A 190,095-nucleotide genomic window follows, 5' to 3' on the forward strand; every position below is an offset into this window, starting at 1 on the left:
CATGCCAGGCATGGAGCTTCGCGCCAAGTACACGCTGTTCTGCGAGGGGGCCCGTGGCCATATCGGCAAGCAGTTGATCGAGCGCTTCGGTCTCGATGCCGATCGCGACCCCCAGCACTATGCCATCGGCTTCAAGGAGCTGTGGGACGTGCCCGCCGAGCAGCACGAGCCGGGCCTGGTGCTGCACGGATCCGGCTGGCCTCTGGATGACAAGGACCACGGCGGCGACAGCCACGGCGGCTGGTTCCTCTACCACGGCGACGACCAGCAGGTGATGGTGGGACTGATCGTCGACCTGGCCTACCGCAACCCGTATCTCTCGCCCTTCGACGAATTCCAGCGCATGAAGCATCATCCCCTGCTGGCGCGTCATCTGACCGGCGGGAAGCGCGTGGCCTACGGCGCCCGCGCCATCACCAAGGGCGGCGCCAACTGTCTGCCCAGGATGACCATGCCCGGCGCCCTGCTACTGGGCTGCAATGCCGGCACGCTCAACTTCGCCAAGATCAAGGGTATCCATACCGCGATGAAGTCGGGGCTGGTCGCGGCGGAAACCGTGTTTGCCGCCCTCGCCGCCGGCGACGAGGGCGGCAAGGAGCTCACCGATTTCACCTCGGCCTGGGAGTCGAGCTGGGCGTGGCGGGAGCTCGAAGCCAGCCGCAGCTTCGGCCCGGCCATTCACAAGTTCGGCACCGTTGGCGGCGGCGCTTTCAATTTCGTCGATCAGCTGCTGGGCGGCAAACTGCCCACGCAGCACGACACCACCCCGGACCACCGCCTGCAGACCGCGGCGGAGTCGTCGCCGATCGACTACCCCAAACCGGACGGCAAGCTGTCGTTCGACAAGCCCTCGTCGGTGTTCCTGTCGAACACCAACCACGACGAGAATCAGCCCTGCCACCTCAGGCTGAGCGACCCCGATATCCCGATCGAGAAAAACCTGCCGGAATACGCCGAACCCGCTCAGCGCTACTGCCCGGTGGGCGTCTACGAGGTGGTCGAGGAGNNGGCGCTGGGCGAAGCCGGGCCTAGTCGCCGGTCGCGACCGGCCTGGCAGGGTCGCGAATCCACTCGCTCCAGGAACCCACGTAGAGCCGCGGCAGCGGCAATCCGGCAACGGCGTAGGCCAGGATGTTGTGGCAGGCGGTCACGCCGGAGCCGCAGTAGGCCGTCACCGCTTCGGCCCGGGGCAGCTCCTCCGCCAGCCGCTGTGGCGATTTGAAGTGACCGTTCCCATCGAGGTTGTCGCTGCAGGGCCGACATGTCGCCCCCGGAATATGGCCCGCGACGGGATCGAGCGGTTCTTCGACCCCACGAAAGCGGGACAAGGCTCTGGCATCCACCAGTTGTCCGCCTCGTTCCAAAAGCGCGCCCACCGGGATCAGCGCCTGGTCATCGAACGCTGGGCACCACTGGCTCCGCCCGCCCGGTTCGGCGGCGGTCTCCACGAGTTCGCCCGCTGCCAGCGTCCATGCGGTCATGCCGCCGTCAAGGACACGAACGGCGGGATGGCCCGCCCAGCGAGCGATCATCCACCATGCCCGTGCTGCCGCCAGTTGCCCCCCGTTGTCGTCGTAAACCACGATGGATCGTTCGGGAGTGACGCCCATGGCTTGAAGGGTGGCGGTGAACGCGTCGTGTGAGGGCAGCGGGTGGCGGCCACCCTCGCCCGGCGGTGCCGAAAGATCTCGTTCGAGATCCAGAATGAGACTACCGGGAAGATAGCGACGGGCAGGCAGCGATTCGTCGCCCCGGGACGCGCGACAATCGAATATCAGCGGCGGTTGATCGCCGCCAAGAGTGCGCTGCAACTCTTCCACCGTCACCAGCACGGATGCGTTCATCACTTCCTCCCCAAGCGTCGTCGATCGAAAGACAGTCTGGCCCATCACGAGCGTTTCGTCAGCGGCGCGCGTGCGGCGATCAGGCGGCGGCGACCGGCCGAGGCGAAGCGCACGTCGATCACCGGGTTGGCGGCATTGCCCTCGACCACCAGCACCTCGCCATCACCGAAGCTGGCATGTCGCACCCGATCTCCGACCTGCCACGGCGCCACGCTGACCTCGGCAGCCGGCGCTGATGGCACCGGCTGACTGGCGTGCAGCGTGAGCGACCGTCCCAGGTGTTCCAGATCCGCGCTCGCCTGGCCGATGCGCGCCAGATAGGTACCGATCATTTCCGGCTCGCGAACCGTGACGCCGGTCTCGCTGCCGCTGCGGATCGCCCGGTCGATTCGACCGCAGTCCTCCACCGCGGTCTCGTCGAGGAACCGGCTCGGTCGGTGATCACCGCCATCCTGAACCAGCAGCAGACGCTCCCTGGCTCGGGTGATGGCCACGTAGTAGAGCCGTCGCTCCTCCTCCAGCCGCTCCGGCGAGAGTGGGTTGTCGCGGCTGAAATGGGGGAAATCCTCCTCGTTGAGCCCCCACACCGCAACCAGCGGCCACTCCAGCCCCTTGGCGCCGTGCACCGTGCTGATCAACACGCCGTCCGGGCGATTCTCGACCGGATTGCGCAGCAGTTCGATGAACGCCTCGGGATCGCTGGCCAGCTCCCCCGCCTGCTCGATCAGCACGTCGAGCAGACGCACGTCGTCATCGCCCTTCTCGCGACGCGCCGCCGAACGACGCAGAATTTTTTCGGCATCGATGGCGTCGACCACGTGTTCGAGCAGCTTGGCCGGCGGCCACGATGCCAGCTTGGGAAGCTCGCACAGCAGCTGCCACCGCCTCTTGAGGTGCCGGCGCTGACCGGGTTTGAGGCCCGCCAGAACCGAAGATTCGCGAGCCGGCCACTGCTGGGTGCGGACCAGTTCGTCGACCAGCCGGCGTACGCGCTCCTGGGCCACGAAGGTCGTCGGCTGCGAGAACAGCAGCGCCAGATGGGCGGGATCCTGCAGCCGCTGCGGCTGGCGGGCCAGCTGAAGATAGCCCGCCAAGGCCTGAACCAGTGGCAACCGGAACACGAAGCGCTCTTCCTGCGCCAGCCGAAACGGCACGCCGGCTCGCAGCAGTTGCAATTGTACCGAGACCGACAACGACCAGCTGCGCACCAGCACGCAGGCTTCGTCGCTGTGTCGACCCGCCGCGTGCCAGCGCTGCAGTGTCTCCAGCAGCGCGCTGGCACCGACGCCGGTCTGGACCTCGGTCAGGGGGTTGCCGGGGGCCGCCAGACAGAGCTGGTCCCAGCGCTGACGGTTGTGACGGATCGCGTGATTGGCGGCCAGGGCCAGAGCATGGCCGTGTCGGAAAGTGTAGGAGAGCGGGTACTCGCTGGCATGGCCGAACAACCCGTCGAAGCGTGACAGCATCGCGTCGGGCCGCGCACCGCGCCACTCGTAGATGCACTGATTGGCATCGCCCACCGCCATGACCTGGGCCTGTTGGCCGGCGAGGATCTTGAGCAGCCGTAGCTGGGCCTCATTGATGTCCTGATACTCGTCGACGATCACATGCCCCAGAAAACCTTCGACCCGTCGGCGCGCGTCCGTGTGCTCTTCGAGACACCGCAACGGACGATGGAGGAGGTCCGCGTAGGTCATCTGCCCGGCGGCTTCGAGCAGCGACTCCACCACCTCGAAGGCATCGATGAAGTGCCGCTCGCCGGCGGCATAGTCGAGCTTCTCGAACAGTTCGGCCGGCGTGACGACCTCCGCCTTGACCAGATCGCAGAACTGGCCGAACGCCTCCAGCCGATCCGCGTCCAGGGCCGCCTCGCGAGTCTCGCCATCGGCCGATGCCAGGCTCTGCATCACCGCCTGCCGCAGCAGCCGTTCCCGCTGCCAGTCGGCCTGCAGCAACTGGCGCGGCGGCAGGTATCCCCAGCGCGTCAGGCTCTGGGTCAGGCGATGACCGATCGAGTGGAAGGTTCGTACCTCCGGCAGCGCCACGTTCGGCGGCGCCTCCCGGGTCAGCTTGGCGCGGAAGTCGTCCCTCGCCGCGCGATTGAACATCAGCACCAGAATGCGCCGCGGATTCTCGCCGTTGGCGAGCAGGTGCAGTACCCGCTTCACCAGGGTGGTGGTCTTGCCGGCGCCGGCTACCGCCGCAACTCGCGCGTGGCCGTGACGATGGCCGACCACGGCGCGCTGTTCGGCGGTCAACCCATCGGCGGGCGCCTGATCCGACAGCATCGAGGGATCCCGATCGTTCATGGCGCCCCGTCGTCGAACCGGCCCAGCACATGCCATACGCCGCCACTCCACAACCCCATCTCGTCGTCACGCCGCTCGGCCAGTTCGACCCAGCGGTAGAACAGGTTGCGGTGCAGCCGCGCCCGCAGACCGTGGCGAACGGGCAGTGCCGGCAGGAGATCGCCCCCCGGGCCGCTGAGCAGCGTCAGACGATGGGTCGCATCCAGCGGCACCCGGTCGCCACCGGCGGTGACCGCGACCCAATCGGCATCGACCCGATCGGCGTCGGTGATCAGCAGCGGCAGATCCTCGACGACGATACGGAGTTTCTCCGCGGGGGTGACCAGATAGTAGTCGCCATCGGCTTCCCGACGGAGCACCCGGCTCAACAGTTCGACCAGCGCGGGCCGCCGTATCGGCGAACCCTCGTGGATCCAATCGCCATTGGCCGAGATGGTCAGGTCCATGTCGCCGCAAAAAGGCGGATCCCACTGCGCCAACGGGGGGATCGACTGGGGATCGAACTGCTGGAACAGCGTGTCGAGTTTCATCGTGCCCTCCTCGACGGCGCGCCGGCGCCGTTGCCTGCATTGTCGCCGGTGAACGCGCTCACACGAACGGGTTGTCGGCCTTCCCCTCGGGGGCGCAGCCGGGGAACAGCCGATAGAAGTTGGCTCGGGTCTGCATCGCTACCTCGTCGACGGTGATACCTCGTTCGTGGGCAATGCACTCGGCAACCTCGACCACCCACCGTGGCTCGTTGGGGTGGCCGCGATGGGGGACCGGCGCGAGGAACGGACTATCCGTCTCGATCAGCAGACGATCCAGCGGCACCTGTCGAGCCACGCCGCGCAACGCCTCGGCGCTGGCGAACGTGACGATACCCGACAGTGAAATATAGAAACCCAGCCTCAAGGCCTCCCGGGCCATCTCCAGGTCCTCGGTAAAGCAGTGAAGTACCCCGCCCACCTTCGGATCGACATGCTCGCGGATCAGGGCCAGCGTCTCGTCACGCGCCTCACGGGTATGGATCACCACCGGCAGCTCGAGCTCCCGGGCCGCGCGGAGATGGGCGACGAAGCGCTGGCGCTGGGTCTCTCGCGGTACGCTGTCGTAGTGAAAATCGAGGCCCGTTTCGCCGATGGCCACCGCCCCGTAGCGGTCGGCACAGGTCTGGATCGCCTCGCTGTCGGGCTCCTGGGCCACCTCGTGGAGCGGATGCAGGCCGACGCTGATGTCGACATCGTCATGGCGCCGCGCAATCCCGGCCAGGTTGGGCGCCCCTTCCAGCGACGTCGAGATCGCCAGGAACCGCCGGACACCCCGGTCCCTGGCGGCTTCCAGGGCCGCGTCGAGATCGCCGCCGTAGGGCGTCAGATCGAGGCGATCGAGATGACAGTGAGAGTCGACGAACATGAAGATTTCCAGGGTAGAGAATAGATAGACACGAACGCTCCGCGTCGAGGCCACCATCGGCAACGTCGACGCGCTCAGGATCGCAGCAGCGCCGACCAGCGAACCAGCCAGGCCTCGAGCACCAGCTGCGGATTCGGGTTGCCACCCGCCGCCAGCAGTCGACGCTGCTCGCGGGCATAATCCAGCAGCCGGAACCAGTCGCGCACACGGGCGTTCTTGACCGCCTGGCGATACAGCGGCAGCAGATCGCCGTTGCGCACCCTGCTGGGGTCCCCCGACAGGCCGAGCCGGATCAGATCCTCCAGCCAGGCGATGCCATACCATAGTATGCGGTCGAGCGACTGCGCATCGAGCCTGGCCGCTTCCCCCACCGGCTCGCCGCCGCGCACCAGCGCATCGAACAGTTCGCGTAGATCCTGGCGCAACTGCCGCGCCTCCGCGCCGGCCAGCTCCTCGGCCAGCAGCGGCAGCCCCCCGGCCACGCTCAACCAGAAACGCGCCTCGTCGCCATTGCCCAGGCGTTCGCGCAGCCAGGGTTCGGCCACCTCAAGCGGGGGCACGGCAAGGCTCCAGTGCTGGCAACGGGAGCGAATGGTCGCCAGCAGCCGCGACGGCGTATCGGATACCAGGATGAACAGCGTCCGATCGCCCGGCTCCTCGAGACTCTTCAGCAAGGCGTTCGAGGCAGCGACGTTCATCGCCTCGCCCGGCTCGATGCGGATGACCCGGTAGCCGCCCTGCTGGGCAGTCTGGGCGACGAAACCGTTGACCTGGCGGATCGCGTCCACGCGGATCTGGCGGGATTTCTCGGCTGGCATCACCGTCAGCAGGTCGGGGTGGTAACCGGCCGCCAGCATGCGACAGCTATGGCACTCGCCACAGGCCAGCTCGCCGGGGTCGCGGCACAGCGTCCGCGCGATCAGCGCTTCGGCCAGCGGCTGCTTGCCGATGCCGCTGGGTCCGGAGAGCAGCAAGGCATGAGGCAGACGACCGCCATCCTGCAGTTCGACCAGCTTCCGCCATCGGTCGGTCTGCCACGGCAGCGGGCTCATAACCATGCCGACACCCGCCGGTCGAGGCAGCGTTCGATTTCGCTCTGGACCGCATCCAGCGCGGGACTCGCATCGATGATGGCGAACCGCTCGCTGTCACGAGCCCGTTCGAGATAGGCCGACCTGACCGACTCGAAGAAAGCTTCCCGCTCGCGCTCGAACCGGTCGAGCTGGGCGCCGCGACTGACGACCCGCTGCGCCGCGACGCCGACAGGCATGTCCAGGAGCAGCGTGAGATCGGGCTGCAACCCGTCCTGGACCAGGGTTTCCAGGGTTCGAATGCGCTGGCGATCCAGCCCGCGCCCCCCGCCCTGATAGGCGAAGGTGGCATCGGTGAACCGATCGCAGACGACCCATGCGCCCCGGGCCAACGCAGGCCGGATACGCCGGGCGAGGTGCTGGGCCCTGGCGGCGAAGACCAGCAGCAATTCGGCGTCGTCGCTCCAGGCCTCTTCCCGCGTGGGATCCAGCAGGAGGTCCCGGATCGCCTCGGCGCCCGGGGTGCCGCCAGGCTCACGGGTGCGCACGACTTCGATGCCCTTCGCCGCCAGCCAATCGCAGACGAAGGTGACATTGGTCGTCTTGCCCACTCCTTCGCCACCTTCCAGCGTGATGAATCGGCCGCGCCGCTGTTCGGTATCACCTGCGTTCATGCGGTGTCGTCTCGTCGATAAATGGACCGCGAACTCAATCGCGATTCAGGATGTAGCGGCGGACGGCAGCGTTGTGCTCCTGCAGCGTCCGCGAGAACTGATGCGACCCATCCCCCTTGGCCACGAAATAGAGGGTGTCGCCCGCGGCGGGATGGACGGCGGCCTCGAGCGACCCGAGTCCGGGCATCGCGATCGGCGTCGGCGGCAGCCCTTCGATGACATAGGTATTGTAGGCAGTCTGCCGCTGGAGATCGGCCCGAGTGATGTTGCCGACATAGCTGTCGCCCATGCCGTAGATCACGGTCGGGTCGGTCTGCAGGCGCATGCCTTTCTGCAAGCGCCGGACGAAGACGCCCGCGATCTCGCCACGCTCCGCCGGCACCCCGGTCTCCCGCTCGATCAGCGATGCCAGGATCAACGCCTGATACGGCGTATCGATCGGCAGGTCGTCGTCGCGCTCGTCCCAGACGCTCGCCAGCGTCTGCTGCATCCGGTCGAAGGCGCGGCGCAGGATCTCGAGGTCCGTCACGCCCTTGTGATAGCGGTAGGTATCGGGAAAGAACTGCCCCTCGGGGAAGGTGTCCTCGTGTCCCAGCGCGGCCATGACTTCCTCGTCGCTCATCGCCGCCGTTCGATGGGCGAGCTTGGCGGCCTTGTCCAACTGGGCGCGCATCTGCCGAAATGTCCACCCCTCGGGAATGGTAAGCCGATAGGTGACGACCTGATCGCTGGAAAGGTGCGCGATCAGTTGACGGCCACTCATGCCCGGATCGAGCTCGAACTCCCCCGCACGCAGGCCTTGGGTCGCCTCGGGTGCAACGCGGGCCAGCAGCCGATAGGGCCAGGCCGCGTCGATGACGCCGCGCTTCTCGAGATCGTCGATGACGCGGGTGAACGCGGCCCCCCGCGGCACTTCGTAGATCGTCTGCTCATCGAGCGCTATCGGCCCGTCGAGCTGTTTTTGCCAATAGAGGAATCCGCCGAAGACCACGATCGTGGCAAGCAGCAGTATCCCGATCAGAATTTTGAGGAGACGCATGTCCATCCTTAATCGCCGGAAGCCGAGCATCGGCTCCCGGGCATGATACGGGGGGTCAGTCGCTGCGGCTCAGCGGATACCCCAACTGTTCATGGGCGGCCTGCCGGAAAGCATCGCTCGTCGCGAGCGGCCACTGCCTGAGACAGTTGCCGGCGCTGTCATCCAGCCGCCGTATGGGCCACGCGCCCTGGACGCTATTGATCAGCCAGGCGGCATCCGCGGCCAGCAAGGTGTCGAGCCCGACGCGGACCCGATCGATGTCGACGACGGCCTCCAGCGCGTTCAGCAGCGTCCCGTCGACGCCGCAACGATCGAGCAACGGTGTTTCGAGGCGCCCCTCTCGACGCCAGACCAGATTCATCGCCGTCGCCTCCACCAGACACTCTTCCGAATCGAGCAGCACTCCCTCGGCAATGGCGTCGTCCTGCCACTCCTGCCGGGCAAGGACGTTCTCGAGTCGTGCCAGATGCTTGATCCCGGCCAGGCGGGGTTGCCGACCCAGCCGAAGCTCGCAGCAACGAACGTTCACGCCTTCGAACCAGCGTTCGGCAATGGGCTGGAAGGCGGAGACCGTCCACCGCCACCGCGGCTCGGCCAACGCCGGCGGACGATATCCCCGTCCACCGCTGCCCCGGGTGACGATCAGCTTCAGCACCTTGAGGCCAGGCCCGCACTGCGCAGGCAGGGCCTCGAAAGCTGCGAGGTCCGGCCGGGGAAGCGCCAGCCGCTCGATCCCCGCCTGCAGGCGCGCCATGTGCTGCTTCCACAGCTGCGGGCGACCATCGCGAACCAGGATGGTCTCGAACACGCCGTCACCGTAGGCGAGCCCGCGATCGTCCATCGGAAGCGCTGTATCGCGCATGCGCTAGACCTGGGTGAAGATCAGGGACCCGTTGGTGCCACCGAATCCGAACGAATTCGACAGCGTCGTCCGGATCGGCATTTCCCGAGCGTTGTTGGGTACGTAGTCGAGCGTGCAACCCTCGTCGGGATTGTCGAGGTTGATCGTCGGCGGCGCGACCTGATCGCGAATGGCCAGCACGCAGAAAATCGCCTCGACCGCCCCGGCCGCGCCCAGCAGATGGCCCACCATGGACTTGGTCGAACTGACCGCGACCTGACGCGCGGCGTCGCCCATCACCCGCTCCACCGCTCGACTTTCCGCCACGTCACCGGCCGATGTGGAGGTGCCGTGAGCGTTGATGTAATGGATGTCGGCGGGGTCGATCCCGGCATCCCGGATGGCGTTGGCCATCGAGGCCGCCGCACCGCTGCCATCTTCGGGAGGCGACGTCATGTGGAACGCATCGTCGCTCATCCCGAAACCGGTCAGTTCCGCATAGATGGTGGCCCCCCGGCGCTTGGCGTGTTCGTACTCCTCCAGCACCATGACGCCGGCACCGTCCGAGAGCACGAAGCCATCGCGGTCGCGATCCCAGGGCCGGCTGGCCGCCTGTGGGTCGTCATTGCGGGTGGACAGCGCTCTCGCCGCGGAAAATCCGCCCAGGCCCAGGGGCGTGGTCGCCATCTCGGCGCCGCCGCAAAACATCACGTCAGCATCACCGTACGCGATGGTTCGCGCGCTGTAGCCGATATTGTGCGTACCGGTCGTGCAGGCAGTGGTGATCGCGATGTTGGGGCCCTTGAAGCCGTGCTGGATCGCTAGGCTGCCGGAGATCATGTTGATGATCGACCCCGGAACGAAGAACGGCGATATGCGACGCGGTCCACCCTTGTGAAGCGAGTCGTGGTTGCGCTCGATCATGGGCAGGCCGCCGATGCCCGAACCAATGGCGACACCGATGCGGTGTGCGTTTTCCTCGGTGCATTCGATACCGGAGTTGCGCATCGCCTGTGTCGCCGCCGCAACCCCATACTGGATGAACAGATCCATCTTGCGAGCCTCTTTGGGATTGAGATACTCGCCGATATCGAAGTCCTTTACCGCACCACCGAACCGGGTGTTGAAGCCGGTCGTATCGAAATGCTCGATCGGCGCGATGCCACTCTTCCCTGACAGGAGGCTCTTCCAGCTCTCCTCGACCGTGTTACCGACTGGCGTTACCAGCCCCATCCCGGTCACCACCACTCTTCTGCGCGGCATCGAATCTCCTCCGAACTTCCTGATGGCCCTGAAGGCACGATCCGTGAAGCCATCATCGCCTCACGAGACCGAGGACTTCGCCTGGGCCCGACTGGCGCGAATTATACCTGAACAACCCTGGAGATGGGCGTCGCGAACGGTGACTTTGCCCCACCAGTCGCCTCCATGTCCACGCCACCTCGCTCGCCGTGCCCGGGCGCCGTGGCGCAAGCGCTTGTCCCGCCCTCTCGAGAAAAGGCTTTCAAAACGCAGAAAGCCGCTCTCGTGGAGAGCGGCTTTCTGAACATCGGCACGTCCTGCCCGGTGGCATTCTCCGTATCAACGGAGAATACCGGGCTTACTGATGAGCGACGATGTAGTCGATCGCTTCCTGAACGGTCGTGATCTTTTCAGCTTCTTCGTCGGGAATTTCGGTGTCGAATTCCTCTTCGAGCGCCATCACCAGTTCGACGGTATCCAGCGAATCCGCGCCGAGGTCTTCGGTGAAGGATGAGGTGTTCTGGATATCCTCTTCCTTGACGTTCAGGCGTTCGGCAACAACCTTCTTCACGCGCTCTTCGATGGTGCTCATTATGTCGTTACTCCTAGTGGTACGAATCCGCCAGCTAAAAAGCTGCGGGTAGTTTATAGACCGCCCCCAGACGACGCAACCCGCGTCGCGGGAGGATTACCGCATGTTCATGCCGCCATTAACCTGCAGCGTTTCGCCGGTAATATAACCGGCTGCATCGCTTGCGAGAAACCCGATAGCGGCGGCGATTTCCTCCGGCTGCCCCAGACGGGCCAGCGGAATCTGCCCCAGAAGCGCATCCCGCTGAGCTTCCGGCAAAGACTGGGTCATGTCAGTGTTGATGAAACCCGGCGCCACGGCGTTGACCGTAATCGCACGCGAGGCAACCTCTCTCGCCAATGCCCGGGTAAAGCCTTCCATGCCGGCCTTGGCCGCAGCATAGTTGGCCTGCCCCAGGTTGCCCATCATCGCCACGACGGAACTGACGTTGATGATGCGACCGAAGCGCGCCCGCGTCATCCCCCGGAGACTGGCCTTGGAGACACGATAGACCGACTTGAGATTGGTATCGAGGACCGCATCCCACTCGTCCTCCTTCATTCGCATCAACAGATTGTCACGCGTGATACCGGCGTTGTTGACCAGGATGGTCGGCGCCTCGAAGGTCTCGGTGATGCGCTTGAAAAGCGCATCGACACTGGCCTGGTCGGTGACGTCCAGCGCCAGCCCCAGGCCTTCGATGCCCTGAGCCTTGAGATCGTCGTCGATCCTGGTGGCGCCGGCTTCGCTGGTGGCGGTGGCAATCACGATGCGCCCCTGCCGACCCAGCTCATGCGCGACGGCGCGCCCAATCCCACGACTCGCGCCGGTGACCAGCGCAACTCTACGTTCGGTCATGTCATTCATCCTTAAGGCTCTTGTACGTCCAGCGTTTCACGCGCCAACTCGAGCGCAGCCGTCAGCGTATCGGGATCATTGACCGCCAGCCCCTTGGCCTGTCGCTGGATACGCTTGCTCAAGCCAGTCAAGACCTTGCCCGGGCCACACTCGATGAACACGGCAGCACCATCGTCGAACATGGCGTTCACGCAAGCTGTCCAGCGCACCGGACGATAGAGCTGTTCGACCAGCCGATGGCGAAGCGCCTCCGTCGTCTCGGGCACCCGAGCATCGACGTTCTGATAGACAGCATAACGCGGCAGCTTGAACTCCATCGCCCCCATCGCCTGCTCGACCTTCTCGGCGGCGGGCTGCATCAATGCGCAGTGGGAGGGCACCGACACGGGCAGCGGCAGCGCGCGCTTTGCCCCAGCTTCCTGACACAGCGCGATGGCCCGGTCGACGGCGCCGCGGTGGCCCGCAATGACGACCTGGCCCGGAGAATTGTAGTTGACGGCAGCGACCACCTCCGACTGGGCGGCTTCGCGGCAGGCCGTCTCGACCGCCGCGTCTTCCAGCCCCAGAATCGCAGCCATTGCACCTTCGCCCGCGGGCACCGCCTGCTGCATCGCCTCGCCACGCAGGCGCACCAGCCGGATCCCCTCCGCGAAACCGAGGGCACCGGAACAGACCATGGCACTGTACTCGCCCAGGCTGTGGCCGGCCATCATGCAGGGCCGCGGCCCCTCCAGCTCCTGCCACACACGCCAGATCGCCACGCTCGACGCCAGCAGCGCGGGCTGGGTACAAGCCGTCGCGTTGAGTTTCTCTTCGGGGCCTTCCTGGACGACATGCCAGAGGTCGTAGCCAAGCGCTTCCGATGCCTCGTCGAATGTCGTGCGAACTACGCTGTAACGTTCGGCCAGTTCACGCAGCATGCCGACCTGCTGCGAGCCCTGCCCGGGAAAGACCAAAGCCAGTGATTGCGTCATCGCGCTCACCCTTGAAATGGTGGACCGTCGGATCTCGTCGTGTCGCAAGACCCGCTATCCTCTCGATCGTCGGTGACGATCGACGAGATAACAGGCGTCGCCGAGTCGTGAGACCATGCCGCGCGAAGATGGTCCGGCAATCCGACCTCGACTTCACGTACAGCCCGGTCGATGGCGAAGGCGAAGGCCTGGGCACTGGCATTGCCATGACTCTTCACCACGATACGGTTGAGCCCGAGCAGACTGGCACCGTTGTGCCGCACCGGGTCCAACTGCGCCTTGAACCGCATCAGCGCGGGTCGCGCCAGCAGGGTCACCAAGCGTGTCGACCAGTGGGATTCGAAGGTTTCCTGTAGCCGCTTCAGCAGCATCTGGGCCACGCCCTCGCTCGCCTTGAGCACGGCGTTGCCCACGAAACCATCGCAGATCACGACGTCGACCGAACCGGAAAAGATCGCATCGCCCTCGATATACCCGACGTAGTCGAAGTCGCCGCCGCCGCGGGCTTTCAGAAGCGCGTCGGCCTCGCGCACGCGGGCCACGCCCTTGCTCGCCTCGATACCGACATTCAACAACGCCACCCTGGGTAGCGCCACGCCATCGACGACCCGCGCCATCAAGGCTCCCATTCGGGCGAAGTCAACGAGATGTCGGGCATGGACATCGACGCTGGCCCCCAGATCGAGCAGATAACACCGCCCGCCCTTGCGGGTCGGGACCGCGGTACTGATTGCCGGCCGCGAGATACCGGGAACACTTCCCAGCTCCCGCCGCGCCAACGCCACCAGCGCGCCCGTGTTGCCACAAGTGATGCCGGCATCGGCCTCGCCATCCCGCACCGCCGCCAGCATGCCGAACATGCTGGTCGAAGAGGGATCGTCGAGAGCCTCCATCGGCGGTGTGGACTGAAGCACGACTCGCGGTGCATCCACCCATTCCAGGCGCTCGGCCAGCGGCGCCTCCGTCGCGTCGCCGGTCAGCTCCTCGACCAGCGCACGAAGCTCAACCTTCGGACCGAATACCGTGGGCTCGAGTTCCGGATGGCGTTTCAGCGCCAGCAGCAGGCCACCAATAGTCGCGCGGGGACCGAAGTCCCCGCCCATGGCATCGATGGCGATGCGCACTGCTCTTCTACCAAGCGTCCGACGTCTGTTTAAACGTCGACGACCTTGCGACCACGATAGTAGCCATCGGGGGCCACGTGGTGACGGCGATGCGTGGTACCGGTTTCCTGATCCTGGGACAGGGCCGGGGAGGTCAGCGCATCGTGTGCGCGACGCATGCCGCGCTTGGAACGGGTCTTACGGTTTTGTTGAACGGCCATGATATGACTCCAACGTCAATGTCTTCGGGTTCAGAGTTTTCCCTTCAACGACTTCAGCACGTCGAAGGGGTTGTCAGGGCGGGCGGCCTCTTCTACCGAGGCTTCACCGCTGCTCAATTGCTCACGGGAGACGGCACAATCTGCCTCGTCGTGATAGACCACCTGGGGCAGGCTGAGGATCAGCTCGTCCTCGATCGCCTCCAGCAGGTCCAGCTGTTCATTGTCGACCAGCACCGGTTCGTAGTCGCTGGGCACCGTCGCCGCCAGCGCATCGTCGCTGACGACTGCCAGCTTGAAGTGACTGGCGACCGATACCGCCATGGGCTGCAGGCAACGCCGACACGGAATCATTAGATCCGCTTCCAGGTCCCCATCGATCAGATGGCGACGCTGCGTATCGATATCGAACTGCAGCTTGACGACGGCATCGCCCTGCTGCGGCCCGATCTCGATCTTGAGGCGCGCCAGTTTCTCGAGGTCGACAAGCCCCTCGATCGTTTCTTGGTTAGCCGCTGCCCGATAAGGCTCGACGGTCGGGGGAAGTCGTCTGGTCAACATAGGCGCGACATAATAGGGATTTGCCAAGGCCCTGTCAAAGCAGTCGGAACGCGCTATCCTGTCGCCCGACAAGGCACCCCCCGCAGGGGCCAACCACCCTGCCGCTGCCGCGGTGCCGCCTACCCGATTATCAAGGAGCAGCCCGATGTCTCGCCTGGTACTCGCTTCCAGCTCCCGTTATCGCCGCCAACTGCTGGACCGGCTGGGACTCCCTTACGTCTGGTCCTCGCCCGACATCGATGAAACCCGGCGACCAGGGGAAGACGCCGAGAGCCTGGCCCATCGGCTGGCGCTCTCCAAGGCCCAGGCGGTTTCCGCCGACTACCCCGGCCACCTGATCATCGGCTCCGACCAGTTGGCGCTGTTCGACGGCGACATACTGGGAAAGCCCGGCGACTTCGACACGGCCTGCGCCAATCTCCGCCGCTTCTCGGGGCACAAGGTCAGCTTCATGACCGGCCTTGCCCTGATCGATACCCGCAGCGGGCGCCACCGGGTCGTTCACGACACCTACCACGTCTGGTTTCGGGCCCTGAGCGACGCGGAAATAGAGGACTACGTCTCCCGCGACCAGCCCTACGACAGCTCGGGGAGCTTCCGGATGGAAGGGCTTGGCATCGCGCTATTCGAACGCTTCGAAGGTAACGATCCCAACACCCTGATCGGCCTCCCCCTCATCAGGCTATGCGAACTGCTGCGAGAGGCCGGCGTCAACCCACTCGGCGCCGACCTACAACTCCCTCAGGGTAGCTGATAGCGCACTGGCGACGCCGCACTATCCAGACCCAGCCAGTGGGCCGCCGCGCTGGTGAGCTTGTTGGAGACCAGCGACCAGGGATCGAGGGACGGGGTGTAATCCTTGAGGCTCACCTCCCCCAGGCGCGCCCGCGACAGTTGCTCGAGGTTGGCGAGATCATCGACCAGCCCCAGCGACTTGGCCTGCTCGCCGGTCCAGACCAAGCCGGAAAACAGCTCCGGATCGTCGCTCAGGCGGTCACCACGCCCGGCCTTGACGGCCTCGATGAACTGCCGGTGCGTGGTATCCAGCACTGACTGCCAGAACTCGCGCTGCCCCGGTGATATCTGCGAGAACGGATCCATGAAGGCCTTGTTCTCCCCTGCCGTGAAGACACGACGCTCGACACCGATCTTGTCGATCGCGCGCTCGAGACCGAACCCTGCGCTGATGACGCCGATCGAGCCGACCAGGCTGGCCGGCGAGGCGTAGATACGATCTGCCGCCGAGGCCATGTAGTAGGCGCCGCTGGCACCAATGTCCTCGATGACGGCCAGAATCGGCTTGTCGCCCTGGGCCTGGAGATAGCGAATTTCGTCATAGACGCGCTGCGACTGGACCGGGCTTCCGCCGGGACTGTTGACATGCAGCACCACAGCGTCGGCATTGGGATCCCTCCACGCCCGCTGCAGCCCCTTGATGATGCGCTCGGCGTCGGCCTGGCCATTGGCGTCGATGGGTCCGCTGACCTCGACGACGCCAAGATGCCGGCGACTGGAGGACCCGCCGTCGCCCTGGGCCAGAAACATGGCATAGGCACTCAGACACAGTCCCGCGATCACGATCAGCGCGAACAGCAGCCGGAAGAAGATCTTCCAGCGCCGCGACCGTCGCTGCTCGGCGAGCACGCCGCCGACCCACCGATCCATCATCTGCACTTCAGCCAGCCGCACCGTATCGGCGCTGGCCGGTTCGCCATCGCGAGGCGCGCCCGCCGCCTTGCGCCGCTCGGCCTCCGAGCGGCTCAACTCCGGCCCCTGCGTCCAGTCATCCCGTCGATCGTCGCTCATTCTCGTCTCCTTGCTGAATTCCCGCGCCCAGCGCATCTAAAAGGTCGGCAGACGACGACGTCAGTCCAGCAACCACTCGACGACCGACGGAAAGTCATCGGCGACGAACCTGGGGTCGCTGCGCTGCAGCCGCTGACGCTCGTGCACGCCATAGGTCACCGCGATGCGATCCATGCCGATGGCCCTGGCCATCTCCAGGTCATATTCGGTGTCGCCGATCATGACGGCCTCGGCGATGGGCACATCGCACTCGGCCAGCAGCTCCTCGAGCATCTGGGGGTGCGGTTTCGAACGCGTGAGATCGGCGGTACGACTCGCCGCGAACCAGTCGCCGCAGGCTTCGTGACCGAAGACACGATCCAGCCCGCGACGACTCTTGCCGGTGGCGACCGCCAGCCGACACCGGGCATCGCGGCGCAGGCAGCCGATGCCTTCCACCACACCGGGGAAGAACGGGGTCGGTATCCGATCGGCGACCCGGAACTGATGGCCGTAGGCTTCCCGCAATCGATCCTGATCGAGGGCCGTCACCCCCGGAAAGAGCATGGCGACGGCTTCCGGCAAGCCGAGCCCGATGATATTGCGCACATCGGCATCGCTCGGCACCGGCCACTGCAACTCGCGCGCGGCGGCCTGCATGCAAGCCACGATACGCGCCGCCGAATCCATCAGCGTGCCGTCCCAGTCGAAGATCACCAGCGAGTAGCGGCAACGCCGCGATACACGCTCGCCGGCGAGCGCCTCAACCGCCATGACGGGCACGCTCCAGCACCTTCTCCAGCCCCGGCTCCAGCGGCGCTCTCGCCTGCACCGGCCGCCCGGTCTTGGGATCGGGGAAGGTCAGGGTCAAGGCGTGCAGGAACAGGCGATCCAGGCGCAGGGATCGCGCGAGGCGCGCACCCTCGGCGCTACCGTACTTGTCGTCCCCCAGCAGCGCGTGTCCGGCATGCGCGGCGTGGACGCGGATCTGATGGGTGCGCCCAGTGACCGGTTCCGCCTCGATCAACGTCACCTTCGGGAACGTTTCACGCACCGCGAAGCGGGTCCGCGACACCTTGCCATTGTCGTCCACCCGCACCCGACGCTCGCCGTTGCCGGCGTCGTAACGCTCCAGCCGGGCGCTGACGTAGTCGCGCCGCGCCGGCCAGCGCCCCTGCACCAGCGCCAGGTAACCCTTCTCCATCCGGCGCTCGCGCAGCGCAGTATTGAGCGACAGCAACGATTCCCGATTCTTGGCCAGCAGCAGGCAACCCGAAGTGTCGCGATCGAGACGGTGAACGAGCTCGAGGAAATCCAGGTCCTCGCGCACCTGGCGCAGCGCCTCGATCAAGCCGATCTTGACGCCACTGCCGCCGTGCACGGCCAGCCCCGACGGCTTGTTGATGACCAGCCAGTCCGGGCCTTCGATGACGACGCTACCGGCCAGCAGGTTACGCAGGCCCTCGCTGGCCTCCTTCACCGCACTCTCCGGCGCCAGCCTCAGCGGCGGCACGCGAACCACGTCGCCGGTCTGAACGCGGTAATCCGCCTTGATACGCTTCTTGTTGACACGCACCTCGCCCTTGCGAACGATGCGGTAGATCAACGACTTCGGCGCGCCCTTCAGGCGCGTCCGCAAGAAATTGTCGATCCGCTGTCCCTGCTGGGACTCGCTGACCTCGATAAACTGCACTTCCTGGCCTTCGGCCATGCTCGACTCCCTCGACGGCGCTGCGCGGCGACACCAGCGCGCCGCCGGCCGCCATTCTAACGCACGCAGCCGGTAGCGCGAGCTCAATTGCCGCTACCTCGGCATTACTGTTATATTGCGAACTCACTCGGTGGGTTTATCCCCCATCCAGGCGTCAGCGACTGCATAGGCTGGCCGAAGTGAAAAAATGTCTCGATCCTCCAGAGAGTTAACGAAGCCAACCGCTCACGGCTGCTGGAGTGATCAAAACACGTTTGGAACGCCAGGCCCCGACTCGACCGTGCGACTGACCTCAGCTCGCCATGCTCGCGGGAAATCCACAGGTACCAGTGGAAGGCGTCGCCGAACCGAACAATGCCAAGTGATATAGACGGCAGTCTGCAGGACCGGATGCGTCGACGAAAAACGCACCGTGACATGTCCTGCCACCGTTTCGTACTCAACCCATGTTCGTGTAGCGCCCCTAGCAAGCAGGTAATGAAAGCAAAGATGTAATGGTAATGAGCAAGCACGCCACTGGGCTCGACGAGCGTCGACCCGAATTCGCACCGATGGCCGCATCGCGCCGTTCGACCTGCGTTTTTCGGACATTCCCCTCGAGTTCCTGACGCGGGTCTTCAGCGTATTGCACGCTGAGCTCGTTCTGGCACACCCTCTGCGCCTGCTTGCCCTGCCGGGTCGCTACACCAATGTGCGCGAGCACAGCACGACCGCTTGCGGTTCGTCGTCGCCGATTGCAGCACGCCTTCCACCGGCACGCTCAATTAGCGAGACCGTATGAAAAGAATGCTCATCAATGCGACACAGCCGGAAGAGCTGCGCGTCGCACTCGTGGATGGACAACGCCTTTACGACCTGGACATCGAATCCGGTGCCCGGGAACAGAAGAAAGCCAACATCTACCGGGGCAAGATCACCCGCCTCGAACCCAGCCTCGAAGCGGCCTTCGTCGACTTCGGCGCCGATCGCCACGGCTTTCTGCCGCTCAAGGAAATTTCCCGCGAGTACTTCTCCAAGGACCCCTCGGGCCGACCCAACATCAAGGAAGTGCTGAAAGAGGGTCAGGAAGTCATCGTCCAGGTCGACAAGGAAGAGCGCGGCAACAAGGGCGCGGCACTGACGACCTTCATCAGCCTGGCGGGACGCTTTCTGGTCCTGATGCCCAACAACCCTCGCGCCGGCGGCATCTCGCGGCGGATCGAGGGCGAGGAGCGCAGCCAGCTCAAGGATGCCATGGGTCAATTGACCCTGCCGGACAAGATGGGCGTGATCGTGCGCACGGCGGGTATCGGCCGCTCCCCCGAGGAGCTGCAGTGGGATCTCGACTACCTGGTTCAGGTGTGGGATGCGATCACCACCGAAGCGGTCAAGCGCCCTGCCCCGTTCCTGATCTACCGCGAGTCGAACGTGATCATCCGCGCCATGCGCGACTACCTGCGCCAGGACATCGGCGAGGTGCTGATCGACAGCGCGGACGTGCACGAGGAGGCGCTGAGCTTCATCCGTCAGGTGATGCCGTCCTACCAGCAGAAGATCAAGCTCTACACCGACGACGTGCCGCTGTTCTCGCGCTTCCAGATCGAGTCCCAGATCGAGACCGCCTATCAGCGTGAGGTCAAGCTGCCCTCGGGTGGTTCGGTCGTCATCGACCATACTGAGGCGCTGGTCTCGATCGATATCAACTCGGCACGCGCCACCCGTGGCGCCGATATCGAGGAGACCGCGCTCCAGACCAATCTGGAAGCCTCCGACGAGATCGCCCGCCAGTTGCGGCTTCGCGATATCGGCGGTCTCGTGGTCATCGACTTCATCGACATGTCGCCGGCACGTAACCAGCGCGAGGTCGAGAATCGGATTCGCGACGCCCTCAAGCTCGACCGCGCCCGCGTCCAGATCGGCCGTATCTCGCGCTTCGGACTGATGGAGATGTCGCGCCAGCGGCTTCGCCCTTCGCTGGGCGAGACCAGCGGCGTCGTCTGCCCCCGCTGCGATGGCCAGGGCACCATTCGCGACGTCCGCTCCATGGCACTGTCGATCCTTCGCCTGATCGAAGAAGAGGCGATGAAAGAGCGCAGCGCCCAGATTCGCGCCATTCTGCCGGTGCCGGTGGCGACCTACCTGCTCAACGAGAAGCGTAACGTTCTCTCCGACGTCGAGCGTCGCCAGAGCGTCAAGGTTCTGCTGCTGCCGAATCCGGAGATGGACACGCCCCACTACGACGTCCAGCGCCTGCGTGACGACCATGTCTCCGAAGATGGCGACGAGACCAAGTCCAGCTTCGAGCTCTCCGTCGACAGCGACCTGCTCAAGGAGCCGGAAACGACGCTCTCCAAGCCGATCCAGCGCACCCAGGCCGCCGTGCAGACGGTCCAGCACACGGCCCCGGCTCCGGATTCGCTGCATCAGGAACCCGAGAAGAAGGTCGCCCCCCAACCCGCCGCCGAGAGCACGGCCACGCCAACAGCGACGCCGACTCCGCAGGCCCAGGCGGCCAACGGCGGCCTGATGCAGCTCTTCAGGGGCCTGTTCGGCCGCCGCCGTGCCGACGAGGAAGCAGCGGGCTCCAGCGATGCCTCCGGCCAGCGTGATCAGGGCAGCCAGGGTGGCAACCGCTCGGCGGGCGCTTCCCGCAGCAGCAATGCAGACAACGGCTCGGCCAACTCCCGCCCTTCCCGGCCGACGGGCCAGAAGAGCGACCAGCGCAGCGATCGCGATAACAGCGGAAAGCGCAGCGACAGCGCCTCCCGCAGCAATGACGGCAACGCGCGAGGCGACAACAACGCCCGTGGTGGCGATGGCAATCGCCAGGGCAACAATCGTCGCCGTCGCGGCCAGGATGATCGTCAGGGCGGCAGCGACAGCCGTAATGACAATCGCCAGAGCCAGGGTCGTCAGCCGCGTCAGGACAACCGGCAGGACGGTCGCGGCAAGACGGACAAGATCGGCAACGAGGCCAAGGCCGACACCGCGAAGGCCGATACCACCAGCCCTTCCGGCAACGTCAAAACCCCGCGCACCGACAACCGCGACGCCTCGCCCGCGCCCACCGCTCCCAAGGAGACTGGCGAGAGCAAGCCGAAGCGGACACGCAACAATCCGCGCAACCGCTCGCGCAAGCACGCCCTGAACCCGGCAGCCGCCGAGGAGCAGCAGAAGCTGCAGGCGGCAGCGGCGGCCGATACCGGTGACGACGCCAAGCCAGCCGAGTCGGTCGAGGCCGAATCGCTCCAGGATCAGACGGCCTCTTCCGAGCGCCACGCCCCGGTAGCCGAGGCCAAGAGCGAGGAAAGCGAACGCTCGCGCGCCGAACAGGCCGAACCGACCGCGACTACGAGCGAGCCGAAAGAGCCCCGATCCAGGACCAAGACCGCCGAGGCAGCCGCGTCTGGAAAGGCGGCTAACCCGCGGAAGTCGGAGCGGACCAAGCCGACATCCTCCGAGTCGGTCTCGACGGACAGCGCCCCTGAGACATCCGTCCCGGACGAGGATCAGGTAGTCAAGGCGCAATCCGAGGCAGCGACCGAAGCGGACCAGAAGGCCACGCCGACGGAGACCGTTTCGGAAACCAGCCAGCGGGCGGACGATAACGACGTCGCTGCCGACGCCACGGCCGAGTCTTCCGAGCGGTCTGTCGAAGTGCCGGCGACCCCGGCGTCTGCCGAGGCCAGTACGACCGACACCGCCACACCGTCGGCGACCTCTTCGGCAAGCGATGATGCCGCCAGCCAATCGGCGCCTGGCGAAGAGACGTCACAAGCGGAGCGTGTCGAGACCTCACCGGCTCACGAGGCGATCGCCCAGTCGACGGCATCGACCGAGGAGAGCCCGGCGTCGGCAGCTCCCGCCGGACCGATCGCGGATGAGAAGGCAGATCAGCCTGTCCAGGACGTGACCAAGGCCGACGACGTCGCGCCCGAGGAAAACGCACCGCGTGACACCACACCGGTAGCGCCGGTATCCGAAGCGTCGGCAACGCCCGCCTCAACGGAGGAGGACACCGGGACAGCGGCTCCGACCCAGGATCAGGCGCGTCAAGCCGAGGCCAGTGCAACCCCGGCCAATGAGCGTCCGCTCAAGGCCGCGGAAAGCCAGTCTGGTGACGAGAGCGAACCCCGACGACCACGTCGCCGGCGGGCGCATAACGATCCGCGTGAAAAGCGGCGTCGCGAGACCGGCCAGGGCGACAACTGAGTCGCCCCCAGCCACGAAAAAGCCCAGACAGCGATGTCTGGGCTTTTTTGATGCCCGGGGTCCGCGCCCCGATCCATTCCAATACCCAAGCCGGCCTAGAGTCTGTCCGACAGTCGGCGAGCGAAGGCCAGACCGGAGCGCGGAGCCAAGGCAAAATCGGCCAAGACGGACCGGGCTGGCGCACCGGTTTACGGGGTGGAAATGCGTATCTTGACGGGGCGCCGAGCTCGGGCTGGCGTTCCAGCCGATTTTTAACACCGTACTGTCGAGCGCAAGCAGTTTTCGAGGGAGCCCAGCACTCGGTGGCGCGCCTGCCCGCTCAGAGGGCCGCGGTCTGGATGCCGCGAGGCTCGCGTTCGAGCACCACCCCGAACGCCGCCCGCACGGCGCCGACGATTCTCTCGGAGAACGAGAGCAGCTCTTCCAGCGAGCCTCCACCGAAATGGACCAGCACCAGGGCCTGGCGATCGTGGATGCCGAACGCCCCTTCGCGAAAGCCCCGCAGCCCGCACTGGTCGATCAGCCAGCCGGCAGCCAGCTTGACCCGGCCATCCGGCTGCGGGTAATGCGGCATCGAAGGCGCCGCCGACAGCAACCGATCGGCCAGAGACCGCGAGACCAGTGGATTCTTGAAGAAACTGCCGGCGTTGGGCGTGACGAGCGGGTCGGGCAGTTTCTCCCGACGAATGGCGCAGATCGCCTCGAAGATCGCCTGCGCGCTCGATGGGTCGGCAACGCGATCACCGAGGGCGCCGTACCCCAGCTTGGGCGACGGCCGTGTGGAGAGCGTCAGCCCCAACCGGGTGATCACGACCTGGTTAGCCAGTTCGCGCTTGAACACGCTGTCACGATAGCCCAGCTCACACGCCTCCCGGCGCAATCGGCGACGCTGACCGTCTCTTCGATCGACCAGTTCGACCCAATCGAGCACGTCGCCAATCTCGACACCATAGGCACCAATATTCTGTATCGGTGCCGCGCCGGCCAGTCCCGGTATCAAGGCGAGGTTCTCGATCCCCCACAGTTCGCGCGCCACGCAGCGTTGGACCAGCGCATGCCAATTGACGCCAGCGCCTACCTCGACATGCACGGCGCCGCCTTCACCCGCCATGAACGACACGTCATCGAGTTCCGCGCGCAACGTGAGCCCCCCCACCACCGGCGGCAGCAACACATTGCTCCCTCCACCGAGCACCGTGAGGTCCCAGTCGTGGCGATTGGCCAGTTCCACGCCTCGCACGACGTCGCACTCGCGACGGGCGAGCCAGAAACGCTCGGCCCGGCTCGGTAGCGCCAGGGTGTTGGCGTGACCTAGATCGTGATCGACCTGCAGCTCGGGGATCGAATCCGGCATCAGGCGCCGCCCACGCGCTGGCGAAGCGACGCCGTCAGCCCCTCGACGGCAAGCTCGAGTTGATCCAGCACCCGGAGGAACCCCGCCTCGCCGCCGAAATACGGGTCCGGCACATCCGTGTCCGGCTGGTTGGCGTATTGGAGCAGGCGGGAGACTCGTGCGCGACTACCTTCCGGTCGCCGCGCCAGCACCTGATCGAGATTGTCGGTATCCATCACCAGAATCTCGTCGAACTGCGCGAAGTCCTGCTGCGCCAACTGGCGCCCACGCAAGCCACTCAGGTCGACGCCGCGCTCCGACGCCGCCTGGACGGCGCGAGGATCCGGGGCCTGGCCGACATGCCAGGCCCCGGTGCCGCAGGAGTCGATCTCGACGCTAGCGTCGAGGCCCTCGTCCTGAAGCCGCTTTCTGAGCATGCCCTCCGCCGTCGGCGAGCGACAGATGTTGCCCATGCAGACGAACAGGACTCGCCATACGGGACGCGACTCGCTCATGCCCTCTCCCGCTGAGAAAAATGCTGACGCACCCGCTCCAGGTCCTCCAGAGTGTCGACGCCGCCGGGAAGGGACGAAGAGACCGTCGCCACCTGAATGAGATGACCGTGCTGCAGCGCCCGCAACTGTTCGAGCTGCTCGAGCTGCTCCAACGGTGCCGGCTGCCAGTTGACGTAATCGCCCAGAAATCCGGCACGATAGGCGTAGAGGCCGACGTGACGCAGCCAGGAATCCGTCTCGAGCCGTGTCGGCGGCTGGGTCTTCCAGGCATTGCGATCCCAGGGGATCGGCGCCCTGGAGAAATAGAGCGCCCGCCCGCTCAAGTCGGTCACGACCTTGACCACGTTGGGATTGAACAGCGTATCGACATCGTGAATCGGCTCGGCCAGCGTCGATACCGACGCCCGCGCGTCGGACGCGAGACGCGTCGCGACGAGATCGATCGCCGAGGCCGGCAGCAGCGGCTCATCGCCCTGGACGTTGACCACGATGGTCTCGTCCGGCAACGCCAGCTTGGCGCTGACCTCGGCCAGACGGTCGGTGCCGGAGTGGTGATCGTCTCGCGTCATGACGACCTCGGCACCGAACCCCCGGGCCGCCTGTTCGATACGCGCATCATCGGTGGCAATCACGATCCGCGACGCGCTGCTCTCCCTGGCCCGCAACCAGACGTGCTGGACCATGGGCAGCCCGTCGATCTCCATCAGGGGCTTGCCCGGGAGGCGGCTGGAGCCGAAGCGGGCCGGGATCACGACAACAAAATCGCTCATGACGTCGGGGCCGCCTTGCCGAGCTTTTCCTCGGTCGACATGACACGCGCCTCGCTCTCCAGCATCACCGGGATCCCGTCTCGGACCGGATAGGCCAGCCCGCTGACCGAGCTCTTGAGCTCCTGACGTTCGCGATCGAAGGTCAGCTCGCTATGGCTGACCGGACAGATCAACATCGTCATCAATTCCTTATCCATGATCATTCCTTATCGGAGATTCCGAGTACGTCGGCGTGTTCGCCAAACCAGCGCCGAGACATGTCACCATGATCGCGCCATCGCCGCTGATACGCCAGCGAGGCGCGAATCGAATCTGGGCCTCGCAAGACAACGGCCTGCGCTCGGCAAGACGGCGTTGACAACCGCCTGCCGCGCCGGTCCGATCCGTGCTTCGCCAATGTTCGCCTTAGCGACGCACCCCGGCCGGGCCTTCGCTCACCGACATTGGGTGCAACCCCTGGTCACGCTTCCAACCCTCGACCCGCTCGGCCCACCAGGCGACGAAAGCCGGTTCCGGTCTCGCCTCCACATCCAGCGCCCAGCAGCGGTCATCGACGAAATCCGTGCACTTCACGGCATCCTTGGCCGTCATGATCACCACCGCGGCCTCCCTGGGCAGGTCCGCCGCCGAGAATCGATGATGGTCGCCGAAAGCGTGCTTCTCATGGGCGATCCCCAGGGCTTCCAGCGTGTCGAAAAATCGCTGCGGATGGCCGATACCGGCCAGTGCCGCCACCGATTCGCCCGGACCGAATGGCGGATGCTCGACGGGATGGCGCTCGCCGCTCGCCAGATGTCGCCATGCCACGGGAGAGAGCGTCAGCGAAAAACGGGGCGCTGCGCCCTCTTCATCGTCGGCTAGCGGAACCTCCCCGCCGTTGCCGATCAGCGCATCGACGTCGCGCAAGCGCTCGAGAGGCTCCCGGAGCGGCCCTCGCGGCAGGCAGCGCCGGTTGCCAAGGCCGCGCCGGGCATCCATGACCAACAGTTCAAGCGTGCGCCCCAGGGCGTAATGCTGGAGACCGTCGTCGGCGACCACGATGTCGCACTGGGCATGCTCGATGAGCCAGCGCGCCGCTCGGGGACGATCGGGGTCGACGACCAGCGGGACCCCGGTCTGTCGAGCGAGCATCAGCGGCTCGTCGCCGCTCTGCGCCACCGGCGTCTCTGCGGTCACCGCCAGCGGGTAGCGTTCGGCCTTGCCGCCGTACCCCCTGGAGACGATCCCCGGCCGCCAGCCGTTGTCGCCCAGCCAGCGCACCAGCCAGGCGACCAGCGGCGACTTGCCGGTCCCACCCACCGAGAGATTGCCCACCACGACCACCGGCACCGGCGGCTGCCATACCGTCCGACGCCCCGTCCGATAGGCCTCTCGCCGGCGCGCGACGATGGCGCGATAGAGCCACTCCAGCGGCGCCAGCAGGACGAGCCAGGCCGAACCGCGATACCAGGCGCGCTCGAGCGGGGTCACGCCTCCTCCTGAAACTGGAGCTGATATAGGGAGGCGTAGGCACCGCCCTTCTCCAGCAGTTCGGCGTGAGTCCCGCTCTCGATCAGGCAGCCCTGATCCATGACGGCGATTCGATCGGCGCGCTCGATGGTCGACAGCCGGTGGGCGATGACGAATGTCGTTCGACCCTGGCAGACCACCTCCAGCGCACGCTGGATATAGCGTTCGGACTCGGTATCCAGCGCTGACGTCGCCTCGTCGAGTATCAACACCGGGGCGTCCTTGAAGATGGCCCGGGCGATTGCCAGGCGCTGGCGCTGGCCACCGGAAAGCATGACGCCATTGTCCCCGACCAGGGTGTCGTAGCCTTTCGGCAACTGTTCGATGAACTCGTGGGCGTAGGCCGCCTTGGCCGCCGCCTCGATCTGCTCGCGACCGGCATCGGGCACGCCGTAGGCGATGTTGTCGGCGATCGTGGTGTTGAACAGCGTCACCTGCTGGGAGACCAGGGCGATCTGCTGGCGCAGCGGCGATAGCCGATACTCCTGGATATCGACGTCGTCGATCAGGATGCGACCGTCGGTGGGCCGATAGAATCTCGGCAGCAGCGACATCAGCGTCGACTTGCCGCTCCCGGAGCGTCCGACGATGGCGACCATCTGGCCAGCGGGCACGTCGAGATCGATGCCCTTGAGCACCTCCGGCTGGTCTTCGTCATAGGCGAATCGCACCCCTTCGAAGCGGACGTCGCCCTTCAGTCGCTGCGGCATCCGGCTGCCCTCGTCGTGCTCCGTCGGGCGGCTCAACAGGCCGAACAGCTCCTGGGACGCCGACAGGCCCTTCTGGATGATGCTGTTGACGTCGGTCAGCGAGCGGATCGGCTTGGCCATCAGCGAGGCTGCCGTGATGAAGGCGACGAATTCGCCCGGCGTCATGGCGTTCATCAACTCCGGCGCCATCGCCAGCCACACCAGCCCCGCCAGTGCCAGCGCCACCAGCAGCTGGATGACCGGCGTACTGGTCGCCTTGGTCATCGCCTCCTTGATGCTCTGCTCGCGGTTGTAGTTGCTGGCGGCCTCGAAGCGGCGCTTTTCATACTCCTCCGCGCCGTGGGTGCGCACGACCCGATAACCGGTCAGCGCCTCGGAGGCGACGTGGGTCACGTCCCCCATCGAGTTCTGGATACGCCGGGAGATCTTGCGGAATCGCTTGCTGGTGTAGCGCACCACCAGTCCGATCAACGGCGTCACGCACATGAAGATCAGCGTCAGCATCCAGTTGGTCCAGAACAGATAGCCGATCAGGCCGATCACGAACAGGCCCTCCCGCAGAATGATCGTGATCGCATTGGTGGCAGCGCCCGTCACCTGCTCGACGTGATAGGTGACCCTGGAGATGAGATGGCCACTGGAGTGCATGTCGAAGAAGCGGCCCGGCAGGTGCAGCATGTGGTTGAAGACGTTGCAGCGCAGCCGATGCACCACGTTGCGCGCCACGTTGCTCATGAAGTAGGTGCCGAGAAAGGTTCCGACCCCCCGGGCGGCAAACATGCCGATCACGAATAGCGGCAGGAAGTAGCGAAACGCGGCGTCGGGATGCTGTATCCCGTCGATCAGCCGTTTCATCATTTCCGCCAGAGCCGTGCTCGAGGCGGCGTAGATGGCATAGCCGACCACCGCCAGGGCGAACGAACGCCACTCTACGCGGACGTATTCTAGAAGGCGTCGATAGAGTGCCAAACTGGAAGCTTGCGACACGGTAACTCCGTTCGACTGGAAAAAGGTCTGGCCTGCGGCGCTGCGCGCACCGTTCAGCCAGGACACCGGGGGGGACGAACGTCGACGAAGCCCCGCTCCGCCGTTGTGCGCCCCCGGGCGCCCATCAGGGGCTGGATTCTACCCCAACATCCCCCGCGTCGACAGCCGACCGGCTCGACCATCCCGGGTGGCGTTGGGTGGAGACCTCGAGCTCGGATGGCGTCAACACGATACGTACCGCGCCATCATAAGCCGTGTTCCAGACCCGGCTCCCGGCATCGACGAAGCGTTGCACGACCGCCGGCGCCGGGTGGCCGAACGGATTGCCGCGTCCGCTGCTGAAGATCACCTCGCGCGGGCGCGTCGCCGCTACCAGGGTCGGTGACGAGCTGGTGGCGCTGCCATGATGGCCTGCCACCAGCACATCCAGGCGGCGGCGCCCCAGCGGGCCGCGTTCGAGCGCATCGACGAACTCACGCTCCCGACCCGCCCCGGCGTCGCCGGTGATCAGCACCCGGCGCGTGCCCAGCGTCACCAGCAGGACGCAGGAGCGGTCGTTGGCGTTGGCGGCGATATCGCCAGCCGGCGGCGAGAGAAAACCCCACGAAGCCTCCCCGTCCCGCCAGCCGCCACCAGCCTCGCAGGGACGCGACGGCAACCCCAGTTCGTTGCCGCGAGGCGCCCACCAGCGCTCCACCCGATGCTCCCGGCGCAGCGCGGCGACCCCTCCCGAGTGATCGGTATCGCTGTGGGTGACGACGACATCGTCGAACCGCTGGCCCGGCGGCCACAGCAGGGAGGCCGGCATGAATCCCGAGCCGAAACGGGGGCCGGTATCGATTAGCACGCGCCGCTCCCGCGTCTTCAGCTCGACCAGTTGCCCCTGGCCGACGTCGTAGACGGTGACGACCAGTTGGTTCCGTTCCAGGCCAGGCGCCCGCAGCAGCGCGACGAGTATCAGCAGCGATGGGCAAGCCCACGCCCGCGTCGACCGCTCCACACCGGGCAGCAGCCACAGCAGCCCCCACAGCATCAAGGCCGAGGCGATCGGCCAGCGCCACCAGGGCGCGGGGCTCCACAACGGCCAGCTGTCGGCGGCGCCGGCGAGAACGGCGGCCAGCGCCGTCGCCAGTTGGTCGAAGGGCCACCAGATCCCGCTCGCCACCGCCGGCCAGCCGCTGAAAAGCCAGCCCACGAACCCGAGCGGCACCATCACGCTACCGACCAGCGGCACGGCGAACAGATTGACCAGCGGCGCCACCGGCGACAGGCGCCCGAAGGCGAGGAGCACCGCTGCCGCCATGAACGGCGCCAGCAGCCACTGGCTGCGCAGCAACGCGATTCCCCACCCTCTCCAGCCGGTGGGACGGGGGCGTCCCGACCACGCCACGATCAACACGGCAACGGCCAGAAAAGAGAGCCATAGACCCGGCCGCCAGGGCGCGAGCGGGTCACTGATCACAGTCAGCCCCAGGGCCAGCCACCAGGCTTGCCACCAGCCGGGGGCGTGACGTCCGCTGGCTGCCCAGAGCCCGACCGCGGTCATGATCGCGGCCCGGGTGGCGGGCGGCTCGAAGCCGGCCAGCCCGGCATAGGCGAACGCCGCTACCCCCGCCCCGATCCACGGCCAGACCGTCATCCGCCAGGAGAGTGGCTGAAACCAGCGCGACAGACGCCGGAGAAGCCATAGCACAAGCGTCGCGACAAGGCCGACGTGCAGACCCGAGATCACCATCAGATGGGTCGTGCCCGTGGCGTTGAGCAGCCGCCAATCGTCATCGTCGAGTCGCTCTCCCGCGCCGAGCGTCAATGCCGCCAGCCAGCGCTTGCCTCTGGGTGACAGCGCCATCTCCTCCAGCTGACCGAGCGCCAGCCGACGCAGGGAGAAAGCGGCCCCCGCGAGGCGTCGTGGCGACTCGTCGCGAACGTAACCGAGCGCCTGAATCCCCTCCCGCCAGAGCCAGGCGCCGTAATCGAAGGTATCCGGGTTGGCGAACCCCAGCGGCTCGCGCAGGCGGGTATTGAACGACCAGCGCTCCCCGGGCTGCAGCTCGGGGGCGCCGTACCAGGACAATCTGACCCGCGTGGCCGCGGGACAGGCGTCATCCGGCTCGGTGGGACGACAGCCATCGATATCGAAGAGGAAGCGGGAACGGCGCTGATCGGCGTCCAGGGACAGGATGCGACCGGTCAGCACGAACTCGTGTCCCGCCAAGGACGGAGGCAGCACGCCGTGGCGCTGATGACCGACATCATGGGCACAGACCAGAAACGCCAGCGTCGCCAGGCCCGCCCACAGCGACCGTCTCCAGAGCGCCAGTACCAGGCCGACACCGGCCATGGCCCACGGCAGGCCCCAGAGTGAGGCTTCCGCGCCGCCGATGCGCTGACCGGCGAGCGCGCCGGCGAGCGCGGCCAGCGCCAATGGCATGGCCCAGCCGGCACGACGGCCCCATGCCCAGGCGCGTCTTCTCGCTTCAATGCCCGGCAAGGCCAAGCCTTCTCGATGGAGGAGTTAACATGGCGGGCCCTTGGGGTTGTATGGATAATGGGCCTTCTTCGTCCAGCGAGCGGCCTCATGTCTCGTCGATGGTTACAACGCTACATCCCCAGCCAGGAGAGGCTGCAGCGCACTCGTTCGCTGCGATTCATGCACCACATGCTGGGCGATCCGGCGATGTGGGTACTCTCTCGCCGTAGTGTCGCCAACGCCTGCATGGTCGGCCTGTTCGCGGCGATGCTGCCCATTCCCGGCCAGATGCTGCTGGCGGCATTCGGTGCCTACTGCCTGCGCGCCAACCTGCCGCTTTCCGTCAGTCTGGTCTGGCTGACCAACCCCCTGACCATGCCGGTGGTGTTCTACTTCAACTATCGGGTCGGCGCTTGGGTCATGAACTATCCCGCGCGTCAGGTCCCGGATCACATCACCACCATGTGGATCGCCGAGCAGATGGCTCACATCATCCTGCCGCTGGCGGTCGGCTCGGTCATCGTCGGACTGGTGCTGGCCACCGCCGGCAACGTTCTGGTGCGATTGATCTGGCGGTTCCAGATCTACCGTAGCTGGCGCAAACGTGCCAGACGGCGGCAGCGCCGGCAGCGGCAGTGAGCGGCGCCGAGGCGACGCCATCGATACCGTGCTCGGCGAGTGCGCGGACGCAAAAAAAAAACCGCCCTGGACTATTGATCGTCCAGGGCGGCTTAGGCTTTAGCCGACGATGTCAGACGGCGCTCAATTGGCCTCGGTCCAGGCGCATCGTGCGGTCCTGATGCGCCGCCAGCGACATGTCATGGGTAACCACCACGAACGCACAATCGGTGGTCGCCGCCAGTTCGTCCATCATGGCGAGGATATTGCCCGCCGTATCCTGATCCAGATTGCCGGTGGGCTCGTCCATCAGCACCAGGCTGGGATCGGTGACCAGCGCCCGGGCAATGGCCACGCGCTGGCGTTCACCGCCCGACAGCTCGCCCGGCTTGTGCGCACCTCGCGGCGCCATCCCGACCCGATCCAGCAGCTTCTGCGCCTTGTCGACCGCGACCTTGCGCGTCTGGCCGCGAATGATCAGCGGCAGCGCGACATTTTCCGCCGCGGTGAACTCCGCCAGCAGGTGGTGGAACTGGTAGACGAAGCCGATATAGCGATTGCGGAAACTGCCCAACGCCGCCTCGCCCAGCCCCGCCAACGACTGGCCACCGATGATGACCTCGCCGCCGCTCGGCCGATCCAGGCCGCCAAGGAGATTGAGCAGCGTGGTCTTGCCGGAGCCCGAACTGCCGACGACGGCCACCCGCTCGCCGGCTCGCACCTGAAGGTCCAGGTGGTCCAGAACGGTGATATCCTGCGGCCCCTCGCTGTAGACCCGCGTGAGCTGGCGGCAGTCGAGCATGATGTTGTCTCCGCTGGCGGATGATCGAGAGTCGAGTTCACTCATAGCGCAGCACCTCCGCTGGCTGAATTCGCGCCGCTCGCCAGGCCGGGTAGAGCGTCGACAGGAAGGTCAGGCCGAAGGCGCTGGAGACGATCACGACGAGATCGCTCATTTCGAGCCGCGATGGCAGATAGCTGATGAAATAGACATTGGGATCGAGGAACTGAATACCGGTGGCCGCCTGGAACCAGGCGATGATATCGGACACCGTCAACGCCAGAATGACGCCCGCGATGACGCCGATCACGATACCGATGATCCCGATCGCCAGGCCCTGCACCACAAAGATGCCCATGATCGATTTCGGCTTGGCGCCGATGGTGCGCAGAATCGCGATGTCCGCGTGCTTGTCGGTAACCACCATGACCAGTGTCGAGACGATGTTGAACGCCGCCACCGCGACGATCACCATCAGCAGCAGGCCGATCATGTGCTTTTCCATCTGGATCGCCTGGAACAGGTTGCCGTGGGTATAGGTCCAGTCGAGGCCGCGATAGCCGGCGCCCAGATTCGAGACGATGTCCCGCGTCACCGGACCCGCCTTGAAAAGATCGTCAAGCTCGAGACGCAGCCCATCGACCTTGTCGCCAAGTCGAGCCAGTGTCTGCATGTCCTCGATATTGGCATAGGCCAGATTGGCGTCCAGGTCGGCTCCCACCTTGAAGATGCCGCTGACCGTGAAGCGCTTGAGCCGCGGGAAGACACCACCTGGTGTGATCGACGCCTCGGGCACCAGCAGCGTGACCCGGTCTCCCACGCCGACGCCGAGATTGCGCGCCAACAGCGAGCCGAGCACCACGTGCCAACTGCCGGGCGACAGATCGTCCAGCGAACCGGCCTGCATGTGCTGGCCGATGATCGAGACCTTGCGCTCATATTCCGGCTGTACCCCGGTGACCATCGCCCCCTGGGTGCGACCGCTGGCCGAGAACATGCCCTGCTGCTGCACGTAGGGCGCGGAGGCGATCACATCCTTGTGCTGATCGACCTTCTCGGCCAATGCCTTCCAGTCCTGCATGCCGCCCTGCTGCTCGATGCGGGTATGCGGCACCATGCCCAACACCCGAGTGCGGAGCTCATGATCGAAGCCGTTCATGACCGAGAGCACCAGGATCAGAACCGCGACCCCGAGCGCCAGCCCGAGCATGGAGGTGAGTGAAATGAAGGAGATGAAGTGGTTACGTCGTTTGGCCCGAACATATCTCAGGCCCACCAGAAAGGGTAAGCGGTCAAGCATCAGGTAGGGTTCCTTGTCAGCAGCGGCTCATGTTACGGGTTTTGACGGTTGCGGCAAACGCTCGTCTGCCACGCGATTTGTCGCTTGCCAGCCACATCCCCCACGCTAGACTGTCACTCCGTCGGCGATTGGGCGGCGGATACCGTGGAACGGCGGCGATATTATCGATCGAATGCCCCTCGGCAGGTGTCGGTCGACCTCTTGCAGCGTCACGCTCAGGCTCTACAATGCCGCGTCCTCGACATCGGCTCTGACGCACACTGGCCCTTATGCGCAATGGAGACACCATGACCCTGCGTCTGTTCCCCGAATGGCACCCGCAAGATGCGATCCAACTGACCTGGCCGACGCCGACCAGCGACTGGGCGCCGCTGCTCGAGCACATCGAGGCGACGCTGGAAGCGATGGTGGTCGCGATCACGCGTTACCAGCCGGTGCTGATCGTCGTCCACGACGATCGCCAGCGGGCGCTTCTGGGCGCCCGATTCGCGGCGCTAGGGGTCGATGCCGCCCGTTACCATCTCGCAGTGGCGCCCAGCGACGATACCTGGGCACGAGATCACGGCCCGATCGCCATCGAACGCGACGGCACTCTCGAGCTGCTCGACTACGTCTTCACCGGCTGGGGCGGCAAGTTTGCGGCCGAACGCGACGATGCGCTGACCCGGACACTGGCCGACCAACAGCTGTTCGCGGCCGCCGTGGTATCGCAAGCGCTGATCCTCGAGGGCGGCGCCATCGATACCGATGGCGAAGGCACCCTGCTGACGACTAGCGCCTGCCTGCTCAACCCCAATCGCAATCCGGGCCTGGATCGCGACGCGATCGAAAACCAGCTTGCGGAACAGCTCGGCGTTTCTCGCGTGCTGTGGCTCGAGCACGGCCATCTCGAGGGCGACGATACCGACAGCCATGTCGATACGCTGGCGCGTTTCTGCGATCCCGCGACGATCGCCTACGTACGCTGCGATGACCCCGACGATGTGCACCATGAAGCGCTGATGGCCATGGAAGAGGAACTCAAGGCCCTGCGGCGCGAAGATGGCTCGCCCTATCGTCTGCTGCCGCTGCCGTGGCCCAAGCCATGTTTCGACCCGGAAGACGGGCATCGCCTGCCGGCGACTTATGCCAATTTCCTGATCATCAACGGCGCGGTGCTGGTGCCGACCTACGGTGACGCTGCCGATTACCGCGCGCTCAAGGTGCTCGACGAGGCCTTCCCCGGTCGCGACGTGATACCGATCGACTGCCGTGCCGTCATTCGCCAGCATGGCAGTCTCCACTGTCTAACCATGCAGCTGCCGCGAGGTTCGCTGAACCCCGCACTCTTCCCAGGTTAAGGAGAGACAATGTCCAAGACACTCAAGATCGGTCTGGTGCAGCAGCAGGCCTGGCCGGAAAAACAGCGCAGCCTCGATGCGAGCGAAGCCGGCATCCGCGAACTCGCCGCCCAGGGCGCCGAGCTGATCCTGCTGCAGGAGCTGCACGCGACCCACTACTTCTGCCAGTCCGAGGACACCGCGCTCTTCGATCTCGCCGAGCCGCTGGACGGACCGACCGGGCAGAGATTGGCCGAGCTGGCTAGAGAGCTGGACATCGTCATCGTCGGCTCGATCTTCGAGCGCCGCGCCGCCGGCCTCTATCACAACACGGCGATCGTGCTGGATCGCACCCGAGGCCGCGTCGGACACTACCGCAAGATGCACATTCCCGACGATCCCGGCTTCTACGAGAAATTCTACTTCACCCCGGGCGACGAGGACGCGAGCCAGGGGTTCGAGCCGATCGACACCTCCGTCGGCCGCCTCGGCGTACTGGTTTGCTGGGATCAGTGGTATCCGGAAGCCGCCCGTCTCATGGCCCTGGCGGGCGCCGACCTGCTGCTCTACCCCACGGCGATCGGCTGGACGCCCTCGGACGACGCCGCGGAGAAGCAGCGCCAGAAAGAGGCGTGGACCTTGATCCAGCGCTCTCATGGCGTCGCCAACGGCCTGCCGGTCCTCGTCGCCAACCGCGTCGGCCATGAAGCCGATCTATCGCAGGTTGGCGAAGGCATCGACTTCTGGGGTGGCAGTTTCGTCTGTGGTCCTCAGGGCGAATTGCTGGCCCATGCCGGCGAAGCGAGCGAGAACCTGCTGGTCGATGTCGATCTGTCACGCAGCGAGGACGTTCGCCGGATCTGGCCCTACCTGCGCGACCGCCGCGTCGATGCCTACGCCGACCTGACCCGCCGCTACCGCGACCGCTGACCCGCTCTCGTCGTGTCGCTGCCGCCGGACACGGCGGCAGCGCTGTCGGCCAAGTTCCGGTGTGGGCACCAACCCACCGCTTCCCGCCACTTGCAACAGCAGTTAAGATAACGGTATAAACCGAAAGCCACCTCTCGGGACCCGTCAATGGAACTGCAGTATCGCCTGCTGGCCGAGCTCGAATCCGACTTCGACCACCTGATCGATGCGGTCGAGCACCTGGCAACAGCCTACGCCGACGACCCGACACCCGCCTGGGCACTGGGCGATTCGGCCGTCGACGCCAGCTGGCTCCGCCGCGCCTTGACCGATTTCTGGTATCAGGATGGGCAGGATGGTCGTGAAACGCGCAACTACATCGGTGTGATCGTCGCCGGACCGGCGATCATGGACGCGGTCGAAGCGGTCAACCACGCCAAGGCACGATTTGCCGCGACACTGAAACGCATCCGTCACTCCGCGCCGAGATTGATCCCCGAGATCAAGGCCGTCCTGCCCTTCCGACATCCGGTGCTGCACGACCACCTGCGGGGCCAGGGGCTGGCCCGCCTGCATCTCAAGCAGTGCTGGCGCCAGTTGCCGGTCGCCGACGCGCCGCTCTCGCGCATCAGGCTTGCCTGGTATACCAGCGGCCGCTCGATCAAGCGCCTCAGCGTTGCCGATGCAGAAGCCCGATTGAAGCAGATGGATCTGGCGGCGCAGCACATTCAAATTCAAATGCGCAAGCTCGCCGACATCCCCAGCGACGAACCCCTGGCACAGATCCAGCAGCAGGCGCCGGTGATGCGAGCCAATCTGTTCTTCCGCGAGGCTTTGGAGGATGGGCGCATGCGTCGGGCCATGAACCTGCCGCTGCCGCTGTTCATCCCGGACCCCGCGCTGAAGCTACCGCATCTCAATGATCCGCCGGCACATCCACCGAAGACGCGAACCCGCGCCCGTCGATCCGATCAGCGGCTGGAAGACGATGTGTTTCTGAAGAGCCTGCGGGTCTATCGCTATCGCAACCCGACGCTGCAGATCGCTATCGAACGTCAGCAAACGACAGAGAAGCCATGACTCGACTCGCCTGAGTCAGCCCGGGCGCGCCCGACTGGCCGGGCGCGCTGGCTGGCCGGATTCAGAACAGCCGGTTCAGGCCGTTCTGGGCCGCGATGCGATAGGCCTCGGCCATGGTGGGGTAGTTGAAGGTGGTATTGATGAAATAGCGCAGCGTGTTCGCCTCGCCCTTCTGCTGCATGATCGCCTGGCCGATATGGACGATCTCCGAGGCCTGGTCGCCAAAACAGTGGATCCCCAGAATCTCCAGCGTCTCGCGGTGGAACAGGATCTTGAGCATGCCGGCGGTATCGCCGGTGATCTGCGCGCGGGCGGTATCCTTGAAGAAGGCCTGAGCCACTTCGTAGGGCACCTTGGCTTCGGTCAGTTCCCGCTCGGTCTTGCCCACCGAACTGATCTCGGGAATCGTGTAGATGCCGGTGGGGATATCGTCGACGAAACGAAAATCCTCGCCGAGGAACTCGTCGCTGGCACTGCGGCCCTGGTCGTAGGCCGCACTCGCCAGGCTCGGCCAGCCGATCACGTCCCCCACCGCATAGATGTGCGGGATCGCCGTACGATAGTGGTCGTCCACCTGCAACTGGCCGCGACCGTTGGCTTCCAGCCCGATGTTCTCCAGCCCCAGCTCGTCGGTATTGCCGGTGCGTCCGTTGGCCCACAGGAAGGCATCGGCGCGCAGACGCTTGCCGGACTCCAGATTGACCACCACACCGGCCTCATCCCCTTCGACACTGCGATACTCTTCGTTGTGCCGAATCAGCACGCCGTAGTTACGCAGCTCATAGGAGAGCGCATCGCTGATCTCGTCGTCGAGGAACGACAACAGCCGCTCACGAGTGTCGATCAGGTCGACCTTGACGCCCAGGCCGGAGAAGATGGAGGCGTACTCTGACCCGATCACACCGGCACCGTAGATGATCAGGGTGCGCGGCGTATGCGACAGGCCGAGAATGGTGTCCGAACAGTAGATCCGCGGGTGACGGAAATTGACGTCCGCCGGCCGGTAAGGGCGCGACCCGGTGGCGATCACGAACTGCGGCGCACTGAGCTCTTCCGCGCCTTCGTGATTGTCGCGAACCACGACGGTGTGTTCGTCGCGGAAACGGGCCACGCCGAAGAACAGATCGATACGGTTGCGGGAGTAGAACTTGGTGCGGAGTTCGACCTGCTGATCGATCGTCACCCGGGAGCGTTCCAGAACCTTCGGAAACGAGAACCAGCGGGGCTCGCCAATATCGCGAAACATGCGGTTGGTGTTGAACTGCATGATCTGCTTGACCTGGTGCCGCAGCGCCTTGGAGGGGATGGTCCCCCAGTGCGTGCAGTTGCCACCGACCGAGGACTGCCGCTCGACAATGGCGACACGCTTGCCATGCTTCGCCGCGTTGATTGCCGCGCTCTCTCCCGCGGGCCCCGAGCCGATGACCACGAGGTCGTAATTGTGAACTGCCATGTGCTTCGCCTACTCCTTACCCGATGGCTTCCGATTCGATTGGCTCGTGGCGACGCCGTTGCCCCGCATGTCGCTCAACGCTTGACGGCGTTGTAACCCAGGTCCGCGCCGCGATTCTCGTCGCTGCGCCGACGCGCTCCGGCCAGGTTCTTGCGACTCTCCTCCTCGCAGACCTCATCGTTGCCGCCACAGATTTCGCACCCGTTCTTCAGGCCCAGCGTGTTGAGACCGCCGCAGGAGCCGGCGAGGGGCTTGCGCCCGAGGATGACGCCGATCGCCATGCCACCGACCAGCAGCAGCATGATGGCAAAGGCCAGAATCCAGATCGTCATGACTGATCCTCCTAATCCGAGTCTTTCAGGTAGCGCTGAAACGCGGTCGAGGCCCGAGTTTCAAAGCCATCCGGGGTTTTGACAACGAGATAGACCGCCAGGTTTTCCCGCTCGGCCATGGCATAGCCCGCGTCCGGCCCCATGACCTCCACCGCCGTGGCCAGCGCATCGGCCGTCATGCAGTCGGACGTGATCACCGTCACCGAGACCAGGTGATGCTGTATGGGCCGGCCGGTGCGCGGATCGATGGTGTGCGAGTATCGCTTGCCGTCGCTTTCGAAATAGTTACGGTAGTCGCCCGATGTCGCCACGGCCGAATCGTCCAGCTCTATGATACGCTGCACGCTGCGCTCGTTCGAGATCGGTTTTTCCACCGCGATCCGCCACGGCTCGTCGCCGGGCTTGCTGCCCCGCGTGCGGATCTCGCCACCCACCTCGACCAGGTAGCGCTGCACGCCCAGGGCATCCAGGGCCCGCGCCACGGCGTCAACGCCATACCCCTTGGCAATGCCCGACAGATCGACATAGACCGGCTTGGTCTTGGTCAGGGTATTGCCATCGAGCTTCAGCGCCTGGTAATCGACCTCCTGCAGCGCCTTGGCGATGGCGTCGTCGCCGGGTACGCGATCCGGATGCTTGTCCGGCCCGAATCCCCACAGGTTCACCGCCGCACCGACCGTGACATCGAAGGCACCGTCGGAGATGTCACCGACCCGAATGGCCTCGCGGACCACTTCCGCGGTCTGCGGCGAGAGCTGGAACGGCTCCCCGACCGGCGCCTGATTGAACCTGGAGAGCTCGGAGTCCGGCTTGTAGGTCGACATCAGGTGATCGACCCGATCCAGTGCCGCCTTGACCGAGCGCTCGATGTCGGCGAGCTGGTCGTCGTCGTAGTCGCCGTAGAAGGTGATATGGAACCCGGTACCGAAGATCGGCCCCTCCAGCCGGTAGGACTGAGGGTCACGCTCGCACCCGGCCAGCAGTGCGAATAGCAACAGGGCCAACCCCAGAAGGATCGGCCCTGTCGCTCGGCGCCGTTGCGATCCGATCATCCGCCGAAGTCATCCAGCATAATGTTCTCCGGCTCGACGCCAAGATCGGTCAGCATCTTGATCACCGAGGCATTCATCATCGGCGGCCCGCACATGTAGTACTCGCAATCCTCCGGTGCCGGGTGATCCTTGAGGTAGTTCTCGTAGAGCACGTTGTGAATGAACCCGGTGGGCCCTTCCCAGTTGTCTTCCGGCTGGGGATCGGAGAGCGCCAGGTGCCACTCGAAGTTGTCGAACTCTTCGGCCAGCTGGTCGTACTCTTCGTTGTAGAATGTCTCCCGCCAGGAGCGCGCACCGTACCAGAACGACATCTTGCGCGACGACTTCAGCCGCTTGAGCTGGTCGAAGATATGGCTGCGCATCGGCGCCATGCCCGCGCCGCCGCCGATGAACACCATCTCGGCGTCGGTATCCTTGGCGAAGAATTCGCCGAACGGCCCCATCACGGTTACCTTGTCGCCCGGCTTCATCGCGAAGACGTAGGTCGACATCAGGCCCGGCGGATGGTTCGACTTGGGCGGCGGCGTCGCGATACGGATGTTGAACTTGAGAAGCCCCTTCTCTTCCGGGTAGTTCGCCATCGAGTAGGCGCGGATCACCTCCTCGTCGCTCTTGTGCGAGATGTCGAACAGGCCGAATTTCTCCCAGTCCCCGCGGTACTCCTCCTCGATATCGAAGTCCGAGAACTTGATGTCGTAGGGCGGCGCCACCAGCTGCACGTAGCCGCCGGCCCGGAAGGCGACTTCCTCGCCTTCCGGCAACTTGAGGTTGAGCTCCTTGATGAAGGTCGCGACGTTGGGGTTCTGCGTCACCTCGCATTCCCACTTCTTGACCCCGAACACCTCGTCGGGGACGCGGATCTTCATGTCCTGCTTGACCGGCACCTGGCAGGAGAGGCGCCAGCCCTCCTTCTTCTCGCGCAGCGTGAAGTGAGACTCTTCGGTCGGCAGGATCGAGCCGCCGCCGTCACTCACCTGGCACTTGCACTGGGCGCAGGAGCCGCCGCCGCCACACGCCGAGGAGAGAAAGATACCGTTGGCGGCGAGCGTCTGCAGCAGCTTCCCACCGGCCTGGGTGGTCACGGTGTTGTCAGGGTCGCCATTGATCTCGATCGCCACGTCGCCGCTGCTCACCAACCGGCTGCGCGCCGCCAGAATGATGGCCACCAAACCCAGCACGATCACGGTGAACATGACGACGCCGAGCACGATGATGGATGTATCAACCATGTCGGATTCCTATATTCCTGTTTGCGGCGGCGCCGCTGTCACGACGCCACCCGGTCATGTTGGTGTCAGAGCTGAATGCCGGAGAAGGACATGAAGCCCAGCGACATCAACCCGGCCGTGATGAAGGTGATGCCGAGACCCTGCAGGCTGCCCGGTACATCGCTGTACTTGAGCTTCTCGCGGATACCCGCCAGCGCCATGATGGCCAGGGCCCAGCCAGCGCCGGCGCCAGCGCCGTAGATCACCGACTCGCCAAAGGTATAGTCGCGCTGCACCATGAACAGCGACGCCCCCATGATGGCGCAGTTGACCGTGATCAGCGGCAGGAACACACCCAGGGCGTTGTAGAGTGCCGGCACGAACTTGTCGAGGAACATCTCCAGAATCTGGACGATGGCGGCGATGACGCCGATGTAGCTCAACAGTCCCAGGAAACTGAGGTCGATGTTCTCCGCCCCTTCCAGGCCGGTCCAGCTCAGCGCGCCCGCCTTGAGCAGGTAGTTCAGGATCAGGTTGTTGACCGGCACGGTGATCGTCAGGACCACGATCACGGCGATGCCCAGGCCGATGGCCGAGGAGATCTTCTTGGACACGGCCAGGAAGGTACACATGCCGAGGAAGAAGGCCAGCGCCATGTTCTCGACGAAGACCGCCTTCACGAACAGGCTGAGATAGTGCTCAAACATTGGCGGTCTCCTTGATCTTGGCCTTGCTGTTGGCAACGATGCGATATTCGGTCTTCTCGATCTGCTCCGGGTTGAACCAGCGCAGTACCCAGATCATCAGCCCGATGACGAAGAACGCGGACGGCGGCAGCAGCATCAGGCCGTTCGGGACGTACCAGCCGCCGCTCTGGACGGTCGGCAGGATCGTCAGGCCGAACACGCTGCCGGAGCCCAGCAGTTCACGTACGAAACCGACGATCAGCAGGATCACCGCATATCCCAGGCCGTTGCCGACGCCGTCGAGGAAGCTCATCACCGGCCCGTTCTGCATGGCATAGGCTTCGGCACGCCCCATGACGATGCAGTTGGTGATGATCAGGCCGACGAACACCGACAGCTGCTTGGACATGTCGTAGGCATAGGCGCGCAGCACCTGGTCGACCACGATCACCAGCGACGCGATGATCGTCATCTGCACGATGATGCGGATCGACGATGGGATGTGATTGCGGATCAACGATACGAACATGCTGGAGAAGGCCGTGACGACAATCACCGCCAGACCCATGACCAGCGAGACGCTCATGGAGTTGGTCACCGCCAGCGCCGAACAGATCCCGAGCACCTGCAAGGCAATCGGATTGTTCTTGAACACCGGCGACAGGACGACGTCTTTCACGGAGTCGGTAGCCATCTTCACGCACCTCCTTGGGAATCGTCGTGGAATCGGGCCAGGTACGGGGCATAGCCCTCGTCACTCAGCCAGAACCGCAACATGTTGGTGACGCCCCGACTGGTGAGCGAGGCCCCCGACAGCGCATCGACTTCGTATTCGCCGCTGGCACCGCCTTTCACGAGTTGAATCTGAGGATCCTGGAAATCATCGCCCTCGTAGATCTTCTTGCCGTCCCACTTGGCCTTCCAGCGCGGGTTGTCGACCTCGCCACCGAGGCCCGGCGTCTCCGACTGGTCGTAGTAGGATAGCCCCACGATGGTATTGCCGTCGCCACGCACGGACAAGAAACCTTCCATCAGGCCCCACAGCCCCTGGCCCCGGATCGGCATGACGATCTGCTCCGGATCGTCGGGATCGCCGACCAGATAGACCGTGGAGTAGTTCTCCTGACGCCCGATGCCGGCGATATCGTCCTCACCCGACAGCGTGCGAGAGGTGGCCGGGTCCCTGGCGGCATCGAACTGGTCGTAGCTGTCCGGATCCAGGTCGTCGGAATATTCGCCGGTCTTGAGATCGACCACCCGCGGGGTGATCAGCTCGGCGTACTTCTCCTCGACATCGTCGCCCGGCTTGTAGAGCTGGGTCACCTGGAGGATGTTGCTCTTGCGATCCAGCTCCTGGTTCTGAACCTGCTTCGGCTTGAGAACCACGGCTGCGGAAGAGACGACCACCGAGCAGACGACGCAAAGTGAGAATGCGACGATCAGCGTCTTCTTGATCGAGTTGTTGCTCGCCATCAGACAGCCTCCTTCTCGGTGGGCGTGGGCGCCGGCGCCAGGCTCGCGAGCCGCTTCTGGCGTCGCCGGATGTTAGCCTGCACGAAATAGTGGTCGATGAGGGGCGCGAACAGGTTGGCGAACAGGATCGCCAGCATGATGCCCTCGGGGAATGCCGGGTTGACCACGCGGATCAGCACCGTCATTACCCCGATCAGCGCACCGAAGATCAGCTTGCCGCGATCGGTCATGGAGGCCGACACCGGATCGGTGGCCATGAACACCATGCCGAAGGCGAACCCGCCCAGCACCAGATGCCAGTACCACGGCATCGCGAACATCGGATTGGTGTCGGAGCCGACGAAGTTGAACAGCGTGGAGGTCAGGATCATGCCGAGCATGACACCGGCCATGATGCGCCAGGAGGCGATACGCGTCAGCAGCAGCACCGCCGCACCGATTAGAATCGCCAGGGTCGAGGTCTCTCCCACCGACCCCTGGATGAAGCCGAAGAAGGCATCCCACCAGCTGTACTGCTGATGCAGGCCTTCCATGCCGTTGAGCGACGCATTGGAGAGCGCCGTGGCGCCGGTATAGCCGTCGGCCGGCACCCAGACGCTGTCACCGGAGATCTGGGCCGGATAGGCGAAGTAGAGAAAGGCACGTCCGGTCAGGGCCGGGTTGAGGAAGTTCTTGCCGGTACCGCCGAAGATCTCCTTGCCGATCACCACGCCGAAGGTGATGCCGAGTGCCACCTGCCACAGCGGAATGGTCGCCGGCAGCGTCAGCGCGAACAGCACGGAGGTGACGAAGAAGCCTTCGTTGACCTCGTGGCCACGCTTGACCGCGAACAGCACTTCCCAGAAACCGCCCACCACGAACGTCACCAGGTAGATGGGGAGGAAGTAGGTGGCGCCAAGGACGAAGTTGGCCCAGATACTCGCCGGATCGTGGCTACCCGCCAGCGCCATGGTCAGCGTCTCGCGCCAGCCACCGATCGCACTGAAACCATCGGCAATGGCCAGGTTGGCCTGATAGCCGGCGTTGTACATGCCAAAGAACATGGCCGGGAAAGTACAGGCCCAGACCGTGATCATGATGCGTTTCAGGTCGATCCCGTCGCGCACGTGCGTCATGCTCTTGGTGACGCTGGGCGGCGAGTAGAAAATGGTGTCGACCGCCTCGTAGAGGGCGTAGAACTTCTCGTACTTGCCGCCCTTCTCGAAATGAGGCTCCAGCTTGTCGAGCGTGTTGCGAATCCCCATCGTCAGGCCTCTTTCTCGATCATGGTCAGGTTGTCGCGCAGGATGGGACCATACTCGTACTTGCCGGGGCACACGTAGGTGCAAAGCGAGAGGTCTTCCTCGTCCAGTTCCAGGCAGCCGAGCTGCATCGCCGATTCGATGTCGCCGACGATCAGCGAGCGCAGCAACTGGGTCGGCATGATGTCCAACGGCATCACTTTCTCGTATGCGCCGATCGGCACCATGGCGCGCTCGGAGCCGTTGGTCGAGGTATTGGGCGCGTAGTTGGGCAGTCCCAGGAACTGGGAGACGTAGATCCCCATCACCGAATGGCGATTGCGACCGGGCGACAGCCAACCCATGAAGGCGCGCTTGTTGCCCTCTTCCAGCAGCGAGAACTGACGATGGAAGCGCCCCAGGAACTGGCGGCTCCCCTCGCACTGCGTGCCACCGAAGATCGATCCCGAGATGACCCGCGTCCCCTCCGGCTGCTCGATCTCGCCCTCGAGCAGCTCACTGCTGCTCGCGCCCAGCCGCGTCCGGACCAGGCGGGGGTTCTTGGCCCGCGGGCCGCCGATGGCGACGACGCGGGTCGGGTCGAGATGGCCCTCGACGAACAGCTTGCCGATGGCGATCACGTCCTGGTAGTCGAGATGCCACACCTGGCGCTGCAGTCCCACCGGCGAAAGGTAATGAATATGCGTCCCCACCAGACCGGCGGGATGTAGGCCGTCGAAGCCCTGGGCATCGACGCCGTCGAGGTCATCTCCCGGCAAGGGGCTGTCGCCACGGCGACACACGAACAGCTTTCCGGGGGTCAGATGCCGGATCACCTCCAGCCCCTGACGGAAGGCATCGCTGTCGGCATCGATGATCACCCTGGGATCTGCCGCCAGCGGATGGGTGTCGATGGCCGTCACGAAAATGTCCGCCGGCACCGCATCGAGCGCCGGGACCCGGGAGAACGGCCGCGTGCGCAACGCCGTCCACAGGCCGGACGCGACCAGTTGATCGACCACCTGCTGGCGTGAGAGCGACGCCAACCCGTCCACCCCATACGCCGTGAACGTTTCGCTCTGTTCTTCTTCATCAAGCTTGATGACGACCGACAACAGGCGACGCTTCTCACCCCGATTGATGGCAACCACTTCGCCGGCGCCAGGCGCGGTATAGCGCACCCCCGGCACCTTCTTGTCGGTGAACAACACCTGGCCCCGCTTGACGCGGTCGCCTTCACGGACCTCCATGGTCGGCTTCATGCCGACATAGTCGGACCCGAGCAGCGCGACGTGACGCACGGCGCGCCCCTCGTCGAGACGCTGCTCCGGCGCCCCCGCGACGGGGAGATCCAGGCCTCGTTTGACTTCGATCATAGTCTCGCCCAGTTGTCGAATCTGATATTCGTAAGGAAAGAGCCGACTGACGTCAGGCAGCTTGATTATCCACCGGCAGCGTCGCAGGCGGGAAAGATGACGTCACGGAATTCGATGCTTTGCTTACCAGAAATGAAAGTGGCTTCCGCGGACCGTTGCCTAGGGACCGCACCTAAAAAACGGGCACCAGTATAATGATGCGGGCCTCGGAAGACTACTCGCCGGGGTGCCGACCCGGCCGTCGCACCACGAAAAAGTCCCGGCAGGACCGGGACTTTGGACAGCGAAAGCCAATATCTTAGACCAAAGTCGAATCAACGACTCAGGGCGTGGCAGGCAGGTAACGGTGACAGACGCGCGACATGTACTGAAGAATTCTCACCACCTGACAGCTGTAACCGAATTCATTGTCGTACCAGACGTAGAGCACCGCCTGACGATCGTTGGCGATGGTGGCCTTGGCATCCAGCACGCCGGCGTGACGATTGCCGACGAAGTCCGATGACACCACTTCCGGCGAGTCGACATAATCGATCTGCTTGTGCATCGGCGAGTGCAGCGCCATCTGGCGCAGATACTCGTTGAGCGCCTCGCGGTCGGTCGCCTTGCCGAGGGAGAGGTTCAGGATCGCCATCGAGACATTGGGCGTCGGCACCCGGATCGCGTTGCCGGTCAGCTTGCCCGACAGCGCCGGCAGCGCCTTGGCCACCGCCTTGGCCGCACCGGTTTCCGTCAGCACCATGTTGAGCGGTGCACTACGCCCCCGGCGGTCCCCCTTGTGGTAGTTGTCGATCAGGTTCTGGTCGTTGGTGTAGGAGTGAACGGTCTCGACATGGCCATGGACGATGCCGAACTCGTCGTCGATCGCCTTCAGCACCGGAACGATGGCGTTGGTGGTGCAGGAAGCCGCCGAGACGATGCGATCGTCGTCGCCGATGGTCTGGTGATTGATGCCATGGACGATGTTCTTGAGATCGCCCTTGCCCGGCGCCGTCAGCAGAACCTTGGAGACGCCCCGGGATTCCAGGTGCTGGGCCAGCCCCTCCCGGTCACGCCACTTGCCGGTATTGTCGACCACGATGGCGTTGTCGATGCCGTAGGCGGTGTAGTCGATCTCGGCCGGGGAGTCGGCGTAGATAATACGGATGTAATGGCCGTTGGCGATCAGCGCATGATTGTCGTAGTCGACGTCGATCGACCCGGAGAAGGGGCCGTGCACGGAGTCGCGACGCAACAGGCTGGCCCGTTTCTCGAGATCGTCGCCGCTGCCGCGCACGACGATGGCGCGCAGGCGCAGCAGATTGCCGCCCCCCGCCTTCTCGATCATGATCCGGGCGAGAATGCGCCCGATCCGCCCAAAACCGTAGAGCACCACGTCCTGGGGCTCGCCACCCATGCCACTGCTGTCGTGGCAGCCGACGATATCGGCCAGTTCACGCTTGAGAAACGCCACGACGTCGGTCTCGCCCGCGTTCTTGAACGCCACGCCAAGGCGGCCGATATCGATGTGCGCGGGCCCCAGCTCGAGCTCGGTCATCGCCCGCACCATCGGCAGCGTATCGGCGATCGACAGTTCGGTGCCCTCGACCTTGCGGACGTAGCGGTGGTTCTTGAGAATTCGCGTGACGGAGCGATTGATCAGCGAGCGGCCGAACAGCGACGGAATCACGTTGTACTGGCGATAGAGCTTGCCCAGCAGGGGAATCATCTCCTCGGCGCGAGCTTCGTTGTCCTGCCACTGCTGGAAGACGGTATCGAGCTGATCCTGACTCACAAGCTTGTCTCTCTCTGGTCGAATTGGCGGTCGAACGGGCTCGTCGAGCCGGTCGTTCCATCGGATGGTGGGGGTGTCGCTCGGGCAAGGGTCCAGTCGCGCTGGACGATATCGAGTCGACTCAAAAACCCCATTATTATCTTCACCCTACGAAACGGGCCGCAATCATTGCGTGGTCGCAACTGTTGTAGTTTCACTACAAAGGTCGTAGCCGGCAGCTCCCCCACCAAAGACAAGAAATACGACTCGGCGCCCCCGGCCGCGCCACGGCCTGCTATCATCCCTCAACGCAAATTCGTCGCTCGAAAGGCCCATGTCGCACTTCACACCGCTCGCCCCGCCGCTGCCGACCGGCAAGCGCGAAACCACCTATTGCCAACTGCCCCAGGGAAGCGCGGCCGCGCTGGCCCTGGCGCGGATCGCCGATGATGCACCGCTGCTGGTCGTCACCCCCGACACCGCCAGCGCGCAGCGTCTCGAGAGCGACCTGCGCTTCTATGCCTCGGTCCCGGTCATGCCGTTCCCCGACTGGGAAACGCTGCCCTACGACAGCTTCTCGCCGCACCAGGACATCGTCTCCGCACGACTGCGCACGCTGCGCGAGCTCCAGGAGGGCACGCAAGGGATCGTGCTAGTCTCGGTCAATACCCTGATGCAGCGGCTGCCGCCGCGCGACTACGTGGCAGGCCGCGTGCTGACCCTGGCGACCGGAGAGCGGCTCGACCGGGAAAGCTTCCGCGAGCGCCTCTCCCGGGCCGGCTACCGGGCGGTGGAGACGGTCTACGAGCCCGGCGAATACGCCATGCGCGGCTCGCTGATCGACCTGTTCCCGATGGGCGTCGACGCGCCGCTGCGCATCGATCTGTTCGACGATGAAATCGACACCCTTCGCCGCTTCGATCCCGACACCCAGCGCACTCAGGACAGGATCGAGCGTATCGATCTGCTGCCGGCGCACGAATACTCGCTTTCGCGCTCGGCCATCGCCTGTTTCCGCGAGGGCTTCGAGACGCTGTTCGATGTCGACCCGCGCCAGTGCCCGCTCTACGTCGATGCGATCAAGGGCATTCCCTCGCCGGGACTCGAACAGTACCTGCCACTGTTCTTCGAGGAGACGGCCACCCTCTTCGAGCATCTCGCGGACCAGACCCGGGTCGCGCTGCTGCCCGACGTCTTCGATGCCGCCGAGCACCACTGGCGCTCGATCGAGGGTCGTTTCGACAACCTCGGCGTCGATCCCACCCGCCCGCTGCTGCCGCCGGCAAAAGCCTTCGTGCCCGCCGCCGAAGTGTTCGCGGCGATCAAGCAGCACCCGCGACTGGAGTTCGTGACCGACCCGGAAGCGCCTCATGTCGCCCCCAGCGCGACGCAATCCCCGCCGGCGGTCGCGATCAACGCCCGGGCCCAGCGCCCGCTGGCAACGCTGGAAGCGTTCCTTGACTCGCATCGCGATCTGCGCGTCCTGTTCGTCGCCGAGTCCCGCGGCCGACGCGAGGCGCTGGACGAAGCCCTGGCCCCGTTGCACCGCGACATTCCGCATATCGAGAACTGGCAAGATTTCCTCGATACCGGCCAGCCCCTGGCGATCACCGAAGGCACACTGGGCGAAGGGTTGTGGCTGGGCGATCCCGCCATCGCGATCATCACCGAGACCGAGCTCTACGGTGAAGTCGTGCGTCAGACCCGGCGCCGCGCCAAGGCCACCGACGACAACGAGCTGGCCGTTCGCCACCTCTCCGAATTGCGCCCGGGATCGCCGGTGGTCCATCAGCACCATGGCGTGGGCCGCTACCAGGGGCTGGAGATGCTCACCGCGGGTGGCCAGGCGGCGGAATTCCTGGCCCTGGAGTACGCCGGCGGCGCCAAGCTCTACGTGCCGGTCGACAACCTGCAGTTGATCTCCCGCTACGCCGGCGCCAGCGACGAGCTCGCCCCGCTGCACAAGCTGGGCTCGGACAGCTGGGACAAGGCCAAGCGCAAGGCGGCCGAGAAAGTTCGCGACACCGCCGCCGAGCTGCTCGACATCTACGCCCGACGAGAGGCCAGGGAGGGGTTCGCCAGCGACGCGCCCGGCGACGAGTACCTGCGGTTCGCGGCCAGCTTCCCGTTCGAGGAGACGCCCGACCAGCACGCCGCCATCGAGGCCGTGATCGGGGACATGACCGCCCCGCGCCCGATGGATCGCGTCGTCTGCGGCGACGTCGGCTTCGGCAAGACCGAAGTCGCCATGCGCGCCGCCTTCCTGGCCGTCAATTCGGGTCGCCAGGTGGTGGTGCTGGTACCGACCACCCTGCTCGCCCAGCAGCACTACGACAACTTCCGCGATCGCTTCGCCGACACCGCGGTACAGATCGAGATGCTCTCGCGCTTCACCGGCGGCAAGGGGGAAAGCGATGCCCTGGAGCGCATCGGCGAGGGGCGTGCCGACATCGTCATCGGTACCCACAAGCTGCTCTCCCGGTCGGTCAAGTTCTCCAACCTGGGCCTGATGATCATCGACGAGGAGCACCGTTTCGGGGTCGCGCAGAAGGAGCGCCTCAAGCAGATGCGCGCCGAAGTGGACATCCTCACCCTGACCGCCACGCCCATCCCGCGCACGCTCAACATGGCCATGAACGGGATACGGGACCTGTCGATCATCGCCACGCCACCGGCGCGACGCCTCTCGGTCAAGACCTTCGTGCAGCAGCGCAACGAGCCGGTGGTCAAGGAAGCGATCCTCCGGGAAGTGCTGCGCGGCGGCCAGGTCTACTTCCTCCACAACGAAGTCAAGACGATCGAATCCAGCGCCGAGAAGATCCGTGAACTGGTACCCGAGGCCCGGGTCGGGGTGGCCCACGGTCAACTCCCGGAGCGGGCGCTGGAGCGGGTCATGTCGGACTTCTACCACAAGCGCTTCAACGTGCTGGTCTGCTCGACCATCATCGAGACCGGCATCGACGTGCCCAGCGCCAACACCATCATCATCGAGCGGGCCGACAAGTTCGGGCTGGCCCAGTTGCACCAGTTGCGCGGCCGCGTCGGTCGAAGCCACCATCAGGCCTACGCCTACCTGCTGACGCCGCCGCCAAAGGCGATGACCAAGGACGCGATCAAGCGGCTCGAGGCCATCACCCAGAGCGACGACCTCGGGGCCGGCTTCACTCTCGCCAGTCACGACATGGAGATCCGTGGCGCCGGCGAGCTGCTCGGCGACGAGCAGAGCGGTCAGATGGAAACCGTCGGCTACAGCCTCTACATGCAGATGCTGGACCGCGCGGTCAAGGCCATCCGCGCCGGCAAGACGCCCAACATCGAAGCGCCGCTGGATGACGGCACCGAAATCAGCCTCAACCTGCCGGCACTGATTCCCGAGGACTACCTGCCGGACATTCAGCAGCGCCTGATCATGTACAAGCGGATCAGCAGCGCGCCCGACGAAGCGGCACTCAAGGAACTCCAGGTGGAGATGATCGACCGCTTCGGGCTGCTGCCGGCGCCGCTCAAGACCCTGTTCCGGCAGACCGGGCTGCGTCAGCGGGCGGAGCGGCTCGGGATCGCCAAGCTGGAAGCGGGAGCCGAGCGCGGGCGCGTGATCTTCGGTCCGGACCCGCGGGTCGACCCGATGACGCTGGTCGAGCTGATCCAGCGCCACCCCGCCGAGTACAAGCTCGACGGTGCCGATACCCTGCGCTTCTACGGTGACATGGAGAAGGAGGAGGATCGCTTTCAGCGTATCGGCCAGCTGCTGGAGACGTTCAACCGCAGGGCAAAGGCGGCTTGAATCGGCGGGGGCCGGCGCTCAGACGGACCCGCCGATCGCCGTGCCGACGATGCTCGGGACCATCGGGAACAGCGCGTTGGAGCGGCCGGTCAGGTTATCGTCCGCATGGGTCCTCGTCGGCCGATAGCAATACGCCGCGCAGCCGATCAGCAACGGAAAGCAGACCGCGACGACGACACCGAGAGTCCAGCGCTCCGTCGAATCGAACACGGCCCCGCCCCTTGTCGCTGTGGTCGGTTCAGCCTCGCCGCCCGTCACCGGAAGACGAGGCGGTTCAGCCCGCTTCCGGCCCGCGGGTCAATCGGATTCGGGTGATCTCCGACGGCGCGCCAAACCGCATCGGCGGCCCCCAGTAGCCGGTACCCCGGCTGGTGTAGACCCACATCCGCCCCTGCTTCCCCAGTCCGGCCAGGAACCGGTTGGCCCGGCGCGCCAGCAAGCTCCAGGGCCACATCTGGCCGCCGTGGGTGTGCCCGGAGAGCTGAAGATCGAATCCGACCTCCGCCGCTTCGGGCGCGGAGTTCGGCTGGTGGGCGAGCAGCAGCCTGGTGGCCCCCTCCGGAATCCCGTTCGCGGCGGCCACAGGATCGCTACGATGCGCCGCGACGTAGTAGCCCCCCGTCAGATCGGTGATGCCGGCCACCGCCAGCACGCTGCCGTCATGTTCGAGACATTCGAATTCATTGACCAGCACTCGCAGGCCCAGGCGGCGAAGCGCCGCCACCCACGCTTCGGCTTCACTGTAATATTCGTGATTACCGGTGACGCAGAAGGTGCCGTGCCGGGAGCTCAGATCGGCCAGCGGCGCGACCTCCTCCTCCAGCTCGGCGACACGGCCATCGGTCAGGTCCCCGGTGATCGCGACCATATCCGGCGCCAGGGCGTTGCAGCGCTCGACGATGCGCCGGAGGTGGCCTCGCTTGATCGTCGGGCCGACGTGAAGGTCGCTCAACTGCAGGATGGCGAACCCCTCGAGCGCCGCGGGAAGCCCTGCCACGGCAACGGACACCTCGACCACCCGCGGTACCCGCCGCGCCTGCCAGACGGCGTAAGCCGACAGCAGCAGGGTCGCCGTCAGCACGCCCCAGGCAGTGAGGAAGATCGCGCTGCTCGACGGCACGGCGACGAGCCACCATCCCGCCAGCAGTACGTCGCGGGCCAGCGTGAGCTGGAGCAGGAAGGAGAAGATGCCGGTCATCAAGGCGACAGGCCATGCCAGCCAACGCCCGTTGAGCCAGGTCACCCGGATCACCTGGGGGATCGCCAGCGCGCTGCAGAGCAGGTAGCCGGCCACGATGATGCTGCCCCAGGTGCCCGCCGACAGCCCCGGCAGCAGACGCCAGCCGACGTAACCGTGGAGGATCAGCAGGATCAGTCGCAGACGCAGGAACGATCGATGATGTCGCAAGTGCGGCATTCCTTGCATTGAGTGCGAAAAGGTCCGACGTATCGGAATTCGAAAGGTCGATGGGGTACCGCAGCGGCCATCGAATCAGGGTCGCGAAGCGTCCGGAACGGTGTCTCAAAATAGCGTCGAGCGGCGTTGGCCGCAACGCCGGGCGTTGCGCTATTCTTGACCGCGGCGACGCCCGGTGTCGCCGTTACTTCACCTGCCCGGAGCCGATGTCCGCATGAGCCAAGCCACTGGCCTCTCGCGTCTGCCACTACGCAACGCCGCTTTCATTGCCAGCCTATGCCTGCTGGCCGTTTCCCTGCTCGGCCTCACCTCATCCTCCCACTGGTGGTGGGGCGTTGCGATCTTCGGCGGGCTGTCATGGCTCGGGTTTCACGATACTCGCCAGAAGCGTCGCACCATCAGCCGCAACTATCCGATCCTGGCCCACTGCCGCTATATCCTCGAGTCGATCGGCCCCGAGATCCGCCAGTACTTCATCCAGTCCGATCTCGATGAGCGCCCGTTCTCCCGCGAACAGCGCGCCGTGGTCTATCAGCGGGCCAAGAACGAAAGCGACAAGAAGCCTTTCGGCTCCCTGATCGACATGTATGCGCCAGGACACGAATGGATCAACCACTCGCTTCGGCCGACCCACATCGAGGACAGCGACTTCCGGGTCCAGGTCGGCGGCAGCCTTTGCAGCCGGCCCTATGCCGCCAGTGTGTTCAACGTCTCGGCGATGAGTTTCGGCTCCCTCTCCGGCAATGCCATCGAGGCGCTCAACGCCGGTGCCCGCAAGGGCGGGTTCTATCATGATACCGGCGAGGGCTCCATCTCCCGCTACCATCGGATTCACGGCGGGGATCTGGTCTGGGAGATCGGTTCCGGCTACTTCGGTTGCCGCCACGACGACGGCAGCTTCAACGAAGAGCGGTTCGCCGCCAACGCGCGCGACGAGCAGGTCAAGATGATCGAGATCAAGCTGTCCCAGGGCGCCAAGCCGGGCCACGGCGGCATCCTGCCGGCGGCCAAGGTCACCGCCGAGATCGCCGAGGCTCGCGAGGTGCCCGTCGGCGAGGACGTGGTCTCGCCGGCCGGCCACAGCGCCTTCTCGACGCCGCTGGAGCTGATGGCGTTCATCGCCCGGCTGCGCGAGCTCTCCGGTGGCAAACCGGTCGGTTTCAAGCTCGCCATCGGCCACCCCTGGGAGTGGTTCGCGATGGTCAAGGCGATGCGGGAGACCGGTCAGCGCCCCGACTTCATCGTCGTCGACGGCGGCGAGGGCGGCACCGGTGCCGCGCCGCTGGAGTTCATCAACCGTCTCGGCGTACCGCTGACCGAAGCCCTGATGCTGGTCCACAACAGCCTGGTCGGCGCCGGACTGCGCGAGGAGATAAAGATCGGTGCCGCCGGCAAGATCACCTCGGGATTCGATATTGCCCGGACCCTGGCGCTGGGTGCCGACTGGTGCAACGCGGCGCGCGGCTTCATGTTCTCGCTGGGCTGTATCCAGGCGCTCAACTGCCACTCCGACAAGTGCCCCAGCGGCGTGGCGACCCAGGACCCGAAACGCAGCCGCCACCTGGACGTCGCCGACAAATCCGAGCGGGTCTACAACTTCCACCGCAACACGCTCAAGGGCCTGGCCGAGATGCTGGCCGCGGCCGGGCTGCAGCACCCCGCGGAACTGGGGCCGGAGCACATCATCCGGCGCGTCTCCGCCGACGAGATCCAGTCTTACGACAAGCTGTTCACCTTCCTGAAGCCGGACGAGCTGCTAGACGGTAACAGCCGGCACGTCGTCTTCCAGAACTACTGGGAGGAAGCGCGCTCGGACTCCTTCCTGCCCCCCGCCCAGATCGCCGAGCTGCGGCTGACCAAACTGCGCTGAACCCTCGCATCCGACGGACGGCAGGCTACCGGCCGTCGTCCCGTTCGGCATCGCCTTCAGGCCCTGTCGCTGCCGCCTCCACAGGATCGCCCCCCGCGCTGGGGGCGGCCCAGCGCCGGTCGCCGGTGAACAGCGCCTCGACCAGCACCGGTGTCGATATCCGGCGCACGCAAGTATCGAGCGCCGCCCGCCACCGATCCGCCTCGGCGATCGAGAGTGGGTGCCCTGGTTCGAGCACGACATGCACGGTGACGTACAGCAGCCGGCCCGGCCGGACCATGCGGATGTAGATGGCCTCGGTGGGAAGCGGTGCCAGTGTCGACGTCAGCGCAGCCCGGACAGGTTCCGCGATGGCAGGCTGCGGCGAACGGTTCAGCAGCTCCAGGATCGCACGCCTGGCAACGCGGATGGGAACCCCCAGGCAGAGCAGCACGACGGCGATCACCAGCCACGAGTCGACATAGGGCACGATGGCATACCAGCCGAGGGCCTGGGCCAAGGGAATCAGGCAGAACGCCAGCAGCACAGCAGCCGAGATCAGCGCATTGACCCGCCAGTTTTCGATATCGGCCTCGAGCAAGGGGCTGCTGACATGCCGGCTGATGCGTTTCAGCGCGAATGCCGTCGCCACGCAGGATGCGGTCGCCACGCCCGCGTAGACGATCGAGATGCCGGCCGCGATCGCGTTGCCGCCGGTCAGCAACGCCGTGACGGCATTGAACAGGGCCAGTGCCGAGACGCCCAGCATGAGCAGGCCCTTGCAGGCGTTGACCATCGACTCGAAGTAGCCGTAACCGAACGGATAGGTATCGTCGTCGGGGGAGAGGGCCAGACGCCCTACCCGTAGCGTGAAAAGGCCGACCACGGCGTAGATCGCGTTGAACAGGCCATCGAGCAGAATCGCCTGGGAGCCGGACAGCGCGGAGATGACCAGCGCCATGATCCCGATGAACGCGGCCACGGCCATGGAAAGGCGAAGTGCACCGCTCTCGGTGACTGGCTGGCCTGTCGCCATTGCACCCCCTCCCCCGAAGACGCTCTGGATATCATTGGGTCACCACGCCCCCGGACGACGCAGCGGCCTTCACGATCTGTATAATGCGCCGTCAACGAAACGCCACACTCTCGACTCAGGAGCCGCCAGCTCGATGGCCAACTACGCTTGGGTAATCTCCATGATCGCGATGACCGTCGCGTTCCTCACCTTCTTCCTCTTCAGCGCCACCCGACGCCGCAGCCTGCTGGTGACCGCGCTGGTCTCCGTGGCGACCGCCATCGTCACGGCGCTGATCGCGGGGCTGACTCAGTAGTATCGGGCGGGTCACTCGGCGTAATCGGGCGCCGAACGCGCGAGCCGCCGGCGTACGCTCAACAGATGCAGCCTGGCGCTCTCCGGATCCTCTTCACGCATCTGGGCGGCGGTCCGGGCGGCGATCTCCGGCGGCACCGGCAGCACTTCCCTGCCGGATGCCATCGCCTTGAGCTGCACCTGTGCAGCGCGCTCCAGGAAGTAGAGATCGTCCCAGGCCTCGGCAATCGTCGGCCCGGTCACGATCACGCCGTGATGACGCAGAAAGGCCACATCGGCGTCCCCCATGGCGGCCGCGATCCGATCCCCTTCCGTATCGTCCAGTGCCAGGCCGTTGTAGCACTCGTCGACACAGGTTCGGCCGTAGAACTTCAGTGCGGTCTGCCCCGCCCACAACAGCGGTTCGCCCGCGATCATGGTCAGCGCGGTGGCGTTGGGCATGTGCGTGTGAAAAGCGGCCCGAGCGCCGGGCTTGTGTCGATGCAGCCGGGCGTGGATGTAGAACGCGGTCGCCTCGGGCACGCCATCACCGGCCAGGACCCGGCCGTGGAAGTCGCAGATGAGCAGACTCGAGGCGGTAATCTCCTCGAAAGCCCAGCCATAGGGATTGACCAGAAACAGATCGTCCCGCCCGGGCACCAGCGCCGAGAAGTGATTGCAGATGCCCTCCCCCATTCCCAGCGCCGCCGCCATCCGGAAACAGGCCGCGAGATCTCTCCGCGCTTCCCGAATCGCCTCGCTGTCGAGCGCCTCGGTCACGCCGCCGACCGAAGCGGCAGCCGTTAACTGCTGAGCCATTGCCTGGACTCCTGTGGTGGTTTGCCGGGAAGCGGCAGAAAAATCGAGATCGATCGCGCGAGGATCGAGGAACCCCGGGGAGTGACACTAGTGCACGGTGGCGGGAGCTTCCTCGGCGGCGTCTTCTTCATCGCCTTCCCAGAGATGGGTGCGGGTGATCGCATGGTCGAGCATTTCGCGCGCCACATCGAAGCGGCTGCGGCGCAGCAGTTCGACCGCTTCCTCGGAAAAACGGATCGAGACCAGCGGCTCGCCCGTCGCCTCCGCTGGACGCAGCACCACCTCGCCATCGGCGAGTTCGACGATTTCCAGAATCGCGGTATCGGACACGGCTAACCTCTCTTGTCGTGGCGGTGACGACACAAGTCAAAGATGAGACCAATAAAAAACGACCAGAGCCTGGGCCCCGGTCGTTGATGTCTCGTTCCAGCCTAACATGGCCAACCGGCGCCAGTCACCATTCGCGGCTGCCTTCGCGCAGGTCCGGCAGCAGCGCCTTGAATTCGACCACGCACCAGCGCAGGGCATCCCCCAGCGCGGGTTCGCCGCCACTGGCGATCAAACCGACGCGAGTATCGCGACGGGCTGCGCCGTCGTCGCCGTGGAGCGCCGCCAGCCGTGACAGCAACAGCGACAGCCAGCTCTCGGAGTCGCCGGCCAGCGCCCGCAGACGCTCCAGTTCGGCGACGCTGACCGAGGTCGCCCCCAGCCAGGCGCGCCAGTCATCATGAGCCAGGTCGGTATGTTCGGTGACCTCGCGCAGCAGCGCATTCAGCGCCAGCTCCAGCTGACCCAGCGCGGCCTCCTCCAGCGCCATGCGACGCGCCATCGCCTGTTCGTCGTCGCCCGGCTCGATCGCCAGCAGCAGCTCGGCCTGATAGAGCAGCTGGTTGGTACGGGCCGGCGACGTCATTTGCGCTTGTCCTCCACCTGCCAGCGCCCATCCTCGTAGACCGCTCGCCAGCCGGTTGCCTTGCCGTCCTCGTCGGTCATCACGAACTGGCTCTTGGTCTTGCGCGAGAAGCGGATCTGCGCGGGCCGGCCATCCGGATCCTCGCTCGGGGCCTCGAGCAGGAAGTGATACTTCTCCGGCAGGGCATCGGCATGCGCCTTGAGCTCCTTGACCAGCGGCGGGCGTGTCTCCCGATTCTTGGGAAACTGGCTGGCTGCAAGGAACAGGCCGCTGGCGCCGTCACGCAGCACGTAGTGGTCGTCGACCTTCTGGCAGGCCAGTTCCGGCATCGGGATCGGGTCCATCTTGGGGGGCGCGACCTCGCCGCTTCTCAACAGCTTGCGAGTATTGCCGCAAGCCTCGTTGGTGCAGGCGAAGTATTTGCCGAAACGCCCGCTCTTGAGCTGCATCTCGGAACCGCACTTGTCGCACTCGATCACCGGGCCGTCGTAACCCTTGATCCGGAAGCGACCCTGTTCGATCTCGTAGTAGCCGTCATCGTCGTTGCTGATATAGAGCTTACGCCCCTCGTCGATGAGATAGCTGTCCATCGCCGTGCCGGTGTTCGGATTGCGCCGCTTGGCACGCAGGGCCTCCGTCTCGGCGGCCTCGTCCGCCTCCGCCGGCACCGCCTCCTCTCCCGGGATCAGGTCGATGGTGGTCTTGCAGCGCTCCTTCGGCGGCAGGTTGTAGCCGGAACAACCCAGGAACACGCCGGTCGACGCGATCCGAATCTGCATCGGCCGGCCGCAGGTCGGGCAGGCGATATCGGTCTCGACCGGCTCGTTGGGCCGCATGCCCTCCTCGCCCTCGGCCCGCTCCAGCTTGCGCTTGAAATCGGCATAGAAAGCGTCGAGAAGCCGCTGCCACTGCTCGTGCCCCTCGGCGACCTCGTCGAGACGATCCTCCATCCGCGCCGTGAATCCGTAGTCCAGCAGGTCATTGAACGACTCCACCAGGCGATCGGTCACGATCTCCCCCAGCTTCTCGGCGTAGAAGCGCCGGTTGTCGAGTTTGGCGTAGCCCCTGTCCTGTATGGTCGAGATGATCGCGGCGTAGGTCGAAGGGCGTCCGATCCCGCGCTTCTCGAGCTCCTTGACCAGGCTGGCCTCGGTATAGCGCGCGGGGGGCTTGGTGAAGTGCTGCTGCGGGTCGATCCGGTCGACCGCAAGGCTCGCGCCCTCGCCGATGTCCGGCAACTGGGTCTGCTCGTCCTTCTTGGCGATCGGCTTCATCACCCGGGTATAGCCGTCGAACTTGAGCACGCGGCCACGGGCCTTGAGCTCGAAGCCCGAGGTCTCGATCGTGAGGGTGGTGGCGAGATACTCCGCCGGCACCATCTGACAGGCCACGAACTGGCGCCAGATCAGCTCGTAGAGCCGCTGGGCATCGCGCTCGACGGGCAGGTCGTCGGCCCGCTGGCTGACATTGGAGGGACGAATCGCCTCGTGGGCCTCCTGGGCATTCTGCTTGCTCGAGTAGCGATTCGGCGCATCCGGCAGGTAACGCTCGCCGAACGACGACTGGATGTAGTCGCGCACGCCGGCGACCGCATCCTGGGACAGGTTAGTCGAGTCGGTACGCATGTAGGTGATGTAGCCGCCCTCGTAGAGCCGCTGGGCCAGGGTCATGGTCTTCTTGACCGAGAATCCGAGACGGCCACTCGCGGCCTGCTGCAGCGTCGAGGTGATGAACGGCGCGCTGGGCTTGGAACTGGTCGGCCGCGTTTCCCGACTGGTGACTTCCAGGCTCTCCTGACGCAGCGGGGCGATGCGCTCCAGGGTCTCCTGCTCGGAAGTCGGCCGGAACGCCTCACCGTTCTGACGCACGACCTCGAACCGTACGGGCTCGCCATCGGCGGTCACGGTATCCGCGTGCACGTCCCAGAACTCTTCCGGTACGAACGCCCGGATATCGCGCTCCCGATCGACGATCAGACGCACCGCCACCGACTGCACGCGACCCGCCGACAGCCCTCGAGCGACCTTGCTCCAGAGCAGCGGGGAGATCATGAAGCCGACCACGCGATCCAGAAAGCGCCGGCTCTGCTGGGCCTCGACCCGAGCGATATTGAGGGTGCCGGGCTGCTTGAAGGCCTCCTGGATGGCGTTCTTGGTGATCTCGTTGAAGACCACCCGCTTGTAGCGGGAGTCGTCGCCACCAATGGTCTCCTTCAGGTGCCAGGCGATCGCTTCCCCTTCGCGGTCCAGATCGGTCGCGAGATAGATGGTGTCGCTCTTGTCGGCGAGCTTCTTGAGCTCATCGACCACCTTTTCCTTGCCCGGCAGGATCTCGTAGTTGGCCCGCCAGCCATGTTCGGGATCGATACCCATACGGCGGATCAACTGGTCCCACTGCTTCTGCTTCTTGTAGCTCGCCTTCTCGTCCGGCGACATCTTGCGCGTGATCGCCGCCTGCTTGGCGCGCTCCTTCGGATCGCTGGCCTGCTTGGAGGAACCACTGGTCGGCAGATCACGAATATGCCCGACACTGGATTTCACCACGAAATCGTTGCCGAGATACTTGTTGATGGTCTTGGCCTTGGCCGGTGACTCGACGATAACCAGTGACTTGCCCATAGCGCTCCTGCTTCTTTATATATCGTGCGGCGATTTGATATCGTGCGGCGACCGATGACGTGCTCGACGGCCGCCTGGCTACCAGGGCCGGCCGGAAAATCCGCCTACCCTACCCTAGCCTTTCTCGAGGCGCCAGCCGTAGCTCGACTTTGGGCAGCAACGCCAGCACCATGTCAATGGCCTCTCATCATGGGGCTGACGGGATGAATTCCAAGCGGCGGATGAGGATTGTCCATGCGTTCTCCAGACCTCTCTCTGCTCTCCTGCCCTCTTCGGCACGGCAGACTCGGGCAGAGGTCGTCATCACCCTGTCGCACGGCCGTGATGCGATGCCAGCGGCTGTCGCCGGAACCCGCGCCCTCTCGCGATGGCACGACGTTCGTCGATGGTGTGGCCCTGTCGACGATGGACCTGTCTATGATGAAATAGCGCATCGATGGGTTCCGGACAGGATGGCCCGCTTGTTGTAAAATAACCACATGACATCGCCGCGTTTCGATTCCCGGTTTACCAGCGCGGCGAGACGATTTCACCCAGTTGCCAGGAGAATTTCCATGCTGCACGCGTTTCACGGCCCGATTCGTCGCACCAAGATCGTCGCCACCCTGGGACCCGCCACGGATCGCGAGGGAGTATTGGATGCGATCATCGAAGCCGGGGTCGACGTCGTTCGCTTGAACTTCTCCCACGGCAATCCCGAGGATCACCGGCGCCGTCTCAAGGCCGTGCGCGAGGCGGCGGAGCGTCACGGCCGCGCCGTGGCGGCACTCGGCGACCTGCAGGGCCCCAAGATCCGGATCGCCCGTTTTGCCGCCGAGGGCGGCGTGAAACTGGAGAAGGGACAGTCCTTCATCCTCGACGTCTCGCTGGACCGCAACGCCGGCGACAGCGAACGCGTCGGCTGCGACTACGAGGAGCTGGCGGACGACGTCGAAGCGGGCGACAAGCTGCTGCTCGATGATGGCCGACTGGTACTCGAGGTCGATCGCATCGACGGCCCCCGGATCCACACCAAGGTCATCGTTGGCGGCAAGCTGACCAACAACAAGGGCATCAACAAGCAGGGTGGCGGCCTGTCCGCCGCGGCCCTGACCGACAAGGACAAGGAAGACCTCAAGACCGCGATCGACATCGGTGTCGATTATCTCGCGGTCTCTTTCCCGCGCAGCGGCGCCGACATGCAGTACGCCCGCGAGCTGCTCGGCGAGGCCGGCCAGGAGATCGGCCTGGTCGCGAAAATCGAACGCGCCGAGGCGGTCGCCGACCCGGAAACCCTGGACGACATCATCCGCGCCTCGGAGGCCGTCATGGTTGCCCGCGGCGATCTTGGCGTCGAGATTGGCGACGCCCAGCTGATCGGGGTCCAGAAACGGATCATCGCGCGCGCCCGGACCCTCAACAAGGTGGTGATCACCGCCACCCAGATGATGGAGTCGATGATCGAGTCGCCCCTGCCGACCCGGGCTGAGGTCTTCGATGTCGCCAACGCGGTTCTCGACGGCACGGACGCGGTCATGCTGTCGGCGGAGACCGCCGCCGGCGACTATCCGGTGGAAACCATTCGCGCCATGAACCGGCTCTGCCTGGGGGCCGAGCGGGAACGCGCCGCACAGCAGTCCCAGCACCGCATCCACGAGGGTTTCACCCGCATCGACGAAACCCTGGCACTGTCCGCCATGTACGCCGCCAACCACCTCTCCGGCGTGGTGGCGATCGCCTGCTTGACCGCCTCCGGCTACACGCCGCTGATCGCTTCGCGCATCCGTTCCGGACTGCCGATCGTGGCGCTGGCCGAGACGCCCATGGTCCAGCGTCGCATGGCCCTGTACCGGGGTGTGGTGTCGCTGGTCTTCGACAGCTCGCGCTTCCCGTTGACCGAGATCAATGCCGGCGCGATCAAGGAGCTGGTGGATCGCGGGCTTGCCGACAAGGGCGATCACGTCATTCTGACCCGGGGCGACCACATGAACGCTCATGGCGGCACCAACACCATGAAGATCATCCAGGTCGAGGAGTAGGCCGCACGTCAGCCGGCGCGCTGCCGATTCATGTAAGCCAAAACGCGGAGCCTGGGCTCCGCGTTTTTCGTCGTACGGTCAATGACGCCGCAGCGCCTCCGGCCCGCTACTCGATCTCGACCAGGACCTCGCCGGGCGTCACCCGATCCCCCTTGGCCACGTGAACGGCCTTGACCGTGCCGCCGATTCTCGCCTGGACCTCGGTCTCCATCTTCATCGCCTCGGTAATCAGCACGGCCTGCCCCTCCTTGACGCTGTCCCCCTCGGCAACCAGCACGTCGACGATATTCCCCGGCATCGAGGTGGTGACGTGCCCCGGGGAGCTGGCCTTGGCCCGTCCACCGCTCTTGCCTTCCTGGACGAACTCGTCCTTGGCCTCGAACACGACCTCTTCAGGCATGCCGTCCAGCGTCAGATAGACCCGACGCTTGCGGCCACTGCCGCTGCCGACGCCGGTGATCTGCACTTCGTAGGACTCGCCATGGACGTCGATCACGAACTCGGTCGGCACGCCCTCGGACACCGGCCGACCGCCGCCAGAAGCCTCGGCCGCCGGAATCGGTTCGGCAACCAGGGTGCCGTCGCGCCGCCCCTGCAGGTACTCCCGACCGAGATCGGGGAACATGGCGAAGGTCAGCACGTCCTCCTCGCTGTTGGCGAGATCGCCGATCTCCTGCTCGAGCCGCGCCATTTCGGGCTTGATGTGGTCCGCGGGCCGGCCATCGTCGACCGACTCGTTGCCGATCGCCTTGCGACGAACCTCCGCATTCACTTCCGCGGGCGGCTGACCGTAGCCGCCCAGCAGGTACCGCTTCACTTCGTTGGTGATCGACTTGTAACGCTCGCCGGTCAGCACGTTCATGGCCGCCTGGGTACCGACGATCTGCGAGGTCGGCGTCACCAGCGGCGGATAACCCAGATCGGCACGGACCTTGGGGATCTCGTCGAATACGTCCTGGATCCGACCCAGGGCGTTCTGCTCCTTCATCTGATTGGCCAGATTCGACATCATCCCGCCCGGGACCTGCCAGATCTGCACGCTGACGTCCTCGCGGGTGTACTCGCTCTCGAAAGCCGCGTATTTCTTGCGGACCTCGCGGAAGTAGTCGCCGATCTCCTTCAAAGCCACCAGGTCCAGGCCGGTGTCGTAGGGCGTGTCCTGGAACGCCGCCACCATCGCCTCGGTCGACGGATGGCTGGTGCCTCCGGCAAAGGCGGAGATGCAGGTATCGATATGTCGACACCCCGCCTCGATCGCCTTCATCTGGCTCAGGGACGCGAGCCCGGACGTGGCGTGGGCGTGGAGATGGATCGGAACCTCTACCGCCTCGACCAGCGCCTCCACCAGCTCACCGGTCGCATAGGGCGTCAGCAGACCCGCCATGTCCTTGATCGCGATGGAGTCGGCCCCCATGTCGACGAGTCGCTTGGCCTGCTCGACGTACATCTCGCGGGTATGAACCGGGCTGACGGTGTAGCAGATCGTCCCCTGGGCATGCTTGCCGCTGGCCTTGACCGCCTTCATGGCGGTCTCAAGATTGCGCAGGTCGTTCAACGCATCGAAGACCCGGAAGATGTCGATCCCGTTGTCGGCCGAACGCGCCACGAAGCGCTCGACGACGTCGTCCGCATAGTGACGATAGCCGAGCAGGTTCTGGCCTCGCAGCAGCATCTGCAGCGGGGTGTCGGGCAGCGCCTCGCGGAGCGACTGCAGGCGTTCCCACGGGTCCTCCTTGAGGAATCGCACGCAGGCATCGAAGGTAGCACCGCCCCACACTTCCAGGGAGTGGAACCCGATCGCGTCGAGCTTGGCGCAGATCGGCAGCATGTCCTCGGTGCGCATGCGCGTGGCAAGCAGCGATTGATGCCCGTCCCGCAGAACGACATCGCTAATCTTGACGGATGACGGCTCGGCTTGGTTCATTCTTGTCTCCTGATTCTGGTCCCGATCGATTCGTCGTATTCCAAGTGGGTCCCGCTCAGAGCCCGGCATGAGCCGCGATGGCAGCCGATATCGCCAGCGCGATCTCCTCCGGATTGCGCTTGACGGAGTAGTTGAGCAGCTCCGGATGCGCGGGAACGAACCCGGTATCGAACTGGGCAGCGCGGAATGCGGGGTGGCGAAGGATTTCCTGATAGTAAGGCGCGGTGGTCTTCACCCCTTGAAGGCGCATGTCGTTCAGCGCCCTGATGCCCCGGTTGAGCGTCTCCTCCCAGGTCATTCCCCAGACGATCAGCTTGAGGCACATCGAGTCGAAGTACGGCGGGATGGTGTAACCGGTATAGATCGCGGTATCGGTGCGGACACCGGGGCCGCCGGGGGCGTAGTAGCGCGTGATCCGGCCGAAGCTGGGCAGGAAGTCGTTCTTGGGGTCCTCGGCGTTGATACGGAACTGGATCGCGTAGCCCTGGTGGCGAATGTCCTCCTGGCGGTAGGCCAGCTTCTCACCCGCGGCGATGCGCAACTGCTCGCGAACGATGTCGACCCCGGTGATCGCCTCGGTGATGGTGTGCTCGACCTGGACCCGGGTATTCATCTCCATGAAGTAGACTTCGTTGTCCTTGACCAGGAACTCCACGGTACCGGCGTTCTCGTAGTTCACCGCACTGGCGGCACGGACCGCCATCTTGCCGACGTAGCTGCGTTGCTCCGGTGTCAACTGGGGGCTGGGGGCGATCTCGATCAGCTTCTGGTTGCGGCGCTGGATCGAGCAGTCGCGCTCGAACAGATGGATGACGCCGCCATGGCCGTCCGCCAGCACCTGGACTTCGATGTGCAGCGGATCGACGACGCACTTCTCCATGAACACCTCGGCGCTGCCGAACGCCTTGGTCGCCTCGGAGATCACCCGATCCCAGGCCTGGGCCAGTTGGTCGGGCGTGTCGCAGCGGCGAATGCCCCGCCCGCCGCCACCGGACGTCGCCTTGAGCATGACCGGATACCCGATCTCCTCCGCCACCGTCAGCGCTTCCTCGCGGTTGGCGAGATTGCCCTCGGATCCCGGGGTGATGGGGACACCGGCTTCCCGCATCGCCGCCCGCGCCGCCGTCTTGTCGCCCATCTTGGCGATGACCTCGGCACTCGGGCCGACGAAAGCGATACCGGCCTCGCTGCAGATCCTGGCGAACTCAGCACTCTCGGACAGAAATCCGTAGCCGGGATGGATGGCGTCGCAGCCGGTCTCCCGAGCCAGATTGACGACACGCCTCGGGTCCAGATAACCCGCCAGCGGCTCCTCGCCGACGAAATGCGCCTCGTCGGCCCCTTTGACGTGGAGCGAGAAACGGTCAGGCTCGGTATAGATCGCGACCGAACGGATGCCCATCTCGGCACAGGCCCGTACAATACGCACGGCGATTTCGCCACGGTTGGCAATCAGCAGCTTCTTGAACACCGTAAGCTCTCCCGGTAGGCGGATGAACGTGGGTTACCGTTTCCCCTACGCTAGCCACCCGGGACCCAATAGAAAAATTGATATTTTTTTGCCAACCTATAAGCTCTACCTTATACCTGACCGCGAGAGCGTAACGAATGTCGAGACCCAACCTGCTCAATCGCCTGACATTTCGTCAGCTCCAGGTCTTTCAGGCCGTCCATCGGCAACAGTCCTACTCACGCGCAGCGGAGCAACTGGGCTTGACGCAGCCCGCCGTCAGCGCCCAGATCCGGCAGCTCGAGCAGGCCCTGGCCCAGCCGCTGTTCAAGTATGCCGGCAAGACGCTTCACATCCTGCCGGCCGCCGACGCGCTGGCCGCTTCGGTGCAGTCGATCTTCGGCCAGGTCTCCAGCCTTCAGATGGAGCTGTCCGAACTGGCCGGCACCATTCGCGGCGAGCTCAATCTGGCCGCCGTCTCGACCGCGCAATACGTGGTCCCGCACATTCTGGCCCGCTTTCGCGCCCGCTACCCGGAGGTTCAGATTCGGTTGCGCGTCTGCAACCGGGGACAGGCGCTCGAGCGGCTGGCGGAAAGGCGGGATGACCTCGTGATCATGGGCATGGTGCCGGACGATCCCAATCTGGTCTTCATGCCCATTCTGGACAACGAATTGATCCCCGTGGTGTGGCCGGGCCATCCACTGGTGACCGCCAAGAGAGCCACCCTCGAGGATTTCGCGAGGTACTACCTGCTGATGAGGGAGCCGGGGTCGGGAGCCCGCACGGCCTTCGAGGATTTCGCGGCGCGGGAGCGCATCTCACTCCCCCACACCATCGAACTCGGCACCAACGAGGCCATCAAGCAGGGGATCATGGCGCATCTTGGAGTCGCCGTGCTACCGAGACTGGCGGTGCAACTGGAGCTCGCGTCGGGCCTGCTGGCGAGCCCGACGATACCGGGCTTCCCGCTGCGGCGCTCATGGTGCACGGTCTACCCCAAGGATCGCTACCCGACACCGGTGACCGAGCTCTTCCTGCGCTTCGTACGCGAACTGCTGCCGGAGCTGAACGCCCATTTCCGGGCCCCCATGACGCCGATCGAGACGCCGACCCTACTCTGCCTCCCCGCCGACGATGGCTAGCATCGATCAGGCCTGAACCTGCACCTCGCGCAGATTGGCGCGAACACGCAGCACGTGCAGATGGATCAGCTCCTCGGCCTGGGCGGCGAGCAACTTCATGCGCTGCATGCTGGTCTCTTCGAAGGTGCGCGGGAGCGTGTCGATCAGACAGAGGGTACCGACACAGATGTCCGGCGCCACGAACAGCGGATAGCCCGCATAGAAGCGTATGAAGGGCGCCCCCGTCACCAGCGGGTTGTCCGAAAACCTGGGATCTCGCAGCGCGTTGTTGATCACCATCGGCTGGCCGTCGGCCACGACATGGCCGCAGAAGGAGATCCGCCTCGGCGTCTCGCAAACACTCAACCCCTGGCGTGACTTAAACCACTGCCGGTCTTCATCGATCAGCGTGATCAAGGACATCGGCACGTCGAAAATCTGCGTTGCCAGCTCCGTCAACCGGTCGAAGCCTTCATCCGCGTTGGAATCGAGCAGTTGCAGGTCCTGCAGGGCGCTCAAGCGCTCCTTCTCCCGCCCGGGCATGCTAGGTGCGATCATAGTTTGACTCTTCAGTACGGACACATCGTCGGGGATTGTATGGATATCATCGTAGTCGCGTTCGATGAGATGGCCACGACACGGCCGCCCCTCATCGAGCCGAGATGACTGATGGGCAATCTTGGCGCGCGGAACGAATCACTACTGCAGTACGCCTCTACCGCGACGCCGGATGCGTCGACACCCGAAAAACCATCGCCGCCCAACCCCAGGGCGCTGCGGGAATCATGCGCCAGACACGGCACGGGCCCACCGATGGAGACGGCGGGCCCGGCCGATATTCGCTTCAGACGGGGCGTTACTTCACTTCGACCCCATGGGCCTGCTTGTCGGCGTGGTACGAGGAGCGCACCAGCGGCCCGGAGGCGACATGGGTGAATCCCATGCTTCTGCCCTGCTCGGCAAACCAGTCGAACGTCGTGGGATGGACCCAGCGATCGACGGGCAGATGGTTGCGGGATGGCTGCATGTACTGCCCGAGGGTCAACATGTCGACATCGTGGGCACGCAGGTCATGCATGACCTCGATGACCTGTTCGTCGGTCTCGCCCACCCCGAGCATCAGCCCCGACTTGGTCATGACCTCCGGGCGGCGCGCCTTGTAACCCTTCAACAGATCCAGCGACCACTGGTAGTCGGCCCCGGGCCGCACCTTGCGATACAGCGACGGCACCGTCTCCAGGTTGTGGTTGAAAACGTCGGGCGCCTCGCCTTCCAGAATGTCTAGCGCCACCTGCATCCGACCGCGAAAATCGGGTACCAGAACCTCGATCTCGATCTCCGGGCTGTCACGCCGGATCTCGCGAATGCAGTTGGCGAAGTGCTGCGCGCCACCATCGCGCAGATCGTCCCGGTCCACCGAGGTCACGACGACATAGTTGAGCCGCATTTCGGCAATGGCTTCGGCCAGCTCGCGCGGCTCCTTCTCGTTGAGCGCATTGGGTCGGCCGTGCGCGACATCGCAGAACGGGCAGCGCCGGGTGCAGATGTCACCCATGATCATGAACGTCGCCGTACCGCCACTGAAGCACTCGCCCAGATTGGGACAGGATGCCTCCTCGCAGACGGTGTGCAGTCCATGCTTTCGCAGCGTCTGCTTGATATGCGTCACCTGCGGGGACACCGGCATCCTGACCCTCAGCCAATCCGGCTTCTTCGGCAGCGTTTCGGTCGGGATGACCTTGACGGGAATCCGCGACACCTTGTCGGCACCACGCAGTTTGACACCCCGCTCGGCGCGAGCAGGTTTCTTGGCCGCGGGCGTTTGTATCACTGTCGTCTCGGTCATAGGTCCCTTCCTGATAGGTCTTGGAACGCCGATAGCTACACGGTCGCTATCGGTTCAAAAGCTTGTGGCCACCGTGGTTTCACTTCGAGCTCCACCGCCAGCCGCTGCGCGAGGCAGTCGGCCAACCTGGTGGCTTCACGGTCAAACGAGATCGGCCCGGGTAGATGATCACGCAGTTGAGTCATCCTCAGGTCCGAATAGCCGCACGGATTGATGCGAGAAAATGGAGAAAGATCCATATCGACATTGAGGGCGATCCCATGAAAGCTGCACCCCCGCCGAATCCGCAGACCCAGCGAGGCAATCTTGTCGTCGCCGACATAGACCCCCGGGGCGTCCGGGCGCGCCCACGCCGAGATGCCGTGCCAGGCCAGCAGATCGACGACAGCGCCCTCGAGCAACGTCACCAGCTCGCGCACGCCCAGTCCCCGGCGACGGACGTCCAGCAGCGGATACAGCACGATCTGGCCCGGCCCATGATAGGTCACCTGACCGCCTCGATCACTGGCCACCACCGGGATATCGCCAGGCATCAGCAGATGTTCCGGCTTGCCCGCCCGCCCCTGCGTGAACACGGGTTCGTGTTCCACCAGCCACAGCTGATCCGGCTCCTGGCTATCGCGGCCATCGGTAAAGCGCGACATCGCCTGCCAGACCGGCAGGTAGGGTTGACGCCCGAGGCGGTAGAGTGACAGCGCGGACATCGGCGTCATAGCACCATGTGAACCCGACCGGTCGCTTTCAGATCCTGGAACAGCGCGTTCAACTGCTCCTCTCCGGTGGCATGAATGACCACGCGGAGTGACTGGAATCGGCCATTGCGGCTGTCCGACAGTTTGATCGACGCCGTATCGAATCCCGGCGCATGACGCTCGATCACGTTGCTGACGACCGCCACGAAGTCATCGGAGGCGTCGCCAACCACCCGTATCGGGTAATCGCAGGGAAACTCGACCTTGGGCCGGGGAAGATCAACATCGCTGGGAGTCTGGGTCATGGCATCTGGGCATGGAAGACATTTCCGAGCATTCTACTCAACATTACCCGACTCACCAACCGAAGCCGACCCAGCGCACCGGGGGAAATCTCCCGGTGCGCTGGGTGAGGCACCGGAGCGGCGCCTCGGCAGGACTCAGTTGAACAGCCCGGTCACGAACAGCACGATGGAGTCCCAGACGCGCTTGAAGATGCTGCCCTCTTCGACGCCTTCCAGCGCGACCAGCGGCTCCTGGCCCAGCACCTCGTCACCGGACTTGATCTCCAGCGTACCGACCTGCTGCCCGGCCTGGATCGGCGCATGCAGCGTCTCCGGCAGATTGAGGCGTGCGGTCAGGTTGTCGGCACTGCCCCGGGGCACGGTCATGCTGACCGCATCCTTGACGCCGAGGCGCACGGTGTCGCTGTCGCCGCCCCAGACCCGCGCCTCGTTGAGCACGGAACCGGCATCGTAGAGCTTGCGGGTCTGGAAGAAACGGAAACCGTAGTTGAGCAAGCGCTGGGTTTCCGCCGCCCGCGCCTCATCGGAATTGGTACCCATCACCACGGCGATCAGGCGCGTGTCCTGCTTCTTGGCGGAAGCGACCAGACAGAAGCCGGCGGCTTCCGTGTGTCCTGTCTTCAGACCGTCGACGTCCGGATCACGCCATAGCAGGCGGTTACGGTTGGGCTGGCGAATATCGTTATAGGTGAAGTATTTCTCGGAATAGACCTGATAGTGGTCGGGAAAGTCCTTGATGATATGGCGCGCGAGAATCGCCAGATCGTGGGCGGACGAATAGTGCTCTTCGTGCGGCAGCCCCGTGGGGTTCATGAAGTGGCTGTTCTTCATGCCCATGCGCTGGGCCTGCTGGTTCATCAGGTCGGCGAAGGCCGACTCGCTTCCGGCGACGTACTCCGACAGCGCCACGCTGGCGTCGTTGCCGGACTGCACGACCACGCCGCGCAGCAGGTTCTCCACGCTGACCTGAGTCCCCTCCTGGATGAACATGCGCGAACCGCCCGTGCGCCAGGCGTTCTCGCTCACGCTGACCATGTCGCTGTCGGAGATACTGCCACCGTCGATCTCCTGCTCGACGATGTATGCCGTCATCATCTTGGTCAGACTGGCTGGCGGCAGCCGCTGATCGCCGTTGTGATTCACCAGCAACTGGCCCGTGGAAGCATCCATCAGCACCCACGAAGAGGCTGCCAGATCCGGCGGCGATGGAATCAACTGACCGGGCTCGGGATTGGTCGCGGACATCTGGCTATCGGGGGTCGGCTGCTGGGCGCTGACCGGCGATGAAAGCAGTCCCAGACACAATGACGCCGAGATGACCAGACGTGAAACAGACGAAGTGAACAACGCTTTCATGACAATCGGGTTCTCACTGAAAGAGGTTACTGAGTGGGCGCCACCAGGAACACCTGGCCGTAGCCGGCGTCTCGCAAGGTAGCTCTGATGGAGTCGAGCGACGCCAGGTCTTCGATGGGGCCGACCTGGACACGATAGAGAGGTGACGCATTGTCAATGCGAACCGGCCGCGACAGCAAGCCCTGGAGGCGGCTTTTCAGCGCCTCTGCCCCGGCCAGCGAGCCCAGCGCGGCAACTTGAACGTAGCGCTGCCCGGCGGACGAACTCGCAGCACCGGCGGCGGAGGATGTGGCTCGGTCGGGCCGCGCAGAGGCCGCGCTCGCGGGTCCACCGTCGTCGGCCGCCGCGAGCAGGGGGTCGATCGCCGCCTCGTAATCCGTCGCCGTGCCGACGCCCGACTTCGGGGCGGCCGGCCTCGATACCGGAGCCCCCGACGCAGGCCGGGGCGATCCCGACCGCGACGCCAACTCGGCACCGCCCTCCGTCGAGCTGGATCGACCATGAGTGCGTGCCCAGGCCACGGGGTCGATCGCCTCCACCTTCACCCGCCCCGTTCCGCCCTTCAGGATGCCCAGCCGGGCTGCGGCCGCGTAGGAGAGGTCGATCAGGCGATCGCTGTGAAACGGGCCACGATCGTTGACGCGCACGATGACCTTGCGACCGTTGTCGAGATTGGTGACGCGGGCGTAGGTCGGCAGCGGAAGCGAGCGATGCGCCGCCGACATCTTGTACATGTCGTAGGTTTCGCCATTGGCGGTGTCGTAGCCCTGGAACTTGACCCCGTACCACGAAGCGCGACCTTCCGCCGAGTAGCCGGTCGGGTCGTCGAGCACATGATAGGTCTTCCCCCAGACGCTATACGTCGAGCGGTTGCCGCTTCTGGATCTGGGCTCGACCCTGGGCACCGCGTCCGGCACGTTGGCGACATCCTCGGGAGAGTCGGGATAGGCGTCCTGGTCCATCGCGTAGCGGCCGCCGCCCTGCGGGGAGCCGCCACCGCCAGCGCACCCCGCCAGTATCGATACCAGCAGGATCGCCGGCAATCCGCGCCGAGCCAGGCTACGCCCCCTCATATCCCCTCATCCATGGCCGTCTGAATGCGCTGGGCCAGTGTCGCCACCGCCATGGCGTAGAGATGGCTGTGGTTGTAACGCGTGATGACGTAGAAATTGTCGAGCCCCATGACATAGCGGACGTGGCCGTCGGCGAAATCCAGCGCCAGCGGCACGACCTTGTCCTGCGGCTGCAGATTGCCCGCCGTCGGCTGGATACCCGCGCGCGCAAGCGCCTCGACCGTAGTATCCGGCGGCTCGGTACGGTTGAACCTCACCTCCGGCGGCATCGCCTCGGGGCCACTGGCCTCGACCAGCACGGCCCGGTGGCGCTGCCAGCCATGCTCGCTGAAGTAATTGGCGATACTGCCGATGGCGTCGACCGGATTGTTCCACAGATCCTTCAGACCATCGCCGTCGAAATCGACTGCATAGGCCTGGTAGCTCGTTGGAATGAACTGGGGATATCCCATGGCGCCGGCGTAGGAGCCGTAGAGCGTGCCGGGGTCGACCCCCTGGCCCAGCGTGATTTCGAGAAAGGCCTCGAGCTCGCCACGGAAGAATTCACCCCTCGCGGGATGGTGAAACGCCAGCGTCGACAGCGAATCGAGCACACGGCGGGTTCCCTTGTGCCGGCCGTACTGGGTCTCGACGCCCAGAATCGCCACGACGACTTCCGGCGGTACGCCGTAGCGCCGTTCGGCACGTTCCAGAGCTTCCCGGTTGGCCTCGAGAAAAGCGACCCCCTGCCTTATCCGCTCGGGCTGAATGAAGATATCGCGATACTCGTCCCAGCGCAGCCGGCGCTCGGCCGCATGGCTCATCGCCTCCAGCACCTGGGGCCGGTACTTCGCCGCCCGCATGGCGGCATCGAGCTCATCCTGCGGCACCCCCTGGCGAGCCAGCGAATCGAGCATCGCCTTCACTTCGGGGTGGGTAGCGGGATCGAAGTTCTCGTCGCCCTGCGCGACTGCATTCGCCATGCTCAGCAGCCCCGCCAGCAGTAGAGTGAGGCTGAATCGAAATTCTCGTCTCCAACGCAGCGGCATGCGTGACTTGCTCCCTGATTGCGGCTTGCCCAGCGTCAGTGTGTCAACAGCCGCCGGTGCGTATGAATCGACATGAGAATACCGAACCCGGCCATCAAGGTCACGCTGGAGGTCCCGCCGTAGCTGACCAGCGGCAGCGGCACCCCGACCACCGGCAGGATGCCGCTGACCATGCCGATATTGACGAACACATAGATGAAAAACGTCAGCACGATGCTGCCGGCCAGCAAGCGTCCATAGGTATCCTGAGCATTGTTGGCCATCACCAGGCCTCGCGAGACCAGCAGAAGGTAGAGGATCAGGATGGTGCACATGCCGATCAGCCCGAACTCCTCCCCGAGGACGGCGACGATGAAATCGGTATGGCGTTCGGGCAGAAACTCGAGTTGAGACTGCGTCCCCAGCCCCCAGCCTTTGCCTTCCAGCCCCCCGCTGCCGATCGCCGTCTTGGACTGGATGATGTTCCAGCCGGCGCCCAGTGGATCGCTCTCCGGGTTGAGAAAGGTCAACACCCGCTGCCGCTGATAGTCATGCATGTTGATCCATAGCAGCGGCATCGCGCCCCCGGCCATGACCACCAGCGTCAGGATGAACTTCCAGGAAAGCCCCGCCAGCAGGATCACGAACACGGCGGCGCAGGTGACCAGCAACGAGGTCCCCAGATCGGGCTGGCGCGCGATCAGCAGCACCGGGACACCGACGATCACCCCGCAGACCAGAAGATCGCGCCATGTCGGCGGCAGAGGTCGCCGATGGAGGTAGGCGGCGAGCATCATCGGCATGGCGATCTTCATCAATTCCGAGGGCTGGAAGCGCAGGGGGCCGACCTCCAGCCAGCGCTGAGCCCCCATGCCGATATCCCCCATGATCTCGACGGCGACGAGCATCAGCAGCCCCGCGCCATAGGCGACCGGCGTCCACCGAAACAGCGTGACGGGCGAGAACTGGGCGATGGCGATCGCCCCGAGCAGCGCGACTCCCATGCGCGAAGCCTGGGCCATCGTCGTCGAAAGCGACATGCCGCTGGCGCTGTAGAGCACTACCAGACCAAAGGAGATCAGCAGTATCAGAATCGACAGCAGCCAGGGATCGAGATGAATGCGCAACCATATCGAGCGCTTGCGCCCGACTCGGGCGCGTTGCGTTCGCGGTGCCACGCGCTGGAAATCAATCGCCATCGATACTCTCGACTTCTTCGTTGACCGTGGTGTCGGGCCAGTCCTTCAACTTTCCATCCGGCAACAGCCAGGCGTCGGTCAATTCACGGCCCAGGCCGGAGACACCGCCACCGGCGTTCTCGACGATGACGGCGATCGCGATCTGCGGGTCCTCCACCGGCGCAAAGCCGATGAACAGCGCGTGATCGCGGAGTCGCTCCGTCAATTCATCGGCGTCGTACTTCTGATTCTGCCCCAACGAGAATACCTGAGCGGTGCCGGTCTTGGCCGCCATCTGGTACTTCAGGCCGGCTCCCGCCTTGCGAGCCGTGCCCTCGGACCCCTGGAGCACCGCCTCCATGCCCTTGTAGACGTCCTGCCACCAGCGGGCCTGGTCGACCTGGACGTCCGGCTTGGTGCCGGCGAAAGGCGGCTGGATGGCCTGGTCGCCGATCTCCTTGGCCAGATGCGGCCGAACCCAATGGCCATGGTTGGCCAGCGTCGCAGTGGCCGCGGCCAGTTGAAGCGGCGTGGCCATGAAATACCCCTGGCCGATGCCCGCGGAGAGCGTCTCGCCGGGATACCAGACCTGGTTGTATTTCTCGCGTTTCCATTCGCGGGATGGCATCAGCCCTGGTGATGCGCCCTGCACATCCAGCGATGTTATCTCGCCGAAGCCGAACTGATGCATGAACGCGGAGAGCCGATCGATGCCCAGCCGGTAAGCCATGGTGTAGAAGTAGGTGTTGTTGGAGACCTCCAGCGCCCGCTCGAGATCGACACGCCCATGGCCCCAGCGCAGCCAGTTATGATAGCGCCGCGTATCGTTGGGCAACTGGAAATAGCCCGGGTCGTAAATGACGTCATTGGGCTTGACCACTCCGTCCTGCAACGCCGCCAGGGCCTCGAAAGGCTTAACCGTGGAGCCGGGGGGATACTGGCCCCGAACCGCCCGGTTATACAGGGGCAGATCGAGATTCTGCTGCAGCGCCCGGTAGTCATCGTAGGAGATGCCGGTCACGAACTTGTTGATATCGAAACCCGGCGCGGAAACCATCGCCAGGATGTCGCCGGTCTTGGGCTGAATCGCAACGATCGCGCCACGTCGACCATCCAGCAGGTCGTACGCCATGTGCTGAAGACGGCTGTCGATGGTCAGCGTAATGTCCTTCCCGGGCACCGGCGGATCCCGATCCAGCTCCCGCAGAACTCTTCCCCTGGCGTTGGTCTCGACCTTGCGAAGACCCGCCTTGCCGTGGAGCTGATCCTCGTAGGTGTACTCGACGCCGGTCTTGCCGATGAAGTGGGTGCCGGCGTAATTTCCCGAGTCCAGTTCGGCCAGCTCCTCCTCGTTGATTCTTCCGACATAGCCCAGCACATGCGACATCACGATGGGATCGGGATAGTAGCGCATCAGCTGAGCCTCGACCTCGACGCCGGTGAGCAGGTATCGGTTCACCGCCAGGCGCGCGATCTGGTCCTCGGTGAGATCACTCATCAGGAGCGCCGGCTGGTAAGGCCGCTGACGCTGCCGGGAGCGTTCGCGAAAGGTTGCCACCTCGTCCTCAGGCAGATCGAGAATATCGATCAGCCGCTGCAGCGTGGTATCGAGATCATCGACACGTTCGCGCACGATGGTGAGGTTGTAGGTTGGCCGGTTTTCCGCCAGCAACTTACCGTTCCGGTCGTAGATCAGACCGCGTCGGGGAGGCAGCGGCTCGACCCGCATGCGGTTGTTGTCGGAGCGGGTGATGAAGACGTCGTGCTCGATGACCTGCAGGTAGAACAGGCGGGAAACCAGTGCCCCGGCCATCAGCACGATGACCAGCGCGGCGACCAGCGAGCGGTTGCGGAAGACACGAACTTCCTGCTCGTGGTTCTTGACGTTCGCGCGGCGCTTACGCATGACGAGAGTGGCGGCTCAGAGCACGGTAAGCCCCGGCGCGGGCAAGGCGTCCAACGGCGTCGCTGTCGGCGGTATCGAATGGAAACAAGCGACTGACTCTCTGACTCAACGGTGGTACGGGTGCCCTGTGAGCAATGTCCAGGCGCGATAGAGCTGCTCTGCCAGCACGACCCGCACCAGCGGATGCGGTAACGTCAATGCGGACAGTGACCAGGAGTGTCGAGCGCGGGTCACGACCCGGGGGTCGAGCCCATCCGGGCCGCCGACCACCAGCGCGATGTCCTGCCCTTCCAGGCGCCAGGCATCCAGCTGTCGGGAAAGCTGCTCCGTGGTCCAGGCCGCTCCTTTGACCTCGAGCGCCACGATACGTTCCTGATCTCTCAGCTTTTCCAGCATCCGATCGCCTTCGGTCTGGATCGCCCGCGTCACGTCGGCGTTCTTGCCACGGGAACCGGCCGGAATCTCGACGATCTCGAACGGCATCTCCCGCGGCATTCGCTTGCGGTACTCATCGACGCCGGCCTCGACCCAGGCCGGCATGCGCGAGCCGACCGCCAGCAGCCGGATTTTCATCCCCGGAGCTCTTGCCGGTCCGAATCACCGGTGGCTCGCCGGGAGTCGGCAGGCAGGTCGGCCCAGAGACGCTCGAGATCGTAGAGCTGGCGGGTCTCGGGCATCATCACATGGGCGATCACATCACCCAGGTCCACCAGCACCCACTCTCCGCTCTGTTGTCCCTCCACGCCCAACGGGCGAAGGCCGGCCTCCTTGGCTTTCTCGATCACGTTGTCCGCCAGCGCGGAGACGTGCCGCGAGGACGTGCCGCTGGCGACGACCATGACATCGGTGACGCTGGTCAATTCGGCCACGTCCAGCTCGACGACATCGCGCGCCTTCAGCTCCTCGAGCGCGTCCACCACCAATGATTTAAGCGTATCTGTCTGCATAGCTCCTCGTCATATAACCCCTTCCGGAGAAAGGAATCGCGACCCCCGGGATCCGGGAGTCGCGCATTTTACGCGGATAGGCCATTAACGCCAGTCCCCACCTCTCGATATCGCTCACGAATGGCGATAGAGGGCATGGCTGGCGATATAGCGCTCCACCGCCTCGGGAATCAGATAGCGCACGCTGAGCCCCTGCTGCAGACGCCAGCGTACCTCGGTGGCGGCGATGGCCATGCGGCTCGGCAGCCGCAGCCGCAGCAGGTGCCCGCCGGGGGCGGCCATCATCGACTCCACCGTCGAGACCTCCCGCCCCTCGATCAGCGACGCCAATGCCGGTTCCAGCGGAGCTTCGTGGTCGGGCCGGTCGATCACCACGATATGCGCCAGAGACAACAACCGATCCCGCTGGTGCCACTCCGGAAGCCCCAGAAACGCATCGTGACCCACCGCCATGACCAGCCGCGCCTGCTCGCCCCACTCCTCGCGCAGCGACACCAGCGTATCGATGGAGTAGGAGTGACCCGGACGCCGAACCTCCCGATCGTCGGCCACCAGTCCCGGCGTATCGCCGATACCGGCTTTCAGCATCGCCAGGCGGTGCTCGGCGGAAATCCCCGGCGCCTTGCGATGCGGGGGGACATGAGCCGGGATCATGTGTACCGCGTCCAGCGCCAATGCCTCTCCCAGCTCGACGGCACTACGTAGATGCCCAATGTGAACCGGGTCGAACGTCCCGCCCAGCATCGCGATTCGCGGAATCGAGGGGCTCGGCACGTCAGCTCCGCACATGGCCGTCACCGAAGACGACGTATTTTCGCGTGGTCAGGCCTTCGAGGCCGACAGGACCTCGGGCATGAAGCTTGTTGGTGGAGATGCCGATCTCCGCTCCCAGCCCGTATTCGAAGCCGTCGGCGAAGCGCGTCGAGGCGTTGACGATCACCGAACTCGAGTCCACCTCGCCGAGGAACCGCCTCGCAAGCGTCAGGTTCTCGGTCACGATGGCATCGGTATGCTGGGATCCATGGGTGTTGATGTGATCGACGGCCTGATCGAAATCGTCCACCACCCGGATGGAGACGATCGGTGCCAGATACTCCGTCGCCCAGTCCTCGGGGGTTGCCGCCAAGGCATCGTCGACCCACTCCCGGGTGCGTGGGCAACCACGCATTTCCACGTTCTTGTCGCGATAGATGGCCGCCACCCGCGGCAGCACCTGACCCGCGATATCGGCGTGGACGAGCAGCGTCTCCATGGTATTGCAGGGGGAGTAGCGTTGGGTCTTGGCGTTGTCCGCGATCGCCACCGCCTTGTCCAGGTCGGCGCTGGCGTCGATATAGACGTGGCAGACGCCATCGAGGTGCTTGATGACCGGCACCGTCGCCTCGCCGGCAACACGAGCGATCAACGACTTGCCACCACGCGGCACGATGACGTCCACGAACTGGGGCATGGTGATCAGCTCTCCCACTGCCGCGCGATCCGTCGTCGCGACGACCTGCACGGCGGCGGCGGGCAAGCCGGCATCCGCCAGACCGTCGCTTATGCACTCGGCGATGGTGGCGTTGCTGGACGCCGCCTCGGAGCCGCCGCGGAGAATGCAGGCATTCCCCGACTTCAGGCACAGGCTCGCCGCCTCTACGGTCACATTGGGACGGGACTCGTAGATGATGCCGACCACGCCCAGCGGGACGCGCATCTGCCCGACCTGAATTCCGCTCGGTCGATAGCTCAGGCCATCTATCTGGCCCACCGGGTCGGCGAGCGCGGCAACCTGACGGACGCCGAGGATCATGGCGTCGATCCGGTCGGGGGTCAGTGCCAGACGATCGAGCAGCGCATCGCTCAAACCGTTCTCGCGACCACGGGCCAAGTCATCCCGGTTGGCCGCCGCCAACGCCGGCCTGGCGCCATCCAGGCGCGCCGCAATGGCCTCGAGCGCGGCGTTTTTCCGACCGCTGTCGACACGCCTCAATGCGGCACTCGCAACGCGTGCCTGCCGCCCCAGTTCCTGCATATATTGGGCGATATCCTCGACCCGAGGGGTCGCAGTCTGCTGCATGGTGTACTATCTCTTGTCAGTGGTAGCCCGCAACGAACGACGCTCGACATCGCATCGAGAGCGTCTCGACCGGCCGCGAAGCTTGGCATCGAACGGGCGATAAGGCTTTGTCCTTGATCGCGATTGACGCTATACGACTGTTCTCGGCACGTGCGATAGTGAGGGACGAATCGAGCAAGCCATTCGCAATCGGTCCAATATAAGCCACCATGCAAAGCAAGTACAAAAGCCTCGGCTCACGAATCCTACTGTCGCTTATGTTGCTGCTCGCGCTGCTCACGGGCTGGCTGGCGGAAGACGCCACAAGAGTGGCGGCCTGGGGCAGCGGCATCGCGTTTGCGGTATTGATGATCGGTCCCTCGCGTTTCTCTCGTTGGGTTCCCGCCGCCATCGTGGTGTCGAGCATCGCCATGCTTGCTACCCTCCAGGCCAGCAGCTACATCTGGCTGTGGATACTGCCGCTGTGTCTGCTGAGGATGCCGGGCAGGCCCGGCCTCGCATTCAGCGGGCTGATCTATGGCTTGAGCCTCGTCTACATCGGCTGGACTCTGCCGCTACCCACCGCCATCGTTGCCGGCCTGTCGCTGGCCGTCGCCTGGCTGCTGTGCCTGGAGCGGCAGACGAGCCCCGCGGCGATATCGGCGCACGCGACATCGAGCTGGCTGCTCCCGGCGGCTCAGTTGGATGGCGACATCCAGCGGGAACTGAAGCGGGCCGAGCGCGAAGCGTTGCAGGCGGAAGTGGTGGTTTTCGGTTGTGCTCGCTCGACGGCGGCCGACATGGCGACCCTCTCCCGCCGCCTTCAGGACACACTGGCGCTCTATGAACGCGCCTACCGGCTCAACGACTACGGCATCGCCGTCATCCTGGTGGCCCCGGACCCGGAATCGGCCCGCCAGCGACGTCAGCAGTTGCGATATGCGATCGCCCCGCACAAAGAGGTGTGGTCGACGCCCTTGACGGAGATCGGGGATCGCTTCGCGAGCTACCATGGCAAACGGTCCGCTGCAGTTCCGGAGGTGCAGCCTTGGCATTGAGCCGATACAAGTTGATCGCCCATCTTCTCACGCTGGCGTTACTGCTGGGTCTTGCCGTGTGGGAACATCTGATGCGTCACTACGATCTGATACTACCGCCCACCTTGATGGCCATCGCACTGCTGATCTCAGTGCCGCTGCAATACCTGGGCCGCCTGCGTCCGGCCATCGCCGACCACATCCTGCTGGTCGGCGGCTTGATTCTGTGCGCCCTGGAAGCCCCGGGTAGCCATAACCCCATGTTGTGGCTGGGCCTGTCGATCACGCTCGGCTATCTGCTGCTGTCCCCCTTGCCGGCCCTGCTGTTGACGATGCTACTGGTACCACTATGGCTGTTGCTGCTCGGCGACGCGCACATGACGGCCGTCAACCTGATGTTCGGCTGGTGGTTCTCTCTCGCGGCAGCGGCCCTGACTCTGCTGCCGGGCGGCACGCGCGCCCTGCGGTTCACGCTGAGGCCATGGCGAGACGATACGCAGCCCATCGGAGAGTTCATCTCCAGAAGTCTCGACATGGAGGTGGCCAGGGCGTCCGCGCTCAATCGACCGCTGAGCGTACTGGTGCTCTACATTCCGCAATTGGATCAGGCCGGCGACCAGTTCGGTGGCCACATGCGCGAGATACTGTCGGCGAGTTTCAGCGAAGTGATCTCCGACAACAGCCGCCAGAGCGATCTACTTGGCGAACATCATGCCAACGTCTTCTGGCTCATATTACCCAACGCCGGCGAAGCGGGGGCCGTGGCAGCCGCCAAGCGGCTCTCGGATGCCGTGACGTCGGTCGCGCATCCTGAGATCGGATCCCTGGAAAGTTTCAGCCGCGTCTGCACGCTGCGTGCTCAGGAGAGCACCGAACGCTTTTCACAACGCCTGGAAACCGCCGCCAACAAACTGCTGGAACCGCACGCTTGAACTTTACTCACTGGCTATACTCTCTCGCTCCCCCACCGGAACTGCTGCTGGTCATCATCTTCGCGGTGGCCTTGATCGAATCACTGGCGGTCGTCGGTATCATCGTCCCTGGCGTGGTGCTGCTGGGTGCGGCCGCCTCGATCGCCGGCCATGACGACGTTCCGCTGTGGTCGGTGCTGATCGTCGGCATCCTGGGCGCATTCGCCGGCGACAACCTGAGCTTCTGGCTGGGCCGCACGCAGCGCGACCGCATACCGTACTGGTGGCCGCTGTCACGCCATCCCCAGTGGCTGGCACGAGGCCACGAGTTCTTTCAGCGCTACGGTATCCTGTCCGTCGTCGTTGGCCGCTTTCTCGGGCCGGTCCGCCCGTTCATTCCCATGGTCGCCGGCATGCTGGCGATGCCGACGAGACGTTTCACCCTCGTCAACCTGGTCTCCGCGATAGCATGGGCGCCGGTCTACCTGCTACCCGGCTACCTGCTCGGCCGCTCGTGGGAGGAGTTGATGCAACTGCCTCCCGGTGCCGAACGGTGGCTGCTGACGCTGTCCGTCTCGCTGCTGGTGCTGGCGCTGCTGTTCTCGTGGATTCGCTATCAGCTCAGCGGGGAGGGTCGTCTGCACGGCTGGCTGGAAAAGCGTATGGCGCGCAGTCCGCGACTCTCCAGAGGCTGGCGTGCGCTGTGCTCGCCGTCTCCAGCCAATGAGTTCCCGCTGGCCTCGTTGTCGCTACTCGCGACCAGCCTGATCGCCTTGATCGTCTGGACCACCTGGGTCCTGATGCACAATGGCCCGCTGCCGATGGACCAGCAGATTCATGCACTGGCCGGCCTGCTGCAGCGCAACTGGCTCATCGGAACCAGCGAGGTCCTGGCCAAGGTGGGCGACGCATTGGGCATCGGGGTCCTGATGGCGCCCTGGCTCTTGTGGCTACTGCTGGCAAGGCGCTTCGCCGCGCTGCTGCATATCGCCGGCGCCCTGATTCTCGTCGCCACCGTCAACACGGTGTTCAAATCCCTGGCGGGGCGAGCCCGCCCGGACACACCGGATTACCTGACAGGATCGATGTCCTACCCCAGCGCCCACACCTCGACGATCGTGGTCGTGGTGGGGCTGACGGCCGCTTTCGCGGCCCAGGTGATGCCGCAGCGCTATCGCGGGTATGCCTATTGGCTGGGTATCGTCGCATGCGTCCCCATGGCCCTGTCCCGGCTGGTGATTGGCGTTCACTGGGCCAGCGACTTGATCGGCGGCGCCCTGCTGGGGCTGATCATCTGTGCCTTGACGCGCATCAGCTATCAGCATTTTCAGCGGCCCGACCGCGACATGCCTCCCTGGCCCTGGCTCTGTGCGGCCTCGCTGACACTGGAGATTCTCCGCGTCGTCCTCTTCGCCCCCGTCTGACGCCTTCCGTGCTTGCTCAATCGCCCCAGCGCGGCATCAGCGTCTGGGGCACACCCAACTGATTGAGAATGCGTGCCACGACGAAATCGATCATCGCCTGGACGCTGTCCGGGCGATGATAGAAACCGGGAGCCGCCGGCAGTACCACGCCACCCATATGGGTCAGCTTCAGCATGTTGTCGAGGTGGACGGCCGATAGTGGCGTTTCTCTGGGAACCAGGATCAGCTTTCGCCGCTCCTTCAACGCCACATCGGCGGCACGTTCGATCAGATTGTTGCTGGCGCCACAGGCCACCGCGGACAGGGTGCCAGTCGAACAAGGGCAGACGACCAGTGCCTGCCAGTCTCCGGAACCGGAGGCCACCGGCGCCATCCAGTCCTCGCGACCGAAGCAGCGCACCTGCCCCTCCCCGGCACCGAATCTCGCGGTCAGGTCCCGTGCCAGCCGGTCCGGCTGGGCCGGCAGTTCGATCTCGGTCTCGACGGCGATCACACGATGAGCGGCCTTGGAGACCATCACGTAGACCTCATGCTCGGCGGCGATGAGGCACTCGATCAGGCGTAGCCCATACTGGACGCCGGACGCACCGGTGATCGCGACAGCGATCGGTGCCCGATACGGCTTCACGGAAACCGTCTCATCGCGAACGGCCATGGCGCACCTCCAATGCCTGCAACAACTTGTCGTGGATGCCACCGAATCCACCGTTCGACATGACCACGATCCGATCACCGGACACCGCCTGTGCGACGACGTCGGCGACGAGCGCATCGAGATCGGTCTCGACGCGACTGGCTTCCTGCCCGGCCACCACTTCCGCCAGCGACCAGTCGAGCCCGGGGGGCTGATACCACCAGACGCTGTCGGCCCGCGATACGCTATCGGCCAGACGTGCTTTCATGCCCCCCAGACGCATGGTGTTGGAGCGGGGCTCGATCACTGCCAGCAACCGGCCCCCATGTCGGTCCTGGTCCAGCCCCTCGAGCGTCAACGCGATGGCCGAGGGATGGTGGGCGAAGTCATCGAGAACCTGGATTCCGCCCGCCTCGCCGCGAATCTCCTGACGTCGGCGGGGCGCGGCGAATGTCGCCAGCGCTCGACAGCCATCGGCCAGGGTGACGCCCAGGCAACTGGCTGCGGCCAGGGCGGCCACGGCGTTGGCGGCATTGTGCCGGCCACTCATTCCCCAGCGGACGACATGACTCTCGCCTCCCGCAACCACGGTGAAGACGCGGCTGTCGTCCGGATCCGGCAGCAGCCGCCACTCGCTCGCGGGCAGTCGGCCGAAGCGTTGAACCGGTGTCCAGCACCCCTGGCTCAATACTCGCTCCAGGGCGGGTTCGTCATCGGCGACCAGTAGCGAGCCGTTGCCCGGCACCGTGCGCACGAAGTGGTGGAACTGTCGCTCGATGGCTGCCAGGTCGGGGAAGATATCGGCATGGTCGAACTCGAGATTGTTGAGAATGGCGATATCCGGCCGGTAGTGAACGAATTTCGAGCGCTTGTCGAAAAAGGCCGTGTCGTACTCGTCCGCTTCGACGATGAACGGTGCACCGGCCCCGCCGAGACGAGCGGAGAGGCCGAAGTTGCGAAGTACGCCTCCGATCAGAAAGCCAGGCTCGAGGCCGGCGCATTCCAGTATCCAGGCCAGCAGGCTGGCAGTCGTCGTCTTGCCATGCGTCCCGGCCACTGCCAGGACCCGACGCCCCGGCAGGACTTGCTCCGCCAGCCACTGCGGCCCGGAGACATAGGGCAGCTTGGCGTTCAACAGCGCCTCTATCTCCGGATTGCCCCGGGAGAGCGCGTTACCGACGATGACGAGGTCAGGTGCCGGCTGCAGGTTCTCGGCATCATAGCCTTCCATCAGTTCGACGCCCATTTCCCGAAGCTGGAGGCTCATCGGCGGGTAGACGTTGGCGTCCGACCCCGTTACCCGATGCCCCAGCATCTTGGCCAGGCGTGCCAGACTCCCCATGAAAGTCCCGCAAACCCCTACTACATGAATGTGCATTCGAACTCTCCCTCACATTAACCGGCGAGCCTAGCATGGCCTCCCGGACCGAACCACTGGCCGCGGCCCGGTGACGCCGCCGTCACCGCCAGCCCGGTCCAGCCGCCGAGTCCACTCGGTCGATCCCCCCCAAACTGGTCTTCCTCTCATCCCTCAGTCGCAGAAAATTGATCGCGCCCCTCAATCCCGCCTCGTATTAACAGGCATTCGCCTTTCGGCTATGCTGGGCCCGCTTTCGTGCCCCGGCCCTCGACAGGGAGGTGTCATTCGATTGGCCAGCCAGTTTCATCCTTTCGTGATGATTCGAGGTCGATCATTGTCAGCGCGAGACCGTCATCGAAGTCCGCACGGGGATGCGACCGAGCACACCGGGCCGACGACGTGAGACCAGCACAACCGAACCTCAGGAGATGAGAGCCGATATGGCCAAGCACAACGCGTTCTACGCCCAGTCCGGTGGCGTCACTGCCGTCATCAACGCCAGCGCCTGCGGGGTGATCGAAGCCTGCCGTCGTCACTCGGATCGCATCGGCCATCTCTACGCGGGGCATAACGGCATCATCGGCGCGCTTCTGGAAGACCTGATCGATACCAATCAGGAGAGCGAAGAAGCGATCTCGGCACTGCGCCACACGCCCGGCGGCGCATTCGGCTCCTGTCGTTACAAGCTCAAGTCCATCGAGACGCACCGCACCGAGTACGAGCGCCTGATCGAGGTGTTCAAGGCCCACGACATCCGCTACTTCTTCTACAACGGCGGGGGCGACAGCGCCGATACCTGCCTCAAGGTCTCCCAGCTCTCGGAGACGATGGGCTACCCGTTGACGGCCATCCACGTTCCCAAGACCGTCGACAATGATCTCCCCATCACCGACAACTCCCCCGGCTTCGGCAGTGTCGCCAAGTACGTCGCCACCTCGACGCGCGAAGCGGCACTGGACATCGAGTCGATGTGCTCGACGTCCACCAAGGTCTTCATCCTCGAGGTGATGGGACGACATGCCGGCTGGATCGCTGCCGCCGGCGCCCTCTCCGGAGAGTCCCCGCAGCAAGCGCCGCACCTGATCATCTTTCCGGAAATCGCGTTCGACCGGGAGAAGGTCATGGCGCGCATCGACGAAGCGGTCAAGTCTCACGGATTTTGCGTGCTCGTGGTGTCCGAAGGTGCCCAGTATGCCGACGGGACCTTCCTTACCGACTCGGGCAGCACCGACGCCTTCGGCCACAAGCAGCTCGGCGGAGTCGCCCCCACCCTGGCATCGATGGTCAAGGAAGATCTCGGCTACAAGTACCACTGGGCAGTGGCCGATTACCTGCAGCGGGCGGCCCGCCACATCGCCTCCAAGACCGATGTCGATCAGGCGTACGCCGTGGGCGAAGCCGCCGTCGAACTCGCGCTGGCAGGCCAGAACTCGATGATGCCCGCCATCAAGCGCGTCTCCGATACCCCCTACGAATGGAAGATCGAACCGGCCCCGCTGTCGGAGATCGCCAATCACGAGAAGTTCATGCCGCGGGACTACATCAGCGAGGATGGCCTCTATATCAGCGAAGCTGGCCGGCGCTATCTCGCGCCGCTGATCCTGGGCGAGGACTTCCCCCCGTTCGAGAACGGCCTGCCCAAGGTTGCCAAACTCAAGAAGGCCAGAGTCGACCGCAAATTGGCCCAGTTCGAACTGTAAACCTCATCGGTCCAGATCGGCGCCGGCACCGGCGCCGACGGATCCCACCCTTTCCTCCCTGCCTCTTGCCCCGCCCTCTTCGACCCTCGTCGCGGAAAGAATCGCCTCGCGCCTCCAGCCGCTTGACCCGACGCTCGCCACCCCGGGATTGTCCCCATTTGGCGACACCCCATCGCCAAAATGAAAACAGTGTTCAAAAACCCTACGATCCGGCGCCCTTCAAATGTTTCGAGACTATAATCATCCGATCTACGGAAGCGGTCATGGAGTGGCGCTCTCCGAAGATCATGCCAATCGGCAAACGATAGGGACATCACAAGAGTTGCGAAGACTGCCGCATCGAACGCCTTACAGTTCGGCACTGCGGAGAGCACAGAGAGGAGCAAGGTCATGAACAAACCGATCATCATTGGTGGCGTCATTGCCGCACTGGGTATTGCCGGAGGGATCGCCGTCGGCTCCTATCAATCCTCGGAAAGCGGGCCCCGGTACGCTGAGATCGTCAGCGTCGAACCGATCGTGCAGACCACCGATACACCACGCGAAGTGTGCAAGAACGTCACGGTGACCCATCAGCGCCCGGCGAAAGACGAAAACCGCATCGCAGGCACCGCGATCGGCGCCATCGTCGGCGGCGTCGTGGGCAATCAGTTCGGTGGCGGTAGTGGCAAGAAGATCATGACCGCGGCGGGCGCCGTCGGTGGCGGCGTGGCAGGAAACCAGGTCCAGCAGCAGATGCAGCAGGGCGACACCTACCAGACCACCGAACAGCGCTGCAGTACGGTCAATGACAGCAAGGAGGAGACCGTGGGCTACGACGTCCGGTATCGCTACGATGGCGAGGTGCATGAAGCCAAGCTGGACGAGAAGCCCGACGGAGACCGGGTCCTGATGCGTGACGGCAATCCCCAATGGGATGATGACGCTCGGTCCTCGTGACGAGCCGATCATCACTGTCTCTCGCTTTCTCCCTGAAGCCCCTGACGACATCTCAGGGGCTTTCGCCATTTCACCGTGCCCTGCGCAATCAGTAGGAGAGCAATGGGCCTAGCGGTGCGTGGGCTTTCTCGGTCGCCCCTGGGGCCCGATGGGCTGACTTAACGCAATCTCGATGGCCCGCTCTCTCTCGACGCCCCTGTCAACGAGCTTCTTGACCCGAGTTTTCAATGTTCCCAACGGTATCCCGGAAATCTGAGCGTGGTAGGACAGGGTACCCTCGCGCGGCGCATTTTTTGTCCGTTGCTGGACGGGCTGAAGATCCCTCTTCGTCAATTTCATGGCCTTACCGAATATCCGCCTATGATACAGCCCGGCAACCTCAATGCGGCTGAGCAGTGTTCGACCGTAAATTAATTAAAATTAGTTTGCCCACATTACGTTTTGGATTATTTAACCTAGATCAATAAAAGTGCTTAAAAATTGCTATTTCCTAATGACCAAATCAGTGTCGACTGACTGGAAAAAGCCGCACTGAATCTGAATATCGGCATAGATATCAAAATCTTGAGATCGACCTGGAGCAAAGGTCGTAAAGCGGGGAAGCGGGAAATGATCGGCGGACGTTTTTATCGCACCAATGGACAAAAAAATGCCCCGCCGGCTCGATCGCTAAGATGGAGCCGGCAGGGCCAAAGATCGCGGTATCGCGACCATGAACCTCCGGGCAAGCGCACCAGGTGCGCTTGCCTCGATTCACGAAATCATGAGACTGGTTTTTGCACGCCGGAAATCAACATATGGTAGACACCACCCCCGGCCAACTACTATGGATATTAGGTTATCAGGATATCATGAGAGAGAGAAGACGGATTTTTCGTCGACTTTAGTGTTGCCGTGCAGGCGTCCCGACCCTATCCGCGCCCGGTAGAATGTGCGGCACGCTCATCAAGATTCGCGTTGCTCACAAAGACCGACTCATCGCGCCGCGGCCTATCGCCGGCAGGTCGCCTTGAGTCATCGCCGCTCCCTCGCAATGCCAGGTCTGTCTAGCGGTTGCCGCACACCGGACAGGCGGGATCTCTGGGCAGCGCGAAATGACGCCACTCGCCTTCCAGCGCGTTGAATGTGGACAGCCCCTGATGAGTCCGCCCCGCACCCGTGATCAATTTCATCGCCTCCAGCGCCTGGAAGCTGCCGATCAAGCCGACCAGTGGTGAAATCACCCCGCTCTCGGCACAGGTGAGCGCCTCATCGTCGCCTTGCTCACCGTAGAGGCAGGCGTAGCAGGGCGATTGGCGCTGCCGAGGATCAAAGACAGCCAACTGGCCGGAAAAGCGAATGGCCGCGCCGCTCACCAGCGGCGTCCCGCTCTCGACGCAGGCCCGATTGATGTCGAAGCGACTGGAGAACCGGTCGGTGCAGTCCAGCACGACATCGGCCTGGGCGACTTCCGCCGTCAACGCCTCGCCGACGAGACGCGCCTCCAGAGCTCGTACGTCACATGCCGAGTTCAGGCCCCGCGCCGCTTCCGCCGCCGAGCACGCCTTGGACTGCCCCAGGCGCCCTTCCGTGTGGGCAACCTGACGCTGCAAATTGGACAGCTCGACAATGTCGTCATCGGCGATGCCCAGACGACCCACACCGGCCCCCGCCAGGTAGAGGGCCGCGGGAGATCCCAACCCACCGGCCCCGATAATCAACACCCGGGAGGCCAGCAAACGCTCCTGCCCCACGATGTCGATCTCGTCGAGCATGATGTGACGGCTGTAGCGTAGTAGTGCTTCGTCGTTCATGAACTTTCCTGGGCACGAAAGCTACCGTTATCGGCCAGCCCTAGCCACGCATCATCGGTCGTCTTCCGGCAGGCAGTCGGGAATCGGCAACGCCAACTCCTCCTTGACCTCTTCCATGACCACGTAGCTCTTGGACTCCTTGACGCCGGGCAACGTCAACACCACGTCGCCCAGCAGTTGTCGATAGGCAGACATTTCGGGAATACGGCATTTGAGAATGTAGTCGAACTGTCCGGAGACCAGATGGCACTCCTGGATCTGCGGCAGCTTGGCGACCGCCTTGCGAAACTCGTCGAACACCGATGGCGACTGCGTGTTGAGGCTGATCTCGACGAATACCAGCAGGTTGGCATGCAGGGCCCGAGGGTCGAGAATGGCCTTGTAACCCCGGATGATACCGGAACGCTCGAGACGCTTGACCCGCTCCAGGCAGGGTGTGGTCGACAGGCCCACCTGCGACGCCAGATCCACGTAGGAAATTCGGGCATTGTCCTGCAGGCAACGCAGTATGTTGAGATCGATCCGATCGAGAGCTCGAGATTTGGCTTTCATTGGTGTAATTGTTCCAAGCCGATGGATGAAGGGTTCCCTGAAATACGCGGTCGGCAGCGAAGCGCCACGTCACGAGTCGCGGTCTCGTTGCCGCTCACGGGGGCGTTATTACTATCACAGAGGCGTTACAAACCTCCAGCGAGCCCGGTCACCTTCGTTCAACGCTGACGACCAATGCCGGCATTTCGAGTCAGCCCCACTGGCCACCGCTCACCCGCTCGTGGCCTGCCAGGTCGCGCCGCGACGCGACGCCGCGAAAACCGCGATCCCGCAGCGCCTGTCGCACCGGCCCCGCCTGGCGATGACCGTGCTCGACCCATAGCCACCCCGCCGGGCGCAAATAGTCCGGCGCACGCTCGACCAGCCAGGCCAGACCCGACATCCCCGCCCCCTCCGCCACCAGTGCCGAGCGTGGCTCGAAACGGACGTCATCGAGCAGCAGATGCGGATCGTCTTCCGCGATATAAGGGGGGTTGGAGAGAATCAGGTCGAAGCGATGCCCGGACAGCGCGGAAAACCAGTCGCTCTGGAGAAAGCGGGCGTTGGCTATCGCCAGCCGTTGGCCATTGCGTCGCGCCAGCGTCACCGCATCGGCCGAGAGATCGACGCCGGTAACCTGCCACTCACGCCGTTCACTGGCAAAGGCGAGCGCGATGGCACCGGTGCCGGTGCCCAGATCGAGCAGCTCGCCGGCGGGCGTCGATGCCGCCTCGAGCGCCACCTCGACGAGACACTCGGTATCCGGCCTGGGAATCAGCGTCGCCGGCGACGTCTCGAGACTCAGTCCCCAGAACTCCCGCGATCCGACCAGATAAGCCACCGGCACGCCCTCGACCCGGCGGGCGGTCAGCGCCTGGAAGCGCTCCCGCTGCGCCGCCGTCAGCTCACGATCGCCCCAGGTATAGAGCCAGGTCCGGTTGGCGGCGCAGACATGGGCCAGCAGCACCTCGGCGTCGAGCCGCGCCGTGGGTGATGCCACCAGTCGCGCCGCCGCCTCGCGCAGGGCCTCGTCGATCGTCATCACTCGCCCTGCAGGGCCGCCAGTTGATCGGCCTGGTACTCGTTGACCAGCGGTCTGATCACTTCGTCGAGATCGCCGGCAACGACCTCACCCAGCTTGTAGATCGTCAGGTTGATCCGGTGGTCGGTGAGCCGCCCCTGGGGAAAGTTGTAGGTTCGGATCCGCTCGCTGCGATCGCCCGACCCCACCAGCGAGCGTCGGGTATCGGCCTGCTGCTGGCGCTGCGAGTCCACCGCGGCCTGCTTGAGTCGCGCCGCCAGTAGCGACATCGCCTTGGCCCGGTTCTTGTGCTGGCTGCGCTCCTCCTGACACTCGACCACCAGCCCGGTCGGCAGATGGGTGATACGGATGGCGGAGTCCGTGGTGTTGACGTGCTGGCCGCCGGCGCCGCTGGAGCGGAACGTATCGACGCGGAGATCGTTGGTGTTGATATCGACATCACCGACCTCGCTCGCCTCGGGCATGACCGCGACGGTACAAGCGGAGGTGTGGATACGCCCCTGGGATTCCGTGGCCGGGACGCGCTGTACCCGGTGCGCACCGGACTCGAACTTCAACGACGCGTAGACGTTATCGCCCTTGACCCGCGCGATGATCTCCTTGTAGCCGCCCTGCTCGCCATGGCTGGCACTGACCACCTCGACCTTCCAGCCCCGGCGCTCGGCGTAACGGGAATACATCCGGAACAGATCGCCGGCAAACAGCGCGGCTTCGTCGCCACCGGTGCCCGCGCGAACTTCCAGGAAGACGTTGCTGTCGTCATCCGGGTCTTTGGGCACCAGCAGGCGCTTGACCTCCTCCTCCAGCTCCTCGAGTTCCGCTCGGGACGAGCGCCACTCCTCCTCGGCCATCTCGCGCATCTCCGGATCGCTGTCCTGGCGCATCTGATCGGCCGCCTCGATGTCGCCTTCGGTGCGGCGATAGGCGAGCCAGGCCCCGACCAGCGGCTCGAGTTCGGCGTACTCGCGAGAGTAGTCCCGGAAACGCGGTTGATCGGCGATCACCTCGGGCTCGGAAAGCAGCGCGGACAGCTCCTCGAAGCGGTCCTGGAAGGCGTCGAGTCGTTCACGCAAAGACGCTTTCATGCCCACTCCTGTATTGTCATACCGAGTCCTGTGTCTTGGCGGGCCCCTCGATGAGCAGGTTATCGGCCGCCTGGATGATATCGTGACGTGACTGGCCCGAGGCTTCACGCAGGCGCAGCGTCGGGCCATGCATCAATTTGTTGGCCAACTGGTGAGAGAGCCGCTTGATCACCGTCTCGGGATCCTCGCCGCGCGCCAGTTGCGCCAGCGCTTCCGCTTCGGAGTCGCGCCTCAGCGCCTCGCCGTGCTGACGATAACGCCGAATCAGGTCCCCGGCGCCGCGAACCCGGCGCTGGTGCAGCCAGTGCTCGACGCCACTGTCGATCAGTGCCTCGGCCTGACGCGCGGCGACCTCGCGATGACGGCGATTTTCGGCGATCACCTGCTGCAGATCGTCGACGCTATAGAGGAAGACATCGTCGAGATCGCCCACCTCGGGTTCGATGTCCCGCGGCACCGCGATGTCGACCATGAAGATAGGCCGGTGACGGCGCACCTTGAGCGCGCGCTCGACCATGCCCTTGCCGAGGATCGGCAGTTCGCTGGCCGTGGAAGCGATCACGATGTCCGCCTGCTCCAGCGCCTGGGGGATGGCACTGAGCTCGATCGCCCGTCCACCGCAGTCGTCGGCCAGCGCCTGGGCTCGCGCCAGGGTACGATTGGCGACGGTCAGCCCCATGATGCCCGCCTCGCGAAGATGGCGCGCGACCAGCTCGACCGTCTCCCCGGCGCCGATCAGCAGAGCGCGGGCGCGACTGAAATCGTCGAAGATCCGGCTGGCCAGGCTGACCGCCGCGTAGGCGACCGAAACCGGGTTTTCGCCGATCGAGGTCTCGCTTCGGACCTGCTTGGCGATGGAGAAGGTATGCTGGAAGAGGCGCTCCAGCTCGCTGCCGAGTCCCGCATGCTGACGCGCGATCTGATAGGCATCCTTGAGCTGGCCGAGAATCTGCGGCTCGCCCAGGACCATCGAGTCCAGCCCGGCCGCCACCCGCATCAGATGTTTCGCGGCCTCGCCCTCGTGATAGTGATAGGCGCAGTTCAGCAACTCCTCGGCCGGCATGCCGTGGAATGCCCCCAGCCACTCCAGCAGTTGACGCTCACCTTCGGCCACGGTGATGCAGTACAACTCGGTCCGGTTGCAGGTGGAGAGCACCGCCGCCTCGCGCACGTCGGGCAGGGCCCGCAGCTGCGCCAGCGCGGACTCGAGCTGTGCCGGCGAGAAGGCGACACGCTCGCGCATGTCGACCGCGGCCGTCCTATGATTGATACCCAGTGCTAGCAGCGTCATGAAATCACGGTCACTTTCTTGCGTGGACCCGGCCCTCGCGCCCTCAAGCATCATGCGGCGTGCCGGGATGGAACGCGACGGATGTCAGGTCGTCAGACGCCCCACCAATGTTCGCGACCGGCCAGTGGCCAAGACGCCGAGACAGCCAGCCGACGGCGGGCCCCAACTGGGGCCCGTTCACACTATAGGCCGCGAGCCGCGTTGCTGCGCCAAGTGCGGTCAGGCAAGGCGCGGGACGCCGATAAGGGTCGTTTCCTTATCCCGTCACCCAACGAAGCCTGGGCGGACTCGACGCGCAGCCCCAGGGGACAGGCCTATGTGTCACCCGTCGAGCGAAGCGGCGCCATTTTAGCACAACCGGAAGACGCTTAGCAGGCAATGAATCAAGCCCGCGGCGGCCGTCTCCGCGATTGACCCCGGCCCGCCAGCCGCTATGCTGGACCCATTGATCGATCTCGAGGGCCGCATGCCTAAAAGTCTGTTATCCGCCGCTATCTGCGCGGTCCTGTTGGCTGGCTGCGAGAGCCTGCCGGGCGGTTCCGGGTCGCCGCCTGTCGATGACCCGTTAGCCACGGCACCGCCCGTCTCCAGCGGCTTCGATGCCGAAGGTCTCTCCCAGGTACTGCTCTCCGAGATGGCTGGCCAACGCGGCGATTTTCATCGTGCTGCGGTTGGGTACCTGGCGGCGGCCGAGCGCTACCGCTCCGCCCCCCTGGCCGAGCGTGCCACCCTGGCCGCGCGCTATACCGACGACACGGCGCTGCTGAATGCCACGGCGGAGCGCTGGCAGCAACTGGCACCCGAGGATACGGCCCCGGAAAAGCTGCTGTCGGGGATCGCGATAGACCGCGGCAACTGGCCGGCGGCCCTGCAGCATAGACTGGAACTCGCCCGGGCAGGAGAAGATGCCCAACTGCTCGATCTGGCCGACCTGATGGTGGAGTCCCAAGCGGAACTGCCGCCGCTGATTGCCCAGTTGCGCGACTTCACCGCCACCTTCCCGGACAATGCCGATGCCCAGATGGCAACGGCGCGGCTGGAGGCCGCCGACGGCCGGGTGGACGAGGCCCAGCAGCGTCTGAAACGTCTGACACGGCAACACGCCGAGCTACCCGAGCTCTGGCTGGCCCGATCCCAGATCGCCCTCGAAGCCGGCGACTACGCCCAGGCCGCCGCTACCGCAAGGCGTGGCCAGGAGCTCTCACCCGATGACGACCGGTTCCTGCTGGCGTTGGCCCAGGCCCAGATTGCCAATGGCGACATCGCCGCCGCCGAAGGTCAGATCGATCAACTGTTGGCACGGCACAACGCAACCCCGTCGCTGCGTATCGGCCTCGCTCAGCTCTATCTCGACGCGGGAGCGATCGAACCCGCTCGTCGGTTGCTGCTGCCGCTGCTCGACCGCGATGACACGCCGCCGGCCACCTACCTGGTGCTGGGCAGCATTGCCGAGACCCAGGGCGAGATCGAAAACGCCCTTCTTTACTACCGCCAGGTACCCGTGGGCCCGGGTTTCCTCGATTCGCGTGCGCTGGCCACCCGTATGCTCACCGCCAACGGTCGCGCCGACGAGGCCCAGCAGTTCCTGCGCATCGAGATTCTGCGCCACCCCGGCCAACGCGTCGCGCTGACCCAGATCGGCCTGCAGGCTCTCGACAATGTCGATCGGACAGCGGCGGCAGATGCCCTGCTTGCCAGCAGCCTCGAGCAGGCCCCGGACGACGCCGACCTCCTCTACACTCGCGCCATGCGCGAGTTCGAACGCGGCAACGTCGAGACGATGATGAGCCAGATGCGTCAACTCATCGCCAGGTACCCAGACAACGCCGCCGCGCTCAACGCCCTGGGCTATACCCTGGCGACGACCACCGAGAGCTACGACGAGGCGCAGGAACTCATCGAAAGGGCTCACGCCCTCGAGCCGCAGAGCCCGGCGATCCTCGACAGCCTGGGGTGGGTATATTTCAAGCGCGGGGAGACCCGCAAGGCGCTGGGCTATCTGCGCCGCGCCTACGCCGGCCAACCCGATCAGGAGGTCGCCGCGCATCTCGCCGAAGTGCTGGTCGTGCTCGACCATCAGCAAGAGGCCCGTGCCCTGGTGAAGTCCGCGCTCGCCGACAGCGAAGTCCATCCGGATATCGACGACCTGTTGACCCGCTATCCGCAGTTGGCCCCGCAGCCATAGTCCCCCGGGGCAAGGCGGACGAACTCGCAGTTCGTGACCACCTGGCGCCCCTGTTATCGTATGCGCCCCGAATATGCACGCCGGAATCATCCGCACCCGACAGGAATCTGCCATGTCTCCAAGCCTTTTCGCCAATGTTCAGCCACGCCACCTGTCGCTCCCGTCTCGACGCTGGTGGCAGCCACTGGGAGCGCTGCTTCTGCTGGCCTGGCTGGCCGGCTGCGCCGGACAGGCCCCGGCCCCGGACGTGCCGCGGCAGCCTGACGACTGGCAGCGGCAACAGCAGGACCTGGCAGCGCTGGATACCTGGAAGGTGGTCGGCAAGGTCGGGCTACGTACCGCCGAAGAGAGCCGCAGTGCCAACCTCGACTGGTCCCAGGCACCCGATCACTACCGCATGCTGATCAGCGGCCCCTTCGGTGCCGGACGCAGCGTCCTCGAAGGCCGCCGGGGCGCCGTCACCCTGACCACCGGCGATGGTCGTTTCGAGGCGTCGTCGCCGGAAGCGCTGATGCAGCAACAGCTGGGTTGGTCGCTGCCGATATCGGCGCTGGACTACTGGGTGCGAGGACTCCCCGCGCCAGGCCGGCCCCATCAGCAGAGCGATGATGAACTCGGTTTCCCCCGGACCCTGAGCCAGGATGGCTGGACCATTCACTACCGGGACTGGACCTATGCCGACTCGCTGTGGCTGCCGAGCCGGCTGATCATGACCTACGATGACATCCGCGCCACGCTGGTGGTCAACCAGTGGCAACCGGGGAGCGGCAGCGACCAAGCGCCCGAACCGGCGGCGGACGGGTCGCCATGAGATCGCTGACGCTGCCCGCGCCGGCCAAGCTCAATCGGCTGCTGCGGATCACCGGGCGTCGCGAGGATGGCTATCACTCGCTGCAGACGCTGTTCCAGATCCTGGATCGCGGCGACACGCTGCGGTTCGAGACGCAGCCCCGGGGAACCGATATCGTCTTGTCGCCGGCACTCGCCGGCGTCGCCGAAGCGGACAACCTGATCGTTCGCGCCGCCCGCCGGCTTCAGCGCGAGACCGGCTGTCGGCAGGGCGCGGCCATCACCCTGGAGAAGCGCCTACCGATGGGTGGCGGACTGGGAGGCGGCAGCTCCAACGCCGCCACCACGCTACTGGCGCTCGACCGCCTCTGGGGTCTCGGGCTCGGGCTCGAGCGGCTGGCGACGCTGGGGCTGGAGCTGGGCGCCGATGTTCCGGTGTTCGTGCGGGGCCGCACCGCCTGGGCGGAGGGCGTTGGCGAGCGCTTGAGTGCCGTGGATCTCGAGCCCGCCTGGTTCGTCATCCTCCATCCTGGCGTGGAAATCTCCACGGCGGCGATTTTCGGCCACCCCGGTTTGACACGCGATAGCACGGTCATTAGTATGCGTCGCGCACTCGACGGGGCTGGCCCCGAAGCGGTGTGGCGCAACGACTGCGAGAGCATCGTGCGAGCGCTTCATCCCGAGGTCGATCGCGCGCTGGACTGGCTTGGCCAGTACGGCAACGCGATGCTGACGGGGACCGGCGCCTGCGTCTTCTGTCCGCTGGACGGCGAAACGCAGGCCGATCAGGTACTGCAGCAGGTCCCGGATGAATGGCAAGCCTTCAAGGCCCGCGGTTGCAATCTGTCGCCGCTGCACCAGGCGTTGGATCTTGCCGAAGGTTTGGGTCACGCCCAAGCGTGACGTCTTCGCTCTGGAAACCGGTGACCTACGCGGTTTTCACCAGTCTTTTCAGACGAATGACGACTTCACGACTGGTTTTGCCCTCAAACCTAGCCAACGGTTTGCGCTTTTGCGCATAATGAGCGCGACCGATGATTGCTGGGGTATCGCCAAGTGGTAAGGCACTGGTTTCTGGTACCAGCATTCCCAGGTTCGAATCCTGGTACCCCAGCCACTTCCTGAATTTCGACAAGCCTGCAAACGGAAACCGGGACGCGATGGCCGCTCAGCCCACACGATTTCCCCACCGACGTTGCGGTTCTTTTCCCTGCCGTCTCGACGCGCGACTTCGATGCCGCCCCGCATCGCAAGCGGGCTGGCATGGTGTTTCGGCAACCTCTCGTCTCGTACGCTACCGGCAGTCTTGTCCCCCGTCCTGGCTTGAACCGAATGTCCCCTACTGACCTTCAACAGCTCCCAAAGGTGGCCGCGCGTGTCTAAATTGATGGTTTTTACCGGTAACGCCAATGTCGGACTCGCCTCCAAGGTAGCCGAGAGTCTCGATAACCGGCTCGGCCATGCCACGGTCGGCCAGTTCAGCGATGGCGAAATCGCTGTCGAGATCAACGAAAACGTGCGCGGTAAAGACGTCTTTATTCTCCAGTCGACCTGCGCGCCGACCAACGACAACCTGATGGAACTGATCCTGATGGTCGATGCGCTGCGCCGCGCTTCGGCAACGCGGATCACCGCGGTGGTGCCCTACTTCGGCTACGCCCGCCAGGATCGCCGCGTACGCTCCGCTCGCGTGCCGATCTCGGCCAAGGTCGTGGCGGACATGATGGTCAAGGCCGGCGTCGACCGGGTCATGACCATGGACCTCCACGCCGACCAGATCCAGGGTTTCTTCGACGTGCCGGTGGACAACGTCTACGGCTCGCCGATCCTGCTCGACGACATCGAGCGCCAGAACTACGACGATCTGGTAGTGGTCTCCCCCGACGTGGGCGGCGTGGTGCGCGCTCGCGCCATCGCCAAGCAGCTCAACGTCGACCTGGCGATCATCGACAAGCGCCGCCCGCAGGCCAACCAGGCCCAGGTGATGCACATCATCGGCGACATCCAGGACCGCACCTGCGTGGTGGTCGACGACATGGTCGATACCGCCGGCACCCTGTGCAAGGCCGCCGAGGCGCTGAAGGCTCACGGCGCCCGTCGGGTGGTCGCGTACGCCACGCATCCGATCCTTTCCGGACCCGCGGTGGACAATATTAGTGGCTCGGTGCTTGACGAACTCGTCGTTGCCGATACCATACCGCTCTCCGAACCTGCACGTCGCAGCGGCAAGATCCGTCAATTGACGGTCGCCGGCCTGATTGCCGAAGCCATCCGGCGTGTCAGTAACGAAGAATCCGTCAGCGCGATGTTTCACTGATCCCTCCCGACACCGGAAACGGGACGGGAGCGAACAGCGAGGCGCGCGTGGATACGTGGGCCACTGCCATGATGGCGGTGGTCCCTGCTGGAACGGCATCGTCTGGTCGCGGGCGATGCCGATTCCTTTACTTGACCACTAGAGGTGACAATCAATGTCCCATTACACCCTGACCGCCAATGTTCGTAAGGAGCTGGGGAAAGGTGCGAGCCGCCGCCTGCGCCGCAAGAACGAACAGGTCGCCGCCATCATCTACGGTGGCGAAGCCGCCCCGCAGCCGATCACCATCGACAAGCCGGCCTTCTACAAGGCGATCGAAGACGAGGCGTTCTTCTCCTCGGTCATCGATATCAAGGTCGACGGCAAGAGCGAGCAGGTCGTCATCCGTGATCTTCAGCGTCACCCGTACAAGGCGCTGATCACTCATGCCGACTTCATGCGCGTCGATGCGACCCACGAGCTGACCCTGAACGTCCCGCTGCACTTCCTCAACGAAGAGAGCTGCAAGGGCGTCAAGGACGAAGGTGGCGTGATCCACGTGCTCAACAACGACGTCCAGATCAGCTGCCTGCCGTCCAAGCTGCCGGAGTACCTCGAAGTCGACGTCGCCAACCTGGGCCTCGGCGAGACCATCCACCTCTCCGACCTCAAGCTGCCGGAAGGTGTGACCCTGGTCGAGCTGACCCATGGCGAAGAGCACGATGCCGGCGTCGTCAGCGTGACGCACCCGACCGTGTCGCGCGACGACGAAGTCGCCGGTGAAGGCGTCGACGAAGATGGCGAGCCGAAAGGCGACGCATAATCTTGCGTCAAAGACCGGATAACAGGCAGTCGGCATGGTAGTGAAAGCGATCATTGGTCTCGGTAACCCGGGGCCGGAATACGAAGACACTCGCCACAATGCCGGCGCCTGGCTGGTCGAGCAACTCGCGAGGGACGCAGCGCAGACGCTGCGTCCCGAGCGCAAGTTTCTGGGTCTGTATGCCAAGATCCGTCTGAGCGGGCACGACCTGCACCTGCTCAACCCCACCACTTTCATGAATCGCAGCGGCGCCTCCGTGGCCGCGCTGTGCCAGTTCTTCAAGATCGCCCCGGACGAGCTTCTCGTCGCCCATGACGAGCTCGATATCGCTCCCGGCTGCGCTCGTTACAAGACGGGTGGCGGACACGGCGGGCACAACGGTCTGCGCGACATCGTCAGCGCGCTGGGCAATACCAACGGTTTTCACCGCCTCCGCATCGGCATCGGCCATCCCGGCAGCGCCAAGCTGGTCACCAACTACGTGCTCGGGCGTCCCGGCAAGGCGGAGCGCCAGGCCATCGACGATGCGCTTCTCGAAACCGTGCACACCCTCCCCGACGCCCTCGACGGCCAATGGGCCAAGGCGATGAATCGCCTGCACAGCTTCAAGAGCTGAGCAACGGGAAAGAGAACGAAACAGGACTGCCTCGGCATTCGGGCGCGTTGCTTCCCGGTGCGCAGCGCCGTTCTTTCCTATTCCTTCTGCTGCAGTGTCCCGTAGAATAGCGAGCCTCTCTTTCAGCTTTTCCTGCACATCAACTCGGATACATTTTATGGGTTTCAATTGCGGCATCGTCGGCCTACCCAACGTCGGCAAGTCGACGCTCTTCAACGCCTTGACGCGCTCCGGCATCGACGCCGAGAACTTCCCCTTCTGCACCATCGAACCCAACACCGGTATCGTGCCGATGCCCGACCCGCGGCTCGACAAGCTGGCCGAGATCGTCAAGCCGGAAAAAGTGGTGCCGACCACCATGGAGTTCGTCGATATCGCCGGCCTGGTCGAGGGCGCCTCCAAGGGCGAGGGCCTGGGCAACCAGTTTCTGGCCAATATCCGCGAGACCGACGCCATCGCCCACGTGGTGCGCTGCTTCGATGACGACAACGTCATCCACGTCGCCAACCAGGTCGACCCCACCGCCGATATCGAGACCATCAACCTCGAGCTCGCGCTGGCCGATCTCGACGCGGTGGAGCGTTCGATCCAGCGTCTGACCCGGGTGGTCAAGGGCGGCGACAAGGAGGCGATCGCCACCAAGGCAATCCTCGACCGCATCCAGCCCCATCTCGCCGAGGGTCAACCGCTGCGCAGCTTCGGCCTGGACGAGGAGGAACAGCGCCAGCTGCGCAGCTTCGGTTTCCTGACGCTCAAGCCGACCATGTACATCGCCAACGTCAACGAGGACGGCTTCGAGAACAACCCCCATCTCGATACGGTGCGCCGTATCGCCGCCAGCGAGAACGCCGTCGTGGTGCCGGTCTGCAACAAGCTGGAAGCGGAGATCGCCGAGCTCGAGGACGAGGAGCGCGCCATGTTCCTCGACGAGATGGGCATGGAAGAGCCCGGACTCGATCGCGTCATTCGCGCCGGCTATGGCCTGCTGGGCCTGCAGACCTACTTCACCGCGGGCGTGAAGGAAGTTCGGGCGTGGACGGTCAAGGTCGGCGCCACCGCACCCCAGGCGGCGGGCGTGATCCACACCGACTTCGAGAAGGGCTTCATTCGCGCCGAAGTGGTCAGCTACGACGACTTCGTCGCCCTCGGCGGCGAGAACGGCGCCAAGGAAGCCGGCAAGTGGCGCCTGGAAGGCAAGGCCTACGTGGTCCAGGACGGCGACGTGATGCACTTCCGCTTCAACGTCTAGCCGGGGCCGCCCCCGAACTGAATGTGGATTTCGGAAAGCGTTGACGTTTCATCGGGTTATGGTAGTATTCGCAACCGTTGTCGGGCGACTCGATTTGCCCCTTGAGGCTACGTAGCTCAGCTGGTTAGAGCACATCACTCATAATGATGGGGTCCCCTGTTCGAATCAGGGCGTAGCCACCAGATATCACGACAAGGCCCGCCGTTCTCGCGATCGGCGGGCCTTGTCGTTTCCGGCTGGTCCGGCGTCGGCCGACTCGCTCGAGCCGGCCGACGGTGGCTTAGAGGGCGCGGCGGCGACTCTCCTCGATATACGCCGCTCGCAGGCGCCGGGCCACCTCGCCGGCGCGACCATCGCCGACCGGGACCCCATCGATCGCGATGACCGGTGTCACGAACGAGGAGGCCGACGTCACGAAGCACTCCCTGGCCTGCTGTGCCTCATCGACGCTGAACGCCCGCTCCTCGAGCTGCAGTGCCAGCGTCTCGGCGAGCGTCATGACGGCGGCCCGGGTAATGCCCGGCAAAATGGCGGATGAGAGCTCGCGGGTCACCAGGGTGGCGTCGTGCGTCAGCATCCACACATTGTTGGAAGCCCCTTCGGTCACCATGCCGTCCTCGACCAACCAGGCATCATCGGCCCCGGCCGCCTTCGCCGCCATCTTGGCCATGGCGGGATAGAGCAGTTGCACCGTCTTGATATCACGCCGTGCCCAGCGCCAGTCCGGCTGCGTGGCCACGCGGATACCCTCCCGGCCACTGCGGGCGTCGACCAGCGACTTGGCCTGGGTGAACAGCACCAGCGTGGGCTGGGTATCGGCGTCGGGGTAGTGAAAATCCCGGTCGCCGGCGCTGCCTCGGGTCAACTGGAGGTAGACCATCCCCTCGTCCAGCGCATTGCGCCGAATCAGCTCGCGGTGGATCGCCAGCAGCGCCTCATCATCCCAAGGAAGCGCTATCTCGAGCGCGGCGGCGGAGCGTTTCAGGCGCCCCATGTGGCCGGGGAAGTCGACCAGCTTGCCGCCCAGCACCGAAGAGACCTCGTAGACGCCATCGGCGAGCAGGAACCCCCGGTCGAAGATCGATACCGTGGCGTCCCGCTCCGCGACGTAGTCGCCATTCACGTACACCGTGCGCTGTGTCATCTCATCCATTCTCTTGTCTCGATCCTCGCGCGACGCGCCCCTTCAGCCCCACAGGTGCGGCGAAGCCGGGTGGATGCCTGCGGCGTCGAAACGCATGCCAGGCTCGCGATCCCGGGCCAGCAGCAGCGGCCCGTCGAGATCGACCACGGCCGCCCCCTGGGCCACCAGCAGTGCCGGTGCCATCGACAGCGACGACCCCACCATGCACCCCACCATCACCTCGAATCCCAGGGCCTGCGCCTCGCGCTTGAGCGCCAGAGCTTCGGTCAAACCACCGGTCTTGTCGAGCTTGATATTGATCATGTCGTAGCGCCCCGTCAGCGCCGCCAGGGAGCTGCGGTCGTGACAGGCCTCGTCGGCACACACCGGCAACGGCCGCTCGATCTCCGCCAGTGCCGCGTCATCCGCGGCCGGCAGCGGCTGCTCCACCATCTCGATTCCCAGCTCGAGCAGGGCCGGCGCCAGACGTTGATAGGCCTCGCGATCCCATCCCTCGTTGGCGTCGACGATGATCCGCGCATCCGGCGCTCCCTCGCGCACCGCCCGCAGCCGCTCGATATCGCCCTCCCCGCCCAGCTTCAGCTTCAACAGGGGGCGCGCGGCGTGACGCCTCGCCTTGTCGCGCATCACCGCCGGGCTATCGAGCGAGAGCGTGAAAGCCGTGATCTCGGCCACGGGTGCCGACAGCCCGGCGAGTTGCCAGACCGGCGTTCCGCTGCGCTTGGCCTCGAGATCCCAGAACGCGCAATCCACCGCGTTACGTGCCGCCCCGGCCGGCAGCCGGGCCTGCAGCGCCTCACGATCCAGCCCGTGGGCCAGCTCGTCCTGCAGCGATTCGATCTGCGCGATGACGCTCGCCACCGACTCGCCATAGTGCGCATAGGGCACGCACTCGCCGCGCCCGGCATGAACGCCGTCGCTCAGGGTCGCCACCACGACCCGCGCGTCGGTGCGCGAGCCGCGGGAGATGGTGAACACCTCGGCGAGGGGGAAGACCTGCTCCTCGACGCTCAGCCTCAACATGCCGCCACCGCCTCCGCCAGTCGCTCGGCGCCCTGGCGATAGGGGTCGACGCACGGCAGCCCCAGCCGCGACTCGAGCGCCTCGAGATAGCGATCCGCCTCGTCGGCGGGCATGGCGGCGGTGTTGACCGACACGCCGACGACCTGGCAGGCGGGATTCACCACCTGGGCCAGCGGCAGCGCGGTATCGCGCAGCTGTTCGAGCGTCGGCAGCGAGTAATGGGGCAGGCCGCGCATGTGCGTGCGGGTCGGCTCGTGACACAGGATCAGCGCATCGGGCTGGCCGCCGTGGATCAGCGCCAGCGTCACGCCGGAGTAGGAGGGATGAAACAGGCTGCCCTGCCCTTCGATGATGTCCCAGTGGTCTTCGTCGTTGTCCGGCGTCAGCCACTCGATCGAACCGGCCATGAAGTCGGCGACGACGGCATCCAGCGGCACGCCCTCGCCGGTGATCAGGATCCCGGTCTGGCCGGTGGCGCGGAAGCTCGACTTCACGCCGCGTTCGCGCAACGCGATATCCAGCGCCAGCGCCGTGTACATCTTGCCGATGGAGCAGTCCGTTCCCACCGCCAGGCAACGCTTGCCCCGACGCGGCTTGCCGTCGCCGATCGGGTACTGGACCTGGGGCACGCGCACGTCGACGAGGCGCCCGCCATGCTCGCGCGCGGCCTCGACCAGCACCGGCTCGTCACGCAGCAGATTGTGCAGACCGGAAGCGATATCCATCCCGGCGGCCAGCGCCTCCTCGAGCACCGCGATCCAGCTGCGGGAGATCACCCCGCCACGATTGGCCGCGCCGATCACCAGCGTCTGGGCGCCCTGCGCCACCGCTTCGGCAATGGTCAGGTCGGGAAGTTTCATGTCCGCCTGGCAGCCCGGCAACCGATACTGACCCAACGCATATTCCGGACGCCAGTCACGGATGCCCTGCGCCACCTTGGCGGACAACGGGTCGGGCACATCGCCCAGAAAAAGCAGATAAGGGGTCTTGAGCATGAGGGTTATCTCTATCCAATGTCTCGGTTGGTGCAGTGTCTCGAGTGGTGGCACCGCGATCATGACGACGCCATTACATCATGGTTTCCGGCAAGAACAGGGAAATGGCGGGAAATGCCAACAGCAGTGCCAGCACGATCAGGTCACACAGCACGAATGGCCAGACCCCGGCAAACACTTCGTTGATCTTGACGCCCTTGCCGGCCGCGCCCGCCAGCGCGAAGGCATTGAGTCCCACGGGCGGGGTCACGCCGGCGATCTCGCACATTTTCATGGCGATAACGCAGAACCATACCGGGTGATAGCCCAGCTCCACAACGATGGGAAACACGATCGGCAGCGTCAGCGCGAAGGCGGCGGCCGGCACCACCACCATCCCCATCAGAAACCAGATGAGCAGGATCAGGCCCAGCACCATCCATGAGGGCACGTCCCAGGAGACCATGAAACTGGATATCTCGAACGGGATGCGTGTCAGGCCCAGGAAGCGACTGAAGAACAGCGCCGCGATGATGATGAAGAACAGCGTCGTGGTGATGCCCGCCGATTCGCGCAGCGCCCCGCGCAGCCTCGGCATCGAGCGCAACGGGCCGCCGGCCAGGCCCAGCAGCAGCGCCCCGAGCGCGCCGATGGCACCCGCTTCGGTCGCCGTGAACAGGCCGCTGTACATGCCGCCGATGACCACGCCGCCGAGCGCGAGTATCTGCCACAGGTCCCGCACGCCACGTACTCGGTCACGCACCGTCACCTCGCGCTCCTCGGCATCGATCGGCGCCAGCTGCGGATGGCGTTTGGCGCGCCACACGATCGAGAGCGTATAGACGACCGCGGTCAGAATGCCCGGGAGAATGCCCGCCATGAACAGCTGGCCGACCGACACGCCGGTGAAGATCGAGAACAGGATGAACATGCCGCTGGGCGGGATCATCGCCGCCAACGATCCGGAGCAGGCGATACTGCCCAGCGCGAAGCGCTTGTCGTAGCCGTAGCGTCGCATCTCGGGATAGGCGATACGACCGAATACGCTGGCCGTGGCCAGAGAAGAGCCGCAGACCGTGGAAAAGGCCGCGCTACCGAACGCCGTGGCCACCGCCAGCGACCCCGGCACCCTCGCCGCCAGCCGGTGGATCCCCTTGTAGGCCTGCTCGGCAAAACCACTGGCCGCCGCCAGCGCCCCCATCAGCACGAATAGCGGCAAGACGGTAAAGGTCGGTGAGGCGATGGCCGTATACATGGTGTCGCCCAGCAGTGATGATGCGCTGGACGGCGTCAGCAGCGTGGCGATACCGATGAAGCCGACCAGCAGGAAATTGATGGCCAGCGGCACACCCATGACCAACAGCAGCAGCAGCACCGCAATGCCGCCGATACCTATCAGCGTGAAATCCATGATCATACCCGTGTTCAGAATAAGACTGTCGAGAGACCCGGCCGGCGCTGTCGGCCGAATCGTCGCGCCCCGCCCGGCAAGACCCGGCTATCGCTCACTCGTCGTGCGCTGCCCGCCTGAACTGGCGCGACAAGCTGCGGAAGAGTTGGAGGCCATACAGGGCGAGCGCGGCGAACATCACGAACTTGATCGGGTAGACGAGGATCGGACGCGGCCCGGCAATCGCCTGGCGGCTGTCGAACGCACCGATGGCGTTATGCCACACCGCCCAGCCGACGATCACGATCGTGACCAGCGACACCAGGGTGACGAAGCCGTTGAGAGAGCGTCCGGCCACACCCTGCAGCCGTTCCGGCAACCATTCGACGCGGATGTGGGCGTCCTGCTCCTCGGCGTGGGAGAGCCCGAGATAGACGATCGCGATCATGGTGAACATGGCCAGCTCGGAGACGCCGTAGAGGGGGCGGGAGAATCCCCGCGCCACCAGATCGACGACCATGAACAGCACCACCACGATCAACAGCCAGCCACACAGTTCGGCCAGGCCGCGATTGAGCAGGGTCAACAGACGCGGCCTCCGCGACCGTCGAGCCTCCGTCCCCGCTCGCGGCTCATGCTGCGCCCGCTCAGTCATGGGCCACGCCACCCGAGCCGGCGTCGATGATCGCCTTCATTCGCTCGATGATCTGCGCGGGCTTTTCGGCGCCGGCCTTCTCGGCACTCTGAATCCAGGTCTCGCGGTTGGATGCCACCGCCGGCAATGACACGAACTTCTCGATATCCTCGTCCGACGCGGCCGTCACCGTATAGCCGGCGTCCTGCTGCGCCTTGACGATGCGATCGAACTCGTTGTCGTAGTATTCGCCAAAGGTCTTCTCCGCCTGCGCCGCGGCCTGTTCGAACCAGCCCTGCATCTGCGGGGACATGGCGTCCCACTTGCGCTGGTTGATGGTCAGGATCATGGGAACCGCGAGCCACAGTCGGCGCGAGGTGAGGATGTTCGGCGCGACCTCGTCCATGCCGGTCCGGTTGAGGCTGTCGTAATTGGTGAAGACGCCATCGATGGCGCCCGACTGCAGCGACTGGTAGGTGTCGCTCCACGGCACCGACACCGGCGTCGCTCCCAGATCCCCCAGCAGGTTGAGCATCCACTGGCTGGAAGCCCGGACACGCTTGCCGCGAAAATCGTCGAACGACGTCACCGGCTCGCGAAAGACCCCGGCATAGGGCAGATAGGGGTAGATGTAGATGATGTGCTGTCCCTGCTGGGAGAACTCCTCTCGCAACTGGGGCACCTGGTCATAGACGTCGTGATAGACCGACATGATGTCGGCGTAATCTTCTGGCCCTTCGGGGAAGAGCTGGAAAGCCCCGTTCAGCAACAACCGGTTGGGATAGTAGTTGATGTTGATGTAGCCCATGTCGGCGACACCGTTGCTGACGCCACCAAGAATCTCGTCGCCCTGCATGACCGACGCGCCCCAATAAGGCACCACTTCTATCTCGCCGCCGGAGACCTCGTTGAGCGCATCGAGAAAGCCTTTCTCGGCGGCGCCACGCAGGCCGTTCGGTGCGGTATTGGTGGCGTAGGTCAGCGTTTCCGCGGCAGCGGGAGCGGGTGCCATGGCGACTGTCGCACCCACGGCCAGGCTGACGGCGGCGGCCGAAATCAGCTGGCGCCAGCGGCGGGATTCAGGATGAGTCAAATACATGGGGTAACCTCGTTTTCGTTGTCATTGTCGTCGAGCTCGTCGCCAAGCCCGCCAAAAAAGTGTCAGCGATCCGACACGCAGCTGTCTCATGCTTTTTCGTCGACAGCCCATAACCCGGTGTTAACGGGTTGCCGGCGTCACGGTCCCTCGCGCCGGAGAAGCCGACCGGCACGCCGGCGCACGTCGCCATCGACCCAGGCCTCGTTGCCGTTGACCATGACCCAATCGATCCCCACCGCCGGCGTGGTCGGCTCGACGAAACTGGCGCCATCGCGAATGGTGTCGAAATCGAACAGGGTCAGGTCGGCGAATGCCCCCTCGCGAATCTCGCCGCGATCGGTCAGGCCGAAACGGGCCGCCGACATCGACGTCATCTTGCGGATCGCTTCGGGCAGCGAGAAGAGCCCCTCGTCGCGACAGTAGTGGCCGATCACCCGGGGAAAACTGCCCCAGAGTCGCGGGTGCGGGTTGGGATCGCTCGGCAGGCCATCGGAGCCGATCATGGTCAACGGATGCGCCAGCACGCGGCGCACGTCGCGCTCGTCCATGTTGTGGTAGATCGCGCCGGCCGGCATCAGTCGGCGTGCCGCCTCGGTCAGAGCCACGCCCCACTCCTCGGCGATGGCGGACAGCAGTCGCCGGCCCTGTTCGGGATGTGGCTTCGACCAGGTGACCAGGATGTCGAACTGGTCCGACACCCGCCACAGATCGAGCGTGGTGGAACAGGCAGCGTACGGATAGCAGTCGCAATGGCAGGGCTGGCGTTGCGCAGCCTGCTCGAGCTTCTCGATCGCGTGTTCGCTTTTGCCCCAGTTGTCGATGTCGGCGCACTTCAGGTGGGAGATCACCAGCGGTACCTGCCCATGCCGGGCCGTCTCGAAGGCCTCGTCCATCGCCTCGAACAGAGCTTCACGCTCGTTGCGCATGTGGGTGGTGTAGATCCCGCCCGCTTCGCCGACGACCTCGACCAGCGCCTTGACCTCTCGCATCGGTGCCTGACGCGCGTTGGTGTAGGCGAGCCCCGTGCTCAGGCCGATCGCCCCCGCCCGCAGTGCCGCGCGCAGCGTCTCGCGCATGGCCTCGATCTCGACCTCGCTGGCAGGCCGATCGAAACGATCCATCACGCCCGCCCGCAGCGTGGTATGACCGATCAGCGCCGCCACGTTGACGGCGGGCATGGCGGCGTCCACGGCCGAGGCGAAGTCCCCGAAGGTGTCGAAGAAGTCGTCGGCCTCGCCCAGCAGGTTCATCGGGTCCGGTACCTCACCGTCGATCTTGACCGGCGAGGCACTGATACCGCAGTTGCCGACGATGACGGTGGTGATGCCCTGGCTGATCTTGGGGCGCATCTCCGGTTGGCGAATCGCGCAACTATCGTCGTGAGTATGCACGTCGATGAAGCCCGGGGAGAGATACCGCCCCGCCGCCTCGACCACCTGTGCGGCCTGGGTCGCATCCAGGTCGCCGATCGCCGCGATTCGCTCGCCCTTGACGCCGACATCGGCAACGAAGGGCTCGCGTCCCGTTCCGTCGACGACCTGGGCACGACGAATGATCACATCGAATGTCATGTTGCTCTCCTGATGGCGAGATACGGCCAGCGTCTTGTCATTGAGGGGTTTGCAGCATCGTTCCCGGCTGAACGATCAACGCGTCCAGGCCGGCGGCACGCACCGCCGCCTCGCCCATGGGCGTCGTGATCAGGCGGCCACCGCGGCCGACCACCTCCTCGCCGTCGAGCAGTCGTTGCCCGTGGGCATAGGTCAACACCGGACGACGGCGTTCGAGGTCGAGCACGCTGATATCCGCATCGGCACCCACCCCCAGATGCCCCTTGTCGCGCAGTCCGAGGATTCGTGCCGGATGTAGACTCGCCTTGCGCACGAAGCCATCCAGGCTCAAGGCATCGAGATGCACCAGCGCGAGGCCGCGTGCCACGATGTCGTTGCGCGGGATGCCACCGCCGTCGGTGGCGAGGGCATCCACCGCGAAGCGGCCATCGGGCCGCGTGGCCGTCACCAGCCGCAGGCGCGGCTCGGGAGGGTTGGCCCGAAAACTGATACCGATGAGCGACTCGCAGGCTCGCCAGGCGGCCAGCCCCGCTGACCCGCCCACCAGTTCGATGACGCCGTCGCGCTCCAGATTGACCAGCGCCCAGCCGGCCAGAATCGCCTCGGCCATCCCCTCGGTGGTGGCCGGATATCCACCACGTTCGAGTCCGAAGGCGGCCAGCCGGCTGCCGGGAACGCCGTCGATACACTCGCCGCTGACACCATTGAACGGCGCAAGATAGGATTCCGAACGGATATGCGGATGGGCCGCCAGCAGCCGCAACGCCTCTTCGCCCTCGGCGACGGCATCATGGATCTGACCGCGGCAGTAACTGTTGATATGCGCCAGGTGAAGCGGATGTCCGGCGCTCAGTTCGCACGCCTCCCGCATGCCCTCGATATTGGAGCCGGCCGATTGCGTGCCGGCATGAAAGGCCGCGTAAGCCCCCTGCCCCGCAGCCGCTGCGATGGCCTGCGCCGTCGCGTCGGCGGTCAACGGATAGTGCCCACCCAACAGCTTCAGCCCGATTGCGCCCTGGCGCAGGGCGTGATTCAGAGCCTCATCGATATCGCCCCGGCCGGGGTCGGCGGAGGCGATGGTATGTCCCGGACGCAGATAGTTGACGCAGGCGATGCTCAGCCCGCAACCGTGACGCGCCGCCAGATCGACGACACCCTCAATGGGCCCGGCCATATCCAGCGCCGTGGTCACGCCCGCCAGTGCCAGCATGCGATGGCCGCAGCCTCCACCCAGAAAGGGCGAGAGATGCACGTGCATGTCGACGATACCCGGCATGACCAGCAATCCCGTCAGATCGTGCTCGCGTCTTGCCCCGCCGGCGATGGTCGGCGCCACCTCGACGATCTTTCCATCGCGCAGGGCAATGTCCCGGATCTCGTGCACCCCGTTGGCGGGGTCGACGACGGTGCCGTTGCGCAGCAGGGTGTCATAACCTGTCGTCATCTCCACACCTCGGCGATCAGCGTGACTGTCATGCTCGACATAGCGACCTTCTCCGCGGCGACTATTGCTGGCGCTCGACACCTGTCTGCGAGGTAATGCGCCCATAGTGTTCGATGCGACGATGACGCGCGAAATCGAAGATGGTTGTCTTGCCGAACTGGCAGCGTTCCATGTCGCAGGTCGCCGTGATCAGCTCGTCTTCCTCGGTCTGCGCCCGGGCGACGACGAATCCGTCGGGGTCGACGATGATCGAGCCACCCATCAGCGGAAACCCATCCTCGACCCCCGCCTTGGCCACGGCCACCGCCCAGGTCGCGTTCTGATAGGCCCCCGCCGTGACGGAGAGCTCGGAGTGATAGAGGCGCTGCTCCAGCCCCTCGCCCCGGTTCTGGGAGTTCACCGACGGCGTGTTGTAGCCCAGCATCACCAGCTCGACCCCCTGCAATCCCATGACGCGCCAGGTTTCCGGCCAGCGGCGATCGTTGCAGATGCACATGCCCATCAGCGTGCCTTCGTTGTCGAAGGTGTCGAAGCCCAGGTCACCGGGTTCGAAATAGCGCTTCTCGAGATGCTGGAAATCCCGCCCGGTGTCGTACTCGACATGCCCCGGCAAATGTACCTTGCGATACTTGCCGACGATCTCGCCCTCACGGTCGGTCACGATGGAAGTATTGAAATGGCGCCCTTCCGGCGTCAGCTCGGCATAGCCGAACGAGATGGCGATGCGGTGCTCTCGAGCGCGGTCGAACAGCGGCTGCGTGGCGGCGTTCGGCATCTCGCGCTCGAACCAGGTATCGACCTCGGCCTGATCCTCCATGTACCAGCGCGGGAAGAATGTCGTGAGGGCCAGTTCCGGAAAGACCACCAGATCGCACCCGCTGGCCGCGGCCCGATCCAGCAGCGCGATCATTCTCGCCACTACCGCTTCACGCGTGTCGCGCTTCTGAATGGCTCCCATCTGAGCCGCGCCGATTACCCATTCACGCATTGCCGATCCACCTGCTGATGTCTTGTTGGTCGGCTCAGTGTCTGGATTCCGGGCGATGATGTCGTATACCGATTCATCGCCAGCCCATAACTTTTGATTAAGTCCGGGAAGCCGGGCCTTCGACAGCGGCGCTGAAACGGACGAACGCCGCTTCGAGGTGGGTGATGAAGAGACGAGCCAGTTGCGACAGCGGTTCGGTCCGCGGATAGGCCAGACTCACCACCAGGCGCTGCTCGACCGGCAGGGGAACGGCCGTCAGGTGCCGGCTGCGCCAGCCGTGCCAGGTAAACTCATCGATCAGGGCGATACCGGCACCGGCGTCCGCCATGGCGCAGGCGTAGTGCGGAGAGTCGACCTCGGTGGCCGGCCGCCATGGCTCGCCGGCCGCCTCGAAAGCGGCACGGATATGCTGGCCGAAAGGAGTTTCCGCGCCGTAACCGATCAGGTCGTATTGGCGGAGTTCGGGCAGCGAGACCGTGTCGCGCGCCGCCAGCGGATGGTCGATCGGACAGACGCAGACCATGCCTGCGCGGTGCAGCGGGTTGGCCTCCAGGTTGGGATGATTCACCGGAAACAGCGAGATGCCCAGATCGGCCTGACGGTCGAGCAGTTGGTCGCGCAGCTGGGTATGCCGCTGGCAATCCAGACTGACCCGGACATCATGCTCTTCCCGGAAGCTGGTGATCGCCCAAGGCACGATCTGATGACCGAGACTCGAACTGGCGGCGATACGCACCACCCCGTGGCGCCGCTGGGTCAGGTCATGCAGCGTATTGTTGACCCGCTGGACGTCTCGGTAGACGTTCTCCACGTCGCGGAACAGCCGACGCGCTTCCGGCGACGGGTAGAGCCGCCCCTTGATACGCTCGAACAGCGGAAAGCCGATGCGCTGCTCGGTGTGGGAGAGCATCCGGCTCACGGCCGGCTGGGAAATCATCAGGACGCGTGACGCGCCACTGATGCTGCCGGTGGTCATGATTGCCCGGAAAACCTCGATCTGCCGCAGATTCAGCGCCATGCTCTCCCTCCTCCCGATGGTCAGGCGCGGCCTCGTGCCGACGGTCACCTCGACCACGCTCCCCTGAAGCGCGCCACGCTGACATGAGCCGCCCTATCCGGATATCACTCGATCGAGAGCGAATCGCGATTGAAGAATACCGTCAGCGCGCGGATCAGATACGCCGGGTCGCGGGTACCGGCCGTCTCGCGGATCGAATGCATGCCGAACTGCGGCACCCCCACGTCGATGGTCGGCACACCTAGCTCGGTGGCGGTGATCGGGCCGATGGTGCTGCCGCACCCCATGTCGGCACGGGTCACGAACTGCTGCACGGGCACGTCCGCTTCCCGGCACATGTCATGGAACAGCGCTGCCGTCGTGCTGTTGGTCGCGTAGCGCTGGCTGGCATTGACCTTGATCACCGGGCCGGCGTTGAGCGCCGGGCCGTGGTTGGCATCGTGCTTGTCGGCGAAGTTGGGATGCACGGCATGGGCGTTGTCGCAGGAGATCATCAGCGAACGCTGGATCAGCCTGACGAAGCCCTCGTCGCCCGCCTCGCCCAGCGCCGCGTTGAGTCGGCGCAGCACGTCGGCCAGGAAGGGTCCCTGGGCTCCGCAGGCGCTGGCACTGCCGACCTCTTCATGGTCGTTGGCGACGAACAGCGCGCCCTGTCGGCCATCGGAAGCCAACAGCGCCTCGATGCCGATGAAGCAGGAGAGCAGGTTGTCCAGTCTCGCGCTGGCAAGCATCTCGCCGCCGACGCCGACCCGTGAGGGCGGCTGAACGTCATAGAACCCCAGCTCGAAATCGACGATGTCCGCCACCTCGAGGCCGTGTTCGCGCTCGATCCACCGTTTCAGCAGGCGATCGAGGTCGGGCGCGTCGCCGCCCTGCATCAGCAGCGGTGCCATCTGCGTCTGCGCATTGAGGGGCCGGCCGTTGTTGGCTTCGCGATCCATGTGAATCGCCAGGCTGGGTATGATCGCGATCGGCTCTCTCACGTTGAGCAGCACCGCCTGGAGCTTCCCGTCGGCACGACGAACATGCACCCGCCCGGCAAGCCCCAGGTCACGGTCGAACCAGGGCGCCAGCAACGCGCCGCCGTAGACCTGGACACCCAGTTGCAACCACCCCTTGTTGACGATCGCCGGTTGCGGTTTCAGACGCAAGGCCGGACTATCGGTGTGGGCACCCACCATACGCAGGGTCTCGAGAGACGACGCCGGTAGCTGAAACGCGATCAAGGCACTATCGTTGCGCGTCACGTAATATTTTTCGCCGGCTGACAATTTCCAGCTGTCAGTTTCCTTGAGCGGCCGATATCCTGCCGCCTCCAGCCTGGTCACGAGATTCGCGGTGGCGTGCCAGGGTGAGGGAGAACGCTGGAGAAAATCGATCAAGCGGTCTTCGAGAGCCTTGTCGGCGGCGTGGTCTGACATGGGTTTCCTCGGATGTCGGTCTGTAGTCATGCGGACTGACTGCTACAATAGATCCCGGACCTGAAAAAGATTCATGGATCCGGTGGTCTTCTAGGGAATAGAGAGTGTACAGGAAACCGGGAGTGCTTCATTGATGACCCTGACTGTCGCCGCTCGGCACGCGGCCATGTGTTTGCTACTGCTGGCATGGAGCGTCACGGCGCTGGCCGGTCCCACCCCAACCGACGATCAGCGCCAGGCGGCGAGCGAAGTCGCCGAGTCTCTGCAGTACGGCTCCTACTCGGGCGTCGACCTCGACGACGAGTGGTCGAAACGCGCCTTCCAGCGTCTGCTCGACGTGCTGGACGACCAGCGCGCCTACTTCCTGCAGCGGGATGTCGATAATTTCAACGACCTGGACACATCCCTGGATGACGCCGTCAAGTCGGGCGACCTGGATCGCGTCTATGCATTCTATTCACGCTATCAGGATCGTGTGGAAGCACGACTCCAGTGGCTGGTGGACAAGGTCGACCGTGGCATCGACTACGACTACACCAGTGACGAGCGGCTGGCGCTGGATCGCAAGGACTATCCCTGGGCAGGCAGTGAAAGCGCGCTGGACGATCTCTGGAGCAAGCGGCTGGAGAATGCGGCGCTGACGCTGTCGCTGAGCGACCAGACGCCGCAAGAGATCCAGAAGACACTCCACGATCGCTATGCCAACCAGCTCAACCGGGTACGCCAGACCAATGCCGAGGACGTGCTGGTGTTGCTGATGTCGGCGGTGACCGGCACGGTGGATCCGCATACCGAGTACTTCTCGCCCCAGCAGAGCGAGTCCTTCGATATCCAGATGCGGCTCTCGCTGGAGGGGATCGGCGCGCTGTTGCAGAGCGATGGCGAGTACGTCAAGGTGTCGAGCCTGGTACCCGGCGGCCCGGCGGACAAGGCCGGCGTCCTGCAGCCGGCGGATCGTATCGTCGCGGTGGGTCAGAACGAGGACGGCGACATGGTCAACGTCGTCGGCATGCGCCTCGATGAAGTGGTCGACCTGATTCGCGGGCCGAAAGGCTCGACGGTAAGGCTGGAGATCATTCCCGCCAAGGCCGTCGACGTGACCCGGACCCACACCGTCAGGATCACCCGGGACACGGTCAAGCTCGAGGATCAGGCCGCCCACAGCCGGGTCGAGGAGATCCAGCGCGACGGCAAGACCCACAAGATCGGGATCATCACCGTGCCGGCCTTCTACGTCGACTTCGATGCCTGGCAGGCCGGCGAGTCCGACTACCGCAGCACCACCCGCGACGTGGCCAAGGAGATCGACAAGCTCAAGGCCCAACAGGTCGAAGGCATCGTTCTCGACCTGCGCAACGACGGCGGTGGCGCCCTGCAGGAGGCCAACTCGATGATCGGGCTGTTCATCGATCGCGGCCCGACCGTCCAGGTACGCGACGCCCGTGGGCGAATCAACCTCTATGGCGATACCGATGCCGGCGTCGCCTATGACGGCCCCCTCGCCGTGCTGGTCAACCGACTCTCCGCCTCGGCCTCCGAGATCTTCGCCGGCGCGATCCAGGATTACGGTCGTGGCCTGGTGATCGGCAGCCGGACCTTTGGCAAGGGCACGGTGCAGACGCTCACCGACCTCAGTCATGGTCAGCTCAAGCTGACCCGGGCCAAGTTCTATCGCATCTCGGGCGAGAGCACCCAGCACCGCGGCGTCGAACCGGACATCATCTACCCGAGCCTGATCGACCCGGATCAGATCGGCGAAAGCGCCCTCGACAACGCCCTGCCCTGGGATCGGGTGCGACCGGTGCAATACCGTCTCTATGGCGAGCCGTGGCGCTATCTCGAGGCGCTGCAGGACCGTCACGAGCAGCGTATCGCCAATGACCCCGATTTCGTCTATCTGGAAAAGCAGGCCCAGCTGAGCAAGCGACTACGCGAGCAGCAGACCAGCATCAGCCTCAACAAGGAACAGCGCCAGCGCGAAATGGATGCTCAGGAAACCGAGCAACTGGCGCTGGAGAACCAGCGGCGGCGCTCGCTGGGCCTGGAGCCGCTCGACGACTGGACCGATGCCAGGGGCCAGAGCGATGGCTCGGAGCAGGACGGCGCCGACGCCAAGGACAGCGAGGAAGAGGGTAGCGGTGAAGAGGGGATTCCCGATTCGGACGACGCCAAGCCCATCGACCGCGCCGAACTGCAGGAAACGTCCCAGATCCTGCTGGACTACGTGAAGCTGAACGCCAAGAGTTGAATGCCAGTTGCCGGCCCGATCCGGGGCCGGCACGCCCAACCTTGTGCCCCGTACGACGCAGCCCCGCGACAGGAACCCACTCGCTGAAGTCGGTTCGTGTCGCGGGGCTGTTTCGTCGAGTCTCGCCCCGACGGTTGTTCCTACCCTCTCGCGGGTCAAGAAAGTCGCCGCATGGTCGTTGAAGGATTCAAAGAGCCGGGAGCGACGACATGAAGGCGAGAGCAATCCGGTGCGTGATCCTGGCCTGGCTGTGCGTGGCCGGAGCCTCCCATTCCCAGGGGGCCGACGCCGGCGCAGCGTGCCCGCCAGGCACGGACCCGGCATCACGGCAGCAGAGCTACGGCGCACTGACCCGCCAACTTCAGGCGTGGGACGAGGCCTACTACCAGCGTGGCGAGCGCCTGGTCGATGACGGTGTCTACGACGAGGCCAAGCGGCGCTGGCGACGATGGCGTCGCTGCCTGGAACCCGATGCCCCGGCACCGTCCCAGTCCACGCCCGACTCGGCTCGGGACGAACTCGAGCATCCTTTCGCCCAGACCGGGCTCGACAAGCTCCCCGACCGCCGGTCCGTCGGCGAGTGGCTCTCCCGACAACCGGATCGCCCCCTCTGGATCCAGCCCAAGATCGACGGCGTCGCCGTGACCCTGGTCTATCGAAAGGGCCGCCTCCAGCGCGCCATCAGCCGGGGCGATGGAGACAAGGGACAGGACTGGACCGCTGCGGTCCGGCGAATCGAAAGCATCCCGGCGGCGCTGGCGACCGAGGACCCGGTGACGCTGCAGGGCGAACTCTACCTGCGTCTGACCGATCACGTGCAAGCTCGGGATGGCGGCGCTTCGGCGCGTTCCCGTGTCGCGGGGCTACTGAACCGGCGCGAGTTGACCGCGTCGGAGGCCCGGGAGATCGGCTTCTTTGCCTGGGCCTGGCCGGATGGCCCCCGAGCCGGTGGAGAGCGCCTCCAGCGGCTGGCGCAGCTCGGCTTTCCCGACACGGCCAGCTATACCCGACCGGTCAGCCGGCTCTCGCAGGTGGCGCACTGGCGTGACCACTGGTACCACGCCGCGCTGCCCTTCGCTTCCGATGGCGTCGTCATCAAGCGCCCCGAGCGACCGCCCGGCCCTGCCTGGCGGGCGGAGCCGCCCCGTTGGTCCATCGCCTGGAAATACCCGGCGGCGAGGACGCTCGCCGTGGTCGAGGCGATCGACGTCTCGGTGGGCCGCACCGGGCGCCTGACGCCGGTCGCCCGGCTGGAGCCGGTGCTGCTCGACGACCGCGAGATCGGCTCGGTAAGCCTGGGATCGCTGTCCCACTGGGAAGCGCTGGACGTTCGTCCCGGCGACGAGGTGGAGGTCGCCCTCGCCGGCGCCACCATTCCCCGAATCGAGCGAGTCGTTATTCCCGCCACGCCTCGCGCCGACTTGACGCTGCCGGACGAGACACGCTACGACGCCCTCTCCTGTCTCGCGCCATCGGTGGGCTGCCGCGAACAGTTCCTCGCGCGCCTGGACTGGCTCGGCGGCAAGCAGGGATTGGACATGGCCGGTGTCGGACCCGCCACCTGGAGCGCCCTGGTGGACGCCGGACTGATCGACGGCCTGCTCTCCTGGCGGTCGCTGGATATCGCTCGACTGCAGTCGCTGCCCGGGGTCGGAGAGGCAAGGGCCCGGCAGTGGATCGAGGCCTTCCAGGCCGCGGAAGCCAGGGGCCGGTGGCACTGGCTGGTGGCCCTGGGCATGCCGCCGGTGCCCAAGGCCGCGCGTCAGGCCGCGCTCGCGGCACCACTGCCGGTCCTGCGGGCGCGTTCCGCCACCGCCTGGCAGGCATTCCCCGGCATTGGCCCGGCCCGAGGCGAACAGCTGGCCCGCTTCTTCCACAACGCCACCATCGACGAACTGCTCACCACCCTGCCCTCGCTGGATGCCTCGCCGCCCCAGGGCAGCGAGACTGACGAGCCTCATCCCCCCAAGACGATTTAAACCACCGTCAGATTCACCAAAACGCGTCATGGCAGGCCGGCCGTGCCGCGTTACAGTCAGCTCGAGCCTACCCATGCCCGGTAGCGCGACTGGAGTGCCATCCTCCGCCTCGCCGGCCCCGTCGGCTGGCCAAGCCTGGCGATGGTCTCCGTCGATCACGCCTCCCGGGAAAGACCACCGGTGGCCCGCTTGCGTCGCGGCGCTCCTCGCCGACGATGCCTACCTGCAGAGAGGGGTCGAGACGATGTTCCCCGCAAGGCGAGCTTTTCTATTCCTGCAAGGCCCCCGCTCCCCGTTCTTCAGCCAGCTCGGAGAGCGGTTAACCGACGACGGGCACAAGGTCGTCAAGGTCAATTTCACGCTCGGCGACCAGGCAGCCTGGCAAGGTTCTCACGTCGAGACCTTTCGGGATCCTTGGCCAATGCTGGCGGCATTCGTCACCGATCTCTGGCAGCGCCACGGCATCACCGACCAGGTGGCCTTCGACGACAGTCGAACGGCCCACCGGGAAGTCGTCCGCGCCGCACGCCGGCGCGGCATCCGCAGTCACATCCTGGCGCCGGGCTACTTCCAGCCCCACTGGATCACCCTGGAGCGTGAAGGCATCGATGGCCACTCGCTGCTGCCCCGAGATCCCGAGTGGTATCACATGATCGGCCCGACCCTTCCCCGCCAGCTGCCCCCGAGGCCGTTCGAAGCGGCCTTCGCCACGGCCGCCGTCCGGGAACTGGGCTACCGCATGGCGGATCTCGCCACGCCGCTTCTGTTTCGACATGGCCACGGTCAGGCCGGGTTCCCGGCGGGAATCCGCTACCGCTCGGCGATCGCAGGACTCGTCGCTCTGCAGCGACGTCGCGCCGACCGCCTGCAGCACGCGCTGATCTCCAGCGGGAAGCCCTACTACCTGTTCCCCACCCAGCCCGCTGCCGATCCCCGAATCCGGCTCCATTCACCCTACACCGACCGGCGGGCGGCCTTGACCCAGGTGGTCGAATCCTTTTCCCGGTTCGCCCCGGGCCACACCCGCCTGGCCATCGTCGACCCCGCGTGCCACGTCGACGCAGCCTATACGCGGCACCTGCGGGACCTGACGGCGAAGACCGGACTTGGCGAGCGGTTGGTGCTGATGCCTCCGGGGGATCTGCCAGCCCTGATCGAGCATGCCTCGGGCCTGGTCACGATCAATGGCAACGAGGGCTTGATGTCGTTGGAGGGCGAATGCCCGACCCTGGCGCTGGGCAACGCCATCTACCGCATGCCCGGTCTCACCGCTCCCAGCTCGCTGGACGATTTCTGGTGCCATCCGATCGGCCCGGATCGCCGGCTATTCCGGAGCTTCGCCCGCACGGTCATTCATGCCACCCAGATCAACGGCGACTTCTACAGCCAGCCAGGCATCGATCTCGCCGTCGTCAACGCCGTCTCGCACTTGACGGCCAACGTCTCGCCCATCGAACGCCTGCTCTGGGACTCTCGCCTGCCGGTCGCCTCCTGACCCCTCGTGTCCATGCCTTCCGGCCCAACCCCAGGCTCCCGTAGGACGCACCGCCAGGCGATCGCCCGGACGTAGGACGTAGCCCACGTCGGCGTCACACGCCTTCTTGAGCCAACCCGTGATGCCATACGGCAAGCGGCCAGGTGATCGCCACCCGGCCGCTAGCATTCACTGCTTGTACGCCCGCGTCTCTCGTCTCGATCCGCGTCCTCAGTGGCTCGCCGGCGACAGTGCCCGGCCTATGTCGATCCGGGGTTTCACCATCAGCTTGGTGAACGCCATCAACACCATCTCCTCGATTGCCGGCCCCATCTCCTGCTTGAGCGCCTCGTAGCTGGGGTAGCTCGGCTCCGGCGCGATGCACATCTCGAAGAAGTGCTGGCGGTTGATGTGCGGGTTGTCGATGAAGAACTGACTCAAGCGGTTGTGCTTTTCCTGCTTGGCGGCGCTGGAGACGTAATTGCCGATCCGGGCGAAGAACTGCTCGACGCTGCGTAACGGCAGATGGTAGATGCACGCTTCCCACTCCCGGGCAAAATCCATGATCTCCGCCTCGGGTTCCAGGACGGCGCCATCCTGCTTGGCCATGAGCCAGTGGTAGCCCATGTGCAGCCGGTGGGACTGGCGGTAGATGAACAGCGCCTTGGTGTCGGAGGCCTGCTCGCCCAGCGACCAGTACTCCGCTTCCAGTAGCTGGCCCTCGAGGTCCTGCTGGTACTCGATGCTCTCCTTGCAGATCACGTTGATCCAGGGCAACCGGAAGTAGAAACGCTTGAGGTTCTCCTCCCCCGGGAAGCGTTGGGCGAAGGCGGCGTAGAAATCCTTGATCGTGAGCCCCTTCTTGAAGGTCAGGAACTCATCGGCATCGAAGCCGTAGACGATATTGTAGCAATCCTTCTTCAGGTAGAGCTCCAGTGCCCCATTGATGTAATCGGCCTTGCGCTTAGAAAAGCCCTGCTCGTCCTCGATCTCGACGAATGCGATCTCCTTCTCCGGATAGCGATCCCGCAATTCGGCAACGCACTCCCGAAGGAAGTCGTGCTCGATATGACTCAGCACGACGAGCCGGTCGAATCCCAGTCGCAGGTGGTGCAGGAACGAAGCGAAGACGACGTCCTCCTCTCCCCTGACCATTGTGATAGCGGTGAACTCGAGTTTCATGGTGGGATTTCCTGTCATTGTTGAGAATGCTTGCCGCCATGACGACGACACGAACTGGGAATACGGTTGCCGCTCAGCGCCTTACCCACCAGAAGGCCCGGGCCTTTTCCGGGTTGCCGATATCGAGCGCCTTGCGAGCGGCGTTTTGTGCCATCAGTCGGGCAGTTGCCGGATCATCGATCAACTGCTGCATCGCCGAGCGCCAGGCCTCGGGAGTGTCCTCCACCAGCAGCCCGTCCTCGCCGTCGGAGACGATTTCCCGGTACGGCGAGCGCGCGCTGTAGAGCCCCACGCTGCCCATGGCGGCGTTGTCCAGAAACTTGATGTACGTCTTGCCGGCGTTGAACGGGGTGTCACGCATCGGCGTGAGGCTGATGTGCATGCGCTGGCGGTCGCGATAGCGCTGGAATGCCCGCCACCCCAGCGGCTTCGGCGTGCGAACGCGCTGCAGCCCGCGCAGCGAGACCGGAGAGTACCCCCCCAGCATGATCTCGAAGGTCAACGCCGCGTTGCGCTCGTGAATGTCGACCAGCGCTGGCGTGATGTTCTCGAGATCGGCCAGATGCGCCCGGGAGCCGTGAAATCCGACCCGTGGCGCCAACATGGAAAAATGGTCATGGGTCGGCATCGGCGAGATCAGCGAAGGCGCCAGCAGCGAGACGGAATCGTGGCGGCGACTGAAGTGTCTCGCCAAAGGCTCGCAGCACGCGATCACCTCGTCGGCGATCGCCAGCAGACGCGGCTGCAGGTGCGAGGAGACATGGGCCATCCGCCGCCGGTAGGTCTCGGGCAGCTGCGGGTCGAGGGCAGCGGCCGAGATATCGTCATCGATCAGATAGCGGATGGTCGCCAGCCGATGACGGTTGTCCTCCAGCCACGAGATCCAGGCGGCGTTGAGCGAGCGGCAGACGAGAATGTGAGCGTTACGCAACTCGCCTACCAGCCAGGGCATGCACATGACCGGCAACCGCCAGTAGCTGGTGTCGATGCGCTTGACCTCGATGCCACGTGATTGCAGCCACGGCGCCACCGATTTCAGGAAGTAGATATCTTCAGTCGGGCAGGTTCCATCACTCAAAACCACCCAGCGCGGATAGCTCATGATCAGTCCCCTCGTAGGCTGGATTGGCGTTCCCCTCGCGCACTCATCGCAGCGAGAAGTCTTCGTAAGTCAGTGTCAGGTTGGGGTGGTAGGCCGGGTCGTCGAACAGGCGGTGGCGCCAGCGACGACGCATGTACTCCGCTTCCCGGGACGCCCGTAGCCGTTTGGCCTGGGTGTCGTCGGCCCCGCGGGAAACCGATTCGTGGTGGTAGAGTTCGGCGAACGGTGTAAACAGATTGCGATACCCCGCCTCGCCGACCTTGAGGCAGAAATCCACGTCATTGAACGCGACCGCCAGGTTGGCCTCGTCCAGGCCGCCGACGGCCTCGAACAGCGACTTGCGCACCACCAGGCACGCTGCGGTGACGGCGGAAAAGTTCTGGGCGAGATGGAGTCGACTGAAATAGCCGGGCTCGTGGCGCGAGAAGAACTTGTGGGCATGCCCCGCGACACCGCCGACACCCAGCACGACGCCGGCGTGCTGGACCGTGCCGTTGGGATAGTAGAGCTTGGCACCAACACAGCCGATCTCCTCGCGGCAGGCCTGGCTGACCATCTCCTCCAGCCAGTCTTCGTTGATCGGCTCGACATCGTTGTTGATCAGCCCCAGCAGCTCCCCACGCGCATGGCGGGCGCCGAAGTTGTTGATGGCCGAATAGTTGAAGGGGTGCGGCCAATGCAGCACCCGAACCCGGGGATGCTCGGCGAGCTCGCCCAGAAAGTTCAAGGTTTCCGGGCAGGTCGAGCCATTGTCGAGAATCAGCACCTCGAGCCGGGGATACCGTGTCCGCTCGAGCAGCGCTTCGACGCAGGGCCGCAGTATCTCCACTCGATCCCGGGTCGGGATGAGCAGGCTCACCAGCGGTGCCGGATCGGGAAGCGGCCAGCGCACGCGATAGGTATTGGGAAAACGGCCGGGTTCGGCAGTCGCCCCCCGGACCTGTCGGGACAGGTGGTCCTGAACCGCGTGGAGACCAGCCTCGCCGGTATAGCGTTTGGTCGCGGCGGCCGATGCCGTCGACCCCTGCCCGGCGTGCCAGTGGTAGAGCACGTGCGGGATTCTGACGATACGATCCGAATCGAGTCCGGCCGTGAAGCGCAGGGCCAGGTCGTGATCCTGGCTCCCCTCGTAACCCTCGCGGAAGCCCCCGACCGCCTTCACTCTCTCCGTTCGATACACCCCGAGGTGCGACAGGTAGTTCTGCCCGAGCAGCAGGTCGGGGTTCCAGGCTGGCTTGAAGTGTGGATCGAACCGCTCCCCGTGGTCATCGATCTTGTCTTCGTCGCTGTACAGCAGCTCCGCGCGGGGCCGCTGCTGCAACGCATCGACGACACGGAAGAGCGCATCGGGTACCAGCTGATCGTCATGGTCCAGCAGCGCCACATACTCGCCCCGCGCCAGGGCCAGCGCACTGTTGCTCGCCGCGCAGATATGCCCATTGACCGGACGGAACGTCACGTCGATACGGGAGTCCTGCTCGGCGTAGCGCCGCAGCCGCTCGACGATGCGACGATCGGTGGAGGCATCGTCGGCGATGCATAGCTGCCATTGGGTATAGCGCTGTGCCAGCACCGATTCGATACAGCGGTCGAGAGCCTCCGGGGTCGGATCGTAGGTTGGCAGCAGAATCGAGATCGTGGGGCGATAGGCGAACGCCGCCAGCCGGCTCGAGAGCCACGCCTGTGAGGCCACCGGCTGCTGCGCCAACCACTCGGAGTAGCTCTTGCGGGGGCAGAGGCGAACGAAGGTCTCCTCGTACTGCCTGAGTGCCATCGCGCGCCAGGGCGTGTTCTGCTCCCTGGCGAGCCGCTTGAGCCGGGAGAGGACATTGGCCTTGGGCGTCTCGAGCCACTGGCCATGCAGATTGGCCAGCCGCTGGGCAAGACGGTCGCAGGCAAACCAGGGGGTCAGCCACACCAGTCGCAGGTGGTCGATGGAGAAACACCCCTCCGTCTCCAGCGGATCGAAACGAATTCCCCGAATGCCCGGACCGATGTAGCAGAGCCGCTTGGCGATGCGTCCCGGCTTCAAGGCGAGATAGAAGCTTTCCGCCTCGTTGAAGCCCTGGCCCGTGTCGACGTACATCCGCACCGAGCCGCTCGGCTGGTCATGGCGGATCGCGACCTCCAGCATGTTCCAGCCTGGCAGGGGCATCCGGCGTCGCCAGGCGAACTGCGGGTCGTTGCCCATCGACCGCCAGCCGAAGGAGGAGCTCTCGTCGGCCCCGTTCGGCGTCAGCCGCTCCAGCTGGTGGAGCGGTTTCAAGCGGGGGCGACAGACGAACCGGGTGGAGCGCTTCACGCCGCGCCAGATCATCCAGGATCGCACTTCCGGTACGGGGGACGAGGAGGTCTGCATCACGATATCCCTCACGATTCCAGCACGGGCTGAAGCGCGGCGGTGCGATGCACGCGATGCCGCCCCAGCGACTGCTGGGTCAGCGTCACGCGGCAGTCGACGATATCGCCGTGCACGGCTTCGATCGGCAGATGGAAACCGACGTAGGCGCCACGTGGCGCGCCCCAGCGCAGCATGCCGGGCCGCAGCGCATTGGCCAGCGTCCGCCCCACCTTGCGGTCGTTGATCCAGACCTCGATCTCGACCGGACTATCGTCCGTGGCCCACCAGGCCCAACCCACCACCTTGTCGGCAACGCACTGCTGGATCGCACCGTGCACGAACGGCTGGCCCTGACGGAAAAGCGCCAGGCGGGACTCGAACAGGCGCTCGCAGTCGCGATAGAGCTGGAAATCCTCGGCGTTCAAGGTCCGCAGCGCGCTCTCGTCGGCGGGATCGATCTCGTAGACGTGATCGACGCTGGCGTGGCCCAGATTCTCGGCCATGCCCGGTATCTGCCAGCCGTACAGGTCGTTGAGGATCGCCAGCGACTCCGCGTAGCGTTCGGTCAACCCGATGAACCCCAGCGCCTCGAGGCGAGTCGCCTCGAGAAACCGGCTCTGGCGATTGATCATGTCGTGGCGTCGATAGAACGCCGAAAACGAATCCTGATAGCCGTGATGACGGACGAAGTGGTGGTACTCCGACGCCAGCCGCTGCAGGGGGTCCCGCACGAACGAGAAACAGTGCCGCATGCCGGCCAGATGGGCGTACTTCTCCAACTTGACGTGCCCGCCAAGCAGTTTCACGTCCTGGGCGGAGACGATCTGCCAGAGTCGCCACAAATCGCGACGTTCGTAAGCCCAGCGCACCACCATCGGCGCCGTCTCGCGCTGAGTCTCGCCGTAGTCGTGCCAGACCTGCGCTTCGCCGAGATGGGCCTTGGCCCCGAGTCGGAAGCTGGTCCCCGCCGTCTTGGGAATATGCACGAAGAAACACGGTTTCCGGGGGGGCGCGGCCAACTCCGGTGCCAGCTCGCGGCAGGCATCGTCGACCCGGCTCAACAGCTCCGGCGAGAACCCCAGCTTCACCTCGTTCATGTCATGCTTGTGGAAGTACTCCAGATCCCGGGAGTGCATCGGCCCCATGTTGGCCCGCCCCCGCGTCATCTTGGTATCGACGAACTCCTCCTGGGATTTGATGTTGTAGTGGTAGACCCGCATCGGGGTATCGATGACCCGTTCGGTGCGCCCGGACTTCGCCTTGCCGTCCAGGAAAGTCACCGCCTGTCCGTCGGCGCCCAGATAACGGCTGCCCGGTTTCAGCTCCGCGGTGTGGGCGGTCATCGACAGCACCCGCGACGGCTTGACGATCGACTTGACGTGGCAATTGACGACCCGCTCGCTTTCGCTGGCCATGGTGAACCGCTCCAGCACGCCACCGGGCTGCCGAAAGCGCATGCCGGACGACCCGAATATCCGCCAGTTGATCGCGACGCCACCGACGTCCTCGGGCGCCAGGGTCGGCTCCAGCCAGTCCAACGGACGATCGCAATGGGGATGGACCAGGAACTCGTCGACGTCCAGAAACGCCAGGTAGGTGGCCTCATGGCCGTGCTGCTCGAGCACATGCTGATACCACAGCACCTGTGCTCGCTCCTCTTGCTCCCACCGGCGTGCGGTCACCACTCCCTGACGTTGCCACTTCGCCAGCAGCAGATCGGAGTCGTCGGTACTGCCGTGATCGGCAATATAGAAGTGCTCGAAACCGATCAGGCGGTGATAGGCGATCCACTCGGCAAGATACGGTCGCTCGTTCTTGACGATGGCGACGATGGCGTACCGGTAACGGGGTCGATTGGCAGTGCGTGAAATCATCGGCGTAAATTCCCAGTCAACTCGAGCGCCGCGACTATTTCGCGGAGCCCAGAACCGGGCCGACGTCCACTCGGTGGCGGTAAATGAACCGAGTGATGGCCCGAATCTTTCTATCGGTAATGGCTTCACCGAAGACATCAGCGGCTTCGGCAAGACTGTTGAATCGTGGCTGGCTGGCGGTACAGGCCGAGAACAGCTCATCGGCGACATCGCTGGACAGCGCCGCGTGAGCCGCGGACGCTCCCTGTTCGGCCTGTGTCATGACGCGCCGCAGCGGCCCTTCCAGGCGGTGGCGAAACTGGCCCGGGCTCCGCAGCGGCACGTGATAGACACAGGCCCCGCTCTTCTCGACGAACGCCAGCGTTTCGGGGTCCGGCATCACCGGCACGTCCTTCTCGCCCACGAAGGCCTGGTGGTAAGCCATGTGAACCCGGGTACCGGGACGCTTGCGGAACAGCACCTTGTGCCGGCTGTTGTGCCGGGTATCGACGCAAAGGTAATCGCCCTCGAGAAACTGGCCGCTCAGGTCCCGCTCCTGGTAGTGGCGGCGTTTGGGGATCAGGTTCAACCAGGGCAGCTGGAAGCACTCCCCCACGCCTGCCGCCCCGTCGCTTCGCTGCAACCCGGCACTGAATGCGGCATAGAATTCGCCGATCGAGCCGTAGGCACCCAGCGACAGAAATTCGTCGGCATCGAAGCAGTAGACGTAATTGTCCAGCTTGGGGTCGATGAACATCGACAGCGCTCGATTGACGTAAAACGCCTTGCGCCTGCCGAAATGTCCGCGACTCTCCAACTCGACGAGATCGACTTCCAGCGCGGGGAAGTCGGTCCTGAGCCTGTCGGTGCACTGACGCAGGAAGTCATGCTCCAGATAGCTGATGACGACAAGACGCTGAAATCCCAGCCGCGCGTGATGCAACAAGGAAGACCAGACGATATCGCTCTCGCCACGCACCATCGTCAGGGCGGTAAAACAGATGTTCGACGTGGCGCGGATATTCGCGCGCTGTAAATCGGTCGTCACGCATCCCCCTCGACCCCTAAGCACATCGCTGGAATGGCGCTGGCGATCGGTAGCGGATCGCCTCGGCGCCGGTAAGCTGGCTCGACTTCCGAGCCTGGCGGATGTCGACAGCGTCGTGTCGACCGAGGTCGCAAGCGCCCCGGATCGCCACGATGAGGCGGAGGGCCTCGTCACTCCCCGATGAACGGGTTTCTTCCCACCTCGTTGATCAGCCGCCCCCACTTGAGTATTTCCACCTCGTCCAGCCCATCCGCGCAGTGCAGCACCGCCGGGAATCCCAGCGCAGCCCACTTGTCCATGGGGTGCAGGATATGGAAGGTCGTCAGCCCGAGGTCGCCCGGCATCTGCGCGTCCGCCACCACGTTGTCGCCGATATGCAGGTGACGATCGATGCCCTCGTTGAGCAGGTCCTGTTTCACCTTGACCCACATCGAACCGTTGTCCTTGCGCGCCTGCTCCTCGCTGGAGACCATCAGGCGGTAAGCCGCCGCGACGCCGGCCTTGCGCAGCATCAGCCCGACCTGCTCGCGGTTGTAATAGCTGTCGGAGATCACCCACAGGATGTGCCCCTGCGCGGCGAGATGATTGAACAGCTCGACCATCTCGTCCTTGGGCTGGATCATCTCCAGGTCGAGTTCGTACTCGAGCTCCATCCACTCCTGGGCGACCTCCGGAGAGACGTCCAGTTGATCGGCCAGCTCGTCGTAGACCGCCTCGATACGGACGTCGCCCTTGAAGTTGGCGCGCTGGCGAAGCGTCGACTCCGCCTCGTTACGCAGCTTGACGAAGGCCTGCGCCGACGGGACGAAGCCCTGCTCGGCCAGCACCTTGCCGAGCTTGAGCTTGGCGTAGTCCGGCACCGTGTACTCGCGACGCACGAGGGTGTCGAAGACATCGAAGCTGATGCAGGCGTGCGCCTGGATGCTGGCGATATGCTGTTCCAGGCGGCCGTGGTAACTCGCGGTGATATAGCCATTGTCGGTGGTGAACTGGCCGGTGGGCGGATAGAAGAACAGCTGGCGAAAGCCGTGGTGCTCGGCCAACGGCCCCAGTACGCGCTCGAGGGCATGCAGCATCGAGTTGTCGTTGGGCAACGGCTCCTCGGGGAAGTCCTCGTAGGTCCAGGCCTGATCCAGAACGCCCTGCATTGCCTGCGGGCGCGACCAGAACATGCCGCCGGCGGGATAGCTCAGGAACTCGGGGATATGCCCGAGGCCGAGCTTCTCCTGCCACTCGCGCATGAAGCCCTTGTTCATGGTCTGGTGATTGACCCACGAAGGCATCATCCAGAATGTGGTCGGGTAGTAGAGCCCCAGCGAATCGTCGGCGGCGAACGCATTCAGCAGCCGGGTCACCACGGAGACGTCGCGCAGCAGGTACTCGATCAGATACTCCGCCCACTGCGTCTGCTCCTTGCCGGAGTAGAGCGACTTCTTCGAATGCAGATGGCAGAAGAGGTCGTACTCCTGCAGGGCCTGGCCATACTCCACCAGCACCGGGCCGAAGTTCCGGCCGCGGTTGGGGACGATTCGCGTCTCCAGCTTGTTCACCCGCGCATGCTCGCCGAAGAGTTGCCGGGCCCGCGTCTCGAAACTGGCATCCGCCAGCGTCAGGTAGACGTCCACGGTCACCGGGAACCGCTCGATGGCCTTGGCGAAGCGGTCCAGGAAGTCGACGTAGAAGACATGCAGGCAGAGCGCGACCTTCAGTTTGCCGGCGGCCGGCGTCAGCGTCTTGCGGGGCGCGACGATCTCTCTGGGATACCACCGCACCGTCGCGGGCACGTGCTGCCGCCCCTCGCCCCTCCCGTGCAACAGGTAGTGTTGCAGCGGGCTCTGCTGAGCATGGAAGACGTCGATGTACATCCGGTGGTAGGTTTCGCTGTCGAATTTCGGCGACGGGTTCACCGGCGCAAAGCGCGACTTGCGGACGTAGTCGTCGAACGCCTCCCGCTGGGTCGCGAAGCGCAGGCCGTAGGTGGCCTGATACCACTTGGGATCGAACAGGCCCGTATTCAGCCCGTCCATGAACGCCTGACTCATCATTGCGGCATGACCGCCGCCCTTGTTGGCGGTATTGCCCAGCGGGAGATCGGCGACCTCGGGCTCGGCGGATTCCGNNAGTCGGAATCCGCCGCTGTCGTCGGGGCCTCTTCGTCGACGGGGGGGAGATCGTCGTTGACCGCGTCGCCTTCGGTGACGACGAAGGTCTCCGTCACGGTCACCAGGTTCTTGTCGTCGAGAACCGGTTCCTTGCGCGGCTGATCCTCGACGCCGACCTCGGGTACGACGATATTATCGTCCATCCCCACCACTTCTTCCGCCGCCAGACGCCGCTTGCGCGCCTGACTCGCGAACTGGGTCTGAAATAGCCAAGGTAGCAGCGATATCATCTTGCCCGTCGGTTTCATGTGTCCCCCGCCTCTCATTTATATTGCGAACATTTGCATCGGATTGACGATGCCATTGCCGGTAATATCATCGTCGACACTGAACAGGTGCCAGACGTCGTGCGGAATACAGTTGGGTCGGGTCGCGAAAACTTCGTAAAGTGTCTGAACGTCCAACTTCGTGTAATTCACACCATGGCGCCGACACATCACGACGTGATCGATCGCCCCATCGAACACCGTCTTGAGGTCCTGGAAATGACGCTGTGTCGCAGCCTGCCTACCGTAGAAATACTCGAACTCCCCATTGCTTTTCTGACGGATATCGACCATCTGGCCATGCGGTGCCGTCAGCAGACACTCGAATAACAGCGAGCGATCGAGCATGGTGCAGCCGTTTCGCCACCCCACGCCCTCATGGAAAACGCCTTTCAACAGCGCATGATGTCGGCTGACTTCCGCATCGCCCGGCTTGGTGGCAATGAAATAGAGGCCGGTGGTGTCTCGCTCGAGAATGTGGGTCAGAATTTTCTGGATGGTCCCCGAATATCCCAGATCCAGCATCAAGGGCCGCTTTTCCGGGTCCGTCAATCCGGATCTCCGCAGATAGGCGATCAGCGCCTTTCGGGTCGGAGAAACCACCTTTTTCAACGCTTTGAGATGAGGGGAAAGCCACTGGAAGACCAGGTCCTTGTCCTTGGGAAGCTCGCATTTGAACCGAAGCAGTTCGAATGGCAACGCCGCGAATATTTCGTGTAGCTGGAGACCGAACCGCTTGCGCATCAGATCCAGCACACTGCCCGAGAAATCGTTGCCCAGCGCCATCGGGGTGATCGTTTCCGATCCCAGCATGGCGCGGAATAGCAACGTCCTGGAAACCCGAAGATAGATAGGATCGTTGGCCAGCGCTATCGAGGATTCCTGCTGCAACCGGGTCAGAAGACGATGAAAGCACCACCCCTCTCGCGCCAGGCAAACCGGCAGATGGCCATCGGCCTCGGCTTCTATGGACTCGGCGTAGACGTGCAGCGCGGGACCGAGGAAGGTCGCCCCGAATTCATATAATGCTCGGCTCTTGGCTTGCATGATGGTGCCTCATCTCACATTTGATTTGTCACGATGAGTGACATTTATCGTCTTCTTCGCGATCATCCGGCAACGCCGGAGTCGATGACATCGATATGTCTCGATATGTGGTCCATCGATTGACAATCTGATCGACCATATCTTTTGCCAGTCCCACACCGGTTAAACGGGCAACTTCTTTATGATTATCGGGCAAGAATCCGCACTTACAGACGGCGTCCTATTAAAATCAAGCCGTCGCTATAAAACCGTTATTTAAATGACAGCACTGTCGCCATATGACGACGAAACAACCGATAAATGACAATATCGTTTTATTATCGTGACGCTGTCGCTCGCTATTGCTTCGACAATCACCGTTAAGACTTTAGTCAGGGTAATCTCGACTCAGCTTCCGGTGAAGATGATTTTACTCATCGATATTCACCACCCTGCGTCCCATGATTCCACCGCCTCGGTGAAAACATGAAAAGCTTAATCACATCGGGTATTAGCCTTGATGAATATCGATATTGAGTATTTTCATGTCATGCCGGGAGCGGGGCCATCCACCTGGTGCCATCGCTCGAGGGCTTCCTTGCCCAGCGATCTCCAAGCGTCATTGGCCCGCCGAATGCGGTGGGGATCGGTGTCAGGCAGTGACCGGGGATTGACTGTTCTTGCCACGTCCCACGGCGTAATAGTCGATCCCGGCCGCCGACATCGTCTCCGGATCGAACAAATTGCGACCATCGATGACTACCGGCTGGGCCAACTGGCCCCGAATCCAATCGCCATCCAGCGTGCGGAACTCCTTCCACTCGGTGCAGATCACCAACGCGTCGGCCCGCTTGACCGCCTGGACCCGGTCAGCCACCAGCACCAGGTCGTCCCGCTCGCCGTAGAGACGACGGCACTCCTTCATCGCTTCGGGATCGTAGGCCTGTACCGTCGCACCGTGGGCCCACAAGGTCTCCATCAGCTCCCGGCTCGGCGCATCGCGCATGTCATCGGTCTCGGGCTTGAACGCCAACCCCCACACCGCGATCGTCTTGCCTTGCAGCTCGCCGCCAAGGGCGTGGGAGAGCTTCTCGAACAACGTCGACTTCTGGCGCTTGTTGACCGCCTCGACCGCCTTGAGCAACTCGGCCTCGTAGCCGACCTTGCTGGCGGTTCGCGCCAGCGCCTGGACGTCCTTCGGGAAACAGGAGCCGCCGTAGCCGCAGCCCGGGTAGATGAAGTGGTAGCCGATACGCGGGTCGGAGCCGATACCTCGCCGGACATCCTCGATATCCGCTCCGAGACGTTCCGCCAGGTTGGCCATCTCGTTCATGAAGCTGATCTTGGTCGCCAGCATCGCGTTGGCCGCGTACTTGGTCAGCTCGGCCGCGCGCACGCTCATCAGCATCAGCTTCTCGCGGTTGCGGTTGTAGGGGGCATAGCACTCCCGCATCAGGTCGCTCACGCGGTCGGAGTCGGTACCGACGACGATGCGCGCACCGCGCGTGAAGTCCTCGAGCGCCGATCCCTCCTTGAGAAACTCGGGGTTGGAGCAGACATCGAACGCCAGCTCGACGGCGCGTTCCTGGAGAATGCCGGCGATACGATCGCGAACCTTGTCGGCCGTGCCGACCGGCACCGTCGACTTGTCGATGACGACCTTGTAGCCGTTCATGTACTGACCAATGGTGGAGGCCACCGCCAGCACGTACTGGAGATCGGCACTACCGTCCTCGTCGGGCGGGGTGCCGACGGCGATGAACTGCAGCACCCCGTGCTCGACCGCCATGCACGCGTCCGTGGTGAACCGTAGGCGCTGGCCCTCGACGTTGCGAAGGACCATCGACTCCAGGCCTGGTTCGTAGATGGGGATCTCCCCCTGGACCAGGCGTTCGATTCGGCTCTGATCGATGTCGACACAGACCACGTCGTGGCCCACATCCGCCAGACAGGCGCCGGTCACCAGGCCAACGTAGCCGGTGCCAAAAACGGTGATTTTCATACGGGCAATCCCCAAGAATGATCGAAGCCGCCCCCCACGGGCAGCTCGGTTGAGTCCAAATGGCCTCGGCCCCCCATCCGGCAACCCGCCGGGTTGAGAGGCGCCAGGCGTTGTCTGAAAAGTCGACCGGCGAAGGCCAGCCCGGGGTGCGTGGCCAAGGCAGAAGTTGGCGACAAATCGTCAGGATCGACGATCTGGGCAGCGCCGCCGCATGAAGTGCGACCGACAAGGGTGCGGTGAGTCAAACCGGACCGGGCTGGCTCACCGGTTCACGAGGTGTCAGTGAGCCTGTGACTCGCTCCGCTCGCGCTTCGAACCGCCCGGCGGACGGTCTGAACGAGGTTCAGTGAGCCAATTTCTTAACACCGACTGGACAGGCCCAGTACTTTCAGACGTGTCCTAGGCGAAGACGGCCGCGTCGGCCAGCGCACTACCCGCTTCGTCCTTCTCCGATGTCACCGGCCTTCCATTCACCAGCGGCCATTCGATGGCCAGTTGCGGATCGTTCCAGTGCAGGCTGTACTCGTCGCCCGGCGCGTAGTAGTCCGTGCACTTGTACTGGAACTCGGCCACCTCGCTGGTGACGTAGAAGCCGTGCGCGAACCCCGGCGGAACCCATAGCATCCGCCGATTCTCCTCGCTCAGCAGCGCGCCGACCCAGCGGCCGAAGGTGGGCGAGCTGCGGCGCAGATCGACCGCCACGTCGTACACCTCGCCCCGCGTGACCCGGACGAGCTTTCCCTGGGGCTGTTGCAACTGATAGTGGAGGCCGCGCAGGATCCCCTGACCGGACTTGCTGTGGTTGTCCTGCACGAACCGGTAGTCGCCGCAGTGTTCGACGAATTCACTGTGTCGGAAGGTCTCGAGGAAGAATCCCCGCTCGTCGCCGAAGACCTTCGGCGTCATCAACACGACATCGGGAATGGCGAGCTTTTCGTAGTTCATGTCGTCCGTCTCTCGGGCTGCGATGGTTGTCTTCGGGGAGTCAGCGGTTGCCGCGGAGGCCGGCCACGGCAGCCTCGCCGACGGCCACGCCACGCTGGGCGTCCTCGAGTCGCTTCAGCAGATACTGGCCATAGCCGGTCTTTTTCAATGCGCTGCCGCGTTCGGCCAGCGTCGCGTCGTCGATCCAGCCCTGGTTCCAGGCGATCTCCTCCAGGCAGGCGACCTTGAGTCCCTGGCGATGCTCGATCGTCTGCACGTACTGGCCGGCTTCCAGCAGGCTGTCGTGGGTGCCGGTATCCAGCCATGCGAAACCGCGTCCCAGACGCTCCACGTGCAGGTCGCCGCGTTCCAGATACGCGTTGTTGATACTGGTGATCTCCAGCTCGCCGCGTTCGGAGGGCTTGACCTGGTGGGCGATCTCCACCACGTCGTTGTCGTAGAAGTAGAGCCCGGTAACCGCATAGGGCGACTTGGGCTTGATCGGCTTCTCCTCGATCGACAGCGCCTTGCCGGAGGCGTCGAATTCCACCACGCCGAACCGCTCCGGATCCTTGACCAGGTAGCCGAACACCGTTGCCCCCTTCTGCACGTCCGACGCTCGCATCAGCTGCTCGGAGAAGTGTTGGCCATGGAAGACGTTGTCCCCCAGCACCAGGCAGACCGAATCGTCACCGATGAACGACTCGCCGATCAAAAACGCCTGGGCCAGTCCATCCGGTGACGGTTGCTCGGCATACTCGAAGCGCAGGCCGAACTGCGCGCCATCGCCCAGCAGATACTGATACTGCGGCAGATCGGACGGCGTCGAGATGATCAGGATCTCGCGAATCCCGGCCAGCATCAGCACCGAGATCGGGTAGTAGATCATCGGCTTGTCGTACACCGGCAGCAGTTGCTTGGAGATGCCCTGGGTGATCGGATGCAGCCGGGTGCCGGAACCGCCGGCCAGAATGATGCCTTTACGTGCCATGGTGAAACTCCTTTTCGATCCCAAGATCGAGTCAGACATTCAAGATAACGGTATAAAAGCGGCCTCTCTCGGGACTCGCTTCTACGGGAGGACGCCTTCGCGCCTTGCATCCTGCTATGCAGCCTCGAGCCACTCCGCCAGCGTCAGCCGTAACTGGGATTCCCAATCCGGCAGCGTGACGCCGAGCGCATGCTCGATTTTCTCCAGCGACAGTCGTGAATTGAGCGGACGACGGGCGGGCGTGGGGTAGCTGGCGGTGGGAATCGACGCCACTTCCTCCGGTCCCAGCCGCAGGGGCTGTCCGAGCGCGGCCGCATGCCGGAATATCCCCTGGGCGAAACCGTGCCAGCTGGTCTCGCCACGCGGCGCGAGGTGATAGATCCCGGGGTCCATGCGCCCTTCGCCCTGCTGCCTCACGGCCAGCAGGGTCACGTCGGCAATCAGCCGGGCTGGCGTCGGCGCGCCGATCTGGTCGCCGACGACACTCAGGGCGTCGCGCTCCTTGGCCAGGCGCAGCATGGTCTTCATGAAATTGTTGCCGCGTGCGCTGTAGACCCAGCTGGTCCGGAAGATCAAGGCGTCCGCCCCGCTGGCCAGTACCGCGTCGTCACCGGCAAGCTTGCTCTCGCCGTAGGCCGAGAGCGGGCCTGTCTCGCTGGACTCTTGCCAGGCGGCGTCGCCGCCACCGGGATAGACGTAGTCCGAGGAGTAGTGAACGAGCCTTGCCGAGTGCGTGGCGCAGTAATCGGCCAGTTGAGCCGGCAGTTCGGCATTGAGCCGGAAGGCTTCCCCGCGTGCCGTCTCCGCCGCGTCCACCGCGGTCCACGCCGCCGCGTTGGCGATCAGCTTGGGTCGGGTCTGGTCGAGCAGGCGGGCGACCGCATCGGCATCCAGCAGGTCGAGGGAAGGACGTGCCGGGGCGGCGCACTCGCCAAGCGGCGACAACGCGCGCTGCAACTCGAACCCGACCTGGCCGTTTCCGCCGAGAATCAGCGTACTCATGCGGTCACTCCCAGTCGCTCGCCCTGATAGCTGCCGTTCTGGACCCGGCGCCACCAGGTGTCGTTCTCGAGGAACCACTGCACGGTCTTTCGCATGCCGCTATCGAAGGTCTCGCGGGGGGTCCAGCCCAGTTCTCGCTGGATCTTGGAAGCGTCGATGGCGTAGCGCTGGTCATGGCCCGGCCGGTCGACCACGAAGGTGATCAGATCGCGATAGCGAACGACGCCCTCGGGCTTGTTCGGCGCAAGCTCCTCGAGCAGTTCACAGATCGTCTCGACGACCTGGAGATTCTGCTTCTCGTTGTGGCCACCGATATTGTAGGTCTCGCCGATCTCCCCTTCGCTGGCGACCTGAACCAGCGCTCGCGCATGATCCTCGACGAACAGCCAGTCCCGAATCTGCTTGCCATCGCCGTAGACCGGCAGCGGCTGTCCCGCCAGCGCGTTGAGAATCGTCAGCGGGATCAGCTTCTCCGGAAAGTGGAACGGGCCGTAGTTGTTGGAGCAGTTGGTGACCACGGTCGGCAGGCCGAAGGTCCGGTGCCAGGCGCGGACCAGGTGATCGGAACTGGCCTTGCTGGCCGAATAGGGCGAGCTCGGCGCGTAGGGCGTGGTTTCCATGAACAGGTCGTCCACGCCATGAAGATCGCCATACACCTCGTCGGTGGAGATGTGGTGAAAGCGGAAAGCCGCGGCCCTGGCCGGGTCGCTCTCCTGCAGCCCTTTGAAGTAGCCGCGGGCTGCCTCCAGCAGCACGTACGTCCCCACGATATTGGTCTCGATGAAGTCGGCCGGTCCGTCGATGGAGCGATCCACGTGGCTCTCCGCCGCCAGATGCATGATCACGTCCGGCTGGTATTCGTTGAAGATCCTGGCCATGGCCGCGCCGTCACAGATGTCGGCGAGGCGAAACTCGTAGCGTTCGTCGCTGTCCACCCGTGCCAGCGACTCCGGATTGCCGGCATAGGTCAGTTTGTCGACGTTGATGACGCGATGCGGCGTGTGCTCTATCAGTTCTCGCACCACCGCCGAGCCGATGAATCCGGCGCCACCTGTTACCAGAAATGTCTTGCTCATGGTGATTCCCCCGTCGAGCCTGTTACGCCCTGCCTGCATACGCTCGTGTCTCGCCGAGCGGGGTTCAGACAGCGCTGGGTGGATCGATCGTGCGATCCATGGTTGGTCGTTGTTTGCTTCGGACGGCATGGTCCGGGTCGCGGCGACAGCCGGCCCCGGCCATGCCGGTCCGGTCAGTCGCGGTGATCCTTCACGATCAGGATCAGCATGTTGAGGATCAGGGTGATGAACAGCGCGATGACCGCGAATACCACCGAGTTGTAGAGCCGCTCGGGCTGTTCGGGGTATTCCGGCATTGTCGGCGTCTGGAGAACGGAGACCTGCTTCAGCTTGCGCGCCGCCTCGATCCGGGTGTTCTCGAGCGCCCCCAGCGCCCCGGAATAGCTGTCCTGGGCGAACTGCGCCCGCAGCATCAGGGTCTGGTACTCCGAGGAGATGCTGTTGAGCGCGTTGCCGGACTGCCTGGCCAGGCGAGCCTGCTCCTGCGCGATCTGATCGGTCAGCGCCTTGATCTCGCTGTTGATGCGCACGATCTCCGGCGAGCGAACGCTCTGGTAGCTGGCCAGCGCACTCTTGCGCGCCTTGGCGATGGCGAGTTGACCCTCCAGGCTCGACACCACCGAACTGAGGCTCTCCACCGTACCCGTCGGCGAGACCAACCCGTTGGCGTTCTGGTAGTCGAGCAGCGCATCCCGCGTCTGCTGGAACTTGTCTTCCAGCAACGCGACCTGCTGTTCGAGGAAGCGCACCTGCTCCTCGGCCAGGCGCTGGCCCATCAGGTTCATGTGCCGCTCCCCCTCCTCCAGCAGCAGCCGATTGATCTTGTTGGCTTCTTCGGGAGTAAAGGCCTCGACATCGACCCGCAGCACGCCGGCATAGTCGTCCAGCTCCACCGATACCCGGGAGAGGTAGTAGTCGTGCAGCTCCTCCAGCGGTGCGTTCTCGTCGCCCAGGGCGCTGAAGAAATCGGCACCGGAGTTGGCGTAGTGGTTGCGGAAATCCGCCTCCTCGATGAGCAGCTTCAGCATGTCCACGGACCGCATGTAGTCGCGCAGCAGCAGCATGTCCGCGAGATTGCTGGTGGCGCCGCCGCTGAGCAGTGAGCTGACGCTCAGGGTCGGCGCCGCGAGCTGCGGGCTCTCGAGCACCACGTTGGAGTGGGAGACATAGCGGTCACTGGCCCACAGCGCCCAGTAGAGCGACACCACCACGATCGCGATCAGGCACACGATCCAGTGGAGCGACTTGCGCAAGCGTGACTTCTTGTTGAGAGACGATGAGTTGTTCATGGCCGACCTGTCTTTTTCGTAGTCTTTGTCGTTCGTTTGCGAGGCTTGGCTTTCGCCTGCGACTGGAACTGCTGAACGTAACGGCGCGCCTCGTGCATCCGCTCGCGGGACTCCTCCACGCGCCAGCGCAGCGCGTCGTCGGGATCGTTCCGGGCGGGGTCATCACTGGCTATCTGGTAGTCGAGGCGAGCCTGTTCGAACTCGAGATTCGCCTGCATCAACTGCTGCTTCGCCTCGGAGAGCGAGGTCGGCACCTTGGGCGGCTCGACCTTCTTGCCGTCGGTTGCCTGGTGATAGACGCCGATGGCCTCCTCGATATCGTCGAACCACTGCGCCCGGCCCTTCTCCAGCACGATGCCGGCCTCGCAGAACTCCCGCAGGACACCCTCACCATGGGAGACCATGATCAGGCTGGCCTTGCCGACACGCGCCTTGAACGCTTCCTTGGCCTTGGCCTTGAACGCGCGATCGCCGACGGCGGTCGCCTCGTCCGAGAGGTAGACGTCGAAGTCGAACGCCAGCGAAAGCCCGAACGCCAGCCGCGAACGCATCCCCGACGAGTAGGTCTTGACCGGCTCGTCGAAGGCGTTGCCGATCTCGGCGAAGGCCTCGACCTCCCGAACCACGCGCTCGATCTCCTCCTCGGCGCCATGGATCCGGGCCACGAACTTGACGTTCTGACGACCGGTCATCGAGCCCTGGAAGCCTCCCGCCAGGCCGATCGGCCAGGAGACCCGGCTGTTGCGGACGATATCGCCGCGGTCGGGGGAGTCCATGCCACCGATCAGCCTCAGCAAGGTGGACTTCCCGGCGCCATTGCGCCCCAGCAGGCCGACGCTGACCCCGCTGGGGATCGTCAGGTTGATGTCCTTGAGCACCCAGGGGCTGTCATGATGGTTGTGATAGCGCTTGTAGAGATTGCGAATCTCGATCATGGGGGCCCTCCTCCTAATGCGCTTTCAGTTGGTCGCGAAAACGCGTGTGCAGGATCAGCCCCAGCGATATCAGCGCCAGCGCCCAGAACCACAGGTAGGTCATGTCGATGCCATCGATCGTGTGGTAGCCGCTGAAGAAGTTCATCCGCATGCTCTCCAGGCCATGCACGATCGGGTTCATCAGCAGGTATTCCCGGTACTGATGCGGCACGTAGAGGACCGGGAAGATAACGCCGGAGAGCAACAGCAGCGGCAGATTGAGGATGCGCGTCACCTTGCCGATCTCGGGCACCAGATCGCCAAGCACCGACAGCGTCAGCCCCATGCCCCAACCCAGCGCCCACAGCGACAGCCAGTCCATCATCGCGCCGAACGGATAGTCCGGCATCAGCTCGAACTTGAGCAGGCTGCCTATGGTGATGAACAGGATGAAGATCAGCGACTTGAGCATGCCCTCGAGAAAGCAGCGCACCAGCACGGGATCGACCGGCTTGACCTGGCGGTAGGCGAACAGGCCACGGTTGGCCTCGATCGCGCCGATCGAGCGCATCATGTTCTCGCGGAACAGCATGAAGCCCATCAGCCCGACCACCATCCAGGCGACGTAGTCGGCGCCGGCGATGTGGCGGCCGGACATGAACAGCCCCCGCACGGAGACCATCACGCCGATGATCGCCAGGGGTTCGAAGATCATCCAGAACCAGCCCATGCGGTCGGCCATGGTGCGCGAGATCGTCTCGCGCATGAACAGGGCAAACCAGACGCTCCTGGCCACTCTCCACGAGGAGCGGGCTCCTCCTCCGGACGGTGCTGCGAAGTTCGGTTGCGATGAATCCGATCGTGAAACTTCCATAGCCATGGCGGATTACCCTCGAGAATGCGCGCGCGACGAGTGGATCAGGTCAACGAGCCGACGATCGGATACGTTCACAGGTCGAGCGCCACGCGAGTCGCCACGGCGACCTGGAACAGAATCTGGGTGATCGCGGAAGCCAGTTCGATGTTGCTGGTGGGTGCGGCAGGCAGCACGATGATCTCGTCGCCGGCACGCATGCGCGTCTGCCCCGCCTGGAGCACCGCCCCGTTGCGATGCACCACCAGCACCTGGTCCTCGTCGGCCCTGGGCGTGAAGCCGCCGGCCTGACGGATGTAGTCCAGCGCGCTCATGCCCGGCGTGTAGACCATCGCCTGGGGAATGATGATTTCGCCGCTCAGCAGGATGGAGTCGGTGTTCTCGGGGATCGTCACGATATCGCCATCCTGCAGCCGGATATCGGCGACGTTGCCGTCCCTGGCGACGACCAGCCGGCCGGTCGGCTTGACCTGCGAGGCTTTCTTCACGAACCGTTCGATCAACTCCGCCTGGCGAACCTGGATCTCGCCCTCCTTGGCGGTGCGAGCGGGATAGCCGAGGTAGGTCGTCTCGAGCCGGCGCAGGCTGTCCTTCAACGACGACGCCTGCTGCTCGGCCACGCTGATCCGGCGAATGGAGACGTCCTGATAGCTGGTCATCTCCTGGGGCACGCTGATCGCGTTCAGGAACTCGCCCAGCCGGGCATCCCGCGGCAGCGCATAGCGCGATGGGCCGTAATAGCTGCCCTCGACCTGGACCACGATGGTCTCGTCGCGCTGGTCGGCGCTGAACAGCACCTCATCGCCACGGCGGACCTCGGCGCCACGAAACTCCGCCAGCGGCAGGTAGCGCGAGATCGGCCCCGACGGGCGGCTGCCGCGCAACAGCACATGGGACACGCCCGACTTGAGGCGGGCCAGGTTGATCACGTCCTGCCCGGTCAGCGCCTCGCCGACCAGCTCGTAGCGGTAGTTCTTCTGGACGTCGCCGACGACGCTGATGGCGGGTCCGCGCTCCTCGACCACGATGGTGTCGCCATCCCGGAACTGCGGCCGTGCGATATCGCCGTTGATCAGGAAGTTGTAGAGATCGACGACATTGATGACCTGGTTGCCGCGCTTGATCACGACCTGGCGATAACTCCCCAGCGCCTGATCGATGCCACCCGCCTGATCGAGGAAGTAGAGCACCGAGTCGTTCGGCGTCCCGGAGTAGCGCCCGGGATTCATGACGTAACCGGTGACGAAGACGCCCACCGGCTGCACGCCCTGGAGATTGGTGTAGACGCTGACGTTCTCGGGATAGACGGACTGGATCGCGCCGCGTACCCGGGCGTTGAGCTGGGCGTTGGAGATCCCCTGGACCTGCAGCGGACCGATCCGCGGCAGGAAGATATTGCCCTGGGCGTCCACCGCCAGTACCCGGTCGATCTCGACCCCGCCCCAGACCCGGATCGTGATCTGGTCACCCGGCTTGATCAGGTAGTCCGGGTTGAGACCGTCGGCCATCATGCCCCGGAAGCCGCCGGAGAACAGGTTCTCGCCGAACGGTGGCAACGTGTCGGGGTCGACCATGGCCTGGGCCCGGGGGTCGACCGGCCCGTAGGTGCCGCTGTCCCAATCCGCCCGCGGCGATGTCTCGATCGAATTCGTCTCATCGGACTGCGAGGTCATCGCCTGTGCCGGCTGGTCACTGCCCAGCAGGCCACCGCTGCTCAGCCCGATGTCCTGGCCGTGGGCAAAGTTAGCGTTGAGGCACGCTACCGCCACCAGGCACATGGCCCGGAAAGTCACTGATAACCGCTTCATGATGGTTCCCTTCCCTCACGTGTTTTTCAGGCCATCGAGTGCCGGCGTTCGCTCATGAGAGCACCGGCGAAATGCCTTGAGGGCACTTGTCGATTCGGTGGCGATCAGGTCGTTCCGGCATGAGGAACGACGGGTTTCGACGGCGCCGCCGAGATGGCTTTCGGAAGTTTCCCGAACACCATCTAGCGAATGATTTCCGTCACCAGGCGCTGGGCGTACCAGCCTTTCCCCGGCACCAGGCAGCTCACCTGGGCCACCGGAACACCGGCCGGCGCCACGTTGCGGGTCACGTCGAGGCGAATACACCGCCGGCCGCTGGCCGAGAAGTAGCGCTCACGGGCATGAATGGAGACGTTCGGCCCCCAGGGCGTGGTCGCCAGATTCGCCACGCTGCCCGTGGCCGCGCTATCGAGAAACGTTGCCAACGGGCCATTGACTGGCGTGGCGTCGTTCATGGGCATCACCGCCCCATCGCCGAAGCGTTGCTGGGATGAGGTTGCGCACCCCGACATGGCGGCAACTACCAGCGCCAGCGCCAGCCACCGGGACGCACCATCGGCCCTTCTGCGTTTTCTGATTTCGTTTTTCATCGTGCCCACCCTTCCCTCCGTTTCCCGCGCGTTATCGCCGGGAGCCTTGCTGCCTTTCGCCGCCTGCCCGCCAACGCGGGCGCCGTTCGACGAATCGATGCGAACTGTTGTCAGATGATCCGGTGACGCCGCAGGGCGGCGATGAGCTGGCCCACCGTCTCCTCGAGGTCATGGATCGACGTGTCGATCTCGACTTCCGGTGATTCCGGAGCCTCGTAAGGAGAAGTGATGCCGGTAAACTGACCGATCTCGCCGCTACGGGCCTTGCGGTAGAGGCCCTTGGGATCGCGTCTTTCACAGACCGCAAGCGGTGTGTTGACGAAGACCTCGATGAACTCGTCGGCCTCGACCATGGCGCGGACGACGCGACGATCCTCACGGAACGGCGAGATGAACGAGACCAGGGTGATCACGCCCAAATCGACCATCAGCTTCGCCACTTCGCCGACCCGGCGAATGTTTTCCTGACGGTCGCGGTCGCTGAAGCCGAGATCGCGGCACAGTCCGTGGCGAACGTTGTCCCCATCCAGCACGTAGGTGTTGTAGCCCATGCCGAAGAGCTGTCTCTCAAGGGCATCCGCCACGGTGGACTTGCCGGCGCCGGACAGCCCCGTGAACCAGATGATGCTGGGCTTCTGGCGGTTGCGTTCGGCGCGTCTCCGCTTGTCGACGGCCATGTCGTGCCAGACCACGTGGCCGATGTTCAGGGCGTCGACGACCATGCCGGCCCCCACGGTCAGGTTGCTCAGCCTGTCGATGAAGATGAAACTGCCCGTCTCCGGGGAGCGCTGGTAGCTGTCCAGCACCAGCGGCTGCGTCACTTCGATCTGGCATCGGGCGATGCCATTGAGAGGCACCCTGTCGGAGGCGCTGCGCGACAGGGTATTGACGTCGATCTGATAGACGATTCGCGTCACGCGGCCGGAAACGGTTCGGGTACCGGCCTTGAACTCGTAATCCTGTCCCGGTGCCAGCGGGGTCTCGTGCATCCACACCACGTCGGCGGTAAACACCGAACTGGGTTCGATATCGCTGTTCGCCGCCACCAGCATGTCGCCGCGGGAAATATCGAGTTCGTCGCGAAGCGTGAGCGTTATCGACTGGCCGGGATAGGCAACGCTGAGGTCACCGTCGTTGGTGACGATGCGCTCGATCGTCGAGCGCCTGCCGGAGGGCTCCACCCGGATCTCGCTGCCCACTTCGACCGCGCCGGCGGCCAGCATGCCGCTATATCCACGGAAATTGAGATTGGGCCGATTGACGTACTGAACCGGAAAGCGCAGTTCATGCAGGCTCGGCGCCGACAGGATCTCGACCTGCTCGAGCTGGGCCAGCAACGGGGCGCCTTCGTACCAGCGCATCTCGCTACCGGGATTGACGACGTTGGCACCGGTCAATGCCGAAATGGGCAAGAAGCGCACGTCGTTGACATTCAGCTTGTCGGCGAAATCACGGTAGTCCGCGACGATCTCCTGGAATCGCGCTTCGGAGTAACCGACCAGGTCCATCTTGTTGATCGCGATCACGAAGTGGCGGATCCCGAGCAGATCGCAGATGAAACTGTGCCGCCGGGCCTGTAACTGCACGCCGTAACGCGCGTCGATCAGGATGATCGCCAGATCCGCCGTGGAGGCGCCGGTGGCCATGTTGCGGGTGTACTGCTCGTGCCCCGGCGCGTCGGCGACGATGAACTTGCGCTTGTCGGTGTAGAAGAACCGATAGGCGACATCGACGGCCGTGCCCTGCTCGCGTTCCGACTGCTGGCCATCGACCAGCAGCGCCAGATCGACCTGGCCACTGCGGCTGCCGCCTGTCCCCGGCCCGCGCACCAACGCCGCCAGCTGCTCCTCCTGGATCGCCAGGGAGTCGTGCAGCAACCGGCTTATCAGCGTCGACTTGCCGTCGTCGGCCCCACCGCAGATCAGAAATCGTAGCAGCCCCTTGCTCGCATTCAGCTTGAGGTAGCGCTCGATGTCGTCGGCGATGCGCATCATCTGGAGAGGCATCAGAAGTACCCCTCGTGTTTCTTCTTCTCCATCGAGCCGACGCCATCGCGATCGATGGCGCGGCCGAGCCGCTCGCTGGTGCGAGTCAGCAGCATCTCCTGGATGATCGCGGGCAAGGTGGTAGCGCGTGACTCGATGGCGCCGGTCAACGGGAAGCACCCCAGTGTCCGGAAGCGGATCCAGCGCTCCTGAGGCACTTCTCCCGCCGCCAGCGGCAGCCGCTCGTCGTCCACCACCAGCAACTGGCCGGTACGGAACACGGTCGGTCGCGGGGCCGCGTAGTAGAGCGACACGATGGGGATCGACTCTAGATGGATGTACTGCCAGATATCCAGCTCGGTCCAGTTGGAAAGCGGGGAGACGCGGATCGACTCGCCCGGATTGACCTTGCCGTTGTAGAGACGCCACAGCTCGGGGCGCTGCCGCTTGGGGTCCCAGCGGTGATGCCGGTCACGAAACGAGTAGACGTGCTCCCTGGCGCGGGAACTCTCTTCATCCCGGCGTGCGCCCCCGAACGCGGCGTCGAAGCCGTGCTTGTCGAGCGCCTGCTTGAGGGCCTGGGTCTTCATGATCTCGGTGTAGGTGGCGCTACCGTGATCGAAGGGATTGATGCCCGCCGCTCGCCCCTCTTCGTTGACGTACTCGATCAGCTCCATACCGACCTGCGCCGCGGTACGATCGCGAAATTCGATCATCTCGCGGAACTTCCAGGTGGTATTGACGTGCAACAAGGGAAATGGCGGCGTTCCGGGATAGAACGCCTTGCGCGCCAGATGCAGCATCACTGACGAGTCCTTGCCAACCGAATAGAGCATCACCGGATTGCGAAACTCCGCCGCCACCTCCCGGATGATCTGAATCGACTCCGCCTCGAGTTGCCTGAGGTGAGTGTGAGCCGTGACTGTCAGTTCTCGCATAACGTTCCCGTGCACCCGATCGAGAGTAACGAAACAAAAGGTTTCCAATGGCGGAGATCAACTGGAGACCTGTGCAACGTCGCTTCCAGTTATTGTTTTCGAGACTCTTTTTCGATCAGTTACGGGGTCGAAGTCAAACCTTTAAAAGGTGGCAGGTAAAATCCTGTAAAGGACAAAACCGGGGTTTAGAAAGGATGCTAAATAAAGTTACAAATCAGAGATTCACACAAAAATACGAACGACTAATACTTAAGCCAACAGACTGTTTTTTTAAAGAAAAAAATGGTATTCCGAAGTCAAGTTCAGTCGCTAATGGCGCCACCACCGCCTCGACTCGACGAGAGCTTTTTACTTTCTTGAACGCGAAATGGATCATCCCACTCATCTTTCGACTCGAAAACTTCTGAAGTAAATACCTCGGGCACAGAACCGAAAGTGTGATTTTATTAATACCTCAACCATCGACTTTTCCCGCAGAAAAGTTCGTTTACATTTGCCATATTTCCACGTCGATCTTCGCTTACGCAAAATCCCGGCGCTTAGCAATTCGATACAGCTGAAAAGCGCCCCCGACTCGCGGGATGCGTTACACTGCGCCTCGGACTGCCTTGCACGCCCCGGACTCGGGCCGGTGGTGTCGGACCAGCGCCCAGGGCAGTGACATGACATTTCTTCGACGGACCGCACCCGCTCTCTGTGACCCATGCCTAACGATTCGACAGTCCTGCGACCGTCCTCCCATCGCGTAGCCGGTTATCTTTCCAAGGGCCTGGCCCGCTGGAACATCATCCGCTGCCTGCTGCCGGAGTATTCTCGCCAGATCCGCCTCAAGCCCGGTAGCCGTCAGCCCGTCGACGCCATTCTTGGCTGGGGTTTGAAGCCGACGTCGAAACAGGCGCGTCGCCTGGCCACCCGCCGGGGACTGCCCTACATCGCGATCGAGGATGGGTTCCTGCGCTCGTTGGGGCTGGGGGTCAACTACTCCCAGCCCCACAGCCTGGTCGTGGACTACAGCGGCATCTACTACGATGCGACCCGGCCATCGGACCTGGAGACACTTCTCGCCGAGGCCACCTTCGGCTCGGATGAGCTGGCGCGCGCGGACCGGGCCATGCAGCGCCTGCGGGGATTGCGCCTATCGAAGTACAACCACGCCCCGGACCGCCCGCTCGCGCCCACCGACCGCCCTCGCGTCCTGGTCATCGACCAGACCCGCGATGACGCCTCGATCACCCATGGCATGGCCGACGCCAGCTCGTTCCAGCGTATGCTGGAGAGCGCGATTTCCGACCACCCCGATGCCGAGATCCTGATCAAGACCCACCCGGACGTCATCGCCGGACGCAAGCAGGGCTACCTGACCAAGGCCTCGTCACATCCGCGCTGCCGGCTGATCGGCGACGATATCAACCCGTGGTCGTTGATCGACGCCGTCGACGCGGTCTACGTGGTCACCAGCCAACTGGGATTCGAGGCACTGATGGCGGAAAAGCCGGTCCACTGCTTCGGCATGCCGTTCTATGCCGGCTGGGGGCTGACCCGGGACGCGCTGCAGTGCGAACGCCGCCAGCGCCCACGCACGCTGCTGGAACTGTTCGCCGCGGCCTACCTGCGCTACTGCCGCTATGCCAATCCCTACACCGGAAAGACATCGACACTCGAAGCCACCATCGACCTGATCGCCGACCAGAAACGTCAGCGGGACCGCCTGGCCGGGCGCTGGGTGGCCGTGGGCTTCTCGAGCTGGAAGCGCGCCTTCATCACCGACTTCCTGGGTCCGGCCTCCAGCGTGCGCTTCCTCCAGAGCGACCTCCCGCAGCCGCATGAGCTGGAGGGCCGCGACAGCCTCGTGGTGTGGGGGCAGAAGGCCACCGACGAGCTCAAGGCCCGCTGTCGCCAGCACGGCCTCGACCTGTGGCGGATGGAGGACGGTTTCGTCCGCTCGGTCGGGCTGGGGGTCGACCTGATCCGGCCCCTGTCGCTGGCGTTCGACTCCCGGGGGCTCTACTACGATGCCCATCACGAGAGCGATCTGGAGCGGCTGCTCGCCGGGACGGACTTCGAACCGGAACTGTTGGCGCGCGCCGACCGCCTGCGCCGGCGCCTCATCGAGCTCAAGCTCTCGAAATACAATGTCCAGGGCAAGAAGCGCCCTTCACTGCCGACGGAGGCGATCGGCGCGCGCCCGGTGGTGCTGGTACCCGGCCAGGTCGAGAGCGACGCCTCCATTGCCCATGGCTCCCCCGAGATCAAGACCAACCAGGCGCTACTCGAGGCGGTCAGGCAGAACCGTCCCGATGCCTTCGTCATCTACAAGCCACACCCGGACGTGGTCTCGGGGGCCCGGGTCGGTCTGCTCGACAAGACGGCGCGGACGCTCTACGACCTCGAACTGGTCGACTGCGACATCATCGACCTGATCGAGCTGGCCGACGAGATCCACACCATGTGCTCGTTGACCGGCTTCGAAGGTCTGATGCGCGGCGTGGAGGTGCATACCTACGGTCTGCCTTTCTATGCCGGTTGGGGACTGACCCACGATCGGTTATCCTCCCCGCGGCGTCAGCGTCGGCTAACGCTCGACGCCCTGATTGCCGGCGCGCTGCTGCTGTATCCGACCTATGTCGATCCGGATACCGGCGAGTTCTGCAATGCCGATACCGCCGTCGAACTGATGCAGCAGCAGCGTGACCAACGCTCGGGATTGCCCCTTCGAGTCCGCTTCTACCGGCTATACCGCAATCTGTTTTCCAAAAGGCAATGACTTGAGCACGACACGCAAACACTTTCTTCTGTTACAGGGTGTCTGCTCACCTTTTTTCGACCGGCTCGGCGCGCGATTGCAGGACGCCGGGCACTCGGTGGTCAAGGTCAACTTCACCGTCGGCGACAGCGTCTACTGGAGTCAGAAGAATACCTACGCCTATCGCGGGCAGGCCAAGGACATTCCCGAATACCTCTCCGGTATCTGGGACCGCCACGAGATCACCGATCAGGTCGTCTTCGGCGACCGCCGCCCCGTCCACCGTCGCGCCATCCTCGCCGCCAGGCGCCGAGGCATTCGCAACCACGTGTTCGAGGAGGGCTACTTTCGGCCCTACTGGGTGACGCTGGAGCGCGAGGGCGTGAATGCGCACTCCCTGTTGCCCCGGGACCCCGACTGGTATCGCGAGGCCGGCAAGCGCTTGCCCAGCGCCGGCCGCCCCCAGTCCTTCCCCAACCAGTTCCACATGCGGGCACGCCACGACGTGCTCTACCACCTGGCCGGCGTCGCCAACCCGTTCCTGCATCCCCACTACCGTAACCACGCCCTGGTGACCGCCCCGGTGGAGTACGCCGGCTTCCTGCTGCGCAAGGTCCGCATGCCCTACCTGAAGCGCCGGGACGAGCAGCGAGTCAACGCGCTGATGGCCTCCGGGCGTCCGTTCTATCTGCTGCCACTGCAGTTGAAGAGCGATGCCCAGATCCGCTACCACTCGGACTACAAGAACATGCAGGAGGTGATCGGGAAGGTCGCCGCCTCCTTTGCCTACCATGCACCGCGAGATGCCCTGCTGGTGATCAAGAACCATCCGCTCGACATGGGCCTCGCCCAGTACGCGCGGCTGATCAAGGTGCTGTCCCACGAGTACGACCTGGCCGACCGCCTGGTCTATCTCGAGGGAGGAAGCCTCGAGGCACTGCTCAAGCACGCCAGCGGCCTGGTCACGGTCAACAGCACTGCCGGCAACGTCTCGCTGGGCTTCGGCTGTCCGACCCACACCCTGGCCTCGCCGATCTACGACATGGCGGGGTTGACGCATCAGGGCACGCTGGACGATTTCTGGCACAATACGCCCGCCCCGGAAGCGGAGCTCTTTCGGGCCTATCGACGAACCGTCGCCCAGACGGTCCAGATCAATGGCGGGTTTTACTGCCGCCCAGGGATCGAGCTAGCCTCGGAGAACGCCCTGCACGCGCTGCAGCGAGAACGCTCTCCGCTGCAACAACTCATGGATGAGATCGCATCATGACCCGAATCGTCATTACCGGTGCCACCGGCGCCATCGGCCAGGCGCTCGCCGCCGGCTATGCCAGGCCCGGCAACCGGCTGGTGCTGCATGGCCGCCAGCACGAGGTGCTCGAGTCGCTGGCCGCCGACTGTCGCGGCGCCGGGGCCAAGGTCGAATGCAGTCGCGTCGACCTGGGCGACGACGAGGCGCTGTTCGCGTGGCTGGCGTCGCTGTGCGATCCCGCGCCGCCGGAGATCGTCATCATCAACGCCGGCATCAACATCAACATCGGCGAAGACGGTAGCGGCGAGCAGTGGGAAGACGCCAGTCGCCTGCTGGAGATCAACCTGCGCGTACCGATGGCGATGGGCAACTTCCTCGGCAAGCGCATGCGTGCGGCCGGCCGCGGCCAGCTGGTACTGATGAGTTCGCTCGCCGCCTATCACGGCCTGCCGGTCACTCCGAGCTACAGCGCCAGCAAGGCCGGGGTGAAAGCCTACGGGGAGGCACTTCGCGGCTGGCTGGCACCTCACGGCGTCGGCGTCACCGTCGTCATGCCGGGCTATGTCAGCTCGAAGATGTGTCACGAGATGCCCGGTCCCAAGCCGTTCTTGTGGCAACCCGAGCGTGCCGCCCGGGTCATCTCCCGGGGCATCGAGAAGGATCGCGCCCGAATCAGCTTCCCGTTTCCGCTCGACTTCGGCTGCTGGTGGCTGGCCGTGCTGCCGGCCGCGATCTCGCAGCGCCTGGTCAAATGGTTCGGCTACCACATCGACCCGGACCACGGAGCCAAGCGATGAGTCATGGATTCTGGAACGGGTTCTGGGCCGCGGTGGCGTCGCTGGTCGTCACCAGCCTGTTCGAACTGCTGCTCAAACCGCGTCCGCAGCCGTTGTGGCAGCGGGCACCGGCGGCAGTGGCCGTCCACCTGGCCACTGCCACGCTCCATTTCGCGTTCTGGCTGCTGGTGGTACAGCGCCCCTGGTTCGCGCTGGTGATCGCCGCCTCGCTGCAGATGGTGATCATCCAGGTCAACAACACCAAGTCGACCTCCCTGCGCGAGCCTTTCCTGTGTCAGGACTTCGAATACTTCGTCGATGCGGTTCGCCACCCCCGGCTCTACATCCCCTTCTTCGGCATCGGCCTGACCATCGCGGCCAGCCTGGCCGGCGCCATCGCCATCGCCATCGGCTTCTGGCTGGAGCCTTCGCTCTACGGCCATGCCGACGCCCCGTGGTCGCTGCTGGGCACGCTGGTGCTGGTCGCCGCAGCCACGGCCACGCTGGTCTGGCAGTTGCCCCGGCTACCCGCCTGCACGCTGGAGCCCAACGACGACCTGGTCCGGCTCGGCCTCTACCCCTATCTATGGGCCTATGGCCGCCTGACCCGGCTGCCCATCGATCGCCAGGAGAACGATGGCGCCTTCGCCCTGCCGGCCGATCTCGACCCGGGAGAGCTCGATCCCACCACGCTGCCGAACGTGGTGCTGGTCCAGAGCGAATCGTTCTTCGACCCCCGCGACTGGCACCCGGCCATTCGCCGCGAGCTGCTGGGCAGCTACGACGCGCTCGTGGCCGAGGCGGTGCAGGCCGGCCGTTTCGACGTGCCCGCCTGGGGCGCCAACACCGTGCGCACCGAGTGCGCGGTACTGACGGGATTCACGCCGTCCCGGCTGGGTGTCCATCGCTTCAATCCCTACCACCAGCTATCGAAGCTGCCGGTCAACAATTTGGCCGGCGCGCTCAAGCGGCTGGGCTACCGGACGGTCTGCATCCACCCCTACCCCGCCAGCTTCTATCTGCGTGACCGGGTCTATCCCAACCTGGGCTTCGATACCTTCGTGGATATCGCCGACTTCGACATCGCCGAGCGCGACGGCCAGTACACCGGCGATCTGGCACTGGCGGAACGGGTGCGAACGCGGCTGGCGGAGGCCGATGAGAAACCGCTGTTCATTTTCGTGATCAGCATGGAGAATCACGGCCCGCTCCACCTGGAGACCGCGGATCCGGCCGTCGCCGAACGCTGGGTCGAGGGCGGCGTTACCGACGGTTGCGAAGAGCTGACGGTTTATCTGAGGCATCTACGCAACACCGATAGTATGCTGGAGCGACTCAGGGACTCTCTCGACCAGGGCGGACGACCCGGGATTCTGGGTTTCTACGGAGATCACGTGCCGATCATGCCGAAAGTCTACGCACGGCACGGCGAGCCGGATGGTTTCACGAACTATTTCATCTGGCGGACCGCGCCCCGTTCGGGGGATAACGTGCGGATGACGCTCCCAGCCGATAAGCTGGGAACAACAATCTACGACAGGATTATCGACCACGCTGGAAAGCGCGGTGCGAATTGAGAAAGGCGTAGCCCGTGCTACGAAGCAAGGAGTCCCAATGACCAAACGCGTTGCCATCATCGGCGCGGCTCACCGGTTCCCGAGCGCACCGACATCACAACGTTTCTGGCAAGCGCTCAAGACCGGCGAAGACCTCGTCACCACGGTCGCAGACGACCGTTGGGGCCTGGAAGCCTATCGCCACCCGGACAAGCAGCACCCCGGCACCAGCTACACCTTCGCCGCCGGCAGTCTCGGCGACATCTCCGGCTTCGACGCCGCCTTCTTCGGCATCTCGCCGCGGGAAGCCGCCCAGATGGACCCGCAGCAGCGGCTCCTGCTGGAGATGACCTGGGAAGCCATGGAAGACGCCGGCATCCCGCCGCAGACACTGCGCGGCAGCCAGTGTGGCGTGTTCCTCGGCATCGCCAGCCTCGACTACTCCTACCGCATGGCCGACGACATGTCGGCAATCGACACCTCGACGGCGACCGGCAATACCTCGAGCATCGCCTCGAACCGCATCTCCTACGTGTTCGACCTGCATGGCCCGAGCATGTCGATGGATACCGCCTGCTCCTCCTCGCTGGTCGCCTTCCACCAGGCGTGCCAGTCGATCCGCAGCGGCGAGACCGATATCGCGCTGGCCGGCGGCATCAGCCTCCACCTGCACCCGTTCGGCTTCATCATCTTCTCCAAGGCGAGCATGCTCTCGCCCACCGGACGCTGCCAGGTATTCGACGAATCCGGCGACGGTTACGTGCGCTCCGAGGGTGGCGGGGTCTTCCTGCTCAAGGATTACGACAAGGCGGTCGAGGATGGCGACCGCATCCTGGCGGTCGTCGCCGGCAGTGGCGTCAACACCGACGGTTTCAAGAAGGGCCTGACGGTGCCCAACCCCGACGCCCAGGTCGCATTGATGACCCAGACCCTGGATCGGGCCGGCCTCACCCCGGACGATCTCGACTACCTCGAGGCCCACGGCACCGGTACCGCCGTCGGTGACCCGCTGGAGACCCGCGCCATCGGCGCGGCGATCGGTCAGCTGCGCCAGACGCCGCTGCCGATCGGCTCGGTCAAGAGCAACCTCGGCCACCTGGAAACCGCTTCCGGCATCGCCGGGCTGGCCAAGGCGCTCTATGCGCTGCGCGAGCGCGAGGTGCCTGCCACCATCGGCATTCGCAAGGTCAATCCGCGCATCGACCTGAAGGGCTGGAACCTCGACATCGTCGACCAGCCGCGCAAGCTGAAGGCCGAGGGTCAACTCACCATCGGTATCAACTCCTTCGGCTTCGGCGGCGCCAACGCCCACGTCATCCTGCAGTCGCCGCTGGAAACGCCTCCGGCAGAAAGCGTCGAGACGCCCACGCGGCGACTGCCGCTCTGCCTGAGCGCGCGTAGCCCGGAAGCGCTGCGCGAGTTCGCCGCACGCCTCAGCGACAACCTCACGGCTGGCGACGTCTCGCTCTATGACGCCGCCTACAGCCTGGTCTTCCGCCGCGAGCGGCATCATCACGCCGCGGTGCTGCTGAGCGACAGCGCCGCCGACGCGATCACCCGCCTGGACGCTCTGGCCGCCGCCGAAAGCGTGCCCGGCGCCGCCCTCGGCGAGCGCGTCGATACCGGCTACGGGCCGGTGTTCGTCTACGACGGCAACGGCTGCCAGTGGACGGCGATGGGTCGCACCCTGCTGCAGGAGTCCCCGGTCTTCGCTGCCGCCGTCGACGAGGTCGACGCCCTGTTCGCGAAGCACGCCGACTTCTCGCTGCGGGCCGAACTCGATGGCACCAACCAGCAGGCAGCGGCGGAAGGGATCGATCGCCTGGCCCTCACCGAGATCGCCCAGCCCGCGCTGTTCGCGCTGCAGGTCGGCGTGACCCGGCTGCTCGAATCCGAGGGCGTGCGCCCCGCCGCCGTCACCGGCCACAGCGTGGGTGAAGTCGCCGCGGCCTGGGCCTGCGGGGCGCTCAGCCTGGCCGACGCCGTCAGCGTCATCTACTACCGCAGTGCCGGCCAGGGCCGCACCCGTGGCAGTGGCGAAATGACCGCCGTCGGCCTCGGCGCCGAAGCCATGCAGCGCTGGCTGGAGGACCCGGCTCACGCGGAGATCGTCATCGCTGGCGTCAACGGTCCCAAGGGCGTCACCCTGGCAGGCCCGGCGGCGGCGCTGGAACGCCTGGAAGCGGCGCTTTCCGCCGAGCGGATCTTCGCCAAGCGCCTGGCGCTGGACTACGCCTTCCACAGCCCGGCCATGGACCCGATCCGCGACGAGGTCATCGACGCCCTCTCGCACCTGAAGCCTTCCGCCGCCCGGATACCGTTCATCTCGACCGTGGCCGGCAAGTCGCTGGACGGCCGTGAACTGGGCGCCGAGTACTGGTGGCTCAACATCCGCGAACCGGTGCAGTTCGCGCCGGCGGTGGATGCCTTGATCGAAGCAGGCGCGCGCGCCTTCGTCGAGATCGGCCCCCAGCCGATCCTGCGCCGCTACCTGAGCGACGCCCTCTCCGCACAGTCGGTCACCGGCAGCGTCATCCCCACGTTGAGTCGCGATCACGACGACGCCACCGCCATGGAAGCCAGCCTCGCGGCGTTGCTGGTCAGCGGTGCCGTCTCGGCCGAGGCGTGGTTCCCGGTGACCGGCCGCTTCGTCGACCTGCCGCGTTATCCATGGCAGCGCGAACGGTACTGGGTCAAGACCACCGGCGACTCCCAGGGCCTGATGGGACGCCACTACGAACACCCGCTGCTGGGTTATCGCCTGGCCCGCCAGGGGATGGCGTGGGAGAGCCAGCTCGATACCCGCCGCCTGCCCTGGCTGGCCGATCACCGCGTCGGCGACGCCACCGTCTTTCCGGGGGCGGGCTTTGCCGAACTGGCACTGGCCGCCGCAGCGGCGGCCAAGGCATCGCCGGTGCTCGATATCGAGGCGCTGGAAATTCTCGGTCCGCTGCTGCTCGACGCCGCCCACGGCAAGAAGCTGCAGCTGGAGATCCAGGATGCCGACGGCACCTTGACCATGAAGAGTCGCGAGCCGGCCAGCGAAGACGCCTGGACGCTCAACGCCCGCGCCCGGATCACCGCGCAGACCCGCGGTCTGCTGCTGACGCGACGTGGCTCGCCGCTGCCCGACCGGGCGGCGGACTTCACTCGCGAGCAGCATCTGGCGATGGCCGCTCATGTCGGGCTCGAGTACGGGCCGGGCTTCCAGGCGATCAGCGAAGTCTGGATCGAAGACGACCGGGCGCTGGGTCGCATCGACCTGCCCGCCGCCATTGCCGAGGACCAGCGCGACTGCCTGCTGGCCCCGGGCATCCTCGACAGCGCCTTCCAGCTGTTCATTCCGCTGTTGGCCGACGAGCTCGCCAAGGCGGGCGGACTGGCCTTCGTGCCGGTGCGCCTCGAACGGCTGCAGCTACGGGTCGATGCCGCGCCGCCGGCCTGGATGGAAGTACGCCTTACCAGCCGCGCACCGCATTCACTTTGCGCCGACGTGGCCCTGTTCGATGCCAACGGCAACGCCGTGGCCGTGGTCGAAGGCGCTCGCTTCAAGGCGGCCCGCCTGCGCCACACGGTGCAGCATCGACTCAGCTATCTCGACCACCGCCTGGTTCCGGCACCCCGCGAAGCGGCCATGCTGCCGCTGGACGAGACCACCGCCGAGCTGGCCCTGGCGCAACTGGTCGACAACTATCGCAGCGTCACCGACAGCCGCTACGGTGACGAGGTGGAGCCGCTGCTGGAAACCCTGGTCTCGGCGTTTCTCGACGAGGCACTGCGCAGCCACGCCGACGGCGACGGGCAGCTGCTGGCGGGTCACTTCGACGCCGGCGCGAACGACGTCCGCCAGCGCCGCCAGGCGCTGGTCGAACTGGCGCTTGCCATCGGCATCGTGACCGAAACACCGGCTGGCTGGCAGCTACAGGAAGCGCCGGAGATCGACGCGGCGACGGTCTGGAACCTGCTGATCCGGGACTATCCGGACTACGCCGCGCTGACTCACAGCATCGGTCGCTTCGGCCTGCACCTGACGGACTGGCTCGAAGCGCGTCTCGACGTCGCCTCGCTGGGTCTGGATGCCCCCCGCCTGACGCGGCTGGTGCAGACCGCCGTCGGCGAGCGCGGCTGGCACGCCTTGGCAGATACCTGGCTGGCCCAGTACGCCATGTCGCTCGAGCTGCTGCCGCCCCACCAGCGGCTGGTGATGCTCGAAGCCTCGGCGCTGCGCCCGCAGCTCGGCGAGCGACTGATGGGCGGATTGAGCGGCGACCGCGCCGAGTATCGCTTCGTCGCCCTGCGCGACAGCGCACTGAATGAAGCCGAGTCGCTGGCGGAACACGACCCCCGGGTCGAGCTGCTGACGGTTGACGCCGCTATCCCCGCGATCGGTGCCAATGTCGCGCTGGTCACGCTGGATGGTACCCAGGACGAGATCGATGCGCTGCTGCAGTGGTTGCCGGGACAACTGGCGGACGACGCCCAGATCGCGCTGCTGGCGCTGGGCGACACCGACTGGCAGTCGTTCCTGTCACTGGCGGTGACGACCGAGTCACGCCCCGCCGATCTCGAGACGACCCGACAACGCCTGGAGACACTGGGCTACCGTCAGCTCGAGCGCCACACGCTGGAGAACGACCAGGGCGGCCTGCAGTTGCTGACCGCCCAGGCCCCGCTGCCCGCCACCACCGCAGCGGCGGAGTCCGGCGGCGACCGCGACGACTCGGCTGATGATGAGGCCCAGTGGCTGGTGATCAGCGACGACAACGCCCAGTGGCTGGCTGCGAAGCTCGTCAGCCGCTTCCAGACCCTGGGCCAGGCCGTCCATCACCTGGCCGGCAGCGAGCTGGCGCCCCGGGAACTGCTGCCGCTGGCGCTGGAGTCCTTTACACCGACCCAGATCGTCGACCTGCGCGGCCTGGCCAACGCGGCCGAGGATCGCTGCGTGCTGGCCGCCCAATGGCTTCAGACGCTGGAGTCGGCGGAATGCGACGCCGCCCTGTGGTGGCTCACGCTCGGCGTGGGCGCGCACTTTTCTACGCTGTCCGGGGCCACAGCCAATTCGCTCTCACTGCCCGGGGCCGCAGTCAACTCGATCTCACTGCCCGGGGCCGCTACCGACCCGGCCTCGCGATCTGACGCGTCCGGGCAGTCCAGGCTGCCCGAAGACGCAGCGCAACGGTCCAGGCTGCCCGAAGATGCAGCGCATCGGTCCAAGCTGCCCGAAGACGCAGCGCTTTGGGGCTTCGGCCGGTCGCTGCAGAACGAGGCCGGTAGCCGCCAGGTCCGGCTACTGGACCTGCCGCTGTCGAGCCGCGACTCGCTGTCGAGCGAGCTGCTGGATGCGCTGCTGTTCGAACTGAGCGTGCCGGATGCGGAAACCGAGATCGTGCTCGATGCCGACGGCCAGCGCTGGGTTCCCCGTCTCGGCCTGGCGCCGGCACCGGGTACCGGCACCAGCGAGACGCAGCCCGAGCATGATCGCGCCGTCAGCCTGGGCTTCGAGCTGCCGGGGCAACTGCGTCATCTGCGCTGGCAGCCCCACGACCTTCCCGCGCCGCAGCCCGGCCAGGTCGAGATCGCGGTCAAGGCCACCGGCCTCAACTTCCGCGACGTGATGTATGCGCTCGGCCTGCTCTCCGACGAGGCGATCGAGAACGGCTTCGCCGGACCGACCCTGGGCCTGGAGTTTGCCGGGGAAGTCGTCAGCGTCGGCGATCCGAACGGGTCGCTGCGTCCAGGCGATGCCGTGGTCGGCTTCGGCCCGGCGAGCTTCAGCGACCGGCTGATCGCCGACGTCAACGCAGTGGCGCCGATCCCCGCCGAGATCGGCTATGCCGCCGCGGCAACGATCCCGACCACCTTCTTCACCGTCTACTACTCGCTCAAGCACCTGGCCCGCGTGCAGCCCGGCGAGCGGCTGCTGATCCACGGCGCCGCCGGCGGCGTCGGCCTGGCGGCGATCCAGGTCGGTCGCTGGCTGGGCGCGGAGATCTACGCCACCGTCGGCTCGCCGGAGAAGCAGGACTTCCTGCGCCTGATGGGCGTCGACCGCATCTACGACTCGCGCAGCCTGACCTTCGCCGAGGAGATTCTTCATGACAACGCGGCCGAACGTCAGGCCTCAGGGGATGGCAGCAACGGACAGCGCCTCGGCATCGACGGCGTCGACGTGGTCCTCAACTCGCTGGCCGGCGAGGCGATCAACCAGAACCTGCGGGTACTCAAGCCGTTCGGCCGCTTCATCGAACTCGGCAAGCGCGACTTCTACGAGAACACCAAGGTCGGCCTGCGCCCGTTCCGTAACAACCTGAGCTACTTCGGGGTCGACTCCGACCAGCTCATGAGCGAACTGCCCGACCTCACCGGCGAGCTGTTCAGCGAAATGATGACCCTGTTCGCCGACGGCACGCTCGCGCCGCTGCCCTACATCGCGTTCGGCAGCGATCGCGTGGTCGAGGCCTTCCGCTACATGCAGCAGGCCCGCCAGATCGGCAAGGTCGTCGTCACCTACGAACGACCGCCGACCATGGCGCCCGCGCCCGCCAGGGACGTTCCGTTGACCCTGGACGCAACGGGCAGCTACGTGGTGACCGGCGGGCTCGGCGGCTTCGGCCTCGCCACCGCCGAGTGGCTGGCCGCCAAGGGCGCACGCCGGCTGCTGCTATTGAGCCGTCGCGGTGCGGTCACCGAGGAGGCCAAGGCCGGCATCGAGCGGCTGGAAGCGCTCGGCGTCACGGTCGCCGCCCGCGCCTGCGACGTGACCGACAGTGCGGCGCTCGAGAAAGTGCTGGAGGAAGCGCGGCAGGAGCTCGGCCCGATCCGCGGCATCGTCCATGCCGCCACGGTCATCGACGACGGCCTGATCCGTAACCTCGACGAATCGCGCATCCGCCAGGCGATGGCGCCGAAGCTCGAGGGCGCCCGGCACCTGGACTCGCTGACGGCGAACGACCCGCTCGACTTCTTCGTCGTCTACTCCTCGGCCACCACCCTGTTCGGCAATCCCGGGCAGGCCAGCTACGTGGCCGCCAACCACTGGCTGGAGGCCTTCACCGCCAACCGCCGCGCCAACGGGCGACCGGCGACGGTGGTGCGCTGGGGCGCGATCGAGGATGTCGGCTTCCTGGCGCGCAACACCCAGACCCGCGACAGCCTGCAGGAGCGCCTCGGCGGCCAGGCGTTGACCTCCAGCGACGCGCTGGCCGTGCTCGAGCGCATGCTGGTGGCCGACGTGGCCTCCCTCGGCGTGCTGGAGCTCGACTGGCGAGCGCTGGCCCGTTTCCTGCCAACGGCGGAAGCGCCGCGCTATCGGGAAATCGCTCGTACTGCCGAGGACGACGGCGGTCAGGAAGGCGACGATGACCTGCAGCAGCTGCTGGCCAGCCTCTCCCCGGAAGCCCTTTATACGACCCTGATCGAAGTCCTCAGCAAGGAGCTCGCCAAGATCCTGCTGATCGACGAGGAGAAGATCGATATCCACAAATCCGTCTACGACATGGGGTTCGACTCGCTGATGGGTGTCGAGCTCGTCACCGCCCTGGAAGCTCGCCTGGGCATCCAGGTACCGGTGATGGTGCTCAGCGAGGCCGGCACGCTGGCCAAGCTCTGCGACTACCTGATGCTCAAGCTGCGTGGTGACGATACCGAGACCGACAGCGACGAAGACGCGCTCAGCGGCCTTGCCGCCCAGCACGGCGTCGATGCGTTGCAGAACGGTGGCGGATCCCGGGGCGAAGGCGACGGGGGCCGATCATGAGCCAGCCCCGCGACGCCCTCAAGCAGCGCCTGCTGCAGGAAGCGCGCCAGCGCCGCCAGCAGCGCCCGGAGGGGGACACCGCCCCCAGGCCCGCCGCCACCAGCGTCGACGAGCGCTTTACCCGCTTCGACCGTCACCCGGGCTACCAGCAGCTCAAGATGATGCGCGAGGGCGGCAAGCGGCTGGGCATCCCCGATCCATTCTTCAAGGTCCACGAGAGCACCGCCGGCGCGACCACGGTGATCGGCGGGCGGGAGTGCATCAATTTCGCCAGCTACAACTACCTGGGGCTGGCACACCACCCCCGGGTGATCCAGGCCGGTATCGACGCCCTGGAGCGCTACGGTAGCTCGGTCTCCGCCAGCCGTCCGGTCTCCGGCGAGCGCCCGATCCACCATGAACTGGAGCGGGCGATCGCCGAGACCTACGAAGTCGAGGCCGCCGTGGCCTTCGTCAGCGGCCACGCCACCAACGTCTCGACGCTGGGCTACCTGCTCGGCCCCAAGGATCTCCTCCTCCACGACGAGTACATCCACAACAGCACCGTGGTCGGCGCGCAGCTTTCCGGCGCGCGGCGGATGAGCTTCGCGCACAACGATCCGGTGGCGCTCGAGACCCTGCTGGCACGCCATCGTCGCCAGTTCGAGCGTGTGATCGTGGTGATCGAAGGGCTCTACAGCATGGATGGCGATGCCCCGGACCTGAAGCGCTTCGTCGAGATCAAGCAGCGCCACCAGGCCTGGCTGATGGTGGACGAGGCCCACTCCTTCGCGGTGATGGGCGATCGGGGGCTGGGGCTGCGGGAGTACTGCGACGTGGCGCCCACCGATGTCGACATCTGGATGGGCACGCTCTCCAAGACCCTCTCCGGCTGCGGTGGCTACATCGCCGGCTGCCGCGAGCTGGTGGAGATGCTGCGCTACTTCGCGCCCGGTTTCCTCTACAGCGTGGGGATGCCGGCGCAGGTGGCCGGGCCATCCCTCGCCGCGCTCCAGGTGATGAAGGACGAACCCGAACGGCTGAAACGCCTGCATGACATCTCGCGCTACTTCCTCGAGCAGGCCAGGCTCAAGGGCTTCGACATCGGCGAGAGCATCGGCGTCGCCGTCGTGCCGATCATCGTCGGCAGCTCCGTGCTCGCCGCCGGCCTGTCCGATGCCCTGCTCCAGCACGACATCAACGTGCAGCCGATCCTGCATCCGGCGGTGCCCGAGAAGAGCGCGAGGCTACGGTTCTTCCTCAACTGCGACCATACCCGCGAACAGATCGACCAGACCCTCGACGTACTGGAAACGGAGTGGAAGGCGCGGGCCAGCTAGCGTACGCCCACCCCTTCTTCAAGGCGACAAGACACGGCCTTGCCACCTCACGGGTGACAAGGCCGTTCGCGTGTTGGGAGCTATCCGGCCCCGCGCTACCGTTCAGTCCTGCTGTTGCCCCGCAGCCGTTTGAATGCTGTCGATCAGATCCTCGCCGTATTCATCGATGAAGCCCTGCCAGACTGGCTGTACCGCTTTCTGGAACGCCTCGGTGTCGACGTCGCGATTGACCTCCATGCCATCGGCCTCGAGTTGCGAGATCATCTGCTCGGCCTGATCGATGTTCATCTGCCGCTGCATCGCGGTGGCGTCGTCGGCGGCCTTCTGCACGATCTGCTGCTGCTCCGGCGTCAGGCTGTCGAAGCGATTCTTGTTCATCGCCAGCAGCAGCGCCGCATAGGCGTGATTGGTCATCGACAGATACTTCTGCACCTCGTCGAAGTTGAACGACACCACGATACCCAGCGGGTGATCCTGGGCGTCGACTACCCCGGTCTCCATGGCGGTGTAGAGTTCATTGACCTGGATCTGCTGCGGGTTGGCGCCGAGCAGCTCGAACATGTTGTTGAGCACGATGGAGTTGTTGACCCGCATGCGCAGCCCTTGCAGATCGCCGGGCTCGCGGATCGGCCCCCGGTTGTTGGTCATCTCCCGGAAACCGTTCTCGGGAAACGCCAGGCCCTTGAGGCCGGCGCTCTCGAGTTCGCTCATGACACGATCCCCCGGTTCGCCATCGAGGGCGTTGAAGGCGGCCTGGTGGTCGGAGAACATGAATGGCAACGTGAAGGCGGCAGCCTCGGGCACCAGCCCGGTGAAGTTGTTGAGCCCCGAAAGCGTGATGTCGATGATGCCCGAGCGAGTGCCGTCGATCATCTGCGAGTCGTTGCCCAACTGGCCGTTGGGAAAAATCTGCACCTTCAGCTCGCCATTGCTGGCGCTCTCCACCTCTTCTTTGAATTTCTCCGCCAGGGTCTGCTGCAGATCGCTCTGCGGCGCCGGATGCGCGAAACGCAGCGTCGTCGCGGCCATGGCGGAACTCGACACGAGCGCCAGCCCGAACAGCGTGGCGGTGGTTGCCTTGATGATCTTGTTCATGACACCTCTCCTTGCCTTGTTTTGCGCTTTCACGCCTTCAGGCGCTAGCCGATCAGCCAATGCATCGGCACCGTGATGATCTGAGGCACCAGCACGAACAGCGCCAGCAGACCGATATAGACCAGAACGAAGGGATAGACGCCGCGCACGGCGTTGGTCATGGTCGTATTACCCACGCCGCACACCACGTTGAGTACCGTGCCCACCGGCGGCGTGATCAACCCGATGCAGCAGTTGATGACGAACATCAGGCCGAAGTAGATCGGATCGATGCCCGCCGCCTTCACTAGCGGCATGAACAGCGGCACCAGGATCAGGATGGCGGGCGCCAGATCCATCACCATGCCCACCAGCAGCACCACTACCATGATCGCCGCCATCAGCAGCTTCGGATCGTCCGCCAGCGGCCCCAGCAGGCCGGCGAGCTGCTGCGGCAACTGGGCGATGGTGATCACCCAGGAAGCGACCATCGCCGCGCCGACCAGAAACATCACCAGGGCGGTCGAGCGCCCGGCACGAATCAGCACCGCCAGCAGCTTGCGCGCGTCCAGCTCGCGATAGACCACGGCGGAGACGGCAATGGCGTAGACCGCCGCCACCACGGCCGCCTCGGTGGGCGTGAAGACTCCGAAACGAATCCCGACGATGATGATCACCGGCAGCAGCAGCGCCCAGACACTATCGCGCAGAGCCTTCAACCGCTCGCCGCGGGAGGCTTTCGGCTGCGGCTCGAGGTCCGATTTACGCATCATGAAACGCCAGGTGATCATCAGCGCCAGGCCCATGAAGAGCCCCGGCACGATCCCGCCGATGAACAGCTTGGCGATGGACAGGTTGCCCGCCACCCCCAGGATGATCAGCGGCAACGAGGGCGGAATCACCGGCGCGATGATGCCGCCGGCGGCGAGCAGCCCCACCGAGCGGGAGGCGGGATAGCCGCTCTTGCGCATCATCGGATAGAGGATGCTGACCAGCGCCGCTGCGTCCGCCACCGCCGAACCGGAAAGCCCGGCCAGCAGCAGCGAGGTAATGATGGCCACATAGCCCAGTCCGCCGCGCCAGTGCCCCACCAGCGCCATCGCCAGGCGCACGATACGATCCGACAGGCCACCCACGGCCATCACTTCGCCGGCCACCATGAAGAACGGAATGGCCAAGAGGGCAAAATTGTCGACGCCATTGACCAGCGACTGGGAGACGATGTCGGCGCTGAACATGCCCATCTGCAGCATCAGCGCCCCTGCCGCCGCCAACAGGGCAAAGGCCACCGGCAGGCGCAGCAGGATGGCGCCGATCAGCACCGCCAGAAACAGCGCAAGGGTCATGGCCTGGTCTCCTGGTCACGGCTGCGCGGCGACGCTTCGCCCGACATCGCGCTTGGCGCGTCCTCGATACCCGGCGCTATCGCACCGTTAGCCCCGACGCCGGGCGCCTCCGAGTACCCCGGGCGCAGCAGCCCGAGCGTCGCGGTCACGCTCATCAGCGCGCCGGAGACGACGCCAGCGAGATAGAAGAGCCCTGTGGGCAGGCCGGTGAGCGGCGAGATGTTGTGCCAGTTGGCCAGCGTCTGGCGCCAGCAACCGATCAGCAGCATGAGCGAGGCGATCAGGATCACCAGCCACAGCAGCCGGCCAAGGACCAGGCGTACGGGGCGCGGCAGGCGATCGAACAGCTCGCCGACCGCCAGGTGCTCGCCCTCCTTCAGGCAGAGCGAAGCCCCCAGCATGACGATCCAGACGAACCCCAGCCGCGACAGCTCGATGCCGGGGCGCAGCCCGGAAGCGAACCCGTAGCGCAACACCACGTTGACGAACACCAGGATCATCATTGCCGCCATCAGCGCGGCGATGGCCCACTCGATTCCGCGCCAGAAAGTCCGAACCGCCGTCATGGTTGCCTCCCGCCCTCTCGGGTCAGCCTGTCATCGCGCCTGCCCGCCATCGGGCAGACGATCGAGCTCGGCGATATAGCGCTGTGTCACGGTAATATCCTCGTCGCCGAAGCCGCGCCGGCCCAGATCCTCGTAGAGCGCCGCCAGGGTGGTCAGCTGAGGCGCCACCACCCCACCCCGTGCCGCCTCGTCGGTCGCGAAGCCGAGATCCTTGATCATGTAGCGGGCCAGGCCGGATGGGGTGTAATCCTTGTCGATCAGGCGCTGGCGTCGCGACGCCAGAAAGCGTCCACCGGCATAGCCGCCCCCGAGGCAGTCGAGCAGCTTGGCCAGATCGAGCCCGGCGCGCTCGGCGATCACCGTGGCCTCCGCCAGCGCCACCATGGTCGAAGCGACCACCATCTGGTTGCACGCCTTGGCCACTTCGCCGGCCCCCAGCGGACCCAACAGCGTCGGCGTGCCGAAAGTCGCCAACAGTGGCCGGGCCACCGCGAAGGCCGCTTCGTCGCCCCCGACCATGACCGAGAGCGTGCCCGCCTCGGCACCATCGGCACCGCCCGAGAGCGGCGCATCGAGCAGCCGGACCCGACCATCGGTGCGCGACTCGAGTTCGGCGGCCAGCTCGCGGACGCCAGCCGGCGAGGAGGTCGAGCAGATCACCAGCAGCAGCGGCCCGGAGAGCCCCGCCAGCAGGCCCTCCTCGCCTTCGAGCAACGCCCGCAGCTGCGGCAGATCGGGCAGCACGGTGATGATCACGTCGCTGGCAGCCGCCAGCTCCCGAGGGCTGTCGCACCATTCGGCGCCGGCATCCAGGGCCGGCCGGGTCCGCTCCCGCGAGCGACCGTGAACGCTGACCTGGGCGGCGACGCCCGCTGCCAGCAGGTTGCGGGCCATCGGCATGCCCATGCTGCCAAGCCCGATCATGCCCACCCGGCACGGGCTGTCGGCGCCAGGATCGGCATCGGATCCGGAACTCTCCTCGAACGTCGCCATGGCATCGTTCTCCTAGTCGCGACCGCCGCCATCGGCGGCAAGGTTCATGGGATTGGCAATACGCTCCGCCATCGCCTGGAGCGCTTCCACCGCCCGCATCTCGATGTCGTCGTCGCAGCGCTCCTGCATCAGCGACGTCCCCAGGGCGTAGGCCTGTTCGCCGCTGTACTGGGGCGCGACCGTCACCGCCAGCCCGCGCACGCCCGGGAAGACCTCGCCCACGTCGCGACCGTAGCCACGGCTGCGCACCGCGCGGATCTTCTCCACCAGGGCGTCGAGATCGGTCACCGAGCGGTCGGTCCAGCCGGGACGCGTGGCGGGATCGTGAAAGCGGCGGCGAAGCTCGTCGTCGTCGAGTCTTGCCAGCAGCGCGTTGCCCACCGCCGTGATCGAGGCGGGAAAGCGACTGCCGATACTGGCGGTCATGCGCAGCGGCATGCGCCCGGCGTGGGCGGCGAGGTAAAGCACCTCGGTCCCGTCGAGCACCGCCAGCTGGCAGATCTCGTCATGCAGCAGCGGGGTCTCGTTGCAGGCCTGGTAGAACGCCTGGACCGGGTCGTCGGTGCGGAGATAGGCGCCGCCCAGTTCCACCAGCCGCCGCCCCAACCGGTAGCCATTGCCGCTACGGGCGATCAGCCCGTCCGCTTCCAGCGTCAGGCAGATATTGAACAGCGACGAACGGGCGACCGAGAGCTGGCGCGCCATCTCGCTGACGCCCTGCGGGTTGCCGCCGGACTTCTCCAGCAGCGCCAGCACCCGGATCGCCCGGCTCACCGCCGGCGTTCGCTCGCCCTCGCCCGCCATCAGTAGAACTCCACGGTATCGACACGGTTGACCAGCGGCTCACCATCGAGATAGCGACGCGCGTTGTCGACGAACAGCTCGGCGATGAGGCGGTCCTCCGCCTCGCTCAGCGCCGCGGTATGCGGCGTCAGCAGGACATTGGGCAGATCCCACAGCGGCGAATCGGACGCCAGCGGCTCCACGGCGGTGACGTCGAGCACCGCCAGCCCCACCTGGCCGCGCTCCAGCGCGCGGATCAGCGCCGGTTCGTCGATCACCGTGCCGCGTCCGACGTTGACGAGGGTCACGCCGGGCTTCATCGCCGCCAGCAAGGCATCGTCCACCATGCCCAGCGTGGCGGCCGTGCCGGGCAGCGAACTCACCACCGCATCGGCACGGGCCGCCGCCTCATGCAGCCGGTCGGGGGAGATGATCTCGTCGACATGCTCGACAGGGCGCTGGTGGCGCGAGACGCCCATCACGTGCGCGCCGAGCAGCGACAGCTTGCGTGCCACCTCGCGACCGATACCGCCCAGCCCCAGCAGCAGCACGCGCTGTTCGCTGACCTGCCCCATCATCCAGCGTCCGCTCCAGTGGTGGGCGCGCTGCTGGTCAAGAATCCGCGGCAGTTGCTTGGCGCCGGCCAGCACCCCGAACACGGCGTACTCCGCCAGCGGCCCGCCGTGGACCCCGGCGGACGTGGTAAAGCAGACCCGTGCCAACTGCTCGGTGGACAGATTTGCCGCCTTCACCTGGCCGCCACCGCCAGCCGCCATGACGTGCACCCAGCGCAGCGCCGGGTTGGCGTCGACGGCACGGGCCAACCGGGCTGGGTCGACATCGGGTATGCCGTAGAGCACCTCGGCATCGGCGAGCAGCGCGTCGAAGCGGGCTTCCTGCTCCGGCGTACGCCGGAAAGCGGGATCGCCGCCAAAGTCCGCCGGATGGCGCATGGGCGGCAGTAGCGACTGATCCCGCATGAGCGCGAGGCGAGGCTCGCGGGCCTCGATCCATTCGCACAGTTCCTCGCTCAGCGGTGTGGCGATCGCTACCCGCAGCTTGCCCTCGTTCATGAACCGTCCGCCTCTCCAAAACCCCACTATCGTCCAATGAGCTGAACGTCGTTCAGCAGAATGTACAGTGGTATTCTGGGATCGTAAGCACGTCTTTGGTCGCGAGTAGACGCCGGGCAACTGGTACATTGGTCTGAAGCATCGATGGAGGTAGCGTCATGAAAGCCCTGGTCATCCATGGGAAGCAGGACCTGCGCAGTCAGGAGTGGGAAACGCCCCAGCCACGCCAAGATGAGGTGCGCGTGCGCATCGCCTGGGGCGGGATCTGCGGTTCGGACCTGCACTACTACCATGAAGGCGCCAACGGGGCGTTCGTGGTGCGCGAACCGCTGATCCCCGGCCATGAACTGTCGGGCACCGTCGATCTCGATCCCTCGGGGGAGCTGGCGCCGGGTACGCCGGTCACCTTCCATCCGGCCACCTTTGGCGAGTGCCGGCCGGGACTCGAGGGGCAACCGCACCTGTGGCCGAACGGCGGCTACCTGGGTTCCGCCTCCACCACCCCGCACACCCAGGGTGGCATGAGCGAATACCTGGTGATGAAACGGGAGATGATCCGGCTACTGCCGGCGGGCCTGCCGCTCAGGCGAGCCGCGCTGGCCGAACCGCTGGCGGTGGCCCTGCACGGCATCAACGTGGCCGGCGGGGTCGAGGGCAAGCGCGTACTGGTGTGCGGCGCCGGGCCGATCGGGCTGCTGGTCGCGGCCGCGGCGCTGGCCAAGGGGGCCCACGAGGTGACCGCGACCGACCTCCACGAGGGGCCGCTGGAGCGGGCGCGAGCGCTGGGAGTGCATCACACGCTGCGGGTCGGCGAGCAGCCCCCGGAGCCTGAGTCCTTCGATGTCGCGCTGGAGTGCTCCGGCGCGCCGGCCTCGATCGACACCGCCATCCGGGCGGTACGCCGCGCCGGGGTGATCGCGCAGATCGGGATGATGGGCGCCGGCCCGCAACCGCTGGAGCTGGCACTGCTGATCTCCAAGGAGATCCAACTGCGGGGCTGCTTCCGGTTCAACGACGAGGTCGACGACGCCATCGCCCTGCTCGCCAGCGACGCGCGTTTCGACCGGGTCATCACCCACGAGATGCAAGCCGACGACGCCGTCGCGGCGTTCACCATCGCCAAGGACGCCCAGGCCTCGGGCAAGGTCCTGATCCGGCTCTGGCCGCAGGATTAATGCCTCTTTCGAGCTTATAAAAAGAGAAAGGCAACCAGATGGTTGCCTATAACCCCTTACCAGTTGCTCATCCTATATCAGCAAAACCTTGTCTTTGGCGCCTCGTTCCTTAAGCTGAAATCTCGTAGCACCAGAATCGCTAACGCCCGCGGACGACAAGGAAAACCATGAACAATGCCAAAGGATGGCTGCTGGGTAGCGCCATCGGCCTGATCTGCCAAACCGCCCAGGCCGATGGCTTCGATTTCGCCGACCTGATCCAGATAGGACAGGCCCTGCCGGACATCGAGACCGGGGGCGCAGCGGCCTCCAATACCCAGGCGACGCTGACATTGAGCGACGGCCGGGAAGTCACCGTGACCTCGCCGGACGGCACCACTCCGCTCTCGAAGCTGGTCGGCACCGACGACGCCACCTTCGTCGTCGACGGTAACCCGGTGAACTTCTCGACGGCGTCGACCAGCCTCGAAGACGCCTACGACGACAGCGGCGAGCCAACCACCTTCTCCATCTCCAGCGTGGTCGAGACCCGGCCAGTCACCCTGAGCTGGCAAGGCGCGCTGGATGGCGCCGACGACGGCAACACCTTCGACGCCACGCTCAACGGCCAGCCGATCACGCTGACACTGCCGGAAGGGACCACGCTTTCCAACTTCAAGGGCTCCACCCCGATCACGCTGACCGATGCGAAAGGCAACGTGCTGGTGGACGGCGCCTCCTTCAACAGCCTGTCCAGTTCGGCACTGCTCAAGATCGCTTCCCAAGTGGGCATGCTCGATACCGACATGGCCCTGCGCGGTGCCCAGAAACAGGCCATGGCGCAGAATTTCGGCCTGATCGCCAGCCAGATCGATGCCGCGATGCAGCCCGGATTCGCGAGCGGGAGCCGCGTTGCCGTCGACGGCCACGGCGCGGGAGCCAACGGCGTCAGTCTATGGGTCGCATCCGAAGCCAGCGACCTGGCCGGCCATGCCGACACCACCGGCTACGATGGCCACGGCAAGGCCGCTTTCGTCGGCGTCGACAAGCGTTTCCGACACGCCTATGGCAGGGGGTTGATCGGCCTGGCGGCCGGACACAGCGAGATCGATATCACCACCCACGGCAACGCTGCCAAGGTGGATCTGGGCGGGAACGTCATCGCGCCCTACGCCGCCGTCTCGTTCGACAGCCGCGACTGGGGCAGCCTGACGCTGGATGCGATAGGGCTTTATCAGGATCTCGATGGCAGCAGTCGCAACCGCTATCTGGCGGGGGATCTCGAACTGGATGGCGAGCGCTGGGGCGCGCGGGGTTCGACGACCTACTTCCTGCCGCCATGGCAGCGGGCGCACCTCGGCATCACTGCCGGCGGCGCCTATCTGAACGACAAGCTGCGCGGCGCCTACCTGGGCACCGAGAGCAACTACGGTATCGAGCTGGGCGAGGTCTTCGGCGGCCTGAAGTTCAGCTACGAGCTGCCCGCCGGCCAGCTTTACGCCAGCGCGATCCGCTACCACAACATCACCGCCGCGGTGGACAGCCAGGTCAACCTGATCGAGGGCGACGACAAGAACCGCAATGAACTGCGCGTCGGCGCCTCTCATTCGCTGGGTCACAACCTGGACTTCGACATCTCCGGGCTGACCGTGGTCGGCGACAGCGACACCGAGTACCGCAAGATCCAGGCAACCCTGGCCTATCGGTTCTGAACCCTGGGGGCGTGACGCTCACAGCAAGGCGCGTTTCTGCTCCCAGGCCCAGGCGTGCTGGACGATCGTATCGAGATCCGCGTAGCGGGGGCGCCATCCCAATGTCGCCTTCGCCGCGCCGGCATCGGCCACCAGTCTTGCCGGGTCGCCCGCCCGGCGCGGCGCATCGGTGAACGGCACGCGGCGGCCGGTCACCCGCTCGACACTGTCGAGGACTTCCTGGACGCTGAACCCGTGGCCGCTCCCCAGGTTGAATCGCGCCGTCGGCTGGCCCTCGAACAGGTACTCCAGCGCCAGCAAGTGGGCGTCGGCTAGGTCGCAGACATGGACGTAGTCGCGGATACAGGTGCCATCCCCGGTCGGATAGTCGCGGCCGAACACCTTCAACGCCGGCCGCACGCCCATCGCCGTCTGCAGCGCCAACGGCACCAGGTGGGTCTCGGGGTCGTGGCGCTCGCCGATCGTGCCATCCGGGCTCGCGCCCGCGGCGTTGAAGTAGCGCAGCGATACCGAGCGCAGACCGTGCGCCAGCTCGAAATCCGCCAGCACACGTTCGATCATCAACTTGCTGGCGCCATAGGGGTTGAGCGGCTGGGTGGGATGGGACTCGTCGATCAGCGGCCGGCATGGCTCGCCGAAGACCGCCGCCGTCGACGAAAACACCAATACTCCGACACCGTGCTCGATCATCGCCTCGAGCAAGGTCAAGGTCTTGGCGACATTGGTGCGATAGTAGATCGCCGGATTGTCGACCGACTCGCCGACCTCGATCAGCGAGGCGAAATGGAGCACGCCGTCGAAGGCGTGCTGGCGAAACAGCTCATCCAGCAGCGCCCGGTCGCCGACATCGCCGATGCAGGTCGTCGCCCCGCCACTGCTCTCCCGCCAGCCGCTGGAAAGATCGTCCAGCACCACGACATCGTGCCCGGCACGCTGCAGGCTGGCGACCATATGCGAACCGATGTAACCACAACCGCCCGTCACGAGTAGCTTTTTCATCACGAATCTCACCACGGAACGCGCGCCCAGGTGGAGGCCAGAGCCGCCATTGTCATCGACGCGACGCAAAAGCGTCATCTTACCGCACCATGGCTCGATCCCCTCAATGTCGGCGACAAAAACCGGCTCAGCCACCCCGCCTGTCGGCAAAGCGTGAGCGACCCGCCACCGAGCCGACGTGACTCAGGGCATCCGATGTTGCCTCGACAGCCCGAACCACCCAGCCAGGATCGACAACCAGGATCGCGATCTCGGGGCCTCGCGACCGGGCACTGCATGATCCCGGGGTGCCACGCTCGCAGGCGAGGGCTCGCTCGCCGCTTTATCCTCCTCCGGGACCACTTCATGCCGAGTCCCCTTCAGGAACGCCACCGCCCTGTCCCGCTCTGGGGTATCGAGCTTTTCCTTGATCAATACCGTCGCCCGTTCGGCCCGCTCCAGAATGGCCAGCTTGTCGGCCGCGATGAGCGTTTCGATATCGAGCTCCGACAGAAAGCGTTCTCGATCACGGTCGTAGGCCCGGAACTCCTCCTCGGGCCAGAAGAAGCGACGATGCACGGTCACGTTGCGATGAGAGCGATAGCCGGGCCGATTCATTTTCAGCAGGCTTCTCTGGGAGGGGCGGCCCCTCAACGACAGCGACAAGTACTCCGCCTCGGAGCGATACATCCGATGGATGATATAAGCGCTCTTCGGCTTCATCACACTCTGGGCTGCCAGCTCCGACTGCTGCTCGTCGAAGGTCATGGGCGCGCCATCGGCATCCAGCGGCGTCACCTGAGCCCCGAAGATGGGATGGTGGACTCGCACGTGCCTGATATCGATGCCGTCGAGGGGGAACAGGGTCTTCAAATGGGAGGAGAGCTCGTAGCCTGCGCCACGCTGTAGCGGCGTGAATGGGGCGCGCTGGCCCAGTTCGCAGTGCCACAGATGACAGATAGGCTGAGGCTGGCCATCGCCGCTGATGGCGGCCACGAAACGCTCGACGGGCGTGGCAAAGTCGTTGGGCACCCAGAACTCATCGACATCCAGGAACAGCAGCCAGCCGAAACCTTCCTGACGCGAGCGATCCAGCTCCTTGGCATAGGCGATGGTCTGCAGCTTGGCGCCGACACCGGGGTCGCAGAGATCGACCCAGTCGATGAATTCGTAGCTGACCTGCGGGTAGGTGCCACGGATTCGCTCCAGCACGGCGGCCGAAGCGTCAGAGGTGCGATTGATATAGACGTGGATCGCGTCGAAGCCGAAATGAAGATGGTGGAAAACCCATTCCGCCAGGTAAGGCCCCTCATCCTTGGCGACAGCGCAAAGCTTGAACGTAGGCTTCATGAACTCTTCCCTTGGAGCGCTATCGCCCCTTGTTATCGTTGGCGCATGCAATTTAAGCATCGCGTTCGTATGCGCGAGAGCCACGGCAGTCCGACAGGACACGGATATCTTCCGGCCTGCGACAGACAGCGCCCACCAGCATCGGTAGTCCTCACCGTCACGGCAAGATGGTTTATCTAACACTCATTTTTTGACATACGATCAGGCTGCTAACGGCCTAATTTTAATGAGCCGCGATACCACGCAATGGCGCTGAAGCTCAGAGAAATCCGGCGCCCAGAAACGCAGAAAGCAACCCGAAGGTTGCTTTCTAATCTGGCTATACAGTTCTCCCGAGATGGGGATAAACGCTCGGTTGAACCAACCGGCTCTAAGACCATCACGATAAATCAATCTATTCTCAAAATAATCATCGCCAATTCCACAATTCTTCTTCGGTAAAACTCTGTTTACGACCACGATTCCAGGTGACACCCCGCCTAACGACTTTTGCAGGAACCCCTGCCAACACGGTATGCGATTCCTCGTGAGCCGAGTTGACGAAGGCAGCCGCACCTACGATCGAGTCATCCGGGATAAATGCCCCTTTATTGATCAAAGCACGCAACCCTACCCACACGTGATCACCGATGACTATCGACTGAGGCTTATTGAGACGGGCTCCCGATGGTATGTCTACGAGTGAGTGAGCATCAGTGGTCCGAACTTCGATTTCTCGTGAAAACATGCAATGGCGGCCAACCGTAATATCGCACCCTTCTTGACAAAGCAGATAAACCGTCTGGAAGGTCGTCGAATCGCCAATACTCACCGTTTGGGAATTTCCTTTGATCAGTATCTGGCCCCTCAGGTTGCAGTCATCACCGATATAGAGGCGATTCCCTTTACCCTGAATCCGGATCTGACAATTTAGGGAAACGCGCTTACCAACTGAAATCTCATTACCCACCCCACCGATCCTTAGGCTCCCACGTGCCTTATCAAGACCCTCCAAGTTGATGATATTGGATTCGGTATCGGCTTCAATCTTGAAATTCGGTAATCCCTCTGAGCGACTAATGGCGCCGTCAGGGAGAGGGCTTGCCTCTTTAGCATTCTGAACAGGTGCTTTAATGTCGCTGGAGATCATCGAGCGCAAAAATGTTAAAAACCGATTTTTCATTTAAGACAACATATCCATCTATCTAAAAACCAAATCAGGACTCCACTGCCTTTTCAATTGCACCCGACAAGCCAGTGGAATGAGGGCTACAGTTTCTTTCTATCAATCACATGCCAGGAGGACTGCCCACCCTTGGCCGCGGCTTTCGCGTCTTCCTGGCGACGCATGCGTTGAAGCACCCGGTACTGAAGCCGATTGAAGTAGTCGAATCCCAGCCCCGGCAACGGCAGGAAGGGGTTGGTCCGGCTCATTCCCCACAGCGCCAGGCGTGAACTACCCGGCTCGGCGTTGCCCCGGGCATGGACGCCGAAGGTATTGGCGATGAGCAGCGTATTGGCCTTGACCCGGAACGGCCGCGGGCCGCCCTCGCCCAACCTTTCGGCCTCTTCCTGGCTGACTCGGAACGAGCCCCGTGCCGTATAGCGGTCCGCGTGCGCTTTCGCACGGAGGCTCATCTCATACTCCCACTTCAGCCGCTCACGGTGCGGTCGATTGGAGCCCGGCACGAACACGAACGGGCCGTTCTCGTCGGTCACGTCCTCCAGGTAGAGCCAGAACTTCATGGTGGGCTGGAAGGTATCGACGTGCAGGTTCTTCTGCGGGTCGCGCTCGGTCGCGCTATCCCGGCTACCGTTGTGCACGTTCTCGATATGGCAGATCGGCAAGCGGGCATGGCCGGCGCAGTAGCGAAACAGCCGCTTCAACGCCGAATCTTCCAGCACCGCCTTGACCGTCGGTAATTGCTCGACCACCTCCGGCGCCAGCAGAATCCGGTGCGTATTGGTGTCGCCCTGGCAGCACTCGCGGATCTCGCCTTCGTAGGCGCCGATTTCTTGAATCAGCGCCTGGAACTGCGAGTCGGAGAGATAATTCTCCTTGAGCACGTAGCCGAAACGCTGGAACTGCTGGCGATCCGCCTTGGGAACACCCGGCGCCAGCATCGCCATGCGCAGCCGAGACATCCAGTACGCCGCCCAGACCCGAGCGGCGTGCAGGCCGTAGCGATTCAGCCGCTCGCTGCCCAGCAGCGGGTTGGCCTTGAACGACTTGGCGCCGGTGAACAGCTCACCCAGCCAGATTGGATACTGAAAAACCCGTTTCATGACGGCTCTCCCCGCTTCATACCGCTATCCCGACACACTTCTGCCGAGGGCTTTACTGCGCCATAGAGTGCATGACCCGACTATAGCCCTCTACCGACCGGAACACATCGCCGTTGCCCTGCGCTTCAAGGATTCGGTCGCCCAGATGGCGCAACGCGCCCGCTCCGCCTATGACCGGCAACACGCCGGTGGCAGCGCTGGCGATGTAGTCCGGAGCATCACTCACCGTGAAACTCAGTCCGCACGCGCCAAACGCGGGCAGATCTATCGAATCGTCGCCGAGACAGGCGGTCTCCTCACGGGAAACGCCGACTTGCTCCTGCAAGGCACGACAGGCGGCCGCCTTGTCCTTGACCCCAAAAAGCACGTGTTGAATTCCTAGGTCGGCGGCACGTTTCCTCAATGTCGGCGAATCACGACCGGACAGTATGGCGACTTGCACGCCACACGCCATCAGCATCTTGATGCCCAAGCCATCTCGAACGTGGAACGTCTTGGTCGTCTCACCCGCTTCGGTGTAGTGCAAGCGACCGTCGGTCAGGATGCCATCAACATCGGTAATGACCAGACGAACCTTGGCCAGCGGATCGACCGGCGCGTACTCCTGACCCAGAAAATGGGCGCGCACGCGTTCGAGACACTCGGGCGTATCGACACCCGGCCCCGTCGGTTCGACCTCGACGGCGCGGATCGTCATTCCCGCGTACAGCAGCCGCAACTGCTCCAGCACTTCCGAGCGTTCCAGCATGGGTGAGGCCAGGCGACCGTAGCGCTCCAGAACATCGCGACGGTAGGCGTAGACGCCGACGTGCTTCAGGAAACTCGCCTCGGCTGGTTCTCGCGGAAACGGAATTGGCGAACGGCTGAAATAGAGGGCATCGCCATTCTCCTTGAGCACGACTTTGACACTGTTCGGACTCTGCGCTTCCTCATGGGAGATCGGATGGCAGAGCGTACCGACATGAACGTCCGGCCCGACGTCCTGCATGGTCGCAGCCAACCGCTCGAGATCGCCAGAGCGGATCAGGGGTTCGTCGCCCTGCACGTTGATGTAGAGATCGGCCTCGACCTGCTGCATCACCTCGACCAGACGGTCTGTGCCGGAAACATGGTCGGGAGAGGTCATGACCACATTCCCGCCGAAGCCGTCAACGCAGTCCATCACCCGCTGATCGTCGGTAGCCACCCATACCGCATCCACATTGCCCACGGCGCTGGCGCGCTCGTAGACATGTTGGATCATCGGCTTGCCGACGATATCGGCGAGAGGCTTGCCCGGCAGACGGCTGGAGCCGTAACGGGCGGGAATCACAATGACTGTTTTCATGAAGGACAACCGGCTCAGTCGATCTGGAGTTTGGGCAGTGACTTCACCGCGTCGTCTATCGTCTTGATATGGGTGAGAAACGGCTCGAGCAGATGCAGCGGCAATGCGCTTGGCCCATCGCACTTGGCGTTGTCGGGATCGGGATGCGCTTCCAGGAACAAGCCGGCCAACCCTGTCGCCATGCCCGCGCTGGCCAACTCGACGACCTGCTGCCGACGACCGCCGGATGCGGCGCCGCCCGGATCGCGTTGTTGCAGCGCGTGGGTCACGTCAAAGATGATCGGCAGATCGCCGGAAACCTTCTTCATGACACCAAAACCCAGCATATCGACCACGAGGTTGTCGTAACCGAAGCATGTCCCCCGGTCGCAAAGCATCAACTGCGAGTTACCCGCCTCGTTGAACTTCTCGACGATGTTCAGCATCTGAGCCGGGCTCAGGAACTGAGGCTTCTTGATATTGACCGGCTTGCCGGTCTTGGCCATGGCGACGACCAGGTCCGTCTGTCGCGCCAGGAAGGCGGGCAATTGGATGATATCTGCCACTTCGGCCACGGGCGCCGCCTGCCATGTTTCATGGACATCGGTAATGACGGGGACGCCGAATTCGGACTTGATGGCCTCGAATATCTTCAGCCCTTCTTCCATCCCTGGGCCACGATAGGAATGAATGGAAGAGCGATTGGCCTTGTCGAAGCTGGCCTTGAACACGTACGGGATCGACAGCTTGTTTGTCACTTCGACGTAGTGTTCGCAGGCCTTGAGGGCCATATCGCGGGATTCGAGAACGTTCACACCACCTAGCAGCGTAAACTTGTCAGAATTTGAAAAATTTTTTATCACTTACCGAACTCCGAACGATTTCTAATTACTTCTAGAGATTTCTTTTCCAAGACTTTCAACTCATCCAATACAGACTTCCCGTAGTATTCAGATACAATTTTATCGACACCATCGCCTGAGCGCCCTCTCATACGTATATGTCGTTTAAGTTTATCGATGTAATCGTCTCTACCCAATGCCGAATGGTAAACCAAATTACTTCTAGGCTTATCAACCAAGTACTCACGGAGCCAAGGCAAGCCTGTTCTAAAAGATGACTTTGTGGCAAAAAGGCCGACCCCTAAATCATTGAACGAAGAACATTTAAATTTGTTATTTGCTAAAAAAGTAGCAGTAAATGCCTCGTCGTTCGGCCAACGCCCGCTTTCAGTTTTTTGATACTCTGATGACAGCTTCTGTCGCTGAGCCAACATGAAGTGAAGAGCGGCCTTTGACAGTCTAACCAGTGGATATGGTCCCCCGTATACGGTTTCAAAATAAGGACTAACAGTATCGTACCAAGCCCAATTAGACCGGCGCTCACCATAGTGCATCACCACATAATCTTTAGCAACTTCATCAAGCGGCCTAAGAAACTCAGATATATCATCAAAGTCAAAATACACATCAGGCTCTACTAACCAGTAGTAGTCATAATCTGGAACACTACTTAAGACGTGGTATAAAAAGTAATCACCACATAACCAAGCAGATTTTTCGTGTCGATACAAGCCTAGACGATCAATGCTTTTCAGTCCCATCCTCACTTTAGCAAAGTCAGCAGTATCGACAACTCCTTTGCTTTCATCAGCACAGACTACAACATCTTTACCCGCGTGAGAAATCTGGGCCAACAATTCCCCACAATAACTCGAAAAAAAATTAGTCCTAAGCACAAATAGATCGCGAGGCATAATATCCGCTCTTAATTAACTCTTATAAATCATTTTTCCAAAATGACATTTCATCTTCCGAAAACTTCTGCTTTCTAGATCTATGCCAAGTCACGCCTCTTTTTACTACTTTTGCTGGCGCACCCGCTAAGATCACATTCTCTTCATCAAAAGAACTATTGACAAAGGAATTAGCACCCACAATTGAATCAGAGGGAACTTTGCCACCTTTACTAATTAGCCCCTTCACCCCAACCCAAACATGATCCCCGATGTTCACTGACTTAGGCTTGTTGACTCTTTCACCAGTTGATAGATCAATAACTGAATGTGCATCAGTGGTACGAATCTCAACATTCCTTGAAAACATGCAGTGATGACCGATAAACACATCGCATTGTTCTTGGCACAAGATATATACAGATTGAAAAGTAGTTTCATATCCAATATAGACGGTCTGATTGGTCCCCTTAACCAATATCTGGCCACGAATCGCGCAGTTTTTACCGATGAAAATTTTATTTCCATTGCCTTCGATGCGAATATCGGCGTTAAAAATCAATCCAGATTCTGCAACTATAGTATTCGATTCTCCCATGACTTTCACTTCCCCCCTGACCTTATTTGAGGTGGGAATGACTATCTCGTTACTTTCAGACGAATTGGTTATGTTTAGACCTTTATTGACGGCCATAAAATCACCTCAAATGTAGGAGTCTGCGTTGCTGTTATTAGAAATATACTCAACCAAATCTTCAACTTGGCATGCCTGCATAGTACTAGGCGAGAAATATTTAGAGAACATAATATAGGAAAAGAACACGATTTCCGGGAGTGACCTTACTCGTGGGCGAAAGTTATTTACTGCAACGTCTTCTGTCACACCCCATCCAGAATAAAAAGGCACACCGTAACACCGTACCTTTTTTCCGGCAATTAATGCTTCTAGCCCCATTCCGGATGTAGCAACCCAAACCTGTTCAACTTGTTCAAAAAGACTATAGGGATTAATTTCATAATCAATCACTATCACTCGCTCAATATCATTGGCAAATGATATGTTTTCTGGAGAAAAATAGCTTTGCTTACCCCCTTTTGTCGCATCGGGGTGCCTTTTAATAAGAACTTCATGGTCAGGATAATCTTCAATAGCATGCTTCAACATACGACCAAATGATTTTTCGTCGGCTTTTCCTGCAACAATAGACTGATCGCCATAACGTTGATCGATCAGTAGTATTTTAGGCTTGCTTGGATCACCAATTTTTATATTAAGATGTGGAGCATGATTGTACTTCGTGACTCGATTCGCCTTTATCGAAAAAATTAAATCTTCTGCTCTTTTAAGCTCAACTTCACTGAGTTCATAATCTGACTCAAGTGCGTGGCATAAGCTGCTTTTATTAAAAGCATCGTAGTATGCCGCTTTACCATCCAAAATAATTGACAGCCCTGGATCACCGGAAAGACCAATATCCATAGATCGAATGAAGCCGTCTTCTGCAATATAATTGGGCACCATTAGTGAAGAAGCCAAGTATTGCTGGGCTACTTTTTTTTCCGTTACCTTCGCACCCCATTGAATGAAATAGTCACACCTAGCGAGTTCAGACAATGGAGTTTCTGTGTCAACCGTTATATCACGATGATATGCGCCCAGCATTTGAGGCAAATACCGTTGAGCCTGCTTCCAAGCACCTTTACCTGAGTGTGCCCCGTAGCGTATTTCGTATTGCGGATCGAGCAGTGATGACAACCCTACTTTTGGATGATGTCTTACAACATCTGTATCCAATTCTCCTCCCAAGAAATCTAAGTCCTTCTTCAAAGCACCAGCTATATCTCTCTGACTAATTCCACATGTTGTCAATACACCTTGCTCAACATCGGAGAAAGAGTCGATCTTTATAACTTTTCCTGCTCGCACACGCTCGAGAACTTCCAGCTTATCCTGATCAACGCTGGCGAGCACATAGTCAGAGATATATAAAGATTCTTCATGGGATAAAATTCCTACCATGCTATCTTGATTAAAAATTTCGTAACCGCATTCCGATAGCAGCTGGCACATTTTCTGGCGCAAACTAATTTGTTCGCTGTAAACTAAGATACAGAAAGAAAACGGAGAAAAATAACAAGTCAGAATTTCAAGAACTGCGTCGACATCGCTGATCTTATCAACGACCAATGTTAATATCTTTTTTGAATCTGATGAAACAAGGTACCGGCCATAAGAGAAATCATGATCATGGCTATCAAAACCAAGCAAGGGTAGCTTCAATGACTCGACACATTTCAGCACTCCGCCTTTAAACGCAAAACAATCATCTGTTGAAAAAGAAGATGCAGAGTAATAAACATCAAAAGCTAAATCGCCTATATTCTTTTTCTCGAAGTAGCAAAAAGATGTGCCTACAAAAAACCTTGGCAAATTGAGTTTTCGACAAGCATTAAAAATCAACACATCTATGTTGGCAATATTATTGCCAAAAATTACACCACGCACGTCTCCGTCAATACTTGACAATGCCTTTATTATGGCAAGGCTCAATCTATGTAGGTATTCAAGGGACTCGTTGAAATCGATTTCAAAAGGAGTAATGAGTTTCATTATTCCTCGACGGGGATTCAACTTGAGCAATTTTTTATACAGTTCTTGACTCTCGGGGGTTTTGTCGTGCACATATATATACTCTCCCCCACTGCCTTCAATATTAATTTCAACCGAGTCAGCTACCGGCTTGAGCTCATTGCCCTTCACAGGTTTTAAGACCTCGTCTGCATCAATATTATTTACATGAGGTGAATCATCCATCAAATCAACAAACTCTCTCTCTCGTATGATTTTTTTAATCGCTTTATTTAATGATGTTTTTTGACCTGTTTCTGGGTCATAATAATTACTATAGAGCAAATACGACGCAGCAAAAATTTCCTCAACTTTAAGTTGCCGGTTACGCCTTGCATTGGGTTGACGATCATCAGTCAGCCCCCAACCGCTATAAAAAGGACATCCTATAGTCGTAACTTTTATACCTCGCAACAAAGCTTCGAACCCGGAAAGAGATGTTATCGTATAAACATGATCTATAGTCTCAAAAGACTGAGCGATTGAAACATCACTTCCAATAATCGTAGCGATCTGAGCAACGTTTTTAGGGTCGCTTTGCATAGCCCTGTAGCCATTCATCACATCTGGGTGAGGCTTATAGATTATTTCTGCTTCTGGATTTTCTTTTTTTGCAAGCCTTACTAAGGCATTATTCGTTACGGGCCGGTCGCAGCCTAATTTTATAGATGCGTCATCTTCCACTTGGCCAATAACCAGTATTCGCTTCTTGGATTTAGGACCGTAAACCGTCCTCATATCATGCGATTTAGTGTGATTATACTTGCTTAGCTTATTATTTATTATCAACTCAATACACTGTTTAGCTTGAAGCATAAGCTCAGAGTCAGAATTGAAATCATAAGTATTTAAAATGTTTTCAAGATCTGAGGGATACCTAGCATCGAAGTATGGAACTTTTGCATCGTACACCAACGACATAGGGGGCGCTTTCGTCGCACCAAGCTGAACTGACCGAATGAACCCATCTTCTACATATTTAACTTTTACTGAATTTTTATCTGCGGCCCTTTTTATAAACCCGGGTATTAAGGTACCCCAAACCAAAACCACAGTATTTTGAGGCTCAGTTAGGAAGTATTTTTCAAATTTTGATTTAAAATCTGCAGGCGTTACCCCCTTAGGAACAAAAATCACCTTCGTGTTCGAAAAATATTTCCTGATAAAACTTTTCCAGGCGCTAAAACCGACTACTACGGTAACTGAATGTTCAACATTTTGGGGTGAGCTATTCTTACTTTTGTGTGCTGATGAAGCCAGTTGCAGCTGAATATGTTCAAGCGTCTTTTCAAGAGTCGTCTTTTCTTGATATATCGGGTCATAATATTCTGGATAGAGTATATATGAAGCAGCGAAGAGCTCTTCTACTTTTAGGTGACGCTTCCGCCTTTCATTTTTTTGCCGATCATCGGTCAACCCCCATCCTGAATAAAACGGGCATCCCAGTGTTGTAACTTTAATACCTCTCAGAAGAGCTTCGAACCCGACTTGGGAGGTTATAGTATAAACATGATCTACCGTAGCAAGAACATCAGCTATTGCTACGTTTTCCGTAATTAATTTACAAACATCTTCAACTTCACTTGGATCTGACAACATCTTACGCCGTTGATGCAAAACATCTGGATGAGGCTTATAATATATTTCGGCATTGGGATTTTCAAAAGCGGCGAGCCTTACAACGTCGTTGTTATTGCATTTCCTCTCACATCCATAAACAATAGACGCATCATCTTCAACTTGGCCAACCACTAAAATTCTTTTCCTCTCTGTTTTAGGAGGATAAATCTTCTCGGGAGACTTTCGCTCGCCATTATTATATTTGCTTATACCCAACGCGCAAATATTTCTGATATTCTCAGCCGCGCGAGCCATTAACTCCTTGTCAGAGTCAAAATCGTAACTCGAAAGAATAGACTCTAAATCTGACTCTTTCGTAGCGTCAAAATACGGTGTCTTAGAGTCAAAATTTAATGATAAAGGCGGCGTATGCTTCGAGCCTAACTCCACTGAACGAATAAATCCGTCCTCGACATATCTCAAAGGTTTGGAAGTATTTGAAATTATTTTAGGGAGATTCATTCCCCAAGCGAGCACTTCAGCATTCGGTGTTTTTTCAATCAGTGGTAGCCATTTTTTCTCTAACTCAACCTCATTGGCTTTGAAGGGAACGTATATAAAGGTCTTGTCCGGCATCCAGGCCTCAATAATTGGCCTTTTCCAATCGTTTATTCTGAATGCAAAAACTGGATTTTTGACACTGGAGAGCTTTGATAGCTCTCTCTTCTTCTTTGCCGCATCTTCGAAAAACTTGATAGGATGCTTGATTAACTTGGTGACTTTGCTCATAAAACAATTCCTTAACTATCAAGCATCGAAACTTTTGATAACGCCAGCCGGTTTTAGCTGATCATTAACTACAACTAGCGAAGTCAATCTTTTTTCACGCATCAATCCCTCACACTCATAGAGATTGGCGCCTTTGGGTACGGTCGTTGGCATTTTGCCCATGATATCCTGGGCAATGAGAGATTCAGTATTTCCGTGCTTTTCTATGGCTCGGCGCAAGTCACCATCTGTAACGACCCCTACCAAATCACCGGCCTGAGAAAGAATGCAGACGATACCTTTACCACCCTCGCTGATCTGGTGAACCACATTCGCAAATGAAGCGTCCTCCTGGATGGAAGGCACTGGGTGCATGACTTCCTGGACCTGGGTCAACAGTTTACGGCCCAGCGATCCGCCCGGGTGGAATCGGGCGAAGTCGACCGGCATGAAGCCTCTGCGATCCATCAACGCAACTGCAAGCGCATCTCCCATGACGAGCGTTGCCGTGGTGGAAGTAGTCGGGGCAAGATTGTTAGGACAGGCTTCACGTTCCACGGAGACATCGAGATGGACGTCTGCGGCAATGGCAAGCGTCGAGTCACTATTGCCCGTGATCGCGATGCTCTTGGCCTGAATGTGGCGAATGTAAGGCAGCAGCTTCACGACCTCGTCGGTTTCACCACTATAGGATATCAGTACGACTAGATCGTCTGCCCCGATCATGCCCAGATCACCGTGATAGGCCTCACCGGGATGAACGAAGAAGCTAGGGGTACCAGTAGATGCCAACGTGGCGGCGATCTTCTTGCCGATGATCCCGGACTTCCCCATACCCGAGATGATGACTTTCCCGGTGCACTGATGCATGAGATTGACCGCTAACGAAACTTCGCCATTCAGGGATTCGCCAATGGCCTGTAACGACTTGGCCTGCTCCCAGAACACGTTGCGAGCAACTTCCAATGACTGATCCGTGTCAGAGTATATTTGAGCTTCCATATTCGTCTCGGTTTTAATCTCTGTGATCTTTAATAATCAAAATGAGCATATTGGCGATTAGCGCAATAAACAGCGCAATAACGGCAAACACGACGATGTTATACAGCCGTTCCGGCTGCTCCGGATATTGTGGCATCGTAGGGGACTGCAGAGTGGAGAGCTGCTTGAGTTTACGCGCCGCTTCCACTTGCGTACTCTGCAATGCAGCCAGTGCACCGGAATAACTTTCCTGGGCAAATTTGGCCTGCAGCTGAAGCCGCTGATATTCCGAGGAGAGAGAGTTAAGCGCGTTGCCGGATTGGGCCGCCAGTCGCTGCTTTTCTTTCTCAATCTGATCTTCCAGCGCGTTGATCTGGCTCTTTACTCTTACCATTTCCGGTGAGTTCGCACTCTGGAAACTGCTCAGCGCAGTTTTCTGTGCCTTGAGACTTGCCAGCTCGCCTTCCAGAGTCGAGACCACACTGCTCAGGCTTTCGACCGTACCCGTTGGCGATACCAGCCCATTCTCGTTCTGGTAGTCCACCAGCGCTTGGCGCGTTTGTTCGAACGTTGCCTGAAGCTGATCGACCTGCTGCTGCAGGAACTTTACCTGCTCTTCCGCTAAGCGCCGACCCATATCGTTCATGTGCTGCTCGCCACGCTCGAGCAGCAGGTTGGCTATCAGATGCGCTTCTTTCGGGTTGAACGCTTCAACGTCGACTCGCAACACGCCAGCGTACTCGTCGAGCTCCACCGAGACGCGCTTGAGATAATAGTCGTGCAGCTCTTCCAGTGGCGCATTCTCGTCGCTGAGGCGGCTGAAGAAGTCGCCGCCACCGTGGGCGTAATGCTCGCGGAAGTTGGCGTTCTCCACTAGGTACTGCAGCATATCGACTGAACGGAGATAGTCTCTCAGCAGCAGCATGTCGGCGTTATTCGCCCCGCCACCACCGGAAAGCAGGCTACTGAAGCTCAAATCCGGCGATGAAAGCTGCGGGCTTTCCAATACCACATGGGCGTGGGATACGTAGCGATCACTGGCCCAGACTGCCCAATAGAAACTAACGATGACGATCGCTACCAGGCAGAGGATCCAGTGAAGATGCCGTTTTAACTTTTGCTTTACTAAAAATTTCATCAAGTTCGCTTCTTTAAATCCGGAGCTAAGCGTTGGCCTCACCTTCGGGCCGATGCTTGCTCGTGCTGTTTAAGCTCTGAGAACCGCTTTCTCGCCAGTCGATGTTTGCGATGCAGCAATTCCGTTTGTTCCTGCAAGATGGCCACTTCATCTTCGTCAGTGGTCGTCTCCAGCCGGTACTGCGAGATAATATGCTGCTTCTGAAGTTCGTTTATCTCTTGCCTGAGGGAGCGAAGCTGAGCTTTAACGCTACTGGCATCGAGCTGTTCGACCGGCGTTTCCTCCTCGTCGTCTTCATCCGCGACGTCGGTAATCAGTCCGGTTGCCCGATGATATGCCTCGATCGCGTCCTCGATACGATCGAACCAGCGAGCCGTTCCTTCGTCGATGAAAATGCCAGCCTGGCACATCTGCTTCAGCGTGCCTTCGCCGTGGGAGACCATGATCAGGCTGGCGTGATCCACCCGCTGCTGAAATGCCTCCCTGGCCTTGGCCTTGAACGCGCGATCACCCACGGCGGTCGCCTCGTCCGAGATGTAGATATCGAAGTCGAACGCCAGCGAAAGACCGAAGGCGAGGCGCGCCCGCATCCCTGAAGAATACGTCGTAACAGGGTCATCGAAGGCCTTGCCGATCTCAGCGAAGTCCTCCACCTCTTGGATCAACTTGGACAGATTCTTTTTGATGCCGTGGACGCGAGCGACGAACTTGACGTTCTGACGCCCGGTCATGGCGCCCTTAAACCCGCCGGCCAAGCCGATCGGCCAGGAGACGCGACCTTTACGAATTACTCGACCTCGATCCGGCGTATCCATACCGCCAATCAGGCGTAAGAGCGTCGACTTGCCCGCGCCATTGCGGCCGACCACACCAACGCTGACGCCATCGGGAATGACGAGATTGACATCCTTCAATACCCACCCGCCGCCATGCGGGCCATGGTAACGCTTGTAAAGATTCTGGATTTCGATCATCGGCTCACATTGCCTTCAAACGCGATGCAAAACGGACATGCATGACCAAGCCCAAGGTGAGGGTGGAGAGCGCCCACATCCATAGGTAAGTCATGTCGATACCGGGAATCGAATGGTAGCTGTCGAAGAAGCTGAGACGCATGCTCTCGATCCCATGGACAATCGGGTTCCAGAGCAGATATTGCTGATACTGGGCGGGCACATAGGTCACCGGAAAGATCACACCGGATATCAGCAGCAGAGGCAATGTGATGATCTTTACCACACGTCCGACCTCCGGTACGAGGCCGGATGCCACCGATAGCAGAACGCCAAGTCCGACACCCAGCATCCAGAGTGAGAGCCAGTCCATCATCACGCCAAAGGCGTGATCTGGCATCATATTAATCTTTAGTAGAGAGCCGATAACAATGAAGAGTAAAAAAATGAAACTGCGTATTACCCCTTCGACAAAGCACCGTATTAATACAGGATCAATTGGTAATATTTGACGATAGGTAAATAGCCCTCTGTTCGATTCTACTGCGCCCATCGGTCGGGTCATGGCTTCTCTGAACAAGTAGAAACCCATGAGTCCAACAATCATCCAGGGAATAAATTCTGCCCCTGTAATGTTTTGACCACCCCTGATATAGGCACGGATAAAAATCATCACCGCGATGGTGGCGATGGGTTCGAAGATCATCCAGAACCAGGCCATGCGATCCGCCATGGTTCTGGCAATCATTTCGCGCAGGTACATCGCCGACCAGACATCCCAGGTGACCCGCATGGGATGACGGGTGGAATCCGGAATGTGTTCCGTATTTGTCGCCATTTAACGTTCCCGCGCCTGTCGACACTCAGCCGGACAGGCGCTCATACAATGCTTGACTTGAAGAGAAGCTTACAGATCCAGCGCGACCTTGGTCGCCACGGCTACCTGATAAAGAATCTGCGTGATGCTGGTCGCCAGCTCGATGTTGCTGGTCGGCGCGGCCGGCAGCACCATGATCTCGTCACCGGCGCGAACGTCGGTGTCACCGGCATGGATGACCGCGCCGTTGCGATGCACCACCAGCACCTGGTCGTCATCCGCGCGTGGCGTGAAGCCGCCGGCCTGGCGGATATAGTCCTCGGCACTCATGCCCGGGGTATAGACCATGGCCTGCGGAATCGTCACTTCGCCGCTCAACAGCACGGAGTCCGAGCTTTCCGGAATGGTGACCACATCGCCATCCTGCAGGCGGATATCGGCGATATTGTCACCCCGCGCGACGACCAGCCTGCCGGTCGGTTTGGTCTGGCGTGCCTTCTGCACGAAGCGTTCGATCAGTTCGGCCTGGCGAACCTGAATCTCGCCTTCGCCGGTCGTCCGCGCCGGATAGCCAAGATAGGTCTGCTCCAGCCGGTCCAGGCTCTCGTTGAGCGACTCTTCCTGCTGTTCGGCGACACTCTGGCGGCGGATGGAGACATCCTGATAGCTGGTCATGCTCTTGGGCACGCTGATCGCGTTGAGAAACTCGCCCAGGTGGGCGTCACGCGGCAACACGTAGCGTGAAGGGCCGTAATAGCTCCCTTCGACCTGTACCACGATACTCTCGCTGCGCTGGTCAGCACTGAACAAGACCTCGTCACCCCGCCGTACATTGGCGGTGCGGAATTCGTTGAGCGTCAGGTAGCGCGCCAGGGGGCCATCCGGGCGGTCACCGCGCAGCAACACGTGGGTGACGCCGGAACGCAGGCGCGCCAGGTTGATCACGTCGCCCCCGGTCAGGGTCTCCCCTGCCAGCTCGTAGCGGAATGGGCGCTCGACGTCACCCACCACCGCCACGGCCGGGCCGCGCGCTTCGACCACGATGGTGTCGCCATCGCGGAACTGGGTCTGCGGCATATTGCCGTTGATCAGGAAATCGTAGAGATCGATGGTGTCGACGGTACGGCCACCGCGCTTGATCGCGATCTGGCGATAGCTGCCCAAAGCCTGGTCGATGCCACCGGCCTGGTCGAGGAAATAGAGCATCGAATCGCTGGGCGTGCCGGAGTAGCGGCCCGGATTCTTGACATAGCCGGTCACGAATACTCCTACCGGCTGAACGCCCTGCAGGTTGGTATAGACCTCGACGTTTTCCGGGTAGACCGACTTGATCGCCGCGGTGACGCGGGAGTTGAGTCCACTGTTCGAGGTGCCCTGGACGTTGAGCGGCCCGATCCCCGGTAGGAAGATATTGCCCTGGGAGTCCACCGTCAGCACGCTCTGCATCTCGGTGCCGCCCCAGACGCGCAGGTTGATCTGGTCACCCGGCTTGATGGTGTAGCCGGGGTTCAGGCCATCCGCCATCACACCCCGGAATCCGCCGGTAAACAGGTTGGCGCCGAACGGCGGTAGCGTGTTCGGGTCGACCTTCTCCTGCTGACTCGGATCGACGGGGCCGTAGTTCGAGCTGTTCCAGTTGGCGCGGGGTTGATCGTTTACGGCCTGCTGCTGGGCTTGCTGGCCCTGCTGCTGACCGTTGGCCCCGGGGGCCTGGGAGGTCATCGACTGGGCCTGCTGATCCTGCGGCACGATACTGCCGGACCCGAAGGATTGCGCGTGCGCCAGACCGACGTTCAGGCACGCTACCGCCACCAGGCACCCGGCCCGGAAAAACGATGCTGCATGTTTCATGCAAGACTTCCTGTTGTGTTCACACGGCTCGAGGCCTGCTTTCAAACGGTTCGAAGCACGATCAGGCGGTCCGATAAACAACCTGACTGATCGAAAAACGATACACGCGGAGGCAGGCACCAAAGCAGGGGATTTTTGTTACCGAGTGCTGGAGCCTGCCAACACCTGCGTGACCAGACGCTGGGCGTACCAGCCGTTGTCCTTCACGAGACACGCCACTTGCGCGCGCTGGGCAGTCTGGGGCGCGCCCTGCCGGGCAACGTCCAGATGCGCGCAGAGTCGGCCGCTGGCCGCGAAGTAGCGCTCCTGGACGATAACGGAGACATTGGAGCCCCACGGGCTCTTGGGAAAGGCAGAGATACTGCCCGGCGTGGCGTTGTCGAGAAAACTGGAGATTTCGGGGCCCAGGGCTGCGGCGCCCTGCATGGTGCCGACATTGTTGCCACCGTAATGGCCCTGCGATGCGCAGCCCGCGAAGGTCACGGCCAGAGCCCCCACCGCTAACCACCTTCCGAAGCGGCTGCAGCCGGCGGAAACCCCGTTGAAAACGTTTGGCATGTTGTCTGTTTAACCTGATGGACGAAAACACTGAAAACCGGTAAGCAGCCGCCCCCCTCGGCGGTCGCTTCCGGTGGATCGGCCTGCTGTCGCAAGACACGCCGGCGCTCAGTGTGGTCTCAGGAAACTTACCTGCAGCACCATCCCTGATGCGCTCGTGAAGCGAACTGAAGTCAGGCCGAATCCATAGCCTAATAACCCCACGATTGTATGGTGCCAGCAAGGGCTTGCCTACAACGAAAACGGTGCATCTCTAGGCGTGGAGGTATTGCGGACGTTACGCTACGTAACTATTTAAACATGAGTTCCTTCAGCCATCTATGGCAAAAGGCTTACACGTCAATGAGTAAGGCCCGCTCCAAACGCGTCGGAGGGGCCTGTTACCGAATGCAAGATGACGCTGGAGGGAGGGACGCTAGCCGATGACGTTCAGCCGCTTGAGATTGCTGATCAGCGTTTTCGCCACTTCTTCGATGGAGAGTTCGCCCGCATTGATGACGATGTCCGGGTTCGTCGGCGGTTCGTAGGGAGAGCTGATACCGGTGAAGTCGTCGATCTCGCCGGCCCGCGCTTTTCGATAGAGCCCCTTCGGATCGCGCTCTTCGCACACATCCAACGAGGTATTGACGAAGACCTCGATGAACTCGCCGCTGTCGACCATGTCGCGCACGATATCCCGGTCGCGCTGGAACGGTGAGATGAATGACACGAGTGCGATCATCCCGGCGTCGACCATCAGCTTGGCCACCTCGCCCACGCGGCGAATGTTCTCCTGGCGGTGATCGTCACTGAAGCCCAGGTCGCCGCAGAGCCCGTGGCGAACATTGTCGCCATCCAGCAAATAGGTGCTGTAGCCCATGCCGAACAGTTGGCGCTCAAGCGCGTTGGCGGAGGTCGATTTCCCCGCACCGGAGAGCCCGGTGAACCAGATGATGCACGGTTTCTGGTGGTTGCGCTCGGCCCGGCGCTGTTTGGTCACCGCCATATCGTGCCAGACGATGTTGCTGGCGCTGAGCGTGTCGACCACCATGCCGGCGCCGACCGTCACGTTGGTCATGCGGTCGATGATGATGAAGTTGCCGGAGTGCGGCGAGCGCACGTAGGGGTCCAGCGCCAGCGGCTGCTTGACCTCGATCTGGCAGCGCGCAATACCGTTGAGCGGAAGATTCTGTGCCTGATGCCGCTCCAGCGTATTGACGTCGGTCTGGTGGATGATCCGCGCCACGCGACCGCTGACGACGCTGGTGCCCGCCTTGAGCTCGTACTCGCGCCCGACTTCCAGCGGCGTATCGTGCATCCAGACGATGTCCGCCGTGAACGCCGTGGTCGGCTCCAGCTTGCTATCCGCTGTCACCAGCATGTCGCCACGGGAGATATCGATCTCGTCTTTCAGGGTGACGGTGATCGCCTGGCCGGGATAAGCGGCTTCCAGTTCGCCATCGTAGGTGATCAGGCTCTCCACGCTGGAACTCTTGCCGGAGCCGAGCACGCGAATGACATCGCCCGGGCGGAGAATGCCGGCGGCCAGCGTGCCGCAGTAGCCACGGAAGTTGAGGTTGGGCCGGTTGACGTACTGCACCGGGAAGCGCAGATCCTCGAGGTTGCTGTCGTGCTTGACGTCGACACGCTCCAGCAGCGGCAACAGCGCCTCGCCGCCGCTCTTCGCATACCAACTCATGTTCTCGCTGGGATTGACGACGTTGTCGCCCTCCAGCGCCGAGATGGGCACGAAGTGCAGGTTGGCATCGTTGAGATTGGTCGAGAACCGCTGATAGTCGGCGACGATCTCGTCGTAGCGCGTCTGGGAGTAGTCGACCAGGTCCATCTTGTTGATGGCGACGATCAGGTGGCGGATGCCCAGCAGCGAACAGATATAGCTGTGGCGCCGGGTCTGGGTCTGTATGCCGTAACGCGCATCGATCAGGATGATCGCCAGGCTCGCGGTGGAGGCCCCGGTGGCCATGTTGCGGGTGTACTGCTCATGGCCCGGGGTATCGGCGATGATGAACTTGCGCTTGTCGGTGGAGAAGAAACGGTAGGCGACATCGATGGTGATGCCCTGCTCCCGCTCCGACTGCAGACCATCCACCAGCAGTGCCAGATCGACCTTGTCGCCGGTCGTCCCGCTGGTCTTCGACGCCTGGGTGATCGCCGCCAACTGGTCTTCGTAGATCATCTTGGAGTCGTGCAGCAGCCGCCCGATCAGGGTCGACTTGCCGTCGTCGACGCTGCCGCAGGTGATGAAGCGCAGCAGGTCTTTCTGCTCGTGTTCCTTCAGGTACTCGCTGATGTTGTCGGCGATCAGATTCGATGTGTGTGACATTGGGCAACCCCTAGAAATTAAGAGGGAAGAGCGAAGAGGTGAGAAAAACCGATCAGCACGCGTCGAAGTCAGACTGCTTACGAATCAAGCCCGTCAACATGGCGGCGATCTCTTTGGTTTCTGCTACCCACTGGTGCCCTTTCTCTCGATTTATATAGTCGATTTCCATACCGATGTAGATCTGAGTCCTGAGCTCGGCACAGGACCCCTTTGCGATATAAAGAAACTTGGTTCGGTCCTTGACGGTGGGTCTGGTCATACCCTCCGCGATATTGCTCGGCACGGAGAGGCCGGAACGAGTGATTTGGTCCTTGAAGCCGTAATCTCTGGAGTCGGCGAAATGGCGGTACAAGTCGGCTGACAATCGAGCCGATCGCTTCCAGACTTCCAGGCGCTCAAAGTCCATCGCTCTTACCTCTTCCGACTTCCCTCTTCCGTCTCGGGCTTCTAGCGCGCCTCCGGCGCGCTAGAAGTACCCCTCCCGCTTCTTCTTCTCCATCGAGCCTACCTGGTCCCGGTCG

General features: G+C 63.7%; 153 protein-coding genes, 2 tRNA genes and 1 pseudogene (1 of these 156 cut by a window edge). 37 read left to right on the top strand and 119 right to left on the bottom strand.

The features are described from left to right. Positions 1–1,006, top strand: a pseudogene (locus DOM45_RS10210) (electron transfer flavoprotein-ubiquinone oxidoreductase); its annotated part reaches 527 nt to the left of the window's first position; the annotation flags it as partial. A gap of 22 nt (positions 1,007–1,028) precedes the next feature. Here DOM45_RS10210 and DOM45_RS10215 read toward each other — a convergent pair. From DOM45_RS10215 to DOM45_RS10285, 15 genes are all read right to left on the bottom strand, one after another. Continuing rightward, positions 1,029–1,844: a sulfurtransferase gene (locus DOM45_RS10215; protein WP_110600092.1), complete on the bottom strand. Its 816-nt coding sequence runs from the start codon at positions 1,842–1,844 to the stop codon at positions 1,029–1,031. Positions 1,845–1,888: 44 nt separating this feature from the next. Beyond that, a complete protein-coding gene (locus DOM45_RS10220) occupies positions 1,889–4,153 on the bottom strand; it encodes an ATP-dependent helicase (RefSeq protein ID WP_240612354.1) in 2,265 nt (754 codons plus the stop codon). Further along, a complete protein-coding gene (locus DOM45_RS10225; protein WP_110600094.1) occupies positions 4,150–4,683 on the bottom strand; it encodes a DUF1285 domain-containing protein in 534 nt (177 codons plus the stop codon). Before DOM45_RS10225 ends, DOM45_RS10220 begins: the two co-directional genes overlap by 4 nt. Positions 4,684–4,741: 58 nt before the next feature. Further along, positions 4,742–5,548, bottom strand: coding sequence for a TatD family hydrolase (locus DOM45_RS10230; protein ID WP_110600096.1), 807 nt, complete (start codon positions 5,546–5,548; stop codon positions 4,742–4,744). A 74-nt stretch (positions 5,549–5,622) separates the two neighbouring features. Beyond that, positions 5,623–6,606 (bottom strand): DNA polymerase III subunit delta', encoded by a 984-nt coding sequence (locus DOM45_RS10235; RefSeq protein ID WP_110600098.1) that lies wholly within the window; start codon positions 6,604–6,606, stop codon positions 5,623–5,625. Further along, complete coding sequence (gene tmk, locus DOM45_RS10240) at positions 6,597–7,253, bottom strand: dTMP kinase (RefSeq protein WP_110600100.1); 657 nt, start codon at positions 7,251–7,253, stop codon at positions 6,597–6,599. The genes DOM45_RS10235 and tmk overlap by 10 nt, the downstream gene beginning before the upstream one ends. Positions 7,254–7,287: 34 nt before the next feature. After that, the gene (mltG, locus tag DOM45_RS10245) at positions 7,288–8,298 is read right to left on the bottom strand and encodes an endolytic transglycosylase MltG (RefSeq protein WP_110600102.1); all 1,011 of its coding nucleotides are present in this window, start codon (positions 8,296–8,298) and stop codon (positions 7,288–7,290) included. A gap of 49 nt (positions 8,299–8,347) precedes the next feature. Further along, entirely contained in the window at positions 8,348–9,154 is an 807-nt protein-coding gene (pabC, locus tag DOM45_RS10250) for an aminodeoxychorismate lyase (protein WP_110600104.1), read from the bottom strand. 3 nt (positions 9,155–9,157) lie between these two features. After that, a complete protein-coding gene (fabF, locus tag DOM45_RS10255; RefSeq protein ID WP_110600106.1) occupies positions 9,158–10,396 on the bottom strand; it encodes a beta-ketoacyl-ACP synthase II in 1,239 nt (412 codons plus the stop codon). Between the two features lie 337 nt (positions 10,397–10,733). Further along, positions 10,734–10,967: an acyl carrier protein gene (gene acpP / locus DOM45_RS10260; RefSeq protein ID WP_110600108.1), complete on the bottom strand. Its 234-nt coding sequence runs from the start codon at positions 10,965–10,967 to the stop codon at positions 10,734–10,736. 96 nt (positions 10,968–11,063) lie between these two features. Further along, positions 11,064–11,804: a 3-oxoacyl-ACP reductase FabG gene (gene fabG / locus DOM45_RS10265; RefSeq protein WP_110600480.1), complete on the bottom strand. Its 741-nt coding sequence runs from the start codon at positions 11,802–11,804 to the stop codon at positions 11,064–11,066. Between the two features lie 11 nt (positions 11,805–11,815). Next, the gene (gene fabD / locus DOM45_RS10270; RefSeq protein WP_110600110.1) at positions 11,816–12,778 is read right to left on the bottom strand and encodes an ACP S-malonyltransferase; all 963 of its coding nucleotides are present in this window, start codon (positions 12,776–12,778) and stop codon (positions 11,816–11,818) included. A gap of 5 nt (positions 12,779–12,783) precedes the next feature. Further along, a complete protein-coding gene (gene plsX / locus DOM45_RS10275) occupies positions 12,784–13,902 on the bottom strand; it encodes a phosphate acyltransferase PlsX (protein ID WP_110600112.1) in 1,119 nt (372 codons plus the stop codon). A 29-nt stretch (positions 13,903–13,931) separates the two neighbouring features. Further along, positions 13,932–14,102, bottom strand: coding sequence for a 50S ribosomal protein L32 (rpmF, locus tag DOM45_RS10280; protein WP_087719813.1), 171 nt, complete (start codon positions 14,100–14,102; stop codon positions 13,932–13,934). 30 nt (positions 14,103–14,132) lie between these two features. Then, positions 14,133–14,660: a YceD family protein gene (locus DOM45_RS10285; RefSeq protein ID WP_110600482.1), complete on the bottom strand. Its 528-nt coding sequence runs from the start codon at positions 14,658–14,660 to the stop codon at positions 14,133–14,135. A gap of 145 nt (positions 14,661–14,805) precedes the next feature. Here DOM45_RS10285 and DOM45_RS10290 point away from each other — a divergent pair, with 145 nt between their 5' ends. Then, entirely contained in the window at positions 14,806–15,414 is a 609-nt protein-coding gene (locus DOM45_RS10290; RefSeq protein ID WP_110600115.1) for a Maf family protein, read from the top strand. Here DOM45_RS10290 and sppA read toward each other — a convergent pair. Genes sppA through DOM45_RS10305 form a run of 3 tightly spaced genes read right to left on the bottom strand, consistent with a single transcriptional unit; the run spans position 15,402 to position 18,156 of the window. Beyond that, positions 15,402–16,466 carry a signal peptide peptidase SppA gene (sppA, locus tag DOM45_RS10295; RefSeq protein WP_110600117.1) on the bottom strand — a complete coding sequence of 355 codons (1,065 nt, stop codon included), beginning with the start codon at positions 16,464–16,466 and terminating at the stop codon, positions 15,402–15,404. The genes DOM45_RS10290 and sppA overlap by 13 nt on opposite strands. A 60-nt stretch (positions 16,467–16,526) precedes the next feature. Continuing rightward, a complete protein-coding gene (locus DOM45_RS10300; protein ID WP_110600119.1) occupies positions 16,527–17,219 on the bottom strand; it encodes an HAD-IA family hydrolase in 693 nt (230 codons plus the stop codon). Continuing rightward, positions 17,209–18,156 (bottom strand): RluA family pseudouridine synthase, encoded by a 948-nt coding sequence (locus tag DOM45_RS10305; protein WP_110600121.1) that lies wholly within the window; start codon positions 18,154–18,156, stop codon positions 17,209–17,211. Before DOM45_RS10305 ends, DOM45_RS10300 begins: the two co-directional genes overlap by 11 nt. A 777-nt stretch (positions 18,157–18,933) precedes the next feature. Here DOM45_RS10305 and rne point away from each other — a divergent pair. Beyond that, the gene (rne, locus tag DOM45_RS10310; RefSeq protein WP_110600123.1) at positions 18,934–22,347 is read left to right on the top strand and encodes a ribonuclease E; all 3,414 of its coding nucleotides are present in this window, start codon (positions 18,934–18,936) and stop codon (positions 22,345–22,347) included. 319 nt (positions 22,348–22,666) lie between these two features. Here the strand turns inward: rne and murB are convergent, their stop codons facing one another. The 7 genes from murB to DOM45_RS10345 all read right to left on the bottom strand — a co-directional run bounded on the left by murB (position 22,667) and on the right by DOM45_RS10345 (position 30,602). Beyond that, complete coding sequence (murB, locus tag DOM45_RS10315; RefSeq protein ID WP_110600126.1) at positions 22,667–23,701, bottom strand: UDP-N-acetylmuramate dehydrogenase; 1,035 nt, start codon at positions 23,699–23,701, stop codon at positions 22,667–22,669. Further along, positions 23,701–24,195, bottom strand: a complete 495-nt coding sequence (locus DOM45_RS10320) for a low molecular weight protein-tyrosine-phosphatase (protein ID WP_110600128.1) — start codon at positions 24,193–24,195, stop codon at positions 23,701–23,703. The genes murB and DOM45_RS10320 overlap by 1 nt, the downstream gene beginning before the upstream one ends. After that, entirely contained in the window at positions 24,192–24,965 is a 774-nt protein-coding gene (gene kdsB, locus DOM45_RS10325) for a 3-deoxy-manno-octulosonate cytidylyltransferase (RefSeq protein ID WP_110600130.1), read from the bottom strand. Before kdsB (DOM45_RS10325) ends, DOM45_RS10320 begins: the two co-directional genes overlap by 4 nt. Further along, positions 24,962–25,162 (bottom strand): Trm112 family protein, encoded by a 201-nt coding sequence (locus tag DOM45_RS10330; protein WP_187775931.1) that lies wholly within the window; start codon positions 25,160–25,162, stop codon positions 24,962–24,964. Before DOM45_RS10330 ends, kdsB (DOM45_RS10325) begins: the two co-directional genes overlap by 4 nt. Before the next feature lie 208 nt (positions 25,163–25,370). Next, entirely contained in the window at positions 25,371–26,435 is a 1,065-nt protein-coding gene (lpxK, locus tag DOM45_RS10335; RefSeq protein ID WP_110600132.1) for a tetraacyldisaccharide 4'-kinase, read from the bottom strand. After that, entirely contained in the window at positions 26,432–28,171 is a 1,740-nt protein-coding gene (gene msbA / locus DOM45_RS10340) for a lipid A export permease/ATP-binding protein MsbA (protein ID WP_110600134.1), read from the bottom strand. The genes lpxK and msbA overlap by 4 nt, the downstream gene beginning before the upstream one ends. Positions 28,172–28,295: 124 nt before the next feature. Next, on the bottom strand, positions 28,296–30,602 hold the full coding sequence (locus tag DOM45_RS10345; RefSeq protein WP_110600136.1) for a DNA internalization-related competence protein ComEC/Rec2: 2,307 nt from the start codon (positions 30,600–30,602) through the stop codon (positions 28,296–28,298). Between the two features lie 147 nt (positions 30,603–30,749). Here DOM45_RS10345 and DOM45_RS10350 point away from each other — a divergent pair, with 147 nt between their 5' ends. Then, positions 30,750–31,280, top strand: coding sequence for a DUF2062 domain-containing protein (locus tag DOM45_RS10350; RefSeq protein ID WP_110600138.1), 531 nt, complete (start codon positions 30,750–30,752; stop codon positions 31,278–31,280). A 112-nt stretch (positions 31,281–31,392) separates the two neighbouring features. Here the strand turns inward: DOM45_RS10350 and DOM45_RS10355 are convergent, their stop codons facing one another. Beyond that, the gene (locus DOM45_RS10355; RefSeq protein ID WP_110600140.1) at positions 31,393–32,106 is read right to left on the bottom strand and encodes an ABC transporter ATP-binding protein; all 714 of its coding nucleotides are present in this window, start codon (positions 32,104–32,106) and stop codon (positions 31,393–31,395) included. Further along, on the bottom strand, positions 32,099–33,340 hold the full coding sequence (locus DOM45_RS10360) for a lipoprotein-releasing ABC transporter permease subunit (protein ID WP_110600142.1): 1,242 nt from the start codon (positions 33,338–33,340) through the stop codon (positions 32,099–32,101). Before DOM45_RS10360 ends, DOM45_RS10355 begins: the two co-directional genes overlap by 8 nt. 287 nt (positions 33,341–33,627) lie before the next feature. Between DOM45_RS10360 and DOM45_RS10365 the strand changes: the two genes are divergently transcribed. The 3 genes from DOM45_RS10365 to DOM45_RS10375 all read left to right on the top strand — a co-directional run bounded on the left by DOM45_RS10365 (position 33,628) and on the right by DOM45_RS10375 (position 36,648). Further along, on the top strand, positions 33,628–34,680 hold the full coding sequence (locus DOM45_RS10365) for an agmatine deiminase family protein (RefSeq protein ID WP_110600144.1): 1,053 nt from the start codon (positions 33,628–33,630) through the stop codon (positions 34,678–34,680). 9 nt (positions 34,681–34,689) lie between these two features. Next, positions 34,690–35,589: a carbon-nitrogen hydrolase gene (locus DOM45_RS10370; protein ID WP_110600146.1), complete on the top strand. Its 900-nt coding sequence runs from the start codon at positions 34,690–34,692 to the stop codon at positions 35,587–35,589. A 147-nt stretch (positions 35,590–35,736) separates the two neighbouring features. Then, positions 35,737–36,648: a DNA replication terminus site-binding protein gene (locus DOM45_RS10375; protein WP_110600148.1), complete on the top strand. Its 912-nt coding sequence runs from the start codon at positions 35,737–35,739 to the stop codon at positions 36,646–36,648. A gap of 61 nt (positions 36,649–36,709) precedes the next feature. Here DOM45_RS10375 and sthA read toward each other — a convergent pair whose 3' ends face one another. The 10 genes from sthA to DOM45_RS10425 all read right to left on the bottom strand — a co-directional run bounded on the left by sthA (position 36,710) and on the right by DOM45_RS10425 (position 47,222). Further along, the gene (gene sthA / locus DOM45_RS10380; protein WP_110600150.1) at positions 36,710–38,101 is read right to left on the bottom strand and encodes a Si-specific NAD(P)(+) transhydrogenase; all 1,392 of its coding nucleotides are present in this window, start codon (positions 38,099–38,101) and stop codon (positions 36,710–36,712) included. Positions 38,102–38,175: 74 nt separating this feature from the next. Then, on the bottom strand, positions 38,176–38,433 hold the full coding sequence (gene nqrM / locus DOM45_RS10385; protein WP_110600152.1) for a (Na+)-NQR maturation NqrM: 258 nt from the start codon (positions 38,431–38,433) through the stop codon (positions 38,176–38,178). 11 nt (positions 38,434–38,444) lie between these two features. Beyond that, positions 38,445–39,485: an FAD:protein FMN transferase gene (locus tag DOM45_RS10390; protein WP_110600154.1), complete on the bottom strand. Its 1,041-nt coding sequence runs from the start codon at positions 39,483–39,485 to the stop codon at positions 38,445–38,447. Next, positions 39,482–40,714 carry an NADH:ubiquinone reductase (Na(+)-transporting) subunit F gene (nqrF, locus tag DOM45_RS10395; RefSeq protein ID WP_110600156.1) on the bottom strand — a complete coding sequence of 411 codons (1,233 nt, stop codon included), beginning with the start codon at positions 40,712–40,714 and terminating at the stop codon, positions 39,482–39,484. Before nqrF ends, DOM45_RS10390 begins: the two co-directional genes overlap by 4 nt. Before the next feature lie 65 nt (positions 40,715–40,779). Next, entirely contained in the window at positions 40,780–41,400 is a 621-nt protein-coding gene (nqrE, locus tag DOM45_RS10400; protein ID WP_110600158.1) for an NADH:ubiquinone reductase (Na(+)-transporting) subunit E, read from the bottom strand. Next, a complete protein-coding gene (locus DOM45_RS10405) occupies positions 41,393–42,073 on the bottom strand; it encodes an NADH:ubiquinone reductase (Na(+)-transporting) subunit D (RefSeq protein WP_110600160.1) in 681 nt (226 codons plus the stop codon). The genes nqrE and DOM45_RS10405 overlap by 8 nt, the downstream gene beginning before the upstream one ends. Before the next feature lie 2 nt (positions 42,074–42,075). Continuing rightward, positions 42,076–42,855, bottom strand: coding sequence for a Na(+)-translocating NADH-quinone reductase subunit C (locus DOM45_RS10410; protein ID WP_110600162.1), 780 nt, complete (start codon positions 42,853–42,855; stop codon positions 42,076–42,078). After that, positions 42,852–44,096 (bottom strand): NADH:ubiquinone reductase (Na(+)-transporting) subunit B, encoded by a 1,245-nt coding sequence (locus DOM45_RS10415; RefSeq protein ID WP_110600164.1) that lies wholly within the window; start codon positions 44,094–44,096, stop codon positions 42,852–42,854. The genes DOM45_RS10410 and DOM45_RS10415 overlap by 4 nt, the downstream gene beginning before the upstream one ends. A 2-nt stretch (positions 44,097–44,098) precedes the next feature. Beyond that, complete coding sequence (locus tag DOM45_RS10420; RefSeq protein WP_110600166.1) at positions 44,099–45,448, bottom strand: Na(+)-translocating NADH-quinone reductase subunit A; 1,350 nt, start codon at positions 45,446–45,448, stop codon at positions 44,099–44,101. 322 nt (positions 45,449–45,770) lie between these two features. Then, positions 45,771–47,222: a glyceraldehyde-3-phosphate dehydrogenase gene (locus tag DOM45_RS10425; RefSeq protein WP_110600168.1), complete on the bottom strand. Its 1,452-nt coding sequence runs from the start codon at positions 47,220–47,222 to the stop codon at positions 45,771–45,773. A gap of 313 nt (positions 47,223–47,535) precedes the next feature. On the opposite strand from DOM45_RS10425, the gene mfd reads away from it, so the two are divergent. After that, positions 47,536–50,985, top strand: a complete 3,450-nt coding sequence (mfd, locus tag DOM45_RS10430; RefSeq protein WP_110600170.1) for a transcription-repair coupling factor — start codon at positions 47,536–47,538, stop codon at positions 50,983–50,985. 18 nt (positions 50,986–51,003) lie between these two features. Here mfd and DOM45_RS10435 read toward each other — a convergent pair whose 3' ends face one another. Together DOM45_RS10435 and DOM45_RS10440 are read right to left on the bottom strand one after the other, a co-directional pair. Further along, positions 51,004–51,195, bottom strand: coding sequence for a hypothetical protein (locus DOM45_RS10435; RefSeq protein WP_110600172.1), 192 nt, complete (start codon positions 51,193–51,195; stop codon positions 51,004–51,006). Between the two features lie 64 nt (positions 51,196–51,259). Beyond that, the gene (locus DOM45_RS10440) at positions 51,260–52,393 is read right to left on the bottom strand and encodes a metallophosphoesterase (protein WP_205909428.1); all 1,134 of its coding nucleotides are present in this window, start codon (positions 52,391–52,393) and stop codon (positions 51,260–51,262) included. Positions 52,394–52,616: 223 nt separating this feature from the next. Between DOM45_RS10440 and DOM45_RS10445 the strand changes: the two genes are divergently transcribed. Continuing rightward, positions 52,617–54,272 (top strand): FMN-binding glutamate synthase family protein, encoded by a 1,656-nt coding sequence (locus tag DOM45_RS10445; protein WP_110600176.1) that lies wholly within the window; start codon positions 52,617–52,619, stop codon positions 54,270–54,272. A 25-nt stretch (positions 54,273–54,297) separates the two neighbouring features. Here DOM45_RS10445 and DOM45_RS10450 read toward each other — a convergent pair whose 3' ends face one another. Continuing rightward, positions 54,298–55,287, bottom strand: a complete 990-nt coding sequence (locus tag DOM45_RS10450) for a cation diffusion facilitator family transporter (RefSeq protein WP_205909429.1) — start codon at positions 55,285–55,287, stop codon at positions 54,298–54,300. 133 nt (positions 55,288–55,420) lie between these two features. Between DOM45_RS10450 and DOM45_RS20025 the strand changes: the two genes are divergently transcribed. Continuing rightward, positions 55,421–55,582 carry a hypothetical protein gene (locus tag DOM45_RS20025; protein ID WP_157958395.1) on the top strand — a complete coding sequence of 54 codons (162 nt, stop codon included), beginning with the start codon at positions 55,421–55,423 and terminating at the stop codon, positions 55,580–55,582. A gap of 11 nt (positions 55,583–55,593) precedes the next feature. Here the strand turns inward: DOM45_RS20025 and DOM45_RS10455 are convergent, their stop codons facing one another. From DOM45_RS10455 to topA, 4 genes are all read right to left on the bottom strand, one after another. After that, positions 55,594–56,379 (bottom strand): aldolase, encoded by a 786-nt coding sequence (locus tag DOM45_RS10455; protein ID WP_110600180.1) that lies wholly within the window; start codon positions 56,377–56,379, stop codon positions 55,594–55,596. Between the two features lie 87 nt (positions 56,380–56,466). Beyond that, on the bottom strand, positions 56,467–56,709 hold the full coding sequence (locus DOM45_RS10460) for a hypothetical protein (protein WP_110600182.1): 243 nt from the start codon (positions 56,707–56,709) through the stop codon (positions 56,467–56,469). Between the two features lie 124 nt (positions 56,710–56,833). After that, the gene (locus tag DOM45_RS10465; protein WP_110600184.1) at positions 56,834–57,292 is read right to left on the bottom strand and encodes a DUF6586 family protein; all 459 of its coding nucleotides are present in this window, start codon (positions 57,290–57,292) and stop codon (positions 56,834–56,836) included. Beyond that, positions 57,289–59,910: a type I DNA topoisomerase gene (gene topA, locus DOM45_RS10470; protein ID WP_110600186.1), complete on the bottom strand. Its 2,622-nt coding sequence runs from the start codon at positions 59,908–59,910 to the stop codon at positions 57,289–57,291. The genes DOM45_RS10465 and topA overlap by 4 nt, the downstream gene beginning before the upstream one ends. 554 nt (positions 59,911–60,464) lie before the next feature. Here topA and pyk point away from each other — a divergent pair. Beyond that, positions 60,465–61,928 (top strand): pyruvate kinase, encoded by a 1,464-nt coding sequence (gene pyk, locus DOM45_RS10475; RefSeq protein WP_110600188.1) that lies wholly within the window; start codon positions 60,465–60,467, stop codon positions 61,926–61,928. A gap of 106 nt (positions 61,929–62,034) precedes the next feature. Here pyk and oadA read toward each other — a convergent pair whose 3' ends face one another. Further along, on the bottom strand, positions 62,035–63,852 hold the full coding sequence (oadA, locus tag DOM45_RS10480) for a sodium-extruding oxaloacetate decarboxylase subunit alpha (RefSeq protein ID WP_110600190.1): 1,818 nt from the start codon (positions 63,850–63,852) through the stop codon (positions 62,035–62,037). Between the two features lie 55 nt (positions 63,853–63,907). Beyond that, the gene (locus DOM45_RS10485; RefSeq protein ID WP_110600192.1) at positions 63,908–65,323 is read right to left on the bottom strand and encodes an acetyl-CoA carboxylase biotin carboxylase subunit; all 1,416 of its coding nucleotides are present in this window, start codon (positions 65,321–65,323) and stop codon (positions 63,908–63,910) included. Between the two features lie 137 nt (positions 65,324–65,460). Between DOM45_RS10485 and DOM45_RS10490 the strand changes: the two genes are divergently transcribed. Next, positions 65,461–66,447: a LysR family transcriptional regulator gene (locus DOM45_RS10490; RefSeq protein ID WP_110600194.1), complete on the top strand. Its 987-nt coding sequence runs from the start codon at positions 65,461–65,463 to the stop codon at positions 66,445–66,447. A gap of 6 nt (positions 66,448–66,453) precedes the next feature. On the opposite strand, the gene DOM45_RS10495 is transcribed toward DOM45_RS10490, so the two are convergent. The 13 genes from DOM45_RS10495 to DOM45_RS10555 form a co-directional block, all read right to left on the bottom strand. Continuing rightward, positions 66,454–66,984 carry a GAF domain-containing protein gene (locus DOM45_RS10495; RefSeq protein WP_110600196.1) on the bottom strand — a complete coding sequence of 177 codons (531 nt, stop codon included), beginning with the start codon at positions 66,982–66,984 and terminating at the stop codon, positions 66,454–66,456. A gap of 298 nt (positions 66,985–67,282) precedes the next feature. Then, on the bottom strand, positions 67,283–68,272 hold the full coding sequence (gene lipA, locus DOM45_RS10500; protein ID WP_110600198.1) for a lipoyl synthase: 990 nt from the start codon (positions 68,270–68,272) through the stop codon (positions 67,283–67,285). 35 nt (positions 68,273–68,307) lie between these two features. Beyond that, the gene (gene lipB / locus DOM45_RS10505) at positions 68,308–68,976 is read right to left on the bottom strand and encodes a lipoyl(octanoyl) transferase LipB (protein WP_110600485.1); all 669 of its coding nucleotides are present in this window, start codon (positions 68,974–68,976) and stop codon (positions 68,308–68,310) included. 5 nt (positions 68,977–68,981) lie between these two features. Then, entirely contained in the window at positions 68,982–69,269 is a 288-nt protein-coding gene (locus DOM45_RS10510; protein ID WP_110600200.1) for an HP0495 family protein, read from the bottom strand. A gap of 135 nt (positions 69,270–69,404) precedes the next feature. Continuing rightward, positions 69,405–70,625, bottom strand: coding sequence for a D-alanyl-D-alanine carboxypeptidase family protein (locus DOM45_RS10515; RefSeq protein WP_110600202.1), 1,221 nt, complete (start codon positions 70,623–70,625; stop codon positions 69,405–69,407). A gap of 26 nt (positions 70,626–70,651) precedes the next feature. After that, the gene (locus DOM45_RS10520) at positions 70,652–71,698 is read right to left on the bottom strand and encodes a septal ring lytic transglycosylase RlpA family protein (protein ID WP_110600204.1); all 1,047 of its coding nucleotides are present in this window, start codon (positions 71,696–71,698) and stop codon (positions 70,652–70,654) included. After that, on the bottom strand, positions 71,695–72,726 hold the full coding sequence (mltB, locus tag DOM45_RS10525) for a lytic murein transglycosylase B (protein WP_110600206.1): 1,032 nt from the start codon (positions 72,724–72,726) through the stop codon (positions 71,695–71,697). The genes DOM45_RS10520 and mltB overlap by 4 nt, the downstream gene beginning before the upstream one ends. Before the next feature lie 35 nt (positions 72,727–72,761). Further along, positions 72,762–73,904 (bottom strand): rod shape-determining protein RodA, encoded by a 1,143-nt coding sequence (gene rodA / locus DOM45_RS10530; protein WP_110600208.1) that lies wholly within the window; start codon positions 73,902–73,904, stop codon positions 72,762–72,764. Next, positions 73,894–75,789: a penicillin-binding protein 2 gene (gene mrdA, locus DOM45_RS10535; RefSeq protein WP_110600210.1), complete on the bottom strand. Its 1,896-nt coding sequence runs from the start codon at positions 75,787–75,789 to the stop codon at positions 73,894–73,896. The genes rodA and mrdA overlap by 11 nt, the downstream gene beginning before the upstream one ends. A gap of 105 nt (positions 75,790–75,894) precedes the next feature. Then, positions 75,895–76,362 (bottom strand): 23S rRNA (pseudouridine(1915)-N(3))-methyltransferase RlmH, encoded by a 468-nt coding sequence (gene rlmH, locus DOM45_RS10540; protein ID WP_110600212.1) that lies wholly within the window; start codon positions 76,360–76,362, stop codon positions 75,895–75,897. Then, on the bottom strand, positions 76,359–76,736 hold the full coding sequence (gene rsfS, locus DOM45_RS10545) for a ribosome silencing factor (RefSeq protein ID WP_110600214.1): 378 nt from the start codon (positions 76,734–76,736) through the stop codon (positions 76,359–76,361). The genes rlmH and rsfS overlap by 4 nt, the downstream gene beginning before the upstream one ends. 114 nt (positions 76,737–76,850) lie before the next feature. Next, a complete protein-coding gene (nadD, locus tag DOM45_RS10550; protein ID WP_110600216.1) occupies positions 76,851–77,525 on the bottom strand; it encodes a nicotinate-nucleotide adenylyltransferase in 675 nt (224 codons plus the stop codon). Further along, a complete protein-coding gene (locus DOM45_RS10555) occupies positions 77,512–78,795 on the bottom strand; it encodes a glutamate-5-semialdehyde dehydrogenase (RefSeq protein ID WP_110600218.1) in 1,284 nt (427 codons plus the stop codon). The genes nadD and DOM45_RS10555 overlap by 14 nt, the downstream gene beginning before the upstream one ends. Positions 78,796–79,052: 257 nt before the next feature. On the opposite strand from DOM45_RS10555, the gene DOM45_RS10560 reads away from it, so the two are divergent. The 3 genes from DOM45_RS10560 to DOM45_RS10570 are packed head-to-tail and all read left to right on the top strand — an operon-like array spanning position 79,053 to position 82,146. Beyond that, entirely contained in the window at positions 79,053–79,832 is a 780-nt protein-coding gene (locus tag DOM45_RS10560; RefSeq protein WP_110600220.1) for a hypothetical protein, read from the top strand. Further along, the gene (locus tag DOM45_RS10565; RefSeq protein ID WP_157958396.1) at positions 79,823–80,743 is read left to right on the top strand and encodes a diguanylate cyclase domain-containing protein; all 921 of its coding nucleotides are present in this window, start codon (positions 79,823–79,825) and stop codon (positions 80,741–80,743) included. Before DOM45_RS10560 ends, DOM45_RS10565 begins: the two co-directional genes overlap by 10 nt. Beyond that, positions 80,740–82,146, top strand: coding sequence for a bifunctional DedA family/phosphatase PAP2 family protein (locus tag DOM45_RS10570; protein WP_110600224.1), 1,407 nt, complete (start codon positions 80,740–80,742; stop codon positions 82,144–82,146). Before DOM45_RS10565 ends, DOM45_RS10570 begins: the two co-directional genes overlap by 4 nt. Before the next feature lie 16 nt (positions 82,147–82,162). On the opposite strand, the gene DOM45_RS10575 is transcribed toward DOM45_RS10570, so the two are convergent. Together DOM45_RS10575 and mpl are read right to left on the bottom strand one after the other, a co-directional pair. Continuing rightward, entirely contained in the window at positions 82,163–82,801 is a 639-nt protein-coding gene (locus tag DOM45_RS10575) for a flavin prenyltransferase UbiX (protein ID WP_110600226.1), read from the bottom strand. After that, positions 82,785–84,158, bottom strand: coding sequence for a UDP-N-acetylmuramate:L-alanyl-gamma-D-glutamyl-meso-diaminopimelate ligase (mpl, locus tag DOM45_RS10580; protein WP_110600228.1), 1,374 nt, complete (start codon positions 84,156–84,158; stop codon positions 82,785–82,787). Before mpl ends, DOM45_RS10575 begins: the two co-directional genes overlap by 17 nt. 422 nt (positions 84,159–84,580) lie before the next feature. Between mpl and DOM45_RS10585 the strand changes: the two genes are divergently transcribed. Beyond that, positions 84,581–85,840: a 6-phosphofructokinase gene (locus tag DOM45_RS10585; protein ID WP_110600230.1), complete on the top strand. Its 1,260-nt coding sequence runs from the start codon at positions 84,581–84,583 to the stop codon at positions 85,838–85,840. A gap of 390 nt (positions 85,841–86,230) precedes the next feature. After that, on the top strand, positions 86,231–86,779 hold the full coding sequence (locus DOM45_RS10590; RefSeq protein ID WP_110600232.1) for a glycine zipper 2TM domain-containing protein: 549 nt from the start codon (positions 86,231–86,233) through the stop codon (positions 86,777–86,779). A 1,046-nt stretch (positions 86,780–87,825) separates the two neighbouring features. Here DOM45_RS10590 and DOM45_RS10600 read toward each other — a convergent pair. From DOM45_RS10600 to hemA, 5 genes are all read right to left on the bottom strand, one after another. Then, positions 87,826–88,572, bottom strand: coding sequence for a HesA/MoeB/ThiF family protein (locus tag DOM45_RS10600; protein ID WP_110600236.1), 747 nt, complete (start codon positions 88,570–88,572; stop codon positions 87,826–87,828). Between the two features lie 51 nt (positions 88,573–88,623). After that, positions 88,624–89,124: an Lrp/AsnC ligand binding domain-containing protein gene (locus DOM45_RS10605; protein WP_110600238.1), complete on the bottom strand. Its 501-nt coding sequence runs from the start codon at positions 89,122–89,124 to the stop codon at positions 88,624–88,626. Between the two features lie 190 nt (positions 89,125–89,314). Further along, the gene (gene prmC / locus DOM45_RS10610) at positions 89,315–90,145 is read right to left on the bottom strand and encodes a peptide chain release factor N(5)-glutamine methyltransferase (protein ID WP_110600240.1); all 831 of its coding nucleotides are present in this window, start codon (positions 90,143–90,145) and stop codon (positions 89,315–89,317) included. Continuing rightward, positions 90,145–91,230, bottom strand: coding sequence for a peptide chain release factor 1 (gene prfA / locus DOM45_RS10615; RefSeq protein WP_110600242.1), 1,086 nt, complete (start codon positions 91,228–91,230; stop codon positions 90,145–90,147). Before prfA ends, prmC begins: the two co-directional genes overlap by 1 nt. Before the next feature lie 16 nt (positions 91,231–91,246). Continuing rightward, on the bottom strand, positions 91,247–92,521 hold the full coding sequence (gene hemA / locus DOM45_RS10620) for a glutamyl-tRNA reductase (protein WP_110600244.1): 1,275 nt from the start codon (positions 92,519–92,521) through the stop codon (positions 91,247–91,249). 466 nt (positions 92,522–92,987) lie between these two features. On the opposite strand from hemA, the gene DOM45_RS10625 reads away from it, so the two are divergent. From DOM45_RS10625 to DOM45_RS10665, 9 genes are all read left to right on the top strand, one after another. Next, on the top strand, positions 92,988–94,706 hold the full coding sequence (locus tag DOM45_RS10625) for a tetratricopeptide repeat protein (protein ID WP_110600487.1): 1,719 nt from the start codon (positions 92,988–92,990) through the stop codon (positions 94,704–94,706). 112 nt (positions 94,707–94,818) lie between these two features. Further along, on the top strand, positions 94,819–95,517 hold the full coding sequence (lolB, locus tag DOM45_RS10630) for a lipoprotein insertase outer membrane protein LolB (protein WP_110600246.1): 699 nt from the start codon (positions 94,819–94,821) through the stop codon (positions 95,515–95,517). Continuing rightward, positions 95,514–96,398, top strand: coding sequence for a 4-(cytidine 5'-diphospho)-2-C-methyl-D-erythritol kinase (ispE, locus tag DOM45_RS10635; protein WP_110600248.1), 885 nt, complete (start codon positions 95,514–95,516; stop codon positions 96,396–96,398). Before lolB ends, ispE begins: the two co-directional genes overlap by 4 nt. Before the next feature lie 139 nt (positions 96,399–96,537). After that, positions 96,538–96,612, top strand: a tRNA-Gln gene (locus DOM45_RS10640). Positions 96,613–96,870: 258 nt separating this feature from the next. Then, positions 96,871–97,812 (top strand): ribose-phosphate pyrophosphokinase, encoded by a 942-nt coding sequence (locus tag DOM45_RS10645; protein ID WP_198655830.1) that lies wholly within the window; start codon positions 96,871–96,873, stop codon positions 97,810–97,812. A 154-nt stretch (positions 97,813–97,966) separates the two neighbouring features. After that, entirely contained in the window at positions 97,967–98,614 is a 648-nt protein-coding gene (locus tag DOM45_RS10650; RefSeq protein WP_110600252.1) for a 50S ribosomal protein L25/general stress protein Ctc, read from the top strand. A 34-nt stretch (positions 98,615–98,648) separates the two neighbouring features. Continuing rightward, entirely contained in the window at positions 98,649–99,230 is a 582-nt protein-coding gene (pth, locus tag DOM45_RS10655; RefSeq protein ID WP_110600254.1) for an aminoacyl-tRNA hydrolase, read from the top strand. A 157-nt stretch (positions 99,231–99,387) separates the two neighbouring features. Then, positions 99,388–100,479 carry a redox-regulated ATPase YchF gene (gene ychF, locus DOM45_RS10660; RefSeq protein ID WP_110600256.1) on the top strand — a complete coding sequence of 364 codons (1,092 nt, stop codon included), beginning with the start codon at positions 99,388–99,390 and terminating at the stop codon, positions 100,477–100,479. A gap of 105 nt (positions 100,480–100,584) precedes the next feature. After that, positions 100,585–100,661, top strand: a tRNA-Met gene (locus DOM45_RS10665). Positions 100,662–100,759: 98 nt separating this feature from the next. Here DOM45_RS10665 and DOM45_RS10670 read toward each other — a convergent pair. From DOM45_RS10670 to DOM45_RS10720, 11 genes are all read right to left on the bottom strand, one after another. Next, positions 100,760–101,632 carry a D-amino-acid transaminase gene (locus DOM45_RS10670; protein WP_240612355.1) on the bottom strand — a complete coding sequence of 291 codons (873 nt, stop codon included), beginning with the start codon at positions 101,630–101,632 and terminating at the stop codon, positions 100,760–100,762. A 33-nt stretch (positions 101,633–101,665) separates the two neighbouring features. Beyond that, positions 101,666–102,646: an N-acetyl-D-Glu racemase DgcA gene (gene dgcA / locus DOM45_RS10675; protein ID WP_205909430.1), complete on the bottom strand. Its 981-nt coding sequence runs from the start codon at positions 102,644–102,646 to the stop codon at positions 101,666–101,668. Beyond that, positions 102,640–103,641 (bottom strand): N-acetyltransferase DgcN, encoded by a 1,002-nt coding sequence (dgcN, locus tag DOM45_RS10680; RefSeq protein WP_110600258.1) that lies wholly within the window; start codon positions 103,639–103,641, stop codon positions 102,640–102,642. The genes dgcA and dgcN overlap by 7 nt, the downstream gene beginning before the upstream one ends. Before the next feature lie 73 nt (positions 103,642–103,714). Continuing rightward, positions 103,715–105,031, bottom strand: a complete 1,317-nt coding sequence (locus DOM45_RS10685) for a TRAP transporter large permease (protein WP_157958397.1) — start codon at positions 105,029–105,031, stop codon at positions 103,715–103,717. A 94-nt stretch (positions 105,032–105,125) separates the two neighbouring features. Next, complete coding sequence (locus tag DOM45_RS10690; protein ID WP_157958398.1) at positions 105,126–105,596, bottom strand: TRAP transporter small permease subunit; 471 nt, start codon at positions 105,594–105,596, stop codon at positions 105,126–105,128. Positions 105,597–105,657: 61 nt separating this feature from the next. Beyond that, entirely contained in the window at positions 105,658–106,743 is a 1,086-nt protein-coding gene (locus tag DOM45_RS10695; RefSeq protein ID WP_110600264.1) for a TRAP transporter substrate-binding protein, read from the bottom strand. A 137-nt stretch (positions 106,744–106,880) separates the two neighbouring features. After that, positions 106,881–108,314 (bottom strand): N-acyl-D-amino-acid deacylase family protein, encoded by a 1,434-nt coding sequence (locus tag DOM45_RS10700; protein ID WP_110600266.1) that lies wholly within the window; start codon positions 108,312–108,314, stop codon positions 106,881–106,883. A 37-nt stretch (positions 108,315–108,351) separates the two neighbouring features. Beyond that, positions 108,352–109,758: an amidohydrolase family protein gene (locus DOM45_RS10705; RefSeq protein ID WP_157958399.1), complete on the bottom strand. Its 1,407-nt coding sequence runs from the start codon at positions 109,756–109,758 to the stop codon at positions 108,352–108,354. Between the two features lie 61 nt (positions 109,759–109,819). Further along, positions 109,820–110,746, bottom strand: a complete 927-nt coding sequence (locus DOM45_RS10710; RefSeq protein WP_110600270.1) for an N-carbamoyl-D-amino-acid hydrolase — start codon at positions 110,744–110,746, stop codon at positions 109,820–109,822. A 97-nt stretch (positions 110,747–110,843) separates the two neighbouring features. After that, a complete protein-coding gene (locus tag DOM45_RS10715; RefSeq protein WP_110600272.1) occupies positions 110,844–111,764 on the bottom strand; it encodes a LysR family transcriptional regulator in 921 nt (306 codons plus the stop codon). Between the two features lie 104 nt (positions 111,765–111,868). Next, complete coding sequence (locus DOM45_RS10720) at positions 111,869–113,185, bottom strand: M18 family aminopeptidase (RefSeq protein ID WP_110600274.1); 1,317 nt, start codon at positions 113,183–113,185, stop codon at positions 111,869–111,871. A gap of 133 nt (positions 113,186–113,318) precedes the next feature. On the opposite strand from DOM45_RS10720, the gene DOM45_RS10725 reads away from it, so the two are divergent. The 3 genes from DOM45_RS10725 (at position 113,319) to DOM45_RS10735 (ending at position 118,907) form a co-directional block, all read left to right on the top strand. Beyond that, positions 113,319–115,433: a carboxy terminal-processing peptidase gene (locus DOM45_RS10725; protein ID WP_110600276.1), complete on the top strand. Its 2,115-nt coding sequence runs from the start codon at positions 113,319–113,321 to the stop codon at positions 115,431–115,433. A 209-nt stretch (positions 115,434–115,642) separates the two neighbouring features. After that, on the top strand, positions 115,643–117,412 hold the full coding sequence (gene ligB / locus DOM45_RS10730) for an NAD-dependent DNA ligase LigB (protein WP_110600277.1): 1,770 nt from the start codon (positions 115,643–115,645) through the stop codon (positions 117,410–117,412). A 244-nt stretch (positions 117,413–117,656) separates the two neighbouring features. Beyond that, positions 117,657–118,907, top strand: coding sequence for a capsular polysaccharide export protein, LipB/KpsS family (locus tag DOM45_RS10735; protein ID WP_157958400.1), 1,251 nt, complete (start codon positions 117,657–117,659; stop codon positions 118,905–118,907). 210 nt (positions 118,908–119,117) lie between these two features. Here DOM45_RS10735 and DOM45_RS10740 read toward each other — a convergent pair whose 3' ends face one another. From DOM45_RS10740 to cysD, 19 genes are all read right to left on the bottom strand, one after another. Next, positions 119,118–120,068: a glycosyltransferase family 2 protein gene (locus DOM45_RS10740; protein WP_157958401.1), complete on the bottom strand. Its 951-nt coding sequence runs from the start codon at positions 120,066–120,068 to the stop codon at positions 119,118–119,120. A gap of 73 nt (positions 120,069–120,141) precedes the next feature. Continuing rightward, the gene (locus DOM45_RS10745) at positions 120,142–121,170 is read right to left on the bottom strand and encodes a glycosyltransferase family protein (protein ID WP_232822351.1); all 1,029 of its coding nucleotides are present in this window, start codon (positions 121,168–121,170) and stop codon (positions 120,142–120,144) included. Between the two features lie 43 nt (positions 121,171–121,213). Beyond that, positions 121,214–123,529 (bottom strand): glycosyltransferase family 2 protein, encoded by a 2,316-nt coding sequence (locus DOM45_RS10750; RefSeq protein WP_110600283.1) that lies wholly within the window; start codon positions 123,527–123,529, stop codon positions 121,214–121,216. An 11-nt stretch (positions 123,530–123,540) separates the two neighbouring features. Next, complete coding sequence (locus DOM45_RS10755) at positions 123,541–125,385, bottom strand: glycosyltransferase family 2 protein (RefSeq protein WP_162302614.1); 1,845 nt, start codon at positions 125,383–125,385, stop codon at positions 123,541–123,543. A gap of 34 nt (positions 125,386–125,419) precedes the next feature. Next, positions 125,420–126,412, bottom strand: a complete 993-nt coding sequence (locus DOM45_RS20145; protein ID WP_162302615.1) for a glycosyltransferase family protein — start codon at positions 126,410–126,412, stop codon at positions 125,420–125,422. A 170-nt stretch (positions 126,413–126,582) separates the two neighbouring features. Next, positions 126,583–128,439 (bottom strand): rhamnan synthesis F family protein, encoded by a 1,857-nt coding sequence (locus DOM45_RS10760; RefSeq protein ID WP_205909431.1) that lies wholly within the window; start codon positions 128,437–128,439, stop codon positions 126,583–126,585. A gap of 401 nt (positions 128,440–128,840) precedes the next feature. Further along, positions 128,841–129,887 carry an HAD family hydrolase gene (locus DOM45_RS10770; protein WP_110600289.1) on the bottom strand — a complete coding sequence of 349 codons (1,047 nt, stop codon included), beginning with the start codon at positions 129,885–129,887 and terminating at the stop codon, positions 128,841–128,843. A 631-nt stretch (positions 129,888–130,518) separates the two neighbouring features. Continuing rightward, a complete protein-coding gene (locus tag DOM45_RS10775) occupies positions 130,519–131,868 on the bottom strand; it encodes a UDP-glucose dehydrogenase family protein (RefSeq protein WP_110600291.1) in 1,350 nt (449 codons plus the stop codon). A gap of 399 nt (positions 131,869–132,267) precedes the next feature. Beyond that, on the bottom strand, positions 132,268–132,813 hold the full coding sequence (gene rfbC / locus DOM45_RS10780; RefSeq protein WP_110600293.1) for a dTDP-4-dehydrorhamnose 3,5-epimerase: 546 nt from the start codon (positions 132,811–132,813) through the stop codon (positions 132,268–132,270). Between the two features lie 40 nt (positions 132,814–132,853). Further along, the gene (gene rfbA / locus DOM45_RS10785) at positions 132,854–133,783 is read right to left on the bottom strand and encodes a glucose-1-phosphate thymidylyltransferase RfbA (RefSeq protein WP_110600295.1); all 930 of its coding nucleotides are present in this window, start codon (positions 133,781–133,783) and stop codon (positions 132,854–132,856) included. A gap of 114 nt (positions 133,784–133,897) precedes the next feature. Continuing rightward, positions 133,898–134,785 (bottom strand): dTDP-4-dehydrorhamnose reductase, encoded by an 888-nt coding sequence (rfbD, locus tag DOM45_RS10790; protein WP_110600297.1) that lies wholly within the window; start codon positions 134,783–134,785, stop codon positions 133,898–133,900. After that, positions 134,782–135,861, bottom strand: a complete 1,080-nt coding sequence (gene rfbB, locus DOM45_RS10795; RefSeq protein WP_110600299.1) for a dTDP-glucose 4,6-dehydratase — start codon at positions 135,859–135,861, stop codon at positions 134,782–134,784. Before rfbB ends, rfbD begins: the two co-directional genes overlap by 4 nt. Positions 135,862–136,034: 173 nt before the next feature. Continuing rightward, positions 136,035–137,150, bottom strand: a complete 1,116-nt coding sequence (locus DOM45_RS10800; protein ID WP_110600301.1) for a KpsE/RkpR family capsule polysaccharide export protein — start codon at positions 137,148–137,150, stop codon at positions 136,035–136,037. Continuing rightward, positions 137,147–138,085 carry an ABC transporter ATP-binding protein gene (locus tag DOM45_RS10805; protein WP_110600302.1) on the bottom strand — a complete coding sequence of 313 codons (939 nt, stop codon included), beginning with the start codon at positions 138,083–138,085 and terminating at the stop codon, positions 137,147–137,149. The genes DOM45_RS10800 and DOM45_RS10805 overlap by 4 nt, the downstream gene beginning before the upstream one ends. Before the next feature lie 13 nt (positions 138,086–138,098). Further along, complete coding sequence (locus DOM45_RS10810; protein WP_110600303.1) at positions 138,099–138,938, bottom strand: ABC transporter permease; 840 nt, start codon at positions 138,936–138,938, stop codon at positions 138,099–138,101. 74 nt (positions 138,939–139,012) lie between these two features. Next, positions 139,013–140,746 (bottom strand): polysaccharide biosynthesis/export family protein, encoded by a 1,734-nt coding sequence (locus DOM45_RS10815; RefSeq protein WP_110600305.1) that lies wholly within the window; start codon positions 140,744–140,746, stop codon positions 139,013–139,015. A 182-nt stretch (positions 140,747–140,928) separates the two neighbouring features. Continuing rightward, complete coding sequence (locus DOM45_RS10820) at positions 140,929–141,336, bottom strand: DVU3141 family protein (RefSeq protein WP_110600307.1); 408 nt, start codon at positions 141,334–141,336, stop codon at positions 140,929–140,931. Between the two features lie 110 nt (positions 141,337–141,446). Beyond that, on the bottom strand, positions 141,447–143,342 hold the full coding sequence (gene cysN, locus DOM45_RS10825) for a sulfate adenylyltransferase subunit CysN (protein WP_110600309.1): 1,896 nt from the start codon (positions 143,340–143,342) through the stop codon (positions 141,447–141,449). Then, positions 143,342–144,259 carry a sulfate adenylyltransferase subunit CysD gene (gene cysD / locus DOM45_RS10830; protein WP_110600311.1) on the bottom strand — a complete coding sequence of 306 codons (918 nt, stop codon included), beginning with the start codon at positions 144,257–144,259 and terminating at the stop codon, positions 143,342–143,344. Before cysD ends, cysN (DOM45_RS10825) begins: the two co-directional genes overlap by 1 nt. 703 nt (positions 144,260–144,962) lie before the next feature. On the opposite strand from cysD, the gene DOM45_RS10835 reads away from it, so the two are divergent. Genes DOM45_RS10835 through DOM45_RS10865 form a run of 6 tightly spaced genes read left to right on the top strand, consistent with a single transcriptional unit; the run spans position 144,963 to position 159,661 of the window. After that, positions 144,963–147,023: a capsular polysaccharide biosynthesis protein gene (locus DOM45_RS10835; RefSeq protein ID WP_110600313.1), complete on the top strand. Its 2,061-nt coding sequence runs from the start codon at positions 144,963–144,965 to the stop codon at positions 147,021–147,023. A 1-nt stretch (position 147,024) separates the two neighbouring features. Beyond that, entirely contained in the window at positions 147,025–148,272 is a 1,248-nt protein-coding gene (locus DOM45_RS10840) for a capsule biosynthesis protein (RefSeq protein ID WP_110600315.1), read from the top strand. Beyond that, positions 148,269–149,051, top strand: coding sequence for an SDR family NAD(P)-dependent oxidoreductase (locus DOM45_RS10845; protein ID WP_110600317.1), 783 nt, complete (start codon positions 148,269–148,271; stop codon positions 149,049–149,051). The genes DOM45_RS10840 and DOM45_RS10845 overlap by 4 nt, the downstream gene beginning before the upstream one ends. Next, positions 149,048–150,607 carry an LTA synthase family protein gene (locus DOM45_RS10850; RefSeq protein WP_110600319.1) on the top strand — a complete coding sequence of 520 codons (1,560 nt, stop codon included), beginning with the start codon at positions 149,048–149,050 and terminating at the stop codon, positions 150,605–150,607. The genes DOM45_RS10845 and DOM45_RS10850 overlap by 4 nt, the downstream gene beginning before the upstream one ends. 37 nt (positions 150,608–150,644) lie before the next feature. Next, positions 150,645–158,342, top strand: coding sequence for a type I polyketide synthase (locus tag DOM45_RS20310; RefSeq protein WP_240612356.1), 7,698 nt, complete (start codon positions 150,645–150,647; stop codon positions 158,340–158,342). Then, positions 158,339–159,661, top strand: a complete 1,323-nt coding sequence (locus DOM45_RS10865) for an aminotransferase class I/II-fold pyridoxal phosphate-dependent enzyme (RefSeq protein ID WP_110600321.1) — start codon at positions 158,339–158,341, stop codon at positions 159,659–159,661. Before DOM45_RS20310 ends, DOM45_RS10865 begins: the two co-directional genes overlap by 4 nt. A 102-nt stretch (positions 159,662–159,763) precedes the next feature. On the opposite strand, the gene DOM45_RS10870 is transcribed toward DOM45_RS10865, so the two are convergent. The 6 genes from DOM45_RS10870 to DOM45_RS10895 are packed head-to-tail and all read right to left on the bottom strand — an operon-like array spanning position 159,764 to position 165,496. Next, the gene (locus tag DOM45_RS10870) at positions 159,764–160,756 is read right to left on the bottom strand and encodes a DctP family TRAP transporter solute-binding subunit (protein ID WP_110600323.1); all 993 of its coding nucleotides are present in this window, start codon (positions 160,754–160,756) and stop codon (positions 159,764–159,766) included. A 44-nt stretch (positions 160,757–160,800) separates the two neighbouring features. Continuing rightward, positions 160,801–162,081 (bottom strand): TRAP transporter large permease, encoded by a 1,281-nt coding sequence (locus DOM45_RS10875; protein ID WP_110600325.1) that lies wholly within the window; start codon positions 162,079–162,081, stop codon positions 160,801–160,803. Then, positions 162,078–162,647 (bottom strand): TRAP transporter small permease, encoded by a 570-nt coding sequence (locus tag DOM45_RS10880; RefSeq protein WP_110600327.1) that lies wholly within the window; start codon positions 162,645–162,647, stop codon positions 162,078–162,080. The genes DOM45_RS10875 and DOM45_RS10880 overlap by 4 nt, the downstream gene beginning before the upstream one ends. Positions 162,648–162,677: 30 nt before the next feature. Beyond that, the gene (locus DOM45_RS10885; RefSeq protein ID WP_110600329.1) at positions 162,678–163,640 is read right to left on the bottom strand and encodes an NAD(P)-dependent oxidoreductase; all 963 of its coding nucleotides are present in this window, start codon (positions 163,638–163,640) and stop codon (positions 162,678–162,680) included. A 12-nt stretch (positions 163,641–163,652) separates the two neighbouring features. Beyond that, positions 163,653–164,444, bottom strand: a complete 792-nt coding sequence (locus DOM45_RS10890) for an IclR family transcriptional regulator (RefSeq protein WP_110600331.1) — start codon at positions 164,442–164,444, stop codon at positions 163,653–163,655. Next, positions 164,444–165,496, bottom strand: a complete 1,053-nt coding sequence (locus tag DOM45_RS10895; protein WP_110600333.1) for a D-2-hydroxyacid dehydrogenase — start codon at positions 165,494–165,496, stop codon at positions 164,444–164,446. Before DOM45_RS10895 ends, DOM45_RS10890 begins: the two co-directional genes overlap by 1 nt. A gap of 158 nt (positions 165,497–165,654) precedes the next feature. On the opposite strand from DOM45_RS10895, the gene DOM45_RS10900 reads away from it, so the two are divergent. Next, entirely contained in the window at positions 165,655–166,671 is a 1,017-nt protein-coding gene (locus DOM45_RS10900) for an L-idonate 5-dehydrogenase (RefSeq protein ID WP_110600335.1), read from the top strand. A gap of 167 nt (positions 166,672–166,838) precedes the next feature. Then, positions 166,839–168,362 carry an autotransporter outer membrane beta-barrel domain-containing protein gene (locus DOM45_RS10905; protein ID WP_110600338.1) on the top strand — a complete coding sequence of 508 codons (1,524 nt, stop codon included), beginning with the start codon at positions 166,839–166,841 and terminating at the stop codon, positions 168,360–168,362. An 18-nt stretch (positions 168,363–168,380) separates the two neighbouring features. Here the strand turns inward: DOM45_RS10905 and galE are convergent, their stop codons facing one another. The 17 genes from galE to DOM45_RS10975 all read right to left on the bottom strand — a co-directional run bounded on the left by galE (position 168,381) and on the right by DOM45_RS10975 (position 189,980). Further along, on the bottom strand, positions 168,381–169,361 hold the full coding sequence (gene galE / locus DOM45_RS10910) for a UDP-glucose 4-epimerase GalE (RefSeq protein WP_110600499.1): 981 nt from the start codon (positions 169,359–169,361) through the stop codon (positions 168,381–168,383). 183 nt (positions 169,362–169,544) lie between these two features. Then, positions 169,545–170,690 carry a glycosyltransferase family 2 protein gene (locus tag DOM45_RS10915; RefSeq protein WP_157958402.1) on the bottom strand — a complete coding sequence of 382 codons (1,146 nt, stop codon included), beginning with the start codon at positions 170,688–170,690 and terminating at the stop codon, positions 169,545–169,547. Positions 170,691–171,099: 409 nt separating this feature from the next. Then, the gene (locus DOM45_RS20030; RefSeq protein ID WP_157958403.1) at positions 171,100–171,852 is read right to left on the bottom strand and encodes an acyltransferase; all 753 of its coding nucleotides are present in this window, start codon (positions 171,850–171,852) and stop codon (positions 171,100–171,102) included. An 86-nt stretch (positions 171,853–171,938) separates the two neighbouring features. Then, on the bottom strand, positions 171,939–172,955 hold the full coding sequence (locus DOM45_RS10920; RefSeq protein ID WP_110600342.1) for a phytanoyl-CoA dioxygenase family protein: 1,017 nt from the start codon (positions 172,953–172,955) through the stop codon (positions 171,939–171,941). 52 nt (positions 172,956–173,007) lie between these two features. Next, entirely contained in the window at positions 173,008–174,282 is a 1,275-nt protein-coding gene (gene kdsB, locus DOM45_RS10925) for a 3-deoxy-manno-octulosonate cytidylyltransferase (protein ID WP_110600344.1), read from the bottom strand. Between the two features lie 14 nt (positions 174,283–174,296). Continuing rightward, positions 174,297–175,124: a 3-deoxy-8-phosphooctulonate synthase gene (gene kdsA, locus DOM45_RS10930; protein WP_110600346.1), complete on the bottom strand. Its 828-nt coding sequence runs from the start codon at positions 175,122–175,124 to the stop codon at positions 174,297–174,299. Beyond that, complete coding sequence (locus DOM45_RS20035) at positions 175,121–176,017, bottom strand: hypothetical protein (RefSeq protein WP_162302616.1); 897 nt, start codon at positions 176,015–176,017, stop codon at positions 175,121–175,123. The genes kdsA and DOM45_RS20035 overlap by 4 nt, the downstream gene beginning before the upstream one ends. A 22-nt stretch (positions 176,018–176,039) precedes the next feature. Continuing rightward, positions 176,040–176,690, bottom strand: a complete 651-nt coding sequence (locus DOM45_RS20040; protein WP_157958405.1) for an acyltransferase — start codon at positions 176,688–176,690, stop codon at positions 176,040–176,042. Positions 176,691–176,699: 9 nt separating this feature from the next. After that, complete coding sequence (locus tag DOM45_RS10935) at positions 176,700–180,974, bottom strand: capsular polysaccharide export protein, LipB/KpsS family (RefSeq protein ID WP_110600348.1); 4,275 nt, start codon at positions 180,972–180,974, stop codon at positions 176,700–176,702. 18 nt (positions 180,975–180,992) lie between these two features. Continuing rightward, on the bottom strand, positions 180,993–181,955 hold the full coding sequence (locus DOM45_RS10940; protein ID WP_110600350.1) for a KpsF/GutQ family sugar-phosphate isomerase: 963 nt from the start codon (positions 181,953–181,955) through the stop codon (positions 180,993–180,995). 13 nt (positions 181,956–181,968) lie between these two features. Continuing rightward, on the bottom strand, positions 181,969–183,072 hold the full coding sequence (locus tag DOM45_RS10945; RefSeq protein ID WP_110600352.1) for a KpsE/RkpR family capsule polysaccharide export protein: 1,104 nt from the start codon (positions 183,070–183,072) through the stop codon (positions 181,969–181,971). Positions 183,073–183,110: 38 nt separating this feature from the next. After that, complete coding sequence (locus DOM45_RS10950) at positions 183,111–184,046, bottom strand: ABC transporter ATP-binding protein (RefSeq protein WP_110600354.1); 936 nt, start codon at positions 184,044–184,046, stop codon at positions 183,111–183,113. Positions 184,047–184,050: 4 nt separating this feature from the next. Beyond that, positions 184,051–184,863: an ABC transporter permease gene (locus tag DOM45_RS10955; protein ID WP_205909432.1), complete on the bottom strand. Its 813-nt coding sequence runs from the start codon at positions 184,861–184,863 to the stop codon at positions 184,051–184,053. A 69-nt stretch (positions 184,864–184,932) separates the two neighbouring features. Beyond that, a complete protein-coding gene (locus DOM45_RS10960) occupies positions 184,933–186,693 on the bottom strand; it encodes a polysaccharide biosynthesis/export family protein (RefSeq protein ID WP_110600356.1) in 1,761 nt (586 codons plus the stop codon). A 138-nt stretch (positions 186,694–186,831) separates the two neighbouring features. Beyond that, positions 186,832–187,191, bottom strand: a complete 360-nt coding sequence (locus DOM45_RS10965; RefSeq protein WP_162302617.1) for a DVU3141 family protein — start codon at positions 187,189–187,191, stop codon at positions 186,832–186,834. A gap of 475 nt (positions 187,192–187,666) precedes the next feature. Then, entirely contained in the window at positions 187,667–189,574 is a 1,908-nt protein-coding gene (gene cysN, locus DOM45_RS10970) for a sulfate adenylyltransferase subunit CysN (protein WP_110600360.1), read from the bottom strand. 52 nt (positions 189,575–189,626) lie between these two features. Further along, complete coding sequence (locus tag DOM45_RS10975; RefSeq protein ID WP_110600362.1) at positions 189,627–189,980, bottom strand: four helix bundle protein; 354 nt, start codon at positions 189,978–189,980, stop codon at positions 189,627–189,629. Positions 189,981–190,095: the final 115 nt, after the last annotated feature.

Source organism: Salinicola lusitanus, assembly GCF_003206045.1.
Taxonomy (GTDB): Bacteria; Pseudomonadota; Gammaproteobacteria; order Pseudomonadales; family Halomonadaceae; genus Salinicola; species Salinicola lusitanus.

What these genes read in the sequence shown, in the direction of transcription:
- DOM45_RS10215 (WP_110600092.1), bottom strand. Translation starts at nt 1,844, where the DNA reads ATGAACGCATCCGTGCTGGTGACGGTGGAAGAGTTGCAGCGCACTCTT.
- DOM45_RS10220 (WP_240612354.1), bottom strand. Translation starts at nt 4,153, where the DNA reads ATGAACGATCGGGATCCCTCGATGCTGTCGGATCAGGCGCCCGCCGAT.
- DOM45_RS10225 (WP_110600094.1), bottom strand. Translation starts at nt 4,683, where the DNA reads ATGAAACTCGACACGCTGTTCCAGCAGTTCGATCCCCAGTCGATCCCC.
- DOM45_RS10230 (WP_110600096.1), bottom strand. Translation starts at nt 5,548, where the DNA reads ATGTTCGTCGACTCTCACTGTCATCTCGATCGCCTCGATCTGACGCCC.
- DOM45_RS10235 (WP_110600098.1), bottom strand. Translation starts at nt 6,606, where the DNA reads ATGGTTATGAGCCCGCTGCCGTGGCAGACCGACCGATGGCGGAAGCTG.
- tmk (WP_110600100.1), bottom strand. Translation starts at nt 7,253, where the DNA reads ATGAACGCAGGTGATACCGAACAGCGGCGCGGCCGATTCATCACGCTG.
- mltG (WP_110600102.1), bottom strand. Translation starts at nt 8,298, where the DNA reads ATGGACATGCGTCTCCTCAAAATTCTGATCGGGATACTGCTGCTTGCC.
- pabC (WP_110600104.1), bottom strand. Translation starts at nt 9,154, where the DNA reads ATGCGCGATACAGCGCTTCCGATGGACGATCGCGGGCTCGCCTACGGT.
- fabF (WP_110600106.1), bottom strand. Translation starts at nt 10,396, where the DNA reads ATGCCGCGCAGAAGAGTGGTGGTGACCGGGATGGGGCTGGTAACGCCA.
- acpP (WP_110600108.1), bottom strand. Translation starts at nt 10,967, where the DNA reads ATGAGCACCATCGAAGAGCGCGTGAAGAAGGTTGTTGCCGAACGCCTG.
- fabG (WP_110600480.1), bottom strand. Translation starts at nt 11,804, where the DNA reads ATGACCGAACGTAGAGTTGCGCTGGTCACCGGCGCGAGTCGTGGGATT.
- fabD (WP_110600110.1), bottom strand. Translation starts at nt 12,778, where the DNA reads ATGACGCAATCACTGGCTTTGGTCTTTCCCGGGCAGGGCTCGCAGCAG.
- rpmF (WP_087719813.1), bottom strand. Translation starts at nt 14,102, where the DNA reads ATGGCCGTTCAACAAAACCGTAAGACCCGTTCCAAGCGCGGCATGCGT.
- DOM45_RS10285 (WP_110600482.1), bottom strand. Translation starts at nt 14,660, where the DNA reads ATGTTGACCAGACGACTTCCCCCGACCGTCGAGCCTTATCGGGCAGCG.
- DOM45_RS10290 (WP_110600115.1), top strand. Translation starts at nt 14,806, where the DNA reads ATGTCTCGCCTGGTACTCGCTTCCAGCTCCCGTTATCGCCGCCAACTG.
- sppA (WP_110600117.1), bottom strand. Translation starts at nt 16,466, where the DNA reads ATGAGCGACGATCGACGGGATGACTGGACGCAGGGGCCGGAGTTGAGC.
- DOM45_RS10300 (WP_110600119.1), bottom strand. Translation starts at nt 17,219, where the DNA reads ATGGCGGTTGAGGCGCTCGCCGGCGAGCGTGTATCGCGGCGTTGCCGC.
- DOM45_RS10305 (WP_110600121.1), bottom strand. Translation starts at nt 18,156, where the DNA reads ATGGCCGAAGGCCAGGAAGTGCAGTTTATCGAGGTCAGCGAGTCCCAG.
- rne (WP_110600123.1), top strand. Translation starts at nt 18,934, where the DNA reads ATGAAAAGAATGCTCATCAATGCGACACAGCCGGAAGAGCTGCGCGTC.
- murB (WP_110600126.1), bottom strand. Translation starts at nt 23,701, where the DNA reads ATGCCGGATTCGATCCCCGAGCTGCAGGTCGATCACGATCTAGGTCAC.
- DOM45_RS10320 (WP_110600128.1), bottom strand. Translation starts at nt 24,195, where the DNA reads ATGAGCGAGTCGCGTCCCGTATGGCGAGTCCTGTTCGTCTGCATGGGC.
- kdsB (WP_110600130.1), bottom strand. Translation starts at nt 24,965, where the DNA reads ATGAGCGATTTTGTTGTCGTGATCCCGGCCCGCTTCGGCTCCAGCCGC.
- DOM45_RS10330 (WP_187775931.1), bottom strand. Translation starts at nt 25,162, where the DNA reads ATGGATAAGGAATTGATGACGATGTTGATCTGTCCGGTCAGCCATAGC.
- DOM45_RS10345 (WP_110600136.1), bottom strand. Translation starts at nt 30,602, where the DNA reads ATGCCATTGGCGCTGGCCGCGCTCGCCGGCGCGCTCGCCGGTCAGCGC.
- DOM45_RS10350 (WP_110600138.1), top strand. Translation starts at nt 30,750, where the DNA reads ATGTCTCGTCGATGGTTACAACGCTACATCCCCAGCCAGGAGAGGCTG.
- DOM45_RS10355 (WP_110600140.1), bottom strand. Translation starts at nt 32,106, where the DNA reads ATGAGTGAACTCGACTCTCGATCATCCGCCAGCGGAGACAACATCATG.
- DOM45_RS10360 (WP_110600142.1), bottom strand. Translation starts at nt 33,340, where the DNA reads ATGCTTGACCGCTTACCCTTTCTGGTGGGCCTGAGATATGTTCGGGCC.
- DOM45_RS10365 (WP_110600144.1), top strand. Translation starts at nt 33,628, where the DNA reads ATGACCCTGCGTCTGTTCCCCGAATGGCACCCGCAAGATGCGATCCAA.
- DOM45_RS10370 (WP_110600146.1), top strand. Translation starts at nt 34,690, where the DNA reads ATGTCCAAGACACTCAAGATCGGTCTGGTGCAGCAGCAGGCCTGGCCG.
- DOM45_RS10375 (WP_110600148.1), top strand. Translation starts at nt 35,737, where the DNA reads ATGGAACTGCAGTATCGCCTGCTGGCCGAGCTCGAATCCGACTTCGAC.
- sthA (WP_110600150.1), bottom strand. Translation starts at nt 38,101, where the DNA reads ATGGCAGTTCACAATTACGACCTCGTGGTCATCGGCTCGGGGCCCGCG.
- nqrM (WP_110600152.1), bottom strand. Translation starts at nt 38,433, where the DNA reads ATGACGATCTGGATTCTGGCCTTTGCCATCATGCTGCTGCTGGTCGGT.
- DOM45_RS10390 (WP_110600154.1), bottom strand. Translation starts at nt 39,485, where the DNA reads ATGATCGGATCGCAACGGCGCCGAGCGACAGGGCCGATCCTTCTGGGG.
- nqrF (WP_110600156.1), bottom strand. Translation starts at nt 40,714, where the DNA reads ATGGTTGATACATCCATCATCGTGCTCGGCGTCGTCATGTTCACCGTG.
- nqrE (WP_110600158.1), bottom strand. Translation starts at nt 41,400, where the DNA reads ATGTTTGAGCACTATCTCAGCCTGTTCGTGAAGGCGGTCTTCGTCGAG.
- DOM45_RS10405 (WP_110600160.1), bottom strand. Translation starts at nt 42,073, where the DNA reads ATGGCTACCGACTCCGTGAAAGACGTCGTCCTGTCGCCGGTGTTCAAG.
- DOM45_RS10415 (WP_110600164.1), bottom strand. Translation starts at nt 44,096, where the DNA reads ATGGGGATTCGCAACACGCTCGACAAGCTGGAGCCTCATTTCGAGAAG.
- DOM45_RS10420 (WP_110600166.1), bottom strand. Translation starts at nt 45,448, where the DNA reads ATGATCGAAGTCAAACGAGGCCTGGATCTCCCCGTCGCGGGGGCGCCG.
- mfd (WP_110600170.1), top strand. Translation starts at nt 47,536, where the DNA reads ATGTCGCACTTCACACCGCTCGCCCCGCCGCTGCCGACCGGCAAGCGC.
- DOM45_RS10445 (WP_110600176.1), top strand. Translation starts at nt 52,617, where the DNA reads ATGAGCCAAGCCACTGGCCTCTCGCGTCTGCCACTACGCAACGCCGCT.
- DOM45_RS10450 (WP_205909429.1), bottom strand. Translation starts at nt 55,287, where the DNA reads ATGGCGACAGGCCAGCCAGTCACCGAGAGCGGTGCACTTCGCCTTTCC.
- DOM45_RS20025 (WP_157958395.1), top strand. Translation starts at nt 55,421, where the DNA reads ATGGCCAACTACGCTTGGGTAATCTCCATGATCGCGATGACCGTCGCG.
- DOM45_RS10455 (WP_110600180.1), bottom strand. Translation starts at nt 56,379, where the DNA reads ATGGCTCAGCAGTTAACGGCTGCCGCTTCGGTCGGCGGCGTGACCGAG.
- DOM45_RS10465 (WP_110600184.1), bottom strand. Translation starts at nt 57,292, where the DNA reads ATGACGTCGCCGGCCCGTACCAACCAGCTGCTCTATCAGGCCGAGCTG.
- topA (WP_110600186.1), bottom strand. Translation starts at nt 59,910, where the DNA reads ATGGGCAAGTCACTGGTTATCGTCGAGTCACCGGCCAAGGCCAAGACC.
- pyk (WP_110600188.1), top strand. Translation starts at nt 60,465, where the DNA reads ATGCTGCACGCGTTTCACGGCCCGATTCGTCGCACCAAGATCGTCGCC.
- oadA (WP_110600190.1), bottom strand. Translation starts at nt 63,852, where the DNA reads ATGAACCAAGCCGAGCCGTCATCCGTCAAGATTAGCGATGTCGTTCTG.
- DOM45_RS10490 (WP_110600194.1), top strand. Translation starts at nt 65,461, where the DNA reads ATGTCGAGACCCAACCTGCTCAATCGCCTGACATTTCGTCAGCTCCAG.
- DOM45_RS10495 (WP_110600196.1), bottom strand. Translation starts at nt 66,984, where the DNA reads ATGATCGCACCTAGCATGCCCGGGCGGGAGAAGGAGCGCTTGAGCGCC.
- lipA (WP_110600198.1), bottom strand. Translation starts at nt 68,272, where the DNA reads ATGACCGAGACGACAGTGATACAAACGCCCGCGGCCAAGAAACCTGCT.
- lipB (WP_110600485.1), bottom strand. Translation starts at nt 68,976, where the DNA reads ATGTCCGCGCTGTCACTCTACCGCCTCGGGCGTCAACCCTACCTGCCG.
- DOM45_RS10510 (WP_110600200.1), bottom strand. Translation starts at nt 69,269, where the DNA reads ATGACCCAGACTCCCAGCGATGTTGATCTTCCCCGGCCCAAGGTCGAG.
- DOM45_RS10515 (WP_110600202.1), bottom strand. Translation starts at nt 70,625, where the DNA reads ATGAAAGCGTTGTTCACTTCGTCTGTTTCACGTCTGGTCATCTCGGCG.
- DOM45_RS10520 (WP_110600204.1), bottom strand. Translation starts at nt 71,698, where the DNA reads ATGAGGGGGCGTAGCCTGGCTCGGCGCGGATTGCCGGCGATCCTGCTG.
- mltB (WP_110600206.1), bottom strand. Translation starts at nt 72,726, where the DNA reads ATGCCGCTGCGTTGGAGACGAGAATTTCGATTCAGCCTCACTCTACTG.
- rodA (WP_110600208.1), bottom strand. Translation starts at nt 73,904, where the DNA reads ATGGCGATTGATTTCCAGCGCGTGGCACCGCGAACGCAACGCGCCCGA.
- mrdA (WP_110600210.1), bottom strand. Translation starts at nt 75,789, where the DNA reads ATGCGTAAGCGCCGCGCGAACGTCAAGAACCACGAGCAGGAAGTTCGT.
- rlmH (WP_110600212.1), bottom strand. Translation starts at nt 76,362, where the DNA reads ATGAAAATCCGGCTGCTGGCGGTCGGCTCGCGCATGCCGGCCTGGGTC.
- rsfS (WP_110600214.1), bottom strand. Translation starts at nt 76,736, where the DNA reads ATGCAGACAGATACGCTTAAATCATTGGTGGTGGACGCGCTCGAGGAG.
- nadD (WP_110600216.1), bottom strand. Translation starts at nt 77,525, where the DNA reads ATGTGCGGAGCTGACGTGCCGAGCCCCTCGATTCCGCGAATCGCGATG.
- DOM45_RS10555 (WP_110600218.1), bottom strand. Translation starts at nt 78,795, where the DNA reads ATGCAGCAGACTGCGACCCCTCGGGTCGAGGATATCGCCCAATATATG.
- DOM45_RS10560 (WP_110600220.1), top strand. Translation starts at nt 79,053, where the DNA reads ATGTTGCTGCTCGCGCTGCTCACGGGCTGGCTGGCGGAAGACGCCACA.
- DOM45_RS10575 (WP_110600226.1), bottom strand. Translation starts at nt 82,801, where the DNA reads ATGGCCGTTCGCGATGAGACGGTTTCCGTGAAGCCGTATCGGGCACCG.
- mpl (WP_110600228.1), bottom strand. Translation starts at nt 84,158, where the DNA reads ATGCACATTCATGTAGTAGGGGTTTGCGGGACTTTCATGGGGAGTCTG.
- DOM45_RS10585 (WP_110600230.1), top strand. Translation starts at nt 84,581, where the DNA reads ATGGCCAAGCACAACGCGTTCTACGCCCAGTCCGGTGGCGTCACTGCC.
- DOM45_RS10590 (WP_110600232.1), top strand. Translation starts at nt 86,231, where the DNA reads ATGAACAAACCGATCATCATTGGTGGCGTCATTGCCGCACTGGGTATT.
- DOM45_RS10600 (WP_110600236.1), bottom strand. Translation starts at nt 88,572, where the DNA reads ATGAACGACGAAGCACTACTACGCTACAGCCGTCACATCATGCTCGAC.
- DOM45_RS10605 (WP_110600238.1), bottom strand. Translation starts at nt 89,124, where the DNA reads ATGAAAGCCAAATCTCGAGCTCTCGATCGGATCGATCTCAACATACTG.
- prmC (WP_110600240.1), bottom strand. Translation starts at nt 90,145, where the DNA reads ATGACGATCGACGAGGCCCTGCGCGAGGCGGCGGCGCGACTGGTGGCA.
- prfA (WP_110600242.1), bottom strand. Translation starts at nt 91,230, where the DNA reads ATGAAAGCGTCTTTGCGTGAACGACTCGACGCCTTCCAGGACCGCTTC.
- hemA (WP_110600244.1), bottom strand. Translation starts at nt 92,521, where the DNA reads ATGACGCTGCTAGCACTGGGTATCAATCATAGGACGGCCGCGGTCGAC.
- DOM45_RS10625 (WP_110600487.1), top strand. Translation starts at nt 92,988, where the DNA reads ATGCCTAAAAGTCTGTTATCCGCCGCTATCTGCGCGGTCCTGTTGGCT.
- lolB (WP_110600246.1), top strand. Translation starts at nt 94,819, where the DNA reads ATGTCTCCAAGCCTTTTCGCCAATGTTCAGCCACGCCACCTGTCGCTC.
- ispE (WP_110600248.1), top strand. Translation starts at nt 95,514, where the DNA reads ATGAGATCGCTGACGCTGCCCGCGCCGGCCAAGCTCAATCGGCTGCTG.
- DOM45_RS10650 (WP_110600252.1), top strand. Translation starts at nt 97,967, where the DNA reads ATGTCCCATTACACCCTGACCGCCAATGTTCGTAAGGAGCTGGGGAAA.
- pth (WP_110600254.1), top strand. Translation starts at nt 98,649, where the DNA reads ATGGTAGTGAAAGCGATCATTGGTCTCGGTAACCCGGGGCCGGAATAC.
- ychF (WP_110600256.1), top strand. Translation starts at nt 99,388, where the DNA reads ATGGGTTTCAATTGCGGCATCGTCGGCCTACCCAACGTCGGCAAGTCG.
- DOM45_RS10670 (WP_240612355.1), bottom strand. Translation starts at nt 101,632, where the DNA reads ATGGATGAGATGACACAGCGCACGGTGTACGTGAATGGCGACTACGTC.
- dgcA (WP_205909430.1), bottom strand. Translation starts at nt 102,646, where the DNA reads ATGTTGAGGCTGAGCGTCGAGGAGCAGGTCTTCCCCCTCGCCGAGGTG.
- dgcN (WP_110600258.1), bottom strand. Translation starts at nt 103,641, where the DNA reads ATGCTCAAGACCCCTTATCTGCTTTTTCTGGGCGATGTGCCCGACCCG.
- DOM45_RS10685 (WP_157958397.1), bottom strand. Translation starts at nt 105,031, where the DNA reads ATGGATTTCACGCTGATAGGTATCGGCGGCATTGCGGTGCTGCTGCTG.
- DOM45_RS10695 (WP_110600264.1), bottom strand. Translation starts at nt 106,743, where the DNA reads ATGTATTTGACTCATCCTGAATCCCGCCGCTGGCGCCAGCTGATTTCG.
- DOM45_RS10700 (WP_110600266.1), bottom strand. Translation starts at nt 108,314, where the DNA reads ATGACATTCGATGTGATCATTCGTCGTGCCCAGGTCGTCGACGGAACG.
- DOM45_RS10705 (WP_157958399.1), bottom strand. Translation starts at nt 109,758, where the DNA reads ATGACGACAGGTTATGACACCCTGCTGCGCAACGGCACCGTCGTCGAC.
- DOM45_RS10710 (WP_110600270.1), bottom strand. Translation starts at nt 110,746, where the DNA reads ATGCGTGAATGGGTAATCGGCGCGGCTCAGATGGGAGCCATTCAGAAG.
- DOM45_RS10715 (WP_110600272.1), bottom strand. Translation starts at nt 111,764, where the DNA reads ATGGCGCTGAATCTGCGGCAGATCGAGGTTTTCCGGGCAATCATGACC.
- DOM45_RS10720 (WP_110600274.1), bottom strand. Translation starts at nt 113,185, where the DNA reads ATGTCAGACCACGCCGCCGACAAGGCTCTCGAAGACCGCTTGATCGAT.
- DOM45_RS10725 (WP_110600276.1), top strand. Translation starts at nt 113,319, where the DNA reads ATGACCCTGACTGTCGCCGCTCGGCACGCGGCCATGTGTTTGCTACTG.
- ligB (WP_110600277.1), top strand. Translation starts at nt 115,643, where the DNA reads ATGAAGGCGAGAGCAATCCGGTGCGTGATCCTGGCCTGGCTGTGCGTG.
- DOM45_RS10735 (WP_157958400.1), top strand. Translation starts at nt 117,657, where the DNA reads ATGTTCCCCGCAAGGCGAGCTTTTCTATTCCTGCAAGGCCCCCGCTCC.
- DOM45_RS10740 (WP_157958401.1), bottom strand. Translation starts at nt 120,068, where the DNA reads ATGAAACTCGAGTTCACCGCTATCACAATGGTCAGGGGAGAGGAGGAC.
- DOM45_RS10745 (WP_232822351.1), bottom strand. Translation starts at nt 121,170, where the DNA reads ATGAGCTATCCGCGCTGGGTGGTTTTGAGTGATGGAACCTGCCCGACT.
- DOM45_RS10750 (WP_110600283.1), bottom strand. Translation starts at nt 123,529, where the DNA reads ATGCAGACCTCCTCGTCCCCCGTACCGGAAGTGCGATCCTGGATGATC.
- DOM45_RS10755 (WP_162302614.1), bottom strand. Translation starts at nt 125,385, where the DNA reads ATGATTTCACGCACTGCCAATCGACCCCGTTACCGGTACGCCATCGTC.
- DOM45_RS10760 (WP_205909431.1), bottom strand. Translation starts at nt 128,439, where the DNA reads ATGGACGGGCTGAATACGGGCCTGTTCGATCCCAAGTGGTATCAGGCC.
- DOM45_RS10770 (WP_110600289.1), bottom strand. Translation starts at nt 129,887, where the DNA reads ATGCAAGCCAAGAGCCGAGCATTATATGAATTCGGGGCGACCTTCCTC.
- DOM45_RS10775 (WP_110600291.1), bottom strand. Translation starts at nt 131,868, where the DNA reads ATGAAAATCACCGTTTTTGGCACCGGCTACGTTGGCCTGGTGACCGGC.
- rfbC (WP_110600293.1), bottom strand. Translation starts at nt 132,813, where the DNA reads ATGAACTACGAAAAGCTCGCCATTCCCGATGTCGTGTTGATGACGCCG.
- rfbA (WP_110600295.1), bottom strand. Translation starts at nt 133,783, where the DNA reads ATGGCACGTAAAGGCATCATTCTGGCCGGCGGTTCCGGCACCCGGCTG.
- rfbD (WP_110600297.1), bottom strand. Translation starts at nt 134,785, where the DNA reads ATGAGTACGCTGATTCTCGGCGGAAACGGCCAGGTCGGGTTCGAGTTG.
- rfbB (WP_110600299.1), bottom strand. Translation starts at nt 135,861, where the DNA reads ATGAGCAAGACATTTCTGGTAACAGGTGGCGCCGGATTCATCGGCTCG.
- DOM45_RS10800 (WP_110600301.1), bottom strand. Translation starts at nt 137,150, where the DNA reads ATGAACAACTCATCGTCTCTCAACAAGAAGTCACGCTTGCGCAAGTCG.
- DOM45_RS10805 (WP_110600302.1), bottom strand. Translation starts at nt 138,085, where the DNA reads ATGATCGAGATTCGCAATCTCTACAAGCGCTATCACAACCATCATGAC.
- DOM45_RS10810 (WP_110600303.1), bottom strand. Translation starts at nt 138,938, where the DNA reads ATGGAAGTTTCACGATCGGATTCATCGCAACCGAACTTCGCAGCACCG.
- DOM45_RS10815 (WP_110600305.1), bottom strand. Translation starts at nt 140,746, where the DNA reads ATGAAGCGGTTATCAGTGACTTTCCGGGCCATGTGCCTGGTGGCGGTA.
- DOM45_RS10820 (WP_110600307.1), bottom strand. Translation starts at nt 141,336, where the DNA reads ATGAAAAACGAAATCAGAAAACGCAGAAGGGCCGATGGTGCGTCCCGG.
- cysN (WP_110600309.1), bottom strand. Translation starts at nt 143,342, where the DNA reads ATGCCTCTCCAGATGATGCGCATCGCCGACGACATCGAGCGCTACCTC.
- cysD (WP_110600311.1), bottom strand. Translation starts at nt 144,259, where the DNA reads ATGCGAGAACTGACAGTCACGGCTCACACTCACCTCAGGCAACTCGAG.
- DOM45_RS10835 (WP_110600313.1), top strand. Translation starts at nt 144,963, where the DNA reads ATGCCTAACGATTCGACAGTCCTGCGACCGTCCTCCCATCGCGTAGCC.
- DOM45_RS10845 (WP_110600317.1), top strand. Translation starts at nt 148,269, where the DNA reads ATGACCCGAATCGTCATTACCGGTGCCACCGGCGCCATCGGCCAGGCG.
- DOM45_RS10850 (WP_110600319.1), top strand. Translation starts at nt 149,048, where the DNA reads ATGAGTCATGGATTCTGGAACGGGTTCTGGGCCGCGGTGGCGTCGCTG.
- DOM45_RS20310 (WP_240612356.1), top strand. Translation starts at nt 150,645, where the DNA reads ATGACCAAACGCGTTGCCATCATCGGCGCGGCTCACCGGTTCCCGAGC.
- DOM45_RS10865 (WP_110600321.1), top strand. Translation starts at nt 158,339, where the DNA reads ATGAGCCAGCCCCGCGACGCCCTCAAGCAGCGCCTGCTGCAGGAAGCG.
- DOM45_RS10870 (WP_110600323.1), bottom strand. Translation starts at nt 160,756, where the DNA reads ATGAACAAGATCATCAAGGCAACCACCGCCACGCTGTTCGGGCTGGCG.
- DOM45_RS10875 (WP_110600325.1), bottom strand. Translation starts at nt 162,081, where the DNA reads ATGACCCTTGCGCTGTTTCTGGCGGTGCTGATCGGCGCCATCCTGCTG.
- DOM45_RS10880 (WP_110600327.1), bottom strand. Translation starts at nt 162,647, where the DNA reads ATGACGGCGGTTCGGACTTTCTGGCGCGGAATCGAGTGGGCCATCGCC.
- DOM45_RS10885 (WP_110600329.1), bottom strand. Translation starts at nt 163,640, where the DNA reads ATGGCGACGTTCGAGGAGAGTTCCGGATCCGATGCCGATCCTGGCGCC.
- DOM45_RS10890 (WP_110600331.1), bottom strand. Translation starts at nt 164,444, where the DNA reads ATGGCGGGCGAGGGCGAGCGAACGCCGGCGGTGAGCCGGGCGATCCGG.
- DOM45_RS10895 (WP_110600333.1), bottom strand. Translation starts at nt 165,496, where the DNA reads ATGAACGAGGGCAAGCTGCGGGTAGCGATCGCCACACCGCTGAGCGAG.
- DOM45_RS10900 (WP_110600335.1), top strand. Translation starts at nt 165,655, where the DNA reads ATGAAAGCCCTGGTCATCCATGGGAAGCAGGACCTGCGCAGTCAGGAG.
- DOM45_RS10905 (WP_110600338.1), top strand. Translation starts at nt 166,839, where the DNA reads ATGAACAATGCCAAAGGATGGCTGCTGGGTAGCGCCATCGGCCTGATC.
- galE (WP_110600499.1), bottom strand. Translation starts at nt 169,361, where the DNA reads ATGAAAAAGCTACTCGTGACGGGCGGTTGTGGTTACATCGGTTCGCAT.
- DOM45_RS10915 (WP_157958402.1), bottom strand. Translation starts at nt 170,690, where the DNA reads ATGAAGCCTACGTTCAAGCTTTGCGCTGTCGCCAAGGATGAGGGGCCT.
- DOM45_RS20030 (WP_157958403.1), bottom strand. Translation starts at nt 171,852, where the DNA reads ATGAAAAATCGGTTTTTAACATTTTTGCGCTCGATGATCTCCAGCGAC.
- DOM45_RS10920 (WP_110600342.1), bottom strand. Translation starts at nt 172,955, where the DNA reads ATGAAACGGGTTTTTCAGTATCCAATCTGGCTGGGTGAGCTGTTCACC.
- kdsB (WP_110600344.1), bottom strand. Translation starts at nt 174,282, where the DNA reads ATGAAAACAGTCATTGTGATTCCCGCCCGTTACGGCTCCAGCCGTCTG.
- DOM45_RS20035 (WP_162302616.1), bottom strand. Translation starts at nt 176,017, where the DNA reads ATGCCTCGCGATCTATTTGTGCTTAGGACTAATTTTTTTTCGAGTTAT.
- DOM45_RS20040 (WP_157958405.1), bottom strand. Translation starts at nt 176,690, where the DNA reads ATGGCCGTCAATAAAGGTCTAAACATAACCAATTCGTCTGAAAGTAAC.
- DOM45_RS10935 (WP_110600348.1), bottom strand. Translation starts at nt 180,974, where the DNA reads ATGAGCAAAGTCACCAAGTTAATCAAGCATCCTATCAAGTTTTTCGAA.
- DOM45_RS10940 (WP_110600350.1), bottom strand. Translation starts at nt 181,955, where the DNA reads ATGGAAGCTCAAATATACTCTGACACGGATCAGTCATTGGAAGTTGCT.
- DOM45_RS10945 (WP_110600352.1), bottom strand. Translation starts at nt 183,072, where the DNA reads ATGAAATTTTTAGTAAAGCAAAAGTTAAAACGGCATCTTCACTGGATC.
- DOM45_RS10950 (WP_110600354.1), bottom strand. Translation starts at nt 184,046, where the DNA reads ATGATCGAAATCCAGAATCTTTACAAGCGTTACCATGGCCCGCATGGC.
- DOM45_RS10955 (WP_205909432.1), bottom strand. Translation starts at nt 184,863, where the DNA reads ATGGCGACAAATACGGAACACATTCCGGATTCCACCCGTCATCCCATG.
- DOM45_RS10960 (WP_110600356.1), bottom strand. Translation starts at nt 186,693, where the DNA reads ATGAAACATGCAGCATCGTTTTTCCGGGCCGGGTGCCTGGTGGCGGTA.
- cysN (WP_110600360.1), bottom strand. Translation starts at nt 189,574, where the DNA reads ATGTCACACACATCGAATCTGATCGCCGACAACATCAGCGAGTACCTG.
- DOM45_RS10975 (WP_110600362.1), bottom strand. Translation starts at nt 189,980, where the DNA reads ATGGACTTTGAGCGCCTGGAAGTCTGGAAGCGATCGGCTCGATTGTCA.